Origin of the sequence: Providencia xihuensis, assembly GCF_041953405.1 — a bacterium.
Lineage (GTDB): Bacteria > Pseudomonadota > Gammaproteobacteria > Enterobacterales > Enterobacteriaceae > Providencia > Providencia vermicola.
Genome location: NZ_CP169565.1, coordinates 346,028 through 576,713, shown reverse-complemented (window position 1 = coordinate 576,713; position 230,686 = coordinate 346,028). Strand labels below are relative to the sequence as shown.

Below are 230,686 nucleotides of genomic sequence, written 5' to 3'. Positions count from 1 at the left end.
TTTTCTATAAGCCACTGGTTAATAGCAGAAAAATTTCGGCCCACCCCTACCTATACTTTAAAGCTTAAGGTTAGGATAAAGCAAATAAAAAGATAAATTGACCAATATATATGTAAATAGCCATGGTTTAATCGGTCAATTTATCCTGCATGGGACGTTAGTTGTTTTTTTCCACATACAACGTTTGTGATGGGAATGCAAAGTCTGCATCGTGGCGTTTAACTATCTCAATAATCTTCAAATAAACCGCTTGTTGCGCAGCGAGCCACTCTGCCCACACCGTCGTTTTGGTAAAGCAATACACCATAATATTTAACGACGAATCAGCAAAAGCATCAAAATACACCAATAAGGTTTGGCTGGTATCAATATTTGGATCTTGCTGCAACATTGCACGGATATCGTCGACAATCGCACCAATTTTGTCGGAATCTTCGTAACGTAAGCCAATTTCAGTTTTAATTCGTCGGTTGGTCATACGCCCCGGATTTTCCACACTAATCGACGAAAATACCGAGTTTGGAATGTATAACGGGCGATGATCAAACGTGATAATTTTAGTGATCCGCCAGCCGATTTCCACCACGGTTCCTTCTATATTTCTGTCCGGTGAGCTGACCCAATCCCCAATATTAAACGGGCGGTCAAAATACAGCATAAGCCCCGAGAAAAAATTACTCAGGATATCTTTACCCGCCATACCAATAGCAATGCCACCAATCCCACCAAACGCCATGAGCCCGGAAAGGCTCATGCCGAAGTGCTCACCAAACAGCAGCACCATAACGACAAATATCGTCGTTTTAAATACACGTGCAACGATACGTGCTGAGGTAGGGTCACTGCCTTTTTTAATTTGGGCTTTTTCTAACCGGTTCGCTAGCTGGAACAGTTTTCGCATTAAAATCAATGCAATCAATACGATCGTAACAAAATTAACCAAGGAGGTTGAAATAAAAGTGAGGTCAAAATCAGTTGCCGCCATGTCCACATATTGTGCCGCCACGATCACAATGCCACAAAGCACAACGGTTTGAATAACATGGATCAGGATGCTTTTATGTTTATGTTTGTGTTTACGCCGCTTATGAAAAACCTCAAAAGCCAAATAGATTGCAAGACACACCGCAATCAATGTCATCCCAATGGCGTACTTTTCAAGTAATGCTTCTATCATTTCTAACCGCCCTAAAATTTACCTGATAGATATTATTTTTATGTGTTTTACTGTGTATGATGTTAAGTTATCTTGTTATTAAGATAACAATTATAAATATAATTTTCCCACTAATTATCAATTACCTTTTAGATTATCCAATCATGAATAACAACTCATTTTCCCCTAATGATAAAGAAATACAAAATGTTCATGCCCTTGGCCCATACCAAAAGTACCACTATTTTGTCGGTAAGGTCGCTGACTGGGAGCAAGTGTGGACAGTAAGTGATGGGGAAAACTTCGTCACCCTCAGGGATCAGGAAAACGGGATTGCTGTTGCGTTGTGGCCGGCTAAAGCTTATGTCGAACTATGTTTAGTGCATGAGTGGGCGCATTTTACACCAATGCAACTGACCCTTGAGCAACTCATGACAGAGCTCCTTCCCGATATGCATGAAGCGAACATTAAAGCTGCAATCATGATGAAGCCCAATGGAACCAATACGCCATGTTATGATGCTTATGATGCCTCAATGTTACTTGCCGATTTAGCAGAAGAGTGCCAGCAGTACGAATGAGGCAGTTAACCACTGCCTCTGGTGTCGTCAAAAAATCACGATTTTTCCACGCCGGTGGTAACCGTAAACTGGCGCGTTTCCCCTGCCGCTAACCAAATTAAGGTTTGGTTATTTTTTGCGGCTAAAAAGCCTTCTGGGCGGCAAGTGGCGGGTAACACAAATGCGCCCACTTTTTGGTCGCCATTATATAAAATCCAGCGGGTTGCATAGTTAAGTTCACTGGATTTAAAACGGGTGATAAACGTATCTCCCGCTGGGGAGGTCATTTTAAATTCAGGTTGTGCCGTGTATTGGCTGAGGTTATCCATAAAGAAGACAATCTCAGGGTCACACATATGTGGTTGATTAAGTTGATTTAAAGTAACTTTGCCGGATTTCAATGCTTCGTTAAATTCAAGCCATTTTTCAGTTGGCTGCACATGCCCCGGTATCGATTCACGTAGTTTAATTGCGTTATCAGGCACGTTTTGTGTCAATGTTGCATTATCCACATAGGCATAATTCATATGGCACATATATTGAAGTGGCATAGGAACCGATGCTAAATTGGTGACTGACATTTGAATATCAAACAGTGCGCTATTTGCCTTTAACTCTACAGAAGGTGTTGCGCGGTAATGGTGGCCAAACCCCATCACATATTCATATTCACCGCAAATTTTTAAACCGTTTTCGGTCAATTCTAGCCATGCGCTGTCCATCGGTGCGCAAGGCATTTCGCCGTGCAATGGGTGGTTATCCTCTGGTGAAGGGCAGCCATTACTGATTAATCCTGAGTGAAAAGCAAAGCAACCATAGGTTTCAATGACTGTAGGAACCGATTTAGGCGCTGAAAACATATTTTCCATTTTCAGATTTTGGCCACAAAATTCGGCATCCCAAATCATTTGCCCTAAAAAAGGTAAAATCGTTAGATAACCTTGTTGATTTTCAATACGTAAACCTTCCACGCCAGTGTGATAACGAAATGCAGTGGCGGTGAATTGGTCATTTTTAAGAATAAGCGTCGGGTTTTCCGTAAATACGCTTTTGTGAAGAGGAATTTGTGTATTCATTTTCATACTCACGGTTAATAAAGGAAATTGGGTAGCTTTCACTACCCAAACTAGAGATTATTTGGCTTCTTGCTTCGCTTTAAAGCGGCGTTCTCCAACAAAATAAATACCGACATACACAAAGCACAGCATTGAAACTAAGAAAGAGAGTTGTAGGGAATGTAATACGTCGGCCACGTAACCTTGAACGGCAGGCACCACAGCAGCACCGACAATTGCCATCACAATCACCGCCCCTGCCATTTCAGTGTGTTCGTTATCTACTGTATCCAATGTGCCTGCATAAATTGTTGCCCAGCAAGGCCCAAACAGAATACTCACCATCACGGCGGCATAGACCGCGGTGAAGCTAGGAATAAATGCAACATAAATTAAGAACAGTGCACCAATCACCGAGTAAATAATCAGGACTTTTTCGGCATTAAAGCGAGTCATTAAGATATTGGCGATAAACTTACCAATAAAGAAACACGCAAAGCTGTACACCATGAAATTCGAGGCATCACGTTCGTTAATATCGCCCATTTCCAGCGCTAAACGGATAGTGAATGACCAAACCGCAACTTGCATACCCACATATAAAAACTGGGCAATGATCCCTTTTCTAAAGCGGCTATTTTTTGCTAAATATCTTAAGGTTTCTAATGCGGTTGGGCGTTTATGATCTTGGGTTTCTGCCACTTTACATTTCGGGAACTTAGTAATGAGGAAGAGGATCATCACCACCACCAATACCATAATCATATAACGGTAAGGTTCGAGGGTGTTTTCCAACATCGCTAAGCGAAATTCATGAATTTGTTCTGCATTCATGCCTGCCATCTGGCTTTGTAAGCTATCCCCTTCGGAGAAGACTAAATATTTCCCCAGTAAGATCCCGCCCGCAGCACCAATTGGGTAGAATGTTTGGCTGATATTTAAGCGTAATGTGGCGTATTGTTTAGGGCCAATCATTGAGCTGTAAGTGTTCGCTGCAGTTTCAAGGAAGCTTAAACCAATCGCAATGGCGAAGATTGCCGCCAAGAACATAGTATAAGTTGCCATATGGGACGCAGGGAAAAACATACTGCAACCTGCGATATAGAGAATTAACCCCACCATAATCGCATATTTATAACTGGTTTTTTTGATCACTAAAGAGGCTGGGATCGCAATTAAAAAGTACCCGCCATAGAATGCACTTTGTACTAAAGCTGATGCGAAGTTACTGAGTTCAAAGACACTTTTGAACTGGGTAATTAAAATATCATTTAATGCTGCGGCGCATCCCCACAAAGGGAATAAGCACGATAGTAGGATAAATTGGAATAGAGGAGTCCGACTCAGGTACCCATCAGGTAACTGAGTGATGTTCTTAATGTTCATAGTAACCCTTATATTTTTATAATTTATACCCTAGGAGTTCCTATTCCGCTCTAATGGCGGATTAATACGTCAAAGGGTATACAGCTACGTTGAGTTTTATTATTTAGCTATGCGTTTGAGGTGTTGATTTGCACAAATTCATTGAATTGCTCAACACTTGGATAAGAAGATTGAGTCCCTTTCCCTGTCACACTAAATGCAGAAAACATCACTGCTTTTTTCAGTGCTTCTTCAATATTCCCCGTGTGTACATAATAATGAGAGAAACAACCAATAAAGGCATCTCCCGCACCACTTGTATCGATGGCATTCACTTTGATTGCCGGTATGTATAACTCGCTATCGCGGGTCATCCACAAAGCGCCTTTTTCCCCTAAGGTCACAATGAGGTTTTTTAACCCTTTATCCAGCAGAGATTGTGCTGCTCGGCGGACGTTATCCATCGTGTCGACTGGCATATTGGTTAAAATTTCTAATTCCGTTTCATTCGGCACAAAGAAATCACAACGGCAAGCAAAATCCAGATCAAGCGAGCGCTGTGCAGGAGCTGGGTTAAGCAGGACAGGGATCCCATGTTTGTTACCAAATGAAATCGCGTGATAAACTGTTTCTAACTGCACTTCTAATTGCAGAACGATCAACTTACATTTCTTCAGATCTTCCGCTGCACGGTCGATATCTTCAGGTGATAAGAACTTGTTGGCGCCTTTGACGATCAGAATACTGTTTGATGAGTTTTGATTAACAAAAATCGGTGCAACACCGCTTGATGTACAAGGCACTTTTTCAACATAACGGGTGTTAATACCGTAAGATTCAAGGTTACGAATGGTATTATCTGCGAAAATGTCATCTCCAACTTTGGTTAACATAATCACTTTTGAATTTAATTTAGCAGCGGCAACCGCCTGATTCGCACCTTTACCACCACAACCTATTTTGAACGCGGGCGCTTCTAACGTTTCGCCTTCTTTTGGCATTTGATCAATGTAAGTGATCAAATCAACCATGTTTGAACCAATAACTGCTATATCCATGATGCCCCTCGTGTTAAATAAATCACATAATGATATGATAGTAACATTATCATGTTGCAAAAATATCATTTGTGATTAGGATCTCGAATAACGAATGATCAAGTGTTACATCTACCACATTTCCTCATTCTTTGTTGTCTATCCCACATTTATATAGGAAAGTTGAAAATGCAAGACTTAGCAAAATATATTGATCACACTTTACTTGCTGCTAACGCAACTGTCAGCGATGTCACAAAATTGTGTGCAGAAGCGGCTGAACACCACTTTGCTTCCGTATGTGTAAATACAGGCTATGTTCCTTTAGCCAATGAACTTTTAAAAAACAGCGATGTAAAAGTTTGCTGTGTGGTAGGCTTCCCATTAGGTGCTTGCTTAACAGAAGCAAAAGCTTTTGAAGCAGCTGAAGCTGTGCGCCGCGGTGCGGATGAAGTGGATATGGTGATTAATGTTGGCATGTTAAAAAGTGGCGATTTAGACTTTGTCCGTAAAGATATTGAAGCCGTATTTGCTGCCTGCGGTAATGCAACATTAAAAGTCATTTTAGAAAATTGCCTGTTAACTGATGAAGAAATTACACAAGTTTGTGAAATTTGCCGCACAATTAACGTCGGTTTTGTGAAAACTTCAACAGGTTTCAGTACAATGGGGGCGACTGAGCACCATGTTGCGTTAATGCGTAAAGTCGTTGGCAGCGAAATCGGTGTCAAAGCCTCTGGTGGCGTGCGTGACCGTGAAACTGCGATTAAAATGATTGAAGCGGGCGCAAACCGAGTTGGTGCGAGTGCCAGTGTTGCGATTGTCACAGGAACGGCAACAAAGCCGAGTGACTACTAAGTGATGGGGCGCGGTCTAACCGCGCCAATTTTGTATATCATAAAAGGATTGTAGGGTGATAGAAACTAAACAAAAAGAACGCCTTCGCCGCTTAAGTGAATGTTTGAAACGTTCAGGACGCATTCATCTTAAAGAAGCCGCTAGGATACTCGAAGTCTCTGAAATGACCATCCGCCGAGACCTTAACGCTGATGCAGAAGGCCCTATTCCGATGTCACTGCTTGGTGGCTACATTGTTTCTGTTACCCAACCTGTAAATTTAGTTGCCCAGGAGCAGCAAGCCGATGTTTTCACGCCAGATCAAACCGAAGAACTCTATATTCCTAATCTCGCGGCGAGTATGGTCACAGAAGATGACGTTATTTTCTTCGATAATGGCATTGAGATGGCGACCTTGATTTCCCTTATCCCAGAAGAAATCAGTTTCACGGGAATTTGTTATTCCCATAACGTTTTTCTCGCCCTTAGCCAGAAAAAAAACGCCACCGCCTTATTATGCGGTGGTGAATACCGCCCTAAAAGCGACTCGTTTTACAACCCTTCTCTGCCTTCCTTGCTTGACTCCATTAACCCCAAAAAGGCCTTTATTTCTGCCGCAGGCGTCCACAGCACATATGGCGTAACCTGTTATAATATTGACGATTTACCAATGAAGAAAAAAGCGATGGAAAAATCCATCCGTAAAATTTTATTGGCACCTTATAACTTGTTTGATGAAGTGGCGACCGCCAATATGGGGGAATTATCACAATTTGATGTGATAGTCACAAACAGGCAGCTTTCCGATGAGTATGAAACTTACTGTCGTAATGGATTTGTGAAAGTAATTTACTGAGTCAAAAATAGGTGGCGGGCTCATCATTGCCCGCTAAATCAAATCTTCACCGTCAAATAATCTTCGGCAATTTGAGTCTCCGCGAATTCAGCTTGGCACTCCATTAATAACCTTGGAATATCTTCGCTCATATAACGCCCACTCAAGTGAGTGGCAATAAAACGCTTTACCCCTGCTTCACGGGCTAATTGTGCCGCTTGCACTGTTGTTGAGTGCCCACGCTCATTCGCTTTTTCTGTAAAAGCTGCTTCCAACGTGGTTTCATGCACCATCACATCCGCATTTCTAGCAAGTTCAAACGCCTGTGGCGTCGGTTGTGTATCTCCAAAAATAGCGATAACTTTACCAGGGATAGGTTCACCAAGGTAATCTGCACCATTAACCACACGACCATCTTCAAGGGTTATGGTCTCACCCGCTTTAAGCGCTTGCATCCATGGGCCACGGGGAATGTTATCACTCGCCAATTTGTTCGCATCTAACGGCCCACTTTTGGCGTGTTCTTCAATACGATAACCATAACATTCTACACGGTGATCAAGAGAGTAAGCCGTCACAATCAACTCACCATCATCAAATAACTGCCCCGCCTCAATTTCAATAATTTCAATTGGATAAGTCATATAAGACACACTAAGAGACAACACCGTTTCAATATATTGCTTGAGCCCTTTTGGCCCATACAGTGTCAATGGCTCCGTTGCCCCGCCCATTGAACGGCTGCACAAAAGCCCTGGTAAGCCAAAAATATGGTCGCCGTGCAAATGGGTAATAAATATTTTCTCAATTTTTGGTGCTTTAAATGGGCTATTAAGGATACGGTGCTGTGTCCCTTCACCACAGTCAAACAGCCAATAACTTTTTCGAATGCCGACCAAATTTAATATCATACTGGTGACATTGCGTTCTTTTGTCGGCACCCCTGCACTGGTTCCTAAAAATGTAAGTTCCATACTTCCTCTATCTATTTATTTGTTTTTATTAAAGTAAGATTTTTTCCAAACAATAAAATATCAGCTTGTTCTAATTATTATTCGATATGCTCGCGGATGTTAATCAACATCACCAATTCCAAACATTTCCAGCGTACAAATTTCCTTTCCGTATTAATCCAATTAATTCCCAAGCGTTTCCAGTCGCTCATATTCCAAAATAATAGTAATGAATATCCAGACTAGGAATAGATTTAATGTTTTGCTCTAAAAATAAATTTCCCACCCTTTGTGCCTTATTGATGGCGGTCGGGCCATTAGCTATGGTACCAATATTACCCAGCTATGCAAAAATGCTAACACCAGATGAGCTTCCAATTTTAGGCAGCCCTAACCAAATGGCAGAAAATAACGATGGCGAGCGCAATTTAGCTCAATACAGTAAAACTGCAGCAACATTGATCGCCTCACAAAAAAGTGGCCATGAAATCTCACAAATGGCGCAAAGTTATTTCAGTAATCAAGCCGCTAATGCCGCGATAGAAGAGATTACCCGTTGGCTGTCAAAGGCTGGTAATGTGAAAGTTGGCCTGAATTTCGATCAACAATTATCCCTTAAAAACAGCCATTTTGATTGGCTGATCCCTTGGTACCAGCAAACTAATATGTTGTTGTTTACCCAGCATAGTATTCACAATACAGATGGGCGATTACAAAGCAACAATGGGGTTGGTCTACGTCATTTCAATGATAAGAGCACTGTGGGTATCAATGCATTCTTTGACCATGACCTTTCACATTACCATTCCAGATTAGGCCTTGGCGCTGAATACTGGCAAAATTACTTAAAGCTAAGTGCGAATACTTATTTCCCTGTTTCTTCATGGCGTAGCTCATCTGAGCTACCCCAATCTTATAATGCACGCCCTGCTCGTGGGTGGGATTTACAAGCACAAGGTTGGCTACCCGCTTACCCTCAACTCGGTGGAAGCCTTAAGTTTGAACAGTATATCGGTCATAATGTGGCTTTAATGGGGAAAAATAAACTGCAAAAAGATCCCATGGCAGCCACTCTCGGCGTAAGTTGGACTCCTTTTACTCTTGTCACCTTTAGTGCAGATCACAAAATAAGCAGTGGATTACAAGATACCAGTGCCAAAGTACAATTTACTTGGGCATTTGATAAGAATTTCATTGAGCAAATAGACCCATCTAAAGTCGGTGAATCACGGCATGTTTCGAATAATCGCTTTGACTTCGTCAATCGCAATAACAATATTGTTCTTGATTATCAAAAGAAAACTGAAATTCAATTGAAACTCGTAGCAAAAGTTCAAGGGGAGGCAGGACAAGAGTTACCACTCGTACAATCAATAACAACTCAATATCCACTTAAAAAGATTGTCTGGAATGCACCTGAACTACTCGCTGCGGGCGGTGTTATTCATGCTTCTGGCCAAAATACTACTGTAAAGTTACCGCCTTATAAAACCGCATCAACCCCTTCAGAAAGTAAAAAATTGAATCGTTATCATTTAAGTGCTATTGCCTATGATATTAACGGAAATGCCTCATCAACAAGTAACACTCTGATTGAAGTCACTAATATCAGTACCGTAACAACTAGCCAGGCGCGTATTCATAGTTTCACTATCGACCAAACAGGCGCTCTCTCCGATGGGAAGTCAGCGAATATGGTCTCAGCTTATATTACCGATGCTAAGGGCAACCCTATAGCAGGTGAAACCGTCAATTTTACCGCTACTTTAGGGGATATTGCGGCTCAAGGTATTACTAATAAAGCGGGGATCATTAAAATGCCTTTGACGAGTATGAAAAGCGGAACAAGTGAAGTTACCGCAACTATCAATGGCCAAAAAGAAACCATTGCCGTTTATTTTGTCAGTGGAACTTTGAAAAAAATTGAGATCCTGAATACTCAGTCAACCTATGCAGGAAAAGAGATAACGATGTCACTCAAATTAACCGATGTGAATGGCAATCCAGTATCTGGTGCGGATGGGATCATAATGGTCAACATTGGCAATAAACAAATTCCCGTCAAGATCGAAGAAAGTTTAGTTAATCTAGGTGAGTATTATGGGTTACTTTCAGGACAAATGGCTGGTGATTACACCATTTCCGTTTCTTTGAATGGAAAAACATCACCTAAACATACGTTAACTGTGAATCCACCACTAACTATCAATGCGATTAATTCTGATGGTAGCGGTCCTAAAGGCCAGTTAGGTGTCGTCGAAAACATTGAACTATCAACATCGTCCACTCATCATGTCACCGTTGGTGGTGATGTACTCATTACGGTCACTCTCAGCGATGCCTTTGGAAACACACTTGAAGGTGTAAACCCAAACAATATCGACCTTGGCCACCATAACTCCAATATATTAGACTGGAATGAAGAAAGCGATGGAGATTATTCTACCTACTTAACACTATTACCATCTGGTGACACTAACATTATTGCTTCAATCAATGGGCATTCAAGCCCTAAGCTTACCGTGTCAGTAACACCTTAGCATCTTAGACACTCCCCCCTCTACTTTAGAGCGGGGAGTAAAAAAACTTTATTAATCAAAAGATAGCAACGCCCATTTCGAACGATTCCACAACACGAATACCCTTTCCGTTTAAATCCAATCAATTCACAAGCACAGACCACTATTTGCCCTGAAAATAACAGTATTAATATTGATATCAGGATATATGTTCGATGAATTCCCCTTCGTCAAAATTGAACTCAAAACTACCGAGCAGTTTAATACTCTCTACGGTAATTTGGTTCACGGCTATTGGGCTAATAGTGCCAAGTTATGCCCAAATCGCCTATTTAGACGATTTACCTACGCTAGGTAGCAATGCCTTTCAATTTGAGGGAACCCAATCAGGAGATAGCACTGAACGTTTTTTAGCAGAATATGGGCAAAATGCAGCAAACTTTGTATCTGAAGAAAAAAAACAAAAAAAACTTGCAGATATGGCACAAGATTACGCTCGCCATAAAGCCGCAAATATCGCTACTGATGAAATAACACATTGGTTATCTAAAGCAGGTAATACTAGGCTAAATATTAACCTTAATGAAAAGTTATCAATTAAAACCTCTCAATTAGATTGGCTAGTACCTTGGTATGACCAACATGACTTTTTACTATTTTCTCAGCACAGTATTCATCGTACTGATGGTCGTCTGCAAAGTAATAATGGTATTGGATTACGTCATTTTCATCAAAATAGCATGGTCGGGATAAATGCTTTCTTTGACCATGATTTATCCCATTACCATTCGCGCTTAGGACTTGGTTTGGAGTATGCTCAAGATTACGCTAGGGTGAGTACGAATAGCTATTTAGGGCTATCGACTTGGCGTAGTGCATCCGAATTAGCCTATGATTATTATGTACGCCCAGCCAACGGCTGGGATATTCAACTTGAAGGTTGGCTACCCGCTTATTCTAATTTAGGTGCTAACCTAAAACTTGAACAATATTACGGTGATGACGTGGCTTTATTTGGTACAAATGAACGCCAGAAAAACCCAATGGCTGCTACCGTCGGTGTCAACTGGTCTCCATTCCCCCTCCTTGCTCTAAATGTAGAACATAGAATAGGTAATAATGGAGCAAATGAAACAGGTGCAAAAATTGCGTTCAACTGGTTGTTAGGGAGAAGCTTAGAGCAGCACCTTGATACTTCAGTAATAGAGGCTAATCGTCATATACCCAACAATCGCTATGACTTTGTTAATCGTAATAACAATATTGTGTTGGAGTACCAGAAGAAAACCTTAATTTCGTTATCATTACCGAAAGTTATTCAGGGCGTGACAGGAGAAGAACGCTCTATTATCCGCAACTTAACCACTAAATATCCTATAGAAAAAATAGTTGTAGATGCCCCTGAATTGATAGCTGCTGGGGGAAGACTCCACCTTAATGGAATAGATAGTTCAGTAAAATTGCCGTCTTACAAAATTACCAACAACGCATTTAAAAACCAACAGCTCAACCTCTATCGCTTAACCGTGACGGTTTATGACACGAAAGGCAATGTTTCACCACAAGTGGAAACGTTAATTGAAGTAACTGGCACAGGCGCGCTCACTATCACTCATGAAAATACCAAGAAAAGAAATAATGGTATCGCTGATGGTAAGGACGCAAATACATTCGCCATCGTAATTAAAGATCCTCTTGGTCACCCTGTCCCCAATGCGAAAGTCAACTTCGTATTGCCTGCAAATCTTAGATCTATTGACCAAAAAAATACGGGATATTATTCATTACTTAATCATTTTATGTGGAAAGCCAAAGCTAAAAAAGCGGTTTCTGAGCAAAAATATAACATTATCGCCAATGATAAAGGCGAGGCATCTATACAATTTACTACTTTTATATCAGGAAGTTATGTAGTAAAAGCAAACACTGAGTATGGCCCAGAAATTAATGAAATGTATCACTTTAAACCCGATATTAGTCAGTCATTTATTAGTAGTATTGATATCATTCGAAACAATGTAGCGGCAGATGGGATCAGTAAAAACAAAATCAAACTGCGTATTATAAATAATAGCCGACAAAGCATTGCTGGTGCACTTGTTCACTTTGAAGCCTCAAATGGCATTATCTCACCAGCTAACCTGACTGATGAGTATGGAAATACGGAATTAGAGATCAGCAGCTTAGTTGAAGGTTCCATAGATATCATTGCTACCTTGAATGGCGATAGTAGAACAATACAAGTGAATTTTCTAAAGTATGCACCTACCTCATATATTCAACCAAGTACAGAGAGTCTTTTCAAGCCCTCAATAAATGAGCAAAACAGACATACATCGTTAAGTTTATTAAGGGAACTATTTCAAAAAATTGGATAACACTACTTGCGATAAAATAAGTTTAATTTATTTGCTCTCTCAGAGGCAAAATTTGGTTCTTAACATTTTTTAATTCAACTCGCCAGTTGATGGATTTATTGGATATATGCACAGTATTGTTTCTTTTAACATTGCCAGTAAAAGCCTTCCACTCCACGTCTTTCCATTTTGGAAATTCCTCTTCTGTTTAAGTCAGAGTAATTCACAAGCTCTTACCTATATAAAAATTCAACAATAACCGAATTAATATAAAACCAGGAATAAATTGAATGAACCCCGCTACGTCAACGATAAAATCCACACTGAGACACAAGATTTCAAATGGTTTTGTCCTCTTTACGACAATATGGTCTTCAGCCATCATACTCGTTATGGCTAGCCATGCAAAAATGCTAACTTCTGATGACCTGCTAACACTGGTGAATATTCCCGTACTAACAGATGATAACAAGGTAGGACAGTTTATTACTGAATATAGCCAAAGCGATGCAATAGATGATGTCCATGTGAGTACAAGTGGCATTGCATCAATCAAGAAAAGCGCACTGATTGAGCAGCCACTGAATAACTCAAACGAAATGGGTCAACAAGGCAGGAAAGGCGTTATTGACAAAGTGGCTATCACGCTTGATCACAGTCACCGTTTTCAATCCGGTAATCCTCTTGATATCACGGTAACGGTGACTGATACCTTTGGTAATGGCTTAGCGGGCTTAAATACCGAGAATATCGATATCGGTAAACACAAAGGTAATACCTTAAACTGGATGGATAATAACGATGGGTCTTACACCACTACTTTGACATTAACAGACGTTGGGAGCAATGATTTAACGACCTTCATCAATAGCACCCGTAGCCCTCTCACTGCAGTACAGGTTAATAACGCAGCAGGAACATCCCATGTTGATAAGGTGAAAATCACTAACATAGAAAAGCGGGTGTCTGGCACAGATAGCATTGCGATTATCGAGCTAATCGATAAATATGGCAATTTGGTGACCAGTGAAGCTGAAATTACCGTCAATATTGATGGGCAAGCCTATACACGTCCAGCGAAAGAAGGAAAAACGGGTATTTATCATGTGACATTACCTGAGCTAAAAGCAGGCAATCACAATATTAACGCGAGTGTGAATGGTAAATACTCAACTGACACAACCTTAGTCGTCAGTCCTCTCCAATCAAGTCGAAAAAATCAAACTGAACAGGTAGAAAAAATAAAAAAAGCATTATGGGCCATATTGTCATAACAGCGGTGATCAATTTGAGATGGCTCAAAAACTTTAATCTCGGCAATTAATGGCTATCTCCCTGAAAAACCATTTCAGGGAGCCTCAGGTTAGAAAGTAACGAACACAACAAACCGTATCTACCAAACCATAAATCTCAGCCTCAGCGGAGAGATTTATTTCTGCAATTTAGCAATATAAAGCCTCTTAACCGTCAGCTTTCACACTATCCCAATCTAACCCAAATTTCGCCAAATATTTTCGTAGTCTATCTGCATCATTGGGTTGTTTTTTCTGTTGCCGAGATACCGCAAATAGTGCACGCCCCGCCTCTGAAAGGGATGAAGAACGGCGGCACACATCCAGTACTGTGGCTAACTGTTGTTGGTCGAATAAATCAATTTCACCCACGTGTTTAGGTAATGGATTGCTTGATTTAACTTGCCACTGGGATTGCAAACGCTCAATTTCCTCTTCAGCTATCGACTTGGTGACCCGCCCTTTTTCAGCAAATGTTGCCATTCGGCTAATCGATGCCCCCAGTTCGCGGAAGTTACCGCGCCATAACGCCTGTTCTGAGCACGCAAATTTCACATACACGTTGCGCGCTTCGCTATCAAAACGGATTTGGTTTTGCGCATCTTGGCTGAACTTCACAAGCTCATAATCGATATTCGGCTCAATATCTTCACGGCGATCGCGCAAACCAGGTAAAGCAAACGTCCACATATTGATGCGGGCGAATAAATCTTCACGAAATTTCCCCTCTTCAACCTGTTGCACCAAGTTGCGATGGGTTCCCGCAATCAATTGAAAATCACTGTGAATTTCTTCATCGGCACCATAAGGGAAAAAACGTTTTTCTTCGATGGCTTTAAGCAGCATCGCTTGCTCATCAAGGCCGAGCTCAGCGATTTCATCGAGAAATAAAATGCCGCTATCCGCTTCTTTTAACAACCCTTTTCGGGAGTTTAACGCCCCCGTAAATGCCCCTTTCACATGGCCAAACAACGTCGACATGGCATTATCACCGCGTAACGTGGCGCAGTTCACTTCCACAAACCGCCCTTTCACTTGGTGACGGCTTTCACGCAATTGGTAAATTCGTCGAGCCAGAAATGATTTCCCCGCACCTGTCGGGCCATTCAATAAAATAGGGGCTTTTGAGCGTAGCGCCACCCGTTCAATTTGCTCAATCATGGTATTAAACGCGCTGTTACGCGTGGCAATACCTGATTTTAAAAACGAAACTTGCTGCTGTTGCTCTTTTTGGAAGCGACTAGTGATATGGGTGTAACGGCTTAAATCAAGGTCAATCACCGTGTGAATACCCATCGGGTCTTTTTCCCTGCCCTTTTCACTGGGTGATGTTTGAATAAGTTTAGCGGGCAAATAATGCGCTTCAGTTAATAAAAACCAACAAATTTGTACCACGTGCGTCCCTGTAGTGATGTGCACAAGGTACTCTTCGTTATCCGTATCAAAGGGGTAACTCGCAGAAAAATCGAGCAGCGAGGTATACACCTCCTCGAAATCCCACGGATCTGCAATATCCACCTCATGCAATACGACCTCCGTTTGCGGTGAGGCTTGCTCGATATCCTCTTTAACACGCTGCGCCATCGAGTAATCATTGACCTGATGAATCAATTCAAAGCGACCAATATTGATATTCGGCTGTTGGCATAGCCCCACAGTTGGACGCCATTTGGTCCAGCGATTGGCTTTTTTACCTCGCCTGTCTAATACCGTGCCAAGCACACCTATCACAACCTTGCGTTTCTCGCTCATGATTTATATAAATTTATAAAATACGATATAAAAAGATAATAAATAGCCTAATTCATTTTCTCTCTCATTGTAAGCAACATTTAGCCAAAAAATAATTAGTCTTTATTTTTCATTAAGATAAAAATATTTTTCACCTCATTTAAAAAGTTGGCACGCTTCTGGCAATTATAAATTTATCCACTGCCGGAAAATGTCTGAACTTCGAGTTCAACCGGTGCAGACATGGTGGCTGTTGTCACTACATGGTCTGTATGCCGCCGTCGGTAAGATACCTTGGTAATAGCCTAGCTATCAGGTTCGACTCCTGAACTTAAAATACGATTCCAAACGTAAATAAAACCTAGCTGAAGTTTAGCTAACAACTGGCACTCGAGAGCCTCACCGAGTGATGAGCAGAAATTTAGACAGCCGATTTGGCGCTCTTTCTTTCCCCTCATAACTTCGTTTTGTTCTTCAGCGCCAGACACATAAATAAAAGGAAAAATAATGAAAAAAATAAATGTTGCTCAAGGACTTATTGCACTAACGTCAAAAAATGGTGATTTCAAACAACTGTTAGTGGCAGGCGAGCACCGCGTACAAGATTGGTTTAATAAACTGACGGTTTCATTTTTCACATTAAACAATGAACCGATTGAAGAAAAACTGGCAAATCATTTGCGCCAATTCCATATGGATTGGGTAAATACGTATTGTGTTGATATTAATTTATCCGATGATGAAGTCGCTTTTTTATACTTACATCATCATTTAGTTGAAATTATCGCGCCACAAACACGCCGTTTATACTGGAAAACCAACGATGATTTACGTATCGAAAAACATAACGTGACCCAATTAGCCATGACCAATGAATTAACGGATCATTTAGTGCACAAAAAAGGGGTTAAAGGCCGTGATTTATGTGTAATGGCGCAAATTTTTGCGGGGCAAATTGGCCTGCTCAAAGTGGATGGTGAAATAAAAAGCCTGTTAGAAGCGGGAAATTACGGTTTTTGGTCAATTAAACAGAAGCCTGAGATTCAAATCATTGATGTTTGCTCACAGTCCATTGATAAACCAATTGATTCTGTGCTTGCTGAGCAAATTCGCCAATATCACCCAAATTGGGTAGCCTCCTATGGCGTTGATATTGATTTATTAGATGATGAGATTGGTTTTTTATATTCACACAATAACTTGGTTGAAATTTTATCGCCAGCAACGCGCCGTCTGTACTGGAAATCTGGCAATACACTGCGCGTCGAAAAACAAAAAGTGGGGCATTTAGTGTTACCAGAAGCCTTAACACAGCGCTTAGCCGCGAAAAAACGTATCAAAGGCAGCGAGCTGTGCCTTGTCGCTCAAATACCCGCTTGGCATATTGGCGTGTTAAAAATTGATGGTGAAATCACGGGTTTACTTGAAGCAGGTACGCACGGTTACTGGCGTGTAGAACACACGCCTGAAATTGACATTATTGATACGCGTTTACAATCACTGGAAGTCAGCGGGCAAGAAATCTTAACCAAAGATAAAGTGACGTTGCGCATTAATTTGTCGGCTAACTGGCGCTATGCCGATGTGCTACATGCATTTTCTCAATTGAGTCAACCAGTAGAACATTTATACCGTGAATTACAGTTTTCATTGAGGGAGATCGTGGGCACCCGCACACTGGATGAACTATTAGAAAACAAGCAGTTAATCGATGAACTCATGCTAATGCAAGTGGTGCAAAGTATTGCGGAGTTTGGCTTAGAGGTCGACAGCATTGGTGTAAAAGACATTATTTTACCGGGCGAAATGCGCACTATATTGTCCCAAGTGGTTGAAGCTGAAAAATCAGCACAAGCTAACGTGATCCGCCGCCGCGAAGAAACAGCCGCCACGCGTTCGCTGTTAAATACTGCCAAAGTGATGGAAAACAACCCTGTTGCGCTGCGCTTAAAAGAGCTCGAAACCTTAGAAAGCATCGCACATCGAATCGACCAAATTTCCGTTTACGGTGGATTAGACCAAGTATTAAACGGATTGGTAAAAATTAAGGAATAACAATGAGTCATAATAATTTCAATCAATTAATTCAAGAAACTGGCGTACCTGTAAAAATGTGGACTAACGGCGTTCCTGTTGATCCGAAAGCGGTAACACAATTGCAAAATACCGCCAAGATGCCCTTTATTTTTAAACACTTAGCAGTAATGCCAGATGTACACGTAGGGAAAGGATCAACCATCGGGAGTGTGATCCCAACCAAAGGGGCGATTATCCCTGCCGCAGTGGGAGTCGATATCGGTTGTGGAATGATTGCAGTGCGTACATCCCTAACCGCGTCTGATTTGCCTGATAGCTTACAGAATATTCGTTTTGCTATCGAAGCCGCTGTGCCGCACGGACGAACGACTCATCGACACGGACGTGATAAAGGCGCATGGCACCGTACACCAGATATTGTGGATACCCATTGGGCGCATTTGGATGAGGACTTTAAACGTATTTGCGATAAGTACCCAAAACTACGTGGGACTAACCATTATAACCACTTAGGAACGCTGGGAACGGGGAACCACTTTATTGAACTGTGTTTGGATGAGCAAAATCGTGTATGGGTGATGTTACATAGCGGGTCACGCGGAGTAGGAAATGCGATAGGTAACCTATTCATTTCATTGGCACAAAAGGATATGCAGCAACATATCGCTAATTTGCCAGATAGGGATTTAGCGTACTTTGAAGAAGGCAGCGTGCATTTTAATGACTATATGGAAGCCGTGGGTTGGGCGCAGGATTTCGCCCGCCATAACCGCGAAGTGATGATGCACCGTGTGTTGGAAGCACTTTCACGTGAAATTCCAAAACCGTTTACCACCCAACAAGAAGCGGTAAATTGCCACCATAATTATGTGCAAAAAGAGCAACATTTTGGTGAAGAAATTTTGGTGACACGAAAAGGCGCAGTGTCTGCTCGAAAAGGCCAAATGGGGATCATTCCAGGGTCAATGGGAGCGAAAAGCTTTATTGTGCGCGGACTTGGCGATGAAGAAAGTTTTTGCTCTTGCAGTCACGGTGCAGGCCGTGTGATGAGCCGAACTGAGGCTAAAAAGCGTTTTTCAGTCAGCGACCAAAAAATGGCAACTGCGCACGTTGAGTGCCGAAAAGATAGCGATGTGATTGATGAAATTCCAATGGCATATAAAGACATTGATGCCGTAATGGCAGCGCAATCATCATTAGTTGAAATCGTGCATACCCTACGCCAAGTGGTGTGTGTGAAAGGTTAAAAAAGGAGAAAGCATGGAAACCAACCGTGGAAGCGTATCCGTGCTAATGAAAGAACGGATATACCGTACCTTAAAAGACATAGAAGAAAGTCACCACGTTAAAGTTCTTTTTGCTTGTGAATCAGGCAGTCGCGGTTGGGGCTTTGCCTCCCGCGACAGCGACTATGATGTGCGATTTATCTATGTTCATAAATTAGACTGGTACTTAACGCTAGACCCCAAGCGGGATGTCATAGAGAAACCGATAGATGATGAGCTGGACGTTTCTGGCTGGGAATTATCCAAGGCTTTAAAATTAATGCGTAATTCAAACCCCGCATTAATAGAATGGCTACATTCCCCTATTGTCTACTTTAAAGACAATGATTTTTTTGCTGAGCTAGAGCAACTTGCTGCAAGATTTTATTCACCATTAAAGTCTAGATATCATTATTTATCAATCAGTAAGCGTAACTTACATACGGATTTTAAAGGTAAAGAAGTCAAACTTAAAAAGTATTTTTATCTGCTTAGAGCCGTTTTAGCACTGCGTTGGATAGAAATGCATAAAAGTATGCCACCGATGGCTTTTTCAGAATTAGTGACTGCAACCGTTACCAATAAATCTGTGTTGGCAGAAATTGAAGCACTGTTAGTGATAAAGTCGAATGTCGACGAAAGCCATTATGGTGCAAGGCGCCCTGCGATAGATGCGCTAGTGATGGAGGCCGTTGAACGCGCTGAGCGTTTGGATTTTCCTGAACCTGCATGTCGAGACAGCAGCTTGTTAGACCTATTTTTCCGCGAAACTGTGTTGAAAAATGACTAATTCAACAGGTTATTGTTCAAAAAAGAAGACCATCAGAAAATCTTGATGGTCTTTTCTCAAAGCAATGTCAAAACACTTAACTAAAATTTATTTATCGCCAGCATGCATTGCGCATCACTGAAAATCGTCCTGAGCCCATAAATGCCAATGCAATGGCACTTAAGAAGAAATACACAATACTTTCAATCGCCCATGCCCCTGTTTTATCCAGAACGAAGGTTTTATCTAAACCAATCATCAGCCATGCAACAACCATGGTAAACGCCACTAACAATGCAGATGGACGAGTTAATATCCCTAAAATAATAAAAATAGGGGCAACGACTTCGCCTAGAATAGTGCCGTAAGCGATAAATTCAGGTAGACCGTAAGAAGCCAGTAACGCCTTGATACCACTAGCACCTGTCATTAACTTGCTCATTCCATGGAACAGCATTAGCCCGCCCACAGAAAGACGTAACAGTAATTTTCCCGCATCTTCATGGGACAACAGCCGATTAAATAGATTGACCACTTTATACCCCCTTCGCTGTAAATACCTATCATTAAGTAGTATGACGTAAAAATGTATTATGGCTTAGAAAATTAAAGTGGGAATCATTTTAATTTGCATTTCTTATAACTAAATCAATTTTCATTTAATTATAAATTGTTAACCATTTCCTCATTCAAATATTACGTTTAATTAACCATTTAACATTCAAATATACTGAATTAAAAGTCACATTGATAAAAGACTAGCGGCATGATTTAACTGTGACTAGCGCTAACTCAGTTAATGGCGAATAAAAAGAATTTGGCATTGTTCTATTTAGTTGATGGTAAAACTGTGGTAACCAACTTTCCAAATGGTCAACAAGTAATTCTTTTAATGCATGCTCTCTCACCTCTGACGCTAATACCGCTGCCTGAAATAACATTAAACCAACATGGTCTGAAGGTTCTGGGTAACGTGTTTGCACTTTTAACCGCTCGCGTTGTAAAAATGCACTTAACGCTTGCGTTGAAGAACCTTGCAATACCCCCTCAGGGTCGAGATACACCGAGCCCCAAGGTGGAGCGGGTAATGTATTGGGGCCAATAAACAAATCAGCCCATTGCTTATGTAATTGTTGCCGTTCAATATTTAAAAACTGCGTGATTTGATGGCTCAATTGAGGACTTATTTTACAAGGCCATTGTTCAGCAAAATCATCCAATTTAAAAAAGCTTAATGCATAGTGACTTGCATCATCATTGGGCGAAAACAAATAGCAAGTCCCCAAAATATTAAAAGCCGCTGCGTAATGTGAAAAGTGGATCATAATGACCAAGACTTCCTAAAAAATGAATCACAATTGCCTTAAATATGAATAGAGTAAAAGCAATAACGCAGCATAAACTCAGCAACAATCGCACAGGCACACCCCAGCACTAAATAGCCCTGACCGTTTGAAGTTAATACCTCACTTGACGCTGTGCGCATACGACGGAATATACCAACGCCTAAAACTATCACCGCTAACATTCCTACCACCCAGCTGGTCATACGTAATGACCAAATCGCTTGATAAGCATGAATAGAATCGATAGGAAAGGTTATCGACTCATTGTTATAACTCGTGTGGACAAGGTAACTTTCATAAGCGGGTTGATAAACCAGGCGAATAAATAAGCTCACCCCTATAACTGCCCATAATATCCACAGCCCGCGGGTCGGAATTTGTACCCCAGTGCTACCTGCTTTAAAACGCAGTAATAAACTGATTAATAAATAATAACCCGCAGCGCCAGCCGTTAGCATCGTGCCGTAGAACATCAGATAAGTATTATCATTCATCCACGTTAACATTGATGTATAACGATAGATTGACGCCATAGCATATACATCACACAGCCCTGCAATAATCGCCATCCCCAGTAGCAGATAAGACAATTCTTTTTTAAACCAAAGCCATAAAAAAGTGAGTCCTAAAAATGTAAAGTAGGTGGCAGTAAGAACCACTTCTCGACTTAGCCAAGAGGAAAAAAGATTTAGCAACGAATTAGGTGCATTGAGTGGCACACCTAAGTGGGTAATCGAAGATAATAATCCTACCCCCGCAAAGACACAGGCCACAAATAAATACCACAAGAAAAATTGCGAATTAATTTTACCTGCAAACACCGAAGACAGTTTCTTTGCAGAAACGCCTAACATAATGCTTAACCCAATAGATAACTGCATCAAAAAGGTGAATAACAATAATGGCCATTCGTTCATTTAGTTTCTCCTTGTGTGTCTTGAGACTGACGACCAGAACCTTGGTGTGGGTGAATAACAAGGTTAGGGTGTGTAATCGAGGAATCTGGTAACCCTCGTACATCCGCCAATTCACCATAACGTTTTCTGAGCTCGTCAATTGGGCCAAACTGAATTGCACCTAATGGGCAGGTTGCCACACAAACGGGTTGCTCACCTTTGAGCTGCAGGTCAATGCAAAAATCGCATTTTGACATTTGTTGTGTCTCAGGGTTCATCTGCGGCGCGCCATACGGACAAGACCATGCACAGGTGCCACATCCAACGCACTTGTCCGTATTAACCATCACAATGCCGTCACCTTCGCGCTTATGCATCGCGGTGGTCGGGCAATTTTTGACACACATAGGGTCGGCACAGTGGTTGCATGAAATAGATAACGTATAGGCAAAGACATTATTCACCAGCCCCCCTGTGCCGTTTTCGATAAACTCACCGCCAGTTACTTCGTAAACACGGCGGTATTTGCGCCCGACGTCGAGGTTGTTTTTATCTTTACAGGACACCTGACACGCTTTACAGCCAGAGCAGCGTGCCGAATCGATATAAAACCCGAGTTGTTTGTCACTAACTGCGGGATAAACGTGGAATTTACTCATGCTTTTGTTACCTCCACCAATAATGTTTGATGGGCATTTCCGTGAGCCATTGCCGTGCTACGCGCTGATGTTAATACGTTGGCGCACCCACCTTGGTCGATACCATTTTCATCAGGCTGCCACCATGCACCTGCTTGCAGTGCAACGACCCCTGGCATAATGCGCTGAGTGATTTTTACTGGCACTTGCGTTACCCCACGGTCATTGTTCACTTTGGCATAATCACCTTCAACAATGTTTCGGCGCTTAGCATCAATTGGATTAATCCATAGCTCTTGGCGCTGGACTTCTTGCAGCCATGGGTTAGCAAATTGCGTTGAGTTGGCGCGATTTCGGCCTTTCCACGTAATAAGCTGCAGCGGGAAACGTGTCGTTAATGCATCTTCTGGCCCTTCAATCGCTGGGACATAATGAGATAACGCAGGAATATCAACATCATGACGCTCATACAAACGCTTCGAGAAAATCTCAATTTTCCCAGATGGCGTTTCAAATGGGTGTTTTTCAATATCATTAATGTTTTTTTCAAACGCCACATGCCCGATATGCGGTTTGTGTTTCAGTAAATGACGACGTTTTACCAACAGCTCATCAAAGGTAGGAATTCCATCCTCAGGGCGTTTTTGGTGGGCATCGTTAACGAGATGTTCAATCCACTGTTTTTCTGTACGGCCTTCACTAAATTTCTCGCCAACACCGAGCTTTTCAGCTACTTCACACAACCATTCATAATCACTGCGGCGTTCAAACTCTGGCTCAATGACTTTTTCAGATAAAATAATGTAGTTACCCGTTCCCCAAGTTCCCCCCACATTCCAGCGCTCTAAAAAACTGGTTTCGGGCAGTAAAATATCGGCATATTTGGCACTCGGTGTCATATATAAGTCGCTATAGACGATAAATTCCACCTTACTTTCATCCTCCAGTACTTTGGCGGCGTGCAATATATCGGGATTTTGGTTGGTCATATAATTACCCGCTAACGAGAAAATCATTTTTATCTCGGTATCGAGCTTTTCGGCATTTTTCAGGCCGTTATTTGGTGTGACAAGGCTTTTATCTTCACAGGCTTGAACCCAATTGGTAATGTTGATTTTCGCCTTAACTGGGTTTTCGAATAAGCTTGGGCCCGCCAACGTTTTGCGTAAATCTGGGGTAACGGCCATACCATACCCCGCAGCCCAACCCCCTTTCACACCTACATTACCCGTGATAGTCGCTAATAACGTTGCACCACGCGCTGAGCGCTCACCGCAAATATGGCGTTGAGGCCCCCAACCTTGCATCAATGCTGCAGGTTTAGTACCTGCATATTCACGTGCTAACTGGCGGATGGTATCTGCGGGAACTTTGGTTATGGGTTCCGCCCATTCAGGGGTTTTCACTACCCCATCTTTTTTGCCCATTAAATAAGCCACCAATGACTCATTTTCAGGCACACCATCAGGCATCTGGTGCTCATCAAAACCGACTGTATATTTATCAATAAAGGCTTGGTCATGGCGATTTTCACTGATGATCACATACATCATCGCGTCCATCATCGCGTTATCCGTAGTTGGTAAAATGGGGATCCATTGGTCAGCTAATGACGACGCAGTATCAGAATAGCGTGGGTCGACAACAATAAATTTGGTGCCATTTTTCTTCATTTTTTGGAAATAATGATTGGAATGCCCAAAAATGGTTTCATTGGGGTTATGCCCCCATAAAATCACCAATGGAGTATTTTCCAACGTATCCAAAGTACTGCCACTCGCGGAAGTTCCATAGGTATAAGGTGTTACCGCCATGGTGTTGCCATTACTGACCGAGTGGTAATTCTCTAAAAAACCGCCTGTGATATTGAATAAACGGCGTAACATGTTCGCACCAGAAAAAATCCCCCCAGTAACCCCAGTACTTAAGCTAACAAAGCGTGAAGCGGGGCCATATTGTTCATTGATTCGTTGCATGTTACTTGCGATCAGCGTGGTGGCTTCCTCCCAACTGATCCGCTCAAAACGCCCTTCTCCACGTTTACCAACACGTTTCATTGGGTATTTCAGCCGGTTAGGGTGGTAAACAAATTTCCGATAACTACGACCACGCACGCATGCACGCATGATTGGCATCTCTTCATCAAGATCAGCATCAGGTCGAGTGCTAATACGCGTGACAACACCTTCTTTAACATGCGCACGAATATCGCATTTCCCACCACAGTCAAAACTACTGCAAGTGGAAACGACGCGTTCCCCTTCATTATTAATCGTTTTTGTTGGAATGATATCTGGGTTTTCTGGCGTTGAAGCAACCGTATTTGCGGCTAAAAAAGGGACAGCCATGAGTGCAGAGCTGCCCTGAATAAACCGACGACGGGTTAAAGGTTCAATCAGGCCGACTTGCTCATCATTCTGATTGTTGTAATTTTCCATGATAACTCTACCTCAGGCATACATTGGGTTTCCGCGCTAGGGTAATCATTTTCCGTTTTACCAACTTTCGAAAAACAGCCAAAGAGATCGGAATTTCAGCCAACCATGGAAAACATGTGGTTATATCAATAAAAATTGCCTATATTCGAAAAAAAAATCATTATGTTTGTATTTCAGCCAAGAGGAATTTCCATGAGAAATATCCCCCTTAAAACCGTTGATTCGGTTCCACGTGATGTTCTCGCGATCGGAACTGATTACTTACCGAATGTGTTACTGGACTCTCATGTTCACCGCCGCGCACAATTTTTATATGGTGCAACAGGTTTGATTGAAGTGAGCACAGATGATGGCGAGTGGGTTATTCCTCCAGATAGCGGTGTGTGGATCCCCTGCAATACGCCCCATGAAACCCGCATGCTAAATGTGAGTACGCGCAGCTTATATATCGAACCCGCAGCGGCACCACGCAAAGGGAACAAATGCGAAGTGCTCCGCGTTTCACCATTACTTCGCCAGTTATTACTGGAAGCTGTCGATACGCCTATCGAATATGACCTTCATGGCCGTGATGGCGCCATGATCCAATTGATCTTGCACGAAATTGAGCGTGCGGAGCCTTTACCATTTTATGCGCCGATCCCACGGGATGAGCACCTCGCCCATATGTGTCGTGAATTTTTAAAGGCGCCTCAGATCACCTCTCTTCCCCAAGAGTGGGCAGCGAAACTCCATAAAAGTGAGCGTTCTTTTAGCCGCTTTTTCGGAGCACAAACGGGATTGTCTTTCTCAGATTGGCGCCAGCAAGCTTGTTTGCTCAGTGCCATCACTCATATTTCCGCAGGAAAATCGATTACCGAAGTGGCTTTTGACTTGGGTTACAGCAGTGTCGGGTCTTTTTCCACCATGTTTAAAAAGTGGCTGGGACAAAGCCCTTCTAGTTTTATCCAGCGCATTGGTGAGTAATATCAGCCTATTATTCACTCATTGCTATCCGCTGACTGCTAACTTTATGCGTTCATTGCATTTTTCATTTTTTAACCTTACGCCAGCCCCTATTATCCGTTAGGATAAAACAAAAAAGGAGCTTGCAATGACAACCAAATTCTATAGTTATCAACCAACTAAAGGGCATGGACTTCCCCATGATCCTATTCCATCTTTAATCGGCCCACGTCCTATTGGTTGGATCTCAACCTGTGACAGCCAAGGCCGAACCAACCTTGCTCCTTATAGCTTTTTCAATATTTTTAACTATTCCCCCCCCATTTTGGCCTTTTCCAGCGTGGGTAAAAAAGACTCTGTCACCAATGCCATCGAAACAGGGGAATTTGTCTATAACCTTGCGACACTATGCCTTGGTGAGCAAGTTAATATGAGCAGTGCCGCCCTTGAGCGAGGGGAAAGTGAGTTTGCTTTAACACAACTTTCCACCCTACCTTCAACATTGATTTCGCCACCACGCATAGCACAAACTCCCGTCTCGATGGAATGTGTGGTCACTCAGTATCAGCAACTTAAACGCGCTGATGGCCAATTACTGGATACGTGGATGGTCATGGGAGAGGTTGTCATGGTGCATATTGATGAATCCACCTTAACTGATGGGCTTTATGATTGTGCAGTGCAAAAACCGTTGCTACGTGCAGGTGGCCCCGCAGATTACTATTGGATTGAACAACAACAAAATGTGAAGATGTACCGTCCAAAATAATCAATATTTTCAGCAGTCTGCGAACAAGTTAGACCGCTGAAAATATCACCTATTCAGGATAAAACTGGCAATTTAATTGTTCATCTGGCGCAGGGTAAGAAAAATGTGCGGTGATTAAATCAAACTGTGTGTCTGAGGTGTGAAAAGGGTTTTCACCTGTTAAATTACGCGCTGCAAGCCGTGCTTTGCACTCATCGTTATCAACCTGTAAAACGTGAAAAACATACGGTACATTCGATAATTGGGCGAGTGATTTTAGCCATTGGCGCTGATTTGGTGTATTGGCAGGGAAATCCATCACGACCGTATTACCTGCCTCCATCAATTGCTTGATATGTTTTTCCAACACCTTTTTCACCAAGGCGCTTTTAGCTATATAGTGTGAAAGCTCTGTGATTTCATTGGGGTACAACGTCGAAAGCCATTCATCTTCACTCAATAAAACCGTTCGAGGCTGCTTAGCTAACTGTTTGGCGAGAGTTGACTTCCCAGACGCAATTTTCCCACAGAGAAAATGCAAACGAACTTTGTTATCAGAGAGTTGTGGTGTTCCAGTTAAATTCATATATGTTTCCTTGCTGATGATTTGACCAGACAAGAACAAAAAACCCGCCTTGCCTGGCGGGTTTCGGTTGTCGCTTATCCCCACCACTAAGTGATGGTAATAATCATGCTTAAACGTGCGACAACCTGTGACATATTTTTTTCCTAAATAGAGTTAACGCTAACTTATCAGCCATCAATACGATTAGTCAAATACGGTTTTCACTCTCATTTATATTGTTCAGAAAAAGGCCTGAATAAATTCAGGCCTCAGACTGCTGACAAACCGATTAGGTTTGGCTGCAGGTTGGATAGTTTTGAAAATAAACGAGGAAAATCAATTTATTGATTTTCGGCTGATAACACAAAGCAGGAAAAACCACGCTTTTATCCTGCTTTGTCAACAATCTCAGGCCTGAATAAATTCAGGCCTTTAATTTCATAAACTAGTGTTTACCATTTTTATGGTGATTCAGCGTTTCTTCTTTCAGATCCAATTCATCGCGTAAACGGTGATAAACCCGCTCATTAATGTTTTTATTTTTCCGCATGAGATATAGCGCTTCACGTTTTGCTTTCAATGCAGAGTTAGACATTTGACGTTCCATCTCAATCATTCGATGTAAATCATATACATCAGATTCTGTTTCATCGGTGTTATCGAGTCGTCTGCCATAAATTTCTAACAATTGTGCCCCAACCTCGGTACGCATAGCGATTTCATCCATATCCTCTGAAGGGTGGTTCATTAGCTCACGTAAGTGGGCCATAGCCGCTTCATTTAGCGCTAACCGAGCACGAATTTCATCATTGTCATATGGCAAGTCTTGGACTAAACCTTTTGTTAAAATCGGTAATGCAATACTGGCTATCAATAATGAACACAGGATAACGCCCATTGCCAAGAAAATCGCCACATCACGATTTGGGAATAAAGAACCGTCCGGCATCAATAATGGCAGTGTTAAAATACCTGCCAATGTAATTGCACCTCGTACACCTGCCGTCGCCATAATCGCCATCATACGAATATGCACCACATCCGCTTCTTTACCACGGCGACGGTTATGGAATACGGTCAAGGTCATTGAGATCCAAACCCAACTAAAACGTAAGATTGCCAGCGCCACCGTAATAATTGCAACGTAAACAAATAACATCCAAGGATGGCTTGCCCCTGCGGCGGCCGCAACTTCTGGCATGTTTGTCCACATACCTGGTAATTGCTCACCCAACAAAATAAAGATCATCCCATTCAATGCCGTTTGAACAGTGTCCCAAACGGCTTTACTTTGCATCCGTGTCGCTGCCTGCATACGCCCTGCAATTTTCTCATAGTGCATAGCAATACCCGCAACAACCGCGGCTAAAATACCAGACACATGCAAGTGCTCTGCAAGTAAATAAGCCGTAAACGGCATTAGCAGGCTGATCATGATTTGGATAGCAGGTTCCTCACCTGTACGCTTAACCAAAAATTGGTTTAACCAACCAATTGCCCAAGCGACCACTAAGCCAATTAAAATTCCACCGAATGCAACAAAGACGAATTCTCCCGCCGCTGAAGCAAGGGAAAATGTCCCCGTTAACGCGGCCACTACGGCAAAACTAAAGCAGACTAAACCTGTTGCATCGTTGAGCAGTGACTCGCCTTCCAGTATGTGCGCCATCCTCGATGGTAATGGAGAGTTTACTGTCATCGCAGAAACTGAAACGGGGTCGGTCGGCGACAAAATCGCGGCAAGCGCAAAGGCAACGGCCAATGAAATGGCAGGAATTAACCAATGAATAAAGAACCCCATGCCAATAACAGTAACCACAACAAGGCCTATCGCTAATGACATAATCGGTTTAATTTCTTGGAATAAGGCTTCTTTTGGAATACGCCAGCCATCAAGAAACAGCAATGGTGGAATAAATAAGAAGAGGAATAAATGAGGCTCAAATTCAACCGTAAAACCATACAGAGACAGCCCAGCTCCCAGCGCTATCTGAATAAGGGGTAATGGAATAATATCTTTGAGCAATCGCGAGATAAACACACTCACAATAACCGCAAGTAAAAAAACGAGTACAAGTGTCACAACTGACATTGATTGCTCCATATTTAGCTAATCATTAATTATCAGTAATGAAGTTAATAGATAAATTGAATCAATGTAAAGTAGCAATTAATTAACAGATACAAAAAAAACAAAATTCAGAAATTACCTATCTATCATTAGGTTATCATTTACCCCAATAGTGTCACCAAGTGTGAGAAAGTTACCTATCAACTTGATAATTAACAATAAAAACATCCGTAATACAAAAATCATTCATCTAGGATAAGATAGCTCTCTAAGTTATCATTAATTGATTATTCAATTAAATTTTTAGTGTTATTTTTATTTTTTAATTGTTTTTTGCTGGTTGCTTTTTTCTCAGTGTTTCCTGTCTCACTTACGTTCTCTAAGCTATGGCGCTCAATTAACTCCTGTAAGACTTCTTTAAGCATCTTACTCTTACGCAGACCTAGTGGAGCGAGTACCACCTCTTCATGTTGTTGTGCTTCAACTAATAGCCCATCGACTAATGCCATCCCACTGGAGGTAACACTCACCAATGTAATTCGCTTATCACTCCCACTATGATTATTGTGACGGAGCACATGCCCTTGCTGTTCTAAGCGTTGTAAAACACGAGTAATTGTCGGTTGTTTACTAACTGTTTTTTGCGATAGTTCAGTGATCCCCATCGAGCCATTACCCGCTAATGTTGATAGCACCCGCCACTCCAATACCGATAACCCTTTTTTTTCAACAATTGCATGAAATTCAGATGAAACTAACATCCATGCCTGCCCTAATAGGGCAGGCAAGTAATTATCAACAAAAACCTTTGAGTCTGACATCTGTCCCTCTCGATACGCGCTATGCATAATTGCATTTAATCTAGCCCCTCAAGAGTAGCAGAAGGAGACGATAATTCAGCTAAAACTTTCCACTGAGTAAAGACCCAAATCCATCAGCCCGTGTCTCTAAGCCAAGCTTTTTCAACATCATATAGGTTGTCGCCACCGAAGAAGACAGCACAGGTAAACCCACTCGGTCTTCAATTAATTGCACCGATGGCAATGATGGCATTTGCACGCAAGCCGATGCGACTATCGCATCCACGTTGGAGTTGAGTCTCTTAGTGATTTCCACTGGCGCCAGCGGGTCTTGCCTACCCACTGCTAAGTTATCAGGGATTTCCAACGAAATGCTGTCCACCACTTCAATACCTTCGCTTTCAATATACTCAATCACTAATTGCGTCAACGGCTTCATGTATGGCGTCAAAATAGACACTTTTTTTGCACCAATGGCATGTAGCCCATCCACTAACGCCCCCGCACTGGTCACAATCGGTGCGGGGTGGCCGTTATCCACCGTACGTTGATGTAAACGGCTTTCCGACACGCGGTGGTAACCTTTCCCCATGCTCATGATGGCAACCAAGCAGGCATACCCCAGGACATCCACCGCCGCATCCGATAGCTCAAGAGCGCAGCGGTCGCTGTCAGAATCCATTTGAGCCAGCTCCTCTTTGGTCACTTTTTTCATCCGCATACGACTGGAATGAAAGGTAAAACGCTCCGCAAACTGCGCTTCCCGTGCTCGTAAAATGGCGGGAATTTCCGTTTCCATGGTGGTGTTCGAGGACGGAACAATCTGCCCAATCCGAAATGTGCGTGCCAGACTCATCATTTTTTCTCCCCAAACGGTTCATCGCTATCAGTCATGGGATTTAATTCATCCACACTTTGCCCCTCGCCATAAAAGCGGGCAGCACTCAATGGACGGCGGTTTACCTGTAAATCGAAGATATCAAAGCGGTTATAGTGCCCCGTGATATCGTGCATTTGCCGCGGTTGAATACAGCGGTTTAAATCAATATCACCGTACACAATCCCTTCTTTATCAATCAGTGGTTCCCCCACCACACGACCATCGGGGCCGATAATGCCCGAAAATGCACTGTTTGGGCGAGCCAACAAATCACGCGCTTCAGGGTGGCTCGCTGACATCGCATCGATAATCTCCGTCGACACCGTCGAGCAAGAAACGATGGTGAACACTTTTCCCTCAAAACAATGTGCCGACGCACGCAGGCGAATGGCCTCAGCCATGTCATAATCTTTCGGAGCCACAGGCAGTGCAATATAGCTGGCAATGTGCACTAATTCTCCTTGTGCCAATAACGCAAAGCGCGCCAAGGTATTGGTATTTTCCCCGCACGCCAAGGCACCCAGTGGCCCGACGCTGGTTTGGTGCACTTTTAACGAGGACGCATCGCCATTTGCCCATGTCAGTTTTTCCGCCCATGTCGGCACCAATTTGCGGTGACGCCCCAGAATTTTACCCTCATCAGAAATGGTCACTAACGTGTTATACAAGGTAGCAATACCGTGCGGGTTACGCTCATTGACGCCAATCACCACATTGATACGGTGACGTGCCGCAGCTTGAGCGATTTTTTGGATTTCTGGCCCTGGGACTTCAATGGCCGATTTGCACAGTTTTTCAAACCACGGGCTGCCGTCAATCGGGTTCATCACCCAACTCCAATACGGGTAACCCGATATAAACACTTCAGGAAACGCCACTAATTTGGCACCGTTATCCGCCGCCTCTTCAATCAGCCGACAGGCTTTATCCACAGTGGCATTCGTGTCCAAAAACACGGGGGCCGCTTGCACCGCTGCGGCTTTAAATTGCGCTAAGTTCAACATGCTTTGGCTCCTTTTTTACACCGCCACTACAGGATGGCGCAGCTCACCAATGCCTTGTACATATGCCTCAATCACATCCCCTGGCCACACCCACTCTTGCGGTGAGCGCCCTGCCCCCACACCTTCAGGGGTACCCGTGGCAATAATGTCCCCTGGCTCAAGAGTAATCCCCTTGCTGATATCTTCAATTAACGCGTTCACGTTAAACAACATATGACGAGTGTTGGATGATTGCTTGGTCACGCCATTAACTTTTAAGCTTAAGTCCAAGGTGTGTGGGTCTGGAATTTCATCCGCAGTAACAATACATGGGCCAAATGGTGCGTAGGTATCTTGCCCTTTTGAGTAAATCCATTGCCCAGCGCGACGGCAATCACGGGCGCTCATGTCAATCATTAGGCTATAACCAAACACATAATTCAGCGCATCTTTCGCTGCCACCCCTTTGGCTCGCGTACCCATAATCACCGCCAGTTCCACTTCCCAATCCAGTTGTTGGGTAATTTGAGCGTTATGTTCAATTGCATCTTCTGGGCCAATCACTGTGGTCGGTGGCTTAGAGAAAATCACGGGCTCTTTAGGAAGCTCTTTCGATGTGTCTAAGGTACGACTGGATTCCGCCACGTGCTCAACATAATTGAGCCCAATACCAAAGATGTTTTTGCGGGGACGTGGGATCGGTGCCAAGATTTTCACGTTTTGCACTGGCCAAGCCGTTCCTGCAGGAAATTTCCCTTGGTAGGTGTTCAGCAACTCGGTCCCCACACGTATCCCTTGCGGGCCTAAATCAATAAAGTCCAGCATGTTATCGGGTAAGTACAGCCCTTGCTCTTCTGCCAAGCACGCCAAGTCGACGACTTGGTGGTCAACAATCGCACCCAAACGGGCCGCAGCAGTGATATCAGAACGGTAAGTAATTAAGCGCATGGTGTTTTCTCCTCAGCATACGGCGTTTCGCCATCTGCCTATTTCAGGTAAAATCGGTTAATCAAATATAAATAAAAAATAAACTAACAAAATCAATTGAATAAATAATTTCATCGAGGTTAGGACGTGAATCTTGCCCCTTACTCCACCACCTAGCCCGTCATTTTTTGATGGCCATCGTTGTCCACTAATGCCTCTTCGTAATACAACCCCAATGACTGCATCACGGGTAAGTCGTTAAAACAGAACAGGCACGCATCATCAGTCTGTGAGGTGTTCACATGCTCATGGAACATCCACGATGGCACACAGAAAATATCCCGTTCTTGCCAATCAAAGCGCTGTCCATTAATAATCGAATACCCCTGGCCTTTCGCCACTTGGTAAATGAAGCTCCCCGTGTGACGATGGGCTTTGCCAACAAACCCTGGGCGCAGCAATTGCATACTCGCACCGATGGTGGGCATCACGTGACCACCCGTTACAGGGTTGGTGTAATGCATTAGCACATCATCAAATAGCGAACCGTCGGCCACGTTTGCGGCTCGGCACAGTGCCTCATAGGTTGGCCCCCATTGATATTTAAATAATGGCGAATAGGGTTTATCCCAGCCGATATCGTGTGGGCGTAAGGCAGTACCGCCCCACATCCCCACAGGGTAATCAATAGGGCGCGTGTGTGCTTGGTGTAAGTCTGGATGGACTTTGTAAAAACCCGCTTCCATCGCATTGACCAGCGGAATGTCCAGTCCATCCTGCCAAATGCACGGCAAGCCATCTTCCGCGACACCGTGTTCGTGCCACGTCCCATTCGGGGTTAGTACAAAATCATTCGCTTCAAGCATCATCTTTTGCCCTTCCACGATGGTGTACGCTCCGCGCCCTTCCATAATAAAACGTAGTGCTGAAGAGGAGTGGGCATGGGCAGATGCTGCTTCCCCTGGGTGCATCACTTGCAAGCCAGAGTACAACCAGCCCACGGCTGCCGCCACGTCTTGACGACCTGGGTTATTGAGATAAACCACTCGCCTCCCCGCTTTTTCAGGGGTCACCAGCTCCACTGAGCGCAATACATGTTCACGCAAATCACGGTAACGCCATAACACAGGGACTGACGACGACTGCGGCTGCCATGGCTCAATCTTGTTTGCTACCGTCCACAAGGCCCCCGTTTTCAGGTCGGCTAACTCTTGGTAATACGCCACAAGCTCAGGGGTATCTGCTACATCTGCGCGGCCTGCCACGCTTTCACGGTATTGGTCATGGGATTTCATGTTCATCGGCTCGTTCTCCTCATTCACGGGGCGATTAACGCCCGTTGGATTTGACTTGCTGCAACAGCTGTTGACGCCCATATTCATACGGCGCAGGCCACGTGACCTCCCAACCGTGACGGGCACATTCGTGCAGCAGCCACGCAGGGTTCGATAATAACGGGCGTGATAGAGCACAAAGGTCAGCACGCCCCGCGGCAATAATGCTGTTGACTTGGTCAGCATCTGTAATTGCCCCCACCGCTATCACAGGGACTCCCGCCTCATTGCGCACGCGGTCTGCCATCGGTGTTTGGAACATACGCCCGTATACGGGTTTTTGTTCAGGGGACACTTCCCCTGATGAACAATCGATAAGGTCAGCACCCACTTGTTTCATCGCCTTGGCCATCAATACGGCCTCGTCCACGGTGGTACCACCCTCAACCCAATCGGTGGTCGAAATACGTACCGCCAACGGTTTCCCCCACACGTGGCGTACCGCCTGGATCACCGCCAGTGGGAAACGCAGGCGGTTTTCAAGGTTACCCCCGAAGTTATCAGTGCGCTTATTCGTCAGTGGCGATAAGAAGCTCGACAATAAATAGCCGTGCCCTGCTTGTAACTCTAACCAATCAAACCCCGCATGGTCTGCCCGTTTAGCTGCTGCTACAAATTGATCAATCACCGTCGCCATTTGCGCTTCTGTTAAAGCCGCTGGCGTTTGGGACACGTTCGGTAAATACGGCAAGGCAGAAGCAGATACGAGCGGCCAATTCCCGCTCTGCAATGGGTAGTTTTCCTGCTCCCACCCCCGCTGGGTTGAGCCACGGCGCCCTGCATGCCCCAACTGAATGCCGATTTTGGCCGTACTGTGTTGATGCACAAATTTTGTCACACGTTGCCACGCCACCGCCTGCTCATCATTCCATAACCCTGGGCATCCCAATGTCATACGAGCATCTGGGGCAATAGCCGTCATTTCGGTCATCACTAATCCCACACCACCTAGGGCACGGCTTCCCAGATGCACTGTGTGAAAATCACCCACCACACCATCAGTGGCGCTGTATAACAAAGTCGGCGAGGCCACAACGCGGTTGTTCAACGTAATATCTCGCACCTGAAATGGTGTAAGCATTGGAGGAACATGCCCTGTTGCGCCTGCTTGCGTAGCAAACCACTGCTCATAGTTATCCAGCCACGCCGCATCGCGAACGCGTAAATTTTCATGGGAGATGCGCTGAGAACGTGTTAGCAGTGAGTAGGCAAACTGCTCAGGGGCAAGGTTTTCATAGCGACGAACATTTTCAAACCACTCAGTCGAGTTACGCGCTGCATTTTGAATTTTTAGCACTTCCACGCTGCGTACCGCTTGGTAATGTTCAAGTCCTTTACGCAAATCCCCTTCTGTGGTTTTCAAGCTTTCACACAGTTCAATCGCATCTTCTAAAGCCAGTTTGGTGCCTGACCCAATAGAGAAGTGGGCGGTGTGCGCCGCATCCCCCATCAGCACCACAGGTACGTCTTTACCTGGTGAAGGCTGTGTCCAATGCACCCAGTTATCACAAATCACCCGTGGGAAACGGATCCAAATTGCTGCACCGCGCAAATGCGCTGCATTGGCAATCAATTTCTCCCCATCTAACCACGGGGCAAACAATTTTTCACAATACGCAATGCCATCTTCTTGGGACATCTGATCGATACCCGCTTTGAGCCATGTTTCTTCGGTGGTTTCAACGATAAAGGTCGATAACCCCTCTTGGAACTGGTACGCGTGAACTTGGAACCAACCGTGTTCATTTTTGGCAAATAGGAAGGTAAAGGCATCGAAAATCTTTTTGGTGCCTAACCAGACAAAGCGGCAACGACGCGGGTCTATGTCGGGCTTAAAGACATTTTCATAGCGGGTACGTACCGCGCTGTTAATCCCGTCAGAGGCAATCAATAAGTCCGCGTTGTACTCACGTGCAATGGCTTGGTCATCCGTTACTTGGGTTTCAAATACCAGCTCCACCCCCAGCTCAAGACAACGATCTTGTAAGATATTCAATAGCTTTTTACGGCCAATCCCAATAAACCCGTGCCCACCGCTGCGATTACAGGCACCATTAAAGTGAATGTCGATATCGTCCCAGTGACTAAACTCTGCAGAAATGGTCTGCGCAGACACAGGGTCAGCGTGACGTAAGTTGTTGAGCGTCGCATCAGAGAACACGACACCCCAACCAAACGTGTCAAACGGGCGATTGCGCTCAACGACCACTACGCGGTTCTGTGGGTTTTGCAGTTTCATCAGTAGCCCAAAGTACAGCCCAGCGGGTCCCCCGCCAATACACACTATATTCATGAAAGTACCCCTTTGTTTATACCGCTGACTGAGCCGTGAGTGCCTGATGCAAGGCCTCTGGAATAGGAATGGCTTGGTGTGTAATCAACGACGTTGTAACGTAGGTTTGTGTCACTTGCATACACAGCTCCCCCGTCACACTGATACAACGTTGGCGCAGCGTGAGTGACTTGCGCCCAATTCGCTCAACTACCAGCTCTAAGATGACGTCATCCCCCATGCGACTAATGGCTTTAAACTCAGCCTCTAGGTGCACAGTAGGTAACCCGAAACGTTGTTCGAGGATGTATCCAGCAAACCCTTGGGGGATCAGCGCATCAATCCAACGTTCAAGGAGGTTATTGAACATCACGAAATATTGTGGATAAAACACGATCCCTGCAGGATCACACTCAGAGAAATGGATCTTATAGGGTTTAGTAAATTTCAATAAACTCATGATGTTATCCTTAATCCATAGCCAAACGTTGGCGACATTTCTTTAATTCATGGCCATATTCATCAGCAAGCGCAGCTTCACGTAATTCGCGTAAGCTAATCGGCGCTAATTTGCTACCTTGCCGCGTCACGATGTCCATCAAAACCTGAAAATTACGCAAACCTCTCGCATGAGTATCGCTATACCCTTTTACTACCCGCTGGCATTGCGCAATTTCAGTTGCCAAAGCGGGGTTTGTCCGTGCGGCATCAACCACTGCTGCGAGCCATTTTTCAATTCGCTGATTTTCTAATTGATAGCGTAAAGTTGAGCGTCTGCCTTTTCTCCAAGCGGCGAGCACATATAACTGTAAAAACCCCCACAAAGAACTGGTAGTGATTGTTCGCCCTCGTTGCGTAAGTTTGCGAAGCGCTTTGTGAAACCAATGTGGCTTCATCAACCAATTACCTAAATTCTTGGGAAGCGTTTCGCAAATCTCTTCAATACGTGGATGCATAAATTCATTGATATCCAATAATTGGTCATCTTTAGCGTGAACTTCATTACGTACTCGAGTGAATCGGCTATCACGAATTTTGAGGTCAGCCACGCGAATGGTGTCTTCATAAGACATCCATAATGCTAAGTGGCGAACAAGTGCTCGTTGTAAACGCTCATCTTGGCCACCTTCTTGCGCAAATAGGTTGTTAAGGCGGTCTAAATACAACGCAGCATAAGCAGGGTCTTGGTAATCAATTAACCGGCGAACACCTTCTGTCACTAAATAATGAACATGAGGAGCAAATTCATGATCAATACGCGCTAATAGCGCAGAAATTTGTTTATTTTTAGGGGGTAACGAAACTGTTTGAGCTGATTGAGCTTGGTATGCCTCTTCGGGTTGCGCGGCTTTTTCAGCACCAAGCGCAAATGCACGCAGGCTGGGTTTTACCCCGACACCACCGCGCACGATGGTTTCTTCAAATTGTGTGCGGCTAAAAGGTAAAACGCCTGAACCAAATAAAGCGCCAAATAATACTGCGCTGATCACGCTACCGCTTTCTTGAGCGGCTTGCGCCATATCAAAGTGAATGAATTGACGAGCTGCAAGCCCCGCGTGGCGGATCAATGCTTGGCTATCAACCCGACCGTCACCCATGGCTGATTTCTCAGCAATAGAGTAAACACGGTGTGTAGAGCTAATTAACGTCGTGCGTTCTGGCGTAACAAAACCACGTTGAACAGAGCGACCGGCCTCCATAAGTTCAGAGGCAAGGACAACATCCACATCGCCTGGCATTGGCATCAATGCCAAAACAGGTGCTGGCGTTTCTGGGTTATCCGCGCCAGGAAACAATTCAACGTAATAAATCGTTGCTCCTGTACGTTGAGCAACGCCTGGTACAGAGGTGGTTTGTGCAAAATAACCGTTTTCTTCGCCTAAATTAACAATCCAGTCCGCGAGGACGCCGCCGCCCTCACCCCCCATGGCTAAAATGGCGATTTTAATGGGCTGTAATGCGATTGATGATGGAGATGAAAGCATTTATTCCCCCTTAGAAACTGAGTTCTTCACGACGACGTGCATCACGACGTTGTAAATAGCCAATAAACCAACCGCGGACACGGTGGCGTAATTTGTCCCAGCGATTTGGATTGGTAATAATTTGTGCTTTAAAAAACGAAGGGCATAGAACGGCAGCGTGTGAAACCTCGCCGCATAAACCACATCCCACACAACTGTCCATCACTGTCGCCACAGGATCTGTTCTTAATGGATCTGGATTTGGTTTTATCGATAACGATGGGCAACCCGAAAGGCGAATACAGGAGTGGTCCCCCGTACAGGTGTCAGGGTCAACACCAAAGCGCTCACGGACAACGCGTTTTCCTGCAGCAACATCACTACGAACTTTTTTCTTTTCGCGACGCTGTAGATTTAACATGCATTCACTTTGCGCAATCAGTACTTTAGGGCCTTTCTCATCGGTAGTCAGTGCTTCACGCAATGTATTAGTCATTGTTTTTAAGTCATAAGTGCGCTTGATGGTTTTTACCCAATTCACACCAACCCCTTTCACTGCTTTTTCGATTTCATGGCCTGTGCTGCGGGTTGGGTTAAGTGCTGTTGATGACAAGATGTCTTGCCCACCTGTTGCTGATGTATAACTGTTATCAATAACAATGGTTAAGTTATCACTACGGTTAAATACGCTATTAGCGATACCACTGGTTAAGCCGTTATGCCAAAAACCGCCATCCCCCATGACTGAAATCGCGCGTTTCCCTGCTTTGGCATTTAATGCCGCTGCTCCTGCACCACCCAAGCCATACCCCATTGTTGTATTACCGAGGTTGAATGGTGGAAGAATAGAGAATAAATGGCAGCCGATATCAGCACTGACATGGTGCTCGCCAAGTTCACGCTCAACCAGTTTCATTGCTGTAAAAATAGGTCTTTCAGGGCAACCTGTACAAAACCCTGGTGGGCGCGCATGCACAGTGTCATCGAGTGTTGGCTCTGCTGCATTGACATATTCAGGCAATAATTCTTCGGTTTGCCCAGCAGCAATGTTAATTGTTGGAATACGAATTTGTTTCGCAGCCGCTTTGACTTGAGGTTCTATTTTTCCGTATCGTTCAAAAAAAGAACGCAGACCTGCAAGTACCGTCGCGGTGTTATACTCTCCCGCCATTGGCAGCATATCTTTACCATGTAATTCAATATCGATGTTTCGCTGACGTAAAATGCTAGCAACATTCTGCTCAACAAAATTCGGTTGTCCTTCTTCCAACACTAAAATCGCTTTTTTATTACGACAAAAACGTTCAAACTCTTCATCAATTAATGGGTAAGCAACATTCATGACATATAATGGAATTTTGCTATTACCAAACACATCGGCTAAACCAATTTGGTTGAGCGCGCGGATCAATGTGTTATAGCACCCCCCTTGTAACGCGATGCCAACATCATCAGCATCCTCAGCAAAAAACTCATTTAATTCACGTTGTTGAATAAACTTAACAGCTGCTGGCCAACGTGCTTCGATTTTCTCTTTTTCATGCAAAAAGCTCGCAGGAGGCAACACAATGCGGCTCACATCGCGAGTTGGGTTTTCAAGTGCATCTTTAACTGTAAATTTTGGATGTTGGTTATCTGCACAAACAAATTGCCCATGCACATGACATGAACGAATACGCATTTGCAGCATAACGGGTGTATTACTGGCCTCAGATAAATCAAAACCATCTTTAACAGCTTGAACAATCGAAGGTAAATTTGGACGAGGGTCAAGTAACCACATTTGTGATTTCATCGCAAATGCATGACTGCGCTCCTGCATAATTGAGGAACCTTCGCCATAATCTTCCCCAACAATAATCAGTGCGCCACCTAATACACCGCCTGACGCAAGGTTTGCCAGAGCGTCGGAAGCAACGTTTGTTCCAACAGTTGCTTTAAATGTTACCGCGCCGCGCAAAGGATAATTAACAGAAGCCGCTAACGTTGCAGCAGCAGTCGCTTCGCTTGCACTATTTTCGAAACGAATACCATATTCAGACAGAATATCCTGTGCATCTGCCAGAACATCCATGAGATGTGAAATTGGCGCCCCCTGATACCCTGCAACATAGGAAACACCAGATTCTAATAAGGCTTTTGTCACTGCAAGAATGCCTTCACCACTGAAAACATCACCTTGCCCTTGTCGTAACTTTTGAACTTCTTGAACAAACGAGCGCTCAGCCATTTTAACCTCACCAGTCAACGTCAGAACGTTTTTTATCTTTTTTGTGTTTCTTAGTTGTATCTCTTTTGTTAATTAAAGGTCAATCCATGATTAATCATGTAAATTGAATTTATGCAGAGAGTGGATAAGCCCTGCAGATAAGGGACAGATCACCTTTAAAAACAAGAGAAAAAGAGAGATTTACGACAAGAAATAGCCCATAAAGAAGAACAAAAGATAATGTATAAAAAAGGCGTTAAATCATTAAGTAACAGTCAATTACCCCTACAATAAAAAAGGTTTTGGCATTTTAAACCACTAAAAAATTGATTTTCAGATAATGAAACCAATAAAAAGTTAAATTAAAATACAAATAGAACGAACAATATGATTAATCATGTATATTTTACTAAAACAAAATAAAAATAACTTTATTTTTTATATTGTTATGGCTATCACAATAACCACACTGTTTCTGATTTCTTGCACTTTCTGGATAGTTTTTGCACATATTTAGCTAGGTAAGAAAAATTGTTTATGATATGTTCAACTGACAATTGGTTAAAAATATTTTAACGAAATGTTAATAACAAAAAGGTTAATCATCATAATAAATAAAATAAAGTATGTTGAATAAAAAACCTAAAGCACTTTTGCCTTAAATAAAATAATTAATTGAATTCATTGAGAAAACCTATAATAAGCAAAAATAGCCAAGCCACTACTTAAGTCAGTCAATGGGGGGTTGGCGACTCATTTTGGAGGTACCTTCGATGTTGAGCAACTCGTGGTCCCATTCATCTGCGCCTCAGATTGAAAATCAGATCTGTTCGTCAGAACGTTTGTTATTTACATCTGCTGATCCTGAAGAAATAAAATCAATGGTGGGTCGAGTGATGAAACCGCACCAATTTCATCAACTCAATCCCCATCAACGCCTTGATGCACGTATGCATTATATTCCTATGGGTGATATTTCCTTAAGCCGCTTACGCTATGGTGCGGATGTGACAATTGCACCAGGAAAATTAGAGGATTTTTTTCTTTTACAAATGCCACTTGCAGGCAGTGCTATCATTGAAAGTGGTGGAAAACGTCTAGAATCTACACCGCAAATGGCTTCTTTATTAAGCCCTGAAGAGTCAACAACCATGCGTTGGAATAGTGATAACGACCAATGCATGTTAAGAATTTCTCGATCATTATTAGAGAGATCATTAGTAGGCCAACTTGGCCATACGCTGGATAAACCACTCGTGTTTGAATTAGGCTTTGCATGGCAATCTTGTATTGAATGGCGCACGTTGATGAATTACCTGATTGAATGCGCTACGAGAACCCCTGATCTTCTGCAACATAAGTTAATTGCCACGCAAGTGGAGCAATTAGTCTCTGTTACGCTACTTTCTACACACGCCCATAACTATACTGAAGATTCGGGCTTACGCCGAGCGACAATCCGTCCCCGTCATGTTCGCCGCGTGCAGGAATACTTAGAAGCTCATGCCCACGAGCCAATTACAGTGGAGCAATTAGCACATATTGCAGGTGTCAGTTTACGTAGCTTATATGCAGGGTTTAAAGAGTTTTTAGATATTAGCCCCATGCAATATTTACGTGATTTGCGTATGGAGCGCGTACGTGCAGAATTGTTATCAGGTGAAGCCACCAATGTCACTGGGGTTGCACTGCGTTGGGGATTTGCACATATGGGCCGTTTTAGTGCTGAATATAAACAACGCTATGGTGAATCACCAAGTCAAAGTATAAAAAAAGCTTAATAACAATAATTATTATATTTATTAAGCTATTGTATATAATATGATATTAAAATATAAGAAAAAAAACCCCTCTTTACTCTAAAGTATAGAGGGGTATCTAATATAGAGACAAAAATGAAAAATACGTTATTCAGATTTTCAATTAATTTTTAACTCACACATAAAAATTCAAAAATAAGACCATAAAGCATTCATATAAATTTTTACGTTAAAGCAAAAATGTTATATTTTTAAATGATTAAAACACTAAAAAATAAATAAAAATCAATGCAATAAGAATATCTTAATATAGAAATTTAATGCTAGTTTATATTACAACTAAAAACCGAGCGAAATAATATACACTTAAAACATTAAGTCAACTCTATTTTCAATATTAAGGATAAATTAGTTAATTTAACTTACACCAATAAAATGGAAGTTAAAATCCATTAAACCTTCATTTAAATATAAAGATACATTTTTATCTTTTTATTCACAAAGAATATCATTTATATATTTACAGTATAAATAAAAAAGCACAGCATGGTTTTTATTATGCTGTGCATTCAAATCAATAAAATTAAATAGTTAGAAAGGAATAGAGGCTTTTAAATAAATTTGAGAACCTTCTGGGCGGTTTCTGACTTCAAAATCTTTTTCCCATTTAGCAGTAAACAACCAGCCTTGTGGATTCGCGTAGCGAATTGAAGGGCCGATGGAGTAAGCACGCGCTTTTCCTTGGGCCGAATTCGGGCCACTGTCATCTGTTGTTTGCCAAAAAGCATAGCCGCCAATCCCTGCTACCCACCCATTACCAAATCCCCAACCTAAACCATAATCTGCATGAAAGGCTTGCCCTGAGCGAGTTTTCGTATCGTTATTGCGAAAATTGAAGTCATACATCATTTTTAAATCCGCATTCACGCCCACAGGGGGAATATAGCTAATTGCCCACACGGGTTGTAACGCCCAATAATTTTTACCTAAACTAGAAGGGTCTGTTTTACTGTATTTTCCTGTCGGTGCATAGGCATCTAACCCAACCACATAATGTAAATCTGCCGAAGGGTGGAAGCCCAGTGCAGGTCCAAACGTTACATCGCCTAGCCCACGACTCGTCTCTTTTTTACCTGCCGCTTTTGCAGTCACATCCAATAATGGCACGATGGTATGGAAGGCTAAGTCACCACCCAGTATTTTTTGATCCGTTACCCAAATTAAGCGAGGAGCCAATACATTCACATTCACGCTAAAACCTGGCACAGGAATTTTATCCCCTTTATTATCGCGAATACTGTCATAATGGGCATTTCCACCATACATCAGCACATGTACACCTTGCGGAGGTAATGCACCTGACATAAAGTTTTCGAGACCATCGGGATAGATCCCTAGCCCACCCCCTTCCGTCGCGAGGGTACCAAACGAAAGTATGCTGAGACACGAACCTGCAACAAGCTGACTGATTATTTTTTTATTCATCATGTTTCCTGCCATAGTGGGTTTTCTTACTGTGTGTGCTTTGCCTGTTATCTCGCAGTTCCCTTGCGTTTTATTTATGTCCTATTTTTTCGTCAATTTTTGCGCTACAAGGTAACCTGAACCACCGCTAAGGCCAGGCCCTGGATGTGTTGATGCGCCAATATGAAAAAGGTTTTTAACCGCTGTTTTGTGTGTTTTTGTTTGACCTGATGCTGCAAAAGGCCGTAACCAGAAAAATTGGTCGGGGGAACAAGTACCTGAATAGGGATCGCCACCGACAAGATTGCAGTTATAACTTTCTAAATCTGCAGGAGAAATTGCGTGGCGCCCCACGATCAACGAAGAAAAACCAGGCATGACTAACTCTAAACGTTGCTGAATTCTATCCGCGACCGCCTCTCGTACGTCTTCATCCCACCGCCCATCTTCAGGGATGCGAATTTCTCCTGCGGAATCACCTTTTAGGCGCCTTGGCAATTCTTGCATTTGGATCCATAAAATCCATCCGCCATCTGGCGCACGGCTGGGATCTAACGTAGTAGGTTGCCCAATGCCAAACGTTGGTTTTTCAGGTAGATAGCCATTGTTCGCTTGAGTTACGGATAAACAAACCTGTTCCATGCTTTCAGTGAAATGAACGAGTGGAACATTTAATAATTCGGGATTGCACCAAGGTGGTGGCGCACTTAATGCAAAATGAATTTGCATACCTGCACGGCCATAGCGGTAGCCTTTTGCCCTTTCCATCACCTGAGGCGATACATTATCAAGTAATGAGCCATATAGCTGCGTTGGGGTTACGTTGCACACCACACTTTCGGTAGCTTGGATCATTTGTCCATTGACGATAACACCCGTCGCACGGCTATTTTTCCCCTCACCTTGAGTCACCACTTTTTCGACGTGCATCCCTGTTTTGAGCTCACCACCATGGGCTTCAATCACTTTTGCAAAAGCCTCAACGATACGATAACTGCCGCCTTTGACGACAGGCATCCCACCAGCAACAACGGCAGCGAAGGTTAATTTACCAATTAGCGCCGAACTCGCTTCATCAGGCCCTAACCCTGTGTGAAGTACCCATGGCGCCATCAATGCGCGGCTAAAATCGTGCTGTAATTCACGTTCTGACCAACGACGAAAGCTTTCCACACCTGATTTAGCAAAATCCAACAACCCATCGACACCCCGTTTACGCCATTCAGAAAACAACAGCTTTAACATACCGCCGCTATAAGGGTTTTGCCCTAATAAACCAAATGTGAGCGCCGCATCTTGGGTGAATAATTTGTCTGCCATTTTACGAAATGCTAGCCCATCACCAGGCGCAATGAGATCGAGCTGTTTCGCGGCCTCAGCAACATCCCGCTTCAGTGCAATAGACTTCCCATCGGGTTGTACTAACCCTGTTGAATAGTCGCATTGGGCAAACTCTAATCCATACTTTTTCAGATGGGGTTCTAATTCTTGATAGCCGGGGCTACCAACAAACAGTGAATACCAACAAGAAAGCAGATCATGGGTATACCCTTCAAATAAATTTTCAGTCCGAATACAACCGCCTAAGCGATCGTTTCGTTCTAACACCAACACCGATTTTCCGCGCACCGCCAGCAAAGCCGCGCACATCAAGGAATTCATCCCGCTACCAACGACGATCACTTGTGGGTTAGAAAGTGTTGCCATACCTCACCCCACTAGTGCCAAGACGCGTAATGGGCTACCTGATCCCCCTTCGATTTTCAGCGGAGCCGCAACAATTACCACGCCTGTTGGCGGTAATTTATCTAGGTTTTTCAAGCACTGTAGGCCATATTTATTATTGCCATGCATTAAGGTGTGGCATGGGTAAGGTACAGGCCAACTGTAGGACTGCCCTGCATCAGTATTGATGGTCTCAACACCAAACCCTTTTACGTCACGCTCGTGAATGAGCCATTCAACCGCTTCTTGGGAAGGCCCTGGTGTGTGAGCCCCATCTTCACGCATACTCACATAAGCCGCAGGATCATCCGCTTTTTTCGACCAATCCGTTCTAAAAAGTACCCAAGCCGCTTTGGGAATTTTGCCATGCTTTTCTTCCCATTTTTGCAAAAACTCGACCGTTAACACCCAGTCTGAATTTTCAGCCACTTCTTTGCTTGCATCAACCACCACGGCAGGGGCAACAAAATTTTCAACAGGGATGGTATCGACCGTGTTATTCGCTTGGTCTTTTCCACTGATCCAGTGAATAGGTGCATCAAAGTGCGTGCCAGTATGTTCGCCACAACTAAAGTTATTCCAATACCAAGCAGGGCCATTATCATCGTAACGGGAGATTTGCTCCATACTGAACGACCACACCTGCCCAAACTGCTCAGGTAATTGCAGTGCAGGGAATGATGGCGATAAGGTTTGTGTTAGATCGACAACCTGAATATTGCCTTGCTGTAATTCTTTAGCGAATATCATCAATGCTTGCTGATTCATGGTGTTTCTCCTACGCCAATGGCGATTCATGTAAAGCGGTAAAGCCACCGCCGTGGAAAACTAACGGCTTACCCGTTTCACTACCGATACGGCGCACATGCCCCACCATCAATAAATGGTCACCTAGAGTATCTTGCTTGTGGTTTTCACAAACCAGCGTCGCAATCGCGCCGTGCAAAGCAGGCACGCCTTCAGGGGTCAGATGGATAGCCACCTCTTCAAACTTGTTTTCAATGCGTGGATTCGCAAAGCGCATAGCAAGTTCTTGGTGCCCGTGGCCTAAGATATTGATGGTGAAATGTGAGCAATCACGAAATACCGCTAAGTTTGGTGAATGATTCACTAAGCTCCATAAAACTAATGGTGGGTCGAGTGATAACGAGGCAAATGAGTTAATGGTTAGTCCCACATCACGGCCATCTGCGGTTCGTGTTGTCACGATTGCGACCCCTGTTGGGTAGCACCCGAGCAAATTGCGCAAGGTTTTCGACTCAAATTCGGTATGACCCCATTCCCTTTCGCACATAAATGTATCCTCTGCAATCATAGACATAGCCAATCCTCCCCGTTAAGCGCGGGCTTCTTCCATCATTTGTGATTGAATGTAGGCCTCACATGCCGCCCCATCTTTCCACCAAGGGAACAGAACTGGCGGGTAGTTAAAAGCATTTGCAATAGTGTGTGCGAGGGATGGTAATTGCTGGGCAGCACCTAACAGATGCAAAATATGTGGCTCTGGTGGCGCTAATAATGAGTTTGTCCACTCCACAACATGGCGACCATATTTCCAGAACTGTTCGAAGGTGTCGTTCATCCACTGTGCGGTATAGGGCTTATCACCGTGCGCTAAGATCGCGTCATAGTAGACTTTACAAGCCTTAGTCGCGTTATTCGAGCCTTGGCCTGTTAATGGATCGTTCGTCACTAACGCATCCCCTAAACCAAACACAATCTTACCCGATGGCAACGTTAATACAGGCTTGCGCACCGTCGGTGCAAAGCGCCCAGCTAAGATGCCGTTATCATCCGTCAATTCGATATTACGACAGCGATCGGCTTCCCAAGGTAAATAGGTGTTAAGGATTTTTTTACTGTACGCCAAATGTTCTTGCGGTGTACGCGCCTCACCCCACTGATCCATTGGGCCACCAGGGATACCTTCAAAGACCATAATGTGGCAATCACCGCTATTGGTCAGGGATGGAAACACAAAGTACTCACCAACACCAGGGATCAAGTTAAACGACACTTGAGAGTATTCAGACGTTGGCAACATGCCGTGCACATAAGTGAGTGCCAAGGCACGTTGGGGTTTATCATATGGCGAGCGCGTTTCATCACGTTCAAGCAGTTTAACAATTTCCCCTTTCCCCCCCGCCAACACAACGAGGTCATGGGTTTCTGCCAAACGCTCCAGCTCTGCAACGCCAACATCTTCAATACGTAAATTGCCGCCACGTGTTGCAAACAATTCCATCCAATAAGGCATTTTAATGCGCTGATCGACGGCTTGTGCATAGTTGTCTAAGCGCGAGCGCCAAGAAATGGCTTTTTCACCTGTTTTTTCAGGATGAGGAACAGTAAAACCGATGCCTTCAACAGGAGGGCATTTGTCTTCCCAAAAGTTAATCCCCAAATCACGCTCAAATTGCAGCGAAATATCAAACATGCATTGGCTCGACATCACACGGCCATTTTTAACATCCTCTGGTGTGCGGTTTGTCGCAACAGTAACGAAATAGCCTTTATCTAACAAACCTAAAGCCAACGGCATCCCCGCTTGACCACCACCTACGATAGCAATACGACGCATAGTATTTTCCTCAGCAAAGTTTAAATGGTGTCTTATTGTGCAAGACGGGGAATTGCAGGTTTAGCCTGTTCAGGGCCCATAGCGGAGTAACCGCCATCAACGGCGTAATCTGCGCCAGTCACGAAACTCGCCAGATCAGAAAGTAGGAACGCAACAACTTGAGCCACCTCTTCAGGGTCACCCACGCGTTTTAATAAGTGATAATCCGCAGCAACACGGTCGGTTTTTTTGCGGTCGCCCCCCGTAATTTCATCCATCACACGGGACCATGTCCAGCCAGGGGAAACCGAATTCACACGAATACCGTTATCGGCATAATCCATCGCTTGGCTGCGAGTCACTTCCAGCATCGTTGCTTTTGATGCGGGGTAGAGCCAACGGCCTGTTTGAGCAACAGAAGACGAAATACTGGTAAAGTTGACGATGGCACCTTTACCTGCTTTCACAAAGTGTGCTTTGGCAAATTGCGCCGCCATAACGGCACTGACCACATTGATATTTAATGCAGTTAACCAATCTTGTCGTGAAGATAGCTGGCCTTCGTCAAGATAAGTCGCGGCCAGATTAACCAAAAAATCGAGTTGCCCATACTTTTGAGCAACACGATCAATGCCCTGTTTAAGTTGTTGATCGTCAGTGATATCCACAGGCAAGAAATCAATATTTGGCTCACTTTGTGCGACTTTTTCACCATTGACTGCGTCAATATCAAAAATAGTGACTTTAACACCATAACTGCTCAGCACTTTTGCCACTGTTGCGCCAATTTTGGTCGCGCCCCCAGTCACAATTGCAATTTTGCTATTCAAACCTTTCATCGTTGACGCCCTCTTTTCGCTCTCATCTTATTACAATGAATTTACAAAAAATTAACATAACTAATAATTACGCAGAATGAGCGAAAAGCTGTAGCCGCTGGGCGCAAAAAATATCCACCCAGTGCGGCAATTTAGTCAACAAAGCGATGATATATGAAGGGAAATAGCCACTTTTCGCAGCAGCTATCCAAAAAATGAAAAGTGTGATTAATAGCAGGACATAATTCTATCGTTATTTAAGGTCGCTCTAAAATACGTGCGCCAGGGCCTCTTTTCCCTAATACGTCATCAGGGTTACGCAACGGGCAATCACTTAATGATAAACAACCACAACCAATGCAATTATCCAATTCATTACGTAAACGCGTGAGCTGCCGAATACGTTTATCCAACGAAACACGCCATTGTGTGGACATTTCCTTCCACTGCTCCGACGTAAGTGCACTATTTGCAGGAAAACGGCCTAATGCATCCTGTATTTCTTGCAATGGAATACCTGTACTTTGCGCAACTTTAATAATGGCAATATAGCGCAATACGACTGAATGGAATCGCCGTTGGTTGCCGTGTGTTCGAGTACTTTGTATTAATCCTTTTGATTCATAAAAATGCACAGTAGAAACAGGGACACCTGAACGTTTAGCGACCTCACCAACCGTTAGTGCCCTTGTAGGATCGATGTTTATTCCGCCATTTTTTTGGGGTTTTATCGCTTTCGTGTCTTTACTTGCCATTTTTGCTTACCTTTGCTTGACCTCAACTTAACTTAAGGTTTTATAGTGCGACCCTGTGACTTTGTCAATTGACGTTATTTTTTGAAAGGGGATAGGTTCATGCCATTGGTTATCACCAAAATGTTAGAAAGCAATAGCTTATGGTTTATTGCTCGCTTACTTGTCTTGGTTTTATTTATTTCATCAGGGTTAGCCAAAGTACTTAACTATGAAAGTAGTCTCGCTGAAATGCGTGCTGCTGGTCTGCATCCAGACTGGTTCTTCAATATAGCCTCTGCCGCTGTGATGCTGATTGGCTCAGTTTTCGTATTACTTAACCGTTTGTTATGGCTTGCAACAGGGGCACTTGCCACCTTTTTGTTCCTCACCATTGTGATTGTGCACACTTTTTGGAGTTACACGGGAGAACAAGCACAAATCGCCATGTTTTGGGCTATTGAACATATTGCTGTCATTGGTGGGTTAATTGCCATCGCGATTGCAGGGCATTTTCGAGGTCTTTATTTCTCGCTGAAAATGCAGAAATAGAAGGAAAATTAAATGAGTAAAAAAACAATAATCACACTATGTACTATTTTAATCGCAGCAGGGGGCGGTAGCGCCATTTATTCCACCTACGCACAAAATGAGGGCGACGAAAAAGCGGCATACCAATACCCGCCAACCAAGGTTGCACTCGCTACGGTCACTCTAGATACGGCACCACGAACGTTTTATGGTGTGGGAGAATTAGAGGCTGGCAGCCAAGTGCAAGTTGCGGCAGAAACGAATGGCCGAATTACTAAAATAACCTTTGAATCTGGACAACAAGTCAAAAAAGGCCAAGTTTTAGTGCAGCTCAATGATGCCGTAGAGCAAGCGGATTTATCTCGCTATCAAGCACAGATGCGTAATGCAGCACGCTTATATCAAAGAACCAGTTCGTTATCTGCGCAACATTTAGTAGCTGAAGCCCAAGTGGATAGTACTCGAGCAGAGCGCGATATTGCTCAAGGGCTCATTCGTCAAACTCAAGCGTTAATTGCGCAAAAAACCATTCGTGCACCTTTTGATGGCACGATTGGTATTCGTCAAGTGCATGAAGGACAGTATCTAACACCTGGTGAAACCATCGCAAGTTTGGTTGATACCAAAACGTTAAAGCTGAATTTTTCATTAGACGAGCAAGCATCCCCTGAATTACATCAAGGGCAAGTGGTTGATGTTACGGTAGACGCCTACCCAAATAAAACCTTCCCTGCTCGCATTACTGCGATTGATCCTCTCATTGGTAAATCACGCACTATTGCGCTACAAGCGACATTAGAAAATAGCGATGGCACGCTCAAAGCGGGTATGTACGCCAACGTGAATGTGGTTCGCCAAGCCAATAATCAGGTACTTACTATCCCAGAAACAGCTGTCACTTATACCGCTTACGGGGATACAGTCTTTATTACAGAGGGTGAAGGTGATGCCATGACGGTCAAACGCGTTTCCGTCAAAACAGGCCAACGTTGGGATGGCAAAATTGAAGTTGAACATGGGTTAAGCGCTAACGATAAAGTGGTCACATCAGGCCAATTACGCCTCAATAATGGTTCTGCAGTTACGCCAGTTGCGCAAGATACCTTGTCTGAACCCACCGCACACACTCAGCAAGGTTCATAAGGAGGCGTGATGAAATTTACTGATATTTTTGTACGCCGTCCTGTTTTAGCCTTAGTGGTCAGTGCGTTAATCGTGTTGATTGGCTTATTTGCTCTGAGCAAATTACCCATTCGCCAATACCCACAGCTAGAAAGTGCCACAGTGACGATTACGACACAATATCCTGGCGCATCAGCAAAACTGATGCAGGGGTTTGTCACCCAGCCTATCGCCCAAGCCGTTTCTTCAGTTGAAGGCGTCGATTATTTATCTTCATCTTCTGTACAAGGTAGCAGCCTTGTCACCGTGCGTATGGAATTAAACCGCGACTCAACTCAAGCCCTTGCGCAAGTGATGGCGAAAGTTAACCAAGTGCGCTACAAGTTGCCGAAAGAAGCTTATGACCCAGTCATCGAATTATCTTCTGGCGAATCAACCGCGGTTGCCTATATTGGGTTTTCAAGTACCGAGTTGTCCATTCCTGCGCTAACCGACTATATTTCTCGTGTGGTCGAGCCGATGTATTCTTCTATTGAAGGCGTCGCGAAAGTACAGGTATTTGGTGGGCAACAACTTGCCATGCGCTTATGGCTTGATGCCGATAAACTGGCTGGCCGCGGGCTTTCTGCTGCAGATGTTGCACAAGCCGTTCGCCAAAATAACTACCAAGCTGCACCAGGTAAAGTCAAAGGCGAATATGTCATTTCTAATGTCTATGTGAATACCGACTTAACTAATGTGGATGAATTCCGTGACTTAGTGATCCGCAATGATGGTAATGGATTAGTTCGCTTAAAAGATGTTGGCACCATTGAACTCGGAGCCGCCTCGACAGAAACGAGTGGCTTAATGAATGGTGAACCCGCAATTTACCTCGGTTTGTTTGTAACCCCAACAGGCAACCCACTTGTCATCGTTGATGGCATGAATAAATTAATGCCAGATATTGATAAAACTTTGCCACCAGGAGTGAAAGTGGAAATGGCCTTTGAAACTTCACGGTTTATTAAGGCCTCTATCGACCAAGTTATCAATACGTTAGTCGAAGCTTTGCTGATCGTTATTGCCGTAATTTACCTATGTTTAGGCTCAATTCGCAGCGTGATTATTCCTATCTTAGCCATTCCTTTATCCATGCTGGGTGCTGCGGCTCTTATGATGGCTTTTGGCTTTAGTATCAACTTATTAACCTTACTAGCAATGGTTTTAGCGATTGGACTGGTGGTCGATGATGCCATCGTGGTGGTAGAAAACGTCCATCGCCATATTGAAGAAGGGAAATCCCCTGTATTAGCTGCCTTAATTGGTGCCCGAGAAGTGGCAGGGCCCGTCATTGCGATGACCATTACCTTAGCCGCCGTTTATGCGCCTATTGGCTTGATGTCTGGCCTAACGGGCGCGTTATTTAAAGAATTCGCCCTAACGCTTGCAGGTGCGGTGATTGTTTCTGGTATCGTGGCATTGACCCTTTCCCCTGTCATGAGCTCCTTTATGCTGAACTCAAAACAGAACGAAGGCCGCATGGCACGGATGGCAGAAAAATTCTTCACCACTCTGGCGCACTATTACACCATTTTATTGAATTTTTCGTTAAAAAACCGTTGGATAACGGGTGTGATTGCCGTGGCGGTATTCATCAGCTTGCCAATGCTTTACCAATCCGCACCGCGCGAATTAGCCCCTGTTGAAGACCAATCGAGCGTATTAACCGCGATTAAGTCCCCACAACATGCCAACCTTGAGTATGTCGAACGGTTTTCTCGTAAATTACATGATGTTTTCATGGAACTACCTGAAACCGAAAGTACGTGGATTATTAACGGAACTGATGGCCCTTCCGCCAGTTTTGGAGGTACCAACTTGTCTTCTTGGGAAAAACGGGATAGACCTGCTTCTGCTATTCAAACGGATTTACAGGGGCGCGTTGGCGATGTGGAAGGAAACAGTATTTTTGTTTTCCAATTACCAGCATTACCTGGTTCCACTGGGGGGTTACCAATTCAAATGGTGTTAAGAAGCCCGCAAGATTACTCGGTGCTATATAAAACCATGGAAGAAATCAAGCAACAAGCGCGGGAAAGTGGTTTATTTATGGTCGTGGACAGTGACCTCGGCTATAACAACCCTGTGGTAGAAGTACGCATTAACCGCTCTAAAGCCAACAGTTTAGGCATTCGTATGCAAGATATTGGTGAATCCCTGACTTTATTAGTCGGCGAAAACTATATTAACCGCTTTGGGATGGATGGCCGTTCTTACGATGTAATCCCACAAAGTATGCGCAACCAACGCCTGACGCCAGAAGCGCTTTCACGCCACTATGTCAAAGCAGAAACTGGCTCAATGATACCGTTATCTACGGTAGTGGATATTCATACACAAGTTGAGCCGAACAAACTCACGCAATTTAACCAACAAAATGCGGCAATATTCCAAGCCATTCCTGCTCCTGGTGTTACTTTAGGACAGGCAGTTGCTTACCTTGATGAAATTGCCAATGAACTTCCAGCTGGCTTTAGCCATGACTGGCAATCCGATTCGCGCCAATATAAACAAGAAGGTAACACCCTCGCCTTAGCCTTTATGGCGGCGCTTATCATTATTTATTTAGTACTCGCAGCGCAATATGAAAGCTTGGTCGACCCGCTGATCATTCTTATCACTGTACCATTATCGATTTGTGGTGCACTAATCCCACTATCCTTGGGCTATGCCACACTAAATATTTATACCCAAATCGGCCTTGTGACCTTGATTGGTTTAATCAGTAAGCATGGAATATTGATGGTGGAATTTGCCAATGAATTACAGGCTAATGAAGGATTAGACCGCCGTCATGCCATTTTAAAAGCCGCGCAAATTCGTTTACGCCCAATTTTAATGACAACAGCGGCCATGGTGATTGGCTTGGTGCCGTTGTTATTCGCCACGGGTGCGGGTGCTAACAGCCGCTTTGGCCTCGGGTTAGTCATTGTCACAGGGATGTTAGTTGGGACGCTATTTACGTTATTTGTTCTACCAACCATTTATTCAGTATTAGCACGCAATCACAGTGCTACCACATTGACACCTAGGCGTTATGAGCTTGCTGAAGCCAATCGCCTGATCAAAGAAACTCAGGAGACTTCACAATGAGAAATACAGCAAGTAACAAGCAAAACCTTCGCCAAACGCCCCATACTGTAGAGATGAATACGATGAGTAACAGTATGGCAATGCTGTTAATTTACCACGGGGTAGCGACTAACACTGGCAAGGCCAGCATTGCAGATAATGAAATAATGACGACTAAACCAACTCGTTAATTAGCCTTTTCAAACCAAACCGCATAATTCATTATGAGTTATGCGGTTTTTCATCACTACCCTTCGTAAAAGGCAAATATCAAATTGCCCTCTCGAATAATTATTGGATTACCAGGAAGCGCATCAACCAATTCATGTTGTGAGCCTTCCACAACGACAGCTACATTTTTGTATTGATGGCTTTCTAACAATGCAGGTAATTGACTCAAGCGATAAAAACGGTTTGCAGCATCAGGATATTGCAGCCCGTAGCCTAATTCCCCCGTTTGATGCAACATCGTAATATCACTGCGTTTTAGCACCCAAGCTAGTGCCGTGCCTAAACCCACATTGTTGGTCAATAATACCGATTTATTTTCCAGTTGATGCGAATACTTGGCGACTAACTTCTGAGGGGTATTGTTACTTGCCACATAATTTGGGATCACATGGCCCACACTTAAACTAATCGCTACCGTACATACAGCGGCTAAATACCAAAACCGCGGCTTCATTGAAATAAAAGCAACCACTAGCCAAAAAATAAAGGCCCCTGCCGCCAACCCTAATTTATAGCTTTCATCTGCCTGATAAATATTAATTTTAGGTATATATGGTGATGCAATGATTACGCCCGCAGCCAGCCCGCCAATCACCATATTAATCACCGCGTTTGCACGGATGGCGAGTGTTTTTTTCTCTGTTAGCATTTTTTCAATATACGCAGCCATTAAGATCGCGATGGGTGCAATACACGGCAAAATATACGTGAGTAGCTTACCTTTAGTGATGCTAAAAAAAATAAACGGCGCAAGGAACCATAATAAGAAATAAAAATGCATCCCTTTTTGCTGCCATGCTTGGCGCAAAGCACCAAATAAGTAACCTAACCACGGCAAAACTGCCGCCATCATGATAGGAATATAAAACCAAAATGGGGATTTGTTTTGAGCGTTATCAGCCATAAACCGCTGAATATGTTCGACCCAGAAGAAATAACGCCAAAAATCAGGTTCACGACTGGCAATCACAAATGCCCATGGCAAGCAAACCACAAAGGCCGTGAAAATCGACACAAATGAAAAAACAAAAACGTCTTTAAATTTTTTAAAATAAATTCCAGCGACTGAACACACTAACACTGGCAAAACTAAAACTAAGAACCCCTTCGTTAATACCCCTAAACCACAGGCCACCCCCAGTAAAATATAGGCCAAGAGCTGGTGGGAAAATCGTTTAGTGGTCAACCCCCATTGGAAAAAGAAAATCACCATCGTGATAAATGCGGTAACGATAGGGTCAAGAATGTTATAAGTGCCAATGGTAAACACCATCAACATGGAAAGGTAAATAAACGTGGCATTAAACGCGATACGTGGGTTTTTCCACGCCATTTTAGCGCTAAGGTAAACAAATAACCCACTGATTAGTGTACTAAATACAACACCAAGGCGAACAGAAACATTATTTTCACCAAATAACATTTGAAAAATAGCACCAACCCAATAACCAAAAATGGGTTTTTCGAAATAACGAACATCCAGCAGTTCTGGCACACTCCAATTATAACTGATGATTAGTTCACGACTAATTTCAGCATAACGGAGCTCATCAGGCTGCCATAACAGCCGCCCGTTTAACGGCAAAAAATAGGTTGCAACAATAAATACAAATAGTAGACACCACTTAAGGCAGGCAATTTTATTATTTGCCATAATCATCTCATCTCAACCATTCTTGTTATTAATATTTAATACTTTTAAGCTGTTAGCGTGAAAGCAACGCTTGCCATTTTCTATTAGGTTATTATCATTGCGACAATTAAACCCCGCATAAACAAATCAATGATTACCCTGTTTTTCACATTGATATTTATAAACAATCAATAAATGAATACCACATTTTATTCATCTTAAAAAAGAGATAAGAATCGAGTGTTAAGACTCGTTATATAAAAAATAGTTCATTCCCTAAGGGGATTCTATTAATATTTAAAAATTAATTAATTCTTAATGTTTAAAATTAAAATAAAAACCTTTTTATTTATGCTCAAACAAAAAAAACAGTCATGGTATTACCCATAACTGGTTTTTCTTGATAACAACTAACAACTATTTTGCAGCGACTAAGGCTTGCTCAAGGTCTGCAAGAATATCGTCAATATGTTCAATCCCGATAGATAAACGGATCATATCTCGTGAAACACCTGCTTGGGCGAGCTCTGCATCATTTAACTGACGATGAGTTGTAGATGCAGGGTGACACGCCAGTGACTTGGCATCACCAATATTCACCAGCCGAACAATCAGTTGCAGTGCATCAATAAAACGAGCCCCTGCTTCTTGTCCGCCTTTAATACCGAACGACATAATGCTCGCAGGCTTACCGTTCATGTATTTCTGCGCTAACGCGTGCTCGGGATTACTGGGTAATCCCGCATATTTAACCCACTCTACTTGAGGGTGTTTTTCAAGAAAATTAGCCACTTTTAGCGCATTTTCTGTGTGTCTGTCCATTCTTAATGCCAAGGTTTCTAAACCTTGTAAAATCAAGAATGAATTAAATGGGGATAATGCAGCCCCCGTTCCACGTAAAGGGGCAACACGGCAACGAGCAATAAAGGCTGCTGCACCAAAGTGTTCAGTATAACTGACTCCGTGGTAAGCCACATCGGGCTCAATCAGTAGTGAGAAACGATTTGGATATTGTGTCCATGGGAATTTCCCAGAGTCAACGACCATACCGCCCAGTGATGTACCATGACCGCCAATATACTTAGTCAATGAGTGAACAACAATATCCGCGCCATGTTCAAAAGGTCGGCATAAATACGGCGTTGCGACCGTATTGTCCACAATGAGTGGTACGCCATGACGATGTGCAACTTCCGCCAGCGCAGCAATATCGACAATAAACCCAGCGGGGTTCGAAATAGACTCACAAAAAACTGCACGGGTTTTTTCATCAATCAGCGCTTCTAATGCCGCTAAATCATCGTGTTCTGCGAAACGAGTTTCAATCCCTAAGCGAGGCAAAGCATGAGCTAATAAGTTATAAGTTCCGCCATACAGCTTTGCAACAGAAACTATGTTATCCCCAGCTTGAGCAATAGTTTGAATCGCGTAGGTAATCGCCGCCATCCCAGAGGCAACCGCCAGCCCAGCGACACCACCTTCCAGTGCAGCAACACGTTTTTCCAGCACATCATTAGTCGGGTTCATAATTCGCGTGTAAATATTACCCGCAACTTTTAAATCGAACAGATCCGCACCATGTTGCGTATCATCAAAAGCATAAGAGGTGGTTTGGTAAATCGGAACGGCGACAGACTTCGTTGTCGGGTCTGGAGAGTAGCCGGCGTGAATCGATAATGTTTCTAATTTCATTTGTTATCCTTGTTATGATGCACTGGAAAAACACTGCCAGATTAGGTATCGAGTAAGAGGTTCGATGCTGTGTTAACACTAGATATTACCTAAGACTCTTTGATAGACAACTATCTAAACTTGAAATTATTTCATATGAGTTAGTTCATTTTGTTATAACTGTGCGTGATTTTCATCCTCTTCATCTTAACCATCAGGTTATATCAATGTCGATACTTATAACCTATTGCATCTTGATATAAAAAAAGCCACGCCCCGTAAGGCAGTGGCTTTCTCTGTACGTTATTTTCTCAGATATTTACTGAAACGCGCCGTAAATAACCGATGTAATAGAAGCTAATCCGCAGATAAAGGTAAAAATTTGCGCCAGTTTTGATGTGCTAAATTTCTTCATTGCAGGAATAATATTCATCGATACTACAGGCAAAATGAACAGGATAGCAGCAATCATTGGTGCCCCCATCGTTTCAATCATGCCTAAAATACTTGGGTTACGAATGGTGACAATCCATGTAGTAATCACGATAAACAGCATCGATACCATTTCAATTTTCTTTAGTGAGAAAGAAGAACGTGATTTGATTAAACCCACTAAACCTTCATGAGCCCCTAAAAAGTGCCCAAAATAACTTGATACGATTGCGGCGAAGGCAACAATTGGGCCTAAATAAGACAGAATCGGGGATGGATTAATATTCGCAATATGCGATAACACACTGATATTTTGTTCTTTGGCAATAGCCAGTTCTGCTGGGCTCAACGATAGCACCACAGAGAAAACGAAGAACATCACAAAACCCGTGAGCATCAGAGCTGCGCCACCAGTGATCATGTCAGTTTTGATAATTGCCTTATCACCAAATTGTTGACGTTGGTCTTTGGTAAATTGGCTAATGATTGGGCTGTGGTTAAATGAGAATACGATCAATGGGATCGCCATCCACACCACAACTGGCATTGAACCCCAGTCTGGTGCGACTTCTAGCATTGACATATTCCATTCAGGAATTAAATACAAAGATAGTGCTAATAAAATAAATACCAGCGGGTAGACCATAAGCGAGGTCAGCTTTAACATTAAATCACGGCCAAAAACCACGCCTGCTGTCATTGCTGCAATCAAAACACCCGATAATAACCAACGTGGAAGCGGGTCCATACCGATTTGATTCACGAGGAAAGAATCGACCGTATTTGTTATCCCAACACCATAAATTAATACAATTGGGTAAATCGCAAAGAAATAGGCAAAAGTAATAATATTTGCGCCTGTTTTACCGAAATGCTCTTCAACGGTATCGGTAATATCTGCATTTGGATTTTTAGATGATAAAACAAAACGTGCAAGCCCTTTATGTGCTAGCCAAATCATTGGCGTTGCAATCAATGCCAACACGACTAATGGCCAAAACCCCCCGGCTCCCGCTTTGATAGGTAAAAATAAAACGCCTGCCCCAACTGCGGTACCGAATAAAGAAAGTACCCACGTAAAATCCTTATACGTCCATTTACTTACTGGCTTATCCGTAGCAACCACTGCTTTTTCAATTGTGCTCATAGTGTATTTTTCATCATTAACGTTATTAAAAAAAGATGAGCCGATTTTGCATTAAATGCGTACCAGTACCTAATTTAATCGCGTTATTTCACTCAACTTTTTGGCGTAGATCTCGTTAATAACGTTAAACAAAAAAATGAGTTGTCATTGTTCTGCTAAAAAATATTTTCCTACGTTATTAAAATAGTATTTTTTATATATAAAGCATTTAATTTCATGCAAACAAAAAAAATGGCTGGGTAAAGTTAACCCAGCCATTTATGGCAATCATTAAAAATTTACAGATGAATAGGGACTAAAATTTCAGTAGCAATAACCACAACAACCAAGCCCACTAAGACTGGAACTGAAGTTCTTTTCACTACTTCAAACGGTGAAATTTTTGCCATACCAGAAACTGCAACCACAACCCCTGAAACTGGGGACAAAGTACGTCCCAAGTTAGATGCTTGTAGCATTGGAATAACCAAGTAAGCAGGGTTAACTCCCATTTGTTTTGCTAAGTGTGGGATTAATTCCACAAAAGCATAAAATGGCGCATTACCTGAACCCGTAGTCATCGCCGCTAACATGGTGATAATCACTAATGCAATCATCATCACAATAGCGCCTGACCCAAAAGATTGTGCAAGGTTAATCAACCCTGAAATAAAGCCAATTGTGCTTAGACCTTGCGCAAATACCCCAGCAGCCACTAACAGCATGACCACCGTTGCAAATGCATCCGCCATGCCTTTATAGCAAACTTCCAAACCACCATAGACGTGTTTAGCACTGAAACTGCGTAAAAATTCAATAATTGCAGCTAAAATAATACAGCCAACAATAATCGTAACAATGTGCAATTCAGGTGCCCATTTTCCGTCAAACACTAACACGCCAATAATGGGTGTGAAAGGTAAGATGGCATAGAAAGAAGGCGCATGAGTTTTGATCTCATTCACATCTAACATTTCTGTTTTAACGTGCTCTTTTTTATCGAGATAACGTTGCCAGAAGAAATGTGCAATCGACATCGCAACAATCGCAGCGATGGAAATCGGTAATGTGGTTTTAAAGGCAAAATCAATTAATGGCATTTCTGCAGCTTGTGCCGCCAAGATCACGTCACCCGATGTTGGAGCCAAAATAATTGCAGCAGGTGAAGCACAAATTGCAGCAGCTGCACCGCGGCTGATCCCAACGTTTACCATCACGGGGAATAAGGTTGCCATTAATAGCACCCCTAAGCCAGTTGCCGATGAAACCGCCAGTGACATCAAACATGCTACAATATAAGCCGCTACCATTAATAAATACGGTGAGTTGATCATTTTCAGTGGTTTCGACGCGATTTTTACCACGACATCGTTGGCACCAATGTGTGTCATATACGACGCAAACCCACAAAGCACCATGATCATCATACCAAGGTCACCACCTCGGCTCATTAGGAGGAATTTAATGTATTCCAGAATGTCTGTTACACGCCACCCCGTCGTTGGAACAGAACCAGGTAAAATACTTTTTCCCATAATAGCGGTAATAATCAGCAGTAAAATACCGCCTGTCATTAACACGCCCGTTGCCGAATACCCTTTGATGATATAACGCCCAACTCCAATGGCGACAATGACGCCGATTAAGAGCTCAATCATTTGTTTCTCCTGCCTGTCTTATTTTGTAATTATAAAAAAAATTACTCTGCCTAATAGTTAAGCAAAATTCACTGACGATGATCATGTCAGCAGATGTTTTTTAATATAGAAATGAGTAAAAATACAAGAGAAATAAATAATAAATCTTTTTACTAACTTACTTTGCAGATAATTTTATCGATTATTATTTGAACACTGGAGGATAAGGCTTTTATTCATAAGGAAATGATGAGCGTGATAGGCCAACTTAACAACATGTCTGTTTATCATCGCTAATTAAATACGTAAATTTACCCATTAAAGAGTTCGTAAATCATATCACCAAAAAAACCGCGATATTGTAGATAACGAATTTGCTTACTTTTCTCTTTAAAATCATCGGGCAATACATCACCAAATTTTTTGTTGCGCACTTCAGCTGCTTTTTCAAACCAATCCACCTCAATATTGGCAAGATGTTGGTCGACAAGTGTTTGAGAAAACCCCTTTTGGCGCATTTCTTGTTTGATACGTAGCGGCCCGTAACCTTTACGTACATAGCCTTGCAGTAATAGAGCAACCACACGGTTATCATCGAGAAAATGTTGCTCGCTTAATCTATCCAACACCTGTTCAATCACTGTTTCATCAATGATGCCGTCATTTTTTTCGTACATACGCCGTTTCATCCGAGCAAATAACTCAGCTTTTCCATAATCACGGCGTGAAAGCATAAACAGGGCGTATTGGTAAAGATCAGATTCATTCATCAAATTAAGCTTTTAACTGTCAATTGGGCGCATTGCGCGCCCAGTCTATCATGCCAAACGCGACTAATGAACTTGTGCGCCACTAAGCAACTTGTAAATCGTGTCAGGGGTGTAGCTGCCGTCTTGGAAATAAATTGTCCAATCCGTAATGTCATCACGGGTTAATGGATAAACCTCCCCTTCTTGCATTGTTTGCACATAGAAAGGATGGTTGATTAAGCGCCCTTCAAATTGATCCCCATTCCATGAGACAGGCTCAAACCACATGTGTTCATGGCCATCAAAGTCCTCTTCCGCATCGTGATAACCAATGCCACACTTCACCAAGAAACGCCATTCTGACCCTTGTTCTTCATCATTTTTACCGAGGAACTTAGCAAAGAAACCTTTTTTCTGCACCGCGGGTTTCGGGCCATAGTTATCCAACATATGGGTGAAATATTCCCAACGCAGCTTCGCTTTACGGGACATATCCGCCGTTTCTTCATCTGTGCGCATAAACATCATCGCATTTTGCTCTTCAAACCCTTCAAAGAAACTTTCCAGCGTTGGGTTTTCTTGCGTTACGCGAAATAACATGGCGGACGGGTGCTGGTGAGACTCGTCTCTATCATGCCAATCCCCCATAAAACGTTCAGATGTTTCATCACCAAATTCGAAATTCATCTCTTCCAGCGGTTTTAAATCATCCACTGGCGTTGATTTACCCACGTGCAACAATCCTTCCTCAAAAGGTAATGCCACCAAGTATTCATAACCTGATTGTGTTTGCCCAATAAAAATTGGCTCATTAAAGACAATTTTACCGTGGGTGATGCTGTTATTCACAAAACTCCAAAACAGTTCGGGAATACCATAATAAGAAGAAATCGGATGCGGGATAATAATTTCAGCTTCGGATAACCCACAACGCGCTAAACCATGGGTATGGAACCAGTACATAGTCGGCGCGCGTTCTTCTTCAGGTTTATCTTCGTTATCGTCTTGGTCATAAATCGCATGAACAACATATAAAGAATCAATACTTGGCATTAAATCATCAATTAATTGGAAATTTAACCACTCACGAGTAAAGACTTTCCCTGCCGCTGAAATATCCAGCCCTAATAATAAATCGGGCACTAGAATTTGGATGATTTTTAATTGCTGCAAGTAATTAACCAACGGTTGATCATGGAAAACACACTCGACAATAACCGCTTGTGCCGCAGCACTCGCTTCGGCATAGAGTTCAGGGGTAATGGGGTCAGTCGCAAAATAAGGATTAATTGTATAATCTGGGTCGCTATCCACTAACGCCACATAAAAGCGCAGCTCTTCTTCCCCTTTTTTACAATTAAAGAAAAAACCATCTTCATCAGGAATATAATCAATTTCACCTTCAGTGAAATAGGTTTGTTCTTCTAAACGCTGTTCAAGTAATGCAGAGGTCAATTCAGATGCAGGAATAGCAACCATCATGGAGGCTTCTTTTTCACCTTCACCTGCAGCTGTATCAAGGTAGTATTGTTTATTGTTCATTATTCAGACCCGTTAATAAGTGACTGAGGCGAGGATATCAGCTTATATTCATTAAGAATATTGTGAATATTCTTAACCAATTCAGATTGTGATTTGATCCCTCACATTTCATCTAAGTAGATAAATTATCATTATTCGACAATGATTTATTCTACTTTTCATACGCTATTGGCTAAGGCACAATAGTGCTCTTTCTTTTATTTCCCTTAAAATAACGGGTAAATAACTCCATTCCAATATAGGTGATGAAAATATGGCTGACTTAACAAAAGAACAAAAAGAATACGTTGATGACCTCGCGATGCAGCGTGTTTTCGATATGAATAATGACGATGTATTTGTAAATGCGTTAGAGCAAAAAATCCATCAGATGGAAGATCACCTAAAAGCCTATTTCCATGAGCGTGTCCGTTTTCACCAACAAAATAAGCCATAAACCCATTTTTTATTTAAGCCGATATGGTTCATATCGGCCTTATTCTTTACAACAGAATAACCATCTTAAATATTCCTTCAACATACTTGGGTTAACTTGACTTCGTGGTTTAAAAAGCATTAAGCGCCACCCAAACAATCAACATCAATGATAAAATTCCGACTAATATTGTGAGATTATCAATAAACCGCTTTATACACTTCATGATTCCCTAAATATTGAGTTAACTTTATGAAACGCATTCAACTCAGCACTGCGCTGATCCTTTCATCCTTTATAAGCATTTCTACCAGTTTTGCCGACAGTGACCGCCCTTTATTTTCAGTCACCATGAGTGAGTCTGGTGTCCCTCAAAATAATGGCCAAGGGGGTATTACTCGTTCTTCTTCCTCAGAGTCACGAGTATTGCCTATTTGGGGGGATGAAGCCCGTGCCAGAGGTTATGACTTACCTGAACCTTTTGGGGTGAGCTATGGGTATATGAATCTTCGTCAGGATATTAAAGTTGATAAAATAGGTTTTAGCTCAAGCTCAGGTTTAGACCTTGGTAAAATATTGAATATTGAAACAGGGCATACCCGCAGTAAGAATGAATCTCATATGCTCAAATTGGATGCTTGGGTTCTACCATTTATGAATGTTTATGGCTTATACGGTCATACTAAAGGCACTTCCAAAACCAACTTAAATAATGTAGAAGCTAAGCTCGGGCCACTCACTATCCCCATAGGTAAAGATTTGCCATTCGAACTAGATTACAAAGGGAAATCTTATGGTGGTGGAGTAACTTTCGCTGGTGCTTACAACCAATTTTTCAGCACATTAGATTTTAACTACACAAGGACAAGCCTTGATATTTTAGATGGCGACATTACCGCTTTTGTGGTTACACCAAGAATTGGTTATGAATTTGTTTTTGAACCATTAATTGCAGGACAAGGGAATACAAAAGTTCAAGTTTGGACAGGGGCGATGTACCAAGATATCACTCAACGCTTCAAGGGTGACGTCAGTAAGCTAGATTTACCTCCAGAATTAAACAAGTGGATGATTTTAGCTCCTGATGATACAAAATTCGATGTTAAACAACATCTTGCTCATAAATGGAATAATACTGTTGGGGCACGAGTTGAGCTCACTAGAAACTTTAATGTGTTAACCGAAATTGGTTTTAATAACCGTAATAGCTTCTTTATTTCTGGAGAATTTCGTTTTTAATGAAGCGATTGGCTCTTATACAAGGGCTGGCACTCGCTAGCCTTTTTATGCTCTTTCCTGCAAAAGCAGATATTTTCCCCGAACGCCCGCAAATCGATGGCTGGCTAAATGAGCTTGGGGGCGAAAACCACTTTGATGAAAGCAAAACGATTGATTGGGGCGTTTTGCCTGGCCCATTTTATACCCCAGAAATGGGCATTGGTATTGGCACCGCACTGGTCGGGCTCTACCGAATAGACAAAGACGATAAAACAACACAGCCCTCTTCGATTGGGCTCAGTGGCTTTGCCTCCTCTACAGGTGCTTTTGGTTTAAATTTCACCAATTATAATTTTCTCGATAATGACCAGTGGCGGCTATTTGTCTCTGGCACAATAAACAACGTGCCAACCTATTATTGGGGAAAAGGCTATGCGGCAGGAAAGAATGACCATAATAAAGAAAAGTACCATTCTCAAGAATTTCAAATTACCCCAAGAGCACTTTATAAGCTAACCGATGCTACCTATGTTGGCCTTGGCTGGAACTTTTCATCCATCAATGCCAGTGATCCTGATGATGGCGCAAAAACCTACTTTGCAAAATCCGTGGGTGGACGGTCAGTCTTAAATTCAGGGATCAGCGCTTACTATAGCTTTGATACCCGCGATTTTTTACCCAACGCACATAAAGGCCAAACTTTTGAGGTAGTTTATACTTATTTTGCACCAAGCCTTGGTAGCGATACGCGTTTTCAAACCACACAGTTACAATATGCCTACTATCATGAGCTAACGCCAAACACCGTTGTTGCCCTTGATAACTATGCTCGTTTTGCGACAGGGGATGTACCATGGAACCAGCTTTCCCTATTAGGTAATGGCAACCGCATGCGTGGTTATTACGAAGGGCGTTATCGCGATAACAATATATTCACCAGCCAAATAGAAGTGCGCCAGAAGCTGGATTGGCGCCATGGTGTTGTCGGTTGGTTAGGCACAGGGACGATGAGTGATGCATCATCGGACTTAGGTAAAGGGCACTGGCTACCAACGGTCGGTGTAGGTTATCGATTTGAATTTAAACCAAGAATGAATGTGCGTTTAGATTTTGGCATGGGCCGTAACAGCTCTGGGGTTTATTTTCAGGTGGGAGAGGCATTTTAATGGGTAAGTGGTTGACTGCTCTAAGTTTTACACTATTTTTAGCCGCTTGCCAAAGCCGTGAGCCACTTGAGCTTTCCGCCATAAAACCTGTGTTAACCACATATTCATTCGAAGAAGCACCTCAAGCCTGGCCTGTGGTAACGTCATTGCCTCCTCCACAAGGCTTACGCGCCTGCTGCGCTTTCGGTTATAACCTACAAGCGGAACTGTGGGGGCTCCCCGTTCCATTTTATACTATCGATAATATTGTCGAAGCCGATAAACTTGGCGAACACCATTATAATGATAGCTTTTTGGGTGCGTCTGCAGCATTGATGGGGATAAGCAATGAGAAAATTGGCTTACTCTATACTGAGCAAGGCGGATTTATTGATATCTCCCATGTTAGGGATACCGCAGATTATACATTCTATTTGTTCAGCCAAATTTATTCGCGCCTCGGTGAAGCATGGTCACTAACACTCAGTGATGAACTTGCAGGCCGGCAAATCCATTTTAGCGCTTTCACACCGCCGCAATCCCCTGAACAACGCTATACCCTCAGCGCTTATCTTGCCGCGAAGCTTGCTTTTCAGCTAGCGGCTTGGCATGAAATCGCACAATGGTATGGTTATCAATCTGTCCCAGGTTTTTCTGAGGGTATTTCTGCATTTTCACCTGAAGACCTTTACTCGAATCTCCTCGGGGCACGCCTTGCGATGACTTTAATTCTACAGGGACGTGCAGCTTCTTTACCAATTTACTCACAATCAATGGAAGATATTTTACCGTTAGCCCTTGAACAATTAAGCAATACGGATAAAAAAACGACCCAGAAGATGTTTGATAGTGTAGATGGCTTATGGTGGAACAGTTACCGACGCGTACCTGAAAAATTTCTTGTTTTAACAAGGGACTACGAAATAAGTGATAGCCGTTTCCCTCTACTTCCTATGCAAGTGGTACCCACGCAACGCTTAATGCTAACCTTACCAAACCAATACCATCAGTATGATTTATCCTTACTGGCACAACTGCGCTTGCTCCCCACAAAACATATGGCGAATTTACCCATTCCTATTCAGTATTGGACTAAGAACGATTTTTCTTGGTTAGCTGAAGATGCAAAAAAACAGGATTTACAGCAACAAATATTGCAACCATAAACCGTTTTTCCTGCAATTTTAACGCGTCAAATTTCTCATATCTCCACCCATTATTTAGCAAGAAAAAAAGTCATTTCTTTGCACTTTTTTTCGTTATCGAACGTCATTTTTATTTAGCTTAGGTCTTCTCTATCACATCTAAGAAAAGGATGAGTTTCTTATTTTGGCTAAAAAACAACCTACTGATCGCTTATTTTTTAATCAAAGTAACCATAAAATAACTGTGCCATTTGTTCGTTTTTCAATCTAATTTAGCTTAAGTGAGAGGAGTAGCAAAGGAAACACTGAAGATTTATTTATACATACACATACATGAACATACCATTAATGACTGAAATCTGATTAAAAATCATTTAAAACACAAAAACATAAAAAACACAACAAAATAATACAGTAATTTTGCTAATGTTGGCTTGATAAATGTAGCTCGTGAAAAATTATTCTGCTACTATTCGCTCGAATTTTGTTCAGAGAAACTTAGGAGAAGCAAATGCCCTCTCGAACGATGAGGACAAAAGCCGTCTTCGCTTTCTTATTTTTATTATTATTTTCGAGCTTAAGTCTCGGCTCCACCAGTACCAGCAAAATGCTCAGTAAAGACTACTCAAGTAGCACTGTGCAAAATGTCAGTCAGGCTAAAACCTCACTGCCTGATTTGCGAAAATATCCCTCTGGTACGCCACGAAAGAAAGCATTTTTGAAAACGGTTGTCCCTGTAATTGAAAAAGTGAATAAGCAAATTTTGGAAGAACGTAATTGGTTGTTATCCGTTCGTGCAAATAAGAAGTGGAGCGCTCAAGAACTGCGCCGTCTTAGCCAAATTTGTGATAGCTATGGTGTGAAGTGTAGTAACCCAAAACGCATTAATTGGGACAAACTACTTAGTCGTGTTGACATCATGCCGACGCACTTAGTTGCAACACAAGCAGCAACAGAGTCTGGTTGGGGTACATCACAACTCGCTCAACAAAATGGTAATTTATTTGGTATGCGCTGCGGTAGCGGCTGTAAGGCCAACAAAGGTAAGATTAAAGGTTATTCGACCTACTCAACTGTAGAAGAAACAGTAACCGCCTATATGAAAAATATGAATACCCACAATGCTTATGAGTCTCTACGTACATCGCGAGCTAAGCAACGTTTATCAAAAGATGAGTTAGATACCAATAAACTTATCAACGATATGAAAGGGTACTCCGAGTTAGGTTCATCCTATAACCGCTATCTACAAGAAATGTACGCGAGTAACGAAGAATTGATTACACAAGCTCAAAAAAGAGCATCCACTCGCATCTAAATTTTTGTATCACCAGGTACAAGACATAAAAAAATCCACTTTGCTAAGTGGATTTTTTTTATTCTTTTTGAGTCGCATTTATTTGATTTTTGATTTTTTCAGATCTCAAGGGTTGCTCTAAATAGATAAAGTGGTGGCAAGGCGGCAAGAGAAGATATCCCTAGGAGCATACATAAGTATGTGACTAGGGTAGCTGAACGCAACCAACAAAGTCACCGCTTTAACTATGACGAGCAATATTCTGATTGCATAGAACCAGATAATAAATATCATAGGCTATCTTCTACCAAAATAATTAACATCTTTGAGTCTAATATGAATTTCTTCTCGTTTGAGTTTCTTGGCTCTTTTTTAATTTTTTTTCTTATTTATTGGGGCTGTCAGCCCAGCGCAAAACTACAAAATGGGCTCTTAATTACTGCTAGTTACTTTTTTGTTTATTCTTTTAGTCCTGACTTTGCTTATATTTTATTTGGCTATACCCTTTTTATCTACTTATTAACTAATTGGATAACGAACTGGCTCTCCAATCGTTGGATTTATGTCATTCTCGCTACAGGTATTATCGGGTGCTTTACGTATTTTAAATATTATTCATTCTTTCAAGAAAGCATCCAACAAACATTAGATAAATTCGGTTTTAGCGTTGGGCTGCCTATTTTAGAAATACTGGCGCCGTTGGGGCTTTCTTTCTATGCCTTTCATTCCGTCAGCTATACGGTTTCAGTGTGTCGAAAAGAGATTCAAAAAGCCGATTTTTTTGATGTAACACTATACCTTGCATTTTTCCCAAGCATCGTTGCTGGCCCGATTAACCGTGCGAAAAACTTTCTTCCGCAAATCCAAGCTGAAACTCGCACAATTCTAGATAGCCGCAAAGCCATCCTCTTAATTTCATTAGCGTTGGTAAAACTTTTCTTATTTAGTTCTTATTTATCTGAAAACTATGTTAACCCTATTTTTGATGCGCCAGTCGGTTATAGCGCAGGAGAGATCCTTATAGCCACCTACGCTTACGCTTGGAATATCTATTTTAACTTTTCAGGTTATACCAACCTTGTCACTGGGATTGCCTTATTATTAGGTTTCAGAGTACCTGTTAACTTTAATGCGCCTTATTTAGCCGCTAATTTAAAAGAGTTTTGGGCTCGTTGGCATATCAGTTTATCCACCTTTATTCGCGATTATATTTATATCCCCCTTGGTGGCAACCGCAAAGGTTTCAGCCGAATGAATACTAACGTCTTCCTTGCAATGGTCATTTCAGGGCTCTGGCATGGCGCGGCAATGACATTTGTCGTATGGGGTGCAATTCATGGCTTAGGGATTGTATTACTCAACCTTAAGACTTTGTGCATGGAAAAGTTGGGGTGGACAAAAGTTATTCCTAACAAAACGCTATCCATTTGGGTTTCGCGGATTATTACGTTCCATTTTGTCTGTTTTGCGTGGATTTTTTTCCGCAGTCAATCCTTTGATGACGCAATATTAATGCTCAACCAAATCATTGCGCCAGGCTTTATTGCTTCTATTCAAGCCAGCCTTGGTTTGTTAATTGCGTTCTGGGTCTTATTAATTGCTTATCCTTATTTTGTGCAAGGCTACCATGTTGTCGCGAAACATTATCAAAGCGTGCCTTGGTATTATTACCCTATTCCCCTTGCCATTATTTTAACGATTATGTTTATGCTTTCGCCTTCAGGAATGCCGGGGTTCATTTATGCTAACTTCTGAGTTTAAAAAGACCCTCGTTAAAATGGTTCAGGTGCTGTTAATTGTCTTAGTGGCAGGTTTACTCTTGATTTGGTTAAACCAAAGCTCTCTAGAGCGTTTCTGGCAGCAGAAATACCACCAAGATACCCCATGGGCAAAAATGGCAGGTAATCCTATCTGGGATTATGGGGCTTCTTTGCATGATGGCGCGTTAGAAGCGGGAACAACATTTGCTTATCATGCATCAGGGCAAAAGGCCAAAGAAGAGAAAGAAGCAACGCAGCTCGCGCTGGAAAACCAAGGCAAAAAACGAGTCTTTCCAACGGATTTCCAAGTGGGTCTGCACTTTCTTCATGGCTACACTTACCCAGCAGAAAGCTTGTCTGTCACTTTTCCTGAATTACTGAAACGCCCACAAGCCAGAGAAAAAGCAAAAGGGGTTAATTTTAGCGGCTTGGCTATCAAAAATAATCAGCCGATTGTTGCCAAACACATCGCCAATATCGAAAAAGATCAGAAGGTGTTATTTGCTGGTGATTCGATGATGCAAGGCGTTGCTCCTCATGTGAAAAATATGCTGTTGAAAAAGTATAATATCGATAGCATTAATTTAAGTAAGCAGAGCACGGGGCTCGCTTACCCACGCTTTTTCAACTGGCCACAGACTATTGCCAAAGCGTTGAATGACAATCCAAATATTAAAGTATTAGTGGTATTTTTAGGGCCTAATGATCCTTGGGATATGCCACCACAAACAGGTTATAAATACGTCAAATTTAAGAGTGAAGATTGGGAAAATGTTTACCGTGAGCGGATTAGTGATATAATATCCACCGCCCGCCAGCACAATGTTGATGTTATTTGGGTTGGCCCCCCTAATATGCGTAAAAATACGCTATCTGATGGTATGAAATTCTTACGAAGCCTCTACCAATCTGAAGTCGAGAGCAACGGTGAAATCTACTTCTCCGTCAATGATGTCTTTAAATATAAAGGCGATACCTACTCTGACTATATCGGCGATGAAAGCAGCACAATTAAATTACGAAGTGGTGATGGCATTCATTTCAGCGGAAAAGGCCAACAGCTCATCGCGGAAAAAGTATTTTCTCTGATCCACTTCGTAGAGGAAGAAAAGGAACCTCATGAAACTGAACAACCTGCGTCAAGCTAAGTCCAAAATTTTGGCTGGTAGCGTTATTGCGCTGCTGTCATTAGGCTTATTGTCTTGCCAGAACACATCAGACAAAACGCGAACACCGAGCTCGACGAAAGGTCAGGACGCGGTTGAGCGAGGGCAACTTGTAAATAACGCAGAACCAAACCTGCGTCAATTTGCCAATAAATTGCACCAAGGCAACCAGCAAGTGCACATTGTCCAAATTGGTGACTCTCATACTGCTGCTGATTTTTTCAGTGGCAATCTGAGAACGTTATTTCAGCAACGCTACGGTGATGCAGGCCCTGGTTTTATCCCACCAATTTCAGTACCAGGTCAACGCACTGCAACCATTAACCGCATGAGCGAGAAAAAAGAGTGGTCGCTATCTTCAAGCCGTAAAGATGAACGCTTTGATTACCCACTAGGCGGCTTTATTGCAGAGCCCCAAGCAGTGAACAGCAATGTATTGTTAAAACCATTACAGCCCGCGCAGGGGGCTTATCAGTTACAGGCGCTATATCAAGGTTCAAATGATTCACAAATGCGTGTATCCCCCGCAGCTTCCCCAAATGTGGCGTTACCTGCAACAGGGAACCAGTGGCGCTTCTCAACGCCAGTAAATACCCAGTTACCTGCGCAGATTTCCGTGAGCAAAGATAACAACCTAAAAATTGGCGGTTGGTTAGTGCGCTCAACAAAACCAGGCGTGATGGTGTCTGCACTGGGAATTAACGGCGCGACATTAACGATGGTCGATAAATGGCAGCCTCAGTGGAGCGAAACGTTAGCGCAAATGTCCCCTGATATGATCATTTTGGCCTACGGTACCAACGAAGCATTTAATGACACATTAGATTTAGCCGCTTATGAGCAAAATTTGCGGGCGAAAATACGCTTAATCCGCCAGCAAATGCCAAATAGTGTAATTCTATTGGTCGGCCCGAATGATTCACTAAAATTTAGTCAGGCGGCAAGTTGCCAAGCACAAATGCCCGTGAACTTACTGAATGTGATTCAAATTCAAAAAACCGTCGCTGCGCAAGAAAACACGCTGTTTTGGGACTGGCAAGCCTTTATGGGTGGCCCTTGCTCAATTCGCTCATGGGCAGCGCAAGATTTAGCACGACCGGATAATGTCCATTTGTCTGTTGATGGTTATAAAAAGAGCGCACAAGGGCTATATAGCCAATTAAATCAAATATTGAATTAGCAGCGTCTTTATTTCCCCAATAATAAATTTCAGAATTAGCGCTAAATTTCCCCCTCAATATTAGAGAAATCTCTTACTGAGGGGCACATCACTCTTTGTACTATTCTTATTCCAATTTGGATTTCTTCTGACTTATTTATATTTAACTAAATTCCGATTTATTAAAATAATAAAAATCACAATAAAAACAGTACATTGAAATGGATTCCATCAGATAACCCATGATTATCTTTGATTTTTTTTTCGGCTTATAAAACATAAAAAATAACGATTTTTAATTAAATAAACTCATGCGATATAAAACTAGTATCCCATCTCATTCAATGAATAACATATTTGTATGTTCAAGCACTATTAATAAGCGATGAATAAAAACCTTAGATATGTGTTCTATTGACTACTCACAGCCGAGATAGATCCCAATCAAACCTATAGGATTTTATGGCTGATTTCTGTGAATGATACTTTTAGGTTTATTTTATGTCGACTACATTCTGTGAAAAATCATTTTACTCATATATTAACTCTTTACCTGATATAGCAAAAAATAGCTTTTATCTGGTGCACTCCCTATTACTAAAAGTCACTACAAATGAAATTAATATACGCATCGAAAATGGGGAATGGCAAACACTCACTCCCTCAAATATCTGTTTTCTTCCTAAAGGCAAGTCTATTGAGATTATCAACAATGATAATTCTCATCCCATCACCGTTGATATACTCCCTATCACCGACGAAATGTTAAAATACTTTTACCTACAACATACTGAGTTTTTGGTTAGCGAAAAAAAAACAAAGCTGAATAATCGGGTCTGTTTTACTAATTTGCATGAAAATCCTATCATTGAAAACGCATTCTTATCTATCAAAAAAGAAATATCAACATCCACTGATAAACATAAGATTAAGATTTACTTGAACTTTATTTTATCATTTTTTCTATTAGTCGATGGATTCATCTCTTCTCTCCATGAATCCATAAATGTATCAATAAAAGACAAAGTGTATGACTTAATTTTTCACAGTACTGGAAAACAGTGCTGTACTTTAGACTCTGTCGCAAAACAATTACACATGAGTGCCTCCACACTAAAACGGCGCCTTGCAAGTGAATATACGAGTTTTTCTAAAATCAGTTTAATGTCGAGAATGAATAAGGCCATGATATTATCTAAAGTTAATAAAATGCCCATGACACGTATTGCACATGAGGTAGGTTATGATGATGTCCCTTTTTTCATGTCAACGTTTAAAAATTACTACCGTAGCCAACCTTCTCCTCTTTTATAATTTTTACTCTCCATCGGTATCTACAAAATGGATAAATCTGCCTACATTTATTGTCTTTTATCAAAATTATTGAGCAAAATAATTTATTGATTTTAGCTGATAACTCGCTTTGCCAACAGCCAAACACCACCTTAAAATAAGGTGGTGTTTGGCTTTATTAAAAGTGAATATCTTCTGTCGACAAATTATTATCAACCTCTGGTAACTGCATGAAAGCGGACGTCAGTTCATTAGCCTTTGTAGGAGGCAAACTGCTATTTAAAGTATCAACGGTAATTGTCCCTTTTTGCGAAGCGGATTGATTCCCCGCCACATCAGTTGCCGTTATCGTATACTTATGCAATCCGTCTTTCAGTACGGAGGAGGGAACCGTAAACGACCATTCCCCTTTTTCGTTCGTCGGAATGTTGTCATACAAATTCCCGCCTATCTCTACCGTGATCACCGAGCCAGCTTCACTGCTGCCTTTAAAGGTGGGTGTCGATGAGTTCGTTACGATAGACTCTTCGGCCTTTAATGTATTTGGATTAACCGCCCCCGAATCCACCAGCGTTGGGGCAACCGTATCAACGGTAATTGTCCCTTTTTGCGAAGCGGATTGATTCCCCGCCACATCGGTTGCCGTTATCGTATACTTATGCAATCCATCTTTCAGTACGGAGGAGGGAACCGTAAATGACCACTCCCCTTTTTCGTTCGTCGGAATGTTGTCATACAAATTCCCGCCTATCTCTACCGTGATCACCGAGCCAGCTTCACTGCTGCCTTTAAAGGTCGGTGTCGATGAGTTCGTTACGATAGACTCTTCGGCCTTTAATGTATTTGGATTAACCGCCCCCGAATCCACCAGCGTTGGGGCAACCGTATCAACGGTAATTGTCCCTTTTTGCGAAGCGGATTGATTCCCCGCCACATCGGTTGCCGTTATCGTATACTTATGCAATCCATCTTTCAGTACGGAGGAGGGAACCGTAAATGACCACTCCCCTTTTTCGTTCGTCGGAATGTTGTCATACAAATTCCCGCCTATCTCTACCGTGATCACCGAGCCAGCTTCACTGCTGCCTTTAAAGGTCGGTGTCGATGAGTTCGTTACGATAGACTCTTCGGCCTTCAATGTATTTGGATTAACCGCCCCCGAATCCACCAGCGTTGGGGCAACCGTATCAACGGTAATTGTCCCAGAGTTCTTCACTTCATTACCTGAACCATCAACAGCTATCACTTCATACTGATAAGCTTTATCTTCCCATTCATCTGTGACGGCTATTTCCCACTTCCCTGATGCATCAACAGTGGCCTCTTTATATGACTTACCATCAATCATCAATACAATCTTGACATATTCCTCACTCGTACCGCTAAAAACAGGTTTCTTGTGATTGGTCGTTATCTGGTTTTTGCCGTTGTTTGCATCTACCCCTGCAATATCCAATGTCAACAACGGAGGTGTCGTGTCAATCACAACTTTACCGGTTAGCCCAGTACTGCTGAGGTTTCCAGCAATATCTTCCATTATGATAGTATATTCATACTCGCCATCAGGAAACGGTTGTGGAAAGGTGTATGTCCATTGGCCTTGTTTGTCTACTTCAATTAGGGCAAATACAGATTGGCCAAACATCAGTTGCAAATTAGCCCCTGGTTCGGCAAATCCACTGAAAGTGGGTGTTGTGTTATTAATCAGGATATGGTCTTTAATCATGAGATCCTGGTGATCAACAACGCCACCAATAAGCCCCTCTGGTGCTATTGTATCGATGGTCAGCTTACCGCTGATTTGACCAGAAATGCCTTGCTGTAGGTCTTTAGTGGTGATCACATAATCATGAGGACCATCTTCTAATTTAGATGTAACCTCTATTACCCACTGACCTTGATCATCGGCTATCGTTTCATAAGCAAAAGCTATTTTATTATCAAAGATAAGTCGTACAATCGCATTCGGTTCTGTTATACCTTCAAATTTAGGTTTATTGAAATGGGTAATTCCATCATCCTGAATGCCAGAATCTTCATTGGGATCTAAACCACCTGAAATAAATGCCGTCGTTTTGACGATTAAATTACCATTGACTTTTTGTGTGCTGACTTGCCCGAGAACATCGGTTGCTTCTATCTTGTATAAATAAGAACCATCATCGAGAGGCGTTTCTGGGGGAATAGTATAATTCCACTTTCCATCAGAACCTGCTGTTGTTGTAAATACGTGGGGACCAATCGTCAGTTTAACATCTGCATATGCTTCCGTTTCGCCACTAAAGGTAGGTGTATTAATATTGATTTGCTGTATATCTTCTAATAAAACATCGTCGACAGCGCCTGTAATTTCGGGGGGTTGATTATCATAAGTAAGATTAAAGTTTAATTGACTTTCGCGATCGAGTAGATCTTTTACATTAACGACCAACTGAATACTTTCATCATGTAAGATCCCAATAGGAATAAGACTTTCAGATAATTGTAGTTCCCATACACCGTCATTATTCGCTTGAGTTGTTCCTAATAAATGGCCTTGTGCATCCATGACTTCGATATTACTGCCAGGTGTTGTGGTTCCAATTAACTTCAGGGTATTATTGTTAAACGCCACATGCTTATCTGATTCAGATATTAATAATTTATCATGTAAACCCACTGAAATTTTAGGGGGATTAATTGCTTGGTCTCCCGCTAATACAGGTATTATAATATCGTGTTCTAATATGTTACCGGCTTTATCATAAGCAATCACTTTACCATGATGCACACCATTAGGTAGTGTTAATACACCACCAATTTGCGTGCTATTTCCATCAAAGGGTTTTTCCACCCGATTATGTGTAATTGTTTGGTTATTGATTTCAATCGTATAATAATCAACTGGCGTTTTGTAATTTAAGAAAATATGAAATTTATTATTATTCGCGACTAAAGTACCTGGATGGGCATTTCCAGAATAAACACTTCCATCTATATATTCAGGGGCTATCGTATCAATAGTGAGCGTATTTTTCGCGACAATCACCCCATTATTGGCTTGAATAAATTCAATTTGATAATCCCCATCCCCTGTTATTGGAACTTCAAAACTCCATTCTCCATTGTTATCAACATCAATTAGATATAATACTCCATTAACTTTTACGGATAATTTTGCACCAATCTCAGCAATCCCTTTATAGACTGGTTTCGTAGTATTGGTAACATGGTCACCTAATACATGTGAATCTGTATCTACATCAAGCCAGTACTTTAATTCATTTACTACTACATTAAAGGTAAAATCTTGGCTAGAGCCATAGCCATCATTTAAAGTAACAGTGTAAGAATTATCCCCCGACGATAACATAAGAGTGTCTGGTGCATTAAAATACCATTTAGCTCCATTATCTGATATCGTTATTGGGTACTTATTCCCCCCAATAAAAATATGTCCACTGAGTTGATGATATGTATTATTTCCCGTAATCTCCCCAAATAAATTAGGTTTTCGGGTAAAACTAGAATAATCGTGACTTTCCCCTGTGGAGCTAGAATCAGCAGCAACATGGCTAGTTAAAACCTGATCACCTTTCATTACCCAAAGACCTTTATAATGAAAATTTTCAACTGATACGTTTCCAGAGGATGACGTAGCCGTAACCTTAATATTATCTACAGAATAACGTTGACCTTCTTTAAATAAACCAGGGGGTATCTGCAAATACCAGGTTCCATCTTTACCAACATCTGTTATTCTATATGAATAAGGCCTACCATTCGCTGTAAATGTAAATAGCATATCTGCTTTAGTATCAGGATCTATTTTCCCTTTAAAAATCGGTGTCAATACATTAGTTGCATGCGCGCCTCGATACCATACATAGTTTATATCTAGTGTTATTTTATCAAGTAAAGGTAGCGTATTATCAATAACTAATGTATCTATTCTTTCAAATAGGTTTCCAGCCGCATCAATACTAGTTATTTTAAAATCACCCATAAATTTCTCAGGTAATTCTTTATCAAACTTTAATTGCCAATTACCGTTACTATCTATTATTGTAGAAACCGTTATATTATTTAATGTAATGGTAATTTCTTGTCCTGGCTCCCCTTTTCCCGTAAAAATAGGCCTACGATTATTAGTAATAAAATCCCCTTTTATTCCTGAATCTGTATTATCCGTTAAATGAATCGTAGGTACGGAGGGAGTCGTATCAACAAATGTATGTCCGTGTACTTCCGTTGGTTTGCTATAATCAGGGTGTGTCGCGGTAACCACATAACTATTATTTCCTTCTGGCAATGGTTTGGTCGTAACTGTCCATTCACCTGTGGTCATATCCGCGGTGGTTGGGTAATCTACACCATTAATAGTTAAGGTAATTAATGCCCCTGCTGTCGCAATTCCTTCAAATTTAGGTGTATTAACATTTGTAATGTTATCACCTTGTATACCGCTGTCACTGTCAATATGTAACTTGGCTGTCAGCTCAGGGATTCTTTCTGCACCGACAAGGATAGGTAAAAAGTTAAAATCTTTGGTGATTGTTTTCTCGTTACCTGCGATATCACTCGCCGTAATCGTGTACGTATTACCTGTATCAGTATTTGCATCGACATCAAATACCAATGACCACTTCCCATCTTGATCAGCATATACAATTTTAGTCGTGTCTTTGAACTGCCCTGTAATTTTAGCCCCTGACTCTGATGTCCCGCTAATCTGTGGACGGGCTAAATGCGTTGTTTGCCCATCAAATACGGTATCACTCTGACTCGCAGGATCCAAATCCACCGTCAATGCAATTTGAGTATCAATGGTATATTGACCTTGATATGACGAGGTATTACCCGCCAAATCGGTGACTGTGACAGTATACGTGCTTGTATTATCAGATTGTGGAACGGTAAGGCGAACTTCCCAATAGCCATTTTCATCTGCAATTCGCTCTCGCGTGCCTCCCGCATAACCAGGTAAATTAATTATTACGGTTGAATAAGGCTTCGTCACACCACAAATAAATGGCTGTATATTCTGTGTAATGTTATCCCCAATCACACCTGTGTCAGTTCCAGCCTTCATGGCCGCGTCCGCAGAAGGAGGGGCGGTATCAATCTGGACATTTTCCATGAATACGCTTTGGTTACCCACGTTATCGGTTACCTTAACCGTTAATAAATGGGAGCCATCAGTCAACGCATCAGAGATTTGTAACGACCAATCCCCATTCTCATCGGCTTTACTGCTGTACTCATGCTTTCCTATTGTTACCTTAATGGTCGCATTTGCTTCGGTTTTTCCTGATAACGTTGGTGTGGTTTGGTTTGTTAGAAAGCCATGCCCTCCCTCTAAAATGGTCGTTGCATTGGGCAAGGATGTTTTTATGATGACCGTATCTTCTACCGTTTTCTGATTTCCCGCCGCATCAACCGCGGTCACTTGGTATTTATATAGCCCTTCTGGTAACGGTTGTTTGACCAGAATATCCCAAACACCGTTTTCGTCCGCAACCGTAGTCAGTATTTGACCAGCAATATTGAGGGTAATTTTGCTGTTTGCCTCCGCCATACCTGAAAAAATAGGTTGTTTATTGTTAGTTAGCTTATCCCCTACCGCGCCGCTGTCTGTTTGAGTATCTAAAGCAACGGTAACGTTTTCTACTGTCGTATCAAGGGTAAAAAACCCATTGAATGAGGATTCGTTTCCCGCTAAATCAGTAACATGTACTTGATAGTCGTAATTTCCATCTTGAGTGAGCGTTGGCAGAGTCAAATGCCATGAACCATCAGCTTCGGTGGTCACTGGATATGAATTGCCATCAAAAATAATGCGGATCGCTGAATCAGGTTTCGTGGACCCCGTCAATACAGGTTGAGGGTCTTGGGTGATATTATCCCCTTCATTTCCACTGTCACTTTCGCTTGTGAGTTTTGCCGTAGCAGAAGGCTTTCGCGTATCTACCACTATACTATCGGTAACCGTACTCTGATTTCCCGCCGCATCCATTACCTTGACGCTAAACAAATGGTTTCCATCTGGCAACCCTTGCAGAATTTGTAATGACCAATTTCCTTGGTCATCTGCCTGCGCGCTGTACTCTTGACCATCAATAGATACCTTAACCGTTAATCCCGCTTCCGTTTTCCCCATTAACATTGGCTGCGTCTGATTGGTTAAAAAACCATTGCCCCCATCAAGAGTAGCGGTAATTTCTGGTGCCGTGGTTTTTATTGTCAACGTGTTCGTGGTCGTATTTTGGTTCCCAGCAGCATCCGTTGCTGTCACATGGTATGTATATTGGTCATCCTGAAGCAAATTTCCTACTGTCACCCGCCAGATGCCTTTTTCATCCGCGACAGTCGTCAGTACCTGTTTATCAATTGTAAGAACAACAGTGCTCCCAGCTTCCGATACACCAGTAAATGTCGGTTGTGAATGATGCGTCAGCTTATCTCCTAACGTGCCACTGTCAGCATGCACATCAATATCAGCAGTTAATGTGTTAAGCGCTGTATCAATTGTCAGTTGCCCTTTAACCAGTATAGGTGCCTCATTACCTCGCGATGCTCCTAATTCATAATCATGTACCCCATCTTTGAGCGGGGGAGTAATTTGCAATACCCAGTTACCATTGTTATCGGCGGTAATGGGGTAGCGTGTACCACCAATCATTAAATAGGCATTTGAGTCTAATGAAACAGTTCCCGTAAAAGTTGGGGTATTATTTTGAGTAATGTGATCCCCAGCTTTGCCTGAATCGCTCTCTTCGCTCAATTTCCCTGATATATATACTGTCGAAGGAGGAAGAATAGCAGCATTATTATCTTTAGGTTTACTCGCAGAAGAGCTTGTTGACACTGATGAAGACGGTGGAGCAGGCTGAAGTGAGGGGGAAACTGAAGGCTGTGTAGCAGCCTCCTCTTGTTTATCAGCCGCCTGTGCTTTCGCTTTTGCTTGTTGTTCTAATTGGCTATTCGCTTCAGCTAACTTTGCCAATGACGCATTTATTTGCGCCTCTTGGTTTTCATTTATCAACTCCAAACCGCTTACAATCTCAGCTAACTCTTCGTTCTTTTTATTTAAAGCATCTAATTTTTCAATAAATTTCTGTGAATCATTTTCTATGTCATCCTCAATTTCTTCATTATCGTTCATTTCAACAAAGTCACTGGAGAACTGCTCTTTGATATATACTGAATCCACACCAATATTCATTTTTATTGAAGATATAATTTCATCTTGAGATATTGAGTTACCATTTTCATTTGTTAAGGTAATATTCCCCAAAATAATATCAGATAGTCCATTAGGAATTTTACTCGATGTTCCATCTGGTTTAATAACAATGAGATCTAACCCTTGAACTTTAAAGGATTTAATCACTATATCTTTTTTATCTGACGAATTATTTATACTTTCCATTTTCCCACTTAATCTTCTATTAATTTAAAAAATAAATATTTCTATTTTTACATTATATAGGCTTTATAAAAAATAATTAGACTCACAGCGCCATATGAACTGATACTCCATTATTTTGAGCTGATTATCTTATGAGCTAAAGATAATAATACCTATAATAACTCGCAGTAGAAAATGCTCGTGGAGTTAAAAATAAAATGAAAGAAGAGGACTATGATGGCTCGGATGAAGAACTCGCCCCCATGGTTGATGGATTAAGTGGAACACTATGTATTATAATTTTAGTTTCTATGGTTTTTATATTCAGTGGCATGAAAAGCGTTATCTCATATATAAACTATGAAAAACTTAATTTTGAAAGTGTTCATATTGATATAAAAAAAAGAGTTATTTATTTCAAAGGAGGCATTAACTTACAAGAAGATAACGCTAAAATACTCATTGAGGAATTTAGAAATAGCATTGGTGACAAAATAATATTGAAAGGATATGTTGATAATAAAATATCTGAAAGTAAAGATAAAAACATCTATAACCTTATTTATATAGCATCATTAATAAAAAATCTTGAATTGAATAAAACCGTACTTTTTGAAAAAGGAATGAGTGAGTATTGTTCAGGATGGAATTCATGTATTTATTGGGATTACAAATAATATGTATTATATTGGATTATTCTTTTATGCGGTGACTTTTTCAGCCTCTTTTTTACTAAAAGAAGTTAGAGAAATGATAGCACAATGTCTTTTATTAGCACCCGAGATAAGCTATGCCATGATTGGTATATATATTTATCCGCTAATTATTTTCTTGTATCACAAAATTTTCAAACGGAATGAACAGGAAAACTATATTTTTCTATCTAACCAAACCAAACTCTCTGCATCTGTTAGTGTGTCATTAGGGCTAATTGGTACATTTATCGGTTTAACAGGGATGATAACTGCGATTTCTGCATCACTCGGTGGCGATGGCGATGTCTCGGCAAAAATGAATGCCATGATTTCGTCGATCTCTATGGCACTAAATTCAATGTCATTTGCTTTTTTAACCTCAATTCTTGGTGTGGCCATCTCAGTTTTGCTATTGATTAGTCTAAATTTCTTTAATTTCTTTTATAAAAAGGAACAGAAAAAAGAGAAAAAGGAATCTATTTCAAAATACACCAACGAAATCGATGATATTCAACAAAAGCTGGCTTCATTAAAAGATATCAATATTAATATCGCTGAAAAAATAATTTCCATTTCAGAAAACAATGATTTAGCCAAGGAAATATCTGTTCACTTAGCAACGTTATCATCTTGTACGATGGAAAATCTTAATGTTTTGAAATCGATTAAAACATCTCATGATGATTGGAAAGAAATACTCGAAAATCACTTAACTGAAGAAAAAAACATAAGAAAAATTGATAATGCCAAAATGGCAGAAATTATATTAGAAATAAATAAAACCACGCAATGGATGAAAGAAAAATCCCTTGAAAATAAAAACAAAATGATAGCATTGCTATCGATGGATTAAAGCATGCGTAAAATATATTATACATTAGCTATTTCTATGGTTATTTTTTCTATCAATCATTGTTTTGCAAATAGTGAAAGCTTCAATTTATTTATTGATAAAGTATTAAATAATTCAACTTCAGTAAAAATAAAAGAGCTAGAACTAGAAGCTGAAGGATATAGAGCCAAACAAACTGAATATTTTTATTTACCCAAAGTATCTGCTACTAGCAAGATTAAAAATAACAAAGAGCCAGCAGATGGAAGCTTGACGGCAACATCACTGATTTATGACAGCGCTCTAATGCATCGATTTTCAGAGAAGAATCTCAAGCTAAAAATTTCTGAGCTTGCACTCAATAAAGAAAAAGAGGAGCTTTATACAGCAGTAACGGGAAATTTAATTGGCATTCATTTCCTATCTGAATTAACTAAAAGCACAACAAAATTACATCATAATGCACAAGATATCTTTAACCTAATTAACCGACGCTATAATAGTGGCGTTGCCAAAATCAGTGATGTTGAACAAGCAACATTACTAATGCAACGCATTGAGACAGAAAGAAAAAACATTGAAAAGGAAATCGAACAATATAAATCGAATATTGAAGTGATCTCTGGTATCACCTTTCCTAAAGAAGGTGTTAACATTCCTAGTAGGTTAATTAAAAATTTAAAGTCAACCTTTATTGATAATGACCATACCAATCAAAATATAGATTACAACATGCTGAAGATGCAAGCAGATGCCATAAAAGAAAATGCTTATCAGCAAAATTCCCTGTTCAGTATTAATTTAGTTGCAGAAGAAAAGTATGCCGAGCAAAAAAGAAGTCATAATGAGTCTTATATTGGATTAGATCTCAAAGTTAATGTTTTTGATATTGACAAAATTTTTTCCGAATCAGCTCAGCTAAAAACATATGCCGCTGTACAAAAAAAAGCTGATTATAAATATCAAGAACTCACTGCAAAAATAAAAAATTTAAAACTGATATCATCCTCTAACCAATCAGAATTGGCAGGACTCCAAGAGCAACGTAATACTATGTACTCTATTATAAAAAGCCAAGAGCGAGAATATAGTATTTCACAATCGTCATTTTACGAAATGGTCAATACCTTATTCGATATACTGACAATAGAAAGGCGTATTGCAGAACTAACGATTTCAGACATAAAAAATAAGATGGAATATATACAACTAATTGGAAATATAAATGAAATTAAAAAACTGCATCAGTAACATTTTCCGTACATCGAAAAAAATTCGTGTTTTCATAGGCATAATATCCATATTTATAACATATTTAATTTTTGCTGAAATTGATGTTTCTTCTCCTGGTGAGGGGGTTATTTCTGGCACATCTAATCGTTTAGAGATTGTAAGCCCTGCATCGGGTTTTATTAATCAATTTAATATAAAATCAGGTGATAATGTTAATAAAGACCAAATTTTATTTTCATATACTAACTTGGATACTTTTCATCAAGAGAAAACACTCACCAATTTAGTTAGTTTTGCTAGTGACAGAATTAGTGAACTAGAGGAAAACAAAAAATTATTAAATAATATTTTAGATGGCGAGATTAATAATGAATCAGAGTTTCTTGCTAGAACCACCCATAAAAAAAGTAAGACATTCAGTGCTTATAAAGGGTTATATGAAAATATTTTATTGCACATGGAGATCCATAACCTAAAAGAGCAGTATATTGCTCAAAATAAAGATTTAATTGAACTAAAAAATCAAATTACAATTCTAAAAAGAAAAGGAAAGTTATTGGCTTCAGCTGGAGCCCCTGAAATAGAAAAACTGAATAATAATGCAGATATCAGCAGAACAACCTCATTAGTAACAACAGGGGAGTTGAATGCTCAAGGATTACTAAGAGAAATTGCATTATCAGAAAAAAAATATACAACTAAATTAATTAGTGAAATACAAGATAATGAAGATCAACTTAATCGACTGAAAAAAGAAAGGCTAGAAAATATAGGTCAAGTGGAATTACTGCAAAACAAAATTAGAGCAAATAGTGTCCTCTCCCCAACTGATGGTATTGTATTAAGTATAGAAAAAGATCTGGAGCAAGGATCCTATGTCGAAGCTTCAAACGTTGTTATGGTGATCAAAAAGAATCAAGACTCTCGGGTTATTGATGCAAAAGTACTTGCTAAATATCGACCATTCATTAGTCTCGAACTTCCTGCAAAGGTGATTGTGAACTCCCCTGGATTCAAGAAAATCATTCTTGGGAAAGTGACAAAAATTAGTGCAGACTCTTTTGCAGATAAAGAACGGATGAGTAATGAACGTTTTTATTCAATCCAAATAACGCCTATACAAGATACTGTTATTTTACCTGAACATGATGGTTTACCTGTCATGGTTTATATATCAAGTAAGAAAGTATCAGTTCTGAGTTACTTAACGGCATTAATTAGCGATAATATTTCATTCAACGTATGGTGATTATATGTTAGGTTTCATTTCTGCCTTATCAGCAGCCGTTGCAACCATGATACTCCTCATGTCAGTACTATTAGCAAACGTCTTAGCAAGTGCATTAACAGAGGAAGAAAATAAAAATAAAGCAGTTTTAATGAATATTGATTATCAAGATAAAGGTAAAGGTGAAGGTGAAGGTGAAGGTGACGGTGAATATGTTAACTTAAAAATGATGAAATCATTGATATTCAGTAGTGAGGTTTTAACAGCAATAAAAAAAACTCAAACTAAAAATATCGACCTTTATTGTAGTTATGGTCATAACTTAAACTTAGATGCAGCACTAACTTACACTATCTATAACACAATATTAATTAAACGAAACATTCAAAAAGTTAATGTAACGGCCAATTCACCTATTGAAGATACTGAAAATATTAACACATGTTATTTGAAGAGTAACGATAATGAAAGAACATAATTTTCATGAAGCAATTAAGAAATATTTTTTTTTACTGGGTGAGCCACTGATGTCATCATCATTATCCTATGACCAAAAATATATTTTAACACATATTAATGAATTTATTGATAATGATTTTTTCACATACCAATATGCTGCTATAGATTATAATAACGATACTGCAAAGCCAACATTATTCATAATGGAAATTTTTGAAGATAAGTATATAGTCATTAAAAATCAAGGAAATAAATTTATAAACCTGACGACTAATGAAATTATTAATAAAGAACTTCTTGAAAATAAAAATTTATTTTTCTTTAGAGCTAGTGAAAGGCCATTAAGTGAAGATGGAATATATTCATCATTGATAAAACTAACACCTAATTCAAACTTATTCTCTCTGCCTTTAATCCTTTTCGCTTTATTATTGCCTTTATACTCTAACCTTTTTAACTCTAGGTTAGTCTATAGCGAATCAGTTACATCTTTAATCTATATTAGTTTTATTTTTCTTTTTGTTGTTGGATTTGAATTTTTTCTTAAACATCTTATTCATGAAAAAAATCTAAAAAAGATTAAGTTAAATATTGGTATATGTAATCGATATTTTATTAATTTATTGAGAAAATCTAATTGCAAAAATGCGGCCATCAAAATCAGAACCATTGAAACATCTATTTCACAAATATGGGAAATTAGACCACAAATAATTTATGATATTGGCCTTACAGCTTTATTTTCCTTATGCATCATCGGTATGCTCGGGTTTTTCTCCATTTTTCTCCTACTCTATTACACAGGACTAGTTTTTCTTTGCCTGCATATTCGTTTTAAATCATATAAAAATATGTTAAAAGCAAATACGCTTAATTATGAAAAGTCCGCTATGCTTTACTCATTAGAGCAGAAGAAAAAAGAGCTTAACTTTATCAATGATTCGCATTTTAAATACTATATTGATGCTAAAACCAATGAAGATGAAAAAATAAAATTACAGCTTAACGAAGCAAATCATCATTGGATGGAAGTCATTAAAATGAATTCATTTATATCGATGATAGTCATGTATGTATCCTGTTATCTAGCTATCGACAGCGGAGCGCTTAGCCTGGCATCAATAATTGCAGTACTCATTATTAATGGCCGGCTTTCAGCTTCGATCACAAGTACAATTAACCGCTGTTTTGTAGCCAAAACACATTTATTTCATATTAAATCGAGTATTAATCAGCTAACTCAAAATGCTATCATTAATTACAAAGAAGAAGGTGTTTTAATCGGCTCTATAAACAGTGTTGATGCAAAAAATATAGCGATAAGTTTCAATGGAAAAACAATTATTAATGACCTGAATATTGAAGCAAAAGCAGGTGATATTATCGGTATCACAGGCCTATCTGGTTCTGGAAAAACATCTCTTATCAATGTACTGAATGGCACATCAACAAATTATACTGGCGAAGTAACAATCAATGACGTGAAGCTCAATGAAATTTCCGTACGTTATTTTCAAGAAAAAGTGGCTTATCATTCTGGCATTTCTACTTTTATTAATGGCAGCATCCGGGATAACTTTAACCTTCATGGCATTTTCGACAATGCCATCATCATTCATATAATCAAATTATGCTGCCCAAGACTGAATATTAGCAAAGAAACATTGGATGATATGTTCATCAGTGACGTTCAAGCTTCAACTGGTGAAAAACAGAAGTTAATGTTAGCTATTACATTATTCAAAAGGCCTGAAATTCTCTTTTTAGATGAATCAACTTCGTTTATGGCAACGCATGATGCGATAGTATTTATCCGATTACTCATCAATGAGTTTAACCTAAAAAATTCCATTATTTTCTTTTCCACCCATGATATGGGGCTATTACCTCTTTTTACACAACATATTGCATTATCCCCTACGGATACAAATATTCGGCTTGTTTCAGGAGCTAAAAAACAGAGAGACGAAATTATTATTCCTAAAATCACATTGAACTAAATATCAAAAAGCCTTCACTTCAATGTGAAGTGAAGGCTTTCGTGATGTATGAATATCAATAATTTCTTACTGTGCTAACTTACAAAAAAACAAAGAAAATCATTCCTATAACCGCACCTGTCGTGCCCAAAATCGTTTCCATCACACTCCACGTTTTCAGGGTTTGTGCTTCTGTTGCGCCCGTAAATTTACCGAACAACCAGAAACCTGAGTCATTCACATGACTTAAAATTAATGAACCACCTGAAATACAGATTGCGAGTGCGGCTAACTGCGCACCAGAGTAACCGAGTTCATTGATAACAGGTAACACTAAACCAACTGTTGTTAAACAAGCTACTGTTGCTGAGCCTTGGATCACACGTACAGCTCCCGCGAGAACGAAACACGCAACAGCAATAGGTAAACCTGCACCAATTAAAGAATCACCTAGCGCAGGGCCAACACCAGAATCCACCAAAATTTGTTTAAATACCCCACCAGCACCTGTTACAAGCAAGATAATCCCAGCAGGTTGGATAGCCGCAGAACACACCGCCATGACTTTTTCTTTATCCATACCATAACGGAAGCCTAAACCATAGATTGCCAGTAAACAGGCTAACAATAATGCAGTAAAAGGGTGCCCAATAAATTCTAGCCAATGTTCAAGCGGGGTCCCTTTCTCAACTAAGTGTGTTCCAATCGTTTTTAAACCCACCAACACTAATGGAAACAGCACTAAACATAAGCTGAATCCAAAACTTGGCATTTTGCCATGCTCTGTTTTAGGTGCTTGGTAATCCGCAGGAATATCAATATGAACAAACTTGCTGATAAAATTACCAAATAAAGGTCCAGCTAAGATCATACCTGGAATAGCGGCACACAAGCCGATTAAAATCATCCAGCCATAGTCAGCACCCATTTGCGATGCAACCAACATCGGTGTTGGCCCAGGTAATAAGAAGGCCGCTGCGGCTGCAACCCCAGCAAATAATGGGATAGCAAGGCGAACAACATTATGACCAGTACGATTTGCGACGGCAAACACCACACCGATTAACAAAACAATAGCCACGTCAAAGAAAAGAGGCAGTGCACAAATTAGCCCAGCAACACCCACTGCATAATGGGCATTCTTTTCACCAAACAAGTTAAGTAGCTTATTCGCTATCTGGTCTAATGCGCCTGTTTCATGCAAAATCTTACCGAACATCGCACCGAGTGCGACCACAATTGCCAAGAACCCCAATGTTCCCGCCATCCCTTTTTGCATGGTTTCCGTGATTTGCTGCACAGGCATCCCTGAAAATAGTCCTGCACCTATGGAAACAATCATCAACGCGACGAAAGCATGCAAGCGTGCGTACATCACTAAAAATAGCAGCAGAACAACAGAGCCCACTGCGGTGAGTACCAACGTGAGCGTACTGAGCGTTTCAACGGTATTCATACTTTATCTCCTGCGACAACCTGTGTAATCGTTGAGCAGGTATTACCGATGACGTCTTCAAGAGGCTGGCGAATATCAACCGCATGCACATCAGTTTCTGCTTCATTTGGCTCTTCTAAAGTAGCAAATTGCGTTTTGAGCATTTCTGGCTTGAAAAAATGCCCTTTACGCGCTTTGAGTCGTTCTTCAATAACGCTAGCATCGCCTTTTAAATAGATAAAAAATAAGTTCTTATTACCTTCTCTTAAAATATCACGATAGGCTTTCTTCAGTGCAGAACATACCACTAACGAAATCTCATTCGTTCTTTGCATAGCAAAAATAGCTTGGTTCAGCGACATCAACCAAGGCTGACGATCTTCATCATTTAGAGCATGCCCTGATGCCATTTTTAAAATATTTGATTTAGGGTGCAGAAAGTCACCGTCAAGGAAGGCCGCTTGCAATTGCTGAGCAACACCGCTTGCTACAGCAGATTTACCGCTACCCGATACCCCCATTAGGACAAATGTGTAGTTTTGTTTTTGGGTATCACTCATAGGAAACTCCTTAGGCTTTATTGTTGTTCTATTCTTTTCATCATCCAGCAATATGTTACCGGTAACGTTATTACGGGTAACATTATTATCAGTACGGATTTATTGCAATCAAATTGGCGAATAAGAGAACAGATCTGTGATACCACTCTCAATCTGTAATCAGAAAAGACAGGTGAAGAACAAAGCAAAACTCGTAAATAAAAAACAAAAAGTATATTTAAAATTTATTCTTTCTCTTCAAGCATTCCCCTTCAAACATTCCTCTAAATAATTCGTGTTGTCGCTAGGCGGCAAACAAGCCAAGCCCTGGGAACATACATAAGTATGTGACTAGAGTTGGCGAGTGCAGGCAACAACGCGACAGCGCGAAGTATGACGAGGAATAATTAGATGCTTTCGCCGGTAAGGACAGAAAACCCCACATCAAAGTGCGTCTCCGTAAGCTTCTTACCTGACATGCGGGCTAGGAGCACTTCTGCCGCCTTGCGCCCCATTTGATCTCTTGGCGTAAGGATACTGGCCAATTTCGGTGTCATCACTTGACCCACATCGTGCCCATGGAAACCTGAAATAGCTAAGTCTTGCGGAATATGAATCCCCAACCGCTGGCATTCAAATATCGCCCCTATCGCCAAGTCATCATTGGTACAAAACAACCCATCTGTATCGGGGTACTTCTCTAAACAATCATGCAATAACTTCGCCCCTAGCGAATAAGATGAGCTCTCCTGTGTCATCACATTACGGAACTCTAAATGGGCATCTAACATGGCTTGCTCGTAGCCTTTTAAGCGGATAAACGTTCGCTCATCATGCCTCGCCCCGATATACACCACTTTGCGACAACCTCGTTCTATCATCGCATGTGTCATTTGGCGAGAAGCTTCAAAGTTATCAATCCCCACGGCAACATCTAAGCAAGGTGAAACACTGTCCATAATCTCAACAACAGGGATGCCTGCAGTTTTTAGCATACGTAAGGTGCGCTCAGTGTGCGTCCTCTCTGCCAAAATCACGCCATCAATGTTATAAGAGAGTAATGAGGTTAGCCTTTCTTCTTCTTTTTCAGGTAAATAACCGTAGTGAGCTAACATGGTTTGATAGCCATGACAATCAGTGACCGCTTCTATCCCTCGGATCACTTCCGCAAAGACTTGGTTAGTTAATGAAGGAAGCAAAACACCAATCGCGTGGCTAGTTGAATTTGACAAAATATCAGGGGCTTTATTGGGAATATAGCCCAAACTTTCGAGCGCTTCGGCAATTTTCTCGCGCAAAGGCTCTGAAACTTGCTCTGGATTACGTAAAAAACGGCTCACCGTCATTTTCGTGATGCCGACTTGATCTGCTACATCCTGCAGTGAGGGTCTTTTCTTCTTCATAAGTCCAAAGTGATATTCATTAAATTAACGTTCTCTATGTTCAGCTATCTTTTTATTGATAGCAATGTTTGTTACTGATTTACATCACACAAATGTCGAGTTTTTCTAACAACTCGACTTTTCAGGTTGACTCTCTACTATGACTCCGCTAATTTTCGCGCTATATAACTATTATCATAACGGGTGTGTTCATATTTATTATGGCAATCAATCGTAGACAATTTCTTCAATCCAGTGCCTTACTTGCGGCTTTCTACAGTTTGCCTAGTTTCGCTAAAGGCCAGCGCTTTGTCGAAGAAGCACTCTTTGGCGAACTTCCTCTTGCAAGCCATATTCAGCGCGTTATCAGCTCGGGACCACCCTCTGATTTACTGATGTTTGCTCTTGCCCCAGAAAAAATGGTGGGGTTTGCTTCGATTTCACTAAACAAAGGCCATACTGGGCTTTTCGCACAACAATGGCGCAATTTTCCCGTTTACGGCCGCTTAGCGGGTCGAGGCAGTACGCTATCATTAGAACAACTTTTATCCTATAACCCTGACTTAATTATAGACACTGGCAATATTGATGATACTTATCGCTCACAAGCAGAGAAAGTGGCGAAACAGACCAATATTCCCTATTTATTGATTGCAGGTGGATTAAAAGACTCCCCCCAACAACTCACTCAGCTTGGTGAAACTCTCGGTGTTGAACCTCAAGCACAAAAACTCAGCCAACTCGCCCAGCGTTATCTGGATGATGCGGTTGCCTTTGCTAATAAACCCCAACAAAAACCATTAAGTTTTTACCTTGCTCGTGGGGCAAAAGGGCTAGAAACAGGCGCTAAAGGCTCGATTCATACCGAAGCCATAGAAATGCTCGGTTTGCGTAACGTCGTAGATATCCCTAATTTTCGCGGGCTCACCTCCATTTCCATGGAGCAACTTTATCAATGGAACCCTGATATTATTATAACGCAATATGATGAAGCCATTGAATTTATGACGTCCTCACCACTGTGGAAAGGGCTAGATGCTATCGCCAATCAGCAATTGCTTGTCTTTACGGGCATGCCATTTGGCTGGTTAGATGGCCCTCCTGGCGTTAACCGCCTTCTTGGCATGCGCCGTTTACAAAGCCACTTTGATGGCCATATTGCCGCGACGATAAAGCAAGATATTGCTGAATTCTTTGACCTTTTCTATCATTCACCATTAACCTCTGAGCAGGTTGATTTACTGATGGAAAAATCATGAGTGGAATGACGTACAAAGGGGTTAAACCCTTATTATTAATTCTCATTTTATTCGTTAGCTTAGTGATTGCTTTAACGAGTGGTAAGTATTCACTTACCCTCGATGAACTGTACCGCCTATTTGCCAGTTTATTTTCCTCTCAAGTTGATGTTAGTGACCCACGTAATGAAACCGTTTTTTGGCAAATACGTTTCCCTCGCACATTAGCTGCAATTATTATTGGCGGAGCACTATCCATTGCAGGTGCGGCTTACCAAGGTATGTTTCGCAACCCACTGGTTTCCCCCGATATTTTAGGGGTTTCAGCAGGTGCTGGCGTTGGCGCTGTTGTCGGTATTTTCTTTGGACAATCATTGATTTATATTCAGTTAGCCGCCTTTATTGGGGGCTTAATCACCGTGGCCGTCGTGTGTTTTATTGCGCGTCTTGCACGCCAACATGATCCAATTTTATCGTTAGTCCTTGTCGGTGTTGCCATCAGCGCCATTTGTGGCTCTGCCATTTCTTTGATGAAAATTTTGGCAGACCCTTACACCCAATTACCTTCGATTACATTTTGGTTGTTAGGCGGGCTATCATCCATTACGCAAGAAGACCTTTTGTCCGTCTTGCCATTAATGATAATCGGCATCATTCCCCTGCTATTATTACGATGGCGAATGAATTTGCTGAGCTTATCGGATGAAGAAGCCAAAAGCCTTGGTATTAATGTGAGTTTAATGCGCGCTATCTTTATCGTCTGCGCCACGTTACTCACGGCGAGTGCGGTATCCATTGCGGGGATTATTGGTTGGATAGGGTTGATTGTACCCCATATCACTCGGATGATAGTGGGCGCTAACTTTCGTTACCAGCTCCCTGCATCACTGGCGATTGGAGCAATTATGCTGCTGATCACGGATACCCTCGCTCGTACAATTGCCGCCATTGAACTACCGTTGGGGATCCTCACCTCTGCGGTCGGTGCACCGTTCTTTTTGGCTATTTTATTGCAAACAAGGCGGGTCAAATGACGATAATGACCCTTAATAACGTTGCCATTGGCTACCACAACACCACAATCATTGATGGCATCAATCTTTCCTTACCTGAAAAGGAAATTACTTGCCTGCTGGGTGCAAATGGTTGCGGCAAAACCACCTTAATGAAAACGTTATTAGGTTTGCTACCCGCAATCCATGGCGAAATTTTGCTCAATAATCAGTCCATAAAAACGCTAAAACAGCGGGACATCGCAAGAGTGATTGCTTACGTACCACAAGCTCACGATACGCCTTTTACCTTTACTGTATTAGATATGGTTATGATGGGCTTAACCCCTCATATTTCTTTATTTTCTGTCCCTGGTGATAGCGAAAAAAACCAAGCTCTTCAACAACTCGAACGGCTGAACATCCCTCACCTTGCGACTCGCCTTTACAGCACACTCAGTGGCGGCGAAAAACAATTAGTCTTAATCGCCCGTGCGTTAATACAAAAACCCTTGCTACTGATTATGGATGAACCTGCCGCTAGCCTCGATTTTGGTAACCAAATTCGCCTACTTGAGCAAATTGAGAAATTGAAAGCCCATGGCATGACCGTGTTGATGTCGACCCACCACCCACAACACGCCGCCGCCATCGCTGACAACGTCATTTTGCTAGACAAACAACAAAAAGCGCGACAAGGCTTATCAAAAAGTATGTTAACACTTACTAACTTGGCAGCACTTTATAATGTGGATGAGCGCAGTATTCAAGCTCACTTCCAGCTTCCATCAACGTTTTCTTATTAAGGTCAGGGATCATGTTAATCAACCAAATTGATTTTTCTAAAATGTACCAAGAGCATATGCAGCAAGCGCATAGAACCCGCAAAGAACCCGAACATTGGGATAAAAAAGCCCAGCAAATGGCACAAAATTGTGCAAATCCTAATGACCCCTATTTAGTACGCTTTCGTGAACTGATGGATTTTACGGGCGCACACACTTTGCTAGATGTGGGCTGTGGCCCAGGTTCGATTAGCCTGTGCCTCGCCAATGAATTTAAAGAGGTTATTGGTATTGATTACAGCGGTGGCATGCTAGAGATGGCACGGCTTCGCGCTAAAGAACTTGGTATTCCCAATGCCCACTTTGAGCAACTTGCCTGGGAAGACAGTTGGGCAACTCTGCCTAAAGTGGATATATCCGTCGCTTCCCGCTCAACGTTAGTCGATGATTTAAAAGCGGCACTACTTAAGCTAAATCGCCAGACAAAACTGCGCGTTTACACCACGCATACCATCAACCCAACCTTTATTGATGAAAATATTATCCGTGAAATTGGCCGTGAAGTAATTCGTTTGCCAACCTATATTTATGCGGTGAACATCCTGCATCAAATGGGTATCAATGCCCGTGTCGATTTCATTAAGAGCCCAAATAAAGGCGGCTTTGATAACTTTGAAGCCTTTGTAGATAGTGTCAATTGGTCACTCAAAAATATCACGCCAGAAGAAACGGATATTCTTCGCCACTATTACGATGTTCAAACAGCATCAGGTAAGAAAATATCTTATCCATCAAGGGACTGGGCGATGGTCTCGTGGGATGTTGTGGATGAATCGGAACTGACATTATGATTTATCTACCTGATGCATTAATTGACCAGCTGCTGTTAGACGATATTCAATATGGAGACTTAACCACCCGCGCCTTGGGGTTGCACTCACAACTTGGCGTAATGACATTTGCCTCCAAGCAAGGGGGCTGCGTCAGTGGTATTCACATTGCAAAACGCATGCTAGAAAAGCTAGGGATTACCTGTGAATGCCATTTTCATGATGGGCAGATTGTCGAACCGCAAAGTATTTTAGTTCGTGCAACAGGGCCGATTGAAGCGTTACATCAAGGCTGGAAAGCGGTGCAAAACGTCCTTGAATGGTGCGGGGGTGTTAGCCACTACACCCAGCAAATGGTCTCTATTTTGCGCCAGTATCAACCTAATGGGCAACTCGCTTGTACGCGAAAAACCATTCCAAACACTAAGCCTCTTGCCTTAACTGCGATTTTGGCAGGAGGCGCCATTATTCACCGAACAGGCAGCGCAGAAAGTATTTTGCTGTTTACTAACCATCGCCAGTGCCTTGAAAATCCAGATGATTGGAATGCGCATGTGCAAGCTTTACGCCAAAATGCACCCGAAAAGTTAATCATTGTGGAAGCCGACGATTATCAACAAGCTGAACTTGCCATCAAAGCGCAAGCAGATATTGTGCAGCTCGATAAATTGCCAACAAACCAAATTCAGCAATTACAGCAGCTGGCTAACGCGCAGAATCGGCCTTGTCAGTTGTCTTTAGCGGGTGGAATCAATTTAAAAACCATTGAAGAATTCGCCCAAACAGGCGTGCCATTGTTGGTGACTTCCGCACCATATTATGCGGCACCTCGAGATATAAAAGTGAAGATTTTTAAGCAGTAACCTAAGAAGTCTGCGTTAAAAAAACCATTCGCTAAAACAGCCTACCCCCATAGGCTGTACTAACTTATGGCTAATGACGCACATCGTTATATAAAAAATAATATATCGTAATTAATGAAACTGGAAAGACATAATGAAAATAAAACAAATAACCTATTTAGTTGGGATGGCTTTATTCGCAGCACAAGGGCACGCCGCATCTGACCCTAAAGCAGAGAAAAATACTGACGTGATGTCTGTTTGGAGTACGCCACTTGCAGCGGATGCCAATGTCATCACTGAAGAACAAATGAAGCAATTGAATAAAACCAACGTAGCGCAAGCATTGAGCACCATGCCAGGGGTCTCTATTCAAAAATCAGGTAACCGTAACGAAACACAGGTGAATGTGCGTGGTTTCGATAGCCGCCAAGTACCTATCTTCTTTGATGGTATCCCAACCTACGTGCCCTATGATGGTACGTTGGACTTAGGTCGCTTTATGACTAGCGAGTTGGCGAGTGTTGAGCTTTCGACGGGCTATACCTCGTTACTGCAAGGGCCAAACTTGATGGGTGGTGCAATTAACTTAACCACCGCAACACCGAAAAAGCCGTTTGAAGCCAATATCAGCTTAAACCAAGGTTTTGCCCGCGGTGCAGATAATGCCCACAATATTAGCGCACGATTAGGTGGCCGCAATGACTTAGGGTTTATTCAAGTCAGTGGTAGCCAGTATAAGCAGCGTTTTATGGGGATCCCAGGATCTGAGAATGATAACCCGTTAGCAGGGAGCAATGGACGCCGCCCTAACTCTGCAACAGATGACAAACGGATGATGGTCAAGGTGGGTTGGACACCACGTGAAGCCGATGAGTATGTTGTGACCTATCTTAAACAAGATGGTGACAAGAACAGCGCACCAAGTGTCACGAATAAGAAGCCTCAAATTTGGCAATGGCCAGCTTATGATAAAGAAAGCATTTATTTTAATGGGACAACCCAAGTCACTGACGATATAGCCTTACAAAGCCGTTTCTATCACGACACCTTTAAAAATACCTTGCACCAATACAAATCGGTCAAAGATTACGAAAAAGGTATCTATAACTACAGTCGTTACGATGATTACAGCAACGGTGCCGACATGCGTGTTGATTTCACCGTGCGTGAACTCGATATGTTGTCATTCGCCGCACACTGGAAAGAAGACGTTCACCGTGCTCGTGCAAGAAAAGATGTGCCCTTCGACCGCTATAAAGACAATACCTATTCTATTGCCACAGAATATCAATGGGTTGCCACTGATAACTTAGATATTATCGGTGGTATTGGTTATGACTGGCGTAAAAGTGCTGATGGTAAACGTTATAATTACGACACAACAGACTTCGAAAAATACGATGGTAATAGTCAGCATGCCTTCAACTGGGAAGCCATGGCGCGTTACCACTTAGCAAATGAAGACACAGTACAATTCTCAATTTCTGAAAGAAGCCGTTTCCCAACGCAAAAAGAGCGTTATACCAAAGAAAAAATGAAAACACCTGTCACTTTTGTTATTAACCCACATCTAAATGCAGAACGTGCGCTGACTTACGATTTAACTTACAAAGGCCATATCTCTCCTCTTTGGTCATATACCTCCAGCATTTATTACAACCATGTCTCAGATGCTATTATGGCACATCGTGTCGGTACTGATAAAAATGGAAATCCTTTATTAGAAAACCGCAATAGCGGAAAAGTCGACTACTTCGGTATTGATTTAGGCACGACAGGCCAAATTACCGATTGGATGGAAGCAGGTTTAAGCTACGGGTATATTCATGCCGATCCAAAACACTACAGCGTCAAGCATGTGGCTGAGCTGCCAACCCATAAAGCCTTTGCTTGGGTGAAATTTACCCCTTACGAACCGTTTAGTATTACGGTGACTGAAGAAGCCAGAAGCTGGGCATTTAACTATGTGGATGCTGAAAGTAAAGTGCGCGGATTTGCTAAAACTGACCTGCGTTTAGATTATGACTTAGGGCAAGGCGTTTCCGTCAATAGCTCAGTGAATAACTTATTTGATAAGTCTTATGAATATACCAATGGCTATATTGAAGAAGGTCGCAACTATTGGTTAGGTATTGAATATAAATACTAACCCATAATATATTAGGCAGAGATTTAATTCTTTGCCTAATATTTATTATCGTATCTATAGAATTCCAATATTTATTATTAATAAATAAAAATATATTCATTGTTTTCTCCATTTATTATTTCTTTTATTTTTCATTTTTATCTAACAAAATTCAGTTGAGTACATGCCCTTCTCCCTTCTACTTTCTCTTTTCAAGCTATTTCAGTCAGAAAACTATGATAAACTTGTTCCTATAGTCGATACTTAGTTTTCGAAGTTGGAGTCAAAAATGAAAAAAATGAGTGAAGATAAGATACTTGTGATGGCAGAGCGTATCTGCCAATCAAGGGGCGTTAGATTGACTCCACAGAGAGAAACCGTGTTACGTCTTATTGCACAGCAACACGGAGCTATCAGTGCCTACGATTTATTAGATTTGCTGCGTGAAGTTGAACCACAAGCAAAACCACCCACTGTTTACCGTGGGCTTGAGTTTTTAATGGAGCAAGGCTTTATTCATAAAATAGAGTCAACCAACAGCTACGTTGTTTGCCATCACTTTGATAACCCAAGTCATATCTCAGTGATGCTAATTTGTGATCATTGCGGTAGTGTGACTGAAAGTGATTGCGCAACAATAGAAGCCGCCATTATTAGCCTAGCGGAAACTAATCAGTTCCGTTTAAGGCATACTGTTGTGGAAAACCATGGTTTATGTAAAAAGTGTGATGAAATTGATAGCTGCAAAGACCACGCACACTGTAGCCATGACCATGAGCAACCGATCACTGCAAAAAAAAGTAGCAAATAACGTTGTAGAATCCACGACATTACTTATATAAGAAAAGAATACGAAAAGTAGTATAAAAAAGGATATAAAAGATAAGAACTAAGTAAAGCAGGCAGATCTCTATACATCAATGTGAAATCTGCCAGCAATAATGGAAAAATCAAACAAGCAGCGCGCCGCTACCTACCTGATAATCTAAGAATTAATACCAATCACTATTACGGATCACCCCAACTGCTAAACCCTCAATGGTGAAGCTTTGCTCGCGTAAATCGACAACAATCGGCGCAAACTCAGGATTTTCAGCGATTAACTCAACACGATTACCTTGTTGTTTAAAACGTTTAACAGTCACTTCATCATCAATGCGCGCAACAATCACTTGGCCATTATGCGCATTTTGTGTTTTATGAACTGCTAATAAGTCACCGTCCATAATACCGATGTCTTTCATCGACATACCATTCACACGTAATAGGAAATCTGCGTGAGGTTTGAAAAGTTCAGGATCAACCTGATAATGACTTTCAATATGTTCTTGTGCCAATAAAGGTTCGCCAGCGGCAACGCGCCCAATCAAAGGTAACCCTTGATCTTCAGCCTCTTCTTCAAGAAGTAGACGGATGCCTCGTGATGCCCCAGAAACAATTTCAATTACACCCTTGCGAGCCAAGGCTTTTAAATGTTCTTCTGCCGCATTAGGCGAACGAAAACCAAGACTTGCTGCTATTTCAGCACGTGTAGGAGGCATACCTGTTTGCGAAATGTGGTCACGCACCAGATCATAAACCTGCTGTTGTCGAGCCGTCAGTGCTTTCATTCCGTTCCCCTGTTTGTTTATACAGTCAAGCTGTGAGTATATACAGGTAAATGAAGATTTGAAACAGTTAAATTGCTGAATTTAGGCATTTGCTATCGATTGACTCTCTTTTCTCGACTCTAAACAACGTTTATTGGCTAGGCAGAAAAATAACGCTGCCATAAAATCAGTGCCCATATAAATAACGCTAAACCAATACTGATGAATACAGCCGCTGACCCAATATCTTTAGCGCGCCCTGAAAGTTCATGATATTCACTGCCAATACGATCAACAACAGCTTCTATTGCACTATTTAGTAACTCGACGATAGCCACCAGCACAACGGAGCTGATCAGCAATATTCTATCCACGTAACTGATATCTAAGCAAAAGGCGATAATAATCGCAATGACTGCGGCAACAGACTCCTGCCTAAATGCCGCTTCATTTATCCAAGCCGCTTTTAACCCCTTAAGGGAGTACCCTGCTGCTTTAATCACGCGGGTAAAACCCTTAGTTTGACTTGCCATATTTATTCCTTAAAAAATTCAAACAATAATCGATTTTTACAGTCAAAGTGAATCGTCAGTAACAGATCTACCAGTGGATTTCTGGTATGATTGAGCAGCATTGTTAACAAGAGGCTATAATCATTTATGTCACTATGGCGTAAAATATATTACAACACGTTGAATTTACCACTTAAATTATTGGTAAAAAGTAAACTAATTCCATCGGACCCAATTACAGAGCTGCAGCTTGATACCAACAGGCCAACGCTGTATGTATTGCCTTATCACTCTAAGTCCGACCTCCTAACGCTACGGCATCAATGCTTGGCTATCGGTCTGCCTGACCCTTTGGTTGATAACGACATCAATGGAACAAAGCTTCCTGCTTATGTGTTTATCGATGATGGCCCACGCGTATTTCGTTATTACTCACCAGATCCGCGTAAAGATTCCGTCAAAACATTCCATGCGTATTTAGATTTGCATAAAAACAATCCGAATCTGGATATTCAAATGCTCCCTGCATCGGTTATGTTTGGGCGCTCTCCAGGTCGTGAAGGGCATACCCCTGCACCACCACTGAAGCTATTAAACGGAGTGCAAAAATTCTTTGCTGTCCTGTGGTTAGGTCGTGATAGCTTTGTTCGCCTATCGCCCCCCGTTTCCATCGGGAAAATGGCGCAAGACCACGGCACAGATACCATTATTGCGAATAAATTAGCGCGTGTCGCCCGCATTCACTATTCCCGCCAACGCCTTGCGGCTGTCGGCCCGAAATTGCCCGCACGCTATGAACTATTCAATAAGCTTTTGACCTCAAAAGCGATTGAAAAAGCAGTCGAAGATGAAGCACGCAGTAAAAAAATTCCACTGAAAAAAGCACAGCAAAATGCGGTGAATATGATGGAAGAAATTGCTGCGAACTTCTCCTATGAAGCCGTGCGTTTAACTGACCGTGTACTGAGCTGGACATGGAACCGCCTCTATCAAGGCATTAATGTGCAGCATGCTGAGCGCGTTCGCCAATTAGCGCAAGATGGCCATGAAATTGTGTATGTGCCTTCCCACCGAAGCCACATGGACTACCTATTGCTGTCTTATGTTCTTTATCATCAAGGCTTAGTCCCGCCGCATATCGCCGCAGGGATCAACTTGAATTTTTGGCCAGCTGGCCCAATTTTCCGCCGCCTTGGTGCCTTCTTTATCCGCCGCACCTTTAAAGGAAATAAACTCTATTCCACGGTTTTCCGTGAGTATTTAAGTGAGTTATTTGCTCGCGGTTACTCTATTGAGTATTTTGTTGAAGGTGGACGTTCCCGAACTGGCCGTTTATTACAGCCAAAAACGGGAACGCTATCAATGACACTGCAAGCCATGCTACGTGGTGATTCGCGCCCTATCACTATCGTACCTATCTATATTGGTTATGAACATGTGATGGAAGTAGGCACTTACGCAAAAGAGCTGCGCGGTGCAGAAAAAGAGAAAGAAGGCTTATTTTCAATGATCCGCGGCTTGCGCAAGCTGCGTAACTTAGGTCAAGGGTATGTGAACTTTGGCCAGCCAATTTCCCTTTCTCATTACCTTAACCAACGCGTGCCAGATTGGCGTGATTCGATTGACCCTATTGAGCCGCAGCGCCCAACTTGGTTAAACCCAACAGTCAGCTCGTTAGCAGATAACATCATGGTGAATATCAATAATGCTGCCGCAGCTAACGCTATCAACTTGTGCGCAACGGCTTTACTGGCCTCACGTCAACGTTCATTAACCCGTGAGCAGTTAATTGAGCAAGTGGAATGTTATCTGCAATTATTACGCAATGTTCCATACACCGCCGATGCGACTACGCCAAATAAAACGGCTGAACAACTGCTCGAACACGCGTTGCAAATGGATAAATTCGAGGTAGAAAAAGACAGCATGGGGGATATTATTATTCTTCCTCGTGAAAATGCCGTATTAATGACCTACTACCGTAATAATATCCACCACTTATTGGTGTTACCGTCACTGATCACCAGTATTGTGTTGCACCATGAGCGTATCAGTCGTCAAGAAATTCACCATCAAGTCAGCCAAATCTATCCGTTCTTAAAAGCTGAACTGTTTATGCGTTATAACGACGAACAGCTGCGTGAAACAGTCGATACTCTGATTGATGAGCTAAATAATCAAAAACTTATCTGTCTAAGAGACGACGAAATGGTGGTATTGAACCCACGCCGTATTCGTCCATTACAACTCTTAGCCGCTGGTGTCCGTGAAACATTACAACGCTACGCAATCACGCTGTCATTACTCAATGCCAGCCCTGAAATAAGCCGTAATACGTTGGAAAAAGAAAGCCGTATTCTTGCACAACGTCTCTCTGTACTTCACGGTATTAATGCCCCTGAGTTCTTTGATAAAGCAGTATTCTCAACGCTCGTTGATACGCTTAGAGAAGAAGGCTATATCGATAACAATGAAAATGATATCTTCACCACTAACGCTAAAAAACTGTATGCGGTTCTTGCGCGGTTAATGTCCCCAGAAATCCGTTTAACCATTGAAAGTGTTAGCCAAGACGATGAGTTTTCAGAAGAGAAAAAAGTGGCTAAGCCCGATGAGTCCGCTCAAATCACAGAGCCAGAAAAAGACTAATCTGGTTTTGTAAACCGATAAAAAACAAAAAGGTAATGTTGAAAAACATTACCTTTTTTGTTGGTCTATTGAACATCATTCACTTGCTAAAAATAGCTCACCATGATGCCAATAAACAAAATCAAGCCAACGAAGTTATTATTCATAAAGGCCTTGAAGCAGGGAGCTCGTTCGCGGTTCATCATCAGTTTTTGCTGATAAACAAATAACCCCACAACCAGCGCCAGAGAAAAATAGTAAATGCTCCCCAGAGCAGCCAATGATCCCACAGCCACCAGCAAGCCGACCATCAGTAATTGCAGTAACCCAATAATTAATTTGTCATACTGGCCAAATAAAATGGCTGTTGATTTCACGCCGATTTTTAAATCATCGTCACGGTCAACCATGGCATATTGCGTGTCGTAAATCACTGACCAAATAATATTTATGAAAAACAATACCCAGCATACTAACGGAAGTGTTTCACCCACCGCAGAGAAGGCCATTGGAATCGACCAGCCAAATGCTGCGCCCAGTACAACCTGAGGTAAATGACTGACTCTTTTAACAAAAGGGTAAATCCATGCCAAAGCAAGCGCCGCAATGGACAACCAAATTGTCATTAAATTTAAAGTTAAAACCAGCAAGAAGGACACACCCACTAAACTTGCAAACAAAATTTTAGCTTCTTTTTCCGTCACATCCCCACTGGGTAATGGGCGATGTTTGGTGCGTTCCACATGACCATCAAAATGTCGGTCAGCGAAATCATTAATCACACAACCTGCGGCGCGCATGAAAAACACCCCCGCAGTAAACACAATCAAAATGTGCAAATTGGGCGTGCTTTGAGCAGCTATCCAGAGTGCCCAATACGTCGGCCAAAGTAATAACAGTGAACCGATGGGTCTATCAATACGCATTAAACGGCTGTATGCATGCCATTTACTTAGCGTCATACTTCCCTCCACTTTGTCGTGCTCCTTTTCTCACTCCATCATACTTCAAAATAGGTAGGTGTTCACACCACTCAGTTGAGCAAATCACGGATTTTTGTGTATTAGTGTCGTGTTTTGCCAAAATCTATAATTTGAAATAGTTTGGATAATTAACGATATGCAGGTGATTCTGGTAAAAATATCTCGGTTAACAATAAAGGTTTATCGGATAACCTTAATCGAGAGCGGCGAACCCAACGTTCTGCGGAACGACCAATATGAATGTAATCACGCGTTAGGTTATCTCGACTAAATAAATAGCGCCCTAATGGCATCCGACCAATATCCACTAATTGCTGGTCATCATCGGTGAGTGTTTCTTCCGGAATGACCGTACGACCAAGCAACCACGGAGTACCATCTCCATACATAACCACTTCGCGCACCCAGTAACGATGACTTGCAGGTAAATTTTGTGCTTCTTCCGTACTCAGCATCACTTGCGATACATAGCGTTCTAAATATGGAATGACAGTCACTTTCTGGCTATGTTGTTCAAAACGTTTTGTCATGGAGCCAAGTTCAAGTAACCAATCGAGCATGTTAGCGGGAACTCTTTCATCATCCTGCGCAATCCATTCAATTGGCTGCGAGGTAAATAGCGTTTCATCCATTACGTAAATTCCACCATGAATAACATGGTTATGATTTCTGTATTTCTTACCAAGTAGAATATCACGTTGTTTTGCTACAAGGTTAAAGTTAGCTAACAATTTATATAAAAAGTCACAAATTCAACACAAATTGTAAAAAAATAGTGAAAGATTCCATAATTAATAACATGTTATAAACAAAAATAAAATTCGTTAATACTTTAATAATCTAGCTGACATTAACTTATTCTGATGTTTCTTCTAATAAAGAAAACGGGAAGCCACCAACACTTCCCGCTTAATTTCACGACGTAATTTCAATAAACCATTAACGCCAAGCTTTATAGTTGTTAATTAAGCCATTGGTTGAACTGTCGTGGCTGCTGACTTTTTCACTGCTTTCTAATTCAGGCAGAATGCGGCTCGCTAATTGTTTACCTAATTCTACGCCCCATTGGTCAAACGTGAAGATGTTTAAAATCGCCCCTTGAGTAAAGATTTTATGCTCATACATCGCGATTAACGCACCTAATGAATATGGCGTAACTTCTTTGAGTAAAATCGAGTTCGTTGGGCGGTTACCTTCAAATACTTTATACGGTGCCACATATTCCATATCGGCCACTGATTTGCCTTGCGCAGCAAATTCAGCATCGACCACTTCACGCGTTTTTCCAAATGCTAGCGCTTCTGTTTGCGCAAAGAAGTTAGAAAGCAGCTTCTCGTGGTGGTCACCCAGTGGATTATGTGTGACTGCTGGCGCAATAAAGTCACAAGGGATCATTTTTGTCCCTTGGTGGATCAATTGATAAAACGCATGTTGCCCGTTCGTCCCTGGCTCGCCCCAAATAATTGGGCCAGTTTGATATGAAACGGGTTTTCCATCACGGCCGATATACTTACCATTGGATTCCATATTGCCTTGTTGGAAGTATGCCGCAAAACGATGCATGTATTGGTCGTATGGCAGAATCGCTTCAGTTTCTGATTCAAAAAAATTGTTATACCAAATGCCAATCAACCCTAACAATACGGGGATATTTTTCTCCAGTGGTGTTTGGGTGAAATGCTTATCCATTGCATGAGCGCCATTCAATAATTGAACGAAGTTATCAAAGCCGACAGATAAAATGATGGATAAACCAATCGCTGACCATAATGAGTAGCGGCCACCAACCCAATCCCAAAACTCAAACATATTGTTAGTATCAATACCAAACTTAGCGACTTCTTCACCATTGGTGGAAAGTGCCACAAAGTGCTTAGCAACCTGGCTTTCATCTTTTGCAGATGCTAAGAACCAATCACGAGCTGAATGCGCATTAGTCATTGTCTCTTGCGTAGTGAATGTTTTAGACGCAATTAAGAACAATGTCGTTTCTGGATTCAGTGTTTTCAACGTTTCAGCGATTTGCGTGCCATCCACATTAGAAACAAAGTGCATATTCAGATGGTTTTTATAAGGGCGTAATGCTTCAGTCACCATGAATGGGCCAAGGTCAGAACCGCCAATCCCGATATTCACAACATCGGTAATCGCCTTACCCGTAAAGCCTTTCCATTCACCACTAATAATGCGTTGGCTAAATTGCTGCATTTTTTCCAGCACAGCATTAACGTCAGGCATCACATCTTTACCATCTACGTAAATTGGTGTGTTGTCGCGATTACGTAAAGCCGTATGCAGCACAGCACGGTCTTCCGTGCGGTTGATTTTTTCACCCTTGAACATACTATTAATGGCACTTTCTAGCTCAGTTTCTTTTGCCAGTGCTAATAAATTGTCTAAGGTTTCTTGCGTTATTCTATTTTTGGAGAAATCCACTAAGATTTGACCATCGAACGTTGCCGAAAATTTGGTAAAGCGGTCTTTATCTTGCTCGAACAAATCACGCATATGCACATCTTTTATTTGCGCAAAATGTTGTTCTAGCGCCCGCCATGCAGCCGTCTGGCTTGGATTAATACTTCTCATGGATAACACTCTCCAAACAATTTTCAATAGAAATAGATTGTAACCCGTCAAGGAAACAGGGCTTATCGGTTTTCTGCGTTATATTGATATTCCCCAATTCTGCCGTACTTTTCCAGACTTAATTATCCCTTTTATATGAAATACGCACTTTCAATGCCATTTAGCTTAAAAAAAGCGACAAATGAAGATAGACCGATGAGCATACACAAGTATGTGATTCGGCTATCTAAACGCAGTCAACACCCATGCAGCTTGAAAAAGCCACTAATTTACATACGCTAAATCATTCGAGTTGCATGTAGGCGACAAGTGAAGATAGACCGATGAGCATACACAAGTATGTGATTCGGCTATCTGAACGTAGTCAACACCCATGCAGCTTGAAAAAGCCACTAATCTACATACGCTAAATCATTCGAGTTGCATGTAGGCGACAAGTGAAGATAGACCGATGAGCATACACAAGTATGTGATTCGGCTATCTGAATGCAGTCAACACCCATGCAGCTTGAAAAAGCCACTAATCTACATACGCTAAATCATTCGAGTTGCATGTAGGCGACAAGTGAAGATAGACCGATGAGCATACACAAGTATGTGATTCGGCTATCTGAACGTAGTCAACACCCATGCAGCTTGAAGGATGACGCGTATGACGAAAACCGATAATAACCCCCCCATCATTAGAATTACTGATTTGCTTCGATTCTTGATTGACGCGATTCTATTTACCCGATAAATCTATATAAAGTTTAGGTTTAACCAAAGGGATTGACACCATGAATACCGTAGCGTCTTCGTCAGACAACAATCAGTTTGTTATTGCAAAATTTGGTGGCACCAGTGTCGCGAACTTTGAGGCAATGAACAACAGCGCAAATATTGTTCTTTCCAACCCCAACGTGCGCGTTGTGGTACTTTCCGCCTCCGCAGGCATTACTAACTTATTGATTGAATTGGCTGAAGGTTGTGACGCTGATAAACGCAATGCGCTACTGCAAAAGGTTAAAGATATTCAATATGCAATTATTGATAACTTACAGACTGCAGAGGTTATTCGTGAAGAAATCAATCGCTTACTTGATAACATTGCCCATTTAGCAGATTCTGCATCTCTTGCCACTTCAGATGCATTGACAGATGAAATGGTAAGCCATGGGGAATTGATGTCGACTCTGCTTTTTGTTGAAGTTCTACGCCAACGCAATGCCAACTCACAATGGTTTGATGTGCGTAAGATCATGAGAACCAACGACAGTTTTGGACGTGCTGAGCCTGATCTCAACCAGTTAAAAGCCCTTTCAGAACAACACTTACAAACTCGCTTAGGCGAGTCAGTCGTGATTACGCAAGGCTTTATTGGCCGCGATGAAAAAGGCCGAACAACCACATTGGGACGCGGTGGTAGCGACTATACCGCAGCCCTATTGGCTGAAGTATTGAATTTATCTCGTGTCGATATTTGGACAGACGTTCCTGGTATCTACAGCACTGATCCGCGCGTAGTAGCAAATGCACAGCGTATTGATGAAATCGCCTTCGATGAAGCGGCAGAAATGGCAACTTTTGGGGCAAAAATTCTGCATCCAGCCACATTACTACCTGCGGTACGCTCAGGTATCCCTGTGTTCGTAGGCTCCAGTAAAGCTCCAGAAGCGGGTGGGACAATTGTCAGTGACAAAACCACGAATCCACCGCAATTTAGGGCATTGGCACTGCGTCGTAAACAAACATTATTAACATTACATAGCCTGAAAATGCTGCATGCGCGTGGGTTCTTAGCAGAAATTTTCACTATCTTATTGCGCCACAATATTTCCGTGGACTTAATTACCACTTCAGAGGTGAGCGTTGCATTAACGTTAGATACCACAGGTTCAACAGGGACAAATGGCAGCTTACTCACCAACGCTCTCATGACAGAGCTTTCTGCATTATGCCGTGTTGAAGTGGAAGAAAACTTAGCGCTAGTGGCAATTATCGGTAATGAACTGTCGCAAGTGAATGGACTCGGGAAACAAATTTTCGGTGCATTAGAGTCCTTCAATATTCGTATGATCAGCTACGGAGCAAGCAGCCACAATATTTGCTTGTTAGTTCCAGGTGATGATGCGGAAGATATCGTTCGTACATTACACAGTAACTTATTCGAATAATCCACACGATCCGATCAAAAAACGATAAGGCGATCTTCATGATCGCCTTTTAATTGGAAACTTAACGCTTTTTCAAGTTTTCCATCGATTGATTGATATTATCGGTATAGCGCAGCATCGAAGCCTTAACCTCTTTATTATTCTGCAAGAGCGATAAATTACGTTTTGCCGTTTCATTCCCTAACTCTGCTGCTCGCTCAAACCACATCACAGAACGAAAAATGTTTTTCTCTCCGCCTTCACCTCGGGCATACATCACCGCAAGGTTATTTTGCGCATCACTATTTTTCTTAAAAGCCACTTTTTCCAATAGTTGGCGTGCTTTCTGTGTATTTTGCGCAACACCCGTTCCCGTTAAATAGAAAATCGCTAATTGGTTTTTGGCTTCAAGGCTATCGTCTTCCGCCAGCTGCAGCCAATTGACGACATCCTTGATATTCACATCATTTACTTCACCAGCAACATACATCTTCGCTAATTTAATTTGCGCATCATCAGACTCATTCTTGGCTAACGCTTTGTATAGCTCAATGGCTTTTGCTGGGTTTTTCTCAATACCACCTAATCCTTTTTCATAAAATTCAGCCACTTTCATACCCGCATCCAGTGACTCATTTTGTGCAGCACGCTCGTACCAAACAAATGCTTCGGCTAAATCTTTTCCGACGCCATCTCCAGCTTCATAGGCACTTGCGATAGCCAGTTGCGCATCAACGTTATTTTGCTGAGCGGCTCGTTTATACCAGTACATTGCTTGATAGCCATTTTTTTCGATGAGCAAATGGCCTTGCTGATAAAAGTCACCCATATTGTTTTGCGCAATCGCAGAGCCCATATTGGCCGCTTGGCGATAGAGATAAATAGCGGTTTCATCATTTTTTTCAACACCTTCACCATTTTCATACATCACGGCAAGGTTGTTAACGGCGGCGGCGATATTATTGACAGCACTTCGCTCATACCATTCACGAGCTTTTTGGTAATCCACATTCCCACCAAGACCATCATGGTAAAAAAGCCCCATAGCAAATTGTGCATTAGCATGTTCTTGCTCTGCAGCTTCCGAATACCACGCTTTGGCTTGCTTGAAATTTTGTGTAACACCTAAACCATGCTCATAAAAGTAGCCCAGCGCATATTGGCAATATGCATCCCCTTTTTCTGCACCACGCCGATACCAACGCTCAGCTTGTTTATATTTTTCCTGATTTTGCAATAACATACCGAGATAATAATCCCCATCAGTATTACCCAAATCAGACACTTTTTTAAACCAACGATAAGCTTCTTTATCATCAATGTTTAAAAAATCAGTTCCTTCCATATAGGCAAGCCCAATATCCACCATCGCATCAACATCCCCTGCTTTAGCCGATCTTAACTGAGCTTTAAAATCATCGGGAAGCACCACATCACGACTCTGCGCTGTCGTTTCTGCTGGTTTATTTTTTGTGGAAGGCGCTTCAGAAGTCGCCTGAGCAAAAGAGGTTATACCCAAACAAACTACTAAAAATAAATACCGTAATTTCATCACCACAACCTATTCATTGGCGTTATATTGCTAACATAACACTCCAATAAAAAATTCATAAGGGATTCAAGCTGAAAAAACACGATTAGAAAGGAATTTCGTCGAAAAGCTTAGGTGATGTTCATTCACGACTAAAATGACCACCACCTAAATCAAAGATTAAACCATCAGAAACTTAATTAACACGGTAACCACCATGTTTACTAGCAAATAAATTAAATTTGCCCCATTCAATCAGTAAATGCTCCAGTTTTTGATGGCTAATTTTGCATAACTCAGAAATTTGCGACACCACAAAGTGGTTTTCACTCACCAACTCGGGAGCGAATACCTCTGCTATCCATTCGCACTCTTTCGTCGTCACTAACCAACCATCATTAGTGGAGAACTTATGGACTGGGATCATGCCCTCTTTGCTACTTTCTTGCGATAGTAGCTTGTTTTCATCCACTTGTGCCTGATGAAATGCCGCAATCTCTTCTTGCGAAGGCAAGGGTTCTACCGCTAAACGTTCTTCCAGAAACAAATAAATTTCTTCTGCACGTGCGGGGGTTAACTCACTTTTTAACCAAATTTGGTTAAAACAGTGCTCATCAAGGGACTCATCTGTATCGAGCTTATCCATAATTTGTAAGATGCTCATCATGGCACTAACCGCATCTTCACTCATCAGAAAAGTGCCAGGTGCCGCACTGTTTTGGCTCTGATAAGGAAATGCCACAGATTGTGGCAGTTCATTTTCAATAATAAATTCATAGCTCATCATTGGACCCCTTTAATGTCTTTATCCATAAGATGGTGCCAAACACCTGAAAAATCAATACACTGTTTTATCAATCTTCAGGGTCATAGCCTAAGTTAGGGGCTAACCAGCGCTCCAGTTCCGTTACCGACATCCCTTTACGCTGTGAATAGTCCATTATTTGGTCTTTTTGCAACTGCGCCACCGCAAAGTATTTACTGTCTGGGTGACTAAAATACCAGCCCGATACCGCCGCCCCTGGCCACATTGCATAGGAGCTTGTCAATTTCATCCCCACTTGGTTTTCAACGTCTAATAACTGCCAAATTTTCTCTTTTTCTGTGTGCTCAGGGCAAGCAGGATACCCTGGTGCAGGACGAATACCTTGGTAATTTTCGCGGATTAGCTCTTCATTACTCAAATTTTCATCCGCCGCATAGCCCCAATATTGGGTACGCACCTGCTGATGTAAATATTCTGCAAATGCTTCCGCGAGCCTATCCGCCAGCGCTTTGACCATAATTTTATTATAGTCATCATGCTGTTTTTCGTATTCATCCGCCAGCGCATCCTCTTCAAGGCCACCTGTAACAGCAAATGCCCCAATATAATCTGCTTTACCGCTATCTTTTGGTGCCACAAAATCTGATAAGCAATAATTCGGAAAATCCGTTTTTAAGGTTTGCTGGCGTAGATTCAAACTCCGCGCTTGAACGTTAGCACGAGTTTCATCCGTATAAATTTCAACATCGTCACCAACACGGTTGGCAGGGAATAGGCCAAAAATACCTTTGGGAATCAGTAAATGCTCTTTTTCAAGTCTATCTAACATCTCATTGGCATCATTCAATAACTTACGAGCTTCAGACCCGACGACTTCGTCTTCTAAAATACGCGGGTATTTGCCTGCCAATGACCATGTCATAAAAAATGGCGTCCAGTCGATATACTCTCGCAAGGTCGCTATTGAGGCACTAACTTCTTGAACGCCTAGCGATTTTGGTACAGGAGGCTGATAAGCTTGCCAGTCAATATTCACGGCATTCGCTCGTGCGATATCCAGCGTAACGGGTGGGGTCTTCGGCCTTCTTCGCCCATGTTGTATACGCACAGTGTCATACTCACGACGCGTGCGCGCAACAAAATCCTCTTTTTGTGTTTCAGATAAGAGTGCAGCAACAACCCCAACAGTACGTGATGCATTCTGTACATAGGTAGTTGGCCCTGTATAATTTGGCTCAATTTTTACCGCAGTATGTGCTTTCGAGGTTGTTGCGCCGCCAATCAATAATGGCAATGTGAAACCTTGCCTTTCCATCTCTTTTGCGACGTGCACCATTTCATCAAGAGATGGAGTGATCAAACCAGACAACCCAATAATATCGACATTTTGCTCACGCGCCGTTTTTAAAATTGTTTCACATGGTACCATTACACCTAAATCGATGATTTCATAGTTATTACACTGAAGTACTACCCCAACAATATTTTTGCCAATATCATGGACATCGCCTTTTACGGTGGCGAGTAATACCTTCCCTGCACTACTACCTGACTGCTTAAGCTCTTGAATATACGGTTCTAAATAAGCCACTGCTTGTTTCATCACACGAGCCGATTTCACCACCTGGGGTAAGAACATTTTCCCTTCACCAAACAGGTCTCCGACCACGTTCATGCCGTTCATTAATGGCCCTTCAATAACTTCAATGGGGCTCGATGCACGCTGGCGCGTTTCTTCTGTATCTTGAATAATAAATTCGGTAATCCCTTTCACTAAAGCATATTCTAAGCGCTTTTCCACATCCCAACTGCGCCACTCCGCCTGTTGAACTTGCTGCTCAACCGAGCCTGAACCGCGATATTTTTCAGCCAGCTCCAACAAACGCTCCGTACTATCATCACGGCGGTTTAAAATCACATCTTCGACGGCATCTTTTAACTCCGTAGGCAGGTCGTCATAAATGGCTAATTGCCCCGCGTTGACGATCCCCATATCCATGCCATTACGGATCGCGTAATACAGGAACACCGCGTGGATCGCCTCTCGAACAGGATCATTTCCCCTAAATGAGAAAGAAACGTTGGAAACACCACCAGAAATCATCGCATGGGGAAGCTGTTCTTTGATATCCTTACAAACCTCAATAAAATCAACTGCATAATTATTATGTTCTTCGATACCTGTCGCGACAGCAAAAATATTAGGGTCAAAAATGATATCTTCAGGGGGAAAGCCCACTTCTTCCGTCAAAATCTGGTAGGCACGGCGGCAAATTTCAATTTTCCGTTCACGTGTATCAGCCTGGCCTACCTCATCAAATGCCATGACGACAACAGCAGCACCGTATTTGCGCAATAATTTGGCGTGTTCAACAAAGGCCTCAACTCCCTCTTTCATTGAAATGGAATTCACAATACCTTTGCCTTGTATGCACTTAAGGCCTGCCTCGATAACGTCCCATTTCGAGGAGTCAATCATAATTGGCACTCGAGCAATATCGGGCTCTCCCGCGATCAAATTCAAAAAGCGCACCATAGCCGCATGGGAATCCAACATGCCCTCATCCATATTAATATCAATAATTTGGGCACCACTTTCCACCTGCTGGCGAGCCACATCTAAGGCTTCTTGGTAGTTTTCTTCTTTAATCAAACGCTTAAATTTTGCTGATCCTGTGACATTGGTTCTTTCCCCCACATTCACAAACAACGATTTTGCCCCAATGTTTAACGGTTCTAACCCTGAAAGGCGGCATTCAACAGGTAAACTGGGTAATTGACGGGGCGATATCCCCTTTACAGCTTCCGCCATTTTACGAATATGCAGCGGTGTTGTTCCACAGCACCCACCAACAATATTCAAGAAACCTGCTTTTGCCCATTCTTGGATCTGCTGCGCCATGTTTTGTGCATCAAGGTCATATTCACCAAAAGCATTTGGTAACCCCGCATTAGGGTGAGCACTCACATAACATTCAGCAATTCGTGACAATTCTGCAATATATTGACGCAACTCATCTGGCCCTAATGCACAATTCAGCCCAAATGATATCGGCTGCGCATGACGCAATGAGTTATAAAAAGCTTCTGTTGTTTGCCCTGAAAGTGTTCTGCCTGAAGCGTCAGTTATTGTTCCTGAAATCATGATAGGCAATGACACGCCCAACGCTTCAAGCTCAGTTTCTACTGCAAAAATAGCTGCTTTGGCGTTCAACGTATCAAAAATAGTTTCGATCATGATCAGATCAACGCCACCTTTTACAAGTGATCGAGTTGATTCTCTATATGCCTCAACTAATTGATCAAAGGTGATATTACGAAAAGCAGGGTCGTTCACATCTGGAGAAATCGATGCAGTTCGGTTGGTTGGCCCTAATACCCCAGCAACATAACGTGGCTTTTCAGGGGTTTTCCGTGTCCACTCATCTGCACATTCACGAGCAATACGTGCAGCGACTTCATTAATTTCTGCGGAAATTGCTTCCATTTTATAATCCGCCATCGCAATAGATGTGGAGTTAAATGTATTGGTTTCAACAATATCTGCGCCCGCTTCAAAATATTGACTATGAATTTCTCGAATGATCTCAGGCTGAGTGAGGACTAACAGGTCATTGTTGCCTTTTAAATCACTTGGCCAATCCGCAAAACGCTCACCACGAAATTGTTCTTCTGTTAGTTTGTGCTGCTGGATCATTGTCCCCATCGCACCATCTAATACCAATATACGTTTTTTTAATTCTTGTTCTAATTGATTCACTTTTTCGGACACTGCACTGCCCTCCTGATCGGAAACACTGAGAAATAAGTCAAATTTTTACACTTAACATCCTACCATAACTTTTGTGTTTGAAATTCACTGTTATGATGAGAGTTTCTCAGGTTATGTGACGATCACTTCCTCACTGATCCGATGAGTATTTTCAGCTTAGTTAGTTCATAATAGAATCAAATTTCATTACAGTCAGGAGAGGCTTAATGGCAACGGCACCAATTACAAAAAAACTTAAAAAAGCAAAAGGGCCAGCAAGTGGTGCAACCGCAGCAGGGCAAGTTCAATCATTAAGCCGTGGACTCACACTGTTGGAATATATTTCTGAATCTACTGGGGGCATTGCTTTAACTGATCTCGCATTACAAGCGGGCTTACCAAACTCAACAACACACCGGCTATTAATGACCTTAGAACAGCACGGCTTTGTACGCCAAACGGGTGACTTAGGTTTGTGGGTTATCGCCTCCAACGCCTTTATTATTGGTAGTAGTTTCTTAGAAAGTCGGAATTTGTTAGCGTTAGTTCACCCTATTTTACGTCGTTTAATGGATGAATCTGGTGAAACCGTCAATTTAGCGATTCTTGACCATACTGAGTACGATGCCGTTATTGTCGACCAAGTACAATGTACTGCATTAATGCGCATGTCTGCGCCAATTGGTGGCAAACTCCCTTTACATGCATCTGGTGCAGGTAAAGCGTTTATCGCTAATTTACCTGAAGATAAGCTCATTCCACTTTTAAGCCGTAAAGGGTTACATGCTTATACCCCCTTTACCTTAACCAACCCTTCTGCATTAAAAGAAAATTTACAGCAAGCCAAGAAACAAGGGTTTTCTTATGATGATGAAGAGCATGCTTTAGGCTTAAGATGCATTGGTGCCTGTATTTATGATGAACACAAAGAGGCTTTTGCTGCGATATCTATCTCTGGGCCGTTATCTCGAATCACAGATGACCGCATTACAGAGTTAGGTGCGATGGTCATCAAAGCGGCAAAAGAAATTAGCCGCGAGTATGGGGCAAATCGCTAGTTTCAGCATCTCAGAAACATAAAATGCGGGGAAACCCGCACTTTTATTGGTAACACACTGTAAAACCAAGGGAGTTTAAAAAACTAATCCCCTTGCTGTGTAGTAGGGACATGTTCTAGCTGCCTCGTTCTCTCAAAGGCTTTAAATTTTGATATATCACGATATTTTTCAATCAATGCAAGGGCGATAGCTTCTGTCTCTGCATCCGCTAACCCCTCAATATCCCGCGGTCTGAAGTGTAATTGAAATGCACGTAAGGTTTTTTTCGTTTGTACATCCAACTGACCTGATAACGAAATACCTGAATACCCGTAAAACTTCAGCGCTTTCTGGAGACGAAGTATATTAGCAGGCTCATTCACATTTCGTTCTGCAAGGTACTTACTCACTGTTTTAGGATCAGGCCAAGCCCCGATGCCTTGTTGTGAAAGGCGTTGCCATGGAAAGGCTCTACCAGGGTCTTGCTTACGTAACGGTGCAATATCACTATGACCAATGATATTCTCGGGAGGAATGTTATACCTCTGCATAATATCTTTTAATAACGGAATTAAGGCTGTAACCTGTGACTCATTAAAAGGAGGCCAGCTTTTGTCCCCTTTTTTATCTCCCTGAAAGCCAGCATTCACAATTTCAATCCCTATTGAAGAATCATTCAGGCTGGTATGGTAAAGCCACCGGCTATCACCTGCATGCCAAGCCTTTAACTCTTCAGGAACGAGTTGCAATACAATAGGTTTACCCTCTTTAGTATCTGGATGACTTGGAATTAGATAGTGAGAACTGACCTTACCTTTCGTCAATATTTTAATAGAATGATTATCATCAGACACCGTATAGTGCAAAATAACATACTGGATGCGTTCACTGGTATTTTGAGAAGGGTAGCGTTTATCGACGTAATAACCATTATTTGACGTGGGAGCTGTACACCCAACAAGTAAGAAAATGAAAAATATCCCTATATATTTCAACATCAAACTTTAACCTTATCCTACCTGTAGTGTGTTACATATTTAAACACAAGGTTATCGATAACACTATAGAAACCGTACAGCTTTTCTATAGTAGAACTTAATAGAAAAATTGTAGGTAGAATAAATTAGCATAGGTGCATTTTTTAAAGCTTACCTACCCTCTTCTATCTCTTATAGAAAAAATAAGTAAGCTTGTTTTTCATACTACAATACATTTTTTATGTTCAGAATGAAACAAAAAAACTTTCATCAATCACCATTTTTTACTAATAGGCGCTTGTTGTTACCTACTTAAAAAATGAAATAAAAATACAAAAAATTATTAAGAAGATATTAATCGCTTTAATTTGAAAAAATATTAATTCAATTAATTACAGTTGTGCAAAATAGACTTGAATATTTTTCACTCTTAAGAATTTATCATCATAACGATACTTATAACAGTAAGTACAATCCATTAATTTATTTTTATTAGGCAACGTAATAAATGAGAAATCAGTTCCTTGTAGGTAGAATCACTTTTTAATACAGCAAATTAACCATGAAATTTATTGAAATATCATAAAAAATTTTTAACTTGGTATTAGCTCATTTTTTTCATACTCAACCTGCTTTATGATCAATTTAGTAATTTCATTAATATCGATATCTAGAAAAATGACTATTTCAATTAATTTATCTAAACTTAATTTGTTAATTCCTAACTCATAACGAGACACTTGTTGCTGGCTTAACTGAATAACTGAACCTAGCTCATTCCCAGATAACCCCTTGCTCACTCTAGCTTTTCGTAAATGATTTCCCAATAATGCATAAATATTTTTCTTGTTAACGATATGCATAACCATCTCCTAAATAAGAAAATAAAATTTAGCTAGTATTAATCATTATAAAATTAATCGAATACATTTAAAATAGTTATGAACAATCAAAATAACAGAAATTGATAGGTAAACCTGTTTTTTATATACAAAAAAAAGAGACTTTCGTATTATTTATAAAGCAATCTATTGCTTTATAAAAGCTTTTTTTAAATTTAATGCATTTAAAATATATTGTGATACTTTATTGATCAAATCGATAATTTAATATCCTTTTACACTTTTAATGTTACTGGTAATAATTAGTAACTAATAAAAATACATACCAATTCATATTCTTAATTTAATTTCATTTTTTAAAAAAAGTGAAACTAACTGTTTAATTGCTACCTAAATGAAACTCCCTTTTATTTATGACAAATAATCAGCAAAAATGATTAAATAGCTATTATTTTAATCCTTATGATTTGATAATTAATCTATTTTGCCCTCAAAATAATAATGCCCTGTTTTCCTGCTAAATAATGCTTTAACTCGGCATCACTGACTTTTAAGTTTCCTTTTAGTGACGATGCATTTCTAAATAAAGTATTATCTCCTTGTTTAATAATGATACCGACATGTGAGACATCCAACCCACTGTTTTTAGAATAAATACCAATGTAATCCCCTGTTTTTAAATGATTAATGACATTATTATCAACAAATCTCACTGGTATATAGTGGATTAGCCTGTCTTTTACAGACACCCCTGCAATAAAAAAACTACCCTGGTTATTCAAATTAAGTCTTTTATTTACCATTACCGCATGTGGACTGATTTGTGGAGTAATATCCCAAGCGATTGGGTTAGGTTCTTGTGCCCAATCCGAAAAAAAATGACGCCGATTAGTAAAGCTAATATTCTGATCAACATAACGAATATCTGTTAAGTTTGTTATAAATTGCTCATAACTTTCAGAGCGTTTGAATGCCTCTGTATATTCAATAAACGTCATACAATCCATCGCTTTTAAGTTCACAACGAGTGTTTCTATGGTGGCCCGAGATTGATTTAACGTATATTTATTATACGGTGTGCCTATTAAAGACTGAGTAATCATTTCAACTTTTTCTGCTTGCTGATGATGTTGACTTAATTCACGTTGCTGGCTGAGTATATTCATCAAAACCGTATACGACCCTGCGGATAGCGCTACCTGTGCATTCACAATGGATGCATATAACCACACTACAACAATAACAACGTGTTTTAGCATTCGAAGACTCTTGTATTTTTATCCGCTACATTTAACTCAATCATCGTATAAATAGCATCAATCAGCCATTAACACCTTTATTTTTATCACTATAGCATGCGATTTGCTCTTTTTCTGCACAGAACTGTTGATTGGCTAATTTTGATTAAAGTCACAGTTAGTGTTTAATTTTCACTTTGATGATTGCTATTTAAACTTTTTAGCTAAACAATGTTACCGGTAACAATGTTTGATTTTGAAAAAATAACGGCTGCTGAATGAACAAGACACAATCTAAAACCAAGTAGAAATCATTATTTTTTATCCGCCTTATGGAGCAATTATCATGAGCAAAAGTATCTCTGAAACCATGACATTAACCACTATCCATGATGAACTGGCACATATCACTCAACGCATTATTTGTCGTTCAGCACAAACACGTGCCGCTTATCTGAGCAAAATTGAACAGGCTCGTACCACAACTGTTCATCGCGCTTCGTTAGCTTGTGGTAACCTCGCTCACGGTTTTGCTGCCTGTCAGACAGAAGAAAAACAAATACTCAAAAGTATGACTCGGGCGGATATTGCCATTATTAATTCTTATAACGACATGTTGTCTGCGCATCGTCCATACGATCACTACCCAGAACAATTAAAAAAAGCATTACTTAATGCAGGCTCTATCGGACAAGTCGCAGCTGGCGTTCCTGCCATGTGTGATGGCGTGACTCAAGGGCAAGATGGTATGGAACTATCTATGCTCAGTCGTGATGTCATCGCAATGTCAACAGCAATTGGCTTATCTCACAATATGTTTGATGGTGCACTATATTTAGGCATTTGTGACAAGATTGTGCCTGGTTTAATGCTTGGTGCTTTATCATTTGGCCACCTTCCCGCGATTTTTGTTCCCGCAGGTCCCATGTCTACAGGGTTACCCAACAAAGAGAAAGTGCGTATTCGCCAGCTATATGTTGAAGGGAAAGTTGGCCGAAGCGAATTATTAGAAGCCGAAGCCGCATCCTATCATGGTATTGGAACTTGTACTTTTTATGGAACAGCTAACTCAAACCAAATGGTTATGGAAGTCATGGGCTTACATTTACCAGGCGCATCTTTTGTTCCTCCCGAAACGCCCCTACGTGATGCATTAACAAACGCAGCTGCACAACAAATCACTCGTTTAACTGAACAATCAGGCCAATATTTACCTATCGGGCATTTAGTTGATGAAAAAGTGATCGTCAATGGTATTGTTGCCCTACTTGCAACGGGAGGTTCAACCAACCTCACCATGCACCTCGTTGCCATTGCCCGTGCCGCAGGTATTATCATTAATTGGGATGATTTCTCTGATCTCTCTGAGATTGTCCCGCTGATTTGCCGTATTTATCCAAATGGGCAGGCGGATATCAATCAGTTTCAAGCAGCAGGGGGGGTTGCATTATTAATTCATCAATTACTACAAAAAGGGCTATTACATGAAAACGTTAATACGGTTGCAGGTTTTGGCCTTTCCCGTTATACACAAGAACCTTGGCTAAATAACGGTCATTTAGAATGGCGTGATGGCCCTAAAGATTCATATAATCCCGAAGTCATTGCACAAATTGATAAGCCTTTTTCCCATCATGGTGGAACAAAATTACTTTCTGGTAATTTAGGCCGTGCAATGATGAAAACATCTGCGGTTCCTGAAGAAAATCAGATTATTGAGGCTCCTGCGGTTGTCTTTAATAATCAAAATGATATTGCCGCCCAATTTGAGTCAGGAGCTTTAAATCGGGATTGTATCATCGTCGTTCGTTTTCAAGGCCCATCCGCTAATGGCATGCCAGAGCTTCATAAATTAATGCCACCTCTTGGTGTGCTAATGGATAGGGGCTATAAAGTTGCCCTAGTGACTGACGGACGACTTTCAGGCGCATCAGGTAAAGTACCATCGGCCATTCATGTGACACCAGAAGCATACACTGGTGGGCTCCTATCAAAAGTCAAAGATGGAGATATGATCAGAGTGAATGCGCTAACTGGTGAACTACAACTCCTTATTGATGAGCAAGAAATCGCGAAACGTCCCGTATGTAAACATGGCTTGAGTGATAAGCATATGGGTTGCGGCAGAGAGCTTTTCGGTGCATTAAGACGCAATTTATCTGATGCCGAAAAAGGCGCCTGCAGTATTGATTTTTAATCTATTTTTACTAATAGGAATAAAATATGAATAATTGGAAAACGTCAGCAGAGGCTATTCTTAAACAAGGTCCTGTCGTCCCCGTCATTGTTATCAAAAAACTAGAACAAGCCGTACCTCTCGCAAAAGCCCTTATTGATGGTGGTATCAACGTGTTAGAGGTGACTCTAAGAACTGAGTGTGCCATTGATGCAATTCGTTTAATTGCTCAAGAAGTACCAGAGGCCATTGTCGGAGCTGGTACTGTCATTAATGCAAAACAACTCATGGAAGTTTCCCAAGCAGGTGCTCAATTTGCCATCAGCCCAGGTTTAACCGAAGAACTATTAGCCGCCGCAGTTCAAGGAAATATCCCCTTAATTCCAGGTATTTCTACCGTTTCAGAGCTGATGCTTGGTATGAATTATGGTTTAAAAGAATTCAAATTTTTCCCCGCTGAAGCGAATGGTGGCGTTAAAGCACTCAAAGCCATTACAGGCCCATTTTCGCAAGTAAAATTCTGCCCAACTGGTGGGATATCATTAACTAACTATCGTGACTATCTAGCTCTAGATAACGTGCTTTGTATTGGTGGGTCATGGTTAGTCCCTGAAGATGCATTGAACTCTGGGAACTATGAAAAAATCACACAGTTAGCTCAAGATGCAATTCAAGGTATACAAGCCTAAATTTATCAACGACTCGGCTATCACCGAGTCTCTATCTAACTCGCCTTACAAGGGATAATACGACCACTCAACAAGGTAGTAATTCGTTAAATTGATAGCAAAAACGTAATTCTTCACGGTATGCATAAACATCCTCTACATGACCATTTAAAATGCGTTTTTGTCGTGTTTGCCAATAATCCGCTGAAAACAAATCGGCATGATGTTGCTGTAAATAATCACGAATTTGCCTATTTTGGCAAATAAATGAAGCAAACTCCTCTGGGAAAACATCATGCTCGCCGATGCTATACCACGGCTCCCCAGATAATTCCTGCTCAGGGTACTGTGCTTCGGGTATATGACGAAAATTGACCTCCGTCATATAACAAATTTCGTCATAATCATAAAACACAACTCTCCCATGCCGTGTGACACCAAAATTTTTAAAAAGCATATCCCCTGGGAAAATATTTGCAGCGGCCAACTGTTTAATTGCCCAGGCGTACTCATTCAATGCATTATTTAGCTGCTCACCATTTGCGTTATCCATGTAAATATTCAGCGGCACCATCTTTCTTTCCATATATAAATGACGAATTAATATCTTGTCCCCCAGATCTTCAATCTGTGATGGTGCTTCATTTAACAGTTCTCTCATTAATTCGTGGCTAATCGCACTTTTATTTATCACAAAATTTTCAAATTCTTGGGTATCCGCCATTCGCCCAACTCGATCATGTTCTTTGACGATCCGATAACACTCTTGCACCCTTTCTTTTGTCACATTTTTTTGCGGTGCAAATGTATCTTTAATAATTTTAAATACCCGATCAAAAGCAGGTGCAGTGAACACCAACATCACCATCCCTTTAACCCCTGGCGCAATGGTAAATTGCTCTCTAGAAAAGTTAATGTACGCTAAATACTCTCGATAATATTCTGTTTTCCCATGTTTTTGGCACCCAATCGCCATATAAAGCTCAGCAATCGACTTACTTGGCAGGATTTCCCTTAACCAAAACACCAGTGCTGCAGGAAAAGGGGCATATACCATAAAATAAGAACGAGCAAAACCAAATACGATACTCACCTCATCAAATGTGACTAAACAAGTATCAATATATATTTTGCCATGTTCATCTTGATGAATTGGTAATAAAAATGGATACACTTTATCGTTAATATAAATTTTGCCTACCAACCAAGCTGCTTTATTGCGGTAAAACAGCTCATTTGCAATATGCAGGCTACATTTTTGCAAATTAGCATTCAAAAACTGATGTTCAAGAGATTTTATAATACATTGAATATCAAAACTTAAATTTCTCCAAGGTAACCTTAATGGCAACCCACTCAAAATTGAAAACAGCAAAGAAGCTAAATTATCATCCGCATGGTATTCCCTCGCGAGAGGCCGCGGAGAAGAAGAAAAGCGTCTCGCTGGCTGCGAGGTAAAGATAAATAAGTTATCCTGGGTCAGTTCTCTATGCTGAAATAATCGGCAGTATACTGAGTTAAAAAAACTTTCTGCAATTTCAAAGCGTGGATAATCAGGTAACAATGTTTTATAAACATTTTTGATTAACGCCAATTTATCAGGTGTTAATGATTGTACTAACCCCATAAATTGTAACTGAGCAACAACTAATCCAACATGATGATCATATAGTTGAATACGTTGTTTCATCGCAGATTGCACAGCATGCCAGTCTGCCCGCTCAAACCGTTCTTGAGCCCCCGATGTTATTTCAAGGAAGCGCCCATATTGCGCATCAAATCCCTGCAAGATTGTTTGGGCGATGATCTGCTCAGTTGTCAGGATCATATTGACCCCCCATTTATTTCTTTAAAGAAAAAACAGGCACTTAACGTGCCTGAAAGTTAACCGATACATCAAATAAACAGAAACACCGAATAAAGAAAATACTGACTAGAATTGCTCTTCTTCTGTTGACCCCGTTAAAGCCGTCACTGAAGAAGTTCCACCTTGAATAACAGTTGTCACCTTATCAAAATAGCCTGTCCCCACTTCTTGTTGGTGTGAAGAGAAGGTATACCCCTTATTCATTGCCGCAAATTCACATTCCTGAACTTTTTCTACATAATGGCGCATTCCTTCTCCTTGCGCATAAGAATGTGCAAGGTCAAACATGTTAAACCACATACTGTGGATACCTGCTAATGTAATAAACTGGAAGCGATAACCCATAGCTGCGAGTTCATCTTGGAAGCGGGCAATCGTGGCATCATCTAAGTTCTTCTTCCAGTTAAACGATGGAGAGCAATTATAAGCCAGTAGCTTTCCAGGGTATTTCGCATGAATAGCATTCGCAAATTGCCTTGCAGCTTCTAAGTCAGGTTTTGATGTTTCACACCAAACAAGGTCAGCATATGGTGCATAAGCTAAGCCACGACTGATCGCTTGCTCAATACCCGCATTAGTACGGAAAAAGCCTTCTGATGTACGTTCTCCCGTCACAAAACCTGCATCATACTCATCACAATCGGAAGTCAAAAGGTCAGCAGCATCCGCATCTGTACGAGCAATTAAAATAGTTGGAACACCAGACACATCCGCAGCTAGCCTTGCAGCAACCAATTTTTGGATAGCTTCTTGGGTCGGCACTAAAACTTTACCCCCCATATGACCACACTTTTTCACTGCCGCAAGTTGGTCTTCAAAATGTACAGCCGCCGCACCCGCTTCTATCATATTCTTCATTAACTCAAAGGCGTTTAGTACTCCACCAAAACCCGCTTCGGCATCCGCAACAATAGGCAAAAAGAAATCAATATATTCTTTGTTATCTGGCCCAATCCCATTAGCCCATTGAATTTGGTCAGCTCGACGAAAAGTATTATTAATCTTCTGCACAACTGAAGGTACGGAATCAACAGGGTAAAGTGACTGATCTGGATACATACTCGAAGCAGTATTTGCATCAGCAGCGACTTGCCAACCTGACAAATAAATCGCTTCAATGCCTGCTTTTGCTTGTTGCAAAGCTTGCCCGCCCGTTAATGCACCAAGTGCATTAACATAGCCTTTTTTAGATTTCCCGTGCAGCTGTTCCCAAAAACGTTCAGCGCCTTTACGTGCTAATGTATATTCCAAATTAACTGAACCACGTAACTTAATAACGTCTTCAGCCGAATACGGGCGTGTAATACCTTTCCAACGTGGTTTTTTCCATTCATTTTCTAATTGGGCAATTTGCTCTAAGCGCGATGTCGTCATGATCCACTTCCTTTATAAAAATATGTAGGGTTTATCGAATGTTATATTTGCAATTATTAGTCTAATAATTGGTATCCAGGGATAGTCAGAAACTCAATGAGCTCGTCTTGCGTTGTAATGCGCCTCATTAAATCTGCCGCCTCTCTGAAACGCCCACTTTGAAAGCGCTTATCTCCCAGCTCTTTTTGGATAACCTGAAGCTCTTCATCTAACATCTCTTCGAAAAGAACCTTGGTTACCTTTTCACCATTTGACAAGGATTTACCATGCCTTATCCATTGCCAAATAGAGGTTCTTGAAATTTCAGCTGTTGCCGCATCCTCCATTAGTCCATAAATAGGGACACAGCCATTACCCGATATCCAAGCTTCGATATACTGCACTGCAACGCGGATATTCGCTCTCATTCCAGCATCAGTTCTTTCACCAGAACAAGGTGTTAAAAGCTGCTCAGCGGTGATTTCTGGGTCAGAATCACGAGACACATCAAGTTGGTTAGCCCGCTCACCAAGTGTCTTATCAAAAACCGCCATGACAACATCAGCTAAACCTGGATGCGCTACCCAGGAGCCATCATGGCCATTTATTGCTTCTAATTCTTTATCAGCTCTTACCTTGGCTAGAATCGTCTGGTTTTCTTCTTCATCTTTACTCGGAATAAATGCAGACATCCCCCCCATGGCAAACGCCCCGCGACGATGGCACGTCTTAATTAACAAACGAGAATATGCACTTAAAAAGTCTTGGGTCATTGTGACGACTTGCCGGTCGGGCAACACCCTATCAGAGTGCTCTTTTAATGTTTTGATATAACTGAAAATATAATCCCAGCGTCCACAATTTAATCCAACAATATGGTGGCGCATGTGATAAAGGATCTCATCCATTTGAAATACGGCAGGTAATGTTTCAATCAAAACCGTTGCTTTAATTGTTCCTCGAGGTAATCCTGCAAAGTCTTCGGCAGCACTAAAAACATCACTCCACCATTTCGCTTCCTGCCAAGATTCTAGCTTTGGAATGTAAAAATAAGGACCACTGCCTTTTTTTAACAATGCTTGATAGTTATTGAAAAAATACAGTGCAAAATCAAATAACCCGCCAGGAATTGGCGTGTCACCAAATAACACATGCTTTTCATCGAGGTGCAAACCCCTGACGCGGGCAATTAATACAGCAGGATCTGATTTAAGCTGATAAACCTTACCATTCTCATTGGTATAGGAAATATCACCGTTAATAGCATCACTTAAGTTGATCTGCCCATCAATTAACTTTTCCCAAGAAGGCGAAAGAGAATCTTCAAAATCTGCCATAAAAACTTTAACGTTAGCGTTCAAGGCATTAATAACCATTTTGCGTTCCACAGGGCCTGTAATTTCAACACGACGATCACGTAAGTCTTCTGGAATATTTTGTATTTTCCAATTTTCATTTTTTATGGAATTCGATTCCGAAATAAAACCTGGCAATTCACCTGCATCAATTTTTGCCTGTCTTTCCAGCCTTTCTTTCAGTAATTTATTTCTGCGAGGTAAAAAAACCTCAACTAAATGAACAAGAAATTCAATAGAATCATTATGTAATACTCGATTATCTCGATCAGCTATTCCTTTAGTAAATATTAAATCTGATGCTAATAATTGGTGTTCCATTGAGCAACCCTCATTCATATTTGTTTATGAATTAAGCTTAATCTCAAAAACAAAATAAATCAAAAACGATTTCCATTTTAATGAAAAACACTAATAACTAAATGATAAATATGAGTTTTTTTATAAATTTTTTTAGGTTTTTATTTTCGTTATTAAAATAAAATATGTTAACTATCTGTTAAATAAAGTAATTATCAAACGATTTATAATTAGAATAGTTTGTCCGAAAAACAAAAAAGCAGCTACAAAGTAGCTGCTTTTATACTGTAAATGATCTTTTAACTGGAATTTAACCCCATAAAAATTAATAAAGTCCCACATTCCTAATGATTATTAAAAAACCAGCAAAATAATGATTCTTTTTTAGTCTAAAGTCGGCTCCATGTGACTAAGATCGAAAGGTGTGATCTGGTACACATAATAATTCAACCAATTAGAAAAAAGTAAGTGCCCATGACTCCGCCAACTGATCAATGGCGGGTTGTTTGGATCATTATTTTTAAAATAATTACATGGGATCTCTGGAGATATCCCCGCATCAAAGTCACGCCAATACTCCTGAGCAAGCGTATCTTTATCGTATTCAGGGTGCCCTGTAACAAAAGCAAGGCGTTTATCTTTAGATGCAAATAAGTAAGCTCCAGCTTCTTCAGAACTCGCTAGTATTTCCAAGTCCGTATACTCTCGAATAAGCTCCTCAGGAAAATCAGCATACCGTGAGTGAGGCGCATAAAATGAGGCGTCAAATCCCCGAGTTAGTAATGCATGTGGCTCTAATGTATCATGTTGATAAACACCCGAAAGTTTTTCTGTACGTGTCCATTTTGGCAAATCATAAAGCACTTTTAATGCTGCTTGTACCGCCCAGCAAACAAAAAGTGTTGAAGTCACATGATCTTTAGCCCATGTAATCACTTTTTCAATTTGGCTCCAATAACACACATCATCAAATTCCACTAAACCTAAAGGAGCTCCAGTGACAATTAAGCCATCAAAATTTTGTCCTTTAATATCCTCAAAATCACAATAAAAATTATTCAAATGCTCTATCGGTGTATTTTTTGACTCTCTTTGGTCAATTCTCAATAGTTGAATATCAACCTGTAAAGGTGTATTCGACAATAGCCTTAGGAACTGGTTTTCAGTTTCTATTTTTTTGGGCATTAAGTTTAATATTAATACTTTCAAGGGACGGATCTCCTGAAGGCTAGCCCTTGTCGTTGTCATGACAAAAACATTTTCTTCGCGCAAGAAATTCACAGCAGGTAACTCGTCTGGTAAACGAATCGGCATCGTTCATCCCCTTTTTACACTTTTATACGTTTAGACTTCTAGAATGCTAAATAATCTAACCAATGTTAAGCACCTTGTCGAGTATTTCAAGGGTGATTGAAATAATTTCATGCCAAGTGACTTGTCTTGATTTCTTTTCAAATATAGCAGAGACGTAACTAGCTGATTTTATATATTTTTTATCTACTCATGATAATTTATAGATACTGATTTAACTTATACACTTTTGATATTAATTAGAGCTAATCTAATCTTCTTCTTCCCTTAACCAAAAGGGTCTACCAATTCAAATTAATTAATAAAAAATAATAAAATCAATTCATTAACTAGAAAAATCAAAATATTGTCATCTACTTCACCATAATCTAATAAGAAGTAAAAAACACAGTAATGTTAGTTACTGAGAAGGATTATTGATAAGCTTACAAGGATTTCTCCGCTTTAATCACAAGTCATAACGACGTGAACACAGAACACGGATCACACAACGATGAGTTGCTAAGTAGATTATTGATAAGCTTACAAGAATTTCTCCGCTTTAATCACAAGTCATAACGACGTAAACACAGAATACGGATCACACAACGATGAGTTGCTAAGTAGATTATTGATAAGCTTAGAAGAATTTCTACGTTTTAATCACAAGTCATAATGACGTGAGCACAGAACACGGGTAACACAACGATTGGTTGCTGAGGGGATTATTGATTCGCTTAGCTTGCGTTATTTATCTCGTCATCTCGGCCTTTTCTTGGCCCCATTCCCCAAACGCAAAAAAGCCACCCAATGGGTGGCTTTCTCACTAATTTAATGTCTGGCAGTTCCCTACTCTCACATGGGGAGACCCCACACTACCATCGGCGCTACGGCGTTTCACTGCTGAGTTCGGCATGGGGTCAGGTGGGACCACCGCGCTATTGCCGCCAGACAAATTCGGTTCGTTCCCGTTCAGCGCTTTTCTTCACTAAACCAGAACATCAATCTTGAACAAGCTGCTGTGTCCGTCACCTTTCGGCTTCTCACTCACATTCGAAAACTATCTCGTCTCTCTAAAACACCTTCGGTGTTGTCAGGTTAAGCCTCACGGTTCATTAGTATTGGTTAGCTCAACGTATCGCTACGCTTACACACCCAACCTATCAACGTCTTAGTCTTAAACGTTCCTTTAGGACCCTTAAAGGGTCAGGGAAGACTCATCTCAAGGCAAGTTTCCCGCTTAGATGCTTTCAGCGGTTATCTTTTCCGCACTTAGCTACCGGGCAATGCCATTGGCATGACAACCCGAACACCAGTGGTGCGTCCACTCCGGTCCTCTCGTACTAGGAGCAGCCCCTTTCAATCTTCCAACGCCCACGGCAGATAGGGACCGAACTGTCTCACGACGTTCTAAACCCAGCTCGCGTACCACTTTAAACGGCGAACAGCCGTACCCTTGGGACCTACTTCAGCCCCAGGATGTGATGAGCCGACATCGAGGTGCCAAACACCGCCGTCGATATGAACTCTTGGGCGGTATCAGCCTGTTATCCCCGGAGTACCTTTTATCCGTTGAGCGATGGCCCTTCCATTCAGAACCACCGGATCACTAAGACCTACTTTCGTACCTGCTCGAGCCGTCACTCTCGCAGTCAAGCTGGCTTATGCCTTTGCACTAACCGCATGATGTCCGACCATGCTTAGCCAACCTTCGTGCTCCTCCGTTACTCTTTGGGAGGAGACCGCCCCAGTCAAACTACCCACCAGACACTGTCCGCACCCCGGATAACGGGGCAACGTTAGAACATCAAACATTAAAGGGTGGTATTTCAAGGTTGGCTCCACGCAGACTGGCGTCCACGCTTCAAAGCCTCCCACCTATCCTACACATCAAGGCTCAATGTTCAGTGTCAAGCTATAGTAAAGGTTCACGGGGTCTTTCCGTCTTGCCGCGGGTACACTGCATCTTCACAGCGAGTTCAATTTCACTGAGTCTCGGGTGGAGACAGCCTGGCCATCATTACGCCATTCGTGCAGGTCGGAACTTACCCGACAAGGAATTTCGCTACCTTAGGACCGTTATAGTTACGGCCGCCGTTTACTGGGGCTTCGATCAAGAGCTTCTCCTTACGGATAACCCCATCAATTAACCTTCCAGCACCGGGCAGGCGTCACACCGTATACGTCCACTTTCGTGTTTGCACAGTGCTGTGTTTTTAATAAACAGTTGCAGCCAGCTGGTATCTGCGACTGGCTTCAGCTCCATGGGTAAACCACTTCACCTAATGCCAGCGTGCCTTCTCCCGAAGTTACGGCACCATTTTGCCTAGTTCCTTCACCCGAGTTCTCTCAAGCGCCTGAGTATTCTCTACCTGACCACCTGTGTCGGTTTGGGGTACGATTAATGATAATCTAGAGCTTAGAGGCTTTTCCTGGAAGCGGGGTATGAGCTACTTCGCCACCGTAGTGACTCGTCATCAGACCTCAGCATATAGTGAACCGGATTTGCCTAATTCACCTGCCTACATCCTTAAACCGGGACAACCGTCGCCCGGCCAGCCTAACCTTCTCCGTCCCCCCATCGCAATTATCACCAGTACGGGAATATTAACCCGTTTCCCATCGACTACGCATTTCTGCCTCGCCTTAGGGGTCGACTCACCCTGCCCCGATTAACGTTGGACAGGAACCCTTGGTCTTCCGGCGTGCGGGTTTTTCACCCGCATTATCGTTACTTATGTCAGCATTCGCACTTCTGATACCTCCAGCATACCTCACAGTACACCTTCACAGGCTTACAGAACGCTCCCCTACCCAACAACATCTAAATGTCGCTGCCGCAGCTTCGGTGCATAGTTTAGCCCCGTTACATCTTCCGCGCAGGCCGACTCGACCAGTGAGCTATTACGCTTTCTTTAAATGATGGCTGCTTCTAAGCCAACATCCTGGCTGTCTGAGCCTTCCCACTTCGTTTCCCACTTAACTATGACTTTGGGACCTTAGCTGGCGGTCTGGGTTGTTTCCCTCTTCACGACGAACGTTAGCACCCGCCGTGTGTCTCCCGTGATAACATTCTTCGGTATTCGTAGTTTGCATCGAGTTGGTAAGTCGGGATGACCCCCTAGTCGAAACAGTGCTCTACCCCCGAAGATGAGTTCACGAGGCGCTACCTAAATAGCTTTCGGGGAGAACCAGCTATCTCCCGGTTTGATTGGCCTTTCACCCCCAGCCACAAGTCATCCGCTAATTTTTCAACATTAGTCGGTTCGGTCCTCCAGTTAGTGTTACCCAACCTTCAACCTGCCCATGGCTAGATCACCGGGTTTCGGGTCTATACCCTGCAACTCATTCGCCCAGTTAAGACTCGGTTTCCCTACGGCTCCCCTATACGGTTAACCTTGCTACAGAATATAAGTCGCTGACCCATTATACAAAAGGTACGCAGTCACACCCTAAAGGGTGCTCCCACTGCTTGTACGTACACGGTTTCAGGTTCTATTTCACTCCCCTCGCCGGGGTTCTTTTCGCCTTTCCCTCACGGTACTGGTTCACTATCGGTCAATCAGGAGTATTTAGCCTTGGAGGATGGTCCCCCCATATTCAGACAGGATAACACGTGTCCCGCCCTACTCGTCGAGTTCACAACACTAACACCTTCGGATACGGGGCTATCACCCTTTACTGCCAGCCTTTCCAGACTGTTCTCCTGATGCTAATGCTGATTAAGACTCTGGGCTGCTCCCCGTTCGCTCGCCGCTACTAGGGGAATCTCGGTTGATTTCTTTTCCTCGAGGTACTGAGATGTTTCAGTTCCCTCGGTTCGCCTCGTTTGACTATGTATTCATCAAACGATAGTGCAACGAATTGCACTGGGTTTCCCCATTCGGATATCGTCGGTTATAACGGTTCATATCACCTTACCGACGCTTTTCGCAGATTAGCACGTCCTTCATCGCCTCTGATTGCCTAGGCATCCACCGTGTACGCTTAGTCGCTTAACCTCACAACCCGAAGGTGTCTTCTGATAACGAGTGACTGTGCTTCATGATTTCGGCGTTAGTCCGTGCGCGCAATGCTCACGTACCTTAAGTACGCTGCGCTTGCTGTGCGCGGGCTGCCTTGAACTCATTTCGCTCGTCGACTCGATAGGTCAAAATACACTATTCAAGTTGAGATTTTTGAGAGACTCTCACATTGTTTAAGCGATAAACAATGTGCGTTGTTTTCAATTTTCAGCTTGTTCCAGATTGTTAAAGAGCATAATTGTTAAACCAACTATTTGCATAATTGGCTTAATCATTATTGGGGACATCGTCTTTCACTCGATATCGGCGCAATTGGCGTCCCCTAGGGGATTCGAACCCCTGTTACCGCCGTGAAAGGGCGGTGTCCTAGGCCTCTAGACGAAGGGGACACGAAAATCACAAAAACTTTTTGCGCTTTTCATGTAAGCCCTATTCTTGCGAATAAGTCTCCCACGTATAGCCTATTGCTCTACTTTCTATCAGACAATCTGTGTGAGCACTTCACAAAAACACTTCAATGGTAAGGAGGTGATCCAACCGCAGGTTCCCCTACGGTTACCTTGTTACGACTTCACCCCAGTCATGAATCACAAAGTGGTAAGCGCCCTCCCGAAGGTTAAGCTACCTACTTCTTTTGCAACCCACTCCCATGGTGTGACGGGCGGTGTGTACAAGGCCCGGGAACGTATTCACCGTAGCATTCTGATCTACGATTACTAGCGATTCCGACTTCATGGAGTCGAGTTGCAGACTCCAATCCGGACTACGACGTACTTTATGAGTTCCGCTTGCTCTCGCGAGGTCGCTTCTCTTTGTATACGCCATTGTAGCACGTGTGTAGCCCTACTCGTAAGGGCCATGATGACTTGACGTCATCCCCACCTTCCTCCGGTTTATCACCGGCAGTCTCCTTTGAGTTCCCGACCGAATCGCTGGCAACAAAGGATAAGGGTTGCGCTCGTTGCGGGACTTAACCCAACATTTCACAACACGAGCTGACGACAGCCATGCAGCACCTGTCTCAGAGTTCCCGAAGGCACCAAAGCATCTCTGCTAAGTTCTCTGGATGTCAAGAGTAGGTAAGGTTCTTCGCGTTGCATCGAATTAAACCACATGCTCCACCGCTTGTGCGGGCCCCCGTCAATTCATTTGAGTTTTAACCTTGCGGCCGTACTCCCCAGGCGGTCGATTTAACGCGTTAGCTCCGAAAGCCACTCCTCAAGGGAACAACCTTCAAATCGACATCGTTTACAGCGTGGACTACCAGGGTATCTAATCCTGTTTGCTCCCCACGCTTTCGCACCTGAGCGTCAGTCTTTGTCCAGGGGGCCGCCTTCGCCACCGGTATTCCTCCACATCTCTACGCATTTCACCGCTACACATGGAATTCTACCCCCCTCTACAAGACTCTAGCTGACCAGTCTTAGATGCCATTCCCAGGTTAAGCCCGGGGATTTCACATCTAACTTAATCAACCGCCTGCGTGCGCTTTACGCCCAGTAATTCCGATTAACGCTTGCACCCTCCGTATTACCGCGGCTGCTGGCACGGAGTTAGCCGGTGCTTCTTCTGTCGGTAACGTCAATCGTTGATGATATTAGCATCAACGCCTTCCTCCCGACTGAAAGTACTTTACAACCCTAGGGCCTTCTTCATACACGCGGCATGGCTGCATCAGGCTTGCGCCCATTGTGCAATATTCCCCACTGCTGCCTCCCGTAGGAGTCTGGGCCGTGTCTCAGTCCCAGTGTGGCTGATCATCCTCTCAGACCAGCTAGGGATCGTCGCCTAGGTGAGCCATTACCTCACCTACTAGCTAATCCCATATGGGTTCATCCGATAGCGCAAGGACCGAAGTTCCCCTGCTTTGCTCCTTAGAGATTATGCGGTATTAGCTACCGTTTCCAGTAGTTATCCCCCTCTATCGGGCAGATCCCCATACATTACTCACCCGTCCGCCGCTCGTCAGCGGGAAGCAAGCTTCCCCTGTTACCGCTCGACTTGCATGTGTTAGGCCTGCCGCCAGCGTTCAATCTGAGCCATGATCAAACTCTTCAATTAAAAAGCTTGATGCTCAAAGAATGTTTACTGTCGTATGTCTTCTTACGAAAACATATTACCTATTAGTTCATATATATGAATTAACGTGTTAGTCACTCTTCAAGACTTAAAATCAAATATTTTTTTGATAGTGTCCTGTGAGTGCCCACACAGATTGTCTGATAAATTGTTAAAGAGCGTTGCAGCATTTCGTCGTGAAATTTGACCTTCTGGGTCGTTGCTGCGAGGAGGCGTATAATACGTTTTCCTCCGTGAGAGTCAAGCAATTTTTTGCTTTTTCTTTTCAGAATCTCTCGCTGCCGTTTCAGTGTTCACCGCGCTTTGCGTTGTCTTGTTCCCGGTCAGTGGATGCGCATTATAGGGAGTCAGAAAAATCTGGCAACCCCTTTTTTGCATTTTTTTATTCAACTGCTGCATTCCACAGCAAAACCCCTACTTATACTGACTTATCCACCAAGTTATCCACAAAGCGAAAATAATTTAAAATTTATCGCGCATTACGCAAACGTTTGCGTTACAATTAGCGCGAAATTTCAGCATTGATTTTGTTTTTATGTTCTGAAATTGTTAGTGACTTATATATCGCTATTGAAGAAGCAATCAAATTCCGCTTTTATAAATAGGTATATAAGAAAAGCCAGTGGCTTTTCACTCATTGATATTCGTATTGCCTTATTTATTCAAATCCAAGGGATCTATCTCATGCAACTGCTTCGTCCTATTCGTCGTGCCCTGCTTAGTGTGTCTGATAAAACAGGGGTTGTTGAATTCGCTAAAGCGCTTTCCGAACGTGGTGTTGAACTTCTATCAACTGGCGGTACTGCGAAACTCCTCGCAGAATCAGGTCTTAACGTGACTGAAGTTTCAGATTACACGGGATTCCCAGAAATGATGGATGGCCGCGTAAAAACGTTGCACCCGAAAGTTCATGGTGGCATTTTAGGGCGTCGTGGCACTGATGACGCAATCATGCAAGAACATGATATTTCGCCTATTGATATGGTTGTTGTGAATTTATACCCTTTTGCTCAAACAGTAGCAAAACCAAACTGCACACTAGAAGATGCGGTTGAGAATATCGATATCGGGGGCCCAACCATGGTGCGCTCTGCGGCTAAAAATCATAAAGACGTTGCGATCGTAGTCAACAGCAATGACTACCAAACTATTATTGATGAAATGGATGGTCACCAAAATTCGCTGAATTGGGCAACCCGTTTTGACTTGGCCATAAAAGCGTTTGAACACACCGCCGCTTACGACAGCATGATAGCGAACTACTTTGGCGAGTTAGTTGCCCCTTATTATGGTGATACCACGCAGCCTTCTGGTCGTTTCCCTCGCACATTGAATTTAAACTTTATCAAAAAACAAGATATGCGTTATGGCGAAAACAGCCACCAAGATGCCGCTTTCTATATAGAAGAAAACCCAAAAGAAGCATCGATTGCAACCGCACAGCAAATTCAAGGCAAAGCGCTTTCTTATAATAATATCGCCGATACCGATGCTGCTCTGGAATGTGTGAAGTCATTCGATGAGCCTGCCTGTGTGATTGTAAAACACGCGAACCCTTGTGGTGTCGCTATCGGCAAAGATATTCATGCAGCTTATGATAATGCATTCAAAACTGACCCAACCTCTGCGTTCGGCGGTATCATCGCATTTAACCGTCAGTTAGATAAAACAACTGCACAAGCTATTATTGAACGTCAATTTGTTGAAGTCATTATTGCACCTTCAGTAGCAAATGATGCATTACCGATTCTTGAAACCAAACAAAATGTTCGCGTACTTGTTTGCGGTGAATGGAATAAACCCGTTGCAGGCTTAGATTTCAAACGCGTTAACGGTGGTTTATTAGTCCAAGACCGTGATTTAGGCATGGTAGAAAAAGAAGAACTACGCGTTGTTACGACACGCCAACCTACTGAACGTGAACTAAAAGATGCCTTATTCTGCTGGAAAGTCGCGAAATTCGTTAAGTCAAATGCGATTGTTTATTCTAAAAATGACATGACCATCGGGATTGGTGCAGGCCAAATGAGCCGTGTGTACTCAGCTAAAATTGCGGGGATCAAAGCGGCCGATGAAGGTTTAGAAGTTGCAGGCTGTGCGATGGCCTCAGATGCTTTCTTCCCATTCCGCGATGGTATCGATGCGGCTGCCGCCGTTGGTGTGACTTGTGTTATTCAACCAGGTGGCTCAATTCGTGACGAAGAAGTCATTGCTGCGGCAAATGAACATGGTATTGCGATGATTTTCACTAATATGCGCCATTTCCGTCACTAATTATTAGGAGATTATTCATGAATATATTAATTATTGGCGGTGGTGGCCGTGAACATGCATTAGCGTGGAAAGCAGCGCAATCGCCTTTAGCAAAAAAAGTTTATGTTGCACCAGGTAACGCAGGAACAGCACTTGAGTCTGCTATCGAAAATGTGAATATTTCTGCTACTGATATTGATGGCCTGCTGCAGTTCGCCAAAGAAAAACAAATCGATTTAACGATTGTCGGCCCTGAAGCCCCTTTAGTGATTGGCGTTGTCGATGCATTTAAAGCGGCAGGCTTAACAATTTTTGGCCCAACAAAAGGGGCTGCACAACTTGAAGGTTCAAAAGCATTTACTAAGGACTTTTTAGCTCGCCATCATATTCCGACTGCGGCTTATGAAAATTTCACAGAAGTGGAACCCGCGTTAGCGTATTTAGATAAAGTCGGCGCACCTATCGTGATTAAAGCTGATGGCTTAGCGGCGGGCAAAGGTGTTATTGTCGCGATGACACTTCAAGAAGCAAAAGACGCTGTGCAAGATATGTTAGCAGGCAATGCCTTTGGCGATGCAGGACACCGTATTGTGATTGAAGAGTTTCTTGATGGTGAAGAAGCCAGCTTTATCGTGATGGTCGATGGTGAGAATGTCATCCCAATGGCCACTAGCCAAGACCATAAACGTGTTGGTGATGGTGATACGGGCCTCAATACAGGCGGAATGGGGGCTTACTCTCCCGCTCCAGTTGTCACAGATGAAATTCATCAACGTGTGATGCAGCAAGTGATTTATCCTACTGTTAAAGGCATGGATCAGGAAGGTAATCGTTACCAAGGCTTCTTATACGCAGGGTTAATGATTGATAAAGCGGGCAATCCAAAAGTTATCGAATTTAACTGCCGCTTTGGCGATCCTGAAACACAACCTATCATGATGCGTTTACAGTCAGACTTAGTCGCACTGTGTTTAGCCGGCGCGAACGGTGAGCTGGCAGGCAAAGATTCACTGTGGGATGAGCGCCCTGCTTTAGGTGTTGTCATTGCTGCTGGGGGTTACCCTGGGGATTACTGTAACGGTAATGTTATTTCTGGATTGCCAACCACTGAAGCCGCTGATAGCAAAGTGTTCCATGCAGGCACTCGCATGAAAGATGGTGATGTCGTTACTGCTGGTGGCCGTGTACTATGCGTGACCGCGTTGGGTGATGATATCGAGAAAGCCCAAACTAAAGCATATGAAGCCGCTAAGAATATTCACTGGAATGATAGCTTCTACCGCAACGACATCGGCTACCGCGCTATCGCTCGTATAAAATAATACAAAGTACTAAACCATTCCCTGAGCTGATAAGAGGAAACTTTTATCAGCTTTTTTATTTTCTATTTTTTGAATTTGTTTTTGCCTTTGACCATTCACACAGACAATGGCTCTAAGTATTTCGAATCACAGCAAAGCCGCAAGAGAGAGAATCTCTAGGAGCATACATAAGTATGTGACTAGAGTGAGCGAACGTAGCAATATAGCTGTGGTTCGAAAGACGACGAGCGATTATTTATAAGCTATCTTTAGAAGGTTGCCAGCGGCAAAAATCCGTATCCGCCACCATCAAAAGCTGATTTCCCTCGGAAGACTCCAACCACGCCAAATTCAGCTGAGAATGCCACACTTTCGCACGGCTTTGTAACCAGTTTTCAGCATATGGTTCGAAAGTCACGTCTCTCACATCACCTTCGCAAGTCGTCACTTTACCTTGCTGCCAACGCCCTTGATAAAGTTTAACGCCACCCACGATAAGCGCGGTGTTGGTCTCAAGTACCCGAGCTGCTTCAAAGCGCCAACGCGTGATTTCATCGGTAGAAAGAGGTGTTTTAGTACCATCCTGAGCACGCTGCATAAAAATAACATCATTATTTTTATCGAAGCGTAATTGTTCCGTAATATCGCCACCTTTTTGGTTCAAGATTTGGCTGCGAATTTGCCAGAGATTACCAGAACGGTATTCGAAGAAATTAACGGAAGTATCAGTGCCTTTATAAGGACTGTAAACCATCATCAGGACAAGGGGTTGGCTTTTTGCATCATTCAGCCGCCACATACGAATGACGCCATCATCGGCAATAAAACCACTTGCACTAAACTCTGGAAGCTTTGGTGCATTCGAGGAACAGGCGCTTAGCATTGAGAGAGCTCCCAATACCAGCAACCCTTTTTGAATAAACAAAAGGGGTAGTTTCTTACCCCCTCTGATAATTCGAGTATACAATGTACTTATTTTACAGCTTCTTTCAGTGCTTTACCGGCAGAGAAAGCTGGTACAGTTGTCGCAGGAATTTGGATTTCTGCTTTAGTTTGTGGGTTACGACCAGTACGAGCAGCACGGTGGCTAACTTTAAAAGTACCGAAACCGACCAGTTGTACACTGTCACCTTTTTTCAGCGTTTCAGAAATAGCATTCAGAGTAGATTCTAAAGCTGCTTTTGCCTGAACTTTGGTCAGGTCTGCTGATTCTGCGATAGCATCAACTAATTCAGTCTTGTTCATAAATTATCCTTACACAGTGTGTTTATCGTTTGCAAAGCATCGAGTGCGTCGGATATGCCAAATTGACAGCCCCTGATACACGCCCCCGATAGCCACTTCTTCTCGCCCCTAAATGTAGACCAGAGTAGGGGCAAATGTGAAGTCTTAGTACTCAGCATTACTGCGCTAAGTCACGTTTTCGATAACGAAAGCGTAAAAATTAGCCTAAAGTAATACCTATATTGCTCACCCCCGCTTCGCGAAGGTCAGATTTTAATCCTTTAATTAACTCTAAGTCGCGCTCTTCACAAGCTGCCAGTAAACGGAAAATGTCCCACTGGATATCCCACTCTTCTTCAATCGCAGGAATTTCTTTAAGTTCTTCATCTGTCATTTCCCGCCCTGCTTGAGTCATTTCGAGCATGGCAACCGTACGAATGGAGGCTTCGCTAACCAATATTGCGTGCTCAAGGGTTTCCCCACTCAATTTTGAGTGAATGATTTCACCTAATGCAATACAGGCATCAATAGCTGGATACACACCATACATATCGAAATCATCTGCTGATGGGATAATTTCTTCTAATTTCTCTAACTGACTGTCGAAATTGACTTTGCTATCTTTAATGACCAAAGTTTCCCAAACTAAATCAAGGATGGAACGATAAACTTTTGCATCGGCAAATTCAGTTTGCTGACAAAACATCTGAAAATTGGGATACATTCTTTCACATAAACTTGCCATGAAAGTTGTATGTTGCCAGCTTTCTAATTTTTCCAACCTCAAATGAATGGGATTTCTTAACATAATTTCTGACTCATCAATCTTAATACTTCGCAGTTTACCTGAAAATCTGTCAATGCCACATATTTTGCTGATAATTAGCTGATTTTCTCATTCATTCGCTTAAAAAACGTTCGATTTGATGCAATTCCGTCAGCAAAACGTGTTGGTTCAGGCAACCTATAACCCTTTAGACACTGCTTAACCCACGATAAGGAAGACGAAAAACCGACTTTATACCCCGGCGAAACATATAATGGTTTGCAGCGTTTTTTGCTCCGCAATACCCAACCGAGTTGATTTTTCCCTGCCATTAATGGCTGAACACTTTCGGGAGAGTCGTCTAATTCAGCTGCATCACCACATAAACGACTTTTTGCAACGCCTATCGTTGCAACATTGGCCTGTAAACCAAAATGGCAAGCCACGCCAAAGCGCCTTGGGTGAGCAATACCTTGCCCATCCACGAGGACTAATTCAGGCTTGTGCTGTATTTTTTCCCACGCAGCCATTAGACCAGGCACTTCACGAAAAGAAAGTAACCCAGGTATATAAGGCAACTGAGTCGGGATTCGTGCTATTTGATACTCAACGAGTTCTAACTGTGGCCAAGACAGCACAACGATCACTGCACGGGTAATTGTGCCTTGTTGTTCAAAGCCCACATCCGCCCCACCAATCAGTTTCAATGATGGAAACTCATCCTGCAAAATGATTTTTGAGGCCTGGCTAGTTTGTTCTTTTCGTAGCTGTTGAGTATCTAAAACCATAGCGCATCCAATGCTTCGATACTTAATTATTCTTAATCATAGATGATAATGGTGTACTTACAAGGTTCTATAAATACACCACAAATCAAGAAAATCAAGAACATCAAGAAATGATGACTACTGATGATATTGGCGAGAGAAACGGTGAACCGCATCAACAAATGTGCCTGCATGTTCAGGTGGCACATCCTGATGGATGCCGTGACCTAAGTTGAAAACATGCCCTTCGCCGTGACCAAAACCAGACAGGATATTTTGCACTTCGTCTTCAATACGTGCAGGTGGCGCATACAACATAGACGGATCCATATTACCTTGCAGCGCAACTTTATCGCCAACACGGCGGCGCGCATCGGCAATTTCTGTTGTCCAATCAAGGCCTAATGCATCACAACCAGTTGCAGCCATTTCTTCTAACCACTGCCCGCCACCTTTGGTGAACAAGGTAACTGGCACACGACGGCCATCGTTTTCACGAATTAATCCATCAATGATCTTATGCATATAGTTCAAAGAGAACTGTAAATAATCACGTTTAGTTAATACACCACCCCATGTATCAAAAATCATGATGGATTGTGCGCCCGCACGAATTTGCGCATTTAAGTATAAAATGACGCTATCCGCCAGTTTATCCAATAATAAATGCAGTGTGTTCGGGTCTTCATACATCATTTTTTTGATTTTAGTGAAGGCTTTACTACTACCGCCTTCTACCATGTAAGTAGCTAATGTCCATGGGCTTCCAGAGAAACCAATTAGTGGCACGCTCCCTTCAAGGGCTTTACGAATAGCACGAACAGCATCCATCACATACCCCAGCTCCATTTCAGGATCGGGAATTGGGATGTTTTTTACATCCGCCACAGAGGAGATAGGCTTTTGAAAACGTGGACCTTCGCCTGTTTCAAAATACAGTCCAAGTCCCATGGCATCAGGAATAGTTAGGATATCAGAGAATAAAATTGCGGCGTCTAATGGGAAACGACGTAATGGCTGCAATGTCACTTCACACGCAAGCTCAGTATTTTTGCACAGCGCAATAAAATCACCAGCCTCGGCGCGCGTTGCTTTGTATTCAGGCAAATAACGCCCCGCTTGACGCATCATCCATACCGGGGTCACATCTACAGGCTGACGTAGCAGAGCACGTAGATAGCGGTCATTTTTTAACTCAGTCATTATTTACTCCATTATTATTAGTGGCCGCCGCAAATGGCTATAAGCAAAGATGGCTATTGTAACATGTAAAAGGCAACAATATCAGCGCACTGCTACTTGTCCGATTCGTACTCACTTTGACGACACAACGCTACTGTGTCCTCAATTAAGCGCCTTGCGATAGTATCCCCTGGAGGGATAAGCGGTAAGTCATTGTAATGATACCAATTTGCGCTGACTAACTCGTTTGGATCAACCTGAATATCACCGCTCTCATAATCCGCAAGGAAGCCCATCATTAAGGAATGAGGGAAAGGCCATGGCTGTGAAGAGACATAGCGAATATTTTTCACTTTTATCTGGCTCTCTTCCATGACTTCGCGCATAACGGCTTCTTCTAATGTTTCACCCACCTCAACAAAACCTGCTAATACGGTAAATAATGGGTTTTGGGAATGACGACGGTGCTGCGCCAAGAGAATATGGTCATCACGACGGATCCCTACGATAATACAAGGGGCAATTTGCGGGTAATAACGCTCATGGCAATGATCACACAAACACGCCCATTCTGTTGCACTGTGGCGCATTGCCGTACCACAGTAACCACAATAGCGGTGGGAACGATAGAATTCAGCCAGTTGTACGCCGCGCCCAGCTAGGCGGAATAAGCCTTCATCTTGCGCTGCAACAACCCGCGGAGACGCCATATCTGATGGCATTTTTTCTGCGATCAGCCAGACAATTTCCCCTTGCCATTCACCGATTGGTGTCGCACTTTTACCTTCTAATGAATAGTCTTTAGCACTGCCGCGTGGAATATCCCCTTTCGGTAACCACAATCGACCAGCGAAACAGACGAACCACCAGCCACTTTCTGTTCCTACTAACGTTAATTTATTCATTTTCTCTATCTTTTTTAGCTTTTTGTTGTTGATAAAAAGGTTGTCGATAAAAAATCAGTCTCGAATCACACAATACACTTCTTTGACACAATGTCATTCAAACGTTTGTTTCATTTCCTATCTCTGTCAATTTTGACAGTTTTTAGACAATTCATCCCTTAAAATGTCTAAAAACTGTCATAAAACGGTCAACTCACTGTCACTAATTAAAATTAGGATGCTCAGTAACCAATCTGGTTCACCGTTCCTCAAAAGTGAGAAAACAATGAAAGCTATCGTTCCTGCGATTTTACTATCACTGACCGCATCCAGTATGACATTTGCTGCTGATGCTAATTTAACAGAGTTAATCAATGCAGCGAAAAAAGAAGGGCAAGTTTACAGCGTTGGGATGCCTGATTCTTGGGCAAACTGGAAAGGAACTTGGCAAGATTTAGCCACGCAATATGGCTTAAAACACCAAGATACGGATATGAGTTCCGCACAAGAAATTGCCAAATTTGCCGCCGAAAAAAATAACGCAACGGCAGATATTGGGGATGTAGGCGCATCGTTTGGCCCTGTAGCGGTACAAAAAGGAGTCACCCAGCCTTATAAACCCACCACATGGTCACAAATTCCTGATTGGGCAAAAGATAAAGATGGCCACTGGGCATTAGCCTATACCGGTTCAATTGCCTTTATGATTAATAATGACTTAGTTAAAGATGCACCAAAAAGTTGGGACGACTTATTAAAAGGCAAATACAAAGTCACCGTAGGTGATGTTGGCATTGCAGCACAAGCCAACAATGCCGTTTTAGCCGCTGCATTTGCCCGCGGTGGTGATGAAAATAACCTTAAACCTGCCATTGAATTGTTTGCTGAGTTAGCTAAGCAAAAGCGCCTATCAGTCAATGACCCTACCGTTGCAAATATTGAAAAAGGTGAAGTGGAAGTTGGGATCTTATGGGACTTTAACGCCTTGAATTATCGCGATCAGATCAACCGAGATCGTTTTACTGTTGTCATTCCATCCGATGGCTCAGTGATCTCTGGCTACACCACTATCATCAATAAATTTGCAAAAAACCCAAATGCGGCCAAGTTAGCTCGTGAATTTATTTTCAGTGATAAAGGTCAGTTGAACCTGGCAGAAGGCTATGCTCGTCCAATTCGTGCCCAATATCTGACATTACCTGATGATGTTAAAGCAAAATTACTACCAGAAGAACAGTATAAAAATGTTCAGCCAATCAAAGATGCTGACGGCTGGGAAAAAGCATCGCGTAATTTACCAAAAATGTGGCAACAACAAGTTCTGATCCACCAGCAGTAATTGAATTTGTTGAATTTAGGAATAAAAGTCTGATGTCTGAAAAAGTCATACTTGTTGTCCTAGACGGCTTAAGTTATTCAGTAGCCCATCAGTGTATGGGCTATCTCAATGGACTTATCAAAGCCGATAGCGCAACACTTTATCAATTGGAGTGCGAACTCCCTTCCATGTCCCGCCCGTTGTATGAATGCATTTTAACAGGTGTGCCGCCAGTGAAAAGCGGGATCGTCAACAATGAGGTTGTACGTTTATCCCACTTTGACAGCATTTTCTCTCTCGCACGTCTTGCAGGCAAAACCACAGCAGCTGCCGCTTATTATTGGGTGAGCGAGCTATATAACCGCGCACCATTCGTGGCGACTCGCGACCGCTTTACGCACGATGAATTGCTCACTATTCAGCACGGCTGTTTTTACCAAGCAGACAGCTACCCCGATGACCATCTCTTGCTGGATGCAGAGTATTTGCGTAACCAATTTGCTCCTGACTTCTTGTTGATTCACCCGATGAACATTGACGATACAGGGCACAAGTTCGGGTTTGATTCACCGCAATACCGCAATGCAGCTCGTCATGCCGATATTATTTTGTCGAATTACATCCCAACATGGATTGAGCAAGGCTATCAAATTCTTGTCACTAGTGACCATGGCATGAACAATGACCGTAGCCATGGCGGTACACTCCCCGAAGAGTGCTGGGTTCCGCTGTTTGTTATGGGTTCAAAATTTGCCCATCAGCCTTGTGATATTCAGCAAACTGACATTTGTGGCACAGTATGCCGTTTATTGGGTATCGACCCGCTCGACAAGCCTGTGTGTGATGCGCTATTACAAGGAGATGCATGATGGCTGACCTGACTGCGCCCTACGAGCAAGCCCAACCACAGCTGGGGAAAATGGCCATGTTAAAAAAAACCTTTGCCCGTTTTCATTGGCGCGCAGCATTACTCTTGTTGCCCTTTTTTCTATTGTTTGGCCTATTTCAACTCGCCCCGATGATTTGGGTGTTTATCAACAGTTTTATCTATGAAGAAGCCTGGTCCTTAGGTAATTACTTTGATGTGTTTACCAATGATTTTTACCTGCAAGCCTTCGAAAATACCTTATGGTTATCGTTGATTTGTAGCGTGATCGGTTTGTTTATCGCTAGTGTTACCGCCTTTTCTATCTACAAGATGCAAGGCAAGGTGCGCCGAATGATGATTTCATTCACCACTATGGCAAGTAACTTTAGCGGCGTTCCGCTGGCCTTCGCGTTTATCATTATTTTGGGCTTTAATGGCGCAATCACTTTGCAGCTCAAAGCGTGGGGGATTATCGAAGATTTTAATATCTACAGCGCCAGCGGGTTAATGCTGCTTTATGTCTATTTTCAAATTCCACTCGGTGTATTGTTGCTCTACCCTGCCTTTGATGCCCTCAAACCTGAGTGGGAAGATGCGGCAAAAACCATGGGGGCTAGCAAATTAACCTATTGGTTGAAAGTCGCTATTCCAGTGCTTTCCCCAGCTTTACTTGGCACTTTTATTATCTTAATTGCCAATGCGATGGGTGCGTACGCCAGTACCTATGCGTTAACCAGCGGTAACTACAACCTTGTGACCATCCGTATTGCCAGTTTAGTGTCTGGTGATTTATTCCTCGAGCCAAATATGGCGGCGGCGTTATCCGTCCTACTTATCGCTATCTTAGGGTTTATCACGGGTATCCATCATTGGTTAATCAAGCGGAGCTACCATGCAAAATAACAATGTGATTAGCCCTATAATAACCAATAAGAACTCTGGATTATGGTTTCATAAGTTAGTGCTAATCAGTGTTGCCAGCTTATTAGCACTGCCTATTATTGCTACGTTTGTGTATTCCATCGCCAGTTCTTGGGGCGCAACCGTGTTACCCGATGCTTTGTCCATTAAATGGTATCTGCAATTGTGGCAAGACCCGCGGTTTTTAATGGCATTTGGCCGTTCGTTAATTATCTGTTTTGGCACGCTGTTAATCAGTACCTTGGTCATTTTACCGATGACATTTGCTGTGTTTTATCGCTTTCCCAAGCTAAAAGGGCTAATGGATTTATTGATAATCCTCCCTTTTGCGATCCCCCCCGTGGTGTCGTCCGTCGGTTTATTGCAAATTTTCGCGGATGAACCATTTATGTTAGTGGGCACTCCATGGATCTTAATTGGCACCTATTTCACCATCACACTGCCATTTATGTACCGCGCCCTCGCCAATAGTTTTCAAGGGATTAACTTACATGACCTAATGGATGCGGCACATTTGCTGGGGGCAAATACCTTTAATGCTTTCATGATGATTGTGCTGCCAAATATTCGCAAAGGCATGTTGGTTTCATTATTAATTTCATTTTCATTTTTGATGGGTGAGTTTGTGTTTGCCAATATTTTAGTGGGAACACGTTATGAGACCTTGCAAATCTACTTGTTCAATATGCGCCAAACCAGTGGGCACTTCACTTCTGCACTAGTGATGTCTTACTTCTTATTTACGTTATTGCTGACGTGGTTAGCAATGCGTTTAAATCGTTCAGGAGATGAATGATGAGCTATGTTATTGCTGAAAACTTAACGAAATCTTTCGGGTCAAATCAGGTCTTCGCCGATATTCAATTTACCATTGAAAAAGGCGAATTTATCACCCTATTAGGGCCAAGTGGTTGCGGGAAATCAACGTTATTACGCTGTATTGCAGGCCTTGAGCAACCTAATAGTGGTGAGCTTTATATTAACCACAAAAATATTACTCACCAACCTGCCCAACAACGCGGTGTGGGCATGGTGTTTCAAAGCTATGCGCTATTCCCCAATATGACCGTCGCAGACAATATCGCCTTCGGCTTAAAAATACGTAAAATCGATAGCAACGAAAGAACCAAAGCCGTTGCAGAAGTAATCGAACTGGTTGAATTGCAAGGTAAAGAGCAGCAATTTCCCCACCAATTGTCAGGCGGACAGCGCCAACGCGTGGCACTAGCAAGGGCGCTAGTAATGAAACCGCAAATTTTATTACTCGACGAGCCGTTATCCGCCCTTGATGCACGCATTCGTAAGCATTTGCGCCAGCAAATTCGACATATTCAGCGGGAACTTGGGCTAACGACGATTTTTGTCACCCATGACCAAGACGAAGCGATGATCATGTCTGATAGGATCTTTTTGATGAATAAAGGGCAGATCGTACAAAGTGATACGGCAGAGAATATTTATACCCAGCCAGCGAACGAGTTTGTTGCTCGTTTTATGGGGCACTACAATTTGGTGGATGCTCACAAAGCCAATACCATGTTAGGGTTAAATTTACAGGGTACACTCGCCATCCGCCCTGAATCTATTTATGTGAAAGAAGCGGGTCGCCAATACGGTACACATATTTCTCACCCTGTGGATGCCGTGATTTTAGATCATCAGTTGCTTGGCAATATTATTCGTTATAGCGTGAATACCCCTGTAGGAGATATGACCGTCGACCTACTCAATCGCTCTTCTGAACGTTTATTTGAACCTGGCACCCGCCTTGAGTTAATGTTTAATAAAAATGAAATTCGCGCACTTAGCTAATCATACGATAGGAATATAATGCAAAACCAATTAGCCATTTTTGACTTAGATGATACGTTGATTCAAGGGGATAGCAGCGTATTGTGGACACAATACCTGTGGGATAAGCAAATCATCAGTGACCCGCAGTTTGTGGAAGCCGATAAAGCCATGATGGCGCAGTATAATGCAGGCACTTTGGATATGCCGACTTACCTGCATTTTAACCTGCAAACCCTCGCTAATATCAAAACGGAACAAGTGGATATCTGGCTGGATGATTTCGTGCAAAGCGTGGTTTTACCAAAGATCTACCCTGAAGCGAGTCAAACGATCGCCCGCTACCGCGCCAAGGGGATCCCGATTATTGTGATCTCTGCAACCGTTTCATTTATTGTCAAAAAGATCGCGGCTCAACTCAATGCCGATGTCGCCATGGGCATTGATATTAAGCAGCAAAATGGCTGCTATACGACCGAAATTGATGGTATTCCAACCTTTAAGGAAGGTAAGGTTAAACGCCTTATGAATTGGGTTCGCCACCAGCCAATCACCGATGCGTATGTATACTTCTACACCGACTCTGCTAACGACCTCCCGATGTGCCAATTCGCCGACGAAACGTTTATTGTCAACGGCGACCACCGACTTCTCCAAGCCGCCAATGAAAATAATTGGCCGCAATATCAGTGGAATTTATAAACCTTATTGTTATCCGAACCTTGATTTCAATTTTTTAGGTTTTAGGTTTTAACTAACTTGCCTTTCAAAGGTTCCTCTAAATTATTCGTGCTAGAGGAAGGAGATAAATAGAATTATCCCGATGAGCATACATAAGTATGTGACTTGGGGAGCCGAGCGCAGCCAACGCACTTATCGCTTGAAGAATGACGAGGAAATAACCTTATTCCACTTTAATTTCCTCTTTCCTCTAAATAATTCAAGTGAGAAGAAGGCGGTAAACGAGGATATCCCAAGGAGCATACATAAGTATGTGACTTGGGGAGCCGAGCGCAGCCAACGCACTTATCGCTTGAAGAATGACGAGGAAATAACCTTATTCCACTTTAAGTTCCTCTTTCCTCTAAATAATTCAAGTGAGAAGAAGGCGGTAAACGAGGATATCCCAAGGAGCATACACAAGTATGTGACTTGGGGAGCCGAGCGCAGCCAACGCACTTATCGCTTGAAGAATGACGAGGAAATAACCTTATTCCACTTTAATTTCCTCTTTCCTCTAAATAATTCAAGTGAGAAGAAGGCGGTAAACGAGGATATCCCAAGGAGCATACACAAGTATGTGACTTGGGGAGCCGAGCGCAGCCAACGCACTTATCGCTTGAAGAATGACGAGGAAATAACCTTATTCCACTTTAATTTCCTCTTTCCTCTAAATAATTCAAGTGAGAAGAAGGCGGTAAACGAGGATATCCCAAGGAGCATACACAAGTATGTGACTTGGGGAGCCGAGCGCAGCCAACGCACTTATCGCTTGAAGAATGACGAGGAAATAACCTTATTCCACTTTAATTTCCTCTTTCCTCTAAATAATTCAAGTGAGAAGAAGGCGGTAAACGAGGATATCCCAAGGAGCATACACAAGTATGTGACTTGGGGAGCCGAGCGCAGCCAACGCACTTATCGCTTGAAGAATGACGAGGAAAGCTTATACTGAAATCTCTTGTCGGAGTGCCTAGTATGCATAGCATCAGGCTGAGACCGTTAATTCGGGATCCGCGGAACCTGATCGGGTTAATACCCGCGAAGGGAACAAGAGTAATCACTCAGCGCCATTTTTGACCTTTTCCTTTTGGTGAAAATTTAAACGCAACGTCTTTTTTATTACTCCTCCGAACTCCTGACAAGCAACTTTCTTTCGATAAACCCGCTTGGTGCGCTTTGCATCATAGCCGTGACAATGTCAGGAAATTGCTATGTCCAATATTACAAATAATGTTATACCGACCGCTGATTTATCCCCACAAGCTGCACCTGCTCGCACGCGTAAGGCCCAACGTGACGCTGCTGAAAACTTTATCAACACCGTTTCTGGTGTTTCATTTCCGAATTCTGAGCGTATTTATCTCCAAGGTTCAAGAGACGATATTCAAGTCCCGATGCGAGAAATCCAGCTTTCGCAAACCCTCATTGGTGGCGACAAAGATAACCCGCAATTTGAAGATAACGAACCCGTTCCTATCTACGATACCTCAGGCCCTTACGGCGACCCAACATCAGAACTCAACGTTCACAAAGGCCTGAAAAAAATTCGCGCACCGTGGATAAACGAACGTTCAGACACCACCGAAGTCGAAAACTTAAGTTCTGACTTCACACAACAGCGTCTCGCTGATGCGGGTCTCGACCACTTACGCTTTAACAACCGCCCACACCCATTAAAAGCGCAAACCAACAAATGCGTCACCCAACTTCACTACGCTCGTAAAGGCATCATTACCCCAGAAATGGAGTTTATCGCCATCCGCGAAAATATGGGTCGTGAACGTATTCGTGGTGAGGTTTTGCTGCAACAACATCCAGGGCAAGGCTTTGGGGCTAATTTGCCCGAAAATATCACGCCTGAGTTTGTTCGCCAAGAAGTCGCCGCGGGTCGCGCCATCATCCCAGCCAATATCAATCACCCTGAATCTGAGCCGATGATTATTGGCCGTAACTTCTTGGTGAAAGTGAACGCCAATATCGGCAACTCGTCGGTCACTTCATCCATCGAAGAGGAAGTGGAAAAACTGATTTGGTCAACGCGCTGGGGCGCAGATACCGTAATGGATTTGTCCACAGGCCGCTACATCCATGAAACCCGTGAATGGATTTTACGTAATAGCCCAGTCCCCATCGGCACAGTTCCCATCTACCAAGCCCTTGAAAAAGTCAATGGCGTAGCGGAAAACCTGACGTGGGAAATGTTCCGCGATACGTTATTAGAACAAGCCGAGCAAGGCGTTGACTACTTTACTATCCATGCTGGAGTCTTGCTGCGTTACGTACCAATGACCGCTAAACGCTTGACGGGCATTGTCTCGCGCGGTGGTTCTATCATGGCAAAATGGTGTTTATCTCATCACCAAGAAAACTTCCTGTACGAAAACTTCCGCGAAATTTGTGAAATTTGTGCCGCTTACGACGTTTCCTTGTCATTAGGTGATGGCTTGCGCCCAGGCTCCATCCAAGATGCAAACGATGCCGCACAATTTGCCGAACTTCATACCCTTGGCGAGTTAACCAAAATTGCGTGGGAATATGATGTCCAAGTGATGATTGAAGGCCCCGGCCACGTACCGATGCAGATGATCCGCCGCAACATGACGGAAGAGTTGGAGCATTGCCACGAAGCCCCATTCTATACCTTAGGGCCGCTCACAACCGATATTGCACCAGGTTATGACCACTTTACCTCAGGCATTGGTGCAGCAATGATCGGCTGGTTTGGTTGTGCAATGCTCTGTTATGTCACACCAAAAGAGCATTTGGGCCTGCCGAACAAAGACGATGTTAAACAAGGGCTTATCACCTATAAAATTGCAGCGCACGCAGCTGACCTTGCCAAAGGCCACCCAGGTGCACAAATTCGCGACAATGCCATGTCAAAAGCACGTTTCGAATTCCGTTGGGAAGACCAATTTAACTTGGCATTAGACCCCGAAACCGCACGTAAATATCACGATGAAACCTTGCCACAAGCTTCGGGGAAAATTGCCCATTTCTGTTCAATGTGTGGGCCGAAATTCTGTTCGATGAAAATCTCCCAAGAAGTACGTGATTACGCAGCCCAAAAAGAAGCAAACGAAAAAGAAGCGGGTATGGAACAGATGTCTGAAGCCTTCCGAGCCCACGGTAGCGAGCTATACCATGGCGCAGAAATTGTGAATGCAGAGGTCGCTGATAATGAAAAAATCGCCTAATCCTATTATTACGCCAACATCGCCATTTCCCGAAACCGAGCAATACCTCGGTCTCTACCCTGTTGTTGATTCCGTTGAATGGATTGAACGCCTGCTTAGTGCAGGTGTTTCCACCCTTCAATTACGCATCAAAGACAAAGCGGATGCTGATGTACGCGATGATATCCAAAAAGCTATTGCTTTGGGTAAAAAACATAACGCACGGTTATTTATCAACGACTACTGGCGCTTAGCCGTGGAGTTTGGCGCTTACGGCGTACACCTTGGTCAAGAGGATTTGGAAACCACTGACTTGCTGGCAATCCACCAAGCAGGGCTTCGGTTAGGCATTTCAACTCACGATGAACATGAGTTAGCCATCGCCAAATCCGTGCGCCCCTCTTATATTGCAATGGGGCATATTTTCCCCACACAAACCAAAGAGATGCCGTCATCTCCTCAAGGATTGGAAACGCTAAAAGCGATGGTTGAGGCAACACCTGATTACCCAACTGTCGCCATTGGTGGAATATCCATTGAGCGCGTACCTGCTGTTTTAGCAACAGGTGTTGGCAGTGTGGCACTGGTCAGTGCAATTACCAAAGCCGATGATTGGCGGGCAGCCACTGAAACGTTACTGAATTTAATTGAGCGTCATCGCGCTTGTTAATTAATTCATAATCAAATAATTAGCCGTGTATTTAGTGAAATAGACACACGGTTGATAATTCGAGGAATTTAATCATGTTAAGTGACCAAGAATTCATGCGTTACAGCCGCCAGCTATTACTTGAAGACATTAGCCCTGAAGGGCAACAAAAACTGAAAAATAGCAAAGTGCTGATTGTCGGTTTAGGTGGGTTAGGCTCTCCCGCATCCCTCTATTTAGTTGGTGCAGGCGTTGGCGAATTATGGCTTGCTGACCACGATAACCTGCATGTCTCTAATTTACAAAGACAAGTGCTCTACAATACTGATGATATCGAACAGTCAAAAGCCCAACTTGCAGCAAAGAGGCTTCATCAACTCAACCCGCTCGTGAAAACACGAGCAGTTGTGCAAAAACTAGAAGTTGAAACATTAATCCCACTCGTTGAGCAGGTCGATTTAGTGCTTGATTGCTGCGATAACATGGCAACACGCCATGCCGTCAATGCCGCCTGCGTCATGACCAACACGCCACTCGTTAGCGGTAGCGCAGTGGGCTTTGGTGGACAGCTAATGGTGCTCGAACCGCCGTTTAGTTCAGGGTGTTACGCCTGCCTTTACCCCGATCAAGATGAACCTGAGCGAAACTGCCGCACAGCGGGAGTATTAGGGCCTGTCGTTGGTGTTATCGGTACGCTACAAGCACTTGAAGCCCTTAAATTACTTGTCGGGTTGCCTTCATCTTTAAGCGGAAAACTACGCTTGTTCGATGGAAAACAACAACAGTGGAACACTTTGCAGTTAACGCCTTCGCTGCAATGTCCAGTTTGTCGGGAAGAAGCATGCATATCCTAATTAATGACCAAACTATGGCGCTTGATGCCCCGCTGACTGTCAACCAGTTATTTGAGACGCTAGGCCGCTCCACCGCTGGCACAGCGCTGGCTATCAACCAAGTGATCATTCCAAAGAGTCAGTGGGATTCTCATCTCATTAATGACCAAGACAATATCTTGTTATTTCAAGCTATCGCTGGGGGCTAACAATGTTAAAAATCGCCGATTTTACCTTTCAATCACGTCTATTTACAGGAACAGGAAAGTTTGCCAATGCCAGGCTAATGCAAGATGCCATTCAAGCCTCAGGTAGCCAATTAGTCACCATGGCCATGAAACGAATTAATTTGCGTGGACAGGATGATGGTATTTTACAACCTCTTCAAGAGCTTGGCGTAAAGCTTTTACCCAATACATCGGGGGCAAAAAACGCCCAAGAAGCGGTATTTGCTGCCCGCCTTGCTCGAGAGGCACTTGGCACCAACTGGGTCAAACTCGAAATTCACCCTGATATGCGCTATTTATTACCCGATCCTATCGAAACCCTGCTCGCCGCGGAGCAGCTCGTCAAAGAAGGGTTTGTGGTATTACCTTATTGCAGTGCAGACCCTGTACTGTGCCGCCGTCTTGAAGAAGTTGGCTGCGCGGCAGTCATGCCATTAGGTGCGCCTATCGGCACCAATAAAGGCTTAGCCACTAAAGAGATGCTGCGGATTATTATCGAGCAAGCCACCGTGCCCGTTATTGTCGATGCAGGGATTGGCGCACCGAGCCACGCCGCAGAGGCTATCGAAATGGGGGCTGATGCGGTGTTGGTGAATACCGCGATTGCCGTTGCCAAGCACCCCATTTTAATGGCGAAAGCCTTTAAACTTGCCGTCGAGGCCGCTGAACTAGCTTATCAAAGTGGATTAGCGGCACCGAAGCAACAAGCCCAAGCTTCCAGCCCACTCACCAGCTTTTTGGAGGCATTATCATGATCCCCCGTTTCCAAGAGCGCTTAAGTACATTGGATTGGGACGACACAACACTGCGAATCAACAGCAAAACCGCCCACGATGTAGAACACGCTTTAGCGAGTGATATCCTCACCCTCGATGATTTTATGGCGCTGCTCTCCCCTGCTGGACGCCCTTATGTCGAGGCAATGGCACAAAAAGCACAAAGACTCACCCGCCAACGTTTTGGTCATGCAGTTGGGTTTTACGTTCCTCTTTATTTATCCAATCTCTGCGCAAACGATTGTACTTACTGTGGTTTTTCGATGAGTAACAAAATCAAACGCAAAACACTCAATGATGCTGAGATAATCAATGAGTGCGAAACGATCCGCAAAATTGGGTTTGATAGCTTATTGTTAGTCACAGGGGAACATCAAAGTAAAGTGGGGATGGATTATTTCCGCCATACCTTGCCTATCATTCGCCCTTATTTCAGTTCGTTGATGATGGAAGTGCAGCCATTAAGCACTGACGAATATAAGGAATTGAAAACATTGGGCTTAGATGGTGTGATGGTGTATCAAGAAACATACCATGAGCCAACCTACCAGTTGCATCACCTCAAGGGTAAAAAACAAGATTTCCACTGGCGTTTAGCCACCCCTGAACGCCTTGGTGAAGCTGGTGTGGATAAAATTGGTCTTGGGGCATTAATTGGTTTATCTAATAGTTGGCGCACCGATTGCTACATGGTGGCCGAGCATTTACTGTATTTGCAGCAATATTATTGGCAAAGCCGCTATTCCATTTCATTTCCGCGTTTGCGCCCTTGTGCGGGTGGCGTTGAGCCTGCATCACTGATGAATGAAGCGGAATTGGTCCAACTCATTTGTGCCTTTCGGTTACTTGCCCCCAATGTTGAGCTTTCACTGTCGACTCGTGAGTCTCCGTATTTTCGCGACCATGTAGTACCACTCGCGATTAATAATGTCAGCGCAGGCTCAAAAACCCAACCAGGTGGCTATGCAGATACCAAAGAAGAGCTAGAACAATTTTCCCCAAATGATAACCGCAGTGCCGCACAAGTAGCGAATGCACTTGTGCAAGCCGGTTTACAGCCCGTTTGGAAAGATTGGGATGGTTATTTAGGCCGTTAAAATTTTACTGAAAAAAGAGCATTAGCTGCACAACCGCTTAGTGCTCTTTTATTATTTAGGAGATTTTATCCCACTTGATCGTATTTTCTAAAATAAGAGCCAATATAATGCCTATAAGTAACCCATTACCCAGTAAAGAACTAAACATTGTTGGTAACGAATTTAGTACCGCTGCAGGTGCTGACATCAAAAAAATGCCAATAAAAATAGGTAATGCGAGGCGATAAATATTACGTGCATTTAATTTCATATCCGTCAGAAATGAAAATGACGAAAACAATAACGGCAAATAAGTTGCTAACATAACCGCGCTACCAATGGCTAACGGCAAAGAGCGGAAAAATTGAGTCAATACTGCAACCCCGCCCACACATAAGAAAATAAGGCTGCCAATAGTAAAAGAGATACGTGAACAGTCTTTTGTTTGAGTAATTAGACCAATTGATGAAACAAACGGTGAAAAAGGCACTACGCCTATCGGCGCTGCTAATATTGTTACAACTCCTGACATCATAAAACTACGCCGATATAAGGACTTAACGGGTAATGAATTAGGGTAAAAAACATCCGTTCCGCGCATTGCTCCAAACGTATTTGATGTGTTTAATATCCCAGCCAAAATCGCTGTTATCACAATGCTTATATTAATTTCATCAGAGCGGCCTAATGGAAATAATACCCATTCCCCTGATGAAACAGATGATATCGTGCTACCAAATAACCCACTATAGGCAACCCACCCTATGATTGTTCCAATCAATAATGCATATTTGCTAATATTCACGGGTAAATACACAATTACCCCTATTACAAATATCAGTACTGCGAGCGCCAAAAAGAATACAGGATAATTAACTGTAATATTTTCACTGCCAACACCAAAGGGTAGCCCTAACATTCCTTTTAAAAAAATAGTGACCAGTTGCGCGCCAAGTAAAAACATAAAGACCACCAGCACACCAGGCTTGAACAAACCCGCTAACCAACCACCAAGACCGCTTAGGCCAATAAGAATAGTAATAATCCCAGACAGAAAAATCCCCATGGCTAAACTCCATCCAATCGTCTCAAGAGGAGTTCCTTGCATAGATTCTGACAAAGTTACGGTTAAAATTGTTGCCCACCACAACCCTGTTGGCCCCTCCATCACGGAGCGTTTATGGCCTATAAATGCTTGCAACAAGCAAGCTAAAGCTGTTAATAAAAAAGCATACTGAGTAATAACAAACGTGGTTTGTGGTGACAAATGAAAAGCAGACTGTAACGTCGGGGGAATAACAACCGTATTACAAAAGATAAAAAAGAACCATTGAAAGCCAGAAATAATATTATTTTTTGTAATAGCAATATTCCGCATTTTCATTCCTTACCGGTGATTATATATCTGACCAGCTTAATGTTTATAACGGAAAATTTCTAATTTAAATCTAATTGTTATGATATTTATAAATCATCATTTATTCTTATCATTATAAAAAATAGCTTCATACGCTATTAATTCTCTATTTTTATTTTCATTCGACTAGTTGATAAAAATAAAGCGGGGGAAAATATTATTCCCGCTTTATTTATTACCTTTATTGCCGATATAAAAGTACGTAGTTACCAATAAAAATTATAGATAGGAAAGCGGCCAGTGTTTAAAATAAATATGCTTAGCTTGCCAATCCACTTTATCAATATTGTCGACCAATAAATGTTTTGCAACTGTAAATGCAAATTCAAAACTCACACCAAGCCCTTTTGCACTGATAAACTTTCCATCAACAACAACATCCTGATCAAGATAAATACCATCATTAAATTTTTCAGCCAGCTTGTCGCCTGTACTATAGTATCTCCCTTCCAGTAACTCGTGTGCGGCTAATACCTTTGCGCCTGAAGAGCATAGTGCACAAATATATTTATCCTCATGTATATGCCGACGAAGAAAATCAACCACCTTTTCATTCGCATACAAGCGATCAGTTCCTTTTGGCCCCCCAGGCATCATCACCGCATCATAACTATGGGCTAGCTTATCGACTAAAAGATGATCTGCACTAATTTTAGTACCAAAATACGTATTTAAAACAAGCGTATCCATGCAAGACAGCACATCTACATGAATATCTAACCGGCGCATGACATCAATGAAAACGACCGCTTCTCCTTCCTCAAAACCATCAGCGAGTAAAACAGCAACTTGTTTCATAACATTCCTTTTTTTAAAAAGATCTACTGCGTATCATCAACAACAAATTTGGTTTATACATCAAACAAATTCAGATTATTTTGGCTTATTAAAGTGTTCCATCACTTTTACAAACACGAATTTTATCCATCACAACCGCTTTCATCGCCGCCTTTCCGGGAACCAGATAATGACGGGGATCTGTCGCTTCTGGGTTTTCAATGAAATACTGCTTAATTGCATCAGAAAATGCGATTTTGAGTTCTGTTGCGACATTGACTTTACAAATTCCAAGCTCAATACAATGCCTAACATCCGCATCAGGGATCCCCGAAGCACCATGAAGCACTAAAGGCACATCTGTTTTTTTACGGATTGCTTCTAGCCTAGCGAAATCCAGATGTGGCTCACTTTTGTACATACCGTGAGCTGTTCCGATTGCAACGGCTAATGAATCAATACCCGTTCTTTGAATAAAAGTAACGGCGGCATCAGGGTCAGTAAAAAGCGCATCCGCGGCATCAACAACTAAGTCATCTTCTTGTCCGCCTAAACGCCCCAGCTCCGCTTCTACTGTGCAATCCCATTGATGACAGAAATCAACAACCCGTTTAACGATTTGAATATTTTCATCAAACGGAAAATGAGAAGCGTCAATCATCGCAGAGCGCACCCCCGCAGAGACTTTCTGGAAAATATCTGGAATATCTTCATGATGATCGAGATGTAAAGCGACTGGGACTTTATAGCGCTCAGCCGCTTGCTGACAAATAGCGATCAAGTAGTCACTTCCTGCATAAGAAAATGTACTCGGTGTCCCCGCTAAAATAACGGGAGACGCCATTTCTGCGGCAGTTTCCATAACAACTTGAATGGTCTCCAAATTGTGAATATTAAATGCGGGAACTGCATAGCCTCCCAGTTGGGCTTTGTTCAACATATTACGGGTAGATACCAAGTACATAGTCGCCTCTTAACTTTCGATTGATTTCGATTAATATTAAACGAAAGAATAGGAAAGGTAAAAGATCTAAATCACATTTCCATCCCTTTCGCACTGAAAGCAAATGAAAGAAAGGCTAGAAGTAGTGAGCCATTTTAGAGCTATAACTCGTGACTCCTTTACGTAACAGATTGTTTTTAGGGCGCCTTGATTGACCTAATAGCATTTCAACTACTTTCTGAGAACATAACTGCTTTTCTAAGCAACGTGTCAGAGGAGATTGTTGTTTGAGGTAATCTTCACGAAATATCACAGTAACCTCTTGTGTTTCTTTCACACCAATAACCGTTGCTGCAATGGACGATATTTCGAAATGAAAGTCTGAGTGTTCAATTGGCAGCGGACTGCTAGGGCTATCCCAAAGTTGAATGCGGTTGCCACAATACAAAGCAATAATCACTGCACGTAATGACCAAAAACTACTCGCAGGACCACTATAATTATCGACTAAGCGGGCATCATAACCAAATAAACCTTGAGTTGGCGCTCCTGCTTTTAAAGCACCATGGCCAATAAAATAACGTAAAGTGCTTTCTAGTGCATTTTTAGCCTCACCCACACTCACTGCATCACCACCTAAATCAACGCCTGCAAGTAAAGGCGCGGACACCGCGAGGCGATAACATGCACTGCGGCCAAAAAAAGGGATCCCTTGTGGTGTCATAAAATAACGATAATGATGGTTAAACTGATTTAGTGAACTACGAATGAATTCTTCATCGAAGTCTGGGCAAATTTGGTTTAGCCAATATAATGAGTAGTAAAATCCCCATGCATTGTAATAATCGAAGTTACCTTTCGCGCCATCTCGAAACCAGCCATCACCCACGTAAAATTGTTTCACTCTTTCATACCGCCACGTTGCAATGGCATCTCGACCAGTGAGAGCTTGGAGCACAAATTGCACAGTAAGCGGGAAAAGGTGCCAGTTATTATCAACGATATCGCAATGATTAACCTGTTCAAACCACTCAATAATTCGTTGTTGCGCAAGGTTATCTAATTTTTCCCATACCCACTCACGACTCAACCAGAGAGTCAGCGCTAAATCTGCAGATTCACAAATTTTTTGGTCATAATTTTCAAGCCTTCCCCAATAGCCTTTATGAGCAGGGTCTGTACCATGTAAAAATGCATTTTTGATGATTTCAGAAAGGTCAATTGATGCTAAATTTAACCCATTCAATGTTGCTTTTTGGCTGTGAACTAGCCATGAAGCAAGTAAAGGTAATACCCTACTAACCCCTTCTAGGGCATCAGTTCGCACTGTTTGCTGGCCTGGGCTACCAGGGTAGTAAGCGTGGGAGTAACCCCATGTTTGATAATGAACAAAGGCTTCCGTGGTATAGCGTACTAATAATTCGCAAAGAACTGAAAGGGGTTGATTTTCATCTTGAAAGGCTTTGGTGATGTGGTTATCGTTACATTGATAGGCTGACTTTCTAATTAATCTTCGAATGATATTCTCTTTGAATAACTTCTGATAAATTTTGATATCAGGGTGTTCATAAGGCAGCTTTGGGCGTTCAGTCGGTATTGTCATACGTATTTCTCTATGATGCAAACAGGCGCATCCTTGCGCGCAGATTAAAATAAAATCTTGTGTTTATTTTGCTGATTCAATCAGAACTTGGTAACGATCTTGCCCCCATACAACGGGTTTAGGCTTATCTTTAACCCATTGATAATAAGCAGATTTTAACTCTTTTACTTTTTCTGGATATTGCGCCGCTAAATCATTCGATTCGGCTGGGTTTTGTTTATCATTGAATAATTGAAGCTGGTTAGAACCATCATCATAAAAATAAAGTGCCCATTCCCCATCACGGATCGCCCATGAACCTTTCGATAGTTTTTCTAAATTTGGGTTGTTTGGAATTTCTTTGCGTTGATAAGTGATCCATTCATGGTAGCCATGCCAAAAATCTTGGTTTTCTTCGCTGTAATGTTTCGTCCCTGGCCCTGTCCAATACAGGTAGTCATGTGGTGACTTTTCTGCTTTACCCATTAAGAGTGGCATAATATTTTTGCCTTCAACCTTCATGCTATCAGGTATGGAAATCCCTGCGTTTTGTAATGCAGTTGGTAAGATATCAATCGCAGAGACCATCGCATCACTCTGTTTACCCGCTGGAATATGCCCTGGCCAATAAGCGACAAATGGAACACGTACACCACCATTAAACATTTGTCCTTTAAAGCCTTTATCCATCGCATTCATTGGCATTGGCGACTCATGCACTGCGCCATTGTCAGAAATAAAGAAAATTAGCGTATTATTTAATTCACCATTTTCCTTTAGCGTGTTGATAATTTTGCCAATTCCCTCATCAGCCGCATTTAATGCAGCAAAATATTTGTCGGCTTCAACATTACCCGTGTTGAATTTATCCATGTATTTCGCTGGCGAGGCTTCTTCTAATGGGATGTGTGGTACGCTGTATGAAAGATTGATAAAGAAAGGTTTATCTTTGTGCCCATCAATGAAATTAATAGTTTCATCCGTTAGTAAATGCGTGGTATAGCCAGACGCTGGCACATTTTCACCATTTCGCCACATTGCCGGAGAGTTCCAAAGTGCCGCTCCCGATGCATAGAAACTATACGCATAATCGAAACCTCTTTCATGAGGTGAAAAACCAGGCTCTGGTGTCGAAATCATATTATCGTGATAATCACGAGTTTGCTTTTCTGATGCAATTTTAGGTTTTTTCAAGACCTTCGCATTATGCCATTTCCCGATACTAGCTGTGGCATAACCATTTTCTTGGAATAGTGCCGGTAATAGTTTGATGTCTTGTGGAATACCTAACATCGCATCATCATTACTGTAAGTGCCAAAGCTCGCAGGAGAACGCCCAGTAAAAATACCCGCTCGTGATGGGCCACAAACAGGATGAGCAACAAATGCATTGGTCATCTTAATTCCACCAGCAGCCATATCCGCAACATTTGGCATTGCCACTCTTGCTGCTTCCACCATCTGATTAATATCACCCTGATAACGCTGTGGTGACGGGCGCTGTGCAAGTTCTTTGACATCAAGACTATCAAGCACAAAATCGAGCTGCCCTGTTCCTAAGTCATCCATGATAATCAATAAAACATTCGGCTTTTCTGGTGTCCCGCCCGCATTCGCCGCAATGGGAGGCACTAGGCTACTCGCTGCTATCAATCCAGCTAGCAGGCTTCTCTTCATAGAAGGTAATCTCACAAAAATATCTCCAGATAATATGATTATTGCTTGTAAGCATGCTGTATTGCACCCAGTGCATCACTGGCTAAAGCGCCACGTGATATCGCTTGGCGCATTAACTGCATACCTAAAGCGGTATGATGAAAAATCTTTTTATATGAATGACATAAATAATTATGGCGATATTTTTCACCTTCTATCGCCGTGATCCGGTGCTTAGGGCAACCACCATAACAAAGGCTTTGAACCTCACAGCGCTGGCAAAGATTAGTTAGCTTGTCATATTTATTTTGCCCAAAACGGACTTGCTGCTTAGAGGAGACAATACGAGAAAGGGAGTGTTGTTGTACGTTACCTAATCGATTTGCGGGGTACACATAGTGGTCACAGGAATAGACATCCCCATTAGATTCAATAATCAGCGCTTGCCCACACGTTTTAGATTGCACACAGGTTGATGCTGGATAGCCCATCCAAGTCCCTAATAAGCTATCAAATAGACGAATATAAACTTTGCCAATATCTCCTTGATGGATCCATTCATCAAAAACATCAGCCATAAACTGCCCATAACCTTCAGCGGGCACTGAAAAAGGTGCCATTACGGCATTTGGCCCAGGTGCATAATGGCCACCTTGGATATGAGGAAAGCGCCTATCCACCTCAACAATAGGGATAAACTGAAAAAACGTGGAACCCAATGCTTTCAAAGCACGGTACGTTTCTTTCCCTTTCCGCCAATTTTGGTCATTAACAACGGTTAAGGTATTAAATTCAACACCATATTCGATCAAAAGCTGAATTGCTTTTTTAACACGCTCAAAAGTTGGGTTGCCATTAACGGAAATTCGATATTTATCATGAACTGCTTCTAAACCATCAATAGATACACCGATTAAAAAATGATGATCTGCAAAAAACTGCGCCCATTGCCGATTAATCGCTATCGCATTAGTTTGCACACTGTTTGTGATGGTTTTTCCTTGGGCATATTGCTTTTGATATTTTACAACTCGCTCAAAGAATTCGAGCCCTGCAAGTGTTGGCTCACCACCTTGCCATGAAAAATCGACCTGCTCACCTGCATGGGACTGGATATAGTCTTTGATATAACGACGTAGCACGTTATCAGGCATAACGTCATGTTGGTCTTGCGCAGGTTGCTCGTGAAACACATTTTCTTTTTCCAGATAAAAACAGTATTCGCATTTAATATTGCAGCGATAACTCGTGGGTTTCGCCATCATATGAAAGTAAGTGGGTTGGTTTGCAGGCATTTAAATTAATCCGAAACAGTCAGGTTATTTTTATAGCATTACCCAAAACACGAAAAATCAAAAGAGATTGAAATCACAAAATAGCAAAATGAAAGGATTTGAAAGAAAGTAGTTTGAGTTAGAACAATTGAAGAGAGTATAAATAACATACAGTAAACCGCTGACTTTTGTTTTTGATTTAAAGAAACTTCTCTTCCTTTCGAAATTTAAATATCACCTTCACACTTTATGCCGATTTTTGAGCTTATATTCCGCGAATTTTTTGCAAATATTGCTAATATTTATGCAAAACACCGAGTTTGCTCAGTAAAAGTACAATTATTGATACTTTATTGATTGGATACTTTCTTATTCGAAGATATGATATTTAAAATTTGAAAATATCCGTAAGCAAACAACACGCAAATCGAAACTTTGTGAAAGAGATCAAAAGTTTTGTTTTTTTTCGTTGTCGGTATTTTTTAGCGTAGTAAACTTAATTCGAAATCAAATGAAAGCAAATCATTTGGTTTCGTAAGGAGACGAAAGTGAAAGCGGCAGTTGAACGGCGTATGGAAATCCTCGACATGATTAACCAACAAGGTAAAGCACGAGTCGAAGATTTAGCCGAAATATTTAAAGTTTCAAGTGTCACCATCCGTAGCGATTTAAGCTTTCTTGAAAAGAATGGTTATGTGGTCCGCTCCCATGGGGCAGCAATTCCGAATACTGGGTTTATTGCTGAACTAAGCATCCACGAAAAGCGTGGGCAGAATGCGGGCACAAAAACATTAATAGGGGAAGCCGCCGCCGCGCTCATTAATGATGGCGACACGATCATTTTAGACTCGGGGACAACGACACGGGAAATTGCGACACACTTAAAGTCGCGGGATAACGTCGTTGTCATGACTAACGGTTTAGATGTCGCAATGGAGTTAGCAACAGCCGCAGGCGTTGATGTACTAATGACTGGCGGCGCATTGCGCAAAAATGCTTTATCGTTTTCTGGCTCACAAGCAGAAAATAGCCTCAGAAATTATCGTTTTGACAAGGTTTTTCTTGGGGTTGATGGATTCGATTTACGCGTTGGTATCACAACACACAATGAACAGGAAGCTAGCCTTAACCGGTTAATGTGTGAAATCTCGGAAACAGTTATTGCGGTTGCTGATTCTACGAAATTTGGTAAGCGCAGTTGTCATATGATCCGTGAATTCGCTGATATTGATGTTTTGGTGACAGACTCTGGGATTCCTGAAGAATATGTCCAAGAGTTGAAAAACCATAAAATTGAAGTAGTCATCGTCGATAAAGAGCAATAATTCGCTAACTCCATTAACAATACAACCGTGTTGATTGTGGAGTTAGTATTAATGCATCCTTTAGAAAAGATTGTTCAGCAAAATAAACTTGGTAAACAGAATGGTATTTATTCTGTTTGCTCAGCCCACCCATTTGTGATTGAAGCATCATTGCACCAAGCGCTGGATAATGATTCCTTTCTTTTAATTGAAGCCACATCGAATCAAGTTGACCAATTTGGTGGCTATACGGGTATGACTCCGGCTGATTTTTTCAATTATGTAGTTGAAAAAGCAGAAAAAATCAATTTCCCTCTGAATAAGTTAATTCTTGGTGGTGACCATTTAGGTCCTAATCGTTGGCAAGGGCTTAATGCCGCTGATGCCATGAATAATGCGGATGTCTTAATTGAGCATTACGTTGCCGCAGGGTTCAAGAAAATCCACCTTGATTGCAGTATGTCCTGTGCAGATGATCCCGTTCCACTCACGGATGAAATTGTTGCACAACGTGCCGCTCGACTCGCCGTTATTGCAGAAAAGACCGCCAAAGAAAAATTCGGTTACAGCGATATCGTGTATGTTATTGGTACAGAAGTTCCTGTACCTGGTGGAGCAACTGAAGATCTTGAAGGCGTTGAAGTGACAGCCCCACAAGCCGCGAAGAAAACATTAGACTGCCATGCGAAAGCATTCGAAAAAGCAGGTATCAGTGATTGCTGGACACGTGTTATTGGCCTAGTCGTTCAACCTGGCGTGGAGTTTGACCATATTCATGTTATTGATTACCAACCCCAAAAAGCACAAGCCTTGAGTAAAGTTGTTAATGACTATCCTCACCTCGTTTTTGAAGCACACTCAACCGATTACCAAACACCAGATGCCTATAAGCAGCTCGTTCAAGACCACTTTGCCATTTTAAAAGTTGGCCCTGCTTTAACATTTGCTATGCGAGAAGCACTCTATTCTCTATGTGAAATTGAGGATGAAATGTTCCCGACGGAACAGTGTTCCCACTTAAAAGAGAAAATGGAACAGCTGATGTGCCGTGAGCCAGAATTTTGGCAAAAGTACTACCATGGTGATGCCCAGCAGCAAGCGTTTGCACGCGTTTATAGCTTTAGTGACCGAATTCGTTATTACTGGCCTGATAAAGAAATTAACCAAGCCATAGAAACACTGATGGCTAACTTATCTTCAAAACCGATCCCGTTACCACTTTTAAGCCAATACATGCCGCATCAATTCCAACAATTGAGAGAAGGCATGATCGACGGCTCAGCGAAGTCCTTTATTTTTGCAAAAATTCGCGACGTACTTTCGGTATATGCCGATGCATGTAAATTTAGTCACTGAGGTTTGACATGGAATATTTAAGCTATCAAACACCTGAACTCGAAAAGCTAAACGCATTCTGGACAGCAAAAGAAATTGAACAACAACCTGAGTGTTGGGAAAAAACAAACCAGCTAATACAAAAGCAACGCGCTGAAATTGATGCATTTTTAGCTAAAGTACTTCAGGCATCAAACGCACGGATTATCATGACAGGTGCTGGAACATCAGCCTTTGCAGGGCGCGCTCTTGCCCCTGTTCTAACAGGCCATTTAAAACGTCGCGTAGATGCCATTGCCACCACGGATTTAGTTGCCGACCCAAAAGAATATTTAGCGGAAGACGTACCAACGTTACTCATTTCTTTTGCTCGCTCGGGCAATAGCCCCGAAAGTGTTGCCGCCCTCGATGTGGCAGAAAAATGCTTAACTCAATGTTATCACTTAGTTTTAACCTGTAACGAACAAGGACAGCTATATCGTTATTGCCAAAATAATACCCATGCATTAGCCATTTTAATGCCTGAAGAGTCAAATGACCGTTCATTAGCAATGACGTCAAGCTTTTCATCCATGATGATGGCTGCACTGTGTATCTTCTTAACCGAATCCTTCTATTTAAACGAAATTAAACCTTATTTCCAAGATTATCACGACAGTTATACCCAATTTAACCGTCGTATCCGGGAAGATTATGCAGGTAAATTTAAACGAGTCATTTATTTAGGTAGTGGTGGCCTACAAGGATTAGCACAAGAAGCCGCCTTAAAAATGTTGGAATTAACGGCTGGTAAGGTCGTTGCTAACTTCGATACTCCTTTAGGCTTTCGCCATGGACCGAAATCTATCGTCAATAAAGAAACGTTGGTCGTGCTGTTTCTGTCAAACGATAAATACACCAGACAGTATGAAACTGACTTATTAAGAGAGGTAATTCACGATAATGCTTCAGCAAAAGTGATCGCGGTCACCTCCTCTTCTGATGACACACAAATAGAAGAAAGTTTTGTTTATATTAAAAAAATGGAGAAATGCTCAGACTCAGCCCTGTTTTTTCCTTATTTAATGTTAGCACAGGCCTTTGCATTCCATAGTTCCATTGCACTGGGGAATACACCTGATAACCCATCTCCAACTGGAGAAATTAATCGAGTTGTTCAAGGTGTCACTATTTACCCGTTCTCATATCAAGAAGATGGCGTCATACCTTCTTAATGATAAATATAGCTAATAATAAGAGAGCAATTATATGCACGCACCAAATATTGTCTGGACCCGAATCGATGAGCGTTTATTACATGGGCAAATTCGAATCACTTGGGGTAAACACACTGAAGCAAATTTAATTCTTGTTGCTAATGACGATGCTGCGGATGGCCCTAACGCCGCTTTTATGCAAGCAGGAATGAAAGCCTCCGCGGGTGGAGAATATGCCGTCCGGTTTTTCTCTATTGAAAAAACCATTGATGTCATTCACAAAGCATCTCCTCGTCAAAAAATCTTTATTCTTTGCAATAACCCAACAGATGTTGCTCGTCTTGTCGAAGGCGGCGTTCCTATCACTCACTGCAACGTCGGCAATATGCATTTCCATGAAGGAAAGCGCCAAATTGCCAAAACGGTGTCAGTGGATGAAAGCGACTTAGATGCATTTCGTCGGCTTGTTAACAAAGGAGTAGCTTGCACGATTCAAAATACTCCCGATCAAACCCCCGTTAATGTTCTGACTCTCGCATCAGCATAGGCAGAGTGAAATAACAACTTAACACTAAGGCGTTTAAGGAAAACTATTATGATTTATGAAGCTTCTCTTGTGGCTTTATGGGCCTTCTTTTGCGGTATAGATAAGTATGACGTTGCACTCAATATCCACCGCCCGCTGATCACAGGGCCTGTAGTTGGCCTGATTATGGGTGATATGCAAGTCGGTTTAATTGCAGGTGCAACATTAGAATTAGCTTGGCTTGGGCTTGTTCCAAATGCTGGGGCTCAGCCACCTGATGTCACTTTAGGAACTATCGCTGCTGTTGCATTTGCCATCATGACTAACCAGTCACCAGCGGTAGCTATGGGGATCGGAATGCCAATTGCCGTTCTCATGCAAATGATCATTATCGGGTTTTTCGCTATCACCGCATTCACCATGGGGAAAGCTGATCGCTACGCGGAAAAAGCGGATGCAGCTGGGATCTCCCGATTATTAATCGCCACAATTACCGTTCGTTCTTTACTCTATGCGATCGTCGCCTTTGTAACAGTTTACTTTGGTGAACACGCAGCACAGTGGATTGATGAAAACACGCCAAAAGTGCTCCTCGAAGGCTTAGGTATTGGGGCGAAAATGGTTCCAGCAATTGGTTTCGCTATGCTGTTAAAAATCATGTGGTCAAAAGAAGTGGCTGGCGTGTTCTTTGTTGGTTTCGTTATGACCACTTATCTCAAACTACCAATTATGGCCGTAGCAATACTCGGTGCATCTGCAGCGGCACTGTATTACTTCTTCAGCGGTAACAACAACAAGAATAACTCACAACAAAATGAGGATTTTGAAGATGGTATCTGATAACAAAACTGCAGTAGAAACCAAAAACTTACCAGCGGAATCCTACGTTGATGGCATTGATGAGTATCAAGATACCACTGTCCGCAAAGTCATCACGAAAGGCGATCTATGGCGTTGTGCTTTTCGCGGGCTATTTATGGAGGGTAACTTTAACTTTGAACGTATGCAGGGGGGAGGATTTGCATTCTCCATCATCCCAGCACTACGCAAAATTCATGGTAATAACAAACGTGATTATGCAACCGCACTGAAAAACCACTTACAGTTTTTTAATGCGAGTCCAAAATTATTTACTTTCTTACTTGGTACTGCTGTTGCCATGGAAGAAAACAAAGAGAAGCCTTCTACTGTTAACGTCATGAAAGTAGCGGGTATGGGCCCAACAGGTGGAATTGGCGATGCTATCGACCATATGACATTGATGCCACTGACTTTAGCGTTAGGTGCATCTATCGCAATGGAAGGCTCAATTGCTGGCCCATTCGTTTTCTTCTTTTTGTATCAAATTGTTCACTTTTTTGTCTATTTCGGCTTGATGTTCATGGGCTATCGCGCAGGTACTGCAGCGATGGTTAACATGAGCGACGCAACAGAAAAACTGGCTAAAGCCGCTAACATCATGGGTATTTTTGTGATTGGAGCACTTTCCGCCACTTTCATAAAGGTACAAACCACCGCCGCAGTCGAGGTGGGTGGCAAGGTGGTCGAACTACAAACCGCCTTGTTCGACAAAATCATGCCTAACTTGCTCCCTCTGTGCCTTGTCTTTTTGATGTTCAAAATGGTGAAAGGGACTGGTTTCTGGGCAAAACCACCAGTACTTATCTTCTCTGTCTTAGCCTTCGGTGTTATTGGCCATGTACTTGGTGTGATGTAACAGAATCGTATTAAATTGTTTTTAGGTGGGTAACTAAGTTACCCACCAGCAAGGAGTTGTAAATGATTGGTTTGATTGTTTCTGGACACATTAATTTTGCAAGTGGCATGGCTTCCGCAGTTAAAGCCATCGCAGGTGAACAGGAAAATATGGTGTTTATTGATTTTGTTGAGGCCCTTTCTCCCAACGAATTGGAACAACAAATGCGAGCAGCAATGGACACCATGAATTGTGAACATGTGCTTTTTCTCACCGACCTTCCTGGTGGAACCCCTTGTAATCGCGCTATGGCAATTATGATGGAAGATAAATCCGTTGAAGTTTTAGCTGGCGTTAATCTGCCGATGATCGTCAATGCGGCATTAGAGCGTGAAGGCGTTGATACAAAAGAACTTATTTCTATCTTACACGATATTGGCACTAGCAGTATTCAAGACCTACGTCAGCAACTGACTATGATATCAGCACCTGAATTTGAAGAAGATGGCCTATGAAACAGCAATATGCCATTTTAGCGGATCGCACCTTTACTCCAGAGGGAATTCGCTATCAGCAATATGTTCGAGTGTGTAACGGTATTATACAGGAAATTACGGATACCGCCCCCGAACACTGCCCAGTCATTCGTCTTGAAGGCCGCTCCTTACTACCAGGATTTGTTGATATCCATATTCATGGCCGTGCTGGTGCAGACGTCATGGATGCAAGCCAACAAGGGTTGCAAACCATTGCTGATGCATTAGTCAAAACAGGTGTTGTGGCTTGGGTGGGAACGACCGTCACCGCCCCCATGGATGATATCAAACGCGCACTAATCCAAGTGTGTGAATTTATCACCAAGCCGCAAACATCAGGCGCCCAATTAGTCGGCAGTTTTTTAGAAGGCCCTTACTTCACTGAACGTCATCGAGGATCACATCCTGTTAAGTACTTAAAGGCGCCGAGCATTCATGAGTTGGAAGACCTTGTGCAATGTGCTAACCACACCCTTTTGCGTGTAGCTGTTGCACCTGAAGCAGAAGGCGCTATTGAGGTTATTGATTGGTTAGTACAACACGGTATTAAAACCAGTGTTGCACATACTGCTGCCGATTTTATACAAACCCGCCTCGCATTTTCACATGGTGCAGATTGTGGCGTGCATCTTTATAACGGCATGACGGGTTTACATCATAGAGAGCCTGGTTGTTGTGGCGCAGTGTTGTACCACGATGTCCTTGCGGAACTGATTGCCGATGGCATTCATGTTCACCCTGTCATGATGCAGTTGGCTTATCGAATGAAAGGTTACCAACAGCTAGCGTTAATCACGGATTGCATGCGAGCTGGAGGGCTACCAGATGGTGATTATGCCCTAGGGGCACAGACGGTGAAAGTCACCCAAGGGCAAGCTCGCACTGCAGATGGTTCTCTTGCTGGTAGTACGTGCAGCCTTGATAACGCACTGCGCAATATGGTGCAACTCGCTCATGTTCCTGAGTGGGAAGCTGTACAAATGGCCACATCGGTCCCCGCTCAATACCTTGGAATTGATGACCAATTTGGCTACATCCGAGTTGGGGCTCAAGCTAATTTTGCCGTTGTTGATAATAATTTTTATCTAACAGACACATTCATCAGAGGTGAACACGTTCACTCTGTATTCGGGGATACCGACCATTAAGGTTGGTTACCTATCAGTAAATCATGAGGTATTTATAATGGAAATTCGTCAACCAATTCACAGTGAGCATGCAAAAACACTTGATACTGAAGGCTTACGCAAACAGTTCCTGATCGAGAACTTGTTCCGTGAAGGGGAAATGAATCTCACTTATAGCCATATCGATCGCATTATTGTGGGCGGCATTGTTCCAACACAAAAGCCACTCGCTCTTATGGCAGGAAAAGCATTAGGCGTTGAGTTCTTTCTTGAGCGTCGTGAACTGGGTGCAATTAATATTGGGGGGGCAGGTCAAGTTATCGTTGATGGCGAAACTTATGATATCGCACCAAAAGAAGCTATTTATATTGGTATGGGTGCTAAATCTGTCGAGTTTATCAGTAACGATGCCATTACCCCTGCACGTTTTTACATCAACAGTGCTCCTGCACACCATACCTATCCAACACGCAAAATTACTATCGAACAAGCTTCACCAGAAAAATTGGGTAATGTTGAAAATTGTAACGTTCGAACCATTTATAAATTCTTACACCCATCTATTTTACCAACCTGCCAATTATCAATGGGTATGACAGTTCTAGAGCCTGGCAGTTTATGGAATACCATGCCATGCCATACCCATGAGCGCCGTATGGAAGTGTATCTGTATTTCAACATGAAAGAAGACAACGTTGTTTTCCATTATATGGGTGAGCCTTCCGAAACACGTCACATTGTTGTTCGTAATGAACAAGCCGTCATTAGTCCAAGCTGGTCTATTCACTCAGGCGTGGGAACTGCGGCTTATACATTTATATGGGGAATGGTTGGGGAAAACCAGGTATTCCACGATATGGACCATGTCGCGATGAAAGATCTGAAATAACCCTTTTATCTTTTTAACATAATAAAAAACGATGTGGCAGTACTGTCACATCGTAAGTGAGGCACAGATGAACTTATTTGATTTAACAGGAAAAGTTGCGATTGTCACTGGATGTAATACCGGTTTAGGTCAAGGGATGGCAATTGGTTTAGCCCAAGCAGGTGCGGATATTGTCGGGGTTGGTATCCAAGATGCCCCTGAAACACGTGCTCAAGTTGAAGCTTTAGGCCGTAAGTTTCACTATATTATTATGAATTTAATGGAACAAGATGGGTTACAAACTTTGGTTGATGATGCAGTATCCGCCATGGGCCATGTTGATATCCTTGTCAATAATGCAGGTATTATTCGCCGTGAAGACTTATTAGAGTTTAGTGAAAAAGATTGGGACGATGTGATTAATATTAATCAAAAAACCTTATTCTTTTTATCTCAACGCGTTGCGCGCCAATTCGTGAAACAAGGTAATGGCGGGAAAATTATTAACATTGCGTCAATGCTCTCGTTCCAAGGTGGTATTCGAGTTCCATCATACACGGCAAGTAAGTCAGCTGTCATGGGGCTCACTCGAGCACTTGCCACTGAACTTTCCCAATACAATATCAATGTGAATGCAATTGCCCCAGGTTACATGGCAACAGACAACACGGCGGCACTGCGCGCTGATGCAGATCGCAACGCAGCTATCTTAGAACGTATTCCAGCAGGCCGTTGGGGAACACCAGAGGATTTGGCGGGACCTGCCATCTTTTTAGCCTCCAAAGCAAGTGACTATATTAATGGTTATACCATTGCGGTTGATGGTGGCTGGTTAGCTCGCTAACCCATCTGGAGAAAAGAATGGAACAATCATCATTACCAAAACCATTACAACGTAATACAGTTTTAGACGATATGAAACGGGTTTACCGTTATCAATCAAAAAACCAAGTACGCAGTGTGCTTCGTCGTAGTGGCAAAACCCGTTTTATTAAAGATACGGACTGGGAACGTGGTGTTCTGTGGTCTTGTGTTGCTGCTGCATGGCAAGCAACACAGGATAACGAATATCTCGCTGGTGTATTGGATTACACATTACATACAGGATTTCGTACAGGACCTAACCCGCGATTTGCCGATGACCATGTCTGTACCCAAGCCTATTTAGCCGTAAGCTCACAATTTGATCATCCAGAAGTCCTTGAGCCCACTATTAACGCATTCAACCTTATGTTAGTTGAGCCAAAACCAGGTCGAGAGGACTGGTGGTGGTGTGACGCTCTTTTCATGGCTCCTCCCGCTTTTGCAGCATTATCTGCACATACAAGTGACAGCCGTTATTTAGATTATATGCATACTGCTTATTGGGATGCGATAGAACATTTACGAGATCCTGAAACTGGCTTAATTTATCGTGATTATCGCTATATTCCTGATGGCAAAGGTGGTGAGTTGCGTGAAAAAAATGGTGAAAAAGTATTTTGGAGTCGAGGTATTGGCTGGGTTATAGCTTCTATCCCGCGCATCTTACAATCTTTACCTGATGATTTTCCTGCTCGTCAGCAGTATGTGGATTTATTTACTCAGCTAATAGAAACTGTCATTCAATACCAACAAGAAGATGGTTTCTGGCGTACCAGTTTGCTGGATCCCCAAAGCTTTCCAGCTCCCGAAAGTAGTGCCACTGCGTTATTTTGCTATGGCTTAGCGTGGGGCTTAAACCAAGGTTTACTGGAAGAAACACACTACCTGCCTTTGCTCGAAAAATCATGGGGCGCACTGCAAAGCTGTATTCATCCCAATGGGATGTTAGGTTGGGTGCAGCTTCCAGCATTCAACCCACGAGATGTCCAGTATGACCATAATATGGATTATGGCGCTGGAGCCTATTTATTAGCAGCAAGTGAAGTTATTCAACTCAAAATTTAATTTATTAAAACCCAATTTACCATTGCTCAAGTTGTCATTTCATTAATTTATTTTTGGCCAATTTATTGGCCATTTTTCTTACTGTTTTTCGTATCATTCTTCCACTTTTATTTACATAGCCAGCAATAAAAAAACCCACGATCACTCGTGGGCATATAGTTATTTAATAGAAAGTGATATCACCAGGTATATTGAATACCCACACGGAAACGTGTTTGTCGGTCACTTGAAAATCTATTTTCTTTTACATTACCCACTTCAACAAATGGGCGCCACAAAGCACCATCATCAGCTTTGATATCATAACGAAGACGAACATTGTGTTGATAATCGAATTTCTTATCATTATAAAGAGGTTGAGCGTTGTCAGCCATTTCCCACATTAAATCTAACTGATATTGTAAATCTAAATTACCCCATTTGTAGCCGATCCAACTATCAAACTCTTGGATCTTAGAGTGATAATTACTGCCATTCTCCCCTGCTTGGCCATAATCCCATACTTTCCATTTATAACGGCCTTGCAAACGAATGCCATTATCGAATGTATAATTTAAACGAACATAAGGAACATACACTAGACCTAATTTATCAAAATCAAGAGAAGCACCAACTAGTCCCACTAAATTTGGGTTCAATTTTTTATAATAAAATGCTGAGAATTCGGAGCCATCAATTTTCATTGCATCATAGGCACCATCTTTATTCCCATAACGAGCATCTAGTTCAAATCCAATATTTTTCCCTGTATCCAAAAAAGCCTTAATTCTATCTCCACTTTTTCCTGATGCATCTAAATATTGATGGCGATACTCAATTGTTGTTTTATAGTTATTTGCAAGAGCATATTGTGATGAAATTGAAAGTAATACTGCACTAGCAATAATTAATTTTTTCATTATCTTTATTCCAAAGCTGTGTACTATTTAAGCACGAGGATAGTGATTCCCTGTTTTATTAGAGAATAATATTTTCATTTTTTTAAATTAATGCCACCTAGTTTATTAGGTGGCAAAAAATGATTTATTTAACTTCACAAGCTGAAACTTTTTTATTTAATTTATTTGTTGTTGCTGTAATGAATTCTGTTGGTCTCCAAGAATCACCCGTTTTTTCTAACCATGGTATGAGCTCATCTTTAATTAATTCATCAATAATTGGCTTATTTTCGTCTGCCACATTTTTCATTTGATAAGGGTCGTTTACATTATCATAAAGCGTATATTTCAATGGTTGTCCATCTTGGCGGTCAATAACCAATGTATGTGTTTTCGTTCTTACGCCACGTTTACCAAACGAAGGTTCACCATAAGGAATAAATAAATAAAGTTGAGAATTGGCGACTTCACCTTCACCAGTAACGACACGCTCAGCTAAGTTACTGCCTTCAACTGAGCCAGGGATCCACTGCTCTAACCCCAATAAGCCTAGGATCGTTGGATAGATATCTGGTGCTGACATTAATGCATCATCTTGTCCTGGTTTAATTTTACCTGGCAAGCGGAACATCATCGGAACACGCATCGATTCTTCATATGGGTTATTTTTCGTCGGTTGGCCATTTGCACCAAGACAACTCCCATGATCCGAAAAGAAAACGACTAGTGTATTATCTGCAAGCCCTTGTTTTTCAAGCTCATCAACAATACGACCAAATTGTTCATCGACGCCGTTTACCATTGCCAGATATTCTTTAAAATATTGAGGGCCGTAACCTTCTTGGTATTCCGTATCCCATTTAACATTCTGCCGAGTATTTAACTCTTGTGATGTTTTTCCTTTATAGACATCGAGATATTTTTGTGGAACTTGGTCATACGGTGAATGTGGGGGGTTCATTGAAACAACCAGCGCAAATGGCTTTGTATTGTCACGATATTGCCCATTTTTATTCTGTAAGAATTTTATGGCCATATCCGCTTCATGTTCTGGTCCCCATTGGTCGACATAAACAGGTTTTTCACGTGGCGTATCGTTAGCCCAATACATTGGCTTCATATGCAGGTCATATGTCCCATAGGAGTACCAAAAATCAAAGCCATGGCGGCGATTTGGCGCTGCCCATTCATTCCAATAACGCCCTTCCATCGGGTTGTTATAACTTTCAATAAAAGGGGCGTATGGCGCATCTAAATGCCATTTACCAATATAACCTGTGCTGTAATCTAGTGATTTTAATACATCAGACCAACAATTAGCATAAGGCGATAAATCAATCCCTACCTTTCCGCCATAATCATGTGCATTGCCAGTGATACCATTACGAACAGGATATTGTCCTGTCATAAACATGCCACGGAATGGAGAACATAATGGGTAATTTGACGCCATTTGCGTCATGACTTTCGCCTGTTTGGCAAACTTATTTAAATTAGGCGTAATTGACGGATCTTCTCCCATAAATTGTAGCGCATGGGCACGCATTTCATCAGGAAATACTATCAATAAATTAGGCGCATTATCAGGCCGATAAGGTGTACCGTTTGAAGGTTTTCCTTCATTGGCTAAAATGGGACTAGAAACCGATATTGCTGCACCGCTGGCTGCTAATCCTTTTATAAAGGTTCTTCGCGAAACAGTCATTGCTTCATCCTCTTTTTGTTTACGTTTTCTTTCGTTTTTGGTTAATACATATTATTTATACTTTTACATAAGATCAAAAAGTAAGTGATCGAAAATACCAAAATTCAAGTAGAGATCACAAAAAGTAAGCAATTCATCGAAAATAAGTCGATTACCTCGCTGTAAAAAGATGATAACAACTTAGGAGAAAATAACCATAATCAACTGATTTTTAATAAAAATTAATAATTCAGAGATACTGAGCACAAAAGTGGAATTTTGCTTTGAAATTACATAGCAAGTGGTAGTTAAACAGTCGACAGCAAGTTTTCATTTACTTTCAAATAAGGGGTAGATAGAGGCAATGTGAAACAATACAAAGAAAAATTTTTATCACTACCCTATAAAAATCAACCAATATAAGGGGCATTATAAAATTTATTCAATTATCTAAATGAAAGATAAAGAAATAAAATGTCAAAATATGATTTTAAGCATTCATTCCATCTACTTTTCTATTAATGTTGTTAAATTAAAATTGTTTTTATTTTTAGAATAAATTATCTTTTAATTACCTAACAAAAATATATATTAATTAAATTTAAGATAGAGCGAGTTTAATACTAGGTGTTAAATAAAATATACATTATGAAAGAATATTATCACGTATCAATATCAATAATTTAACAATGCAAAGTTAGGAAAAATAAGGTAGGAATAAAGTCGCTCATTTTAATTCATTATACGAATAATGCCACTATTAATTATCAATTTTATATTCTCACTAGCATTTCTTAGAAAAATTCAACAGGTCTGATATTCAAAATATCTTTAGTTGTGATACAAGAATAATACTGTGAAATGAAATTACAGTCACAGATATAACTAATGTAAAACGCATTCTATAAGATGCTGGGGAATTAAAAGAATGAATATTGTTGAGCGGTTTATTTCTTACACCAAAATTAACACCACCACTGATAGGGAAAAGGGCGCGGCAGGAATTATGCCATCCTCAGAAGGGCAACGTGTACTTGCGAAACAACTGGTTCAGGAGCTAGAGGCTCTGGGCGTTGAAGATATTAAATTGCGTGACACTGCCATTGTCACCGCCACACTGCCCTCTAACCTTGATTACGACGTCCCAACTGTCGCATTTTTTGGGCACTTAGACACAAGTGCAGAACAAACTAATGATACTAAAGCACAAATATTGCCTTATACCGGCGAAGACTTGTGTATGAACAAAGAACTGAATATTTACTTACGTAAGAGCGACTTCCCTGAGCTAGTCAATTACATTGGCGATGACATCATTGTCACCGATGGAACCAGCTTATTAGGTGCTGATGATAAAGCGGCTATCGCATCTATCATGGATATGCTGCAGTACTTCAAACAAAACCCTGACGTAAAACACGGAACCATCAAAGTTGGTTTTGTACCTGATGAAGAACAAGGCCTGCGCGGTGCAAAAGTGTTTGATGTTAAAGAGTTTGGTGCAGACTTTGCCTATACTCTCGACTGCTGTGGTATTGGTGAGTTAGTGTATGAAAACTGGAACGCAGGGGATGCAGAAATTATCTTTACAGGTAAATCTGCCCACCCAATGTCTGCAAAAGGTAAATTAATCAACTCATTACTGATGGCACAAAAATTTATTGCCATGTTACCTGGGGGTGAAGCACCCGAATATACCGAAGGGCGTGAAGGCTACTACTGGGTTAAACAAATGTCAGGAAACAGCGCGCGTACTGTGTTAAAAATGGACGTTCGCGATTTTACTGAAGAAGGCTACCGTGCACGTATGGCTTTCTTGAAAAAACTGGCTGAAAACTGTGAAGACCTGTGGGGCAAAGAAAGCGTCGTTTGCAAATTAGCCGACCGCTATTCAAATGTGTATAACAGCCTGCAAGGTGATAACAGCTATCCGATTGATATTGCTGTTGATGCTTACCAAGCTTGCGGAATTACACCGAAAGTTATTCCAATGCGTGGGGGTTATGATGGTGCGGCATTGTCGCAAAATGGCTTACCTTGCCCGAATATTTTTACTGGCGCTCATAACTTCCATTCAATCTATGAATACCTCCCAGTAAAATCTCTGTACGCAGCAAGCGATGTTCTGAAACAAGTGGTCCAAATTACGGCTGAACGCTTCAAACCAGGAGCGAAAGCATGATCCCAATTCTAACGGTTCTGATTATCGTTGTTTTGGTTGCGCGGTTTATTTTGAAGGGCTACAAAGCAGAACCTGTGTTACTCATCGCGGGTTTAGCACTGATGATCTTCACCATGGCACTGGGTTGGGGGCCAATCCTGCCTAAAAACGTCGCAACAACAGGGATAACCTGGCTCGATCCATTTGAAGTAATGCGTGACCTTTTCAGTAGTCGTGCGGCAGATCTTGGTTTGATGATCATGGCTTTGATGGGCTTTGCACAGTATATGGACCATATCGGTGCAAATGAAGCCGTTGTTCGTGTTGCCACTAAGCCACTGAAAAACATGCGTTCGCCATATGTGTTGCTGTTTTTCTCTTTCTTATTGGCAAGTATCCTACAACTGGCAATCCCGTCAGCAACTGGTCTTGCTGTATTACTGATGGGAACCATGTTCCCGATAATGATTGGCTTGGGTTTATCCCCTGCATCCGCGGCTGGGGTTATTGCAACCTCCCTCGGTGTTGCATACACACCAACCGCCATCGATGCGATTCGTGGCGCAAAAGCCGTTGATATGTCTGTCGTTGAATATGTCCTTTACTACCAAGGCCCTGCGGCATTAGCCACTGTGCTGGTGGTAGGTATTACACATATTTTCTGGCAACGTCATTGTGACCGTAAACAAGGCTTTGTGCCTGAAATCGGTAAAGCCGTTCAATCCAATGAGAAAGCTGAAAGCAAAAAATCCGTTCCAGGATACTATGCATTTCTTCCTATGCTACCAATCGTGATGGCGGTCGGTACATCCAATCTATTCTTTGCAGGTATTCACTTAGATGTGGTGACCATTGTATTGATTGCGATGGCAATTTGTATGGTGATTGAAACCCTAAGAGTACGTAATTTTAAATTGGTATGTAATGGCTTTCAGACGTTCCTTAACGGAATGGGACATGCTTTTAGTAACGTTGTTGGCTTACTCGTTGCAGCTGGGGTATTTGCTCACGGTATCAAAGTCAGTGGTGCGATTGACCAACTGATTTTAGGGGCGGAATCAGTCGGCTTACCGCCATTTGCTATGGCGATCGTCTTTGCCCTAGTGACACTTGCTGCCGCAATTATCATGGGCTCAGGTAATGCGCCATTCTTAGCGTTTGTGGAGTTAATTCCGCAAATCGCACACAGCATGGGCGTGAACCCGATCTCGATGATCCTACCGATGCAACAAGCTTCCCATATGGGTCGTGGTATGTCCCCAGTAGCAGGCGTGATCATTGCCGTATCCAGTGGAGCAAAACTACAGCCTTTCGATGTGGTGAAACGAACGGCGGTACCGCTGATGGTCGGTTTTGTTGCACACTGTGCAATCATTGGTATCTTCTATTAGTCTGTATGACTATGAGTCACAAAATAGAAAAGAGGGAGAAACTCCCTCTTTTTTTGCTTAAAAATCAATGATCACATTGGCAAGCCTTAACCACATCATGGTGCTTCTCGGATCCTCCTGGACAACAAGCATCTATCGTTTTATTGATAATTTCAGCCAATGTATTAACTGTCGCGATAATTAAAGGGAGCTGTTCACAAACCGTTGCACAGCTAGACTTCTCTGTATCTGGGCGACTCGGAGGCGTTAAGCTATCACATAAAATCTCTTGCAGAACCAACGAAAAATTCGCTATTCCAGTAGTATAAATATACGCACGTCCCCCCGTTTGTACTGCTAAACGCTCATACTCTTTCGTGACTTTGTCTCGGTCACTCAAGGTTGGGAAACGGTCAATATTGGATGGATCATCATTTGGTGTGCCTTGATAAGTATATACTTTTACATGGGCATTTTGTGCAACGGCAATAGCCTCGTTATTTTTCAATACCGCCGCGCTCGTTAACGTCCCTCCGCCGCCTTCTAAGCCTTCATCCCCCAAGACAAAAATCGCTCTACGTGCATTATCACGCCAATCAAAATAGTTACTGACATCAATCACCGCGCGACACAAATCTTCTTTATTACCTGCATGGTCAATACCATCAGCTTCTTTAAAAGGCTGCCTTGCCTGTAAACTACTTTGATTAACGCCTAAAGCAGTTAAATAGTCACTCACTGATTGGTCAAATTTTGTGTTATCCCATGTCCCTTGGATACCTAAAAAAGTGGCTCTTAACTGAGAAGGACAATTCGCAGCTGCTTTTTCGATAGCCGCATCAATTTGCTGACTCAGGTCATTTGACTCATCAGACATTGAACCACTGGTATCAATAATAACGACTAAATCCAATGCAATAGAACCACTTCCAGTGACAATCTGGGAAGTATTAATAGCGGCAAAATTATTCGAAAAATTCCCTTGTTGGGTAGACAAGTTCATTTTTTCATTATCACTCTGATTATTTATAATATCTTTATCCATTTAATATTCCTTTAAAATTTAAAATAAAAAATAATTAATCCTCTTATTATTCCCTCTAATTGATATCGAGGTCATTTATTATCACTATTTTTTATTTATCATCATCCTATAAAAATTAACAACATCTAATAAAACTCAATATTTACATATAAATTTACCAACATTATATTATTTCAAATTTTTTTCAAAACTCATGTGAGAGAAAATAAATAACCAGTAAAAACATCCAATTAAAAAATTATGATAAATATAAAAATAAACGATTAATTCAACTTAATAAATAATTTAAAGTAACATGAAAAAATTTGATCAACTTACTGAAATTTACAGTCATGCCTTTCAGTGGCCCTTTCGTATGCATATCGATATTCCTACGATAAAACCATATATAGATAAGCTAGAAACACTGGCTATTTTAGATTATGGATGTGGTGCAGGGTTTATATCACACTGGTTAGAGAAAGAAGGAGCAAAAAATATAGTTGGGTTTGATATTTCATCCAACATGCTCAATTTGGCAAGAAAAAATGCAAAACTGAATAATTCAAATATTATTTACACCTCTAATCTTGATAATTATTTTGAATATTTTGATTTAGCTCTTGCCATTTATGTTTTTCCTTATTGCCAGCATACGAATGACATACATTCTATTGTGCGGTCAATTTATCGTGTATTGAAACCAAATGGTCGCTTAACGATATTAACAATTAACCCTGATTTTTCTGGCAATAGCGAATATTATTATAATTATGGTTTTCGATTAATTGAAAAGCAACCAAGAAAAGATGAAAGTTCTATTCATTTTAATATTTGCCTCCCTCCGTATAATGAAACAATACAAGCTTACTATTATTCCTATAACACTTTAGGTAATACTATTTTACAGGCTGGATTCAGCTATCTTCAATATGGAAACATAATTGCCGACCATTCTGAAACTACAGAGCTATATTTGGACTACCTACAATGTCCCCACGCCCTACTTATAACTGCATCGAAAACCGCATAGTTATTTCTAATAAACCTACAATTTTGATTAAAGGACCCTATATGAATTTAAAAACACGCAGTTTATTACTACTGCAAAATACCCGCTTTTTAACACTGGCTACACAAGGTAATGATCAATTACCTTGGGCATCAACCGTCGAACATTGCGTCAAATTAAACCCACTACGCTTTATTTGGTTTTCATCTCGACAAGCAAAGCACTCTAAGAATATCCAACAAAATGAAAAGATCAGTGGCTCATTATTTAATCACTCATTACCTGAAATGCTAAAATCAGGTCTAGATGGAATGCAATTTACAGGGAAAGCACGAGAGCTCACGGATGCGGAATGTGAAGAAGCCCTTGAAGAATTTTATCCCCAATCACCTTTTGATGAAATATCGCCCTCTTTCACTCAGGTAAACTTAAATGCATTACGTAGCAATGGCCATTCACGCTTTTATGAAATGACAGTCGATCATTTATGGATGTTTGATATAAAAAGCTGGGAGGATAAGCAAGAAAGTCGAAGAGTCACCGTTCCAATATCATTACTTAGTAATAAATAGGCGTTTTTATCATCTGTTAGGCATAAAAAAACTGGTGCCTTACGACACCAGTTTTTATCAAGAAACACTTGGAAATCAGAAATTAATTCTGGTTGTCACTCGTGAAACCTGCATTTAACAGTTCAGCTAAGTTCGCTGTTGCTTCATCTGCGCTAACTTGTGGCGCTTCCACAACGTCGTTCAGATGACGGCGACGGATACGGTCTTGGTGATACGCAAAACCAGTACCTGCTGGGATCAGACGTCCAACAATAACGTTTTCTTTCAGACCACGCAGTTCATCACGTTTACCTGCAACGGCTGCTTCTGTCAGTACGCGTGTTGTTTCTTGGAACGATGCTGCTGAGATAAAGGACTCTGTTGCCAGAGATGCTTTAGTGATACCCAACAGGTCGCGTGCGTAATTGGCTGGAATTTTGCCTTCCACTTCCAATTTACGGTTAGAAACTTTAACACGTGAGTACTCGACTTGTTCACCTTCAAGGAATTCAGAACTTCCTGCATCCGCGATGGTGACTTTACGCAGCATCTGACGAACGATAACTTCGATGTGTTTATCGTTTATCTTAACGCCTTGTAAGCGGTAAACTTCCTGAACCTCATTAGTGATATAACGCGTAACAGCATGGACACCACGCAGACGCAGGATATCATGTGGAGATTCTGGACCATCAGAAACAACGTCACCGCGTTCAACAATCTCACCTTCGAACACGTTAAGCTGACGCCATTTAGGGATCATCTCTTCGTACGGATCGCTACCATCTAATGGGGTGATAACCAGACGACGTTTACCTTTGGTTTCTTTACCAAACGAGATAATACCGCTGATTTCAGCCAAGATTGCAGGCTCTTTCGGACGACGTGCTTCGAACAAGTCAGCTACGCGTGGCAGACCACCCGTGATATCTTTAGTACCCACAGATTCTTGTGGAATACGCGCTAAAGTATCACCCGCATTGATAGCAACGCCATCGTCTAACTGAACAATTGCTTTACCCGGTAAGAAGTACTGAGTTGGCATGTCCGTGTTAGGGATAAGAACATCGTTACCATTTGCGTCAATAACACGCAGAGCAGGACGCAGGTCTTTACCACCACTGGTACGTTCCGCAGTATCCAGAACAACGATTGAAGACAGACCCGTTAATTCATCAGTCTGACGCGTCATTGTTTGACCATCAAGCATGTCAGAGAAGCTGATGAAACCAGAAACTTCACTGACGACTGGCATGGTATGTGGATCCCAGTTCGCAACAGTCTCGCCGCCCGTTACCGCAGCGCCATCACCTTTAGACAGGTGTGCACCGTAAGGTACTTTGTAGCTTTCTTTCGTACGACCGAATTCGTCAATCAGACGCAGCTCAGTATTACGCGAAGTAATAACCAGTTTGCCTTCTGAGTTCGTAACGAATTTCGCGTTAACCAGTTTCAGAGTACCTGTGTTACGGACTTGGATGCTAGATTCAGCTGCAGCACGAGATGCCGCACCACCAATGTGGAACGTACGCATCGTTAACTGTGTACCTGGCTCACCGATTGACTGTGCCGCGATAACACCGATAGCTTCACCTTTGTTAATGATATGACCACGAGCAAGGTCACGACCATAACAGTGTGCACACACACCAAAGTCTGTTTCACAACTTACAACAGAACGTACTTTCACGCTGTCGACAGAGTTAGCTTCTAACAGGTCACACAGTTTTTCATGAAGCAGGGTGTTACGTGGAACCAGAATGTCCGCTGTACCTGGGATCAGGATATCTTCAGCAGTCACACGACCCAGTACACGCTCACGCAGTGGCTCTTTAACGTCGCCACCCTCGATAACCGGAGTCATCAGGATACCCTCGTGAGTTCCACAGTCGTCTTCAGTCACAACCAAGTCCTGTGCAACGTCGACTAAACGACGAGTCAGATAACCAGAGTTCGCTGTTTTCAATGCAGTATCGGCAAGACCTTTACGCGCACCGTGCGTCGAAATAAAGTACTGGAGAACGTTAAGACCTTCACGGAAGTTTGCCGTGATTGGTGTTTCGATGATGGAGCCATCTGGCTTAGCCATCAGACCACGCATACCCGCTAACTGACGGATCTGAGCGGCGGAACCACGAGCACCAGAGTCGGCCATCATAAAGATACTGTTGAAAGAAACTTGTTGTTCTTCGACGCCATCACGGTTGATAACGGATTCAGTTGACAAGTTTTCCATCATCGCTTTAGCAACACGTTCGTTTGCCGCTGCCCAGATATCGATAACTTTGTTGTAACGTTCGCCTGCTGTAACCAGACCAGACTGGAACTGTTCCTGAATTTCTGCCACTTCAGCTTCTGCTTCGGCGATAATCCCAGCTTTTTTCTCTGGAATAACCATATCGTCGATACCAACTGATGCACCTGAACGTGCCGCATAGGCAAATCCGGTATACATGATTTGGTCAGCAAAAATAACCGTAGGCTTCAGGCCCAGAACACGGTAACAGGTGTTCAGCATTTTAGAGATCGCTTTCTTACCTAACGCTTGGTTAACCAACGCGTAAGGCAGACCTTTTGGTACGATCATCCACAAAATTGCACGACCAACCGTGGTATCAACTAACCCCGTGTTGATAGTGATGTTACCTTCCGAATCTTTCACTTCTTCAGTGATACGGACTTTAACGCGGGCATGCAGTGAAGCATGACCTGAACGGTAAACACGCTCAGCTTCTTTAGGACCGGCTAATACCATGCCCTCGCCTTTCGCGTTTACACAGTCACGAGTCATGTAGTAGAGACCCAATACAACGTCCTGAGAAGGAACGATGATAGGCTCACCACTTGCAGGTGACAGGATGTTGTTGGTTGACATCATCAACGCACGTGCTTCTAACTGAGCTTCCAGAGTCAGAGGAACGTGTACCGCCATTTGGTCTCCATCGAAGTCGGCGTTGTATGCCGCACAAACGAGTGGGTGCAATTGGATAGCTTTACCTTCGATCAGAATTGGTTCGAACGCTTGGATACCCAGACGGTGAAGTGTTGGTGCACGGTTCAGCATGACTGGGTGTTCGCGGATAACTTCATCCAAGATATCCCAAACAACCGCTTCTTCGCGCTCAACCATTTTCTTCGCAGCTTTGATGGTTGTTGCCAGACCACGTAATTCTAATTTGCCATAGATAAATGGTTTGAATAACTCAAGAGCCATTTTCTTCGGCAGACCGCACTGATGCAGACGTAGGTATGGACCTACGGTGATAACAGAACGACCTGAGTAGTCAACACGCTTACCAAGTAAGTTCTGACGGAAACGACCTTGTTTACCTTTGATCATATCAGCCAAAGATTTCAGAGGACGTTTGTTAGAACCTGTGATAGCACGACCACGACGACCGTTATCTAACAGCGCATCAACCGCTTCTTGCAACATACGTTTTTCGTTACGTACGATGATGTCTGGCGCAGCCAGATCCAGAAGACGTTTCAGACGGTTATTACGGTTGATCACGCGACGATACAGATCGTTCAGATCTGATGTTGCGAAACGGCCACCATCCAGTGGAACTAATGGACGCAGATCCGGTGGTAATACTGGCAGCACGTTTAAGATCATCCACTCTGGTTTGTTACCAGATTGAATGAACGCTTCCAGCAGTTTGATACGTTTGGTCAGCTTTTTACGCTTAGTTTCAGAGTTAGTTTCGTTTAACTCTTCACGCAGCGTTTCACACTCGTTCTCAAGATCGAGGTTTTTCAGCAGGCCTTGGATAGCTTCCGCACCCATTTTCGCATCAAATTCGTCACCGAATTCTTCCAGCGCATCTAAGTATTGCTCTTCTGTCAGAATCTGTGCGCGCTCAAGGCTAGTCATCCCGCCTTCAACAACAACATATGATTCAAAGTACAGAACACGTTCGATATCACGCAGTGGCATATCGAGCAGCAAACCGATACGAGATGGTAGTGATTTTAAGAACCAAATATGTGCGGTCGGAGAAGCAAGTTCAATGTGACCCATGCGCTCACGACGGACTTTGGTCTGTGTAACTTCAACGCCACACTTCTCACAAATCACACCGCGGTGTTTTAAACGTTTGTACTTACCGCACAGACATTCGTAGTCTTTCACTGGCCCGAAAATACGCGCACAGAAAAGACCATCACGCTCAGGTTTGAACGTACGGTAGTTAATCGTTTCTGGCTTTTTCACTTCACCGAATGACCATGAACGGATCATATCAGGTGATGCCAGAGCAATCTTGATAGCATCAAACTCTTCGGTCTTGGTTTGCGCTTTCAGAAACTTTATTAAGTCTTTCACAAAATGCTCCTGTCGGAGTTAGACCTGTCAGGTGAGTATTCAAAGACACTCTCCCCAAATCCCAGTGCTTACATAGGCCGGAAGGCGAACCCTCCGGCACAAAACGAATTACTCGTCTTCCAGCTCGATGTTGATACCCAGTGAGCGGATTTCTTTCAGCAATACGTTGAAAGATTCCGGCATGCCAGGTTCCATCTGATGGCTGCCATCGACGATGTTTTTATACATCTTCGTACGGCCGTTAACGTCATCCGATTTAACTGTAAGCATTTCTTGAAGAGTATAGGCTGCACCGTATGCTTCCAGTGCCCACACTTCCATCTCCCCGAAACGCTGACCACCGAACTGCGCTTTACCACCCAGCGGTTGCTGAGTAACCAAGCTGTAAGAACCTGTTGAACGGGCGTGCATCTTATCGTCAACCAAGTGGTTCAGTTTCAGCATGTACATGTAACCGACAGTAACTTGACGCTCGAAACGCTCGCCAGTACGACCATCGAATAATGTAATCTGACCTGAAGTTGGCAGACCGCCCAGTTTCAGTAGTTCTTTGATTTCTTTCTCTTTCGCACCATCAAACACTGGTGTCGCAATTGGCATACCTTTTTTCAGGTTCTCAGCCAAACGCATCACTTCTTCGTCAGAGAAAGTGTTCAAGTCAACTTTCTGGCGTGGATCATCACCTAAATCGTACGCTTTTTGGATAAATTCACGCAGTTTGGCAACTTCTTCATGCTGTTTAAGCATAGCATTGATTTTCTCACCAATACCTTTTGCTGCCATCCCCAAGTGGGTTTCCAAAATCTGACCGATGTTCATACGTGATGGTACGCCCAGTGGGTTCAGAACGATGTCAACTGGGTTACCGTTTTCATCGTAAGGCATGTCTTCAACTGGGTTGATTTTTGAGATAACACCTTTGTTACCATGGCGACCCGCCATTTTATCACCCGGTTGAATCTGACGTTTAACAGCCAGATAAACCTTAACAATTTTCAGTACGCCAGGTGCCAGATCATCACCTTGGGTAATTTTACGACGTTTTGCATCGAGTTTTTTCTCGAACTCAGATTTCAGTTCGTCGTACTGTTCAGCTAATTGTTCTAACTGGTTTTGCTTCTCTTCATCAGCTAAAGATAACTCTAACCAACGATCGCGAGGCAGCTTGTCCAGTTTGTCAGCTTCAATTCCGCCGTTAACCAGTACAGAACGGATACGGGCAAACAGGCCAGCTTCGAAAATACGTAGCTCTTCTGTTAAGTCTTTCTTCGCATCACGTAACTGAGTTTCTTCGATCTCTAATGCACGTTTGTCTTTCTCTACACCATCACGGGTAAATACTTGTACGTCAATAACCGTACCAGAAACACCGTTAGGGACACGTAAAGAAGAGTCTTTAACGTCTGACGCTTTTTCACCGAAGATAGCACGCAGCAGTTTCTCTTCTGGGGTTAACTGAGTTTCACCTTTCGGTGTTACTTTACCAACCAGAATGTCGCCGCCTTTCACTTCTGCACCGATATAAACGATACCGGATTCATCCAGTTTAGAAAGCGCAGCTTCACCGACGTTTGGAATATCCGCAGTGATTTCTTCAGGCCCTAATTTGGTGTCACGAGACACACAAGACAGTTCCTGAATGTGAATAGTCGTGAAACGGTCTTCTTGAACAACACGCTCAGAAACTAAGATGGAGTCTTCGAAGTTATAACCATTCCATGGCATGAATGCCACGCGCATGTTTTGACCCAGTGCTAATTCGCCGAGGTCTGTTGAAGGACCATCTGCTAACACGTCACCACGCTCAACTGGCTCACCTAAAGATACACAAGGCATCTGGCTAATACAGGTGTTCTGGTTAGAACGGGTATATTTAGTCAGGTTATAAATATCGATTCCAGCTTCGCCTGGATACATCTCATCTTCGTTAACTTTGATAACGATACGAGACGCATCAACGTACTGAACTGAACCACCACGTCTTGCAACAGCCGTTACACCCGAGTCAACCGCGACTGCACGTTCCATACCTGTACCAACTAATGGTTTGTCAGCACGTAAAGTTGGAACCGCTTGACGTTGCATGTTCGCACCCATCAATGCACGGTTGGCGTCATCGTGTTCAAGGAATGGGATCAGTGACGCACCAACAGAAACAACCTGTTGAGTCGAAACGTCCATATATTCAACCTGTTCACGGCTGAATAAGCTTGATTCACCTTTGTTACGACAAGTGACTAACTCTTCGATAAAGCTACCATCTTCACCTAATACGGTGTTCGCCTGAGCAATGATGAAGTTACCTTCCTCAATTGCAGACAGATAGTGGATTTCATCAGTGACTAAGCCATCACGAACTAAACGGTATGGGGTTTCTAAGAAACCGTACTCATTGGTCTGTGCATAAACAGATAATGAGTTGATCAGACCGATGTTTGGACCTTCAGGCGTTTCGATTGGACATACACGACCGTAGTGAGTTGGGTGTACGTCACGTACTTCGAAGCCCGCGCGCTCACGAGTCAGACCACCTGGGCCTAATGCAGAGATACGACGTTTGTGCGTAATTTCAGACAGTGGATTGTTCTGGTCCATAAATTGTGACAGCTGGCTGGAACCAAAGAACTCTTTAACTGCGGCTGAAATAGGCTTAGCGTTAATCATATCCTGTGGCATTAATGCATCAAGATCACCCAGAGAAAGACGCTCTTTCACTGCACGCTCAACACGAACCAGACCAACACGGAATTGGTTCTCTGCCATCTCACCAACGGAACGAATACGACGGTTACCTAAGTGGTCGATATCATCGACTTCACCTTTACCGTTACGGATATCGATGAGTTTACGCATCACCTCGATGATGTCTTCTTCGCTCAGGATACCTGAACCTTCGATTTCATCACGGTTCAGTGAACGGTTGAACTTCATACGACCTACAGCAGACAAGTCGTAACGATCTTCAGAGAAGAACAGGTTCTCGAACAGGTTTTCTGCTGCTTCACGGGTCGGTGGCTCACCAGGACGCATCATGCGGTAGATTTCTACCAATGCACTCAGACGGTCGTTAGTTGGGTCGACACGAACGGTTTCAGAAATGTAAGCACCGTGGTCTAAGTCATTGGTAAACAATGTTTCGATTGTTTTGTGACCAGACTGGCTCAAACGTGCCAACATGTCTAAAGAAAGTTCCATGTTCGCTGCACAAATCAGCTCACCAGTACTTTCATCGATGTAGTCTCTTGCAACAACTTTACCTGCGATATATTCAACAGGTACTTCGATGTTGCTAACTTCTTCTTTTTCTAACTGACGAATATGACGAGCAGTGATACGGCGGCCTTTTTCAACATAGACTTTACCGTTCGCTTCGATATCAAAAGAAGCAGTCTCACCACGCAGACGCTCAGGAACCAGCGTCATCATCAGTTTGTTATCGCGGATTTGGAATACAGTTTTTTCGAAGAACAGGTTTAAAATTTCTTCGGTGTTGTAATCCATTGCACGCAGAATAATGGTCGCTGGTAATTTACGGCGACGGTCAATACGTACAAACAGGTTATCTTTCGGGTCAAATTCGAAATCAAGCCATGAACCACGGTAAGGGATAATACGTGCGTTATAGAGCACTTTACCTGAAGAGTGTGTTTTACCTTTATCGCTATCGAAGAACACACCTGGACTACGGTGTAACTGAGATACGATAACACGCTCTGTACCGTTGATAACGAAAGTTCCGTTTTCAGTCATGAGTGGAATTTCACCCATGTAGACTTCTTGTTCTTTGATATCTTTAACGGTGCCTTCTGGTGCTTCACGCTCATAAACGATCAGGCGTAATTTAACACGTAGAGGAGCAGAATAAGTCACACCGCGAATTTGACATTCTTTAACATCAAAAACAGGCTCGCCTAAACGATAGCTGACATATTGAAGTTCAGCATTACCGCTGTAGCTCTGAATTGGAAACACAGAACGGAAAGCTGCTTCCAGCCCATTCTGGCCATCTGGATCTTGCTCGATAAACTTCTGGAACGAGTCAAGTTGGATAGAAAGGAGGTAAGGTATGTCCAAAACTTGTGGACGTTTACCAAAGTCCTTACGAATACGTTTTTTCTCGGTATAGGAGTAAACCATAGGTTTCCTCAGCTCGTTGATCAGTGACCCAAGTGGTTAGCTCTTAAAGTAAGAGTCTTAACCGCAACGCGTTTTATATAAGAAATGGAAAATGAATACTTTCCTTAATACTCATTGCTATTACTCTTAAATCATTTCATTGCGCGCTTTGGCTACCGAGCTACCCGAGCGGGTCGTAGCGAAGAACACAGTATATTAAGTCGTCAATAGAAAGAAGTATTGGAGGGTTGTTGTTAACATTAAAACTGCGTGAAAAGCTGTTAACACCCATCACGCTTTACAGCGCAAAAAGGCTGGTGATTAAAAAATCACCAGCCGTCAGCCTAATTAAATTAAGCTGCGTTCTTGAAATTGAACTTATTTAAGTTCAACAGAAGCGCCTGCTTCTTCAAGAGCTTTCTTCAGAGTTTCAGCTTCGTCTTTGCTTGCGCCTTCTTTGATAGTCGCTGGAGCTGATTCTACCATGTCTTTAGCTTCTTTCAGGCCAAGACCAGTTGCGCCACGAACTGCTTTGATAACTGCAACTTTGTTACCGCCGATAGCAGACAGAACAACGTCGAATTCAGTTTTTTCTTCAGCAGCTTCAGCAGCAGCACCTGGAGCAACAGCAACAGCTGCAGCAGCAGAAACGCCGAATTTTTCTTCCATCATAGTAATCAGTTCAACAACGTCCATTACAGACATTTCTGCAACTGCATCAAGGATTTGGTCTTTAGTGATAGACATAACAAGTGTTCCTAAAATTCAGAAATAGTTTATACGTTAAAAAGCAACGAAGGAAAGGGCTTATGCAGCTTCTTTCTGATCGCGCAGAGCAGCCAGAGTACGAACCAATTTGCCGGCAGCGGCTTCTTTCATGGTTGCCATCAGGCGTGCGATTGCTTCATCGTAAGTTGGGAGAGTTGCCAGACGATCGATATCTTTCGCTTGGATTAACTCACCTTCAAAGGCCGCAGCTTTAATCTCAAATGCTGGATTCGCTTTCGCGAACTCTTTGAACAGACGAGCGCCAGCGCCCGGGTGTTCGTTAGAGAAAGCAATTAAGGTTGGACCAACAAACGCGTCTTTCAGTACATCATAAGAAGTACCTTCAACAGCACGGCGAATCAGTGTGTTACGAACAACACGGATATAAACGCCAGCTTCGCGACCTGCTTTACGCAGTTCAGTCATTTTTGCTACAGTTACGCCGCGTGAATCAGCAACAACTGCAGAAAGCGCGCCTTTGGCTACTTCGCTGACTTCAGCAACAATCGCTTGTTTGTCTTGAAGATTTAGTGCCATTAGCTTCTTGCTCCTGGATTAACCGGGAAAACCCCGGGACTCACATCACTCGAATACAACATGTATTTGAGCGCTAAAACACGGTGAGCAGAATAGAATCCAGAATAAAATTCTAGGTATCTCTGTCACCGTCTACGCAGGTAAATTAAGTGACTATAAATAGCACACCTGCGGTCTTGGACGGGGTCTGGAAAGGCCAGACTCCATACCGAAATTTGTGGTTTGTTGGATACATTTCTATACCCAACAAACTCAAGGCGTCAAATTTTATACAAAATCGACGCAAAGGTAAAGCCTAATTACTCATTAGCCGAAGCTATAGCAATTAAACTGTCGCTGACAGACCTGCTTGGTCAACAGCAACACCTGCACCCATAGTGGTAGACAGGCTAACTTTCTTGATGAAAACACCTTTAGCAGAAGCTGGTTTTGCTTTTTTCAGCGCGATCAGCAGTGCTTCTAAGTTTTCTTTCAGTTTGTCAGCGTCGAAATCAACTTTACCGATAGTGGTGTGGATGATTCCGTTTTTGTCGTTACGGTAGCGAACCTGACCTGCTTTAGCGTTATTAACCGCTTCAGCAACGTTAGGCGTTACAGTACCTACTTTCGGGTTTGGCATCAGACCACGTGGGCCTAAAACTTGACCTAATTGGCCAACAACGCGCATTGCATCTGGAGAAGCAATAACAACGTCAAAGTCCATTTCGCCAGCTTTGATTTTATCAGCCAGATCTTCCATACCAACCAGTTCAGCGCCAGCAGCTTTAGCAGCTTCAGCATTTGCGCCTTGTGCGAACACAGCAACGCGAACTGAACGGCCAGTACCGTGTGGCAGTACAGTTGCACCGCGAACGTTCTGGTCAGATTTACGAGCATCGATGCCCAGGTTAACAGCAACGTCAACGCTTTCAACGAATTTAGCAGTCGCTAATTCTTTCAGCAGTGCAACGGCTTCAGCGATGTCATACTGTTTAGTAGCATCAACTTTTTCACGGATATTGCGCATGCGCTTAGTCAGTTTAGCCATTGTCTTAGTCCTCCACAACCAGGCCCATGGAACGAGCAGTACCTTCGATTGAACGCATCATTGCGTCAACATCAGCACCAGTCATGTCCGCAGCTTTAGTTTCAGCGATTTCGCGAATCTGAGCAGAGGTCACTTTACCAACTTTCTCTTTGTTAGGCTTGCCTGAACCAGACTTAACGCCAGCTGCTTTTTTCAGCAGAACTGCTGCAGGTGGAGTTTTGGTAACGAAAGTGAAAGAACGGTCTGCGTAAACAGTAATAACAACAGGAATTGGTAAACCTTTTTCCAGGCTGTCTGTTTTTGCGTTGAACGCTTTACAGAATTCCATGATGTTAACACCTTGTTGACCCAGAGCTGGACCAACTGGTGGACTTGGGTTCGCCATACCAGCTGCAACTTGCAGCTTAACGTAGGCTTGAACTTTCTTAGCCATGATATTTCCTCTAGATGGGTGATAACGCCTTAACGTTCGTAAGGCTCCCCGTTACATTAAACATGCCCTGCCTATAATATAAGCTCAATTAAGAAGCAAAACTGGCAAAGCATAAAAACAAAAGGCGCGAAATTGTAGTCAAATTTCACGCCTTTTGCAAGTCAGTTTTGTCGTTTAGATTAGGCTTTTTCGACTTGGCCAAAATCCAATTCGACAGGAGTTGCACGACCGAAAATAGAAACAGAGACTTTTAAGCGGCTCTTTTCATAGTCGATTTCTTCAACAACACCGTTAAAGTCAGCAAATGGACCTTCGCTAACGCGAACCATTTCACCTGGTTCAAACAATGTTTTCGGACGTGGTTTATCACCAACTTGTTGTAAGCGGTTCATAATAGCATCAACTTCTTTATCGCTAATTGGTGCTGGACGGTCTGAAGTCCCACCAATGAACCCCATTACACGAGGTACACTACGTACTAAGTGCCAAGAGTCATCATTCATGACCATTTGGACTAAGACATAGCCTGGGAAGAATTTACGTTCACTCTTACGGCGCTGACCGCTACGGATTTCAACAACTTCTTCTGTTGGAACCATAACTTCGCCAAAAGAATCTTCCATAGCATGTAATTTGATATGTTCACGTAAAGATTGTGCTACGCGACCTTCAAAACCAGAGAATGCCTGAATGACATACCAGCGCTTTTTAGGTGAATCGGACATTTAGAATAACCTCAGGCTTGTAATAAATGAAACTAAACGCACCAGGATACCATCTAATCCCCACAGTATTAATGACATTACAGCCGTTACTGCGGCAACAATTAAAGTAGTTTGTAATGTTTCCTGGCGAGTAGGCCAAATGACTTTTCTCATCTCGACACGAGCTTCGCGTGCAAACGCCAGTGTTGCTTTACCTTTTGTTGTCCATAAAGCGACAGCACCTGCAATAGCGACCACAGCCACAACTGCAAAAGCACGCAGCGCGAGATTATATTGACGGAAGTAATAGTTGCCAACAATTGCAATTATTAATAGGGCACAGACAATCACCCATTTGAAAATGTCTGCACTGCGTCCACTTCCTTGAGCTTCGCTATTCGCACTCATAATTCAACCTGTTACCATGAAGTATGTACAAAGCCTGTTTGCTTACAAAGGTAAAACAATCAAGCCAAACCAATAGAATATGCCAACATATCCCTCAATTACTACAAACTAAGCCTGCAAAATTTGATAGGGATATCAATAACATCACCCGCGAGTTAAAACAATTAGCCTTGTTAATGGAGGTAATTAGCGCTATTCGTTCTGCAAATACAGCCCATTGCAGCCACATTCTATTTCGCAAGTACTATTCGTTCGTCAGTACTTTCCATTTCACAAGTGCTATCCATTTTGCAGGATTTTCAGCATGCTCAGTAAATTTTCAGCCACACCAATAGGAAAAACCAGGTTCTTTTTGTGGCAGCGGTAAAATATACCATATCTTCGGAGCAAAACCTTAATAAATCTCATATAACTGCGCAAAGGAACCAACGCAATTATTAATTCGTTGTTTCAGAGCCTATCTCACCAATAATTATTTAGAAATGATTGATGAGATAGGTTCTTAATTTTGCAACGTATAAAAAGGACGTCTATAAGACGCCCTTTTTACTAAGTAGTTCTTTCTTATTCAGAAAGAGCGGTATTATGCAATAATTTTTGCAACAACACCCGCACCTACAGTACGGCCACCTTCACGGATTGCGAAACGTAAACCGTCGTCCATCGCGATTGGGTGGATCAGGGTAACGATCATGTTGATGTTATCACCTGGCATTACCATCTCTACGCCTTCTGGCAGTTCGATAGTACCTGTTACGTCAGTTGTACGGAAGTAGAACTGTGGACGGTAACCTTTGAAGAATGGAGTGTGACGACCACCTTCATCTTTGCTCAGAATATAAACTTCTGATTCAAATTTAGTGTGTGGCTTGATTGAACCTGGTTTAGCAAGTACTTGACCACGTTCGATTTCTTCACGCTTAGTACCACGCAGCAGAACACCAACGTTCTCACCCGCACGGCCTTCGTCAAGAAGTTTACGGAACATTTCAACACCAGTACAAGTTGTTTTCGCAGTCTCTTTGATACCAACGATTTCAACTTCTTCACCAACTTTGATGATACCACGCTCAACACGGCCTGTTACTACTGTACCACGACCTGAGATTGAGAATACGTCTTCAATTGGCAGCAGGAATGGACGGTCAATTGCACGCTCTGGTTCTGGGATGTAAGAATCCAGGTAACCTGCTAATTCAACAATTTTCGCTTCCCACTCAGCTTCGCCTTCCAGCGCTTTCAGTGCTGAACCGCGAACAACTGGAGTGTCGTCGCCTGGGAAATCGTACTGAGACAGAAGTTCACGAACTTCCATTTCAACTAATTCTAACAGTTCTTCGTCATCAACCATGTCACATTTGTTCAGGAACACGATGATGTAAGGAACGCCAACCTGACGACCTAACAGGATGTGCTCACGAGTTTGTGGCATTGGGCCATCAGTCGCAGCAACAACCAGGATTGCACCGTCCATCTGTGCAGCACCTGTGATCATGTTTTTAACATAGTCGGCGTGTCCTGGGCAGTCTACGTGTGCGTAGTGGCGAGTTGGAGTATCGTACTCTACGTGAGAAGTAGAGATGGTGATACCACGCGCTTTTTCTTCTGGTGCGTTATCGATTTGGTCGAATGCACGAGCAGAACCGCCGTAAGTTTTTGCCAGAACAGTAGTGATAGCTGCTGTCAGAGTAGTTTTACCGTGGTCAACGTGGCCGATAGTACCAACGTTAACGTGCGGTTTTGAACGTTCAAATTTTTCTTTAGACACGACTCTATTCCTTATGGAGTTCCCTCTTCACGATAAAGAAGGAACTTAAATTAAAGTAGTTAACCGATTTAAAATCGATTATTTAGCGTTACGAGCTTCGATAACAGCCTGTGCAACGTTGTTTGGTGCTTCATTGTACTTCAGGAACTCCATAGAGTATGAAGCACGACCTTGTGTCTGAGAACGCAGGTCAGTAGCATAACCGAACATTTCGGACAATGGTACTTGTGCACGAACGACTTTACCAGTAGGCAGGTCATCCATACCTTCAATCATACCACGACGACGGTTCAGGTCACCAATAACATCACCCATGTAGTCTTCTGGTGTTTCCACTTCGACTTTCATGATTGGCTCAAGCAGAACAGGTTTAGCTTTTTTGAAGCCATCTTTAAACGCGATTGAAGCCGCAAGTTTAAACGCCAGTTCAGAGGAGTCAACATCATGGTAAGAACCGAAATGCAGACGAACACCCATGTTAACAACAGGGTAGCCAGCTAATGGGCCAGATTTCAGCTGCTCTTGGATACCTTTATCAACCGCAGGGATGTATTCAGTTGGAATTACACCACCCTTGATTTCGTTGACAAATTCGTAGTCCATTGGCAGACCGTCTTTATCGTTTTTGTTCAGTGGGAACATATCGATAACGACATGACCGTACTGACCACGACCACCAGACTGTTTCGCGTGTTTACCTTCGATGTCAGTCACTTTAGCAGTGATTGCTTCACGGTAAGCAACTTGAGGTTTACCAACGTTCGCTTCAACTTTAAATTCACGACGCATACGGTCAACCAGAACGTCCAAGTGCAATTCACCCATACCAGCGATGATAGTCTGATTAGTCTCTTCATCACTTGATACGCGGAATGATGGGTCTTCTTGAGCCAGACGGCCTAATGCGATACCCATTTTTTCTTGGTCAGCTTTAGTTTTTGGTTCGATTGCAACAGAGATTACTGGCTCTGGGAATTCCATACGCTCCAGGATGATTGGCGCATCAACTGCACATAAAGTATCACCTGTAGTTACGTCTTTCAGACCGATTGCCGCCGCGATGTCACCAGCGCGAACTTCTTTGATCTCTTCACGTTTGTTAGCGTGCATCTGAACGATACGGCCAAAACGTTCTTTTTTCGATTTCACTGCGTTCAGAACTGTGTCACCTGAGTTAACAACACCAGAGTAAACACGGAAGAACGTTAAGTTACCAACGAATGGGTCAGTTGCAATTTTAAATGCTAATGATGAGAATGGCTCATCATCACTTGCGTGACGCTCTGCAGGTGTGTCTTTACCGTCATCCAGAATACCATTGATTGCAGGTACATCTGTTGGCGCAGGTAAGTAATCAACCACTGCATCCAGCATCGCCTGAACACCTTTGTTCTTAAATGCAGAACCACAGGTAACCAGGATAATTTCGCTTGCAAGAACACGTTGACGTAATGCAGCTTTAATTTCTGCTTCAGTCAGTTCTTCACCGCCCAGATATTTTTCCATCAGTTCTTCTGATGCTTCTGCTGCGGTTTCGATCAGGTTGTTGTGCCACTCTTCAGCTGCTTCTTGCATGCTCGCAGGGATATCTTCGTATTCGAAGGTAACGCCCTGGTCTTCATCGCTCCACTTAATTGCTTTCATTTTCAGCAAGTCAACAACACCTGTGAACGCTTCTTCTGCGCCGACTGGTAATTGCAGTGGAACTGCGTTAGCTGCTAAACGTGTTTTTAATTGCTCAACAACACGTAAGAAGTTCGCACCCATACGGTCCATTTTGTTAACGAACGCGATACGTGGAACTTTATATTTGTTAGCCTGACGCCATACAGTTTCAGACTGTGGCTGAACACCACCAACTGCACAGTAAACCATTACTGCGCCATCAAGAACACGCATAGAACGTTCTACTTCGATTGTGAAGTCAACGTGTCCCGGGGTGTCGATGATGTTGATACGGTGTGGCTCATACTGTTTTGCCATACCAGACCAGAATGCAGTAGTCGCTGCAGATGTGATAGTAATACCACGCTCTTGCTCCTGCTCCATCCAGTCCATTGTTGCAGAACCTTCGTGAGTTTCACCAATTTTATGGTTTACACCAGTATAGAACAGAATACGTTCAGAAGTTGTGGTTTTACCGGCGTCGATGTGTGCACTGATACCGATATTACGATAACGTGCTATGGGCGTTTGACGGGCCATTTTTTCCTCTCTCGTGGGCGTTCAATGCTTCATATAAAGGGTAGCAAATGGCTACCCTGAGATACATCACTAATGTAGGTAAGAAATTATTACCAACGGTAGTGTGCGAACGCCTTGTTAGCTTCTGCCATACGGTGAACGTCTTCACGTTTCTTAACAGCGGAACCTTTGTTCTCAGCAGCGTCTGATAATTCATTTGCCAGGCGAAGTGCCATAGATTTATCACCGCGTTTACGAGCAGCATCAACGATCCAACGCATTGCCAGGGCATTACGACGAACCGGGCGAACTTCAACTGGAACTTGGTAAGTTGAACCACCAACACGGCGGGATTTAACTTCCACAGTCGGACGCACGTTATCCAGTGCTAATTCGAATGCATCAAGTTCAGTTTTACCAGAACGCTGAGCAAGGGTTTCAAGTGCGTTATATACGATTGCTTCAGCAGTAGATTTTTTCCCGTCTACCATCAGGATATTTACAAACTTGGCCAGTAATTCTGATCCGAACTTAGGATCTGGAAGAATTTTACGTTGACCTATTACGCGACGACGTGGCATGGATATGACTCCGTTGTTAATTCAGGTTTGTCCAAAACTCTACGAGAGTATTTTGACATTAAGATTAAAATGTTTGGCCTTACTTAACGGTAATCCATTAAGCCTTAGGTTTTTTCGCGCCGTATTTAGAACGAGCTTGCTTACGGTCTTTAACACCAGAACAGTCCAGTGCGCCGCGAACGGTGTGATAACGCACACCTGGCAAGTCTTTAACACGACCGCCACGGATAAGGATTACGGAGTGTTCCTGCAAGTTGTGGCCTTCACCACCGATGTAGGAAGATACTTCGAAACCATTAGTTAAACGAACACGGCATACTTTACGTAATGCTGAGTTTGGTTTTTTAGGAGTGGTAGTATATACACGAGTACATACGCCACGTTTTTGCGGGCAAGCTTCCAGTGCTGGAACGTTGCTTTTCACAACTTTCGAGCTACGAGATTTGCGTACCAGCTGATTAATAGTTGCCATTATTAAAAAAGCTCCTGGTTTTTTTGCTTCGTAAACACGGATTTTGACCTCGTTCGCCAACATGACGATACACGAGGACGCGAAATTTTATTGCCGACTGAGTCAGGTGTCAAGAAATATACAACTTTTAGTGCCTTTATAGGGCAAAATGTTGTTTTTGGACTTCTGTTAGCTTCACAAAACCTTGATATGTGATCACAGAAACGGCGGGTGATAGGGTATTTTGCAACCCTCGAGCGTTAATATCGACATCCAAGGCATATAATTGTGCCCCCGTTTTTTGTAATGCATCAAGGAAAGGTGACTGTGATATTGCAGTAGCCACGCCATCTTGCATCAATAAAACCGCGTCTTTATCTGTCATTAGGCGAAGTATAGCCGAAAAATCACAGTTAAACGGAGATGTTGCTAATGTATAAAGCATAGAAACGATCCTACTATAGATCAAAACGCAACCCAAGCTTAAAATACGAACAATCGATTAAAATTTCAACACCACATCGCAAGCGGCTAATTTTAGCTGAATTTCACATGGGTTGAGGATTTTAGGCGTAACAACATACTCACCGTTTTCAGGTAACCCACGTTCCCGAAGGGATTCCCGACAAAGATAAATATTTTCAATGTCATATAGCGGTAATATTTTAAATGTTGCGATATAGTCCCGCGCAAGAATGGCTTTAGGTTGTTGGTTTACTCGCAGTTGAAAGACGCCATCAGCAATAAAAAACACCTCAATTTCATCCGTTAATGCAGATGTTGCCAGCAAGGCATCCAACCCTTCTCGCCCACTTGCATTTCCATGGGGCATTGTCGTAAAAACGAAGGCAATTTTTTTCACGGGATACCTTACTTTCTTAAAATTGAAGGGTTCTATCTGCTGTCATCATGGCTTCCGCTAAGCTACCTAACCCACTCATCATAAACCCACTCGCTAAATTATTGACTGGTAATGATAAGTTTTGAGCCTGTTCTTGATCAACTACACCACGCCGTAACGCCGCAGAAACACAAATATGCATCTCACAACCAGCGTCTTTTGCCAATTGCTGCCAAGCCGTGAGTAAATCGAACTCGTCCGTTGCGGGGGATGTGAGTAAGTTTGCGTTCAGCACGCCTTCACGATAAAAAAATATGGTTTTTAACGTGTGCCCTTCTTCGAGAAGGGCTTTGGCAAATTGATACGCACTTGCAGCTTGTTGCGTCCCATATGCTGGGCCCGTCACCAAGATGCAGTACGTTAATGGATTAGCGTGACTCATTCACCACTCTTAAACTGACGAATGTACAAATAAACGGTGTGTTTTGAGATATTTAAGCGATCTGCAACTTGGTTAATCGCATCTTTGATATCGAAAATACCTTTTTCATACAAATTCAGAACCACTTGTTTGTTCTTCGCATTATTCGATACGTTACGGTCAGCGCCCACTTCTTCAATGGTGTATTCTAATGTTTGAGCAACTAAATCATCAACGGATGAAGCAAAGTTTACATCTGAAGTCACTTCTTGTTTTGTTTCTGGAACAAACGATTGAATAATTTCGGAGAAAGGCACATCTAAGTTCATATTGATGCACAACAAACCAATGACACGCTGCTTACGGTTGCGAATCGCAATCGTCACTGATTTCATTAAGTCGCCGCTTTTCGCTTTAGTAAAGTAAGCTTTAGAGACGCTAGATTCTTCATCTGCCATATCGTGCAGCATACGCAGCGCAAGGTCAGTAATTGGAGAGCCAATTTTACGCCCTGTGTGCTGGCCGTTAGCAATCCTCACCGCAGAACAATTCAGGTCTTCCAATGAGTGAAGAACGATTTCACAGTGCCCACCAATTAGCATTGCTAAGCCATCAACCGCCGCTTCATATGATTTTAAGATTTCGTGGTCGGTTTCAGCAAAAGGCTGGTTATCCAGTATATTAATATCGCTGAGGTCGTGTGACTGTAAAGAATCTGACATTTTCAACATCATCCTTCTAATGTAAACATTTCATCCAGTTGACTAATAAGGCATTCATTATTCGACTAATTTGCCTTTATTGCACCGCGTATAATCAACAATTGTGATGATAAATAATAAAATAGAGTCTTCTGAAGTTAAAACTCCAAGACGTCGCCGTCAAGCGAATGAATGCAAGACAGTCTGTTTTATCACAAGTTTTAAACAATTTGGGGATTTTTTTGCCGAAAATTCACCACGGTTAGACTTTGTTGCCACGCCAGGCAGTGACTTATCTAAAACTGGATCATAAGCCTTGATTCCGCATAATTTATAACGAAAAAAACAACTTACTTGCCGGTAAATATAAATTTACCATTCTCTTTAATGAGTTTTCATTAATAATACATTTAAATCGAAACCATAATTAAAACTATAAAATTATAATTCCTTACCATTTTATTTGGCCAGAATAGTATTAAGATATTATATTCAATTATTCAAACTTAATAATGATGTGATTCTATCCACATGCCAAATTAATTAATGAGGTTTATTTTGATTAAACGAAAAATCTACATGCTAATTATTTACTTCCTAATAGTTTCATTTAGTGAAATATACGACTTATTACTGCTCATCACTGGTGTTGTCACAATACATGTTGATAAGCTGACTATCTATTCAATCGTCTTTACCTTACTGATTATGGTAATGCGCTCACTGCTACTTACCTCTGTGCTAAATTATTCATTACATATTAAATCCATATTTAAACGTATTTTTGTGTTAGCCATTTCATTAACATTAATCGTTGATGTGATTAATCTTTTTGTTTTCTATTTATCAAATATTGATATCTCATATTTTACGCCTTTCCATATCATTAGAAATTCACCTAAAACGTTTATATTTTTAACCGTATTATCCACTGTATTTTCTTTATTTTTAAATAAGGAGCTTTCATGGCAGGAAACAAAGATATCTTAATTTTCGCTCAATTTGGCAAATGGTCTAATTGGTACCCGTTTCAATCTTACATTGGCAAATATAAATACACTGTCTCATATGATTTTAGAGATCCTTTAACAATGGGGCCTTTTGATGTGCAAATTAAGTTTATGAATGGCCCTAATACCTCCACAGTGCAAACACTAGGCCCAGGAAACCACACAATTGAAGGCGATGGCGCTGGGAGTGATTATATTCGGTTAAGAGGATATGCACCTCTTGGTTCAACGATTGTCGTAACTGTACCTAATTGATGAAGAATACATATAAACAAAAAAGCCCAAGACAAATGCCTCGGGCTTGATGACAACTAAAATCTATCTTATTTAGCCGCTGGTTTGATATCTAATAATTCAACATCAAAAACTAAAGTTGAGTTAGCTGGGATACCCGGAACGCCGTTTTCGCCATACGCTAAATCAGCTGGGATCACTAACTGCATTTTGCCGCCTTTTTTCAGGTTTACTAAACCTTCAGTCCAGCCTTTAATGACTGAGTTTAATGGGATAGTCAGTGGCTCGTTACGTGAGTAAGAGCTATCAAATTCAGTACCATCAATCAGAGAGCCTTTGTAATGAACGACAACGGTTTCATCTGCTTTAGGTTTAGCGCCTGTACCGTCTTTTTCAATTTTGTACAGTAAGCCTGATTTGGTTTTCACTACGCCTTTTTCTTTAGCGTATTTTTCACGGAATTCAGCGCCTTTTTTCTCATTACTGGCTGATTCGTCTTTCATTTTTTTATCGGCAGCTGCTTTAACTTGCCCTTCGAACTGACGCAGGGTTTCTTCAACTTCTGCATCGGTCATTTTGCTTTTACCATTGAATGCATCTTGAACACCCGCCAACAGTTGTGCGTTATCCAAGTTAATACCAATAGTTTTTTGTTCTTCTAATGAATTCTGCATGTAGCGACCTAAAGAAGCGCCCAGTGCATAAGCATTACGCTCTTCAGCATTTTTAAATGCGCTACTTTGTGCTTTGGCTTCCGCTGCCATAACTTGCGGAGCAGTGAAAGTAAGTGCCAACGTTGTTGCCAGAAGACTTGCCTTAAACAGTGATTTCATCCTAATCTCCGATGATTTTAATGCGAACCTATTTGAACAGTAAACCCAATGTTTATCGCTCATTTTATGATAATGCCCCTAGTGCTTTGGGTCTCATTATTTATTTGTGATAGAAACAGTATAATCATTTCTTCAGACAACATTAACAAAAAGAGGTTTCATCGCCTATATGTTTAACTAAAACTTATCTGTTGATTTGTAATGTTCGGTTATTATGATGGTTTGATTATGATGAAAACGCCTAAGGAGAGTCGAAAATGGACTCATCTCATTCATTCGAACAACGTTTAGAACTTTTAGAAAGCAAAGTGGCTTTCCAAGAATTAGCTATCGAACAGCTAAATCAAGTGATTACTGACCAGCAAATGCAGTTGACGCGGATGCAGGAACATTTACGCATCGTCACGGAAAGGCTGAAATCGTCGCAAGATTCCCATTTGGCGCGACCAGAAGAAGAAACACCGCCGCCACATTATTGATAGCGACAAAAAAGGAAGCTTTCGCTTCCTTTTTTTATTCTAAAACAAACACTAATACAGCGTATTAGTGGCAACCGCAGCCACCTTGTTTGTGACCATGGCCGTGGCCTTCGCCACCACCACAACAACCGCCTTCTGAACCGTGGCTATGACCGCCACCGCCACAGCAACCACCTTCGTGGTCGTGGTCATGGTCGTGACCATCTGCGCCATGAACGTGACCATGTGCGATTTCTTCTTCTGTTGCTTCACGGATGCCCATGACTTCAACATTAAATTTCAGGTTTTGACCTGCTAACATGTGGTTACCGTCAACGATAACTTCGTCGCCTTCAATCCCTGTGATTTCGACAGGAACTGGGCCCATGTCAGTGTCAGCTAAGAAACGCATGCCAACTTCCAGCTCATCAACACCCATAAAGACATCTTTAGGAACGCGTTGAACTAAGTTGTCATCGTATTGACCGTATGCATCGTCAGAAGCCACTTCAACATCGAAGTTTTCACCAACAGAACGGCCTTCTAACGCTTTTTCTAGACCAGAAATTAAAGAACCACGGCCGTGCAAATAGTCCAGTGGCGCGCTTGCCGGGGACTCATCAACTAAAACACCGTCTTCTGTTCTTACTTGATAAGCCAAGCTGACCACCAAGTCTTTTGCTACTTTCATGACATCTCCTACTACCCGTAAGGGGAAAATTTTTTGCCAATTGTACCGAAAAACAATGATGATGTATTGAGAATTGACAAATTTCTCTTATTCAGGTGTAAAAATACCAATCACCTGCTCTTTTTGCCTTACGTGCTCGGTGGCAACCTCCCCCGCTTGGCGTTGTTGGTCGCCACAGTTGACGCACTCCACCACATCAATTTTATCTTCACGCCACATCATCAACGTATCTTGTGATTGGCATTTCGGGCAGGTCGCGCCTGCAATAAAACGCTTACGTGTTGAAGCCATTTCTTACCCTTATTGTTCATTGTTCCAGCTATGTGGCTGCCGGTGTTCTCTTTGCATCTCTTTTTCAAATAGCTCATTGAGCTCACGACGCGCTTCTTTTACACGTGAAATTTGCCCGCTATCGCTATTTTCACTTTCGGGATAGACGTCCCGCAACATGCGCATATCTAAGCGACGGAAATGCTGTTTTGCCCGGTAGGCTTTGTGTGGATGCATACCGGTACTAATTAATGCCTTGCTACCGAGCTCCAAAGCACTAGAAAATGTTTCACGGCTAAAGTCGGTCACGCCACTGTGCAATAATTCATGTGCCTCCAGACGGCCTTTTGCTCGAGCAATAATATGCAAGTTAGGAAAGTTTTCTTGGCAAATTCGCACAATTTCCATCACTTCCTCAGGCACATCACTGGTGATCACAATGGCTTTGGCTTTATCAGCCCCCGCTGAACGCAGTAATTGCAGCTCTCGCGCATCACCGTAATACACGGTATAACCGTAGCGACGCATTGTGCCAATCGCAGTCACATCTTGTTCAAGTACCGTGATTTTGACTTTATTGGCCATTAATAAACGCCCAACCACTTGTCCCATACGGCCAAAGCCCACCAAAATAACATGTGGGTCGTTATCTTCCACAAATGGCTTTTCACTGGATGCAGGTTGCTGATTATATCGGTAGTTCAAATAAGCATCTATCAGCTGCATCACAAGTGGCGTTGTCATCATCGAAAGTGTGACCACCACCAGCAAAAGATCCATTTGGCGTTCATCAATGACACTTGCCCCAAAAGCCGTCGCATAAATAACGAAGGCAAATTCACCGCCTTGGCTTAAGACACCAGAAAATTGGGCTCGAGCGCCATTACGCAGCCGTGCAGCAAAACCAAGCAAATACAGCACCAACGCTTTTACTGCCACTAAGACCACCACGGCGATCAATACCTGAGGTAAATAAGTCCACAATACTTGTAAGTTAAGCGACATCCCTACAGAGATAAAAAACAGCCCCAGCAATAAGCCTTTAAATGGCTCAATGTTGATTTCCAATTCATGGCGGAATTCTGTTTCCGCTAACATGACTCCTGCCATAAAGGTACCTAACGCCATCGAAAAACCGAGGCTTTCCATAATCAACGCAGAACCTAATACCACTAAGAGTGCAGCGGCGGTAAAAATTTCATGCACACCCGATTTTGCAGCTAGCCTAAACATCGGACGTAATAAGTAGCGACCAACCACCCATAACCCAAAAAAAGCAACAACTTTTAAGCCAATTTTTTGCCAGTCGCTGGTTGCCGTATCCCCTGCCAATAAGGGGATCAATGCCATAATCGGGATCACCGCCATATCTTGGAATAGCAAAACAGAAAAACCAAGCTGACCGCTCTCTTTATTGGACATGCCCTTTTCGTTCATCAGTTGCAGTGCCATCGCTGTTGATGACATTGCCATCCCCAGCCCACCCACAATGGCGGCTTGCCATGAAAATTTGGCAAGAAACAGCAGTGATGCCATGATTGCTGCGGTGACCACAACTTGAACGGTGCCCACACCAAAAATCGAACGCCTCAGCTCCCATAACTTAGAGGGTTTTAACTCTAAGCCAATTAAGAACATTAAAAACACGACGCCCATTTCAGAGAAATGCAAAATATCATCAACATTATGGATAAAGCCAAGTACAAATGGCCCAATCATAATCCCTGCCAATAGATACCCAAGTACCGCGCCCAAACGAATTTTCTGGGCAATGGGTACCATGATGACACCTGCGCAGAGGAAAATGATAACAGATTCAAATAGCCCCATATCTGACATTAGGAAAGCCCTCCCGCACTCAGCGGTTGTTGTATCCATTGACGGTAGTCATCAATAAGCTGTTGAAAATGGGCTTTAGGCTGTCGACGTGCCGCATAAATAATAGTCGGCTCCAGCCATTGCATATCACACATTAATGCGGTCAATTCAAATGGACGAAGTATTTCTGTCAAAGGGTAACGGTTGTACCCATCGTGTTGGTAGGCATGGATAGGTTCCCCTGTTGTAATCACCGAGCGCCAATATTTGCCTTTTAATTTTTGATACCCCATATCGGTGGCGAAACGGCGAGTTAATACGCGGTCAAACCACTCTTTCAACAATGCGGGGCAACTATAAGTATAGAGCGGGTGCTGAAAAACAATCACATCATACAAGCACAACAGCTTTTGCTCCGCGGTCACATCAATAAAATAGTCGGGGTATGTCGCGTATAAATCATGTACCGTGACATGTTCAAAATCACGCACCGCATCAAGCAGTGCCTTGTTGGCGATAGATTCATCAGAGTCTGGATGGGCATAGACCACCAGCACTTTTGGTATATTTGACATCTTTCCCTCCTCAAAGGCGTGTCAGACGGAACATTTTCCGTTACCATGCAGCCTGCTATACTCGTCTTACTTCACGTTGCAGTGTTGTTGACTACGCGCATTCGCACTAGTCACCTACTTAAGTAGGCTCCTCGCGACTCATTTGCTTGTCGCCTAACTGCACTATGAATTATTTAGAGTATATACGTTGATAATTTAACATATTTTTAATAGACGGTTGCTATGATTGTTTTCTCTTCACTCCAAATTCGTCGAGGCGTTCGTGTTCTTTTGGACAATGCCACGGCAACGATTAACCCTGGCCAAAAAGTTGGTTTAGTGGGTAAAAATGGCTGCGGTAAATCGACGCTGCTTGCGCTATTGAAAGGCGAATTACAAGCTGAAGCAGGCTCTGCAACGTTTCCAAGCAACTGGTCTATGGCATGGGTCAACCAAGAAACCCCTGCATTAGATGTGCCCGCTCTCGAATATGTCATTGACGGTGACCGTGAGTTTCGCGCCCTTGAACAAAAACTTGCCCAAGCTAATGAAAAAAATGATGGTAATGCCATTGCTGTCGTCCATGGGCAATTAGATGCTATCGATGCGTGGACAATCCGTTCGCGTGCATCAAGTTTGCTTCATGGTTTAGGTTTCAGCCAAGCGCAATTAGACTCTCCCGTAAAATCATTTTCGGGTGGATGGCGGATGCGTTTGAACCTGGCGCAAGCGCTACTTTGCCGCTCTGATTTGTTGCTACTTGATGAACCAACTAACCACCTTGATTTAGATGCGGTGATTTGGCTGGAAAAATGGCTGAAAAGCTACCAAGGCACGTTAATCTTGATTTCCCATGATAGGGATTTCCTCGACCCAATTATTGATAAAGTGTTGCATATTGAACAAGAAACTATGTTCGAATACACGGGCAACTACTCTTCATTTGAACGCCAGCGCGCAACAAAACTGGCCCAACAACAAGCGCTGTATGAAAGTCAACAGGCTAAGGCCGCACACCTACAAAGCTATATCGACCGCTTTAGAGTGCAAGCAACCAAAGCAAAGCAAGCACAAAGCCGTATTAAGATGTTGGAAAGAATGGAAATGGTGGCACCTGCACACGTGGATAACCCATTCCATTTTTCATTCCGTAAACCTGAAAGTTTGCCAAATCCATTATTAAAGATGGAAAAAGTCAGCGCGGGCTACGGTGAAAAAATCGTTTTGCAATCAATTAAGCTGAACTTAGTGCCAGGTTCACGCATTGGGTTACTGGGGCGTAATGGCGCGGGTAAATCCACGTTAATTAAGATGCTAGCAGGTGATTTACCGCCATTACAGGGTGAAATTTCCCTCGCTAAAGGCATCAAACTAGGTTATTTCGCCCAGCACCAGTTGGAATACCTGCACCCTGAAGAATCTCCATTACAACACCTTGCACGCCTTGCCCCAGAGCAAACGGAGCAACAGCTGCGCGACTATTTAGGTGGCTTTGGTTTTAAAGGCGACCAAGTGACAGACCCTAGCGGCCGTTTCTCTGGTGGAGAGAAAGCACGTTTGGTGCTAGCACTCATCGTCTGGCAACGCCCAAATCTGTTGTTACTCGATGAGCCAACCAACCACTTGGATTTGGACATGCGCCAAGCCCTCACCGAAGCCTTGATGGCATTCGAAGGCGCATTAGTCGTGGTTTCCCATGATAGGCACTTGCTAAGAACCACCACTGATGAGCTGTATTTAGTTCACGGCGGTGCAGTAGAACAATTTGATGGTGATTTAGAAGATTACCAACAATGGCTTGCCGAGCAAAACAAGCTCGAATTGCAGCAAGTGCGTGACCAGCAAGAGAAAGACAAACCCGCCGCTGCGGCAACAGTCACCGCACAAGATAGGAAAGATCAAAAACGTCGTGAAGCGGAGTTCCGCCAGCTAACTCAACCAATCCGTAAAAAAATCACGGAGTTGGAAAAGCAGATGGAGAAATACTCTAGGTCACTGGGCGAGTTAGAATCGAAGCTTTCTGACGCAGCAATTTATGAGCAAGATAAAAAAGCAGAGCTGACTGAATGTTTGAAAAAACAAACGGAGCAAAAATCCGCCCTTGAAGCGGTTGAAATGGAATGGATGGAGCTACAAGAAAAACTGGAAGTGATGACCAGTGAGTTTGAGGCCAACTAGTTATTCTGCCATTAATTAACACGCAAAAAGGCGCCTGACTTATTAAAATCAAGCGCCTTTTTCGTTTTCTAGCTTGATGTCATTAGTGTTTCACACACATCACATAATACTGCCCATCGATAATTTCGGTTCCTTCGGTTTCATGTTCAAAGCCAGGGAACTCACTATCCCACGCCTGCAGGCTGTGTAAGTAACCGATATGTGGGCTGTTTTTATCCCCAAAACTTTCCCCTGATAGCAACATCGGGATACCTGGTGGATACGGAATAATCGAATTGGCAGCGATACGCCCGGCGAGTTTATCGAGCGGAACTGCTTCCACACGGTTAGCGACAATTTCTTGGTACGCATCTCGTGGGCTCATCACCACTTCAGGCAATTGTTCATACGCTTGATTCAGCTGCCCAGCAGGGTTATTTTTCTGTAGATAGATAAACATTTTATCGCCTAAGTCACGTAACCCCATGTGACCATATATTTCAGGGGCACTTTCCACCACTTCAGGTAACACCTTTTTCAAACTGGTGTTATTGTCATAGTGGCGTTTAAAGGAGAGTAGCGCATTAACTAAAGTCCCCCACTTCCCTTTAGTGATCCCCATGGAAAACAAGAACATAATCTGGAAATCCGTTGTCCGTGTTGGCACAATCCCATAATGGTTCAACCATGCAGTCACCAGTGCTGCGGGTACGCCAGTGTCTTGCAGTTTGCCATCGTCCCCCATTCCTGGTGATAAAATACTGACTTTAATAGGGTCAAGCATCGCCCAGTTTTCAGGGATATCTTTAAAACCGTGCCATTTATCCTCAGGGTTCATTACCCAGCAGCTCTGCTCTTTCATCAGCAACTCAACAGGGGCATCTTCAAAAGCATAGCGTTTCCCTGTCGCAGGGTCCTTCACCATTTCCTGATTCCATGGCTTAAAGAACCATTCGTCATCATTGAGAAACTCTTTATACAAATAACCCAATGATTGGCGGAAATCGATAGATTCACGAATAACTTCGTCGGTGAGTGAACGCCCGCTATTACCATCCATCATATCCGCCGCGATATCGTTTGAGGCACAAATGGCATACAGCGGCGAGGTGGTGGCGTGCATATGATAAGCCTGATTAAAGCGATTGAAATCAATCGAGTTACGACCATTTCGGATGTGAATGAATGATGCTTGGGATAACGCATTCAACAACTTATGTGTGGAGTGAGTGGCAAAAATCGTCGGCTCATCGCCATTTCTCGGCTCATCTCGCATAGCAAAGTGGTTATGATAAATCGGATTAAAACGTGCATACCCATACCATGCTTCATCGAAATGAATTCTATCCAATGATTTATCCAGTAAATCTTGAACTTTGCGTGCATGGTAGCAGACACCATCGTAGGTACAGTTAGTGACAACACTATAGGTAGGGCGTTTACCGATTTTGTCCAATGTTAATGGATTCTTAGCGATCTTTTCAGCAATGGCTTCGGGTGTCATCTCTTTCGGATAAATTGGACCGATAATACCATAGCGGTTACGGCTAGGTGTCATATACACAGGTTTAGCCCCTGTCAGGATCAACCCCTGCTCAATCGATTTATGACAATTTCGGTCGATGACGACGACATCATCATCAGTCATGCAAGCTTGCATAATCGTTCGATTGGAACCCGATGTCCCGACAACCACCGAATAAGATTGGTCAGCACCAAAGATACGCGCGGCATTTTTTTCACATTCACCAAATGCCCCTGTATGGTCTAGCAATGAGCCCACTGCAACTCGCTCGATCCCAATATCTGTGCGAAATAAATTCTCACCAAAAAAATCGTGATAAATACGCCCCGCAGGTGTTTTGGTAAAACCAACCCCACCTTGGTGCCCTGGGGCCGCCCACGAATATTCATGTATGTCACTGTATTTAATTAAGCTTTTCATTAATGGCGGCAACAATTGTGCACGATAGCGAATAATCGCCGCAAGTACACGCCCTGCAATAAAGTCGGCTGAATCTTCTAAAATCCAAGCAAATTCATCGACTTGCTCCATCATTTTTCGGTCAAAAGCGGTTAGCGCTTCTTCACGATCGCTCAGTAAAAAAACAGGGACATCTTCTTGTCGACGATGAAGCTGAGTAATTAATTGATGAGCTTGGGTTTGTTCTTGCTTATCTGACATATCGCGGCCGTATAGCAAGCAATCGATGCTCGTATTTGAACGGATGTAAGCCATCCCATCTTCAAAATCCCGAATAATCACGGTTTCAACATGTTCATCGTTCAATTCGCTTGCCAGTCTTGCTACTGCGTGGCTAATAACGGAATCTTCGTCAGTTAACTCAGTATAAACAATGAGTGCTCTCATCAATAATTCCCCTTTGAATATTTCAAATTTAAATACTTATAACTTTAGTCTTAACGCAAATAGGTATGTATTGCAAAGTTATCGATGAGTTATAAGACTAAAGGCTATTCATCTAAATTATTAATTGCCATTCTCGCATTCATAACTAAAGACTTGGCTTTAGCCTCACGTTTTTGTAGCAATGCCATAAAAATGAGGTCGGTTATAGTGTTTTGAGCTGTTCGAGATGAAATAGACGAACTACGCCACTCATCTTCTTCCGCAATACTTTCAATAACGTAATCAGAGAGTTGCGCCAGTGGTGAATGTCGGTCACGCGTTATCGCGATAACCGATGCTCCTTGCTTACGAGCGATATTCGCTGCACTCAGCATGTCTTTTCGCTTGCCCGTAAACGAGATAACAATCTGTACATCATTGGAATTTAACGTTAATGCCGCTGCAATTTGCACATGATGATCAAATTCGACCAAGGTAGTAATCCCAATTTTTTGCAGCTTATAACTTAAATCCTTTGCCGTGAGCCCTGAGCCGCCAATGCCGACTATCTGCACCCGCTGAGATTTATCGATTAACGCAACGACCTTTTCAAACTGCTTGAAATCAATATGCTTTGTTGTCTCTGTTATCGAATGGTTTTTCTCCATCGCAAGCTTTTGCGCCACCACCATCAAATTATCATTCGGTGCAATTCGATTATGCAATGCAGTATGAGCCGTCCCTTCATTAAGTTTCTGGCGCCCAATAATTTCACTTAGCGCCAATTTCAGCGCAGGGTACCCCTTAACGCCCACTTTTTGGCTAAACTTCACAATAGCGGACTGGCTGACATTTAGCTTCTCAGCCAGTTGAGATGAAGACAAACTCAATATATTTTCTGGATTTTCCAGGATAAATTGCGCAATTTTCCGCTGATTTTCTGCTAATCGCGGTAGTGAATACGTGATGACATCCAATAATGTCATAGTGAGCCCCCAAAAGGTGTAAATTTCAAGCCATCAAAAAAATAATAATAAATTATTCCAATAAAACTTAATCGATACGTTAAAAATAATCGAATAAATTCAATGAAAAGTGACTCTTTAATTTGAAATAAATGACAAAATATTCCTTTATATTCGCAAGTTAGAATAGATAACACCGTGATTTCAATCACACCAAAGGAATAAATAATTCCATAATATTGGCACAATATCTGATTTAGGAGCTATTTCATGACTATCGACTTAAGCAAAATGGTAACGGAAAGCCGCAATTCCGCAAGTACACATATCGACCAACTTCCTACCTTGCAAATGCTGCAAGTGATTAACAACGAAGACAAACAAGTCCCTTTAGCTGTCGAAAAAGTCTTGCCTGAAATTGCACAGTTAGTTGATAAAGTCGCAGACGCATTTCTAAACGGTGGTCGATTAGTTTACTCGGGCGCTGGTACCTCTGGGCGTTTAGGCATACTTGATGCCAGTGAGTGCCCACCAACTTATGGAACTCCTCATGAGCAAGTCATCGGCCTCATTGCAGGCGGTCACCAAGCCATTTTTCGTGCCGTCGAAAACGCAGAAGATAAACCTGAGTTAGGTGAACAAGACCTGAAAAATATCCAATTTAATGAAAAAGATGTACTCGTTGGTATCGCAGCAAGTGGACGTACTCCGTATGTGTTAGGCGCTTTAGCTTATGCAGGCTCTGTCGGCGCCACGACAGCAGCCATTAGCTGTAACCCAAATAGCCCCATCGCCAATGCAGCAGATATCGCAATTACCCCTATTGTTGGTCCAGAAGTGGTCACAGGTTCTTCACGAATGAAAGCGGGAACGGCCCAAAAATTAGTGCTGAATATGATCACCACGGGCGCGATGATCCGTATCGGTAAGGTATTTGGCAACTTGATGGTGGATGTTGAAGCCACGAATGCCAAGTTAATTGAAAGACAAACTAAAATTGTTATGGAGGCAACGGACTGTGACCGAACCACAGCTGAAAACGCACTTCAACAATGTGACAGGCACTGTAAGACGGCAATTTTGATGGTGTTATCAGGCTTGAATGCCGATGAGGCTCGTCAGCTGCTCACCAACAATAACGGTTTTATTCGTACAGCACTCAATATGGCATCTTCCGCCTAATATGCGGATTTTAATGAGAAAAATAGTATGGCTAAAATAACAATAGAAATGATGCAGCAGATCCTGCAACAAGTAGGGGGTCGTCGCAATATAAAACTAGCGGGTAACTGCATGACTCGCTTACGACTGACACTCAACAGTGACCAACTCGTCGATAAAGCCGCACTGAAACAAATCCCAGGCGTGCTTGGTGTTATCGAAAGTGACGAGCAGCTACAAATTGTCCTAGGCCCAGGTAAAGCCCAAACCGCCGCGGACTTAATGAACAAAATGCTAGAGGATGAAGAAGATGAGCACGATGAATCACCTCATCAAACTCAAGATCTGAACGAAATTGCCTCTGCCAATAAGCAGCAGTTGAAAAAGAAACAAACTAGCGCGGTACACCGCTTTCTATCAAAGTTTGCCACCATCTTTACTCCCCTAATTCCAGGGTTTATTGGTGCAGGTCTGTTGATGGGGATCGCATCATTACTTGGGTTATTAGTCACCAATGAAAACGTGTTCCCACCAGACTCCCAACAGCTGGCTTGGTTAAAAAGTGCCATTGCTTACCTAGCCATATTTGGTAAAGGTTTATTTACCTTTATGGGGTTATTAATTGGCTACAACGCCCAAAAAGCCTTTGGTGGAAGTGGCGTTAATGGCGCAATTATTGCCGCCTTATTTATTTTAGGTTACGACCCAGAAGCAACAAAAGGCTTCTATTCGGGGATGTCTAACTTCTTTGGTTGGCACATCGACCCCCGCGGCAACATTATTGGGATTTTAATTGCTTGTATCTTTGGTGCATGGGTTGAAAAACAAGTCCGCAAAATTATTCCATCCAGCCTTGATATTATTCTGACCTCAACTATTACTCTGTTAATTGTCGGTGCAGCAACCTTTATCTTTATCATGCCGATTGGTGTTTGGCTGTTCGATGGAATGTCTTGGTTATTTATGCACTTAAACGGTAACCCGATTGGTACCGCGGTCTTAGCTGGGTTGTTCTTAATTGCGGTCATGTTTGGGGTTCACCAAGGGTTTATCCCTGTTTATGTTGCCTTAGTGGATGCACAAGGGTTTAACTCGCTATTCCCAATACTGGCGATGGCGGGTGCAGGCCAAGTCGGTGCGGCGCTTGCCTTATACGTGAAAGCCAAAAAAGGCTCTGTAACCCGCGGACAAATTGGTGGGGCGCTATTCCCTGGGTTCTTAGGGATTGGCGAGCCGTTGATTTACGGTGTCACACTCCCTCGCGTCAAACCGTTTGTGACAGCATGTTTAGGTGGCGCAGCAGGAGGGTTCTTTATCGGTGCGGTAGCATGGATGGGTTTGCCCGTAGGTTTAAATACTGTGTTTGGCCCATCTGGATTAATCGCGATCCCCTTAATGACCTCAGGGCAAGGCGTACTCGCAGGGATGGCAGTGTATGCGGGCGGCATACTGGTTTCGTATGTCTGCGGTTTCCTCTTTACTTACCTATTTGGCAGTAAAGGCGTCGATTTAAGTTAATCACTCCCTAAGCAAAAGCTGCATGTAGGTGCGATGCGAGGGAAAACTTAGCCTAACCATCGAATTACTAACGGATCACGACCGTACTTTTCATATATAGAGATGCCAAGAAGCTAAATATGATTAGCTTCTTGGCTATAGGCATTACTCTAACCAAATCAATGGTACGCACAGTGCGGTCAGCAATCCCATTGTCCAGTTAAAGATAAACCATGCACGCCGGCTACGAAGAAACAGGCTAATTAACGAGCCAAACCCCATCCAAATAAGCCCTGCCGCCAAATTCACAACCACAAAAGCGATACTCATCATAATAATTGACTGAGTGAATAACTCACCAGGTAGACTAAACCCACCAACGGCACCTAAACCCATCATCCATGCTTTTGGGTTTAAAAATTGCAATAAACCGCCTTGATACCAAGTGACGCTTTTTGCCACTTCGCTATTTGCTTTAAGTGGTGCATAATTTGCCGTGGCGGTTTTCCATGCAAGCCACAATAAGTAAATACTGCCCGCAATTTTTAACACGATATGGATCGCAGGATATAGCAGTAAAAGCGCAGCAATCCCAAATGCAGAGAGGTAAAGTATGAGCTGCATACCTAGCATGATCCCAAGGCATAATGTGATAGTACGACGAAAACCATAGTTTGCTGCACTTGAGGTCAACAACATGTTGTTAGGGCCAGGTGTGACTGCGGCAATGAATAGAAATGTAAAAAGTGAAAAAATCAGCCCCAGTGTCATTTATACTTTAATCCTCAAACTCAAATTTGTTTACTTGCATCACAAAAAAATAACAGTATGTTATGTGACTCACAAGAGTCCCCATTAAATAAAATAAGGCTATGTCAGAAAACTTTCGTCCGATAAGTTGGGCTAAGAATCCACACCTCCAAACTTTGTTGCCAAGAATTTTTCGCAGGACACCGAAAATTAAACCTCTTTGGCAGAGACTTGAATTGCCTGATGGCGATTTTATCGATCTTGCTTGGAGCGAAAAACCTGAGCTCGCTGCACATAAGCCGCGTTTAGTTATTTTTCATGGGTTAGAAGGCAATTTTAAAAGCCCTTATGCCCACGGCATGCTAGAAAGCGCACAAAACCAAGGTTGGTTAGGTGTCATCATGCATTTTCGGGGTTGCAGCGGCGAACCGAATCGCCAGCAGCGTATCTATCATTCAGGTGAAACCAGTGATGCACGTTATTTTTTGCGTTGGCTAAAGCACACCTTTGGTGATGTGCCAACAGCAGCGGTGGGTTATTCCCTTGGTGGCAATATGTTAGCGTGTTATTTAGCCGAAAGTGGTCAAAATGCAGATGTGGATGCAGGTGTCGTGGTCTCTGCACCGCTCATGTTGGAAGCCTGTTCATTGCGGATGGAAAAAGGGATTTCCCAATTTTATCAACGCTATTTACTCAATGGCTTAAAACGCAATGCGACTCGCAAACTCGTTCGCTATCCAGGTTCATTACCATTAAATCTGTTACAGCTAAAGCAACTTAAACGGATCCGTGAATTTGATGATGTGATCACCGCTCGTATTCATGGCTTTGATGATGCGACGGATTACTATCAAAAATGTAGCGCGCTCCCTAAGCTTGCCTATATCACCAAACCAACGTTAATTATTCATGCCAAAGATGATCCGTTTATGGCGCCAGAAGTAGTTCCTGATCTATCACATTTACCTAAAAATGTGGAGTACCAGATGACGGAACACGGTGGTCATGTGGGCTTTGTGAGTGGCACATTAAGAAAGCCCAAAATGTGGCTAGAAACCCGCATTCCACAATGGCTAATCCCTTATCTAAATAAGGAAAAAAAATGATTATTCCTTGGCAAGAACTTACGCCTGAAACACTGGAAAATCTAATTGAAAGCTATGTGTTACGCGAAGGCACTGACTATGGTGCCCAAGAAAAAAGCCTGCAAGATAAAGTGAACGATGTGAAACGGCAGTTAGTTTCTGGCGAAATTGTGCTAGTCTGGTCAGAATTGCATGAATCCGTTAATTTCATGCCTAAAGCCCGCTAACCCGCTTCGTTCGCTGTTTCTGAAATAGTGGCCATAAGCGCAACACAGGGAGTCCGCTATGTCCAAAAAACACCCGATTATTGCCATCACTGGTTCAAGCGGTGCTGGCACAACGTCAACTAGCCAAGCCTTTCGTAAAATATTCCACCAATTAAATATCCAATCAGCCACACTAGAGGGGGACAGCTTCCACCGTTACACGCGCCCTGAAATGGATATGGCGATTCGCAAAGCCAGAGAGCAAGGCCGCCATATTAGTTATTTTGGTCCAGAAGCCAATGACTTTGCGCTACTTGAGCAAACACTGGTGGATTACGCCAAAACGGGCTGTGGGAAATCGCGTAAATACCTACATACCTATGATGAAGCAGTACCTTATGGCTTACAACCAGGTACGTTCACTCCTTGGGAATCGTTACCTGAAAAAACGGATGTGCTGTTTTATGAAGGCTTACACGGTGGGATTGTGACACCTGAGCACAATGTCGCGCAACATGTTGATTTACTGGTAGGTGTTGTGCCTATTGTGAACTTAGAGTGGATACAAAAACTCATCCGTGACACCACTGAACGTGGGCACTCTAGAGAAGCAGTCATGGATTCGGTGGTGCGTTCAATGGGGGATTATATTAACTACATCACACCACAATTTTCCCGTACCCATATTAACTTCCAACGCGTACCTACTGTAGATACCTCAAACCCATTTTCAGCGAAAGCTATTCCTTCACAAGATGAAAGTTTTATTGTTATTCGCTTTCGTGGACTTGAACAGATTGATTTTCCCTATCTACTGTCAATGATATCTGGCTCGTTTATCTCCGCGATGAATACGATTGTCGTGCCAGGGGGGAAATTAGGCTTAGCAATGGAATTAATTATGATGCCAATAGTCGAAAAGCTAATTACTCAGAAACATGACTAAATTGTTTTTTTGATTATTAAATAAGATGCTTACCATTAATTAGAATAAGCATCTTATTTTTAAAATATATCAATAACTATTAAATTTATTTTTAATTTTTAATTTTTAATTTTTAATTTCAAAGCTATGTGTCACTTCGACGGTCTTTTCTAACATCAACGCGACTGAACAATATTTTTCAGCAGAAAGCTGAACTGCACGTTCAACCGCTTTATCCGTTAATTCATTCCCTGTTACAATAAAATGCAAATGGATTTTAACGAAATAACGAGGCGCTTCTTCACGGCGCTGAGAGGTTAATTTCACTTCACAGTCGGTAATATCATTACGGCCTTTTTGTAAGATGGATACCACATCAATTGCACTGCAACCACCTGCAGCCATTAACACCATTTCCATTGGGCTTGGTGCTTTATCGCCTGCATTGCCGTCCATCATCACTTGGTGGCCTGACGCTGACTCACCTAAAAAAGAGAGCCCCTCCACCCATTTAACTCTTGCTTCCATTTTATTCCCCTTGAAATGAAATCGATTTAAAGGCTACATTGTTCCATAGATATAAAGAATGTTATATCAGCTTTATTCTGCTGAAGCGATACAGGGAAGACTTTCTGTATCGGATATGCTACAAACAATACTTAGTTGATAGGATTAAGATCAAAACTCAACGTTTTATTTGATTATATTATAGTGTTGATATCAATTTGTTTACCCTAACCATGAAAAGCGATTGATGCAATGTTGCTCTTCCTGTTATTTAGGGTATATAAGACAAATTAATATGCTAAGCTAGTGACTTTAAAGCCAGCCTTTCTGGTACGCTTTTTCCGGATGGCTGCAATAACATACAGAGGATAACGCTAATGGTTCTCGGCAAGCCACAAACAGACCCTACTCTTGAATGGTTTTTGTCACACTGCCATATTCATAAGTATCCATCCAAGAGCACACTGATCCATCAGGGTGAGAAAGCAGAAACCCTTTACTACATAGTTAAAGGTTCAGTGGCTGTTTTAATCAAAGATGAAGAAGGCAAAGAAATGATCCTCTCCTACCTGAATCAGGGGGATTTCATTGGTGAGCTTGGATTATTTGAAGAAGGGCAAGAACGTACTGCGTGGGTTAGAGCAAAAATCGCCTGCGAAGTTGCTGAAATTTCTTACAAAAAATTCCGTCAATTGATTCAGGTTAATCCTGATATCTTAATGCGCCTTTCCGCGCAAATGGCAAGCCGCCTGCAAACAACGTCAGAAAAAGTGGGCAACCTCGCCTTCTTAGACGTAACAGGCCGTATTGCACAAACGCTACTGAATTTAGCCAAACAACCTGATGCCATGACACATCCAGATGGGATGCAAATCAAAATCACCCGTCAGGAGATTGGCCAAATCGTTGGTTGTTCCCGTGAAACTGTCGGCCGTATTTTGAAAATGCTGGAAGATCAAAACTTAATCTCCGCGCATGGTAAAACCATTGTTGTTTACGGTACTCGATAACTAACCTTTCGCCTCACTCCCTTGGTGGGGCGCACACTTTGGAATAGCTTTATATTATTGGTATAAAGCTATTCACCCAAAATACAATTTTTATATATCATTTCTTAATGAGTGTCGTTTCTTTATATTTTCTCTATTTAGCTACCTATAAAATAATAATTATAATATTAAATAGGGAGTTATGTTCATGAAAGTTACACTGAGCAAGTTATCAGGTCATTCCGAAATTTTTAAAAATATTAGTAATTCCGATGATTTCATAAAAAAAATTTTCACCGTGACTACCACATCGAGAAAAGAACCATTTTCCGCTCATCGACAATTCAAACCATCACATACTTGTAGCCTAGAAAGTATTGATTCTGCTTATGAAAGTGATTCAGAAAATGTAAATGATACTAAATTATTAAGCGCTGACGAGTTTAAATATAAAGTTAATCAATTGAAAGGTAATTTATATAAATTTTACGCATCTACTTTTTATAATGAGCAAGATGCCGATTCGCTAATAAAAGAAAATCAGACTGTATTTGACGAATTTAACAATGCTGATAAAGAAATATATGGATATGCCAATTTTTTGTACCGATACGTTAAAATCCCAGGGATTAACATCAAAAATTCAGAAATAAAAGATGAAATCATAAGAAACTATCATCAGCCAAAGCAACTAGAAAATAAAAACGGCACTAAAATCCCTTTAATAATTAGAATAAACAAAAAAAATATCAATAATATTGACTTATCTTTAGAAGCAAGTAAGAAAAAAACAACGAATTTTTCTCAGAAAAAAATTATATATGTACACGATAAAGTTACTGACAACAGCCAATATAACTCTAAAGCCATCCCTTTACCTAAAAGCACTTTTGAGTTTAAGGGAAATATACTACAAACAAAAACCTCAGTATTAAGAACACAATATATCAAACAACATTACAAACTATCTAACAAACCTACGCCATTAGACTATAAAAAACAAAAAAATAGGAATATCAATTCAATTAAAACCTCTGACTTAATAAAAATAAGCAATAGTATTAAAAAAGAACAAAGACTAACAATGGAAATGGATGCACTTAAAGATAATATCATTAAAATACAAAATCAAATTAATATTAATGATAATTTATTGAAAGAACTGAAAAAATAAACCATTCAGTAAAACACCTTCTGCATTTATTTAACACCATCATTACATTAATAATTAATTACTTCTTAGCATTAATATAGGATATGACTATGAAAACTAACACCCTAAACAATACCATAACTAGCTCGCCATACAGAAAAATTTCATCAACTGGAGCAATGAGAGAATCCCCCAGTATTATACAAAAAATTAAAAATATGAAAGTAAATAATCCTTTCTCATTTTTTCGTTTTAACCCAAAAAATACGGAATCAACATTTCATATTAACTTAACCGTAGTTAGTTCAAAGGAAAGTAATTTAAATTTATTTAATAAATTAAACTCAAACAAAAAAACAATATTTTCCCTCGAAAATAAGCTAATAGAAAAATCATTTAATATCCCACAATTCATTAAGGATTTAAAAAATAAAATAGAAAACTCCATTGATAATTTATTAGATAAGAATAAATTTTTTAGCGAAAATACAGCTACAGATGAAATCATAGAAACACAAAATGAAACAATAGGCTATCTTAAACATTACCTAGATTTATTAGACGAAAATGAAAAATTGACAAATAAACACGAAGAGCTAAAAAATGAAATTGATGATCTGAAATCATCTATAAGATATGAATCAAAAACAAGAGGAATTTCACATTTAAAAAAAGAAAGTAAATACTTAGCATCATTAGAAAAAGAAATATCAATAGAAAATGATATAGAAGAAAAAAATGAAAAACTTGAAGAGTTAATTAAAATACAAAGCTCAGTAAGGACTTTATTGAGCAATGAGTTAAAAGATATAAAAAATAAAGTTCACAATATTACACTGGATAAAAATGCTCTAGGAAAAAATATTTTAGCCCTAAAAAAAACAATAATTAGTGAATCTTTAATTACTTATGATGAAGATAATACGCCTATATACCATAATGAATCTCACAACTTTGACTTTGACGATTTTTTTGAAAAGAAACCAGAAGTAGAGAACAAAAAAAATAATGAAAATATTGATAATTTAATATTTGAAAATGAGTCATTATATAATTTAATAGAAGAGTTAGGTAATGATAACCTTGATTATAGAGGTTTAGTCCAAGACTTAAGAATTAATAATAATAATAAAAATCATACAATTAGAGCGCTACAGGAGAAGCTTGCCAATAGAGCACCATCGATGTTCTCAATTAGTCTCACCTCGTTATCTTCTGGCTACCATTCTGATAATGAAGGTAATAACCTTACACCAGACACTAAGGTTAATGAGGAAAAAATAGCTCAAAAAGAAGAGACACTAAAAAATAAATATCCTTTAGCCAATAATAAAGGAATAAAAAAATACTCACATACACATAAAGTTCAATGCCTAGCTGCTGGAATACCAATTAATAGTTCAAAAGAGCAATTACAAGCACGGTTAGAGGCCCAAGCTAAGATGAAAAAAATACTATTGCCAGCTCAATAATCGTTATAAAAATAATATTTTCAATAAGTTGCAGAAATCATTCTGCAACTTATTTATCAGTTATTTCAGCAACTTCCCAATCGCCTTCTCTAATTTCTCCATACCACTGTTAATTTCTTCTTCCGAAATAATCAGCGAAGGCGTAAAGCGCAGTACGTTAGTGCCAGCGTTTAACATCATTAGCCCTTCTACTGCACTGGCTTGTAAGATATCTTTCGAACGGTTGAGTAACCTGCCGTCTAGCTCAGCACCGATTAATAACCCCATTCCTCTGATTTCAGAAAAAATGTTATATTTATCATTCAGCTTATTTAAATGTGCAACAAATAGCTCGCGACGTTTTTCAACACCACTTAGCACTTCTTCAGTATTAATAATATCAAACGCCGCATTGCCTACAGCACAAGCTAATGGATTACCACCATATGTGGTGCCATGTGACCCCACTTCCATCGTTTTAGCGATTTCTTCTGTAGTGATCATGGCGCTGATAGGGAAACCACCACCCAGTGCTTTTGCCGTGGTTAAAATATCAGGCGTCACATTGTAATGCATATAAGAAAATAGCTTACCAGTACGCCCCATTCCACTTTGTACTTCATCGAAAATTAATAAGGCGTTATTTTCATCACACAGCTTACGAACACCTTGCAGGAATTCTTTTGTTGCAGCAGTGACGCCGCCCTCACCTTGAACGGGCTCTAAAACAACCGCACAAGTGTTCTCATCGATCACCGCTTTAACTGCATCAAGGTCGTTAAAAGGTACATGGATAATGTCCGCAGGCTTTGGCCCAAAACCGTCTGCGTATTTAGCTTGCCCACCAACCGAAACGGTAAATAGTGTGCGGCCATGGAACCCCTGCTTGAATGCAATGATTTTGGTTTTATAAGGACTGTATTTTGTGATGGCATAACGACGCGCTAGCTTAAAAGCCGCTTCATTGGCTTCTGAACCTGAGTTCACAAAAAATGCGCGATCGGCAAATGTCGCTTGAGTGATCTTTTGCGCGAGTTTAAGTGCTTGTTCATTGGTAAAGATATTACTGACATGCCAGAGTTTTTCACTTTGCTCGCGGACTGCTGCGACTAAACTTGGATGGCAATGCCCTAACGCTAAAACGGCAATTCCGCCTGCAAAATCAATGTATTCTTTGCCCTGCTGATCCCAAACTCGGCTTCCTTCGCCTTTTACTGGAATAAACTCAGCGGGCGAAAATATAGGCAACATGACTTGGTCAAAAGTCTGCCGATTTACTGATTGTTGTTCTGTCATACCCCTCACCTGCTCTAACTGGATGCTTAAGTGAAAATATAAGCATCAAATATGAATAAAAAATCACAAAAGAGCAATAGGCAAGGGGGAAATATGCATAATTAATTTATTATTAGTAATATTGCCAGACTAATACTTTAAAAAGTTGTTCAATAACTCATGGCCTTGTTCACTCAAAATGCTTTCAGGGTGAAACTGAACGCCTTCGATTGGTAAGGTTTTGTGCCGTATTCCCATGATTTCATCTACATCACCGTTATTCAGTGACCATGCTGATACATCAAAAGAAACAGGAAGTGTCTCTGCTGCAATAACGAGAGAATGATAACGAGTGACCGTCAACGGGCGGTTCAAACCTTTAAACACACCTTGATGGTTATGATGAATTGCGGATGTTTTTCCGTGCATCACTTCACGGGCTTTGACGACTGATGCGCCAAAAGCTTGCCCTATGGCTTGGTGGCCAAGGCAAATCCCCAAAATAGGCAATTTCCCCGCAAAATACTTTATCGCCTCAAGGGAGATCCCAGCTTCATCTGGTGTACATGGCCCAGGTGAAATCACCAGATGCGTAGGCGAAAGCTGTTCAATTTCTTCGATGGTAATTTCGTCATTACGTTTTACAACAACCTCAGCACCTAACTCACAAAAGTACTGGTAAAGGTTGTAAGTAAATGAATCGTAATTATCAATAAGTAGAAGCATAGTAGCCTATCCGACTGATTTTTATCATTATATATTATATCCCATGCATATTTTTCGGATATTGACAATCAGAACGATGATTAAAACACCACGAAAAATAACAAAGGGCGGCTATCATAGCACAGCCTAAGCAAGAAAATAGCCTATTTAAGTCAAGGAATGCTTTTTATCCATAAAAATTTCCATATAAAAATCATGGAATTATATTTACACCCACATAACAATTTCATAATGAGATTAAGAATTACTTTAAATACAAGGGAGTAAAAGTATTGACTAAAACGATGAAATTCAGACAAACTTTTCGTGGATTTAATAGACAAAAATTAAATTAGAGCCAAAATTAGCACTAAAAATAGAGCTAAAAGCATATTTAAAAAAAATCCTGCAGCGGTGATGAAAGAACCGGCTTTCACTACAGCATAATTGCTATAAAATTAAGCTCAAGAATGATGCGTATCGTCTTGCTTATACAGTGAAAAGTGATAATTCCAGTGATATTAATGCCACCGTAACCGTTATTGCGGTAGATAGGCGTGATGAAATGTATAGCGAACTTAAAAAACGGCTTTTTGAGTAGTAAAAGTGGGTAAACTCATCCGCTTACCCACTAAACAGCATTAAGGCTTTTTAATCACTTCAGCTGAAATGATTGTAATTGGTTCTACGGGAACATTTTGGTATGGGCCGACATTCTCCGTTTTCACTTTAGAGATTTTATCTGCAACATCCATGCCTTTAACCACTTTACCAAACACGGCGTAACCAAAGTCACGTTGACCGTGGTCTAAAAATGCATTATCTGCAACATTAATAAAGAACTGGCTTGTTGCGCTGTCTTTATTTGCTGTACGGGCCATTGAAATGGTACCACGTAAGTTACGCAAGCCATTATCCGCTTCATTTTTGATAGGTGCGCGAGTTTGTTTTTGCTGTAAATCTTTATCGAAACCGCCACCTTGGATCATAAAACCAGGAATAACACGGTGGAAGGTTGTTCCGTTGTAATAACCTTCATTAACATATTGAACAAAGTTTTCTGTCGTCACTGGTGCTTTCTTACTGTTCAATTCTAGTTCAATATTACCCGCAGACGTGACTAACTTGATGTAAGTCTCACCCGCCGATAATGCAAAAGAGGAGGCGCTCATTGCGCAGACGGCCAAAAGTGGCACAAAAATTCGTTTTAACATGTAAGATCCCTTTCGTTATGACATATTACAACTGCAATTAGGCAATTCTAGAGCGAAGCCATCAAGATTGCTAAAGATTTACCTATATTTACTCCAAAAGCTTGAAAATCACTAATTGCGTTAGATTGTAGACCAATTTCGATAAAAAACGTCGAGAATTGTGATTATTTATCCATTGCCTACTTTTTCTACTCTTATCTAGTCATTCATTATAGGATTACCCAAGCGCGGGTAATATTTCGAGTTGTCGGAAGAGGCCAAGCAAAGCTATAATCCCCCCGCCTTTTGAGGCTAACTCAGGGAGAACGACAAATGGCAATTAAGAATCATAACTATCAGATGGCAAAATTTGTCATCAGTGCACCCGATATTCGTCATCTACCCAAAGATACGGGTATTGAAGTGGCTTTTGCTGGCCGCTCAAATGCAGGTAAATCCAGTGCGTTAAACGCATTAACACAGCAAAAAAGCTTAGCACGTACCAGTAAAACACCTGGAAGAACTCAGCTCATCAACCTATTTGAAGTTGAAGAAGGTGTACGTCTTGTTGATCTTCCAGGCTATGGTTATGCCGAAGTTCCCGAAGAAATGAAACGCAAATGGCAACAAGCACTTGGCGAATATCTGCAAAAAAGAGAGTGCATTAAAGGCCTCGTCGTTTTAATGGATATCCGTCATCCGCTAAAAGATCTCGATATGCAGATGATTGAATGGTCTGTCGCGATGAATGTGCCAGTCTTAGTCTTGCTGACAAAAGCCGATAAGCTGGCATCAGGCGCAAGAAAGAAACAGCTTACAGAAGTGCGTGAAGCGCTGGCACCATTAGAAGGGGATATTGAGGTTGAATATTTCTCTGCACTGAAAAAGATTGGTGTTGATAAACTGCGAATTAAGCTAGATAGCTGGTATAACACGCCAGCGTAACCGACCAAACAAGTGAGTCACTGATGGCTCACTAACCTGCCTCAAATCTAATTGCCTGAATTTTAGATAAAAAAATGCTCCAGTCAAAAACTTTGACTGGAGCAGCTAATATTCAGCTAAATCCGATTACGTGAAGTAAAAGGTCTGAAAGATAGAACATCTTACCTCTGTACCCTACGCCTATTAATGTACTTTATTTTTCGCTCGAAAAAAAGTCTTTTTGTAGTTTTTTTTCAAAGCTTACTACGATTCAGCTACCCATATATTCAAATCAAGATAAAAAATCGTATTTTTATTACATATTTATGAGAGCTACATCGCATAAATATGTCATTTATTTTTAATTTTTCAAGTTAAAATTCAGTGAATTATCGAGTAATTATGTTCAATTTGCAGTCAATAATACCAAACGCATAACTACCCGAAACGTATTCATAAAAAAAGCGCCTAATAAAATTTCATTAGGCGCTTCTCAACTTTAAGCTCATCAAAAACTAGTGGGCTTCATCCCAGTTATTCCCGATACCAACTTCCACTTTGAGCGGTACATCAAGCTTCAAGCTTTGCTCCATCAGGGCTTGTACCTGAGCTTGAACACGCTCTAACTCAGACTCTTTGACCTCAAAAACCAATTCATCGTGTACTTGCATTAACATATCTGCTTGTGGTTTTTCCGTTTGTAGCCAGTTATCGACAGCAATCATCGCTTTTTTGATGATGTCAGCTGCAGTGCCTTGCATTGGGGCATTGATCGCTTCACGCTCTGCGGCCTTACGACGCATACCGTTGCTGGATTTTATATCTGCTAAATATAATCGACGCCCTTCTAAGGTTTCAACATAACCCTGTTCAGATGCCTGTAAACGCGTATTTTCCATATAACGTAGAACACCTGGATAACGTTCAAAATATAAATCCATATAACGCTGAGCTTCACCCCGCGGGATGCCTAACTGACGCGCTAAACCAAAAGCACTCATACCATAAATCAAGCCAAAGTTAATTGCTTTTGCACTGCGACGTTGATCGCTAGTCACTTCATCAAGAGGAATACCAAACACCTCTGCTGCCGTTGCTTTATGAATATCTTTCCCTTCTGCGAACGCGGTAAGTAAGCCTTTATCCTGAGATAAATGCGCCATAATACGTAATTCGATTTGTGAATAGTCAGCCGCCATGACTTTATAACCATCACGCGCCACAAACGCTTGGCGAATTCGCCGCCCTTCTTCTGTTCTTACAGGAATATTTTGTAAGTTAGGATCTCGTGAAGATAAACGCCCTGTTGCCGTAACCGCTTGATGATAAGAAGTATGAACGCGGCCAGTACGCGGGTTAATCATGAGTGGCAGCTTATCTGTGTAGGTCGACTTCAGTTTGGCTAAGCTTCTGTGCTCCAAAAGCAATTTAGGCAACGCATGGTTAAGCGCTAGCTCTTCCAATACCTCTTCATTCGTTGATGCTGCACCACTTGGCGTTTTCTTAATCACGGGTAATTGCAGTTTTTCAAATAAAATAGTCTGCAACTGTTTTGGTGATGCAAGATTAAACTCTTCGCCCGCCAGTTCAAACGCTTCTTTTTCCAATTCAGCTAAACGCGCCGTGATCACTTTGGATTGTGCTGCCAGTGTCGCTGCATTAATTAATACCCCTTTGCGCTCCATGCGAACTAACACAGGCACCAGCGGCATTTCGATATTTTCAAAAATGTGCTTCAGTTTTGGCTTCGCTTCTACCTGCGGATAAAGTGCTTGATGCAGCAACAAGGTGACATCAGCGTCTTCAGCTGCATAATTCGCGGCTTCTTCTAGCGCAATCTGATTAAACGTCAGCTGCTTTTTACCTTTACCTGCAATCTCTTCAAAACTGACCGTTTTATGGTTAAGGTGGCGTTCTGCAAGGCTGTCCATATCATGACGTCCCATACCTGCCACACTATTTAATACATAGGATTCCAGCATGGTATCATAGCCAATACCTTTTAATTCAATGCCATAGTTTTCTAAAACTTCCGCGTCATATTTCAGGTTTTGACCAATTTTGAGAATTTTTTCGCTCTCAAGAATCGGTTTCATCGCTTGAAGGACTTCATCAAGCGGTAACTGAGCGGGTGCATCAAGGTAATCGTGGCCTAAAGGCAAATAGGCCGCATGACCCGCTTCAATCGCAAATGACATGCCGACCAAACGCGCTTCTTGCGTGTCTAAGCTGTCAGTTTCGGTATCAAAAGCAAATACAGACGCCGCACTCAGCTTTTCAACCCAGCTATCTAAATCGGCTTTTTCTAAAATAGTTTGGTAATTTTCAGCGCTGAGTGTTGGTGTTGCAGGGGCCGCGGCTTTTACTGGTGCCGTCGCAGGCGTTGGAGCCGCTTTATTACTGACACCTTTGCCATCCATCCAAGAGCCGTTTTCAACATCCGCTAACCAACGTTTAAATTCATAGCGGCTAAATAATTGATGAAGCTTATCTGCATCAATTTCAGTCACTTGTAATTCTTCACATTTTTTATCTAGCTCTACATCGGTTTTGATCGTCGCCAGTTGGTAAGATAAAAACGCAAGTTCACGGTTCTCCGCCATTTTAGGGGCTAAGGTTTTTGAACCTCTAAAACCTAATGGCGCGATAGCATCAAGGTCGTTGTAAATGGCGTCTAAGCTACCAATACCTTGTAACAGTGCTAATGCCGTTTTTTCGCCAACACCCGGTACACCCGGAATGTTATCTGACGAGTCACCCATCAATGCGAGGAAATCAATAATAAGCTCAGGAGGAACACCATACTTATCTTTGACTTCATCAGGGCCTAAGATGGTGTTGTTCATGGTATTGATCAGTGTGATATTTGGCTCAACCAATTGCGCCATATCTTTATCACCCGTACTAATCAAAACAGGTATACCTTTACGGCTCGCCTCACGGGCTAACGTCCCGATAACATCATCAGCCTCTACGCCTGAAACAACCAGCAACGGTAACCCCATCGCCTCAACCATTTCATGTAATGGCGCTATTTGTGCCCGCAAGTCATCAGGCATCGGTGGGCGGTGTGATTTATAACTTTCGAATAATTCATCACGAAACGTTTTTCCCTTCGCATCGAAGACAACCGCGACATGGCTAGGCTTATATTGCAGCATTAAACTGCGCAACATATTGAGCACACCATACATGGCACCTGTAGGCTCACCTGCGCTGTTTGTAAGCGGAGGGAATGCATGATAAGCACGGTATAGGTAGGAAGAACCATCAACCAAAATAAGGGGGTTTTCTGCAATCTGAGCCATAGTCTGTCATCATCTTGTTAATCGGGAATGAAGAGCCATAGGATGCCATAATGTGGCTTAGGATACATCCCAAGTTTTACATTACGCCAACCCTCTGCCGAAATTCTGTTGAAATCGCGACCAATTTCAAACAAATGATCGCTAATTCAAGCCAACGAAGTGATTATTCACCCCATGGCTAATCACACTACGTAATGGAATATCCTGTGGATAACCGTGTGTATATATTTATGTTATTGATTGAATTCAATAAGAAAGAGGTTGTTTGTATATAAAAACAAGAAATAAAAATCAATGGGTTAGCTAATACATGTTTTGATTTAACACAAGATGAAGGGAGTCGTCGAATTGTGGATATTGATTCAGCAGTGAGGGGAAATAGCTTGATGGTGGCATGATTTGCCACCATCAAGAAGGCTTACTTTTTATTCACTAAGAAATTCACCACATTGGAGAACTCTTTGCCATAGTCTTCCGCTTTATCAGCTGAAATACCGTTGTTGCGGACTTGATATTTACCATCAACAAATAATGCTGGCACACCACGCAGTTTTAAATCTTGGGCAGCATTTTGCTGTTTTGCCACCACAGATTTGACCACGAAGCTATTCAGTGCTGCATCATACTCATCACCAGAGATACCTGCTTTGATGAAAGCATTACGGATATCAGCTTTGCTGTTGATAGTTTGTGTTTTTTGGATGCCTTCAAACAGAATTGGCGTCACTTTATCTTCTGCTTTCAATACAATAGCAACTGCCCACGCTTGCGTTAAATCAGCGCCTAAAGGCCCTAAGAAATCAACGTGATAACGTTCCATTTTTACGCCTTCCGGTAAATTTGCTTCTACCGTTTGTGGCACTTTATACACACTTTCAAACTGGTAACAGTGTGGGCAGTAAAAAGAGAAAAACTCTAAAACTTGTGGCAGGTTTTGCACAGGTTTAACATCGGTATACTCTTTACCTTCCGTGTAATTTGCCGCTGCAGCACCAAAAGACATGGCAATACCAAGCAAAGCCAACATAATTTTTTTCATAGACTACATTCTCCAAAAACAAAGACTTAAATGTTAAAACTGCGGGGTTAATTGCAAAGGAGCATCCTGCAACCGTTCAATTTGCTGCGCAAACTCAATAGATTGCTTTTGCCAAAAATCATCAGCCTGTAGCCACGAAAACGCCCGAGGAAATGCAGGGTCTTGCCAACGGCGAATAATCCACCCGAGATAGTGAACCATACGCATCGCCCTAAGCGGCTCAATCAGCTTCAGCTGTTTTACATCAAAATCAGAAAACTCATTATAAGTTTCTAATAACGTATCTAATTGAATGAGTTGCTCTTGGCGTGAGCCATTGAGCAGCATCCATAAATCTTGAATCGCAGGGCCATTGCGCGCATCATCGAAATCCACCATCCAAGCCTCATCACGCCACAAGATATTGCCTGGATGGCAATCCCCT

The 230,686-nt window shown here is 42.1% G+C and carries 186 protein-coding genes, 1 tRNA gene, 3 rRNA genes and 1 riboswitch (1 of these 191 only partly in view); of the genes, 85 read left to right on the top strand and 105 right to left on the bottom strand.

All coding sequences use genetic code 11. The features are described 5' to 3' along the window. Nucleotides 1-157: 157 nt before the first annotated feature. Nucleotides 158-1,177 (bottom strand): mechanosensitive ion channel family protein, encoded by a 1,020-nt coding sequence (locus ACE2AL_RS02470; protein ID WP_349422652.1) that lies wholly within the window; start codon nucleotides 1,175-1,177, stop codon nucleotides 158-160. Nucleotides 1,178-1,320: 143 nt separating this feature from the next. Here ACE2AL_RS02470 and ACE2AL_RS02465 point away from each other — a divergent pair, with 143 nt between their 5' ends. Then, nucleotides 1,321-1,737: a DUF2750 domain-containing protein gene (locus ACE2AL_RS02465; protein WP_375083934.1), complete on the top strand. Its 417-nt coding sequence runs from the start codon at nucleotides 1,321-1,323 to the stop codon at nucleotides 1,735-1,737. A 35-nt stretch (nucleotides 1,738-1,772) separates the two neighbouring features. Here ACE2AL_RS02465 and ACE2AL_RS02460 read toward each other — a convergent pair whose 3' ends face one another. From ACE2AL_RS02460 to rbsK, 3 genes are all read right to left on the bottom strand, one after another. Beyond that, the gene (locus ACE2AL_RS02460) at nucleotides 1,773-2,792 is read right to left on the bottom strand and encodes an aldose 1-epimerase family protein (protein WP_272574134.1); all 1,020 of its coding nucleotides are present in this window, start codon (nucleotides 2,790-2,792) and stop codon (nucleotides 1,773-1,775) included. A 57-nt stretch (nucleotides 2,793-2,849) separates the two neighbouring features. Further along, nucleotides 2,850-4,157 (bottom strand): L-fucose:H+ symporter permease, encoded by a 1,308-nt coding sequence (gene fucP, locus ACE2AL_RS02455; RefSeq protein ID WP_206086304.1) that lies wholly within the window; start codon nucleotides 4,155-4,157, stop codon nucleotides 2,850-2,852. Between the two features lie 107 nt (nucleotides 4,158-4,264). Then, a complete protein-coding gene (gene rbsK / locus ACE2AL_RS02450) occupies nucleotides 4,265-5,194 on the bottom strand; it encodes a ribokinase (protein WP_206086303.1) in 930 nt (309 codons plus the stop codon). Between the two features lie 168 nt (nucleotides 5,195-5,362). Here rbsK and deoC point away from each other — a divergent pair, with 168 nt between their 5' ends. Both deoC and deoR read left to right on the top strand, forming a co-directional pair. Next, nucleotides 5,363-6,031: a deoxyribose-phosphate aldolase gene (gene deoC, locus ACE2AL_RS02445; RefSeq protein WP_375083933.1), complete on the top strand. Its 669-nt coding sequence runs from the start codon at nucleotides 5,363-5,365 to the stop codon at nucleotides 6,029-6,031. 55 nt (nucleotides 6,032-6,086) lie between these two features. Next, nucleotides 6,087-6,866, top strand: coding sequence for a DNA-binding transcriptional repressor DeoR (deoR, locus tag ACE2AL_RS02440; RefSeq protein ID WP_272539583.1), 780 nt, complete (start codon nucleotides 6,087-6,089; stop codon nucleotides 6,864-6,866). A gap of 38 nt (nucleotides 6,867-6,904) precedes the next feature. On the opposite strand, the gene rnz is transcribed toward deoR, so the two are convergent. After that, a complete protein-coding gene (rnz, locus tag ACE2AL_RS02435; protein WP_206086300.1) occupies nucleotides 6,905-7,819 on the bottom strand; it encodes a ribonuclease Z in 915 nt (304 codons plus the stop codon). 236 nt (nucleotides 7,820-8,055) lie between these two features. On the opposite strand from rnz, the gene ACE2AL_RS02430 reads away from it, so the two are divergent. The 3 genes from ACE2AL_RS02430 (at nucleotide 8,056) to ACE2AL_RS02420 (ending at nucleotide 13,948) form a co-directional block, all read left to right on the top strand. After that, complete coding sequence (locus ACE2AL_RS02430; protein WP_375083932.1) at nucleotides 8,056-10,338, top strand: inverse autotransporter beta domain-containing protein; 2,283 nt, start codon at nucleotides 8,056-8,058, stop codon at nucleotides 10,336-10,338. Between the two features lie 284 nt (nucleotides 10,339-10,622). Continuing rightward, nucleotides 10,623-12,695 (top strand): inverse autotransporter beta domain-containing protein, encoded by a 2,073-nt coding sequence (locus ACE2AL_RS02425; RefSeq protein WP_375083931.1) that lies wholly within the window; start codon nucleotides 10,623-10,625, stop codon nucleotides 12,693-12,695. 269 nt (nucleotides 12,696-12,964) lie between these two features. After that, complete coding sequence (locus ACE2AL_RS02420) at nucleotides 12,965-13,948, top strand: hypothetical protein (RefSeq protein ID WP_375083930.1); 984 nt, start codon at nucleotides 12,965-12,967, stop codon at nucleotides 13,946-13,948. Between the two features lie 186 nt (nucleotides 13,949-14,134). Here the strand turns inward: ACE2AL_RS02420 and rtcR are convergent, their stop codons facing one another. Continuing rightward, entirely contained in the window at nucleotides 14,135-15,718 is a 1,584-nt protein-coding gene (gene rtcR, locus ACE2AL_RS02415; RefSeq protein ID WP_272539588.1) for an RNA repair transcriptional activator RtcR, read from the bottom strand. Nucleotides 15,719-16,627: 909 nt separating this feature from the next. On the opposite strand from rtcR, the gene ACE2AL_RS02410 reads away from it, so the two are divergent. The 3 genes from ACE2AL_RS02410 to ACE2AL_RS02400 are packed head-to-tail and all read left to right on the top strand — an operon-like array spanning nucleotide 16,628 to nucleotide 19,789. Beyond that, nucleotides 16,628-17,752, top strand: a complete 1,125-nt coding sequence (locus ACE2AL_RS02410; protein ID WP_272539596.1) for a slipin family protein — start codon at nucleotides 16,628-16,630, stop codon at nucleotides 17,750-17,752. 2 nt (nucleotides 17,753-17,754) lie between these two features. Beyond that, on the top strand, nucleotides 17,755-18,981 hold the full coding sequence (locus ACE2AL_RS02405; protein ID WP_206086295.1) for an RtcB family protein: 1,227 nt from the start codon (nucleotides 17,755-17,757) through the stop codon (nucleotides 18,979-18,981). A gap of 13 nt (nucleotides 18,982-18,994) precedes the next feature. Further along, nucleotides 18,995-19,789 carry a DNA polymerase beta superfamily protein gene (locus ACE2AL_RS02400; RefSeq protein WP_375083928.1) on the top strand — a complete coding sequence of 265 codons (795 nt, stop codon included), beginning with the start codon at nucleotides 18,995-18,997 and terminating at the stop codon, nucleotides 19,787-19,789. A gap of 91 nt (nucleotides 19,790-19,880) precedes the next feature. Here the strand turns inward: ACE2AL_RS02400 and ACE2AL_RS02395 are convergent, their stop codons facing one another. The 5 genes from ACE2AL_RS02395 to ACE2AL_RS02375 all read right to left on the bottom strand — a co-directional run bounded on the left by ACE2AL_RS02395 (nucleotide 19,881) and on the right by ACE2AL_RS02375 (nucleotide 25,086). Continuing rightward, the gene (locus ACE2AL_RS02395; RefSeq protein ID WP_206086291.1) at nucleotides 19,881-20,303 is read right to left on the bottom strand and encodes a DoxX family protein; all 423 of its coding nucleotides are present in this window, start codon (nucleotides 20,301-20,303) and stop codon (nucleotides 19,881-19,883) included. Between the two features lie 223 nt (nucleotides 20,304-20,526). Then, the gene (locus tag ACE2AL_RS02390; RefSeq protein ID WP_272539591.1) at nucleotides 20,527-21,093 is read right to left on the bottom strand and encodes a molecular chaperone TorD family protein; all 567 of its coding nucleotides are present in this window, start codon (nucleotides 21,091-21,093) and stop codon (nucleotides 20,527-20,529) included. Nucleotides 21,094-21,131: 38 nt separating this feature from the next. After that, nucleotides 21,132-22,031: a DmsC/YnfH family molybdoenzyme membrane anchor subunit gene (locus tag ACE2AL_RS02385; protein WP_353166460.1), complete on the bottom strand. Its 900-nt coding sequence runs from the start codon at nucleotides 22,029-22,031 to the stop codon at nucleotides 21,132-21,134. Further along, entirely contained in the window at nucleotides 22,028-22,669 is a 642-nt protein-coding gene (locus ACE2AL_RS02380) for a DMSO/selenate family reductase complex B subunit (RefSeq protein ID WP_272539593.1), read from the bottom strand. Before ACE2AL_RS02380 ends, ACE2AL_RS02385 begins: the two co-directional genes overlap by 4 nt. Beyond that, a complete protein-coding gene (locus tag ACE2AL_RS02375; RefSeq protein WP_206086287.1) occupies nucleotides 22,666-25,086 on the bottom strand; it encodes a DMSO/selenate family reductase complex A subunit in 2,421 nt (806 codons plus the stop codon). Before ACE2AL_RS02375 ends, ACE2AL_RS02380 begins: the two co-directional genes overlap by 4 nt. A 192-nt stretch (nucleotides 25,087-25,278) precedes the next feature. On the opposite strand from ACE2AL_RS02375, the gene ACE2AL_RS02370 reads away from it, so the two are divergent. Together ACE2AL_RS02370 and ACE2AL_RS02365 are read left to right on the top strand one after the other, a co-directional pair. Beyond that, nucleotides 25,279-26,052: a helix-turn-helix transcriptional regulator gene (locus tag ACE2AL_RS02370; protein WP_272539594.1), complete on the top strand. Its 774-nt coding sequence runs from the start codon at nucleotides 25,279-25,281 to the stop codon at nucleotides 26,050-26,052. A gap of 127 nt (nucleotides 26,053-26,179) precedes the next feature. Next, the gene (locus ACE2AL_RS02365) at nucleotides 26,180-26,800 is read left to right on the top strand and encodes a flavin reductase family protein (protein ID WP_375083927.1); all 621 of its coding nucleotides are present in this window, start codon (nucleotides 26,180-26,182) and stop codon (nucleotides 26,798-26,800) included. A 49-nt stretch (nucleotides 26,801-26,849) separates the two neighbouring features. Here ACE2AL_RS02365 and ACE2AL_RS02360 read toward each other — a convergent pair whose 3' ends face one another. The 11 genes from ACE2AL_RS02360 to ACE2AL_RS02310 all read right to left on the bottom strand — a co-directional run bounded on the left by ACE2AL_RS02360 (nucleotide 26,850) and on the right by ACE2AL_RS02310 (nucleotide 40,805). Next, entirely contained in the window at nucleotides 26,850-27,365 is a 516-nt protein-coding gene (locus ACE2AL_RS02360) for an ATP-binding protein (protein ID WP_272681641.1), read from the bottom strand. Between the two features lie 424 nt (nucleotides 27,366-27,789). Then, entirely contained in the window at nucleotides 27,790-29,436 is a 1,647-nt protein-coding gene (locus ACE2AL_RS02355) for a Na+/H+ antiporter (protein WP_206086283.1), read from the bottom strand. Between the two features lie 266 nt (nucleotides 29,437-29,702). Then, a complete protein-coding gene (locus ACE2AL_RS02350; protein ID WP_241016898.1) occupies nucleotides 29,703-30,236 on the bottom strand; it encodes a MarR family winged helix-turn-helix transcriptional regulator in 534 nt (177 codons plus the stop codon). 79 nt (nucleotides 30,237-30,315) lie between these two features. Beyond that, nucleotides 30,316-31,071 (bottom strand): Asp/Glu racemase, encoded by a 756-nt coding sequence (locus tag ACE2AL_RS02345; protein ID WP_272516347.1) that lies wholly within the window; start codon nucleotides 31,069-31,071, stop codon nucleotides 30,316-30,318. Continuing rightward, nucleotides 31,071-32,099, bottom strand: a complete 1,029-nt coding sequence (locus ACE2AL_RS02340) for a carbon-nitrogen hydrolase family protein (RefSeq protein ID WP_272539597.1) — start codon at nucleotides 32,097-32,099, stop codon at nucleotides 31,071-31,073. Before ACE2AL_RS02340 ends, ACE2AL_RS02345 begins: the two co-directional genes overlap by 1 nt. 15 nt (nucleotides 32,100-32,114) lie before the next feature. Further along, nucleotides 32,115-33,026, bottom strand: coding sequence for a fumarylacetoacetate hydrolase family protein (locus ACE2AL_RS02335; RefSeq protein WP_375083925.1), 912 nt, complete (start codon nucleotides 33,024-33,026; stop codon nucleotides 32,115-32,117). Nucleotides 33,027-33,178: 152 nt separating this feature from the next. Then, nucleotides 33,179-34,306 carry a cupin domain-containing protein gene (locus tag ACE2AL_RS02330; RefSeq protein WP_206086280.1) on the bottom strand — a complete coding sequence of 376 codons (1,128 nt, stop codon included), beginning with the start codon at nucleotides 34,304-34,306 and terminating at the stop codon, nucleotides 33,179-33,181. A gap of 28 nt (nucleotides 34,307-34,334) precedes the next feature. After that, on the bottom strand, nucleotides 34,335-36,632 hold the full coding sequence (locus tag ACE2AL_RS02325) for a bifunctional salicylyl-CoA 5-hydroxylase/oxidoreductase (protein ID WP_272539600.1): 2,298 nt from the start codon (nucleotides 36,630-36,632) through the stop codon (nucleotides 34,335-34,337). Nucleotides 36,633-36,648: 16 nt separating this feature from the next. Further along, nucleotides 36,649-37,071, bottom strand: a complete 423-nt coding sequence (locus ACE2AL_RS02320; protein ID WP_375083923.1) for an acyl-CoA thioesterase — start codon at nucleotides 37,069-37,071, stop codon at nucleotides 36,649-36,651. A gap of 10 nt (nucleotides 37,072-37,081) precedes the next feature. Beyond that, the gene (locus ACE2AL_RS02315; RefSeq protein ID WP_272539602.1) at nucleotides 37,082-38,596 is read right to left on the bottom strand and encodes an indolepyruvate oxidoreductase subunit beta family protein; all 1,515 of its coding nucleotides are present in this window, start codon (nucleotides 38,594-38,596) and stop codon (nucleotides 37,082-37,084) included. Between the two features lie 10 nt (nucleotides 38,597-38,606). After that, a complete protein-coding gene (locus tag ACE2AL_RS02310) occupies nucleotides 38,607-40,805 on the bottom strand; it encodes an indolepyruvate ferredoxin oxidoreductase subunit alpha (protein WP_206086276.1) in 2,199 nt (732 codons plus the stop codon). Between the two features lie 752 nt (nucleotides 40,806-41,557). On the opposite strand from ACE2AL_RS02310, the gene ACE2AL_RS02305 reads away from it, so the two are divergent. Next, nucleotides 41,558-42,565 carry an AraC family transcriptional regulator gene (locus tag ACE2AL_RS02305; RefSeq protein WP_206086275.1) on the top strand — a complete coding sequence of 336 codons (1,008 nt, stop codon included), beginning with the start codon at nucleotides 41,558-41,560 and terminating at the stop codon, nucleotides 42,563-42,565. Nucleotides 42,566-43,135: 570 nt separating this feature from the next. Here ACE2AL_RS02305 and ACE2AL_RS02300 read toward each other — a convergent pair. From ACE2AL_RS02300 to soxR, 7 genes are all read right to left on the bottom strand, one after another. Beyond that, nucleotides 43,136-44,032 (bottom strand): transporter, encoded by an 897-nt coding sequence (locus ACE2AL_RS02300; protein ID WP_206086365.1) that lies wholly within the window; start codon nucleotides 44,030-44,032, stop codon nucleotides 43,136-43,138. A gap of 78 nt (nucleotides 44,033-44,110) precedes the next feature. Continuing rightward, nucleotides 44,111-45,715 (bottom strand): NAD(P)/FAD-dependent oxidoreductase, encoded by a 1,605-nt coding sequence (locus ACE2AL_RS02295; protein ID WP_272574122.1) that lies wholly within the window; start codon nucleotides 45,713-45,715, stop codon nucleotides 44,111-44,113. A gap of 3 nt (nucleotides 45,716-45,718) precedes the next feature. Then, nucleotides 45,719-46,501 (bottom strand): cyclase family protein, encoded by a 783-nt coding sequence (locus tag ACE2AL_RS02290; RefSeq protein WP_371007621.1) that lies wholly within the window; start codon nucleotides 46,499-46,501, stop codon nucleotides 45,719-45,721. Between the two features lie 10 nt (nucleotides 46,502-46,511). After that, entirely contained in the window at nucleotides 46,512-47,054 is a 543-nt protein-coding gene (locus ACE2AL_RS02285) for a flavin reductase family protein (RefSeq protein ID WP_241016896.1), read from the bottom strand. A 15-nt stretch (nucleotides 47,055-47,069) separates the two neighbouring features. Further along, a complete protein-coding gene (locus ACE2AL_RS02280) occupies nucleotides 47,070-48,314 on the bottom strand; it encodes a styrene monooxygenase/indole monooxygenase family protein (protein WP_375083921.1) in 1,245 nt (414 codons plus the stop codon). A gap of 32 nt (nucleotides 48,315-48,346) precedes the next feature. Then, on the bottom strand, nucleotides 48,347-49,132 hold the full coding sequence (locus ACE2AL_RS02275) for an SDR family oxidoreductase (protein ID WP_206086271.1): 786 nt from the start codon (nucleotides 49,130-49,132) through the stop codon (nucleotides 48,347-48,349). 236 nt (nucleotides 49,133-49,368) lie between these two features. Then, on the bottom strand, nucleotides 49,369-49,866 hold the full coding sequence (gene soxR / locus ACE2AL_RS02270) for a redox-sensitive transcriptional activator SoxR (RefSeq protein WP_225820685.1): 498 nt from the start codon (nucleotides 49,864-49,866) through the stop codon (nucleotides 49,369-49,371). 99 nt (nucleotides 49,867-49,965) lie between these two features. Here soxR and ACE2AL_RS02265 point away from each other — a divergent pair, with 99 nt between their 5' ends. From ACE2AL_RS02265 to ACE2AL_RS02250, 4 genes are read left to right on the top strand one after another with little or no spacing between them, the layout of a single operon-like run. Then, the gene (locus ACE2AL_RS02265; protein ID WP_206086270.1) at nucleotides 49,966-50,394 is read left to right on the top strand and encodes a DoxX family protein; all 429 of its coding nucleotides are present in this window, start codon (nucleotides 49,966-49,968) and stop codon (nucleotides 50,392-50,394) included. Between the two features lie 12 nt (nucleotides 50,395-50,406). After that, nucleotides 50,407-51,516: an efflux RND transporter periplasmic adaptor subunit gene (locus tag ACE2AL_RS02260; protein ID WP_272681648.1), complete on the top strand. Its 1,110-nt coding sequence runs from the start codon at nucleotides 50,407-50,409 to the stop codon at nucleotides 51,514-51,516. 9 nt (nucleotides 51,517-51,525) lie between these two features. Continuing rightward, nucleotides 51,526-54,630, top strand: a complete 3,105-nt coding sequence (locus ACE2AL_RS02255) for a MexW/MexI family multidrug efflux RND transporter permease subunit (RefSeq protein WP_375083919.1) — start codon at nucleotides 51,526-51,528, stop codon at nucleotides 54,628-54,630. Next, a complete protein-coding gene (locus ACE2AL_RS02250) occupies nucleotides 54,627-54,800 on the top strand; it encodes a hypothetical protein (protein WP_206086267.1) in 174 nt (57 codons plus the stop codon). Before ACE2AL_RS02255 ends, ACE2AL_RS02250 begins: the two co-directional genes overlap by 4 nt. 56 nt (nucleotides 54,801-54,856) lie before the next feature. Here the strand turns inward: ACE2AL_RS02250 and arnT are convergent, their stop codons facing one another. The 6 genes from arnT to ACE2AL_RS02220 all read right to left on the bottom strand — a co-directional run bounded on the left by arnT (nucleotide 54,857) and on the right by ACE2AL_RS02220 (nucleotide 63,630). Next, nucleotides 54,857-56,500, bottom strand: a complete 1,644-nt coding sequence (gene arnT / locus ACE2AL_RS02245) for a lipid IV(A) 4-amino-4-deoxy-L-arabinosyltransferase (protein ID WP_206086266.1) — start codon at nucleotides 56,498-56,500, stop codon at nucleotides 54,857-54,859. Between the two features lie 390 nt (nucleotides 56,501-56,890). Beyond that, complete coding sequence (locus ACE2AL_RS02240) at nucleotides 56,891-58,165, bottom strand: bifunctional O-acetylhomoserine aminocarboxypropyltransferase/cysteine synthase (protein WP_206086265.1); 1,275 nt, start codon at nucleotides 58,163-58,165, stop codon at nucleotides 56,891-56,893. A gap of 298 nt (nucleotides 58,166-58,463) precedes the next feature. Next, the gene (locus ACE2AL_RS02235) at nucleotides 58,464-59,723 is read right to left on the bottom strand and encodes an aromatic amino acid transport family protein (RefSeq protein ID WP_206086264.1); all 1,260 of its coding nucleotides are present in this window, start codon (nucleotides 59,721-59,723) and stop codon (nucleotides 58,464-58,466) included. A gap of 278 nt (nucleotides 59,724-60,001) precedes the next feature. After that, nucleotides 60,002-61,360, bottom strand: coding sequence for an anaerobic C4-dicarboxylate transporter DcuC (gene dcuC, locus ACE2AL_RS02230; RefSeq protein ID WP_206086263.1), 1,359 nt, complete (start codon nucleotides 61,358-61,360; stop codon nucleotides 60,002-60,004). A gap of 290 nt (nucleotides 61,361-61,650) precedes the next feature. Then, complete coding sequence (locus tag ACE2AL_RS02225; protein ID WP_206086262.1) at nucleotides 61,651-62,109, bottom strand: regulatory protein RecX; 459 nt, start codon at nucleotides 62,107-62,109, stop codon at nucleotides 61,651-61,653. A 63-nt stretch (nucleotides 62,110-62,172) separates the two neighbouring features. Then, nucleotides 62,173-63,630: a DUF4026 domain-containing protein gene (locus tag ACE2AL_RS02220; protein ID WP_272539606.1), complete on the bottom strand. Its 1,458-nt coding sequence runs from the start codon at nucleotides 63,628-63,630 to the stop codon at nucleotides 62,173-62,175. A gap of 253 nt (nucleotides 63,631-63,883) precedes the next feature. Between ACE2AL_RS02220 and ACE2AL_RS02215 the strand changes: the two genes are divergently transcribed. The 9 genes from ACE2AL_RS02215 (at nucleotide 63,884) to ACE2AL_RS02175 (ending at nucleotide 74,249) form a co-directional block, all read left to right on the top strand. Then, nucleotides 63,884-64,066 (top strand): hypothetical protein, encoded by a 183-nt coding sequence (locus tag ACE2AL_RS02215; protein WP_206086260.1) that lies wholly within the window; start codon nucleotides 63,884-63,886, stop codon nucleotides 64,064-64,066. 231 nt (nucleotides 64,067-64,297) lie between these two features. Beyond that, nucleotides 64,298-65,284, top strand: a complete 987-nt coding sequence (locus ACE2AL_RS02210; RefSeq protein WP_272539607.1) for a hypothetical protein — start codon at nucleotides 64,298-64,300, stop codon at nucleotides 65,282-65,284. After that, nucleotides 65,284-66,429: a BamA/TamA family outer membrane protein gene (locus tag ACE2AL_RS02205; protein WP_272539608.1), complete on the top strand. Its 1,146-nt coding sequence runs from the start codon at nucleotides 65,284-65,286 to the stop codon at nucleotides 66,427-66,429. The genes ACE2AL_RS02210 and ACE2AL_RS02205 overlap by 1 nt, the downstream gene beginning before the upstream one ends. Further along, complete coding sequence (locus ACE2AL_RS02200) at nucleotides 66,429-67,574, top strand: DUF4056 domain-containing protein (RefSeq protein WP_206086257.1); 1,146 nt, start codon at nucleotides 66,429-66,431, stop codon at nucleotides 67,572-67,574. Before ACE2AL_RS02205 ends, ACE2AL_RS02200 begins: the two co-directional genes overlap by 1 nt. 490 nt (nucleotides 67,575-68,064) lie before the next feature. Continuing rightward, nucleotides 68,065-68,871: a protein bax gene (locus ACE2AL_RS02195; RefSeq protein WP_206086256.1), complete on the top strand. Its 807-nt coding sequence runs from the start codon at nucleotides 68,065-68,067 to the stop codon at nucleotides 68,869-68,871. 315 nt (nucleotides 68,872-69,186) lie between these two features. Then, nucleotides 69,187-70,605: an MBOAT family protein gene (locus tag ACE2AL_RS02190; RefSeq protein ID WP_272539609.1), complete on the top strand. Its 1,419-nt coding sequence runs from the start codon at nucleotides 69,187-69,189 to the stop codon at nucleotides 70,603-70,605. After that, complete coding sequence (locus tag ACE2AL_RS02185) at nucleotides 70,592-71,758, top strand: SGNH family hydrolase (protein ID WP_206086254.1); 1,167 nt, start codon at nucleotides 70,592-70,594, stop codon at nucleotides 71,756-71,758. The genes ACE2AL_RS02190 and ACE2AL_RS02185 overlap by 14 nt, the downstream gene beginning before the upstream one ends. Beyond that, nucleotides 71,730-72,956, top strand: a complete 1,227-nt coding sequence (locus ACE2AL_RS02180; RefSeq protein ID WP_272539610.1) for an SGNH/GDSL hydrolase family protein — start codon at nucleotides 71,730-71,732, stop codon at nucleotides 72,954-72,956. The genes ACE2AL_RS02185 and ACE2AL_RS02180 overlap by 29 nt, the downstream gene beginning before the upstream one ends. Before the next feature lie 480 nt (nucleotides 72,957-73,436). Beyond that, a complete protein-coding gene (locus tag ACE2AL_RS02175) occupies nucleotides 73,437-74,249 on the top strand; it encodes a helix-turn-helix domain-containing protein (protein WP_375083916.1) in 813 nt (270 codons plus the stop codon). A gap of 157 nt (nucleotides 74,250-74,406) precedes the next feature. Here the strand turns inward: ACE2AL_RS02175 and ACE2AL_RS02170 are convergent, their stop codons facing one another. After that, a complete protein-coding gene (locus ACE2AL_RS02170) occupies nucleotides 74,407-81,639 on the bottom strand; it encodes an Ig-like domain-containing protein (RefSeq protein WP_375083915.1) in 7,233 nt (2,410 codons plus the stop codon). 197 nt (nucleotides 81,640-81,836) lie between these two features. On the opposite strand from ACE2AL_RS02170, the gene ACE2AL_RS02165 reads away from it, so the two are divergent. From ACE2AL_RS02165 to ACE2AL_RS02140, 6 genes are read left to right on the top strand one after another with little or no spacing between them, the layout of a single operon-like run. After that, entirely contained in the window at nucleotides 81,837-82,295 is a 459-nt protein-coding gene (locus ACE2AL_RS02165; RefSeq protein WP_272539948.1) for a hypothetical protein, read from the top strand. After that, nucleotides 82,246-83,166 (top strand): hypothetical protein, encoded by a 921-nt coding sequence (locus ACE2AL_RS02160; RefSeq protein WP_349422675.1) that lies wholly within the window; start codon nucleotides 82,246-82,248, stop codon nucleotides 83,164-83,166. The genes ACE2AL_RS02165 and ACE2AL_RS02160 overlap by 50 nt, the downstream gene beginning before the upstream one ends. A gap of 3 nt (nucleotides 83,167-83,169) precedes the next feature. Beyond that, nucleotides 83,170-84,396: a TolC family protein gene (locus tag ACE2AL_RS02155; protein WP_272539946.1), complete on the top strand. Its 1,227-nt coding sequence runs from the start codon at nucleotides 83,170-83,172 to the stop codon at nucleotides 84,394-84,396. Beyond that, nucleotides 84,371-85,627 carry an HlyD family efflux transporter periplasmic adaptor subunit gene (locus ACE2AL_RS02150; RefSeq protein ID WP_272539945.1) on the top strand — a complete coding sequence of 419 codons (1,257 nt, stop codon included), beginning with the start codon at nucleotides 84,371-84,373 and terminating at the stop codon, nucleotides 85,625-85,627. Before ACE2AL_RS02155 ends, ACE2AL_RS02150 begins: the two co-directional genes overlap by 26 nt. A 4-nt stretch (nucleotides 85,628-85,631) precedes the next feature. Beyond that, nucleotides 85,632-86,084, top strand: a complete 453-nt coding sequence (locus ACE2AL_RS02145) for a hypothetical protein (RefSeq protein ID WP_375083914.1) — start codon at nucleotides 85,632-85,634, stop codon at nucleotides 86,082-86,084. Beyond that, nucleotides 86,071-88,065, top strand: a complete 1,995-nt coding sequence (locus tag ACE2AL_RS02140) for an ATP-binding cassette domain-containing protein (protein ID WP_375083913.1) — start codon at nucleotides 86,071-86,073, stop codon at nucleotides 88,063-88,065. The genes ACE2AL_RS02145 and ACE2AL_RS02140 overlap by 14 nt, the downstream gene beginning before the upstream one ends. Before the next feature lie 79 nt (nucleotides 88,066-88,144). Here ACE2AL_RS02140 and gntU read toward each other — a convergent pair whose 3' ends face one another. The 3 genes from gntU to gntR form a co-directional block, all read right to left on the bottom strand. Further along, nucleotides 88,145-89,500, bottom strand: a complete 1,356-nt coding sequence (gntU, locus tag ACE2AL_RS02135) for a gluconate transporter (RefSeq protein ID WP_206086238.1) — start codon at nucleotides 89,498-89,500, stop codon at nucleotides 88,145-88,147. Then, nucleotides 89,497-90,039, bottom strand: coding sequence for a gluconokinase (gene gntK / locus ACE2AL_RS02130; RefSeq protein WP_375083912.1), 543 nt, complete (start codon nucleotides 90,037-90,039; stop codon nucleotides 89,497-89,499). Before gntK ends, gntU begins: the two co-directional genes overlap by 4 nt. A gap of 386 nt (nucleotides 90,040-90,425) precedes the next feature. After that, a complete protein-coding gene (gntR, locus tag ACE2AL_RS02125; RefSeq protein ID WP_206086236.1) occupies nucleotides 90,426-91,421 on the bottom strand; it encodes a gluconate operon transcriptional repressor GntR in 996 nt (331 codons plus the stop codon). Nucleotides 91,422-91,621: 200 nt separating this feature from the next. On the opposite strand from gntR, the gene ACE2AL_RS02120 reads away from it, so the two are divergent. The 7 genes from ACE2AL_RS02120 (at nucleotide 91,622) to zur (ending at nucleotide 99,029) form a co-directional block, all read left to right on the top strand. Continuing rightward, a complete protein-coding gene (locus tag ACE2AL_RS02120; RefSeq protein ID WP_206086235.1) occupies nucleotides 91,622-92,659 on the top strand; it encodes an ABC transporter substrate-binding protein in 1,038 nt (345 codons plus the stop codon). A gap of 5 nt (nucleotides 92,660-92,664) precedes the next feature. Continuing rightward, nucleotides 92,665-93,672 carry an iron ABC transporter permease gene (locus tag ACE2AL_RS02115; protein ID WP_206086361.1) on the top strand — a complete coding sequence of 336 codons (1,008 nt, stop codon included), beginning with the start codon at nucleotides 92,665-92,667 and terminating at the stop codon, nucleotides 93,670-93,672. Beyond that, complete coding sequence (locus ACE2AL_RS02110) at nucleotides 93,669-94,436, top strand: ABC transporter ATP-binding protein (RefSeq protein WP_272539942.1); 768 nt, start codon at nucleotides 93,669-93,671, stop codon at nucleotides 94,434-94,436. The genes ACE2AL_RS02115 and ACE2AL_RS02110 overlap by 4 nt, the downstream gene beginning before the upstream one ends. Nucleotides 94,437-94,447: 11 nt before the next feature. Next, nucleotides 94,448-95,266 (top strand): bifunctional 2-polyprenyl-6-hydroxyphenol methylase/3-demethylubiquinol 3-O-methyltransferase UbiG, encoded by an 819-nt coding sequence (locus tag ACE2AL_RS02105; RefSeq protein WP_206086233.1) that lies wholly within the window; start codon nucleotides 94,448-94,450, stop codon nucleotides 95,264-95,266. After that, nucleotides 95,263-96,108, top strand: a complete 846-nt coding sequence (modD, locus tag ACE2AL_RS02100) for a ModD protein (protein WP_272539941.1) — start codon at nucleotides 95,263-95,265, stop codon at nucleotides 96,106-96,108. Before ACE2AL_RS02105 ends, modD begins: the two co-directional genes overlap by 4 nt. Nucleotides 96,109-96,241: 133 nt before the next feature. Continuing rightward, on the top strand, nucleotides 96,242-98,239 hold the full coding sequence (locus ACE2AL_RS02095; RefSeq protein WP_375083911.1) for a TonB-dependent receptor plug domain-containing protein: 1,998 nt from the start codon (nucleotides 96,242-96,244) through the stop codon (nucleotides 98,237-98,239). A gap of 268 nt (nucleotides 98,240-98,507) precedes the next feature. Beyond that, on the top strand, nucleotides 98,508-99,029 hold the full coding sequence (gene zur / locus ACE2AL_RS02090; RefSeq protein WP_272539939.1) for a zinc uptake transcriptional repressor Zur: 522 nt from the start codon (nucleotides 98,508-98,510) through the stop codon (nucleotides 99,027-99,029). A 181-nt stretch (nucleotides 99,030-99,210) separates the two neighbouring features. Here the strand turns inward: zur and lexA are convergent, their stop codons facing one another. Together lexA and ACE2AL_RS02080 are read right to left on the bottom strand one after the other, a co-directional pair. After that, nucleotides 99,211-99,828: a transcriptional repressor LexA gene (lexA, locus tag ACE2AL_RS02085; protein ID WP_206086229.1), complete on the bottom strand. Its 618-nt coding sequence runs from the start codon at nucleotides 99,826-99,828 to the stop codon at nucleotides 99,211-99,213. A gap of 137 nt (nucleotides 99,829-99,965) precedes the next feature. Then, nucleotides 99,966-100,340 (bottom strand): diacylglycerol kinase, encoded by a 375-nt coding sequence (locus ACE2AL_RS02080; protein WP_206086228.1) that lies wholly within the window; start codon nucleotides 100,338-100,340, stop codon nucleotides 99,966-99,968. A gap of 126 nt (nucleotides 100,341-100,466) precedes the next feature. Between ACE2AL_RS02080 and plsB the strand changes: the two genes are divergently transcribed. Next, entirely contained in the window at nucleotides 100,467-102,968 is a 2,502-nt protein-coding gene (gene plsB / locus ACE2AL_RS02075) for a glycerol-3-phosphate 1-O-acyltransferase PlsB (protein WP_272539938.1), read from the top strand. Between the two features lie 86 nt (nucleotides 102,969-103,054). Here the strand turns inward: plsB and ubiA are convergent, their stop codons facing one another. From ubiA to pgi, 3 genes are all read right to left on the bottom strand, one after another. Next, entirely contained in the window at nucleotides 103,055-103,909 is an 855-nt protein-coding gene (gene ubiA / locus ACE2AL_RS02070) for a 4-hydroxybenzoate octaprenyltransferase (RefSeq protein ID WP_349415960.1), read from the bottom strand. Between the two features lie 149 nt (nucleotides 103,910-104,058). Beyond that, nucleotides 104,059-104,571, bottom strand: coding sequence for a chorismate lyase (gene ubiC, locus ACE2AL_RS02065; RefSeq protein WP_206086360.1), 513 nt, complete (start codon nucleotides 104,569-104,571; stop codon nucleotides 104,059-104,061). 298 nt (nucleotides 104,572-104,869) lie between these two features. After that, the gene (gene pgi, locus ACE2AL_RS02060; protein WP_272539935.1) at nucleotides 104,870-106,516 is read right to left on the bottom strand and encodes a glucose-6-phosphate isomerase; all 1,647 of its coding nucleotides are present in this window, start codon (nucleotides 106,514-106,516) and stop codon (nucleotides 104,870-104,872) included. Nucleotides 106,517-107,295: 779 nt separating this feature from the next. On the opposite strand from pgi, the gene lysC reads away from it, so the two are divergent. Next, nucleotides 107,296-108,672: a lysine-sensitive aspartokinase 3 gene (gene lysC / locus ACE2AL_RS02055; protein WP_206086220.1), complete on the top strand. Its 1,377-nt coding sequence runs from the start codon at nucleotides 107,296-107,298 to the stop codon at nucleotides 108,670-108,672. Nucleotides 108,673-108,733: 61 nt separating this feature from the next. On the opposite strand, the gene ACE2AL_RS02050 is transcribed toward lysC, so the two are convergent. The 3 genes from ACE2AL_RS02050 to metH form a co-directional block, all read right to left on the bottom strand. Then, nucleotides 108,734-110,203 (bottom strand): tetratricopeptide repeat protein, encoded by a 1,470-nt coding sequence (locus ACE2AL_RS02050; protein ID WP_375083910.1) that lies wholly within the window; start codon nucleotides 110,201-110,203, stop codon nucleotides 108,734-108,736. A gap of 175 nt (nucleotides 110,204-110,378) precedes the next feature. After that, nucleotides 110,379-110,969, bottom strand: coding sequence for a hypothetical protein (locus ACE2AL_RS02045; protein WP_206086218.1), 591 nt, complete (start codon nucleotides 110,967-110,969; stop codon nucleotides 110,379-110,381). Nucleotides 110,970-111,036: 67 nt separating this feature from the next. After that, nucleotides 111,037-114,720 carry a methionine synthase gene (metH, locus tag ACE2AL_RS02040; protein WP_206086217.1) on the bottom strand — a complete coding sequence of 1,228 codons (3,684 nt, stop codon included), beginning with the start codon at nucleotides 114,718-114,720 and terminating at the stop codon, nucleotides 111,037-111,039. Nucleotides 114,721-114,926: 206 nt separating this feature from the next. Here metH and iclR point away from each other — a divergent pair, with 206 nt between their 5' ends. Next, nucleotides 114,927-115,757 carry a glyoxylate bypass operon transcriptional repressor IclR gene (gene iclR, locus ACE2AL_RS02035; protein WP_225820635.1) on the top strand — a complete coding sequence of 277 codons (831 nt, stop codon included), beginning with the start codon at nucleotides 114,927-114,929 and terminating at the stop codon, nucleotides 115,755-115,757. 83 nt (nucleotides 115,758-115,840) lie between these two features. On the opposite strand, the gene ACE2AL_RS02030 is transcribed toward iclR, so the two are convergent. The 3 genes from ACE2AL_RS02030 to ACE2AL_RS02020 all read right to left on the bottom strand — a co-directional run bounded on the left by ACE2AL_RS02030 (nucleotide 115,841) and on the right by ACE2AL_RS02020 (nucleotide 118,814). Further along, nucleotides 115,841-116,734, bottom strand: a complete 894-nt coding sequence (locus tag ACE2AL_RS02030) for an N-acetylmuramoyl-L-alanine amidase (RefSeq protein ID WP_375083909.1) — start codon at nucleotides 116,732-116,734, stop codon at nucleotides 115,841-115,843. A 572-nt stretch (nucleotides 116,735-117,306) separates the two neighbouring features. Next, the gene (locus ACE2AL_RS02025) at nucleotides 117,307-117,576 is read right to left on the bottom strand and encodes a helix-turn-helix domain-containing protein (protein WP_225820633.1); all 270 of its coding nucleotides are present in this window, start codon (nucleotides 117,574-117,576) and stop codon (nucleotides 117,307-117,309) included. Nucleotides 117,577-118,034: 458 nt separating this feature from the next. Next, complete coding sequence (locus ACE2AL_RS02020; RefSeq protein ID WP_375083908.1) at nucleotides 118,035-118,814, bottom strand: N-acetylmuramoyl-L-alanine amidase-like domain-containing protein; 780 nt, start codon at nucleotides 118,812-118,814, stop codon at nucleotides 118,035-118,037. 349 nt (nucleotides 118,815-119,163) lie between these two features. Between ACE2AL_RS02020 and edd the strand changes: the two genes are divergently transcribed. Continuing rightward, on the top strand, nucleotides 119,164-120,990 hold the full coding sequence (gene edd / locus ACE2AL_RS02015; protein ID WP_375084293.1) for a phosphogluconate dehydratase: 1,827 nt from the start codon (nucleotides 119,164-119,166) through the stop codon (nucleotides 120,988-120,990). A 26-nt stretch (nucleotides 120,991-121,016) separates the two neighbouring features. Then, nucleotides 121,017-121,658: a bifunctional 4-hydroxy-2-oxoglutarate aldolase/2-dehydro-3-deoxy-phosphogluconate aldolase gene (locus ACE2AL_RS02010; protein WP_206086211.1), complete on the top strand. Its 642-nt coding sequence runs from the start codon at nucleotides 121,017-121,019 to the stop codon at nucleotides 121,656-121,658. Between the two features lie 67 nt (nucleotides 121,659-121,725). Here ACE2AL_RS02010 and aceK read toward each other — a convergent pair whose 3' ends face one another. The 9 genes from aceK to ACE2AL_RS01965 form a co-directional block, all read right to left on the bottom strand. Then, a complete protein-coding gene (aceK, locus tag ACE2AL_RS02005) occupies nucleotides 121,726-123,465 on the bottom strand; it encodes a bifunctional isocitrate dehydrogenase kinase/phosphatase (protein ID WP_206086210.1) in 1,740 nt (579 codons plus the stop codon). Nucleotides 123,466-123,570: 105 nt separating this feature from the next. After that, nucleotides 123,571-124,878 (bottom strand): isocitrate lyase, encoded by a 1,308-nt coding sequence (gene aceA / locus ACE2AL_RS02000; protein ID WP_206086209.1) that lies wholly within the window; start codon nucleotides 124,876-124,878, stop codon nucleotides 123,571-123,573. Nucleotides 124,879-124,934: 56 nt separating this feature from the next. Continuing rightward, nucleotides 124,935-126,533 (bottom strand): malate synthase A, encoded by a 1,599-nt coding sequence (gene aceB, locus ACE2AL_RS01995; RefSeq protein ID WP_272539931.1) that lies wholly within the window; start codon nucleotides 126,531-126,533, stop codon nucleotides 124,935-124,937. A 363-nt stretch (nucleotides 126,534-126,896) separates the two neighbouring features. After that, on the bottom strand, nucleotides 126,897-127,826 hold the full coding sequence (metA, locus tag ACE2AL_RS01990) for a homoserine O-succinyltransferase (protein WP_272539930.1): 930 nt from the start codon (nucleotides 127,824-127,826) through the stop codon (nucleotides 126,897-126,899). A gap of 812 nt (nucleotides 127,827-128,638) precedes the next feature. Beyond that, nucleotides 128,639-128,754, bottom strand: a 5S ribosomal RNA gene (gene rrf / locus ACE2AL_RS01985). Nucleotides 128,755-128,896: 142 nt separating this feature from the next. Next, nucleotides 128,897-131,803: ribosomal RNA gene (locus tag ACE2AL_RS01980) — 23S ribosomal RNA — on the bottom strand. A 337-nt stretch (nucleotides 131,804-132,140) separates the two neighbouring features. After that, nucleotides 132,141-132,216, bottom strand: a tRNA-Glu gene (locus ACE2AL_RS01975). Between the two features lie 132 nt (nucleotides 132,217-132,348). Continuing rightward, nucleotides 132,349-133,888, bottom strand: a 16S ribosomal RNA gene (locus ACE2AL_RS01970). The 16S, 23S and 5S rRNA genes sit together here with 1 tRNA gene alongside, the layout of an rRNA operon. 258 nt (nucleotides 133,889-134,146) lie before the next feature. After that, a complete protein-coding gene (locus ACE2AL_RS01965) occupies nucleotides 134,147-134,305 on the bottom strand; it encodes a hypothetical protein (protein WP_184957435.1) in 159 nt (52 codons plus the stop codon). 285 nt (nucleotides 134,306-134,590) lie between these two features. Between ACE2AL_RS01965 and purH the strand changes: the two genes are divergently transcribed. Further along, a complete protein-coding gene (purH, locus tag ACE2AL_RS01960) occupies nucleotides 134,591-136,180 on the top strand; it encodes a bifunctional phosphoribosylaminoimidazolecarboxamide formyltransferase/IMP cyclohydrolase (protein WP_206086784.1) in 1,590 nt (529 codons plus the stop codon). Nucleotides 136,181-136,197: 17 nt separating this feature from the next. Then, entirely contained in the window at nucleotides 136,198-137,481 is a 1,284-nt protein-coding gene (gene purD, locus ACE2AL_RS01955) for a phosphoribosylamine--glycine ligase (RefSeq protein WP_206086785.1), read from the top strand. A 235-nt stretch (nucleotides 137,482-137,716) separates the two neighbouring features. On the opposite strand, the gene ACE2AL_RS01950 is transcribed toward purD, so the two are convergent. The 6 genes from ACE2AL_RS01950 to nudC form a co-directional block, all read right to left on the bottom strand. Then, nucleotides 137,717-138,343 carry a DUF1481 domain-containing protein gene (locus tag ACE2AL_RS01950; protein WP_206086786.1) on the bottom strand — a complete coding sequence of 209 codons (627 nt, stop codon included), beginning with the start codon at nucleotides 138,341-138,343 and terminating at the stop codon, nucleotides 137,717-137,719. A gap of 89 nt (nucleotides 138,344-138,432) precedes the next feature. After that, a complete protein-coding gene (locus ACE2AL_RS01945; RefSeq protein ID WP_206086787.1) occupies nucleotides 138,433-138,705 on the bottom strand; it encodes an HU family DNA-binding protein in 273 nt (90 codons plus the stop codon). 199 nt (nucleotides 138,706-138,904) lie between these two features. Then, on the bottom strand, nucleotides 138,905-139,492 hold the full coding sequence (locus ACE2AL_RS01940) for a YjaG family protein (protein WP_206086788.1): 588 nt from the start codon (nucleotides 139,490-139,492) through the stop codon (nucleotides 138,905-138,907). Nucleotides 139,493-139,566: 74 nt separating this feature from the next. Beyond that, nucleotides 139,567-140,238, bottom strand: coding sequence for a deoxyribonuclease V (nfi, locus tag ACE2AL_RS01935; protein ID WP_206086789.1), 672 nt, complete (start codon nucleotides 140,236-140,238; stop codon nucleotides 139,567-139,569). A 117-nt stretch (nucleotides 140,239-140,355) separates the two neighbouring features. Continuing rightward, nucleotides 140,356-141,420 carry a uroporphyrinogen decarboxylase gene (gene hemE, locus ACE2AL_RS01930; protein ID WP_272539915.1) on the bottom strand — a complete coding sequence of 355 codons (1,065 nt, stop codon included), beginning with the start codon at nucleotides 141,418-141,420 and terminating at the stop codon, nucleotides 140,356-140,358. 92 nt (nucleotides 141,421-141,512) lie between these two features. Continuing rightward, nucleotides 141,513-142,304 carry an NAD(+) diphosphatase gene (gene nudC, locus ACE2AL_RS01925; protein WP_206086791.1) on the bottom strand — a complete coding sequence of 264 codons (792 nt, stop codon included), beginning with the start codon at nucleotides 142,302-142,304 and terminating at the stop codon, nucleotides 141,513-141,515. A gap of 265 nt (nucleotides 142,305-142,569) precedes the next feature. Between nudC and ACE2AL_RS01920 the strand changes: the two genes are divergently transcribed. The 13 genes from ACE2AL_RS01920 to thiH all read left to right on the top strand — a co-directional run bounded on the left by ACE2AL_RS01920 (nucleotide 142,570) and on the right by thiH (nucleotide 154,662). Then, nucleotides 142,570-143,622 (top strand): ABC transporter substrate-binding protein, encoded by a 1,053-nt coding sequence (locus ACE2AL_RS01920; protein ID WP_375083907.1) that lies wholly within the window; start codon nucleotides 142,570-142,572, stop codon nucleotides 143,620-143,622. Between the two features lie 32 nt (nucleotides 143,623-143,654). After that, on the top strand, nucleotides 143,655-144,470 hold the full coding sequence (locus ACE2AL_RS01915) for an alkaline phosphatase family protein (protein WP_375083906.1): 816 nt from the start codon (nucleotides 143,655-143,657) through the stop codon (nucleotides 144,468-144,470). Continuing rightward, nucleotides 144,470-145,372 (top strand): ABC transporter permease, encoded by a 903-nt coding sequence (locus ACE2AL_RS01910; RefSeq protein WP_375084292.1) that lies wholly within the window; start codon nucleotides 144,470-144,472, stop codon nucleotides 145,370-145,372. The genes ACE2AL_RS01915 and ACE2AL_RS01910 overlap by 1 nt, the downstream gene beginning before the upstream one ends. After that, the gene (locus tag ACE2AL_RS01905) at nucleotides 145,362-146,186 is read left to right on the top strand and encodes an ABC transporter permease (RefSeq protein ID WP_225820913.1); all 825 of its coding nucleotides are present in this window, start codon (nucleotides 145,362-145,364) and stop codon (nucleotides 146,184-146,186) included. The genes ACE2AL_RS01910 and ACE2AL_RS01905 overlap by 11 nt, the downstream gene beginning before the upstream one ends. Then, nucleotides 146,186-147,202: an ABC transporter ATP-binding protein gene (locus tag ACE2AL_RS01900; protein WP_272539928.1), complete on the top strand. Its 1,017-nt coding sequence runs from the start codon at nucleotides 146,186-146,188 to the stop codon at nucleotides 147,200-147,202. Before ACE2AL_RS01905 ends, ACE2AL_RS01900 begins: the two co-directional genes overlap by 1 nt. An 18-nt stretch (nucleotides 147,203-147,220) precedes the next feature. Continuing rightward, nucleotides 147,221-147,883 carry an HAD family phosphatase gene (locus ACE2AL_RS01895; protein WP_272539918.1) on the top strand — a complete coding sequence of 221 codons (663 nt, stop codon included), beginning with the start codon at nucleotides 147,221-147,223 and terminating at the stop codon, nucleotides 147,881-147,883. A gap of 121 nt (nucleotides 147,884-148,004) precedes the next feature. Continuing rightward, nucleotides 148,005-148,856 (top strand): hypothetical protein, encoded by an 852-nt coding sequence (locus tag ACE2AL_RS01890; RefSeq protein ID WP_375083904.1) that lies wholly within the window; start codon nucleotides 148,005-148,007, stop codon nucleotides 148,854-148,856. After that, nucleotides 148,857-148,968: riboswitch (TPP riboswitch) on the top strand. A gap of 147 nt (nucleotides 148,969-149,115) precedes the next feature. After that, complete coding sequence (thiC, locus tag ACE2AL_RS01885; protein ID WP_206086799.1) at nucleotides 149,116-151,101, top strand: phosphomethylpyrimidine synthase ThiC; 1,986 nt, start codon at nucleotides 149,116-149,118, stop codon at nucleotides 151,099-151,101. After that, nucleotides 151,085-151,750, top strand: a complete 666-nt coding sequence (gene thiE, locus ACE2AL_RS01880; RefSeq protein ID WP_206086800.1) for a thiamine phosphate synthase — start codon at nucleotides 151,085-151,087, stop codon at nucleotides 151,748-151,750. Before thiC ends, thiE begins: the two co-directional genes overlap by 17 nt. A gap of 74 nt (nucleotides 151,751-151,824) precedes the next feature. Then, nucleotides 151,825-152,583 carry a ThiF family adenylyltransferase gene (locus ACE2AL_RS01875; protein ID WP_375083903.1) on the top strand — a complete coding sequence of 253 codons (759 nt, stop codon included), beginning with the start codon at nucleotides 151,825-151,827 and terminating at the stop codon, nucleotides 152,581-152,583. Continuing rightward, complete coding sequence (gene thiS / locus ACE2AL_RS01870; protein ID WP_225820908.1) at nucleotides 152,571-152,771, top strand: sulfur carrier protein ThiS; 201 nt, start codon at nucleotides 152,571-152,573, stop codon at nucleotides 152,769-152,771. Before ACE2AL_RS01875 ends, thiS begins: the two co-directional genes overlap by 13 nt. A gap of 2 nt (nucleotides 152,772-152,773) precedes the next feature. After that, on the top strand, nucleotides 152,774-153,544 hold the full coding sequence (locus ACE2AL_RS01865; RefSeq protein WP_206086803.1) for a thiazole synthase: 771 nt from the start codon (nucleotides 152,774-152,776) through the stop codon (nucleotides 153,542-153,544). Further along, the gene (gene thiH / locus ACE2AL_RS01860) at nucleotides 153,541-154,662 is read left to right on the top strand and encodes a 2-iminoacetate synthase ThiH (RefSeq protein WP_272539920.1); all 1,122 of its coding nucleotides are present in this window, start codon (nucleotides 153,541-153,543) and stop codon (nucleotides 154,660-154,662) included. Before ACE2AL_RS01865 ends, thiH begins: the two co-directional genes overlap by 4 nt. Before the next feature lie 55 nt (nucleotides 154,663-154,717). On the opposite strand, the gene ACE2AL_RS01855 is transcribed toward thiH, so the two are convergent. The 6 genes from ACE2AL_RS01855 to ACE2AL_RS01830 form a co-directional block, all read right to left on the bottom strand. Next, a complete protein-coding gene (locus ACE2AL_RS01855) occupies nucleotides 154,718-156,019 on the bottom strand; it encodes a uracil/xanthine transporter (protein ID WP_206086805.1) in 1,302 nt (433 codons plus the stop codon). Nucleotides 156,020-156,277: 258 nt separating this feature from the next. After that, entirely contained in the window at nucleotides 156,278-156,856 is a 579-nt protein-coding gene (locus ACE2AL_RS01850) for a DJ-1/PfpI family protein (RefSeq protein ID WP_206086806.1), read from the bottom strand. A gap of 88 nt (nucleotides 156,857-156,944) precedes the next feature. Further along, nucleotides 156,945-157,799, bottom strand: coding sequence for a tagatose bisphosphate family class II aldolase (locus ACE2AL_RS01845; RefSeq protein ID WP_206086807.1), 855 nt, complete (start codon nucleotides 157,797-157,799; stop codon nucleotides 156,945-156,947). A 115-nt stretch (nucleotides 157,800-157,914) separates the two neighbouring features. Continuing rightward, nucleotides 157,915-159,381 (bottom strand): DUF2264 domain-containing protein, encoded by a 1,467-nt coding sequence (locus ACE2AL_RS01840; protein ID WP_375083901.1) that lies wholly within the window; start codon nucleotides 159,379-159,381, stop codon nucleotides 157,915-157,917. Between the two features lie 63 nt (nucleotides 159,382-159,444). Continuing rightward, nucleotides 159,445-161,052 carry a sulfatase gene (locus ACE2AL_RS01835; protein WP_375083900.1) on the bottom strand — a complete coding sequence of 536 codons (1,608 nt, stop codon included), beginning with the start codon at nucleotides 161,050-161,052 and terminating at the stop codon, nucleotides 159,445-159,447. Nucleotides 161,053-161,075: 23 nt separating this feature from the next. Then, on the bottom strand, nucleotides 161,076-162,311 hold the full coding sequence (locus tag ACE2AL_RS01830) for an anaerobic sulfatase maturase (protein ID WP_206086810.1): 1,236 nt from the start codon (nucleotides 162,309-162,311) through the stop codon (nucleotides 161,076-161,078). 527 nt (nucleotides 162,312-162,838) lie between these two features. On the opposite strand from ACE2AL_RS01830, the gene agaR reads away from it, so the two are divergent. The 11 genes from agaR (at nucleotide 162,839) to ACE2AL_RS01775 (ending at nucleotide 172,807) form a co-directional block, all read left to right on the top strand. Further along, the gene (gene agaR, locus ACE2AL_RS01825) at nucleotides 162,839-163,615 is read left to right on the top strand and encodes a transcriptional repressor AgaR (RefSeq protein ID WP_206086811.1); all 777 of its coding nucleotides are present in this window, start codon (nucleotides 162,839-162,841) and stop codon (nucleotides 163,613-163,615) included. A 51-nt stretch (nucleotides 163,616-163,666) separates the two neighbouring features. After that, on the top strand, nucleotides 163,667-164,950 hold the full coding sequence (kbaZ, locus tag ACE2AL_RS01820) for a tagatose-bisphosphate aldolase subunit KbaZ (RefSeq protein WP_206086812.1): 1,284 nt from the start codon (nucleotides 163,667-163,669) through the stop codon (nucleotides 164,948-164,950). 8 nt (nucleotides 164,951-164,958) lie between these two features. Continuing rightward, complete coding sequence (locus tag ACE2AL_RS01815) at nucleotides 164,959-166,143, top strand: SIS domain-containing protein (RefSeq protein WP_206086813.1); 1,185 nt, start codon at nucleotides 164,959-164,961, stop codon at nucleotides 166,141-166,143. Nucleotides 166,144-166,177: 34 nt separating this feature from the next. After that, nucleotides 166,178-166,672 carry a PTS N-acetylgalactosamine transporter subunit IIB gene (gene agaV / locus ACE2AL_RS01810; protein WP_206086814.1) on the top strand — a complete coding sequence of 165 codons (495 nt, stop codon included), beginning with the start codon at nucleotides 166,178-166,180 and terminating at the stop codon, nucleotides 166,670-166,672. 48 nt (nucleotides 166,673-166,720) lie between these two features. Next, complete coding sequence (agaW, locus tag ACE2AL_RS01805; RefSeq protein WP_094962833.1) at nucleotides 166,721-167,491, top strand: PTS N-acetylgalactosamine transporter subunit IIC; 771 nt, start codon at nucleotides 166,721-166,723, stop codon at nucleotides 167,489-167,491. Further along, nucleotides 167,481-168,368 carry a PTS system mannose/fructose/sorbose family transporter subunit IID gene (locus ACE2AL_RS01800; protein ID WP_206086815.1) on the top strand — a complete coding sequence of 296 codons (888 nt, stop codon included), beginning with the start codon at nucleotides 167,481-167,483 and terminating at the stop codon, nucleotides 168,366-168,368. Before agaW ends, ACE2AL_RS01800 begins: the two co-directional genes overlap by 11 nt. A gap of 62 nt (nucleotides 168,369-168,430) precedes the next feature. Beyond that, complete coding sequence (agaF, locus tag ACE2AL_RS01795; RefSeq protein ID WP_349422823.1) at nucleotides 168,431-168,862, top strand: PTS galactosamine/N-acetylgalactosamine transporter subunit IIA; 432 nt, start codon at nucleotides 168,431-168,433, stop codon at nucleotides 168,860-168,862. Further along, entirely contained in the window at nucleotides 168,859-170,031 is a 1,173-nt protein-coding gene (nagA, locus tag ACE2AL_RS01790) for an N-acetylglucosamine-6-phosphate deacetylase (RefSeq protein ID WP_206086817.1), read from the top strand. Before agaF ends, nagA begins: the two co-directional genes overlap by 4 nt. A 37-nt stretch (nucleotides 170,032-170,068) precedes the next feature. Beyond that, a complete protein-coding gene (gene kduI, locus ACE2AL_RS01785; RefSeq protein ID WP_206086818.1) occupies nucleotides 170,069-170,899 on the top strand; it encodes a 5-dehydro-4-deoxy-D-glucuronate isomerase in 831 nt (276 codons plus the stop codon). A gap of 67 nt (nucleotides 170,900-170,966) precedes the next feature. After that, nucleotides 170,967-171,722: a 2-dehydro-3-deoxy-D-gluconate 5-dehydrogenase KduD gene (gene kduD, locus ACE2AL_RS01780; protein ID WP_206086819.1), complete on the top strand. Its 756-nt coding sequence runs from the start codon at nucleotides 170,967-170,969 to the stop codon at nucleotides 171,720-171,722. Nucleotides 171,723-171,739: 17 nt separating this feature from the next. Next, nucleotides 171,740-172,807 carry a glycoside hydrolase family 105 protein gene (locus ACE2AL_RS01775; protein ID WP_272574377.1) on the top strand — a complete coding sequence of 356 codons (1,068 nt, stop codon included), beginning with the start codon at nucleotides 171,740-171,742 and terminating at the stop codon, nucleotides 172,805-172,807. A 179-nt stretch (nucleotides 172,808-172,986) separates the two neighbouring features. Here the strand turns inward: ACE2AL_RS01775 and ACE2AL_RS01770 are convergent, their stop codons facing one another. Beyond that, on the bottom strand, nucleotides 172,987-173,706 hold the full coding sequence (locus ACE2AL_RS01770; protein WP_206086821.1) for an oligogalacturonate-specific porin KdgM family protein: 720 nt from the start codon (nucleotides 173,704-173,706) through the stop codon (nucleotides 172,987-172,989). 124 nt (nucleotides 173,707-173,830) lie between these two features. Continuing rightward, the gene (locus ACE2AL_RS01765) at nucleotides 173,831-175,390 is read right to left on the bottom strand and encodes a sulfatase-like hydrolase/transferase (RefSeq protein WP_206086822.1); all 1,560 of its coding nucleotides are present in this window, start codon (nucleotides 175,388-175,390) and stop codon (nucleotides 173,831-173,833) included. A 907-nt stretch (nucleotides 175,391-176,297) separates the two neighbouring features. Between ACE2AL_RS01765 and pepT the strand changes: the two genes are divergently transcribed. Beyond that, complete coding sequence (pepT, locus tag ACE2AL_RS01760; protein ID WP_272682097.1) at nucleotides 176,298-177,551, top strand: peptidase T; 1,254 nt, start codon at nucleotides 176,298-176,300, stop codon at nucleotides 177,549-177,551. After that, nucleotides 177,548-178,921 (top strand): C4-dicarboxylate transporter DcuC, encoded by a 1,374-nt coding sequence (gene dcuC / locus ACE2AL_RS01755; RefSeq protein WP_206086824.1) that lies wholly within the window; start codon nucleotides 177,548-177,550, stop codon nucleotides 178,919-178,921. The genes pepT and dcuC (ACE2AL_RS01755) overlap by 4 nt, the downstream gene beginning before the upstream one ends. A gap of 64 nt (nucleotides 178,922-178,985) precedes the next feature. On the opposite strand, the gene ACE2AL_RS01750 is transcribed toward dcuC (ACE2AL_RS01755), so the two are convergent. Next, nucleotides 178,986-179,903, bottom strand: coding sequence for a VWA domain-containing protein (locus tag ACE2AL_RS01750; RefSeq protein WP_272574384.1), 918 nt, complete (start codon nucleotides 179,901-179,903; stop codon nucleotides 178,986-178,988). Between the two features lie 337 nt (nucleotides 179,904-180,240). Between ACE2AL_RS01750 and ACE2AL_RS01745 the strand changes: the two genes are divergently transcribed. Both ACE2AL_RS01745 and ACE2AL_RS01740 read left to right on the top strand, forming a co-directional pair. Further along, on the top strand, nucleotides 180,241-180,957 hold the full coding sequence (locus tag ACE2AL_RS01745; protein WP_206086826.1) for a class I SAM-dependent methyltransferase: 717 nt from the start codon (nucleotides 180,241-180,243) through the stop codon (nucleotides 180,955-180,957). Nucleotides 180,958-180,998: 41 nt separating this feature from the next. Beyond that, nucleotides 180,999-181,508, top strand: coding sequence for a pyridoxamine 5'-phosphate oxidase family protein (locus ACE2AL_RS01740; RefSeq protein WP_206086827.1), 510 nt, complete (start codon nucleotides 180,999-181,001; stop codon nucleotides 181,506-181,508). An 82-nt stretch (nucleotides 181,509-181,590) separates the two neighbouring features. On the opposite strand, the gene rpoC is transcribed toward ACE2AL_RS01740, so the two are convergent. The 16 genes from rpoC to ACE2AL_RS01660 all read right to left on the bottom strand — a co-directional run bounded on the left by rpoC (nucleotide 181,591) and on the right by ACE2AL_RS01660 (nucleotide 200,775). Beyond that, entirely contained in the window at nucleotides 181,591-185,814 is a 4,224-nt protein-coding gene (rpoC, locus tag ACE2AL_RS01735; protein ID WP_225820899.1) for a DNA-directed RNA polymerase subunit beta', read from the bottom strand. Between the two features lie 108 nt (nucleotides 185,815-185,922). After that, complete coding sequence (gene rpoB, locus ACE2AL_RS01730; protein WP_206086829.1) at nucleotides 185,923-189,951, bottom strand: DNA-directed RNA polymerase subunit beta; 4,029 nt, start codon at nucleotides 189,949-189,951, stop codon at nucleotides 185,923-185,925. Between the two features lie 357 nt (nucleotides 189,952-190,308). Then, entirely contained in the window at nucleotides 190,309-190,677 is a 369-nt protein-coding gene (rplL, locus tag ACE2AL_RS01725; RefSeq protein WP_206086830.1) for a 50S ribosomal protein L7/L12, read from the bottom strand. 60 nt (nucleotides 190,678-190,737) lie between these two features. Then, on the bottom strand, nucleotides 190,738-191,235 hold the full coding sequence (gene rplJ / locus ACE2AL_RS01720; RefSeq protein ID WP_154626049.1) for a 50S ribosomal protein L10: 498 nt from the start codon (nucleotides 191,233-191,235) through the stop codon (nucleotides 190,738-190,740). 325 nt (nucleotides 191,236-191,560) lie between these two features. Continuing rightward, nucleotides 191,561-192,262: a 50S ribosomal protein L1 gene (rplA, locus tag ACE2AL_RS01715; RefSeq protein ID WP_206086831.1), complete on the bottom strand. Its 702-nt coding sequence runs from the start codon at nucleotides 192,260-192,262 to the stop codon at nucleotides 191,561-191,563. A gap of 4 nt (nucleotides 192,263-192,266) precedes the next feature. Further along, nucleotides 192,267-192,695, bottom strand: a complete 429-nt coding sequence (rplK, locus tag ACE2AL_RS01710; RefSeq protein WP_164456258.1) for a 50S ribosomal protein L11 — start codon at nucleotides 192,693-192,695, stop codon at nucleotides 192,267-192,269. A gap of 179 nt (nucleotides 192,696-192,874) precedes the next feature. Further along, entirely contained in the window at nucleotides 192,875-193,420 is a 546-nt protein-coding gene (gene nusG / locus ACE2AL_RS01705) for a transcription termination/antitermination protein NusG (protein ID WP_004264378.1), read from the bottom strand. After that, nucleotides 193,421-193,807: a preprotein translocase subunit SecE gene (secE, locus tag ACE2AL_RS01700; protein ID WP_004265885.1), complete on the bottom strand. Its 387-nt coding sequence runs from the start codon at nucleotides 193,805-193,807 to the stop codon at nucleotides 193,421-193,423. 583 nt (nucleotides 193,808-194,390) lie between these two features. Then, on the bottom strand, nucleotides 194,391-195,575 hold the full coding sequence (gene tuf, locus ACE2AL_RS01695) for an elongation factor Tu (protein WP_318825957.1): 1,185 nt from the start codon (nucleotides 195,573-195,575) through the stop codon (nucleotides 194,391-194,393). A 78-nt stretch (nucleotides 195,576-195,653) separates the two neighbouring features. After that, complete coding sequence (fusA, locus tag ACE2AL_RS01690; protein ID WP_206084799.1) at nucleotides 195,654-197,780, bottom strand: elongation factor G; 2,127 nt, start codon at nucleotides 197,778-197,780, stop codon at nucleotides 195,654-195,656. An 89-nt stretch (nucleotides 197,781-197,869) separates the two neighbouring features. Next, nucleotides 197,870-198,340 (bottom strand): 30S ribosomal protein S7, encoded by a 471-nt coding sequence (rpsG, locus tag ACE2AL_RS01685; RefSeq protein WP_004262486.1) that lies wholly within the window; start codon nucleotides 198,338-198,340, stop codon nucleotides 197,870-197,872. Between the two features lie 97 nt (nucleotides 198,341-198,437). Next, entirely contained in the window at nucleotides 198,438-198,812 is a 375-nt protein-coding gene (rpsL, locus tag ACE2AL_RS01680) for a 30S ribosomal protein S12 (protein WP_004265905.1), read from the bottom strand. 136 nt (nucleotides 198,813-198,948) lie between these two features. Beyond that, nucleotides 198,949-199,236, bottom strand: coding sequence for a sulfurtransferase complex subunit TusB (gene tusB, locus ACE2AL_RS01675; RefSeq protein WP_206084800.1), 288 nt, complete (start codon nucleotides 199,234-199,236; stop codon nucleotides 198,949-198,951). A gap of 57 nt (nucleotides 199,237-199,293) precedes the next feature. Further along, nucleotides 199,294-199,653 (bottom strand): sulfurtransferase complex subunit TusC, encoded by a 360-nt coding sequence (gene tusC, locus ACE2AL_RS01670; RefSeq protein ID WP_206084801.1) that lies wholly within the window; start codon nucleotides 199,651-199,653, stop codon nucleotides 199,294-199,296. 16 nt (nucleotides 199,654-199,669) lie between these two features. Then, a complete protein-coding gene (tusD, locus tag ACE2AL_RS01665; protein ID WP_206084802.1) occupies nucleotides 199,670-200,074 on the bottom strand; it encodes a sulfurtransferase complex subunit TusD in 405 nt (134 codons plus the stop codon). Next, a complete protein-coding gene (locus tag ACE2AL_RS01660; RefSeq protein ID WP_206084803.1) occupies nucleotides 200,071-200,775 on the bottom strand; it encodes a transcriptional regulator in 705 nt (234 codons plus the stop codon). The genes tusD and ACE2AL_RS01660 overlap by 4 nt, the downstream gene beginning before the upstream one ends. A 944-nt stretch (nucleotides 200,776-201,719) precedes the next feature. On the opposite strand from ACE2AL_RS01660, the gene ACE2AL_RS01655 reads away from it, so the two are divergent. Next, on the top strand, nucleotides 201,720-202,019 hold the full coding sequence (locus tag ACE2AL_RS01655; protein WP_371007300.1) for a colicin Z C-terminal domain-related protein: 300 nt from the start codon (nucleotides 201,720-201,722) through the stop codon (nucleotides 202,017-202,019). A 68-nt stretch (nucleotides 202,020-202,087) separates the two neighbouring features. On the opposite strand, the gene fkpA is transcribed toward ACE2AL_RS01655, so the two are convergent. Beyond that, complete coding sequence (gene fkpA / locus ACE2AL_RS01650) at nucleotides 202,088-202,831, bottom strand: FKBP-type peptidyl-prolyl cis-trans isomerase (protein ID WP_206084805.1); 744 nt, start codon at nucleotides 202,829-202,831, stop codon at nucleotides 202,088-202,090. 257 nt (nucleotides 202,832-203,088) lie between these two features. Between fkpA and ACE2AL_RS01645 the strand changes: the two genes are divergently transcribed. Beyond that, the gene (locus ACE2AL_RS01645; protein ID WP_206084806.1) at nucleotides 203,089-203,310 is read left to right on the top strand and encodes a SlyX family protein; all 222 of its coding nucleotides are present in this window, start codon (nucleotides 203,089-203,091) and stop codon (nucleotides 203,308-203,310) included. Nucleotides 203,311-203,374: 64 nt separating this feature from the next. Here the strand turns inward: ACE2AL_RS01645 and slyD are convergent, their stop codons facing one another. The 4 genes from slyD to kefG all read right to left on the bottom strand — a co-directional run bounded on the left by slyD (nucleotide 203,375) and on the right by kefG (nucleotide 206,643). Then, a complete protein-coding gene (gene slyD, locus ACE2AL_RS01640) occupies nucleotides 203,375-203,980 on the bottom strand; it encodes a peptidylprolyl isomerase (RefSeq protein WP_206084807.1) in 606 nt (201 codons plus the stop codon). An 87-nt stretch (nucleotides 203,981-204,067) separates the two neighbouring features. Further along, a complete protein-coding gene (locus ACE2AL_RS01635; RefSeq protein WP_206084808.1) occupies nucleotides 204,068-204,271 on the bottom strand; it encodes a YheV family putative zinc ribbon protein in 204 nt (67 codons plus the stop codon). A gap of 9 nt (nucleotides 204,272-204,280) precedes the next feature. Continuing rightward, nucleotides 204,281-206,089: a glutathione-regulated potassium-efflux system protein KefB gene (gene kefB / locus ACE2AL_RS01630; RefSeq protein WP_206084809.1), complete on the bottom strand. Its 1,809-nt coding sequence runs from the start codon at nucleotides 206,087-206,089 to the stop codon at nucleotides 204,281-204,283. Beyond that, nucleotides 206,089-206,643, bottom strand: coding sequence for a glutathione-regulated potassium-efflux system ancillary protein KefG (kefG, locus tag ACE2AL_RS01625; protein ID WP_375083895.1), 555 nt, complete (start codon nucleotides 206,641-206,643; stop codon nucleotides 206,089-206,091). Before kefG ends, kefB begins: the two co-directional genes overlap by 1 nt. A gap of 222 nt (nucleotides 206,644-206,865) precedes the next feature. Here kefG and ACE2AL_RS01620 point away from each other — a divergent pair, with 222 nt between their 5' ends. Then, the gene (locus tag ACE2AL_RS01620; RefSeq protein ID WP_206084811.1) at nucleotides 206,866-208,800 is read left to right on the top strand and encodes an ABC transporter ATP-binding protein; all 1,935 of its coding nucleotides are present in this window, start codon (nucleotides 206,866-206,868) and stop codon (nucleotides 208,798-208,800) included. 82 nt (nucleotides 208,801-208,882) lie between these two features. Here ACE2AL_RS01620 and adiA read toward each other — a convergent pair whose 3' ends face one another. Together adiA and ACE2AL_RS01610 are read right to left on the bottom strand one after the other, a co-directional pair. Next, complete coding sequence (adiA, locus tag ACE2AL_RS01615; RefSeq protein ID WP_206084812.1) at nucleotides 208,883-211,150, bottom strand: arginine decarboxylase; 2,268 nt, start codon at nucleotides 211,148-211,150, stop codon at nucleotides 208,883-208,885. Nucleotides 211,151-211,254: 104 nt separating this feature from the next. Beyond that, entirely contained in the window at nucleotides 211,255-212,115 is an 861-nt protein-coding gene (locus ACE2AL_RS01610; RefSeq protein WP_206084813.1) for a MurR/RpiR family transcriptional regulator, read from the bottom strand. 249 nt (nucleotides 212,116-212,364) lie between these two features. Between ACE2AL_RS01610 and murQ the strand changes: the two genes are divergently transcribed. Beyond that, nucleotides 212,365-213,276, top strand: a complete 912-nt coding sequence (murQ, locus tag ACE2AL_RS01605; protein ID WP_206084814.1) for an N-acetylmuramic acid 6-phosphate etherase — start codon at nucleotides 212,365-212,367, stop codon at nucleotides 213,274-213,276. Between the two features lie 27 nt (nucleotides 213,277-213,303). After that, the gene (gene murP, locus ACE2AL_RS01600; protein WP_206084815.1) at nucleotides 213,304-214,773 is read left to right on the top strand and encodes a PTS N-acetylmuramic acid transporter subunit IIBC; all 1,470 of its coding nucleotides are present in this window, start codon (nucleotides 213,304-213,306) and stop codon (nucleotides 214,771-214,773) included. Nucleotides 214,774-214,917: 144 nt separating this feature from the next. Here the strand turns inward: murP and ACE2AL_RS01595 are convergent, their stop codons facing one another. Beyond that, the gene (locus tag ACE2AL_RS01595; protein WP_272538943.1) at nucleotides 214,918-215,523 is read right to left on the bottom strand and encodes a LysE family translocator; all 606 of its coding nucleotides are present in this window, start codon (nucleotides 215,521-215,523) and stop codon (nucleotides 214,918-214,920) included. A gap of 101 nt (nucleotides 215,524-215,624) precedes the next feature. Between ACE2AL_RS01595 and ACE2AL_RS01590 the strand changes: the two genes are divergently transcribed. From ACE2AL_RS01590 to ACE2AL_RS01580, 3 genes are read left to right on the top strand one after another with little or no spacing between them, the layout of a single operon-like run. Continuing rightward, the gene (locus ACE2AL_RS01590; RefSeq protein WP_225820171.1) at nucleotides 215,625-216,608 is read left to right on the top strand and encodes a hydrolase; all 984 of its coding nucleotides are present in this window, start codon (nucleotides 215,625-215,627) and stop codon (nucleotides 216,606-216,608) included. Beyond that, nucleotides 216,605-216,814 carry a YheU family protein gene (locus ACE2AL_RS01585; protein ID WP_206084818.1) on the top strand — a complete coding sequence of 70 codons (210 nt, stop codon included), beginning with the start codon at nucleotides 216,605-216,607 and terminating at the stop codon, nucleotides 216,812-216,814. The genes ACE2AL_RS01590 and ACE2AL_RS01585 overlap by 4 nt, the downstream gene beginning before the upstream one ends. Before the next feature lie 58 nt (nucleotides 216,815-216,872). After that, nucleotides 216,873-217,739, top strand: coding sequence for a phosphoribulokinase (locus tag ACE2AL_RS01580; RefSeq protein ID WP_206084819.1), 867 nt, complete (start codon nucleotides 216,873-216,875; stop codon nucleotides 217,737-217,739). Nucleotides 217,740-217,844: 105 nt separating this feature from the next. On the opposite strand, the gene ACE2AL_RS01575 is transcribed toward ACE2AL_RS01580, so the two are convergent. Further along, nucleotides 217,845-218,246: an OsmC family protein gene (locus ACE2AL_RS01575; RefSeq protein WP_206084820.1), complete on the bottom strand. Its 402-nt coding sequence runs from the start codon at nucleotides 218,244-218,246 to the stop codon at nucleotides 217,845-217,847. A gap of 356 nt (nucleotides 218,247-218,602) precedes the next feature. Here ACE2AL_RS01575 and crp point away from each other — a divergent pair, with 356 nt between their 5' ends. The 3 genes from crp to ACE2AL_RS01560 all read left to right on the top strand — a co-directional run bounded on the left by crp (nucleotide 218,603) and on the right by ACE2AL_RS01560 (nucleotide 221,839). After that, nucleotides 218,603-219,235 carry a cAMP-activated global transcriptional regulator CRP gene (gene crp, locus ACE2AL_RS01570; RefSeq protein WP_004262556.1) on the top strand — a complete coding sequence of 211 codons (633 nt, stop codon included), beginning with the start codon at nucleotides 218,603-218,605 and terminating at the stop codon, nucleotides 219,233-219,235. Nucleotides 219,236-219,422: 187 nt separating this feature from the next. Beyond that, nucleotides 219,423-220,388 (top strand): hypothetical protein, encoded by a 966-nt coding sequence (locus ACE2AL_RS01565; protein ID WP_375083891.1) that lies wholly within the window; start codon nucleotides 219,423-219,425, stop codon nucleotides 220,386-220,388. 89 nt (nucleotides 220,389-220,477) lie between these two features. Continuing rightward, on the top strand, nucleotides 220,478-221,839 hold the full coding sequence (locus ACE2AL_RS01560; protein WP_375083890.1) for a hypothetical protein: 1,362 nt from the start codon (nucleotides 220,478-220,480) through the stop codon (nucleotides 221,837-221,839). Between the two features lie 60 nt (nucleotides 221,840-221,899). Here ACE2AL_RS01560 and ACE2AL_RS01555 read toward each other — a convergent pair whose 3' ends face one another. The 3 genes from ACE2AL_RS01555 to ppiA all read right to left on the bottom strand — a co-directional run bounded on the left by ACE2AL_RS01555 (nucleotide 221,900) and on the right by ppiA (nucleotide 225,012). Continuing rightward, nucleotides 221,900-223,114, bottom strand: coding sequence for an aspartate aminotransferase family protein (locus ACE2AL_RS01555; RefSeq protein WP_375083889.1), 1,215 nt, complete (start codon nucleotides 223,112-223,114; stop codon nucleotides 221,900-221,902). Between the two features lie 129 nt (nucleotides 223,115-223,243). After that, a complete protein-coding gene (locus tag ACE2AL_RS01550; RefSeq protein WP_004265957.1) occupies nucleotides 223,244-223,819 on the bottom strand; it encodes an aminodeoxychorismate synthase component II in 576 nt (191 codons plus the stop codon). 620 nt (nucleotides 223,820-224,439) lie between these two features. Beyond that, nucleotides 224,440-225,012 (bottom strand): peptidylprolyl isomerase A, encoded by a 573-nt coding sequence (ppiA, locus tag ACE2AL_RS01545; RefSeq protein ID WP_206084824.1) that lies wholly within the window; start codon nucleotides 225,010-225,012, stop codon nucleotides 224,440-224,442. Between the two features lie 312 nt (nucleotides 225,013-225,324). On the opposite strand from ppiA, the gene yihA reads away from it, so the two are divergent. Then, complete coding sequence (gene yihA, locus ACE2AL_RS01540; RefSeq protein WP_206084825.1) at nucleotides 225,325-225,936, top strand: ribosome biogenesis GTP-binding protein YihA/YsxC; 612 nt, start codon at nucleotides 225,325-225,327, stop codon at nucleotides 225,934-225,936. Between the two features lie 494 nt (nucleotides 225,937-226,430). On the opposite strand, the gene polA is transcribed toward yihA, so the two are convergent. From polA to ACE2AL_RS01525, 3 genes are all read right to left on the bottom strand, one after another. Next, the gene (gene polA, locus ACE2AL_RS01535) at nucleotides 226,431-229,223 is read right to left on the bottom strand and encodes a DNA polymerase I (RefSeq protein WP_375083888.1); all 2,793 of its coding nucleotides are present in this window, start codon (nucleotides 229,221-229,223) and stop codon (nucleotides 226,431-226,433) included. Between the two features lie 418 nt (nucleotides 229,224-229,641). Beyond that, nucleotides 229,642-230,262, bottom strand: coding sequence for a thiol:disulfide interchange protein DsbA (gene dsbA, locus ACE2AL_RS01530; RefSeq protein ID WP_206084827.1), 621 nt, complete (start codon nucleotides 230,260-230,262; stop codon nucleotides 229,642-229,644). A gap of 33 nt (nucleotides 230,263-230,295) precedes the next feature. Next, a protein-coding gene (locus ACE2AL_RS01525; RefSeq protein WP_349415895.1) for a serine/threonine protein kinase crosses the window boundary here: on the bottom strand, nucleotides 230,296-230,686 show its end. Its footprint extends 605 nt past the window's final position; the window shows 391 of its 996 coding nt (coding positions 606-996); the start codon falls outside the window, past its right edge — the gene reads right to left on this strand; its stop codon occupies nucleotides 230,296-230,298.

Excerpts from the sequence above, each read along its gene's own strand:
- ACE2AL_RS02470 (WP_349422652.1), bottom strand. The coding sequence starts at position 1,177 with ATGATAGAAGCATTACTTGAAAAGTACGCCATTGGGATGACATTGATT.
- ACE2AL_RS02465 (WP_375083934.1), top strand. The coding sequence starts at position 1,321 with ATGAATAACAACTCATTTTCCCCTAATGATAAAGAAATACAAAATGTT.
- ACE2AL_RS02460 (WP_272574134.1), bottom strand. The coding sequence starts at position 2,792 with ATGAATACACAAATTCCTCTTCACAAAAGCGTATTTACGGAAAACCCG.
- fucP (WP_206086304.1), bottom strand. The coding sequence starts at position 4,157 with ATGAACATTAAGAACATCACTCAGTTACCTGATGGGTACCTGAGTCGG.
- rbsK (WP_206086303.1), bottom strand. The coding sequence starts at position 5,194 with ATGGATATAGCAGTTATTGGTTCAAACATGGTTGATTTGATCACTTAC.
- deoC (WP_375083933.1), top strand. The coding sequence starts at position 5,363 with ATGCAAGACTTAGCAAAATATATTGATCACACTTTACTTGCTGCTAAC.
- rnz (WP_206086300.1), bottom strand. The coding sequence starts at position 7,819 with ATGGAACTTACATTTTTAGGAACCAGTGCAGGGGTGCCGACAAAAGAA.
- ACE2AL_RS02430 (WP_375083932.1), top strand. The coding sequence starts at position 8,056 with ATGTTTTGCTCTAAAAATAAATTTCCCACCCTTTGTGCCTTATTGATG.
- ACE2AL_RS02420 (WP_375083930.1), top strand. The coding sequence starts at position 12,965 with ATGAACCCCGCTACGTCAACGATAAAATCCACACTGAGACACAAGATT.
- rtcR (WP_272539588.1), bottom strand. The coding sequence starts at position 15,718 with ATGAGCGAGAAACGCAAGGTTGTGATAGGTGTGCTTGGCACGGTATTA.
- ACE2AL_RS02410 (WP_272539596.1), top strand. The coding sequence starts at position 16,628 with ATGGCGCAAATTTTTGCGGGGCAAATTGGCCTGCTCAAAGTGGATGGT.
- ACE2AL_RS02405 (WP_206086295.1), top strand. The coding sequence starts at position 17,755 with ATGAGTCATAATAATTTCAATCAATTAATTCAAGAAACTGGCGTACCT.
- ACE2AL_RS02400 (WP_375083928.1), top strand. The coding sequence starts at position 18,995 with ATGGAAACCAACCGTGGAAGCGTATCCGTGCTAATGAAAGAACGGATA.
- ACE2AL_RS02390 (WP_272539591.1), bottom strand. The coding sequence starts at position 21,093 with ATGATCCACTTTTCACATTACGCAGCGGCTTTTAATATTTTGGGGACT.
- ACE2AL_RS02385 (WP_353166460.1), bottom strand. The coding sequence starts at position 22,031 with ATGAACGAATGGCCATTATTGTTATTCACCTTTTTGATGCAGTTATCT.
- ACE2AL_RS02380 (WP_272539593.1), bottom strand. The coding sequence starts at position 22,669 with ATGAGTAAATTCCACGTTTATCCCGCAGTTAGTGACAAACAACTCGGG.
- ACE2AL_RS02375 (WP_206086287.1), bottom strand. The coding sequence starts at position 25,086 with ATGGAAAATTACAACAATCAGAATGATGAGCAAGTCGGCCTGATTGAA.
- ACE2AL_RS02370 (WP_272539594.1), top strand. The coding sequence starts at position 25,279 with ATGAGAAATATCCCCCTTAAAACCGTTGATTCGGTTCCACGTGATGTT.
- ACE2AL_RS02365 (WP_375083927.1), top strand. The coding sequence starts at position 26,180 with ATGACAACCAAATTCTATAGTTATCAACCAACTAAAGGGCATGGACTT.
- ACE2AL_RS02360 (WP_272681641.1), bottom strand. The coding sequence starts at position 27,365 with ATGAATTTAACTGGAACACCACAACTCTCTGATAACAAAGTTCGTTTG.
- ACE2AL_RS02355 (WP_206086283.1), bottom strand. The coding sequence starts at position 29,436 with ATGTCAGTTGTGACACTTGTACTCGTTTTTTTACTTGCGGTTATTGTG.
- ACE2AL_RS02350 (WP_241016898.1), bottom strand. The coding sequence starts at position 30,236 with ATGTCAGACTCAAAGGTTTTTGTTGATAATTACTTGCCTGCCCTATTA.
- ACE2AL_RS02345 (WP_272516347.1), bottom strand. The coding sequence starts at position 31,071 with ATGAGTCTGGCACGCACATTTCGGATTGGGCAGATTGTTCCGTCCTCG.
- ACE2AL_RS02340 (WP_272539597.1), bottom strand. The coding sequence starts at position 32,099 with ATGTTGAACTTAGCGCAATTTAAAGCCGCAGCGGTGCAAGCGGCCCCC.
- ACE2AL_RS02335 (WP_375083925.1), bottom strand. The coding sequence starts at position 33,026 with ATGCGCTTAATTACTTACCGTTCTGATATCACTGCTGCGGCCCGTTTG.
- ACE2AL_RS02330 (WP_206086280.1), bottom strand. The coding sequence starts at position 34,306 with ATGAACATGAAATCCCATGACCAATACCGTGAAAGCGTGGCAGGCCGC.
- ACE2AL_RS02325 (WP_272539600.1), bottom strand. The coding sequence starts at position 36,632 with ATGAATATAGTGTGTATTGGCGGGGGACCCGCTGGGCTGTACTTTGGG.
- ACE2AL_RS02320 (WP_375083923.1), bottom strand. The coding sequence starts at position 37,071 with ATGAGTTTATTGAAATTTACTAAACCCTATAAGATCCATTTCTCTGAG.
- ACE2AL_RS02315 (WP_272539602.1), bottom strand. The coding sequence starts at position 38,596 with ATGCTTTCATCTCCATCATCAATCGCATTACAGCCCATTAAAATCGCC.
- ACE2AL_RS02310 (WP_206086276.1), bottom strand. The coding sequence starts at position 40,805 with ATGGCTGAGCGCTCGTTTGTTCAAGAAGTTCAAAAGTTACGACAAGGG.
- ACE2AL_RS02305 (WP_206086275.1), top strand. The coding sequence starts at position 41,558 with ATGTTGAGCAACTCGTGGTCCCATTCATCTGCGCCTCAGATTGAAAAT.
- ACE2AL_RS02300 (WP_206086365.1), bottom strand. The coding sequence starts at position 44,032 with ATGATGAATAAAAAAATAATCAGTCAGCTTGTTGCAGGTTCGTGTCTC.
- ACE2AL_RS02295 (WP_272574122.1), bottom strand. The coding sequence starts at position 45,715 with ATGGCAACACTTTCTAACCCACAAGTGATCGTCGTTGGTAGCGGGATG.
- ACE2AL_RS02290 (WP_371007621.1), bottom strand. The coding sequence starts at position 46,501 with ATGAATCAGCAAGCATTGATGATATTCGCTAAAGAATTACAGCAAGGC.
- ACE2AL_RS02285 (WP_241016896.1), bottom strand. The coding sequence starts at position 47,054 with ATGTCTATGATTGCAGAGGATACATTTATGTGCGAAAGGGAATGGGGT.
- ACE2AL_RS02280 (WP_375083921.1), bottom strand. The coding sequence starts at position 48,314 with ATGCGTCGTATTGCTATCGTAGGTGGTGGTCAAGCGGGGATGCCGTTG.
- ACE2AL_RS02275 (WP_206086271.1), bottom strand. The coding sequence starts at position 49,132 with ATGAAAGGTTTGAATAGCAAAATTGCAATTGTGACTGGGGGCGCGACC.
- soxR (WP_225820685.1), bottom strand. The coding sequence starts at position 49,866 with ATGGCAAGTAAAGACACGAAAGCGATAAAACCCCAAAAAAATGGCGGA.
- ACE2AL_RS02265 (WP_206086270.1), top strand. The coding sequence starts at position 49,966 with ATGCCATTGGTTATCACCAAAATGTTAGAAAGCAATAGCTTATGGTTT.
- ACE2AL_RS02260 (WP_272681648.1), top strand. The coding sequence starts at position 50,407 with ATGAGTAAAAAAACAATAATCACACTATGTACTATTTTAATCGCAGCA.
- ACE2AL_RS02255 (WP_375083919.1), top strand. The coding sequence starts at position 51,526 with ATGAAATTTACTGATATTTTTGTACGCCGTCCTGTTTTAGCCTTAGTG.
- ACE2AL_RS02250 (WP_206086267.1), top strand. The coding sequence starts at position 54,627 with ATGAGAAATACAGCAAGTAACAAGCAAAACCTTCGCCAAACGCCCCAT.
- arnT (WP_206086266.1), bottom strand. The coding sequence starts at position 56,500 with ATGATTATGGCAAATAATAAAATTGCCTGCCTTAAGTGGTGTCTACTA.
- ACE2AL_RS02240 (WP_206086265.1), bottom strand. The coding sequence starts at position 58,165 with ATGAAATTAGAAACATTATCGATTCACGCCGGCTACTCTCCAGACCCG.
- ACE2AL_RS02235 (WP_206086264.1), bottom strand. The coding sequence starts at position 59,723 with ATGAGCACAATTGAAAAAGCAGTGGTTGCTACGGATAAGCCAGTAAGT.
- dcuC (WP_206086263.1), bottom strand. The coding sequence starts at position 61,360 with ATGATTGAGCTCTTAATCGGCGTCATTGTCGCCATTGGAGTTGGGCGT.
- ACE2AL_RS02225 (WP_206086262.1), bottom strand. The coding sequence starts at position 62,109 with ATGAATGAATCTGATCTTTACCAATACGCCCTGTTTATGCTTTCACGC.
- ACE2AL_RS02220 (WP_272539606.1), bottom strand. The coding sequence starts at position 63,630 with ATGAACAATAAACAATACTACCTTGATACAGCTGCAGGTGAAGGTGAA.
- ACE2AL_RS02215 (WP_206086260.1), top strand. The coding sequence starts at position 63,884 with ATGGCTGACTTAACAAAAGAACAAAAAGAATACGTTGATGACCTCGCG.
- ACE2AL_RS02210 (WP_272539607.1), top strand. The coding sequence starts at position 64,298 with ATGAAACGCATTCAACTCAGCACTGCGCTGATCCTTTCATCCTTTATA.
- ACE2AL_RS02205 (WP_272539608.1), top strand. The coding sequence starts at position 65,284 with ATGAAGCGATTGGCTCTTATACAAGGGCTGGCACTCGCTAGCCTTTTT.
- ACE2AL_RS02200 (WP_206086257.1), top strand. The coding sequence starts at position 66,429 with ATGGGTAAGTGGTTGACTGCTCTAAGTTTTACACTATTTTTAGCCGCT.
- ACE2AL_RS02195 (WP_206086256.1), top strand. The coding sequence starts at position 68,065 with ATGCCCTCTCGAACGATGAGGACAAAAGCCGTCTTCGCTTTCTTATTT.
- ACE2AL_RS02190 (WP_272539609.1), top strand. The coding sequence starts at position 69,187 with ATGAATTTCTTCTCGTTTGAGTTTCTTGGCTCTTTTTTAATTTTTTTT.
- ACE2AL_RS02185 (WP_206086254.1), top strand. The coding sequence starts at position 70,592 with ATGCTAACTTCTGAGTTTAAAAAGACCCTCGTTAAAATGGTTCAGGTG.
- ACE2AL_RS02180 (WP_272539610.1), top strand. The coding sequence starts at position 71,730 with ATGAAACTGAACAACCTGCGTCAAGCTAAGTCCAAAATTTTGGCTGGT.
- ACE2AL_RS02175 (WP_375083916.1), top strand. The coding sequence starts at position 73,437 with ATGTCGACTACATTCTGTGAAAAATCATTTTACTCATATATTAACTCT.
- ACE2AL_RS02170 (WP_375083915.1), bottom strand. The coding sequence starts at position 81,639 with ATGGAAAGTATAAATAATTCGTCAGATAAAAAAGATATAGTGATTAAA.
- ACE2AL_RS02165 (WP_272539948.1), top strand. The coding sequence starts at position 81,837 with ATGAAAGAAGAGGACTATGATGGCTCGGATGAAGAACTCGCCCCCATG.
- ACE2AL_RS02155 (WP_272539946.1), top strand. The coding sequence starts at position 83,170 with ATGCGTAAAATATATTATACATTAGCTATTTCTATGGTTATTTTTTCT.
- ACE2AL_RS02150 (WP_272539945.1), top strand. The coding sequence starts at position 84,371 with ATGAAATTAAAAAACTGCATCAGTAACATTTTCCGTACATCGAAAAAA.
- ACE2AL_RS02145 (WP_375083914.1), top strand. The coding sequence starts at position 85,632 with ATGTTAGGTTTCATTTCTGCCTTATCAGCAGCCGTTGCAACCATGATA.
- ACE2AL_RS02140 (WP_375083913.1), top strand. The coding sequence starts at position 86,071 with ATGAAAGAACATAATTTTCATGAAGCAATTAAGAAATATTTTTTTTTA.
- gntU (WP_206086238.1), bottom strand. The coding sequence starts at position 89,500 with ATGAATACCGTTGAAACGCTCAGTACGCTCACGTTGGTACTCACCGCA.
- gntK (WP_375083912.1), bottom strand. The coding sequence starts at position 90,039 with ATGAGTGATACCCAAAAACAAAACTACACATTTGTCCTAATGGGGGTA.
- gntR (WP_206086236.1), bottom strand. The coding sequence starts at position 91,421 with ATGAAGAAGAAAAGACCCTCACTGCAGGATGTAGCAGATCAAGTCGGC.
- ACE2AL_RS02120 (WP_206086235.1), top strand. The coding sequence starts at position 91,622 with ATGGCAATCAATCGTAGACAATTTCTTCAATCCAGTGCCTTACTTGCG.
- ACE2AL_RS02115 (WP_206086361.1), top strand. The coding sequence starts at position 92,665 with ATGACGTACAAAGGGGTTAAACCCTTATTATTAATTCTCATTTTATTC.
- ACE2AL_RS02110 (WP_272539942.1), top strand. The coding sequence starts at position 93,669 with ATGACGATAATGACCCTTAATAACGTTGCCATTGGCTACCACAACACC.
- ACE2AL_RS02105 (WP_206086233.1), top strand. The coding sequence starts at position 94,448 with ATGTTAATCAACCAAATTGATTTTTCTAAAATGTACCAAGAGCATATG.
- modD (WP_272539941.1), top strand. The coding sequence starts at position 95,263 with ATGATTTATCTACCTGATGCATTAATTGACCAGCTGCTGTTAGACGAT.
- ACE2AL_RS02095 (WP_375083911.1), top strand. The coding sequence starts at position 96,242 with ATGAAAATAAAACAAATAACCTATTTAGTTGGGATGGCTTTATTCGCA.
- zur (WP_272539939.1), top strand. The coding sequence starts at position 98,508 with ATGAAAAAAATGAGTGAAGATAAGATACTTGTGATGGCAGAGCGTATC.
- lexA (WP_206086229.1), bottom strand. The coding sequence starts at position 99,828 with ATGAAAGCACTGACGGCTCGACAACAGCAGGTTTATGATCTGGTGCGT.
- ACE2AL_RS02080 (WP_206086228.1), bottom strand. The coding sequence starts at position 100,340 with ATGGCAAGTCAAACTAAGGGTTTTACCCGCGTGATTAAAGCAGCAGGG.
- plsB (WP_272539938.1), top strand. The coding sequence starts at position 100,467 with ATGTCACTATGGCGTAAAATATATTACAACACGTTGAATTTACCACTT.
- ubiA (WP_349415960.1), bottom strand. The coding sequence starts at position 103,909 with ATGACGCTAAGTAAATGGCATGCATACAGCCGTTTAATGCGTATTGAT.
- pgi (WP_272539935.1), bottom strand. The coding sequence starts at position 106,516 with ATGAGAAGTATTAATCCAAGCCAGACGGCTGCATGGCGGGCGCTAGAA.
- lysC (WP_206086220.1), top strand. The coding sequence starts at position 107,296 with ATGAATACCGTAGCGTCTTCGTCAGACAACAATCAGTTTGTTATTGCA.
- ACE2AL_RS02050 (WP_375083910.1), bottom strand. The coding sequence starts at position 110,203 with ATGAAATTACGGTATTTATTTTTAGTAGTTTGTTTGGGTATAACCTCT.
- ACE2AL_RS02045 (WP_206086218.1), bottom strand. The coding sequence starts at position 110,969 with ATGATGAGCTATGAATTTATTATTGAAAATGAACTGCCACAATCTGTG.
- iclR (WP_225820635.1), top strand. The coding sequence starts at position 114,927 with ATGGCAACGGCACCAATTACAAAAAAACTTAAAAAAGCAAAAGGGCCA.
- ACE2AL_RS02030 (WP_375083909.1), bottom strand. The coding sequence starts at position 116,734 with ATGTTGAAATATATAGGGATATTTTTCATTTTCTTACTTGTTGGGTGT.
- ACE2AL_RS02025 (WP_225820633.1), bottom strand. The coding sequence starts at position 117,576 with ATGCATATCGTTAACAAGAAAAATATTTATGCATTATTGGGAAATCAT.
- ACE2AL_RS02020 (WP_375083908.1), bottom strand. The coding sequence starts at position 118,814 with ATGCTAAAACACGTTGTTATTGTTGTAGTGTGGTTATATGCATCCATT.
- edd (WP_375084293.1), top strand. The coding sequence starts at position 119,164 with ATGACATTAACCACTATCCATGATGAACTGGCACATATCACTCAACGC.
- ACE2AL_RS02010 (WP_206086211.1), top strand. The coding sequence starts at position 121,017 with ATGAATAATTGGAAAACGTCAGCAGAGGCTATTCTTAAACAAGGTCCT.
- aceK (WP_206086210.1), bottom strand. The coding sequence starts at position 123,465 with ATGATCCTGACAACTGAGCAGATCATCGCCCAAACAATCTTGCAGGGA.
- aceA (WP_206086209.1), bottom strand. The coding sequence starts at position 124,878 with ATGACGACATCGCGCTTAGAGCAAATTGCCCAATTAGAAAATGAATGG.
- aceB (WP_272539931.1), bottom strand. The coding sequence starts at position 126,533 with ATGGAACACCAATTATTAGCATCAGATTTAATATTTACTAAAGGAATA.
- metA (WP_272539930.1), bottom strand. The coding sequence starts at position 127,826 with ATGCCGATTCGTTTACCAGACGAGTTACCTGCTGTGAATTTCTTGCGC.
- ACE2AL_RS01965 (WP_184957435.1), bottom strand. The coding sequence starts at position 134,305 with ATGCAGCAGTTGAATAAAAAAATGCAAAAAAGGGGTTGCCAGATTTTT.
- purH (WP_206086784.1), top strand. The coding sequence starts at position 134,591 with ATGCAACTGCTTCGTCCTATTCGTCGTGCCCTGCTTAGTGTGTCTGAT.
- purD (WP_206086785.1), top strand. The coding sequence starts at position 136,198 with ATGAATATATTAATTATTGGCGGTGGTGGCCGTGAACATGCATTAGCG.
- ACE2AL_RS01950 (WP_206086786.1), bottom strand. The coding sequence starts at position 138,343 with ATGCTAAGCGCCTGTTCCTCGAATGCACCAAAGCTTCCAGAGTTTAGT.
- ACE2AL_RS01945 (WP_206086787.1), bottom strand. The coding sequence starts at position 138,705 with ATGAACAAGACTGAATTAGTTGATGCTATCGCAGAATCAGCAGACCTG.
- ACE2AL_RS01940 (WP_206086788.1), bottom strand. The coding sequence starts at position 139,492 with ATGTTAAGAAATCCCATTCATTTGAGGTTGGAAAAATTAGAAAGCTGG.
- nfi (WP_206086789.1), bottom strand. The coding sequence starts at position 140,238 with ATGGTTTTAGATACTCAACAGCTACGAAAAGAACAAACTAGCCAGGCC.
- hemE (WP_272539915.1), bottom strand. The coding sequence starts at position 141,420 with ATGACTGAGTTAAAAAATGACCGCTATCTACGTGCTCTGCTACGTCAG.
- nudC (WP_206086791.1), bottom strand. The coding sequence starts at position 142,304 with ATGAATAAATTAACGTTAGTAGGAACAGAAAGTGGCTGGTGGTTCGTC.
- ACE2AL_RS01920 (WP_375083907.1), top strand. The coding sequence starts at position 142,570 with ATGAAAGCTATCGTTCCTGCGATTTTACTATCACTGACCGCATCCAGT.
- ACE2AL_RS01915 (WP_375083906.1), top strand. The coding sequence starts at position 143,655 with ATGTCTGAAAAAGTCATACTTGTTGTCCTAGACGGCTTAAGTTATTCA.
- ACE2AL_RS01910 (WP_375084292.1), top strand. The coding sequence starts at position 144,470 with ATGGCTGACCTGACTGCGCCCTACGAGCAAGCCCAACCACAGCTGGGG.
- ACE2AL_RS01905 (WP_225820913.1), top strand. The coding sequence starts at position 145,362 with ATGCAAAATAACAATGTGATTAGCCCTATAATAACCAATAAGAACTCT.
- ACE2AL_RS01900 (WP_272539928.1), top strand. The coding sequence starts at position 146,186 with ATGAGCTATGTTATTGCTGAAAACTTAACGAAATCTTTCGGGTCAAAT.
- ACE2AL_RS01895 (WP_272539918.1), top strand. The coding sequence starts at position 147,221 with ATGCAAAACCAATTAGCCATTTTTGACTTAGATGATACGTTGATTCAA.
- ACE2AL_RS01890 (WP_375083904.1), top strand. The coding sequence starts at position 148,005 with ATGAGCATACATAAGTATGTGACTTGGGGAGCCGAGCGCAGCCAACGC.
- thiC (WP_206086799.1), top strand. The coding sequence starts at position 149,116 with ATGTCCAATATTACAAATAATGTTATACCGACCGCTGATTTATCCCCA.
- thiE (WP_206086800.1), top strand. The coding sequence starts at position 151,085 with ATGAAAAAATCGCCTAATCCTATTATTACGCCAACATCGCCATTTCCC.
- ACE2AL_RS01875 (WP_375083903.1), top strand. The coding sequence starts at position 151,825 with ATGTTAAGTGACCAAGAATTCATGCGTTACAGCCGCCAGCTATTACTT.
- thiS (WP_225820908.1), top strand. The coding sequence starts at position 152,571 with ATGCATATCCTAATTAATGACCAAACTATGGCGCTTGATGCCCCGCTG.
- ACE2AL_RS01865 (WP_206086803.1), top strand. The coding sequence starts at position 152,774 with ATGTTAAAAATCGCCGATTTTACCTTTCAATCACGTCTATTTACAGGA.
- thiH (WP_272539920.1), top strand. The coding sequence starts at position 153,541 with ATGATCCCCCGTTTCCAAGAGCGCTTAAGTACATTGGATTGGGACGAC.
- ACE2AL_RS01855 (WP_206086805.1), bottom strand. The coding sequence starts at position 156,019 with ATGCGGAATATTGCTATTACAAAAAATAATATTATTTCTGGCTTTCAA.
- ACE2AL_RS01850 (WP_206086806.1), bottom strand. The coding sequence starts at position 156,856 with ATGAAACAAGTTGCTGTTTTACTCGCTGATGGTTTTGAGGAAGGAGAA.
- ACE2AL_RS01845 (WP_206086807.1), bottom strand. The coding sequence starts at position 157,799 with ATGTACTTGGTATCTACCCGTAATATGTTGAACAAAGCCCAACTGGGA.
- ACE2AL_RS01840 (WP_375083901.1), bottom strand. The coding sequence starts at position 159,381 with ATGACAATACCGACTGAACGCCCAAAGCTGCCTTATGAACACCCTGAT.
- ACE2AL_RS01830 (WP_206086810.1), bottom strand. The coding sequence starts at position 162,311 with ATGCCTGCAAACCAACCCACTTACTTTCATATGATGGCGAAACCCACG.
- kbaZ (WP_206086812.1), top strand. The coding sequence starts at position 163,667 with ATGCATCCTTTAGAAAAGATTGTTCAGCAAAATAAACTTGGTAAACAG.
- ACE2AL_RS01815 (WP_206086813.1), top strand. The coding sequence starts at position 164,959 with ATGGAATATTTAAGCTATCAAACACCTGAACTCGAAAAGCTAAACGCA.
- agaV (WP_206086814.1), top strand. The coding sequence starts at position 166,178 with ATGCACGCACCAAATATTGTCTGGACCCGAATCGATGAGCGTTTATTA.
- agaW (WP_094962833.1), top strand. The coding sequence starts at position 166,721 with ATGATTTATGAAGCTTCTCTTGTGGCTTTATGGGCCTTCTTTTGCGGT.
- ACE2AL_RS01800 (WP_206086815.1), top strand. The coding sequence starts at position 167,481 with ATGGTATCTGATAACAAAACTGCAGTAGAAACCAAAAACTTACCAGCG.
- agaF (WP_349422823.1), top strand. The coding sequence starts at position 168,431 with ATGATTGGTTTGATTGTTTCTGGACACATTAATTTTGCAAGTGGCATG.
- nagA (WP_206086817.1), top strand. The coding sequence starts at position 168,859 with ATGAAACAGCAATATGCCATTTTAGCGGATCGCACCTTTACTCCAGAG.
- kduI (WP_206086818.1), top strand. The coding sequence starts at position 170,069 with ATGGAAATTCGTCAACCAATTCACAGTGAGCATGCAAAAACACTTGAT.
- kduD (WP_206086819.1), top strand. The coding sequence starts at position 170,967 with ATGAACTTATTTGATTTAACAGGAAAAGTTGCGATTGTCACTGGATGT.
- ACE2AL_RS01775 (WP_272574377.1), top strand. The coding sequence starts at position 171,740 with ATGGAACAATCATCATTACCAAAACCATTACAACGTAATACAGTTTTA.
- ACE2AL_RS01770 (WP_206086821.1), bottom strand. The coding sequence starts at position 173,706 with ATGAAAAAATTAATTATTGCTAGTGCAGTATTACTTTCAATTTCATCA.
- ACE2AL_RS01765 (WP_206086822.1), bottom strand. The coding sequence starts at position 175,390 with ATGACTGTTTCGCGAAGAACCTTTATAAAAGGATTAGCAGCCAGCGGT.
- pepT (WP_272682097.1), top strand. The coding sequence starts at position 176,298 with ATGAATATTGTTGAGCGGTTTATTTCTTACACCAAAATTAACACCACC.
- dcuC (WP_206086824.1), top strand. The coding sequence starts at position 177,548 with ATGATCCCAATTCTAACGGTTCTGATTATCGTTGTTTTGGTTGCGCGG.
- ACE2AL_RS01750 (WP_272574384.1), bottom strand. The coding sequence starts at position 179,903 with ATGAACTTGTCTACCCAACAAGGGAATTTTTCGAATAATTTTGCCGCT.
- ACE2AL_RS01745 (WP_206086826.1), top strand. The coding sequence starts at position 180,241 with ATGAAAAAATTTGATCAACTTACTGAAATTTACAGTCATGCCTTTCAG.
- ACE2AL_RS01740 (WP_206086827.1), top strand. The coding sequence starts at position 180,999 with ATGAATTTAAAAACACGCAGTTTATTACTACTGCAAAATACCCGCTTT.
- rpoB (WP_206086829.1), bottom strand. The coding sequence starts at position 189,951 with ATGGTTTACTCCTATACCGAGAAAAAACGTATTCGTAAGGACTTTGGT.
- rplL (WP_206086830.1), bottom strand. The coding sequence starts at position 190,677 with ATGTCTATCACTAAAGACCAAATCCTTGATGCAGTTGCAGAAATGTCT.
- rplJ (WP_154626049.1), bottom strand. The coding sequence starts at position 191,235 with ATGGCACTAAATCTTCAAGACAAACAAGCGATTGTTGCTGAAGTCAGC.
- rplA (WP_206086831.1), bottom strand. The coding sequence starts at position 192,262 with ATGGCTAAACTGACTAAGCGCATGCGCAATATCCGTGAAAAAGTTGAT.
- rplK (WP_164456258.1), bottom strand. The coding sequence starts at position 192,695 with ATGGCTAAGAAAGTTCAAGCCTACGTTAAGCTGCAAGTTGCAGCTGGT.
- nusG (WP_004264378.1), bottom strand. The coding sequence starts at position 193,420 with ATGTCCGATTCACCTAAAAAGCGCTGGTATGTCATTCAGGCATTCTCT.
- secE (WP_004265885.1), bottom strand. The coding sequence starts at position 193,807 with ATGAGTGCGAATAGCGAAGCTCAAGGAAGTGGACGCAGTGCAGACATT.
- fusA (WP_206084799.1), bottom strand. The coding sequence starts at position 197,780 with ATGGCCCGTCAAACGCCCATAGCACGTTATCGTAATATCGGTATCAGT.
- rpsG (WP_004262486.1), bottom strand. The coding sequence starts at position 198,340 with ATGCCACGTCGTCGCGTAATAGGTCAACGTAAAATTCTTCCAGATCCT.
- rpsL (WP_004265905.1), bottom strand. The coding sequence starts at position 198,812 with ATGGCAACTATTAATCAGCTGGTACGCAAATCTCGTAGCTCGAAAGTT.
- tusB (WP_206084800.1), bottom strand. The coding sequence starts at position 199,236 with ATGCTTTATACATTAGCAACATCTCCGTTTAACTGTGATTTTTCGGCT.
- tusD (WP_206084802.1), bottom strand. The coding sequence starts at position 200,074 with ATGAGTCACGCTAATCCATTAACGTACTGCATCTTGGTGACGGGCCCA.
- ACE2AL_RS01660 (WP_206084803.1), bottom strand. The coding sequence starts at position 200,775 with ATGTCAGATTCTTTACAGTCACACGACCTCAGCGATATTAATATACTG.
- ACE2AL_RS01655 (WP_371007300.1), top strand. The coding sequence starts at position 201,720 with ATGGCAGGAAACAAAGATATCTTAATTTTCGCTCAATTTGGCAAATGG.
- fkpA (WP_206084805.1), bottom strand. The coding sequence starts at position 202,831 with ATGAAATCACTGTTTAAGGCAAGTCTTCTGGCAACAACGTTGGCACTT.
- ACE2AL_RS01645 (WP_206084806.1), top strand. The coding sequence starts at position 203,089 with ATGGACTCATCTCATTCATTCGAACAACGTTTAGAACTTTTAGAAAGC.
- slyD (WP_206084807.1), bottom strand. The coding sequence starts at position 203,980 with ATGAAAGTAGCAAAAGACTTGGTGGTCAGCTTGGCTTATCAAGTAAGA.
- ACE2AL_RS01635 (WP_206084808.1), bottom strand. The coding sequence starts at position 204,271 with ATGGCTTCAACACGTAAGCGTTTTATTGCAGGCGCGACCTGCCCGAAA.
- kefB (WP_206084809.1), bottom strand. The coding sequence starts at position 206,089 with ATGTCAGATATGGGGCTATTTGAATCTGTTATCATTTTCCTCTGCGCA.
- kefG (WP_375083895.1), bottom strand. The coding sequence starts at position 206,643 with ATGTCAAATATACCAAAAGTGCTGGTGGTCTATGCCCATCCAGACTCT.
- ACE2AL_RS01620 (WP_206084811.1), top strand. The coding sequence starts at position 206,866 with ATGATTGTTTTCTCTTCACTCCAAATTCGTCGAGGCGTTCGTGTTCTT.
- adiA (WP_206084812.1), bottom strand. The coding sequence starts at position 211,150 with ATGAGAGCACTCATTGTTTATACTGAGTTAACTGACGAAGATTCCGTT.
- ACE2AL_RS01610 (WP_206084813.1), bottom strand. The coding sequence starts at position 212,115 with ATGACATTATTGGATGTCATCACGTATTCACTACCGCGATTAGCAGAA.
- murQ (WP_206084814.1), top strand. The coding sequence starts at position 212,365 with ATGACTATCGACTTAAGCAAAATGGTAACGGAAAGCCGCAATTCCGCA.
- murP (WP_206084815.1), top strand. The coding sequence starts at position 213,304 with ATGGCTAAAATAACAATAGAAATGATGCAGCAGATCCTGCAACAAGTA.
- ACE2AL_RS01595 (WP_272538943.1), bottom strand. The coding sequence starts at position 215,523 with ATGACACTGGGGCTGATTTTTTCACTTTTTACATTTCTATTCATTGCC.
- ACE2AL_RS01590 (WP_225820171.1), top strand. The coding sequence starts at position 215,625 with ATGTCAGAAAACTTTCGTCCGATAAGTTGGGCTAAGAATCCACACCTC.
- ACE2AL_RS01585 (WP_206084818.1), top strand. The coding sequence starts at position 216,605 with ATGATTATTCCTTGGCAAGAACTTACGCCTGAAACACTGGAAAATCTA.
- ACE2AL_RS01580 (WP_206084819.1), top strand. The coding sequence starts at position 216,873 with ATGTCCAAAAAACACCCGATTATTGCCATCACTGGTTCAAGCGGTGCT.
- ACE2AL_RS01575 (WP_206084820.1), bottom strand. The coding sequence starts at position 218,246 with ATGGAAGCAAGAGTTAAATGGGTGGAGGGGCTCTCTTTTTTAGGTGAG.
- crp (WP_004262556.1), top strand. The coding sequence starts at position 218,603 with ATGGTTCTCGGCAAGCCACAAACAGACCCTACTCTTGAATGGTTTTTG.
- ACE2AL_RS01565 (WP_375083891.1), top strand. The coding sequence starts at position 219,423 with ATGAAAGTTACACTGAGCAAGTTATCAGGTCATTCCGAAATTTTTAAA.
- ACE2AL_RS01560 (WP_375083890.1), top strand. The coding sequence starts at position 220,478 with ATGAAAACTAACACCCTAAACAATACCATAACTAGCTCGCCATACAGA.
- ACE2AL_RS01555 (WP_375083889.1), bottom strand. The coding sequence starts at position 223,114 with ATGACAGAACAACAATCAGTAAATCGGCAGACTTTTGACCAAGTCATG.
- ACE2AL_RS01550 (WP_004265957.1), bottom strand. The coding sequence starts at position 223,819 with ATGCTTCTACTTATTGATAATTACGATTCATTTACTTACAACCTTTAC.
- ppiA (WP_206084824.1), bottom strand. The coding sequence starts at position 225,012 with ATGTTAAAACGAATTTTTGTGCCACTTTTGGCCGTCTGCGCAATGAGC.
- yihA (WP_206084825.1), top strand. The coding sequence starts at position 225,325 with ATGGCAATTAAGAATCATAACTATCAGATGGCAAAATTTGTCATCAGT.
- polA (WP_375083888.1), bottom strand. The coding sequence starts at position 229,223 with ATGGCTCAGATTGCAGAAAACCCCCTTATTTTGGTTGATGGTTCTTCC.
- dsbA (WP_206084827.1), bottom strand. The coding sequence starts at position 230,262 with ATGAAAAAAATTATGTTGGCTTTGCTTGGTATTGCCATGTCTTTTGGT.